Below are 227,227 nucleotides of genomic sequence, written 5' to 3'. Positions count from 1 at the left end.
GTCCCGTTGATGCCGACGAGCACGCCGCGGCCCACGCCGCCGGCGCCCGGGCACAGTACGACGACCGGGCACCGCGAGTCCTCGACGACGGACCGGCTGACCGAGCCGAGGATCCAGCTGCCGATCGGTCCCTTGCCCCGCGACCCGAGCACCAGCAGCGAGGCGCGGCCGGACACGGCTGCGAGCACGGGTATCACGGACCCGACCTGCTGCGTCGTGGTCACCTCCGGGCGCCGGTGACCGGCGAACCCCGAGACTCCGGAGAGCGCATCGAGGCGACGCTCGGCATAGCGCTCGGCGCTCGCCAGCACCACGGACCCATGAGCCTGCTCGGGCTCCGAGGGGGAGCCGGCGCGGAATCCAGGCGGCGTCTCCAGAGTCGTGGCGGACACCACGTGGACGAGCGCCACGTCACGTCCGTCGCGGTAGGCCTGCTCGACCGCCCACGACACGCTCTCGGCCGCTGCCGGCCAGTTCTCGACCCCGACCAGGACCGCGCCCTCGGGGATTGCTGCGTACGTCATCTCGACTCTTCCGTCTACTCGTCTGTGCTCTACTCGTTTGTGATCGGCGATTCAGACCGGCACGACGCGCCGGCCGGTGATCTGGGTCGGCGTGATGCACACGTACAGCGTTCGCCGGCCGTCTGCCCACGGCTCCGGCCTGAGGTCGTGCTCCGTCAGCCAGACGCCGTCGACGAACTCCGCGGACCCGCGTGCCAGCACGCTCCAGCCCGAGGAGGTGTAGGAGTCGAACTCGTCGATCTGATACGACACCTGGCCGGTGCCGACGTGGTCCGCGATCGCCGTGCGCGGCGCGGTACGAAACACGATCCGGTCATCCACCATGACGTGGTTGACCGGCAGGACCAGCGGCCCGTCCGGATCGCCGAAGGCGACTCTTCCGACCTCGCTCCGCTCGAGCAGCTCCACGCACTCGGCGCGGTCGAGCTCGGTCAGGTGACCGGGAAACCATCGTGCTGCCAGGTACATCGTCTTCTCCTTCGTCACTGACGGCCGGCACCGACCGGCCGACTCTCTGCTGTCGTGACCCCGTCCGTGGCTCCGGCGTCCCCCTCGAATGCCGGCGCCACGGACGGGTCGATCTCGATCGGGCAGATGCTTTCGCGAAGCACCGCCCGGGCAGTCCCGCCCAGATGCCCGAAGCCGCGGAAGCTCCGGCCATGGCCGAGGATCAACAGATCCGCGGTGCGGGACGCCTCCACCAGGGCGTACGCCGTCTGGGCGTGCACGACATCGACCCGGGCGTCGACTCCGGCTGCCGCCGGGCTCGAGGCCGCTCGGGCCGCGCCCAGGGTGGCGGTGAGCTCCCGCTCGGCCCGGTCGATCCAGGCCTGCTCCTCGCTCCCGACGGTGAGATAGTCCTGGAAGGCCCCGAAGGTGTGCCAGGCGTGCAGCAGCCGCAGGGGCGCGCCGCGCTCGGCCGCCACTTCCAGCCCGCGGCGTACGAGAGCGATGGAGCCGGCGGCGTCCTGGACCCCGACGACGATCTCGCGGGTTTCGTCCCCGGGAACCCAGGCGGCAGGGACGGCGACCATCGGCACCGGCGCGTGAGCTGCGACCGGGGCGAGGATGGAGGAGGTGATGATCCGGTCGAGGAGCGTGCGCGGCTGGTCACCCAGCACGACCAAGCGTGCCTTGGCGGACTCCTGGGCCAGCACCGTCGCCGGCAGGCCGAGCAGGAGGTCCGTCGTCACCACCACGCCGCTGTCCGTGACTGCGTCCTCCGCCTCCGCGAGGATCGCTCGTCCGAGCTGGCCCATCCTGGAGTCGGGTGCCGTGGGCGCCACCGGCCAGGTCGGCAGCGGTGGTGCGTACGGGTCGACCACGTAGACCAGGTGCAGCACGGCACCGGACCGGGCCGCCTCAGCGGCGGCATAGCGGGCGGCGGCGAGCCCCGCCTCGGTGCCGTCGACTCCCGCCAGGATGACGTCTCTGCGCCCCTTGATCACTTCAGCCATGTCTCCAGCGTCGGGCCGCGAGGCGGTCGCCGAACAGGGACCCTCGACCCGAGGCAAGGGCCTTTGGTCGCCGATCACGACTCACCCTCGGCAGCGAGCACGGTCTGCGTGACCGCGAGAACCGAGTCGGGCGTGACGCTGATCGCGTCGATGCCGAGCCTGACGAGGGAACGTACGACCTCGGGGTGGTCCGAGGGCGCCTGACCGCAGATGCCGGAGTGCATACCGTGACGCCGGCAGCCTTGGACGGCGAGGGCGATCATCCGCTCCACCGCAGGGTCACGCTCGTCGTAGTCGAAGGCGACCAGCTCGCTGTCGCGGTCCACGCCGAGGGTGAGCTGGGTGAGGTCGTTGCTGCCGATCGAGAACCCGTCGAACCGCTTGGCGAACTCGTCGACGAGGATGACGTTCGACGGGATCTCGCACATCGCATAGACCTTCAGGCCGTGCACCCCGCGGCGCAGCCCGAGCTCCGCCATCCGGGCCAGCACGCGGTCGGCCTCGTCGAGGCGGCGGACGAACGGCACCATGACGACGACGTTGTCCAGGCCCATCTCCTCGCGAACCCGGCGGAGAGCGGCGCATTCGAGCGCGAATCCCTCGGTGTAGGCCGGATGCGCATAGCGAGCAGCCCCGCGGAAACCGAGCATCGGGTTGGGCTCGGCCGGCTCGAAGGCCGCACCTCCGAGGAGCGCCGCGTACTCGTTGGTCTTGAAGTCGGGGAGGCGCACGACGACAGGCTTGGGGTGGAAGGCCGCGGCGATGGTGCCGATGCCCTCGGCCAGCCGCTCGATGACGTACGCCGCGCCATCGTCGCCGATGAGGCGCTCGACCTCCGCGCGCTGGCCGGCGTCGGTGATGCGCTCGGGATGCAGCGCGGCGAGCGGGTGCACGCGGACGTGCTCGGCGAGGATGAACTCCATCCGCGCCAGTCCGACCCCGTCGTTGGGCAGGAAGGACGACTCGAACGCGATCCCGGGGTTGCCGACGTTGAGCATGACGTGTGTCCGCGGACGCGCGGTCAGCTCGGTGGCGACCTCGTTCGCGTGGAAGTCGGCCAGGCCGCGATAGACATGGCCGTCATCGCCTTCCGCGCAGGAGACGGTGACCTCTTCGCCGTCGGTGATCGTGCCGGTCGCGTCACCGGTGCCGACCACAGCGGGGATGCCGAGCTCGCGGGCGACGATCGCCGCGTGACAGGTGCGCCCGCCGTGCTCGGTGACAACGGCGGAGGCGATCTTCATCAATGGTTCCCAGTCAGGGCTGGTGCTGGTTGCGACCAGCACGTCACCGGAGGCGAAGCCCACGTCCTCCCCGATGCTGCGGACGATCCGGGCGCGGCCCGCGCCGACCCTGGCACCGACCGCGCGGCCGGTGGTGAGCAGGTCGCCGTGCGCCTCGACCACGAACCGGGTCATGACTGCCGGCCGCCTTCTCGCGGCCACCGTCTCGGGGCGCGCCTGGACGACGTACAAGAGTCCGTCGGTGCCGTCTTTGGCCCATTCGATGTCCATCGGCTTGCCGTAGTGACGCTCGATGGTCATCGCCGCACCGGCCAGCTCGAGCACGTCCTCGTCGGTGAGGCAGAAGCGGCCGCGGTCGGCGGGCGGTGTTGGCTCGTTCCGCACCGGCTCGGTCTCCCCCAGCACCATGCGCACGGCCTTGCTCCCGAGTCGGCGGCTCAGTACGGCGCGGTGGCCGGCTGCGTACGTCGGCTTGTGCACATAGAACTCATCGGGCTCGACCAGGCCCTGCACGACGTTCTCGCCGAGGCCGTAGGAGCCGGTCACGAAGACGACGTCCCGGAACCCCGACTCCGTGTCGAGCGTGAAGGTGACCCCCGAACAGGCGAGGTCGGAGCGCACCATCTTCATCACTCCGACAGAGAGCGCCACCGACAGCTGGTCGTAGCCATGCCGGGCACGGTAGTCGACAGCCCGGTCGGTGAAGATCGAGGCGAAGCAGCGGCGTACGGCGTCGAGCAGCGCCTCCTCCCCTTGGACGTCGAGGTAGGACTCGTGCTGGCCGGCGAAGCTGGCGTCCGGCAGGTCCTCGGCGGTTGCCGAGGACCGGACCGCGAGCGCGACGTCACTGCTGTACTCACGTTGCAGCTCCCGGTGGGCCGCCACGATCTCGTCGGCAAGGTCCTGAGGGAGCTCCGCGGAGAGCAGGAGGGTTCGTGCCCGGGCGGCGCGCTCGGCGAGGTTCTCGCGGTCGTCGACGTCGAGATCGGCGAAGACCGTCACGAGAGCCGAGTCGATGCCCGCGGCGCGCAGGAAGTGGCGATAGCCGTCGGCCGTGACGGCGAACCCGTTGGGCACGCGAATGTCACGATCGTGGAGGCTGCGGTACATCTCACCGAGGGAGGCGTTCTTGCCACCGACGAGGGGGACGTCGGCGATGCCGACCTCCCCGAACGTACGTGTGTAGCTCGTCATCGCAGCCACGGGTGGTGCATGACGAGCGGCATCCGTGCCCACTGCTTGCCGAAGCCCCAGGTGTCACCGGAGTAGGTCAGCGCAAGGACTCCGAGGGTGAGCGCACCGAGCAGGTGGTCGTCGATGATCGGGTTCTGGTCCAGCGGGAAGCTGGAGAACCACATCAGGACGTACATCGTCGCGCCGGCGATGGCCCCGACCCGCATCCCGATGCCGAACGTGAGCGCGAGGCCCACGCCGAGCAGCCCGATCATGAACAGCCAGTCGGCCCACGGTTGACCCGCCATGTCGTTCCACATGCCCTGAAGCCAGTTGTTCTCGGGCACGTTGGACAGGTAGCCCTCGGTGGGGCTGCCGCCGTTGACCCAGGCGGCGTCCTCGGCGAAGAAGTCGATACCGGTGCGGGTGCCGGCCTCGTTGGTGATCGCACCGGTATGGAAGCCCAGCGCGAGCAGCTTGTCGAAGAAGGCCCACAGGAACGTGAGCCCGAACGCGATCCTCAGCGCCGCCAGCATCCGCGCGGCGGGCAGCGGGTAGTGCCCCGGCAGCGTTGTCGCGGAGCCTGGTGTGGAGATTGAAGTCATCATTCCTCCAACGGTCTCGCCGGCCGGTCTTGGCCGGACACCCTCAGCCAACCGCCGTCGAACCCGTCTCGGCGAGGGAACGGGGTCCGCCCCGAGCGGGCCCTTCGTCCCCGGCGCCGCAGGACTGTCGACCGTGACCGCTCATCGGTCTTCGATGATCTCGAGGCCGAAATCACCCCAGGTTGGGGCTCCGCAGTCCTTTACCGAGAAGTCCCGGCGCGGCCGGTCTAGAGTGAACGTCATGGCATCGCCGGAGACGGGGCTGCCGGATGCTGCACGGGCAGTGCTCGACGCCGTCAACGTCATGAACTCCGATCTGGACCTCCCCGGGGTCCTCGACCGGATCGTGCGCTCTGCCTGCGCCATCACCGACGCCCGCTACGGCGCGCTCGGTGTCCTCGGCGACGACCGTACGCTCGTGGAGCTCGTCCATCACGGGATCGACGAGGCCACCCGGAACCGGATCGGACCGCACCCCCTCGGACGCGGCATCCTCGGGCTGCTGATCAACGACCCGCGGCCGATCCGTCTCGAACGACTGCAGGATCATCCGGCCTCCTACGGGTTCCCACCGCACCATCCACCGATGACATCGTTCCTGGGCATTCCGGTGACCATCCGCGGCAGGGTGTACGGCAACATCTATCTCACCGAGAAGGCCGATGGCCGGACCTTCACCGAGGAGGACGAGGTCCTGCTCACAGCGTTCGCCGCCGCGGCAGGCACCGCGATCGAGAACGCCCGGGTGCTCGCGGCCTCCGAGCGGCAGGGCGCCTGGCTCGCCGCGTCGTCGCGGATGTACAACGCCCTCCAGATGCCGACCACGACCGAGCATGCGGTCGAGCTGATCGCCAGCTGCATACGCCCGGCCTGCGGCGCCGAGGGCGTCGGTGTGGTTCGGCAAGGCAGTGTCAGCCCTGAGGTGCTGGCCGCGGACGGGCTCCCCGCCGCGGCGATCCTCACCACCTGCATCACGGCCCACGACGCGTTCCAGACCGCCGCCAAGGGTGAGAGCGTGCCGCCCGTGACGGTGGCCGACGGATCCGTGGTCCTGCTGGCGCCCCTGCGCGGCCACCTCTACGGCCCCGCGGTCGTCGTCGCGGTGGTCTCCGACCTCCGGACCGCCCGGGCCCAGCACGATCTCCTCACCTCGTTCGCCGACCAGGCGGCGGTGGCGCTGGATCGCGTCCAGGCGGTCGCCGAGCACCAGGCGGGGGCTCTTGTCACCGACCGTGACCGAATCGCCCGCGACCTGCACGATCTGGTGATCCAACGCCTGTTCTCGACCGGTCTGCTCCTTCAGGGCACGCGGGCGAAGGCGACCGGTCCCGGAGTGCAGCACCGCATCGACCAGGCGATCGCCGACCTCGACAGCACGATCCGCGACATCCGCTCCACCGTCTTCCAGCTCCAGCCGAACGTGTCGGAGGGGGTTCGCGACTCGTTGCACGCGCTTTTCGCCGAGTACGCCGGCGCCCTCGGCTTCACTCCCGAGCTCCGCACCACTGGTCCCCTGGACACGCCCCTTCCGCGGACGATCAGCGACGAGCTTCTCGCGGTGCTCCGCCAGGTCCTCTCGGGCATCGCCCGGCAGGAGAAAGCCACCCGGGTCTCCGTCGAGCTTGGCGTCGAGACCGACGCGGACGGCCGTCGGTGGGTTCGCCTCCAGGTCACTGACGACGGCGGAGGCCTCAGCACGACGGGGAGCTGGCTGCGCAACATCCGAGAGCGCGCGACCGAGCTCGGCGGAACCGTTTCGATCGGCGACCGCGAACCCGGCGAGACCCAGCTGGGCTGGCGTGCGCCGCTCGACGGGTGAACTGCCCGGTGGAGGCTGGTGCGTAACCAGCCTCCACCGGGCGTCTTCCCCGGCTTCGGCCCACCCCCTGGGCCGGCAGCCGGAGGCTCTAGGTCGCCCCGGCAGTCGAGTCCGACATCGATGCCGATCGGCCGTGGCCTTTCAGCCGCGCCACAGGGACGACCAGCACCGGGACCTCGGCGCTGTTGAGCACCTCCCGCGCCACCGCACCCAATCCGATCGAAGCACCGTTGTGATGATCTCGAGCCAGGACGATCAGCTGGGGGTCGCCCGCATGGTCGGTCAGTACGTCGGCCGCATGGCCGTTGTCTCGCACCACGGTGACCGCCACGTCGGGAAACTCGTCTCGGAACGGACCGACCAGCTCCTCCAACGACGCCACGCTGCGCTGCTCCCACTGCCGATAGAGGGGCGCTCCGAGGACCTTGTCCCAGACGAGCATGGGCCGCAGGTCGACTGCGGACACGACGCGCAGCCGTGCCTCGGACCGCATCGCCTCCCGGAACGCCAGCCGGAGCGACTCCTCGTCGTCCGACGCCGGATCGACACCGACGACGATGGTGCCCGGGTGATGAGGCCTCGCGTTCCACACCGACGGCACCACCACCAGCGGGGACGACGCACGAGCGGCGAGCCGGAGCGCGGTGGTCCCGATGCGCATGGTGCGCAAGGGACCCATACCGCGCTTCCCGACGACGAGCAGGTCGCGCTCGCCGACCGTCGCCAGCAATGCGGAGACCGGGTGGCCGAACCCGACGAGCGTACGCACGCTCAGCTGTGGATGCGCAGCCACGACCTGGTCGCGGATGTCCTCGAGGAGAACCCATTCGTGACCCGCGGCCGCAGCGGCCTCCTGCTGGTCAGGGATGCCGACGTCGACCACCCCTACCAGCATCAGCGGCCCGCTCATCGCCAGCGCCGAGGCGACGGCGTAATCGACCGCGGCCCGGTTGCGCTCGGAGCCGTCGACCCCGACCACGACCTTCGCCTGGTCCTTCTCGTACGTCATCGCAGCACACAGCTCCTCCGGCTCACTCTCACGGACTTCTCCAGCAAACCCTTCCCTCATGCGCCGCGCGGAGAGGCCATGGTCCGGACAGGTCGGGATGAAGGTCCATGACTGCACCCGCTCAACGATCGCGGTCATCCGGCTCGGACGGGCAGGGCACCACGGCGACAGGCACCTCTGCGTTGTGGATCACCTCGCGTGCGACCGGTCCGAGGCCCCAGGTGCCACGCGCGTCGTGGCGTCGCCCGAGCACGATCAGCTGAGCGCCGACCGACCTGGCCAAGACGATGCTGGCGGCGTGGCCGCGGTCTCGCTCGATCGTGACCTGAACCTGCGGATACTCCTCACGTAGCGGTTCGATCGCTGCTTCGAGATCCACGGTGCTGCGTTCCTGGCCATCGCGCACGAGCGGTGTGTTGGCGGTCGGGTCCCAGACGAGCACAGGTCGCAGGTTGACCGAGTGCATCACCACCAGCTCGGCCCCGGCGCGGCGGGCCCGCTCGAGCGCGGCCCGCAGCACCGGCTCATGGAGACTGTCCGGTCCACGCCGACGACTACTGGTTCCCCTCGGTGGTCCGCAGGGCTCCAGCCAGGCGGCACGACCACCACGGTCCCGAGGGCCCGTCCGGCGACCCTCATCGCCGTCGACCCGACCAGGAACCGATGAGAACCCCCGAGGCCACGTTTGCCGACAACCAGCAGATCCTCCACGTCCGAGTACCCGAGCAGAGCCGGCACCGGGTGGTCGAACTCGATCAACGACACCGTCCGTACGCCGGTATGTGCAGCTTCGGCCTGACGCTCGATCTCCTTCAGCACGGGCCACCGGCGCCCGTCGACGGCGCCGTCCTGCTGTCCCACCGGGTGTCGAACGGCGCCGATCGGCACGAGCGGCCGGCCAGAGGCAGCCGCTTCGGCGATCGCGTACGCCACCGCGGCTCGGTTGGCCTCGGAGCCGTCCACGCCGACCACGACCCTAGGTTCGAGCGGTGGCAGCGGGCGGGTCGGAGAACCCGAGGGCTCCTCGCCCACCGTGGCCTGCCAGCCAGGACTCGAGGTCGCGGTCATATGTCCTCCCTCACGAGATCGGGTGATCGGGTGATCGCTCCAGTGGTCTCCAGCGAATCCCGCCGGTTGCGCACGGTGCCAGGGACGTAGGTCGGCCAGGTCGGGTCAATGGTCCTCAGGCGCCCGAGGCTCAGCACGCGGCTCGCCACGGCCGAGGCGTTGCGCCCCGAGGTAGCGGTCCGGCCCACCTGCCGCCCGGGCACCGGACCTGAACCATGCCTCCAGTCCTGGGCCGTCGCGTCGCCCGAGCTCGTCGAGAAGCAGCTCGCGGATCTCGACCGCCCGCAACTTCGCGCCCGGGTCCATGGCCCGGTCGAGGGCAACATAGCTGGATCGCCAGGCCATGCACAGGTCGGAGTCGGTCAGCCCGTCTGTGACCGCCAAGACAGCCTCGACCGGATCGATCACATGTGGTCTGATCGCTCCTGCCACTGACGCTGCCACAGCCTCTGTCTCTGCGCGCGCCCGCCGCCTGCCCGTCCGGTGACGGCGCTTCACCGGTCGCACGGTGCGCGGTGGCCAGCCGAGCCACCCCATCTCCCATGCGGCGGCGAGTCCCGCGGCGGTCACCAGCAGACCACTCGTCCAACCGAGCGCGTAGATGAGTCCTGCCGCGGCCAGCGCCGTGGTCGGCCACAGCAGGCTCCTGACGAGCACGACCTTCCATTGGATCGGGCCCGTGTCGGGTCCCAGGCACACCAACAGCGAGAGAGTGATGAAGCTCGCGCCCGCCCACCAACCGACCGTCAAGGGCACGGACCACGCCATGAGTGCGACCATGCCGCAACCGGCCACGATGGCAGCCACGGCCGACCAGACCCAACCTCTCATGTGGTCACCTTCCCGGCTGGCCGGGGACGGGCGGACGGGCCAGGATTCCTCCGGCTCCGGGACCAAGGCCCCGACGCCGGTAGTCGTTGGTCATTCGCTGAGTCTCACCAACCGTTCCCCGACGAGAACCGTGACGTGCCTGGACGGGAACCTTCGTTGTGAGGACTTTGGCGCAGAGTCACGAGGACCTTCGCCACTGCTCCGAGACCTCGAGCGGTGCCTAGCGTGGTCACGTCATGAGGGGTAACCCCATGTCCCCGGCGACGGAGGCGCGATGAGCCGCAAGAGCAAGGTCCTGCTCGGGTTGCTGCTGTTCAACGGCTTGAGCGCCACGGCCGGGGGTCTCGCGCTGATGACCGACTGGATTCCCGAACAGGCATCCTGGGTCCGGGACACCGACTTCCCCAGCAACTACTTCCCGGGCGTGATCCTGATGGCCGTCGTAGGCGGCAGCTCCCTGATCGCCGCCGCCGCCCTTGCCAAACGCAGCCACGGCTGGCAGCTCGCCAGCATCGTCGCGGGAACGATCATGGCGTTCTGGATCGTCGGAGAGGTCGCGTCGATCCGTGGATTCCATTTCCTGCAGGTGATCTACCTCGTGACCGGTGCGCTCGTGGTGGCGTGGACACCGGCGCGGCAGACAGAAGAGGCCGGTTCGACGTGATCAGTCGGCGGACCCAACGCCTCTGTGCCGCCGTTGCAGCGCTGGTGGTGGTCGCTGCCGTTCCCACGTTCTTCGTGGACGGGATCCTCAACGGCACGCCGGTGATGAACGGCTCCGCGCGCGGCACAGCGCTCACGATGTTCGCCCTGGCGCTACCGGTGCTCGCGGTTGGGCTCGTCACGTCGACCCGAGGCTCGGTCCGGGGGCGGGCTGCCCTGATCGGCGCGCTCGGCTACCTCACCTACAACGCCACCCTGCTGGTCTATGCCACCCCGTTCAACGAGCTGTTCCTGGCCTACGTCGCCCTGCTCGGACTGTCGCTGTGGTCACTGGTCAGCTCGCTGCTCGACCCCCTGCCGCTCCTGGAGCCGGACAGCAAACTGCCGGCGCGCAGCATCGCCGCCTTCACCCTGACCGTGGTCGCGCTCAACGCGCTGGCCTGGCTGCGGTTCGTCATACCTGATCTGGGTGAGGACCCTCCCGGCTTCCTGGACGGGACCGGGCTGACCACCAACCCCATCTACGTCCAGGACCTCGCGGTCTGGCTGCCTGCGCTGGCGATCGTGGCCGTGCTGCTCTGGCAGCGCCGACCCGCCGGTGTCTTCCTCGCCGGAGCCGGGCTGTTCTTCTGGATGGTCGAGGCGATCGGTGTCGCGGTCGACCAATGGTTCGGTCACCGAGCCGATCCCGCCTCCGACGTGGCGACCCTGGCCGGCGTCGTGTTGTTCGTCGTGCTCGCCGCAGCGACCCTCGTCCCTCTGGTCCTCTGGCTACGCGCGGTCCCGTCGCGGCCAGGACGGCGGGTGTGAACCCGACTCCCTGACTGCCTCCGCTGCCAGTCTCCACAGCGCGAAGCCTGTCCAGATCAGCCATACGAACAGCAGGACGCCGTAGAACGTGTAGGCCCAGCCGAGGACAGGTCGGAGCACCTCCGAGACGAACCCGACGCCGCCGGTCACCACGCCGAACCAGGCAAGCCCTCTCCAGGTGATGCCCTTCAGCATCAGCAGGGAGATCAGCACGATGCCAAGGGTCTGCAGCGCCCCGATCACGGCCGGAACATCGTTGAGCGCGATCAGGACCTCGGCCCCAGCCACGAAGGCGGCCTGGTCGGCCGCCGTAGTGGCGGCCGCGTACTCGTCGCTCAGGATGACCATGGCCAGCGAACCGCCACCGGTGGTCGGCCAGGCGAACGACACCGCCCACGAGGCGACCGAGACCACGCCCGCGATCAGCGCGAAGCTCTTGTCCAGGTGACGCAGCGCCATGGCGAGAGCGAGGAAGACCACCATCAGGAGAAGGCTCGGGACCAGCCACATCAGCTGCTGCGCGATGTAGACCGTCCGATGCGCGTCGACGTACTCGAGCATCTCCTCCCCGCCGGAGACCGGAGGGACCGCTGCGACGGCGAAGACCACCAGGGCCGCGACGTACAGCGCCACAGCCAGGCCGGCGGAGACTGCCCCAGCTCGGTAGAGCCGGTGCCACGACGGGTCAGCGCCGGGCAGTCGGCCACTCATCGCATCCAGCGCCACGCGCATTCGTGGACAGCTCAGAAGGCCGGGGCCGGGTCGACACCGGCCTTCTCGAACCGGCCGTCGTGCTCGAGGACGAGGTCGGCGGCGGTGAGGACGTCGGGGATCGGTGGCTGGATCTCGACCGGGCAACGGCTCTCGCGGATGACCGCACGGCCGGTGTTGCCCAGGCGACCCAGGGGGAAGGAGTGCCGGCGGCGGCCGATGATCAGGAGATCGGCGTTCCTGGTCTCCTCGGTGATCTCCCTGGCCGGTTGGCCGTGGCGAACCTCGATCCGTACGTCCACGTCCGCGGCGTGCGGGACTCGGCGACGGGCGCGGTCCAGCGCGTTCTCCAGGGCGCGGCGAGCGTTGTTCTCCCAGTCGCTCATGTCCAGGTGCGCCACGGTCATGTCGTCGTAGACCGTCTCCAGCTGCCAGGCATGGAGCACGATCAGCTCCGCGCTCCGGTCCGCCGCGTGCTTCAGAGCCTGGGCGAGCAGGCCCGCCGAGCTCACGCAGTCCTTGACCGCCACGACCACCCGGCGAGTCGGGTCCTCGGGCGACCAGCCGCTCGGCACCATGACGACCGGGACCGGCGCGTGGCCCGCCACCCGGTTCGTGACCGACCCGGTCACGATGCGCTCCAGGCCCTGCCTGCGATCGTCACCGAGGACCACCAGCCGGGCGGCGGCAGCGCAGTGAACCAGACCTGAGACCACGGAGCTCTCCAGGAGGGTCGCGGTCACATGCTCGGCACCGACGTACGCGACCGCCTCCTCGGTCGCCTTCTCCAGCAGCTCGTTCCCAGCACGGCGGACGTCCTCTCCGAACGATGGGTAAGGGTAGGGGCCGATCACATCGGCCGGCTGGGACAGAGTCACGTGCACCAGCCAGAGGTCGGCGTCGTCCAGGCCGGCCTCGGCCGCGGCGAAGGCGATCGCCACTCGGTTACCCGCTCCCCCGTCGATGCCCACCAGGATCCGGTTGTTCTCGGACATGTCGCCTCCTCACGGGCACGGCGCACCCGGCCGTCCCGTTCCCACTCTCATCGAGGTCGTCACCAGCGGGCAGGGACGTCGGTTCCGGGATCCGAGGACCTTGGTCCGCCGCTCACCGCTGCCGGTAGGCCTCTACGGCTGTGGGAAGGGTCGGGAAGAGCCGCTCCTCGCCGATCCGGTCCAGGATGCCGGAGGGAGCCAACGAGTCACGCAGATCCTGCTTGATCCTGGCGATCGCGAGGACGATGCCTCGCTCGCTCAGCGAGGTGCGCAGCGCCTCCAGCGCGTCCACCGCGGTGACGTCGACCTCGGTGTTCGCCTCGGCGTTCAGCAGGAACCACTCCACCGGCTGCTCGGCGGCGTCGACCGCCGCGAGCGCGCGAGTGCGGAAGTCCTCAGCGTTGGCGAAGAAGAGCGGCGAGTCGTAGCGGTAGACGAGCAGGCCGGGCACCTCCTCGGCGTCGGGGTAGTCGTCCACGTCGTGCATCCCCGCCAGCCCTGGTACGTGGCCGAGGACCGCGTCGTGCGGGTGCGCGACCCGGCGCAGCAGGTCGAGAACGGAGAGACCCACCGCGATCAGTACGCCCCACATCACCCCGGCTGCGAGCACTGCCACCGTGGTGACCAGGGCGAGGACGAGCTCGCTGCGCCGGAACCTGGCGAAGCGACGCAGCTCGCCCACCTCGACCAGCTTGGTGGCGGCGTAGACCACCACAGCGCCGAGCGCGGCCTCGGGGAACGCCTCCAGGATCGGCGCCAGGAGCAGCACGGCGGCCACCGTGGTGGCTGCCGCGGCGTACGAGGTCAGCTGCGTGCGCCCGCCCACGGCGTTACCGATGGCGGTCCTGCTGCCGCTGCTGCTGACCGGGAATCCGTGCAGCAGCGCCGAACCGAGGTTGGCCCCGCCCAGGGCGAGCAGCTCCCGCCGCGCGTCGACACGCTCGCCGCGGCGGGCGAAGGCGCGGCCGGTGAGGATGTTGTCGGTGTAGCCGACGAAGGCGACGCCGAGAGCCGGGCCGAGCATCGCGACGATGGCGCCCGGGTCCAGGACCGGGAGACCCGGGGCCGGAGGCCGGCTCGGGATCTCGCCCACCAGCCGCAGCCCGGAATCCTCGCCGAGCAGTGCCACCAGCGCGGTGGCGGCGAGCATGCCGATCAGCGCGACCGGCGCTCGCGGGGCGAGCAGGGAGCCGGCGATCATCGCGGCGGCCGCGCCGCCACCGAGCAGCAGCGTGGGGACATGGACCTGGTCGAGGTTGCCGATGAAGCTGCCCAGCTCCGCCAGCACCCCGTCGCCGGTGATCGTGACGCCGGTGAGGTTGTCGAGCTGGGAGACGACCATGAGGACCGCGATCCCCGTCATGTAGCCGACCAGCACCGGCCGCGAGAAGAGCTCGGCCAGCACCGAGACTCGCAGAAACCAGCCCACCACGCAGATCGCGGCGACCACGAGCGCGAGCGTCGCCGCGAACGAGGCGGGGTCCTCAGCCGCGGCCGGGGTGGCGCCGATCGCAGCCGCCGTCATCAGCGCAGTGGTCGACTCCGGGCCGACCGAGAGCAGTCGGGAGGTGCCCAGCAGCCCGTAGACCACCATCGCACCGACGCAAGCCCACAGTCCGGTCTCCGGCGGGAGACCAGCCAGCTCGGCGTACGCCATCACCTGAGGCACGAGGTAGGCGGTGATCGTCACCCCGGCGAGCAGATCAAACCACAGCCAGCGCCGCTGGTAGCCGCGGGCCCACGGCGGCATCACGCGGCGTACGTCCATGGCAGCACTGTCCCACGAGTCGCCGTCCGCCGGCCGAGGTCAGGACGAAGGACCTCCTACCGGGTCCGCGACGTGGGGATGGTCAGGATCAGCGACGAGCCGGCACCGACTCCACCACTGGTGGCGTCCAGGCTTCCGCCGTGGGCTGTCGCGATGGCCCTGCTGATGGTGAGGCCGATCCCGGAGCCCTGGTGCTCGCGATCGCGGGCGGTGTCGCCGCGATAGAAGCGCTCGAAGATGTGGGGCAGCTGGGCGGCGGGGATGCCGTCGCCGGTGTCGGTGACGCGGATCGTGACGCTGTGGTTCGCGTGGTCCCAGTCGATGCCGACGCTGCCGTGCTCCGGCGTGTGCCGCCGGGCGTTGTCGAGCAGGTTGGTCAGGACCTGGAGCAGTCGGGACTCGTCGGCCTCGATCGTGACGGGCGGTCCACCGTCGATGCCCAGGGCCACGCCCTTCGCTGCGTACGCGCCTTGCTGCGCTCGAACGGCCGTCTCCACCAGATCCGCGACCGCCACCGGCGCCAACTGGAGGCTGAGGCGGCCCTCCTCCGCACGAGACACGGCGTCGATGTCGCCCGCCAGCCGGCCGAGGCGGTGCACCTGGTCGGCCAGCAGCGTACGAGTGTCGTCGTTCCAGGGGGTGACGCCGTCCTCGAGTCCTTCGAGGTAGGCGGCGAGCGTCGCCACGGGGGTACGCAGCTCGTGGGCCAGATCCGAGAGCAACCGGCGCCGGGTGTCCTCGGTCCGGGCGAGCTCGTCGGCCATCGAGTTGAACGCGGTGGCCAAGGAGTCCATCTCGGGGCCCGCGTCACCGACCGGGACGCGGGCGTCGTACCTGCCACCTGCCATCGCGGTGGCGGCGCGGGTCATGTCGGTGAGTGGTGTCTGGAACCGACGCGTGAGGTACCAGGTCACGAGCAGGGCGATGAGGAGGGCGGCGGCGACCGCGAGGCCGAGCGAGATCGCACTGGCGGTGCGATAGGCCTCCTCGACATGCATGCGCTCGGACGGGTCGGGTGCGCGATCGGCCCGCTGCATGTGCGCACGGAAGATCGGCGGCCCGACGAGGGCGGCGATCACGGCCGCGGTGAGGATGGCAGCGACGAGGACGAGTGCCTGGGCCAGGAGCAGGCGGGTGCCGATCCGCCACGTGGATCGCTTCATTCGGCGGCCTCTCTCACGGGCTCGGCGATGAATCGGTAGCCGACGCCGCGCACGGTGTCGACGTAGCGCGGTGTGGCCGGATCGTCGTCGATCTTCCTGCGCAGGTGCGCGACGTGGACATCGACGATGTGCGCGTCGCCGCCCCAGCCTTCGCCCCAGACCATGTCGACGATCTGCTGTCGGCTGAAGGCGCGACGGGGATGCTCGGCGAGGGCGGCGAGGATGTCGAACTCGGTGCGGGTCAGCGCGACCGGTACGCCGGCCCGGGTCACCTCACGGGTCGCGGTGTCGACCGTCAGCCCGTCGAAGGCCCACCCGTGGTCGGCGTCGGGCGCGACCGCGAGCCTGCTGGCGCGTGGTCGTCGCAGGGCAGCCTGGACGCGCGCGACCAGCTCGCGCAGCGAGAAGGGTTTGGTGAGGTAGTCGTCGGCGCCGACGCCGAGACCGATCAGCTTGTCGATCTCGTCGTCGCGGGCGGTGACCATGATGATGTAGCAGTCGGAGAAGGTGCGGATCTCGCGGCAGACCTCGACACCGTCCAGTCCAGGCAGACCGAGGTCGAGTACGACGAGGTCCGGATCGTGGTCGCGGGCGGCACTGACGCCGTCGGGTCCGGTGTGGACCTGGATCGCGTCGTACCCGGCCTTGGCGAGGTAGTCCGCGACGATCTGTGCCAGCGGCCGTTCATCCTCGACGACGAGCACCGGGCCGCTCGACGAGGTATGAGTGTGCATGGGTCCAGTGTGGCGCGCAGCGCGGTCGGGTGGTTTCAAGCCGACCGGCGGGCGAGGCGTCTGCTACTCGCGAGCCAACCTTCGTCAGACCTTCATGGAACCTCACGGAGACCTCAAGAACCGACTGACACGATCGAAATCGTGATGGGAACGGGCCACTGGCCCCACAAGAGAAGACACCGTCCATGAATGTGTCGAGGCGCACCCTGCTGCGCGGCGGCCTCGCCGTCGCGGGCGGAGGCCTCTTCGCGGCCTGCTCCGGTAGGCCCGGCGGGAGCGGGATCGTCGTGCCCACGCCGACGCCGCTGGCGCCGCGGTCCGGTCAGAGCTTGGTCACCAAGACCCTGACCGCACGGCCGGCCACCCTCGACCTCGGTGGACCCACAGTGTCCACCTGGGCGTACGACGATGTCCTGCCCGGCCCTCTCGTGCGAGCGACCGCGGGCGACCTGGTGCGGATCACCGTCGACAACAAGCTGCCGGTCGAGACGAGCGTCCACTGGCACGGGATCGCCCTGCACAACGCCGCCGACGGCGTACCCGGCCTCACCCAGAAGGCCGTGACCAGCGGGCGTCAGTTCACGTACGAGTTCGTCGCGCCCGATCCCGGCACGTACTTCTACCATCCGCATGTCGGCGTGCAGCTCGACCGTGGCCTCTACGCACCGCTGATCATCGACGACCCCCACGAACCGGGCGCCTACGACGCGGAGTGGATCGTCGTCCTCGACGACTGGATCGACGGCACCGGCACGACCCCCGACGAGGTGCTCGCCGACCTCATGGCATCCGGCTCCTCGTCTGGCGGCATGCACGGCATGGGTGGCATGGGCGGCTCACCCCTCGGGGACGCCGGCGACGTCACCTACCCACACTTCCTGATCAACGGTCGCGTCGGCACCGCGCCTGACGTGCTGCGCGCCGAGCCCGGCCAGCGGGTCCGGATCCGGGTCATCAATGCCGCGGCCGACACCATCTTCGCCGTCGCGTTGGGCGATCACCGGATGACCGTCACCCACACCGACGGGTTCGCCGTCCAGGAGCAGGAAGCAGGCGCCTTCTACATCGGGATGGGTGAGCGGTACGACGTCGTCGTGACCCTGGCCGACGGCGTCTTCCCGCTCGTGGCCAAGCCGATCGGCAAGGACGGCGCCGCTCTCGCCGTGGTCCGTACCGGCTCGGGCCCGATCCCGACCCCGGCGCGTGCCGCAGAGATCCGGGAGCTGACCGGTCCCGTGCTTCTCGGCTCCGATCTACGCCCCGCCGACTCCGCGCGCCTTCCGGACAAGGACATCGGCCAGAGCGTCGATCTCGCCCTCAGCGGGCAGATGAGCACCTACGAGTGGGCGATCAACGGAGCGCCGTACGGCAAGAACGAGCCGATCACGATCGAGTCCGGCGAGCGGGTCTCGATGCAGATCACCAACATGACGATGATGACCCACCCCGTGCATCTGCACGGGCACACGTTCGCGCTGCCCAACGGCCTGCGCAAGGACACCGTCCTGCTCACACCCATGCAGCGGATGGTCGTCGAGCTCGAGGCGAACAACCCGGGCAACTGGGCCGCGCACTGCCACAACATCTACCACGCCGAGGCGGGGATGATGGCCGCCCTCGTGTACTAGGACCAAGGCCCTCTCACCGGTGGCCGATGACCACTCCTGCATGCGCCTGGTCGGGCAGAGGATCGACGCAGACCCGACCTCAGGAGGGAACCATGAAAGCACTCGTATACGACGGCCCGGGAACCCGGAAGTGGACCGACGTCCCCGACCCGGCCATCGCCGACGCGGAGGACGCGGTCGTCCGCGTCGACGCCGTCACGATCTGCGGCACCGACCTGCACATCCTCAAGGGAGACGTACCGAGCGTGGCCCCCGGCACGGTGCTCGGCCACGAGGCCGTCGGCGTGGTCGAGCAGACCGGTTCGGGAGTACGTGACTTCGCACCGGGCGACCGGGTGCTCATCTCCTGCATCAGCAGCTGCGGACGCTGCCGCTACTGCCGGGCGGGCAGCTACGGCCGGTGCACCGGGGGCGGCGGCTGGGTTCTCGGACACCTGATCGACGGCACCCAGGCCGAGCGTGTGCGGGTGCCGTTCGCCGACCACTCGATGCACCACCTGCCGCGCGAGGTCGACGACATGACCGCTGTGCTGCTCGCCGACATCCTGCCGACCTCCTACGAGGTCGGTGCGCGCAACGGCCGGGTGAGCCCCGGCGACACCGTCCTGATCGTCGGCGCCGGCCCGATCGGGCTGGCCGCGATCGCGACCGCTCGCCTCTACAGCCCCCTGCGGATCATCGTCGTCGAGCCTGGCGAGACCCGGCGCAAGAGCGCCGAGGCCTACGGCGCCGACGTCACGCTGACCGATGCCGAGGAGGCACGCGCCTGGGTCCGGGACAACACTCCCGACGGCGTCGACGTCGCCATCGAGGCGGTCGGTGTCCCGGAGACCTTCGAGCTGTGCGCCGAGCTGGTCCGTCCGTGCGGTCATGTGGCGAACGTCGGTGTCCACGGGCGCAGCGCGGTGCTGAGCCTCGAGGCGCTGTGGGACCGCGACGTCACGATCACCACCGGACTGGTCGACACGAGCTCGACGCCGATGCTCCTGTCGATGCTCGCGGCCGGACGGATCGCGCTCCCCGACCTGGTGACCCACCGGTTCGGCCTGGCGGAGATCCAGGAGGCGTACGACGTCTTCGCCGATGCTCAGGACACCGGGGCGATGAAGGTCGTGCTGCTCGGCGACGAGGCCGATCTCACCGGCCCATGACGGGGCGGGAGCTCAGCCGAGGGGCACCGACCACTCCACCACGGTGCCCTTCGGCGAGGCCGGCTCCACGGTGCACCGGCCACCTCTCATCTCGGCACGTTGGCGCATGTTGGCCAACCCGCTCTCCACCACCTCCGCGGGGACGCCGACTCCGTCGTCGCGCACCCGGAGCACGAGGTCGGTGCCCGCCGAGAGCGACACCTCGACCTCGCTCGCGTGCGCGTGACGCACGGTGTTGGACAGTGCCTCGCCGAGGACGGCGAGGACGTCCTTGGTGACCTCGGGCGTGGACCGGAGCCGGACCGGACCCGAGAAGATCAGCGCCGGACGGAACTTGAGCGACTCCGCAGCCCGGTTGACCACATCGGTGACCTGGGACTGGATGTCACCGCTGTGCTCGGGGGCGCCGAGCTCGAAGACCGCTCGCCGAAGATCGCGGATGGTGTCGTCGATGTCGTCCACGGCCTTGTCGAGACGGGCGCGAAGCTTGGGGCTCTCGGCCAGGTTGAGCCCGCCCTGCAGCCGCATGCCGATGACGAAGAGCCGCTGGATCACGATGTCGTGGAGATCGCGTCCGATCCGGTCGCGATCGTCGTAGACGACCAGCCGCTGACGCTCCTCGCGGCTCTGCGCGAGCCGGATGGCCAGCGCGACCTGCTCGGCGAAGGCGTTGGCGACGGCCAGATCCACGTCCTGTGCCTGGTCGGCGTGCTCGCGGCGCCAGGCGAGCGCGAGCACGCCCACCGCGTTCATCTCCTCGGAGGGGTCGGTACGTCCCAGCGGCACCAGCACGCCAGGTCCGATATCGCTCAGGTCGATGAGAGCGGCCGCGCTGCCGCCACCGGCGGCGGCCGCGATGTCCTCCACCATCATCGGCGCGCCGACGCCGATCGCCTGGCCGGCGACCGACTCGCGCAGCGGCGCGTTCTTCAGGGCCTCGACGTCGATGTCGGTCCCGGAGACCACCTCCACCCGCAGCCGTTCGGCAGTGGGTCCGGTGACGATCCAGGAGACGTCTGCACCGGAGATCTCGCGGGCCCGGTCGGCCACCAGCTGAAGGGTGGTGGTGCGGTCGATGTCGCCCATCAGCGCGCTGGTGATCTCGGCCCGGGCGTCGAGCCACCGGCTGCGGCGGGCAGCCTCCTCGGCCAGCAGGGCGTTCTCGATCGCGACGCCGGCGGCGGCGGCCAGGGCGACCACGATGTCCTCGTCCTGGTCGGTGAACTGATCGCCGTCGATCTTGTCGGTGAGGTAGAGGTTGCCGAACACCTTCTCGCCGATGCGGACGGGGACGCCGAGGAAGGAGTGCATCGGCGGATGGTTCGCGGGGAACCCGTAGGACGCCCGATGCGCGGTGATCTCAGGCAGCCGGAGCGGCTCCGGGTGGTCGATCAGCAGGCCGAGCACGCCGTGTCCGCTCGGCAGGTCGCCGATCAGGATCTGCTCCTCCACGCTGAGTCCGTGGGTGATGAACAGGCGCAGCCGGCGCTCGCCGCCGCTGGCAAGGACTCCGAGCGCTGCGTACTTCGCGCCGGCCAGTGCCCCGGCGACCTTGACGATCCGGTCCAGCAGGTCGTCGATGGAGAGCCCGGCGCCCATCGTGACGATGGCGTCGAGCAGCAACCGCCACCGCACCTGCTCGTCTCGAGCATCGGTAACCCTGTCGAGCACTTCGGTCAGCAGCTCGTCGAACGGCGCACCGTGAACTGTCGCTACTTCGGTCGTGGAGCTCGATCCACGGCGCTGTCGGGGCGGTGTGCGTCCCACATCGACCCCTCCCCATCGGATGAGTGGTACACCCCCAACCTAGCCCCCTTGCAGGGTCCTGGTCACCAGAATCGCAGCTTGGGTGCGGCTCTCCAGGCCCAGCTTGGCGAGCAGGGACGAGACGTAGTTCTTCACCGTCTTCTCCGCGAGGTGCATCTCCTTGCCGATCTGACGGTTCGTCAGCCCCTCGCCGATGAGCTCCAGGATCCGGCGCTCGTGATCGGTCAGGTGCTCGAAGGCCGAGTTGGTCTTCGGACCGCTGCGGATCCGGTCGAGGACCTGCGCGGTGACCGCGGGGTCCAGCATCGACTTGCCCGCGGCGACCTGGCGAACGGTCTCGACGAGGTCGGCGCTGCGCACCTGCTTGAGCAGGTAGCCGGATGCGCCGGCCATGATCGCGGAGAACAGCGCGTCGTCGTCGTCGAACGACGTGAGGATCAGCGCGGCGATGCTCGGGTCGACCGAGCGGACGTCGCGGCACACGTCGATGCCCGATCCGTCCGGGAGCCGGCCGTCGAGGATGGCGACATGGGGCCGCAGCGCCGGGATCCGGCGCCGGGCCTCGTCGGCGAGACCCGACTCGCCCACGACGACGATGTCGTCCTCGTCCTCGAGGAGGTCCTTGATCCCCCGGCGGATCACCTCGTGGTCATCGAGCAGGAAGACCCGGATGGGTTCGCTTTCGCGCTCGGGCGCTGCTGAATCGGTCACCTCGTCAATCTACGACCGAAGACGGCCGACGCCAATGCTCGTCGGGCCCGTAGGCCGAGGACCAAGGTCCCTCGACGCATCCGCCCGCGTGTGGGATCAGTCGAGTGCATCGAAGCCCGCATAGACCATGAGCGCCGGCCAGAAGATCCCTTCGACGAGGCCCCAGATGTGACCCCAGAAGCCGTCCTCCTGCTGCCAGAACCAGACCCAGGCGCCGATGACGCCGAGCCCGTAGATCGCGTTCCCGACATGGGTGCTCACCGCCGCCGCGCCACCGCTGCGGTCGCTCGCGCTCACTGCTGACCCGTTCCGACGGGGCTGGGCGCGGGCTCGGGTGCCACCGCCTCACCTGACGGCATCGACGGCTCCGGCGGGACCAGTCCGGCCGGATCGCTCCCACCCTGGTCGAGCCGGAACGGCGGATAGGTGTCGGTCATCAGGCAGACGTACGCGGCGACCCGAACCGCCCACCGGTCGATACCGAGGACCAGGTCGAAGATGCCCTGTGGGTAGCGACGCCCGAACAGCATCACCACGCCGGCGAAGAGGACCAGCAGTCCGACGATCCCACTCCCCCAGGACCAGGCGATCGCGTCGGTCCCCTGGGTGGCGTACAGGCCGCTGCCCAGGAAGAAGGCGAGGATCATCAGGTGCGGGATCGCCAGCAACCACGACTTCACCAGCACCAGGCCGCGAGAAAGCTGCTCGGGGTAGACGATGTGGAGGCGGGCCGGGTAGTCGGGCACGTCCTCGAGCGTGAACGGCGGATAGGCGTCGGTGCCGAGCGCGGCATAGCCGTAGTAGTTCACCCGCCAGGTCCAGCGCATCACGCCGAGGTTGAAGTCGAAGATCGCTCGCGGGTAGCGACCGGTGAACAGGATGGCGAACCAGGCGATCACGGTGAGTACGGCGAAGGCGATCCAGAGAAAGAGCAGGATGACGTAGTGCGGGATCAGCAACAGCCACTTGACCAGCCACAGCGCGCGGCTGATCCCGGAGTCGAGGCGTCCCTCCAGCACTACCGGGGAATCGAATGAGTTCATGTCTCCACCCTCCGCGCACTGCGGGCCGGCGGCATCGGACCAAGGTCCTCGGGTGGGGGACGTGCGCCACTCCCGACATGCACCGACGCGGCCGGAAGGTGGTGACACTGGCAGGACGCGGTGGGCGCGGCGCCAGAGGAAGGACGTGAGCAAGATGCGAGCAGCAGTCGTGTACGAGTCGATGTTCGGCAACACCGCCACGATCGCCACCGCGGTCGCCAACGGACTCCGGAAGGCCGGCGTCGAGGTCAAGGTGATCCCGGTGGCACTTGCCGGCGGTGACCTGCTCCACGACCACGACCTCGTCGTGATCGGGGCGCCGACGCACGCGCTCGGGCTGAGCCGGCCCAGCACGCGCGCTGACGCCGTGCTTCAGGGCGCTCCGGCCGAGGTCGAGGCCCGCGGCGTCCGGGAATGGCTCGAGGATCTGACGGACGCGGAGCCGGATTCAGTGCGAATCGCCACCTTCGACACCCGGGCGCGGGCGATGCGTCACCTCCCGGGCTCCGCCGCCCGGCACGTGGCCCATCTGCTGCGCCGCCGCGGCTACGACGTACCCCCGGCGACCAGCTTCTACGTCGCCGCCACCGTGGGACCCCTCGCCCACGACGAGGAGTCCCGCGCCAGCGACTGGGCGGCGGACCTCGGGCACCAGCTCATGCGGCAGGTGGCCTGAGATGTCGAGGCTCCCCAACGAGGCCACCTTGCACGCGATCCTGGAGCTGGCCTGCCGCGCGCCATCGGTCCACAACACCCAGCCTTGGGCATGGGTCGTACGCGACACGATGCTGCTGCTGCGTGCCGACCCGCATCGCAAGCTCCTCCACGCCGACGCGAACGAGCGCGACCTGGTGGTGAGCTGCGGTGCCGCGCTGCACGAGCTCGTCGTGGCAGCTGCCGGAATGGGCTGGGAGTGCAGCGTGCACCGCGTTCCCGAAGGGGGCCGCACCGATCTGCTCGCCGTGGTGACGTTCACGCCCCGGGATCCCGACGTCGCGGACCTCGGCATGCTCGCGGCCATCGAGCAGCGGCAGACCGACCGACGCCAGGTCTCGTCGTGGCCGGTGCCACGCCAGCGCCTCGACCACCTCGCCGGCCTCGCCCTCGACTACGGGGTCGTGGCGACCACGGTCCCCGACCACCTGCGTCCGGTTGTGGTGGCCGCCCTGGAGACCGCTCGTGCCCATCAGACCACCGACGAGGCGTACGTGGCCGAGCTCTACTCCTGGACTCGCGGGGGCAGCGACGAGGGCGTCCCGCAATCCAGTCTGCTCGCCGCCGACGCCGATCCGACCTCCTACACCCGATTCCCGAGCGGCACCCTCGCCGAGGACCACGACGAAGCCGGGGTGCCGGCCGAGGAGTGGCTCGTCCTGGCGACCGCGTCAGACGATCCGGTCTCCTGGCTGCGCGCCGGGGAGGCACTCGACGCGATGTGGCTCTCGTGCACGACCTCAGGGCTGGCCCTGGTGCCGTACACGCAGCCGATCAAGGTCGGCTCCACCCGGCGTACGCTTCAGCACGACCTGCTCGGCGACAACTCCTGCCCCCAGGTGCTGGTACGCATCGGCTGGCCGCAGCGCCACCACCGTCCGCTGCCGCCGACGCCGCGGCGTGCTCTCGACGACGTCCTGCACCACGAGAGCGCCTCGTCCTCGTGACCTACTGCTCGATCAGGTCGCCGATCGAGCCAGGCACCGAGCCAGGCACGGCCTCGGCAGCGGCGTGCCAGCCGGTTGGGACGACCGCGACCGGGACGGTGGCGCGGTGCAGCAGCCGCCGGCTCACCGACCCCAGCGGCATCCGCCAGTGCCGGCCGTGGCCAGGTCTGCCGACCACCAGCAGCGAAGCGTTCTCGGCCAAGCCGAGGATGACCTCCACCGGAGGGCCGGTCGGAGTGCGCTGAGTCACCGGGACGTCCTGGTAGAGCGCCCGTAGCGGGGTCACCGCCGCGTCCTGGCCGTCGGCGATGCGCTCCATCCACTCCTCCCCGCTTTCGAGGAGCATGCGCGTGCCCGGCGCCACATCTGGCTGCCAGGCCGAGACCGCGACGAGCGGGAGGCCTTGCCCGTGCGCGTAGTCCAGGGCGAACTCCACCGCCTCCAGATGCGGCTCGAGCGCGTCGATCGCCACGACCACGGGGCTCCCGGCTGCGGGAGGCGACCAACCGCTCGGTGCGACCACGACCGGCACGCTCGCGTTCTGGGCGATGGTGATGGCCGTCGCACCCACATAGGAGCCGCCGTCGGACTCCTCATCGGCGCGGCCGATGACAACCAGCTCCCTGCCCAGCGACCGGGCGAGCAATGCACTCTCGGAGCCGACCAGGACCGAGGACGTGACCTTCACGTCGGGGTGATCCTGGCGCACCTCTTCGACCAGCTCGGCCATCTCGTCGTTCGCGTCGGAGACGGAGCCACGTAGCGTACGTTCCCAGGCCGGACCGGCGTCGTCGACGACGTGACACAGCTCGATCCCGAGCCCGCTCGACTCCGCATGCGCCACGGACCACTGGACGGCTGAAGTGGGGCGGAGCGGCCGGTCGGTGCCGACGAGCATCCTCGGCACGGACCTCCGCGCGCGGATGCGTCCTTCGGTCTCCGCGCTCGCGTCCGGCCCGTCGACCCGTTGACGTGCGTCCCGGAGCAGTCCGACCGCAAGCTGCTCGAGGGCGCGACTGGCGGCGAGCGTCTCCCCCACGGCCAGGTCCCGACCGGGGCACAGACCCGCGTCCCCAGTGCCGGCCAACGCCTCTCGGCCGCTGGCATGGAGCTTCGCCTCGGCGTGCACGGTGCCGTCCTCGCTCTCGAGGAACACGTCCACCGCCCACACCGTGCCGGCGTGGCGCTCCACCTCGGAAGAAGTCTGGGAACTCACCGATCAGCTCCGGTTGTGCTCGATGGCGCCCCGGATGTCGGGCGCTTGATGATGGTCCTCATCTGTCCTCCATGAGTCCGTGGGCGCCCGTGCGGCGCCTGATCCTCAGTCTTGTGCCGGTCGAACCAGAGCTCACGAGACCTTGGTCACCTGTGCCGGGACCTCCGCCACCTGTCCCGTCGAGCAGGGGGTGGTTGCCTGGGAACCCAACGGCCCTGGAAGGGAGTCCACGATGCTCGCCTCACCGGACGTCGTGACCATCACCCTGAACCCGGCACTGGACGACTCCTTCTCCGTGCCGAGGCTGATCCCGGGAAGCAAGATGCGGGGCAGTACGCCTCGGATCGACCCCGGCGGCGGTGGCATCAACGTCGCCCGGGTGCTGCACGTGCTCCGGATTCCGACACTGGCGGTCTTCCCCGTGGCCGGTCACATCGGTCAGGCGCTGACAGAGCTGCTGGAGGCCGAAGAGCTCCCCTTCGAGGCGATCGAGGTCGCCGGCGAGACCCGACTCAGCCACCACGTCACCGACCTCAGCACGGGACTGGAGTATCGCTTCGTCCTGCCCGGAACCGAGCTCTCCGCCCCCGACCTGCACCGCTGCTTCGAGGTCGTACGCCGACGGGGTCACCATGCGGCGTACGTCGTGCTGAGCGGCAGCCTGCCGCCCGGAGTCTCCGCCGACGTCGTCTCCTGGGTGAGGAGCCAGGCCGACTCCATCGGCGCGCGACTGGTCCTCGACACCTCCGGCGGTGCCCTCGCGCACGCGCATGGGACCTTCCTGCTCAAGCCGAGCGTGCGCGAGCTCGGGGACCACCTCGGGCGCAGGCTGGACACTCTCGACGAGCAGCTGGCCGGGGCGCGGGAGCTGCTCCTGGCGACGGGTGCGGGCGCGGTCGTGCTCTCTCGCGGCCATCTGGGGGTCGCCCTGGTGACCCCGGCCGGGGCGGAGCTTCTCCCAGCCGTCGCAGGCGATGTCGTCAGCGGCGTCGGTGCCGGCGACGCCCTCGTCGCCGGGATCATCGCCGGGCTCGTGCACGGCTGGGACCTCTCCCGGGCAACCCGGCTCGGGCTCGCCTGCAGCGCGGCCATGATTGCGACACCGGGCACCTCGGTGTTCTCGAGCGACGACCTCGCTGCGGTCACCGACGACCTTCCATCGGTACCGGCGGCCATGTCGGGCAAGGCGATCTGAGCGTCCGACCTCAGAGCTCGAAGACCAGCCGTGCTGCGGTGACACCGTCAGCGTCGGGCACTCGTCGCGCCCGTTCGCAGGCTCATCGCGGTGATCGCGGCCTCGCTTCATCTGGTCATGTCGAGGACCGCGACGCCCCGGACGCGGTCCGCGGCGAGGTCGGCGAGCGCCCGGTCGGCCTCGCTCATGGCGTACGGCGTGACCTCGGCGTGGATGCCCAGCCGGCCGGCGAGCCTGAACAGCTCGGCCCCGTCGGCTCGCGTGTTGGAGGTGACGCTGGTGAGCGTGCGCTCCCGGAAGAGATGGCGCTGATAGTCGAGCGGGGGGATGTCGGAGAGATGGATGCCCGCGACCGCGCAGGTTCCGGAGGCTCCGAGATCGGCGAGCGCGTCGCGTACGACCTCACCGGCGGGCGCGAACACGATCGCCGAGTCGAGTGGCGGGACGGCTCTACCGGGCTCGACCGCAGAGGCGGCGCCCAGATCGAACGCGAGCCGGCGCGCCGACTCCCCGCGCGTGACGACGTGCACCTCCGCGCCCTGGTGGATCGCGATCTGCGCGGTCAGATGGGCGCTCGCGCCGAACCCGTAGAGGCCCAGGCGACCTCCCGGCGGGAGCGCGGCGCGCCGCAGTGCGCGGTATCCGATGATCCCCGCACACAGCAGCGGTGCCGCCTGGAGCGGTTCCAGCGAGTCCGGGATCCGGTAGGTGTAGGCGGCGGGCGCGACGGCGTACTCGGCATAGCCACCGTCGGCGTCCCACCCGGTGTAACGAGACCTCTCACAGAGGTTCTCGGCGCCGGCCCGACAACATCGGCAGCGCCCGCAGGTCGAGCGCAACCACGGCACACCGACCCGCGTGCCGACACGGGGGCCATCGACTTCGTGATCGAAGCCGGCCAGCACTCGGCCCACGATCTCGTGCCCCGGCACGACGGGACTCCGGCGGGCGGGAAGATCGCCGTCGACGACATGGAGGTCGGTCCGGCACACGCCGCACGCCTCCACTCCGATGAGGACCTCGCCCGAAGCCGGTTCGGGCACCGCGAGCTCGGCGACCGACAGGCGCCCGTCACCTGTCGTACGCCAACCCCGCATCGTCGCCATCACGAGCCCTCCCCCGCGGGCGGGCGCAGGTTTCTCAGGTCGGGATCGGGTGCCTGCGGTAGCGGGCGCAGCCGCACCTTCGCGTCGACGACCGAGACTCCGCGCTCGTGCACGATCACCGGGTTGAGGTCGATCTCAGCGACCTCCGGAACATCGTCGGCGAGACGACCGAGGCAGACCAGGAGACGCTCGACGGCGGCCGTGTCCAACCGAGGCGCGCCGCGATAGCCGGAGAGCAGCGGCGCGGTGCGGAGCTCGCCGAGCGCCGCGGCGGCATCGGCGCGGCTGAGCGGCGTGAGCCGGAAGCTGCGATCGTCGATCAGCTCGGTGTAGGTGCCGCCGTAGCCGACCATGACCAGCGGTCCGAAGACCTCGTCCTGCATCACGCCGGCGATGAGCTCGACCCCCTCGGCGACCTGGCGCTGGACGAGCAGACCGGGGTGCTCGGTCGGGGTGCGGAGCAGCTCCTGCGCAGCGGAGCGCACCTCGTCGGGACCGTTCAGACCGACGCGTACGCCGCCCACATCGGTGCGGTGCACGATGTCGGGGTCGGCGATCTTGACGGCTACCGGACACCCCAGGCTTTCAGCGGCGTCGACGGACGCCTCCGCATCGGCGGCGAGCACGCTCGGCACGACCTCGATCCCGTACGCACCGAGCAACTGCCGCACGTCGGGCTCGGCCAGCCGGCCTCCCTCCGGCGCCGCCGCAGACGTCCTGGTGATCACGTCACGAGCCGCCACCCGACTGCCGGACCCCGCATCGGCGACGGCTTGGCGTGGCTCGGCCCGCCACTTCGCGTAGGTGGCGATCGGGCCGAGCGCACGCGCAGCGTCCTCGGGGAACGCGAAGACGGGCACATGGCGGCTCCCGGCATGGATCGGGCGACTCGGACCGCGCTGGTCGAGCACGACCGCCACAGTGGTGACCGGGGCGACCGCATCCCCCGGTGTACGGCGCAACGCGGTGCGAAGCGCACGAGCGAAGGATGCGTACGAGAGCGCGGGCAACGCCGTGCTCAGCACGATCAGCATGTCGACCTCCCCGCTGCGCGCGATCGTCGAGACCACCTCGGAGTAGGCCTCTCCAGCGACCCCTGACCCGAGGTCGACCGGCATCTGCACCGACGACGCGTCGGGCACCGTCTCGCGGATCCTGGCCATCGTCTCGGCACTCAGCGTCGTCAGCTGCAGACCGGCGCGCTCGCAGGCGTCAGCGGCCAGGATGGCCGGACCGCCGGCGTTGCTGACGATTCCCACCCGACGGCCGCCGGGCAGCGGCTGGTTGGCCAGCACGCTGGTCGTCTGCAGCAGCTGCTCGAGGCCGTCCACACCGATCACGCCGCACTGCCGGAAGAGTGCTTCCACCCCGGACGCGGACGTCACCGCCGCCGCGGTGTGACCGACGGCCGCCTGCCGACCGGTCCGGCTGCTGCCGCCCACCAGGGCGACGACCGGCTTGCGTACCGCAAGCCGCCTCGCCACCCGAGAGAACTTGCGTGGGTTGCCGAACGACTCCAGGTAGAGCGCGACCACGTCGCTGGCATCGTCCTCGGCGGCGTACATGAGCAGGTCGTTGGCGCTGACGTCGGCCTTGTTCCCCGAGGAGATGAACGCCGACAGTCCGACACCGAGCTCGTCGGCCCGTTGTAGCGCGGCGATGCCCACCGCACCGGACTGCGCCATCATCGCCACTCGTCCACGGACGACGCTCGTCGGCGAGAAGGTGGCGTTCAGGCGCACGTCGGGGTCGGTGTTGGCGATGCCGAGACAGTTGGGGCCCACCAGCCGCATGCCCGCCCTCCGGGCCACCACAAGGGCCTCGTCCTGGACCCGTCGTCCCTCCGGGCCCTCCTCGGCGAAGCCGCTGGCAAGGATCACCAGGTTCCGTACGCCGCTGTCGGCACAGTCCCGCACGACCCCCAGCACCTCGGCGGCCGGCACCGCGAGGATCGCCAGATCCACCGGTGCCACCTCGCGTATCGAGGAGCGACAGCTGAGCCCGAGCAGGTAGTCACTGTGCGGGTTGACCGGATGGATGGTGCCGGTGAACCCTGCACGCAGCAGGTTGCGCACGACCTGGTGTCCGGCATGGTCCACACGCCGGCTTGCCCCGATCACGGCCACGGAGCGCGGACGCAGCAGCGCGCGCAGAGAATCGGCGTCGGCCCGCTGCTCGCGGGAGATCATCGCCTCCAGCACCCGATCGGTGAGCCGCACCGGGAAGCGCAGCTCGACGGTCTCCTCATGCGGGATCGAGGTGATCTCGAACCCGGAGTGCCGGATGACGTCGAACGCGGCGGCGTTGTCAGCCATCACGTACGCGACGAAGTCGGTCACCCCGGAGCCGGCCGCCGCGACGGCGAGGTGCTCGAGCAGCAGGGTGGCCACGCCGCGTTGGGCATGTCCCTCGGCAACGACCAGGTCCAGCTCGGCCTCCTCGTCGCGTCCCGTCTTCATGGCGGTTGCCAGCCCGACGACGTGACCGTCGACGGTCGCCAGCTTCGCGAACGCCTCCTCGCTGGTGAGCCGTGGCAGCAGGGAGTCCACGAAGTGCGCACCGTCGTGGTGGCCGACGTGGAAGAACCCCTCGCGGCGATCGCCCTCGGAGCACGCATCGTGCAGCCGGACCAACCGGTCCCGGTCCGCCGCCACCGCATCGCGTACGCGGGCGATCGTGCCGTCGCGCAGCAGCACGTCCTCCCAGCCCGGTCCCTGCACACCCTGCTCGATCCGAGCGGTCATCGTGCTACCTCCTGCTGTCGATCTCCGCACCGCGCCATGCGACGCGTCGGGCCACCGACACCAGCGAACCGCCCGCGGCCCGCGCGCCGTGAGAGAAGGGAGTCCGAAGGCTGAGGGCCGTACGTCCTTCGGCTACGAGGACGTTCGGCGGGCCGTGACCAGCGCGATGTCCTCACCCGGCGAGGATCCGGCGACGAAGTGCCCACGAGCCGAGGACGAAGAGGGCTGCCGCGAATGCGGCCAGCACCCCGAGCTGGGGCAGGACGTCGAGCACCGTCCCGTCACGACGCACCAGGGTGGCGAAGCCGTCGGCGGCCCAGGCGTGCGGCGTCAGGTGGGCGACGGTGAGCATCGTGGGCGAGAAGAACTCCAGCGGCATCATCGAGCCACCCAGAGCAGAGATGCCGAGCCCGGCCAGGAGGCCGACCGCGGTCGACTGCTGGACGTTCGTGGCGAGGGATCCGAGCACCATGCCCGCTCCGCCTGCGACCGTCGCGAAAGCCAGCATCAGCAGGGCCGCGGCGGCCGGGTCGCCCCAGGAGACACCGAACAGCAACGCGGCACCCAGCATGATGACCAGGCCCTGTACGACCGCGATCGCCACGCGCCCGAGAGCCTCCCCGGCCACAATGGTGGCGGCCCTGGTGGGGGTGGCGAACATCCGGCGGGCCACGCCGAGCCGCCGGGTCTCGATCAGCGACGCCGCCGACGTCATGGACGTGACGAAGATGAACAGCAGCAGCTGGCTGCTCGCGCCGAGGTCGAAGCGACCCAGATCCTCGGGAAGCGGTGCGGACCCGACCGTGGTGGTCGAGACGGCGACATCGGCGACCTGATCCGCGAACTCGTCGCCGCGAACGAGGCTCGGTTCGAACCCGCCACCGAGCTCGCCCTGCAGGGTTCTGGCCACCTTGAGTCGGCCCGCCTGGTCGTCGACGACGGCGCGGACGATCATGCCGGTCTGCTGGGCGCTCCGGTCGGACCTGGAGAGGTACTGCAGCGTGGTGTCGCCTCCGCTCGCGAGCCGGGTGTCGTACGTCCCCGGGATCACGACCGCCGCCTCGAGAGCACCCTCCTCGACCGCCGCGACGGCCTCGGCGCGCGTGTCGAAGTGACGTACGTCGATGCCGTCGGCGTCCTCGAGGGCGGCCACCAGATCGCCCGAGAGCGCGCCGGTCGCCGGTTGCACCACCCCGAGCCGAGGCTCGGAGCCACCACCGAACGCCAGACCGAGCACCGCGATCATCAGCAACGGGAAGAGCACGAAGAAGAAGGCGTTGGTGCGGTCCCGCACGAAGCGGCGCAGGTTGGTCCACGCGATGGTGATCGCGCTCATGGCGCCACCACCCGCCCGGTCCGCAACAGCGCGATCCCGATGGTGACCGCAGCCATGCCCAGCAGCACCGCAACCGAGGGGAGCGCCTCGACGGCTCCGCCACCGCCCGCGAGGTCGCCGAGTCCACCCAGGAACCACGCGTGCGGCGTGACGAGGCTGAGGTCCGCCATCATGCCGCCGGCCTGCCGCACCGGGAAGAACGCGCCCCCGAGCAGGCCAAGGGTCACGGCGACGACAGCCTGCCAGGCGCCCGCCTGCTCGGAGGTTCGCGCCAGCGAGGCGATCACCGAGGTGATGCCGGTCGCGGCCAGCACCCCGGCGACGATCAGGAGCGCCACGCCGAGCGGATCGCCCCAGTCGGCGCCAAGCATCACCGAGCTGGCCACCATCAGGACCGTGAGGCTGACGATGCCGAGCACCAGGCTGGTGATCAGCTTCCCGACCAGGATCGCCCACCGCCGTACCGGCGCCGCGAGCAGCCGCGCCAGGGTGCCCTCGTCGCGCTCGTCGACCAGCGAGGAGACGCCGAACTGGACGGTGAACAGCAGGAAGAAGACCGCCATCGCGGCCGCGAAGTAGGTTTTCGTGTCCAGCACCCGTGTGGTGGCCGAGACGTCCTCGAGCGCCACCGGCGTGACGCCGTGCACGGTCTCCTGCGCGACCCGCTCGATCTCGGCGGGTGCCAGGCCGGGCCGGGACGCCTGGACCGCGGCGACACTCACCCGAGCCGCGTCGAGGCCCCGGACGTAGGACCGGGCCACCGAGCGCGCCACCACGGTCGCCGTCGGAGAGTCGGCGCTGCCCACGATCCCCAGCTCGGCGGGACGCGGACTGGCGACGTCCGCGGCGAACCCCGACTTCAGGACGAACGCCGCGTCCAGGTCGCCGTCCCGGACGCCGGCCCGTGCCTGTTCCTCATCGAGCGCGCGCACCTCGGCGACCCCCTGCTCCTGCAACGCGCCGAGGACCTCGTCGGTGAAGGTCCGCGACACGGCGGTGTGGTCCTGGTCGACGACGGCGTACTCGAAGGCGCGCGGCGTGGAAGCGGGCCCGAACAGCAGGCTGAAGATGGCGGCCAGCGCGAAGGGCACCACGATCGCGAGCAGGAAGGCGGACCGGTCCCGGACACGCTGTCGCAGGTCCTTGGCCGCGATCAGCAGACTGGCGTGCATCGTCAGTCCCGCAGCTTCTTGCCGGTGAGACGGAGGAAGACCGTCTCCAGATCCGGTTCCTCCACGGTGACCGAGCGCACCGTGCCATGGACGGCGGCCACCTCGATGACCTGCGGGAGCGCCGACTCGGCGTCCTGCACGAGCACGTCGAGGGCGTCGCCGGTCCCCGTCACCCGACTGGCGAGGGGCAGCTCACGCAGGGCCTCGACGGCACGGGTCAGGTCGCCATCGATCGTGAGGCGGATGTGCTCGGAGTCGCCGAGCTGCGCGGTCAGCTGCCTGGGCGTACCTTCGGCGACCAGCCGGCCGAGGTCCATGATCGCGACCCGGTCGCAGAGTCGCTCGGCCTCCTCCATGTAGTGGGTCGTGTAGAGCACGCCCATTCCCTCGGTGCTGAGCCGCTCGACGCTGGCGAGGATCGCGTTGCGGCTCTGCGGGTCGACGCCCGCGGTGGGCTCGTCCAGCACCAGGAGGCGGGGCCGGTGGATCAGCCCGACCGCGATGTTGAGCCGGCGCTTCATGCCACCGGAGTACTTCTGGACCCGGTCGCCCGCGCGGTCGGTCAGCCCGACGATGTCGAGGACCTCGGCGACGCGGCTGCGGGCGTCGCGACGCCCGATCCGGTACAGCGAGGCGAAGAAGAGCAGGTTCTCCCGACCGGTCAGATCGGGGTAGAGCGCTACGTCCTGCGGAACATAGCCGATGGCCGCCTTGGCCGCGAGCGCACCCGGATGCATCGCGACACCATCGACCAGCATCGAGCCGGAGTCCGCCTCCAGCACCCCCGCGACCATCGAGATGATGGTCGTCTTGCCGGCCCCGTTGGGGCCGAGAAGGCCGTACGTCTCACCGCTGCCGATCCGGAACGAGAAGCCGTCCACCGCCTTGACCGGCCCGAACGACCGGTGCAGATCGGTGCACCGCAGCACATCGGGTGTCGTCGGCGGTGCGTGCGCGGCCGCATGCAGTGGCGAGATCTCTACGTTCATGGTGCCTCGGGCGCAGGCGGCACCACCTCGACGGGGCAGCTGGACTCACGGAGCAGTGCGTGCCCGGTGCCGCCCAGACGCCGCAGCGGGAACGCATGCCCACGTCGGCCGATGACGAGCAGGTCGGCCCCCTTCGACTCGTCGGCGACGACCTGGGCGGGCTGCCCCTGGCGGATCTGGATCCAGGCCTCGGTGCCGACCGCGTGCGGCGCCAGGTGCCGCGCCCGGTCGAGGGTCTGCATCAGGCGGTGACGAGCATCCGCCTCCCAGGCCGCCTGGTCGTGCTCCAGGGTCGTGTCGTAGAAGACCGCCGGCAGCTCCCACGCATGCACGAGAACCAGCTCGCCACCACGGTCGGCGGCCTCGCCCAACGCGTGGGCGACGAGCTCGACGGGGGCATCCAGATCCGCGATGCCGACGACGACCCGGTGGGCGTCCTGGCCAGGAGACCACACCGTCGGAACGACCACGACGGGCACCGGCGCGCGGGAGGCGACCCGGCCGGTCACCGAGCCGGTCACGAGGCGGGACAGACCGTGGCGACGCTCGTCGCCGAGGACCACCATCCGGGCGTCGGCGGCCGCGTGAACGAGCTCGGCGACCACGCCACCGTCCCGGAGCGTCGTGGTCACGTGGTCGGCACCGACGAGCTCGGCGGCCAGCTTCTCCGACCGGTCCAGAACGGTCTCGCCGGCCTCACGCACCTCGTCCGCCAGCCCCGCATAGCCGTACGGATAGAAGACGCCGGTCGCGACCGCGAGGTCGACCACATGGACGAGCCACAGGTCGGAGCCATCTCGCCGGGCCGCGGCGTAGCGGATCGCCGCTCGGCCACCCTCTCCCCCATCGATGGCGACCAGGATCCGGTGGTGCTCGGACATGTGCCCTCCTCGCGAGCTCGGCACGCGCGTCCGGCTCCCGAGTCTCCAATCTGGTCGGGACGGCCGGAGTACGTCAGGGCCTTCGGGGCCACGCACGGAGGACCTAGGTCCACTGATTCTCACCGGCACCCGGCGTCATCGCCGCAGCTGAGTGCCCGACGTACCGGCCAGCACGCCGTCGATCTGGTCGAGAGAGCCGATCGCCGAGCGTCGGCCGGTCCGTCGGGTGAAGGCGCAGACGGCCTCGACCTTGGGTCCCATCGACCCCGCGGGGAACCACATCGAGGACAGCTCGGCGACGCTCACCTCCCGCAGCACCTTCTCGGCGGGACCGCCGAAGTCCCGGATGACGCCCTCCACGTTGGTGATGACGAGCAGCAGGTCGGCGCCGAGCCTCTCCGCGGCGAGGGCAGCCGCCCGGTCCTTGTCCACCACTGCGTCGACGCTCTCGTACCTTCCATCTCGATTCACCACCGGCACTCCGCCGCCGCCGGCGAGCACGACGGTCACGCCCATGTCGAGAAGCCGTGAGGCGATGGGAAGCTCGACGATGTCAATGGGAAGCGGGGAGGCGACGACGCGTCTCCAGCCATCGCGGTCCGGCTGGATCGTCCAGCCGTGCCAGGCGGCGAAGCGACGCGCCGACAGCTCGTCGTAGACCTGACCGATGGGCTTGGTCGGCACCTGGAACGCCCCGTCCTCCGGATCCACGACTGTCTGGCTCACGAGCGTCACCACCTCACCGGCCATCTCGGCGAGGAGCGCCTGCTGGAGCCAGAGCCCGATGAGGCCCTGGGACTCCGCGACCAGGTCGGCCAGTGGATAGGGCTCAGAGAGGCTGGGGTCCGAGCCGCTCTCGAGTGCCAGCAGGCCGACCTGGGGCCCGTTGCCATGGACCACCACGACCTGGTGCTCGCGGGCGATGTCCGCCAGCGCGGCTGCCGCCGCGGCCACGTGCCGGCGTTGGGGTGCCGCGTCCGGCCGCTCGCCACGCCGCAGCAGGGCGTTGCCGCCGATGGCGACGACGATCCTCACCTGGGCCCCTCCCCTCGGATGGTCGTGGACGGGTCCAGCACACCCCGATCGCGATCTCCGCAGGAGTGCCGAAGGTCTCCCCGGCTCGGGACCTTGCGCTCATGACCGACCTTCTCGGCCGAACGAGGCTGGTCCTATGAAAGACCAGCACTCGCAACGGGGATGACCATGCTTGTTCGAGAGATCATGACCCAGTCACCGGTCACCGCACGGAGAGGCACTCCCGTCAAGGAGGCGCTCGCCCTGCTGCGTGACCACCACATCACCGCCCTCCCGGTGGTGACCTCCGCCGGCCGCGTCTGCGGTGTCGTCGCCGAGATCGACCTGATTCGCGACCGTGTCCTGCAGGACCCTCGCGCGCACGTGCTCCCACCGGCGCCGGTGACCGATCGGCCCGCAGCGTACGTCCAGGACGTGATGAATCCGGTGACGATCGCCGTGCGCGCGAGCGCAGAGGTCGCCGTGGCTGTCGACATCATGGCCGACCGGTTGCTGAAGAGCCTCCCGGTCCTCGATGACGACGACGTTCTCGTCGGGGTCATCAGCCGCAGCGACGTGGCCAGTGCCCTGGCCCGCGACGACGACACGATGGTCCGGGACCTGACGGCGCTCGTCACCGAGCTCGGTCACCCGGACTGGGTCGTCGACGTCGCCGACGGGGGTGCCGTGATCTTCGGACCGGCGACACCCAAGGAGCGCGCCCTGGCCGAGTCCGCCGCAGCGACCGTCCCGGGAGTGACCCGGATACGTACCGACTCGCAGCAACCACACACCGAGGAGTGACCCACCATGAAACGCATCCTGATCCCAGCAGCAGCGGCGGCAGTAGCCTCGCTCGCTCTTGTCACCCCGGCATCGGCGGCCACTGGTGACGGGCAGGAGTTCGGACACCACGTCGTCCACTGCGCTCAGGCCGTCGGCTTCGACGGCACCCACAACCCGGGCATGCACCAGGGGTTCCGAGGCTTCACCGCCGGCCACATGTGCATGATGGCGGGCTGACCAGATGCCCACCGACACCGCACCCGCTCCGATCGTCGTCGGCATCCTCGATCCCGAGGTCGAGACGGCACTTCTGGAGTACGCCGGCCGGCTGGCCGCGACCAGCGGCCACCCGCTGCGCCTGGTGCACGTCTTCCAGGCGAACGTCCTGTTCGGAGATCCCATCCTCGGTCTCCCCGGCGCGATGCAGCCGCAGTCGATGATCATCGATGACTCCGCGGTCGGGCGGCTCGCCGAAGAGCTGCTCGGGGAGGCCACCGCGATCGCCCGGGACGTCGTCGCCGGGGCGGTCGACGTCTCCGGCGAGCTGTTGCGCGGCCACGCGGCCCACGTCCTGATCGAGGAGTCCGAGGACGCGCACCGAGTCGTGATCCAGCGCCGCGGGTTCTCTCGCATCCACCGGATCTTCACCGGATCGGTCTCCTCCCGGGTCGCGGCTCACGCCCACTGCCCGGTCACCGTGGTCCCCGAAGGCTGGTCGGCCGAGGGCCGCACCGGAGTCGTCGTCGGCGTCAGTGACGACAAGAGCGACACTCAGGTGCTGGGTCACGCCCTCGAGGAGGCGACCCGGCTGGGTGAGCCGATCACCTTGCTCCACGGTCTCGATCTGCCCGCCCTCCACGGGGACCTGGTCGACCACGCCACCACCCGGGACTGGACGGCGCGTGGCGAGCAATACCTGGCAGATCTAGTCGAGAGGGCCCGCGACCAGGTCCCGGAGCATCCTCAGACGCCCCTCGCGACCCGGGTCTTCGCGGAAGCCCCGGCCGACGCCTTGGCGGCCGCGAGCGAGCAGGCCCGTCTCGTCGTCGTGGGACGAGCCTCGCATCTCAACGCGTTCCCACACCTGGGCGGAGTGACCCGCGCACTGCTCCGCGAGGCGGGCTGCCCGGTCGAGGTCCTTCCGCTGCCGAACTGACCGGCCATCGCCGCCGCTAGCCCTTCACCGCCCCCTCCAGACCCTCGCTGCGCAGGAAGAGTCGCTGGAAGAGGAGGAAGAAGAGGATCGGCAGCGCGGCGGAGATCGCCATCGCGGCGAGCAGGACCGAGAGGTCGGTGGTCGGCGCGATGGAGGGCAGCCTGACCGCGATGGGCTGCTTGGCCGGGTCGGGCAGCACGATCAGCGGCCAGATGAAGTCCTTCCACGCGGCGAGCACGGCGAAGACCGACACCACGCCGAGCACCGGCCGTGACATCGGCAGGACCACCGACCAGAAGAGCCGGTACGCCCCGGCGCCGTCGATCCGTGCGGCGTCCAGGATCTCGCGGGGCAGGCTGTCGAAGAACCGCTTCATGATCACCACGTTGAACGCGGAGGCGCCCGCGGGCAGGAACGCTCCGGCGTACGTCCCGACCAGCGACCAGTGCACGACCGGCAGGCTCAGCACGGTGAGGTAGAGCGGGACCAGCAGTAGCACGATCGGCACGAACATGGTGGCGAGCACGGCTCCGTAGATGACCCGCCCGAACCGTGGCCGCAGCACCGAGAGCGCATAGCCCGCGGTCGTGGCGACCACCACCTGGACGGCCCAGGATCCGGCGGCGATGACCACCGTGTTGACCAGGTAGGCCGATAGGCCCAGGTCGGTCCACGCCTGCGACAGGATCGAGAGGTCCGGCCCGTTCGGCCACAGCGAGATCGGCGAGCGGAGCGTGTCCTGGGTGGGCGTGACCGCCGACTTCGCCAGCCACAGCAGCGGCCCGAGGCAGACGACAACCAGCGCCAGGAGCGTCGCCGCCTGCACGCCGCGAAGTCCCCAGCGCACCGACGTACGCCGCCGGTCGAGGGAGGAGACGAAGCTCATCAGTCGCTCCATCCGCGAGTCAGCCGGAAGTAGGCCCACGACAGCAGCGCCAGCCCGACCGCCATCATCAGGCTCAGCGCGGTCGCCGGGCCGTAGTCGCCACCGCCGGTGGTGCTGCCGAAGGCGTACTCGTAGATCAGGAGCAGCAGCGTCAAGGACGCGTGCGAGGGCCCGCCGCCGGTGAACAGGTAGGGCTCCAGGAAGACCTGGGCGGTGCCGATGATCTGCAGGATCAAGGTGATCAGCAGCACCGGACGCAGGTGCGGGAGGGTGACGTGCCAGACCTTGCCGAGCACGCCGGCGCCGTCGGCCGAGGCGGCGTCGTAGAGCTCCTGCGGCACCGTGGTCAGCGCCGCGAGATAGATGATCACCGTGCCGCCTGCCGCGGCCCAGGTCGCCTCCATCACGAGCGATGGCAGCACCCAGTCGGCCGACTCCAGCCACGGCACCGGCCCGAGCCCGACCCAGCCCAGGACCGTGTTGAACACTCCCCCGGACCCGGCGTCGTAGAAGGTCTTCCACAGCAGCACCGCCACCGCGGGCGGCACCACGACGGGCAGGTAGGCCAGGCAGGCGTAGAGGCCGCGCAGCTTCCGCAACGAGCTGAAGACCACCGCCATGACCAGCGGGATCGGATAGCCGAAGACGAAGGCGATCGCCGCGAAGACGGCGGTGTTGCGCAGCGCCACCGGGAGCAGCGGGTCGGTGAGCACGGTGCGGAAGTTGTCCAGCCCCACCCACTCCGCCGGCCCGACGAGGTTGGTCTCCTGCAGGCTCATCACCACGGTCCGGGCGATCGGCCACCACGAGAACAGCCCGAAGACGAGGAGCATCGGCAGCAGGAAGACCAGCGTCGCCGCGCTGCCGCGCCACCACCTCGCGGCCACGGACACGAAGGACGTACGCCGGCGAGCCGGCCCTCTCACGAGGGCCGGCCCACCCACCCGGGACATGTCAGCGACCACGCTCAGCCCTTGTCCAGGATCTGCTGCACCGAGGCGTCGGCATCCTTCAGCAGCGCGGGGATGTCGGCGTTCTCGTCGCTGAGCACCTTCTGCACGACCGGGTCGAGCGCGCCGTACACGGCCTGCGTCTGCGCGGGCGGCTCGGCGACCAGCGTGAGGTCGAACATCCTCGAGGTGTAGCCCGTCATCTGCTCCAGCGGCACGTTGACGTAGTCCTTCACCCAGCCCTGGTAGGTCGTGTACGACGCCTCGTCGAAGATCGGGAAGGTCGGCGTCCCCACGGGCTGCTCGGCAGCGGTCTGGGTCTTGGCGTCGGCGACGGCCGCCGACTCGTCGGTGTACTTGCGGACCCGGAAGAAGTCCGCCCACGCGACGGCCGCCTCGGCCTCGGCGTCGGTCGCCTTGGCGCTGACGACGTTGACCGAGCCACCGCCGAGCGCACCGGCGTCGGCCGAGTCGCCCATCGGGACCGCGGTGAGCCCGTACGACTCCGGGTCGATCGCCGCGGTGGTGACGAGGGAGTTGTAGACGTCCGAGCCACTGATGTACATGCCGACCTTCCCCGCCGCGAACGCCTGGTTGATGCTGTTCCAGTCGTAGGCGGTGCTGCCGGAGAACGACTTGTCGGTCCAGCGCATGTCGTGCAGCAGCTGCAGCGCCTGCTCGGTCTGCGGGTTGTCGACGGTCGCGGTGAACGTGTCACCGTCCTGCGTCTCCATCCGGCCGCCGAGGGAGTAGGTCAGGGTCGTGAGGATCCAGCCGCCGGTGTTGCCCGTGGTCATCTCGGCATACCCGGTGGCACCGGTCCTCTCGTTGATCTGCTTGGCGGCCGCACGCAGCTCCTCCCACGTGGTCGGCGGCTTGTCAGGGTCGAGACCGGCCTTCGTGAACAGGTCGCGGTTGTAGTGGAGCGCGTTGGCGTAGACGTCGGAGGGCAGCCCGTAGACCTTCCCGTCGGTGCCCTGTGCCGCGGCCAGAACGGTGGGGTTGAGCTGGTCGAAGTACGGCAGCTCGCGGACCTCGGCGTCGACGTCGGCGACCTGCTTGCGCTCGACGAGGCCCTTGGTGTCGGTGAACGGCACCCGGAACGAGATCGGCAGCGTGCCACCGGAGAGCTGGGCGGGGAACGTCTGCGCGTTCCACTGCCACTCCACCGGCTTCACGGTGATGTCGGGATGCTCCTTGTTGAAGGCCGCCGCCTGCTCCTTGACGGCGTCGATCGTGGCCTGCTTGTCGCCGGGGCGCCAGCCCTCGACGGTGATGGTGACTCCGTCGCCGTCGTCCGACGACTCGCCGCACGCGGCGAGCGAGCCGAGCACGACAGCCGCGACCGCGGCGAGCGCGACATTGCGCAACCGAGTGGTTCTCATGGTCTGTCTCCTGGATGTTGTGGTGGGGTCTCAGGTCGTGGGCCGCAGCCAGACCGCGGCATCGGGGGCGAGCCGGCCGGCCTCGAGCGGCGAGCTGGCGAGCCAGACGTGGTCGCTGCTCGGCAGCTCCACGGGGGTGTCGGTCAGGTTGACCACGCAGGCGAAGTGCGTGCCGCGGCGGAAGGCGAGGATCCCGGGCGCGGTGTCGATCCAGCTGAAGTCGCCGGTGACGAGGTCGGGGTGCGTACGCCTGATCAGCAGCGCCATCCGGTGCAGCGAGAGCATCGAGCGGGGGTCGGCCGACTGCGCCTGCGCCGTCAGCCGCGCCCAGCCCTCGGGCTGCGGCAGCCAGGTCTTCACACCGGTTGGGCTGAAGCCGTACGGCGGCCGGTCCCCGCTCCACGGCAGCGGCACCCGGCAGCCGTCCCGGCCGGGGTCGACACCGCCGCTGCGGAAGTGCATCGGGTCCTGGATCCGGTCCGGCGGGATGTCGGCCTCGTCCAAGCCCAGCTCCTCGCCCTGGTAGAGGTAGTACGCCCCGGGCAGCCCCATCGCCAGCATCGCCGCCGCTCGGGCCCGCCGCTCGCCGAGGGCTCTGTCGGTCGGGGTGCCGTAGCGCTTGGTCTCGAACGAGAACGCGGTGTCCGCGCGGCCGTAGCGGGTCACCGGCCTGGTGACGTCGTGGTTGGAGAGCACCCAGGTGGCAGGCGCATCGGCCTCGCCGTGCACGCGCAGCGTCGTCTCGATGGAGGTACGCAGCGCCTCGGCGTCCCACGGCGCCGTCATGAAGTCGAAGTTGAACGCCGCGTGCAGGACGTCGGGGCGCAGGTAGCGGATGAACCTGGCGGTGTCGGGGAGCCAGACCTCGCCGATCAGGGCCCGATCGGTGCCGTACTCCTGGGCGATCCGGCGCCAGCCACGGTAGATCTCCTGCAGCTCCTCGCGGTCGACGTAGGGGTGCTCGCCCGGTCGCGGGTCGGCGGGGACCTCGGGGAGGTCCGGGTCCTTGGCGAGCAGGGCGGCGGAGTCGATCCGGATCCCGGCGACCGCCCGGTCGAACCAGAACCGCAGGATCTCCTCGTGCTCGAGGCGTACGTCCTCGTGCTGCCAGTTGAGGTCGGGCTGCTCGGCGGAGAAGAGGTGCAGGTACCACTGCTCGGGGACGCCCTCGGGCGTCGTCAGCCGCGTCCATGGCGTGCCGCCGAACTCCGAGGTCCAGTCGTTGGGCGGCAGCTCGCCATGGGTTCCGCGGCCGTCTCGGAACCAGAACCGCTCCCGTTCGGGTGCGCCGGGCCCGGCAGCGACCGCGGCCCGGAACCATCGGTGCTGGTCGGAGACGTGGTTGGGGACGATGTCGATGATCGTGCGGATGCCGAGCTCGAGGGCGTCCTGGATCAGCGCCTCCGCCTCGGCGAGGTCGCCGAAGACCGGGTCGATCGCGCGGTAGTCGGCGACGTCGTAGCCCCCGTCGGCCATCGGCGAGGGGAACCACGGCGTGAACCAGATCGCGTCGACCCCGAGGTCGCGCAGATAGGTCAGGCGCGCCCGCACCCCGGCCAGGTCACCGGTGCCGTCGCCGTTGGCGTCGGCGAAGCTGCGCGGGTAGATCTGGTAGATCGCCGCGGAGCGCCACCAGTCGGCCGGGCGCTCGGTGAAGACCGGGAGCGCGGCCGGTGCCGGCTCGCTCCGTCGAGGTTCCGTGGCGGTCACGGGCACTCCTTCTCAGCAACGTCATGTGACAGCCGTCACGGTGACGGCGTGCTGAGACGCTAGAGCCAGCGCCAGAACGAGCGCAAGAAGTTGACAGTGCGTAATTAATTTCAGGACTTTGCGCGGTCGTTTGCAGGTCCGGTCGAGCGCCGGACCACCAGCTCGCCCTCGAAGAGCAGCTCGTCGACCGGCCCGAGCGTGCCGTCGATCTGGCTCACCAGGAAGTCGACCGCCGCCCGGCCCATCGCCTCGATCGGCTGCCGGATCGTGGTGAGCGGCGGGTCGGTGAACGCCATGAACGCCGAATCGTCGTAGCCGATCACCGACACGTCCGCTGGTGTCGAGAGCCGGGCCCGGCGGACCGCCCTGATCGCCCCCAGCGCGAGCGGGTCGCTGGCACACAGGATCCCGGTCACGCCCTGTTCGATCAGCCGCGCCGCGGAGGCCTGTCCGCTCTGGAGCGAGTAGAGGCTGCGTACGACCAGATCCTCGTCGAACGGCACCCCGGTCCGGTCGCAGACGGCGCGGAACGAGGCCAGCTTGCGTTCGGAGGGAACGTGGTCGCGCGGGCCCAGGACCAGGCCGATCCGCTCGTGCCCGAGCGAGATCAGGTGCTCGGCAGCCTGCTCCATCGCATCGGCGTCGTCGCAGACCACCCGGGGAAACGGCAGGTCGTCGATGGCCGCGTTGATGAGCACGACGGGAAGGTTGCGGCCGGCCAGACGGTCGTAGTGGGCGTGGTCCGCGTCCCGCTGTGCGTAGGCGCCTCCGGCGAAGACGACGCCGGCCACCTGCTGCTCCAGGAGCAGGTCGACGTACTCCGACTCGGTCACCCCGCCGGCGGTCTGGGTGCACAGCACCGGGGTCAGGCCCTGCTGGGCGAGATGGGCGCCGAGGACCTCGGCGAGCGCCGGGAAGATCGGGTTCTGCAGCTCGGGCAGGACCAGGCCCACGAGCCTGGCACGCTCGCCACGAAGCTTCACCGGGCGCTCGTAGCCGAGCACGTCGAGCGCGGTCAGCACCCGCTCGCGGGTCGCCTCCGAGACCCCCGGCTTGCCGTTGAGCACCCGGCTCACCGTCGCCTCGGAGACCTTGGCTCGGGCGGCTGCGTCGGCAAGACGTCTACTCATGAACGCAAGAATATAACTGTTTTACGCAAGCTGTCTGCAAGCGTCGCCTTCCTTGACGCGTAATTCAATAAGTGATTTAGTCACTTCCTGTGACCAGCAACACATCATCGCTCTCTGAACGCATCGCCGACGGGATCGTCGCCATGATCGAGGCCGCGGGCCTGGAGCCGGGCGACGCCCTGGCCTCCTCGCGCGAGCTCGCCAAGCGGTTCGAGGTGACCACACCGACGATCCGGGAGGCGCTGCGCCGTCTCGAGGCGACCGACGTGATCCGCTTCCGGCACGGGTCGGGCACCTACGTGAGCGGCGGGGTGAACCGGCGGCTGCTGGTCAACCCGCATGTCTCGGAGTCGCGCAGCGAGTCGGTCCTCGAGCTCCTCGACGCCAGGATCGTGCTCGAGCCGCCGGTCGCTGCGGCCGCGGCCGCAGCGCGCACCGACGACGATCTGACCGCCCTGACGCTCTCGGCCGACAACTCGCTCAAGCCGCAGTACGCCGACGAGCGGCCCGAGCTGCACTTCCACGTCGCGCTCGCCGGCGCCTCGGGCAACCTGCTGCTGCGCGAGACCATCGAGGCGCTGCTGCAGGTGAGGGCCCGCGACCAGATCGAGATCCGGCACCGCTACACCGACCGCGACCGAGACCACGCCGACCACCTCCGGATCGTCGAGGCCGTACGCGACGGCGACCCCGACGCCGCGGCCACCCTCACCCGCGAGCACCTGCTCGCGATCCGCGAGGCGATCGCCACCACCCTCGGTCCGGAGCAGGCCCGATGACCGCGAAGCTCGCCGAGATGACCACCCTCGAGGCCGCGAGAGCCGCCGAGAGCGGGACGGTCGTGATGATCCCCGTCGGCGCGTTCGAGCAGCACGGCGCCGGGCTCCCGATGGCCACCGACCAGATCCGCGCCGAGGCGCTCACCGACGCGGTCGCCGAGGCCCTGCCCGGCAAGGTCGTGATCGGCCCGGGCGTACCGGTCGGCGTCTCGCCCCACCATCAGGCCTTCGCCGGCACGGTGAGCCTGCGCCCGGCACTCTTCGCCGCCGTCGTCCGTGAGTACGTCGAGTCGCTGGCCGCCCACGGCTGGCACCGGTTCCTGGTGGTGACCGGGCACGGCGGCAACAACGCCACTCTCGGCACCCTGGCCCAGGACCTGCTGCGCGACCGCCCCGACCTGGAGCTCGCCTGGACGCCGGTGACGGTCCTGGCCAAGGACGCCGTGGCCGGCATGGAGCTCAGCGCGATCAGCGGTCACAGCGGCGAGGCGGAGACCTCCCAGATGCTGCACATCGCCCCGCATCTCGTGCGCCACGACCTGCTCGGCCCGGGCACCACCTCCCCCGACCAGCTCGACCCTTTCGCCCGGCTGGCCCGCTCGGTGAACCACCCCGCCGTGGCCCTCCCCTACGACCGCCTCACCCCCAGCGGCGTGCTCGGCGACCCGCGTCGCGCCACCGCCGAGGACGGCCGCGCCATTCTCGGCGAGGCCACCGACCGCATCGTCGCCTTCATCAAGGAGTGGCTCGACACCTAGGCCACCCGCCCCTCCAGCTCGGGACCCGACCGGGACGCACACCGCGTCGCCGGGCGATCCAGCACACCCGAAAACTCATCGACCGCCCCCCGAAGGAGCACCCATGTCCCCACGACAATCCCGCCTCCTGGCCCCGGCCGTCGCGGTCGCGGCAGTGGCCGCGCTGTCCCTGGCACCGACCGCCACCTCCGCCCTGACGCGCGCCTCCGACCAGGACCGAGCGGCCGGCAAGAGCACCCCGGCGCCGTGCGCCAAGCCCACGGACCAGGAGCCCGACAGCAGCCAGAAGTACGAGCTGACCAGCGGCGACATCGAGCGCAGCTACGTACTCCGCCTCCCCGAGGGCTACGACCGCCGCGACAGCTGGCCGCTGATCGTCGCCTACCACGGCCGCGGCAGCACCGGCGTCGAGGTCGAGGGCTACTCCGAGCTCTCGGACCTCCCCGCCGTGGTCGCCTATCCCGACGGCGCGATCGGCACCGGGTCGGGCTATCGCAAGGCCTGGCAGGGCGCACCGTACGAGGCACCCGGCGTCGACGACGTCGCCTTCACCACCGATCTGCTCGCCGCCATCGAGGCCGACCACTGCATCGACACAACTCGCGTCTATGCCACCGGGAAGTCCAACGGCGCCGGCCTGGCCGCCCTGCTCGCCTGCCAGCTGCCGGACACGTTCGCCGCCGTCGCCCCGGTCGCACCCGCCCTCTACCCGGGCACCCGGACCGGCTGTGCGGAGGCACCGCCGACGCCGATCCTGGAGATCCACGGTGTCGCCGACGCGACCATCCCCTACGCGGGCGACGCCGACCGTGACCTGCCCGCGATCCCCGAGTGGGTCCAGGGCTGGGCCGACCGCAACGGCTGCACCACATCCACCACGCGCACCAGACGCGATGTCGAGACCACCCGATGGACCGGCTGCGACCAGGGCGCCGAGGTCCAGCACGTCGCCGTCGACGGCGGTGGCCACGTCTGGCCGGGTGGCGACATCTACTCGGGTGGCGGCCACGTCACCCACACCATCGAGTCCGCGACGGTGATCTGGGACTTCTTCTCCCGCCACCGCCTCACCAGCGAAGGGTGACTCCCATGACCAGCACCACCACCCCCACCGGCAGCGACAGGCTGCCGTGGATCATCCGCGCCATGGGCGTGATCGAGCGCGTCGGCAACGCCCTGCCGCACCCGTTCTGGCTCTTCTGGATCCTCGCCGCGATCCTCGCCGTGATCAGTGCGATCTGCGCCACCGCCGGCGTCTCGGTCATCTCCCCCAGCGACGGGGAGGAGGTCGTCGTACAGAGCCTGCTCAGCGGCGAAGGCCTGGCGATGGCGGTCTCCACGATGGTCTCCAACTTCGCCGAGTTCCCGCCGATGGCGACCATCGTCGTGGTCATCATGGGCGTCGCCGTCGCCGAGCGCACCGGGTTCCTCACCGCCGCGATGAAGACCGGCATCTCCCGGGTGCCCGTCGGCTGGGTGGTCTTCGCCGTCGCGTTCACCGGAACCGTCGCCCACGTGGCCTCGGCGGCTGCGTACATCATCCTGGTCCCGCTCGGCGGCCTCGCCTTCCGGGCCGTGGGCCGGTCCCCGATCCTCGGGATCGTGGTCGCCTACGCCGCGATCGCCAGCGGGTACGACGCCAGCCCGATCCCCACGCCCAACGACGCGATCTTCGCCGGCATCACCACCGCCGCGGCCCAGATCGTCGATGAAAGCGCGTACGTCTCCCCCGTCAGCAACTGGTTCTTCAACATCGCCTCCTCGGTACTGCTGGCCGCGGTGATCACCCTGATGACCAAGTTCGTCCTCTCCAAGCGGCCCGACCTCGACGCCGACGAGGACGCCGACGACGGAGACTTCGGCTCCCTCGAGCTCGACGGCCGTGAGCGCCGGGCGCTGCGCTGGTCCCTGCTGAGCCTGCTGGTCGCGATCGTGGTCGTCGCCGCCGTCGTGATCCCGCCGTCCTCTCCCCTGCGCGGCGAGGACGGATCGCTGACCGAGTCGCCGTTCCTCACCGGCATCGCCGCGATCGTCGCGGTGCTCTTCGGCCTCGCCGGCACCGTGTACGGCACGCTGTCCGGTTCCATCACCAAGGCCGGCGACGTGCCGGCGCTGATGGGCCAGGGGATCAAGCAGATGGCGCCCGTGCTGGTGCTCTTCTTCGCGATCGCCCAATTCCTGGCGTACTTCGAGTGGTCCCACCTCGGCGACGTGCTCGCGGTCAACTCCGCCGAGGCCCTGGAGACCAGCAACATCCCGGTGTGGGTGGTCTTCCTGCTCGTCCTGGCGCTGCTCAGCATCGTCAACATCATGGTCACCAGCGGCTCCGCGATGTGGTCCATCGCCGCGCCCGTCCTGGTGCCGATGCTGATGCTGCTCTCGGTGCCTCCGGAGACCACCCAGGCGCTCTTCCGGATCGCCGACTCCGGCTCCACCGCGATCACCCCGATGAGCCCGTACTTCGTGATGGCCCTCGGTTTCCTGCAGCGCTACCGCAAGGACGCCGGCATCGGCACCCTCGCCTCGTACACCCTGCCGCTCGCCATCGCGATGAGCCTCGCCTGGACCGCTCTGTTCTTCCTCTGGTGGGCCCTCGGCATCCCGCTCGGGCCGGGTGCTCCGGTTCGCTGACCGACCCGGCCGGGCTCGCCTCAGGCGCGCCCGGCCGGCACCGGCGCAAGCGCTGCCGCCTGCTCATCGGCGAGCTTCTTGTAGAGCCTGCGGAGCCGGACCACACCGAGGTCGTGCTGGTAGAGGTTCTCGGCCTGGTCGGCGTCGTCGGCCATCGCCTCGAGCATGACCCGGTCCTGCTCGAGCACGTGCCAGTGGCGGGCCTCGAGCTTGGTGCGGTAGAGGAAGCGCCACACGTCGCGCTCCCAGCCGCTGACCTTGCGGTAGCGCCAGAAGAACACCGCGGTGGTGCCCGCGTCGATCGGGGTGCCCATGCCGACGATGCCGAACGAGCCGCCGGGGCCCGCGGTCGGCGGGTACGGGATGGAGAGGTCGACCCAGTCGATGCCGGTGCGGCAGAACTCGACCCAGTCGAAGTTCACGCCAACCTGGTCGGTCTTCTCGAAGAAGAACCCGCGGTCGGTCTCGCGGATCCGGAACCGCGCCTCGATGTCACCTCCGAACATCGAGTGGGACTCGCGGTGCAGGAAGGCGCCGTGCATCGGGTCGAGCAGGTTCTCCATGGCGTAGCGCCACGGGGTGTCCCACTCGGCGTAGCAGAGGAACGAGGAGACCTCCTCGTCCACCAGCGGGTCAGGCAGGGCGACCGGGGCGGGGTCGGGGTGCTGCTCGTCGCCGATGTAGGCGAGGATCGCGCCGCCCAGCTCCTGCAGCGGCGGGCTGGGCACGAGCGTCTTCCCTTCCAGGTTGCAGCCGGGCAGACCGGGCACCGAGACGACCTTGCCGGTGCCGTCGACCTGGACGCCGTGGTAGGCGCAGGCGATCTTGCTGCCGAGGTGCTGTCCCTGCGAGAGCGGCGCGCCGCGGTGGGGGCAGCGGTCCTCGAGCATCCGCAGGGTGCCGTCGGACTCCCGGAACAGCACCCAGTCGATCCCGAGCCGGCGCACCCGGTGGACGCCACCCTGCGGCACCATGTCGGAGGGGCAGATCGCGTACCACTGGTTGCGCAGGCCGGTCGCGAGGACCTGCTCCGCGCTCAACTGTCGTTTCACCATCGGTCCCATGGCTCAGTCCTCCTGCTTCCCCGCCGCGGCGAGCTCGGCGATCGCTGTCGTGAATCCCTCGGGTGTCCACTGACCACCACCGGGAGCCGGGATGCCGAGCTCGTTGAGCCCGTCGACGAGACCCGGCAGGTCGTGCCGGCCGCCCCCGAAGACCTCTTCGATGGCACCGGCGAGCTTGGTCTCCCACGGGGTCGTCTCGGCGACCGCCGCCTGGACCGGCTGTAGATAGCCCATTCCTCTGTTCTCCCTCTGTGCAGTCAACGCAGTCGATGTGGCACGTCAGATGTCGAGCGCCAGCTCTGGGGTCCGCGCCCGGGAGACGCAGATCATCATGGTGGTTCCGGCCGCCTGCTCGGTGTCGCTGAGCAGGGAGTCGCGATGGTCGGGGGTGCCGGCCAGCACCTTGGTCTCGCAGGTGCCGCAGATGCCGTCGCGGCAGGAGCTCGAGACCGTGATCCCGGCACCCTCGAGGGCGTCGATGACCGGTACGTCGGCAGGCACCTGCACGACGCGGCCCGAGCGGCGGCAGTCCACGGAGATCGGCTGCTCGCCGTCGGGGTCGACCTCGATCTGCTTGGCCTTGAAGCGCTCGACCTGGAGCGTCCCCTCGGGCCAGCCGGTGGCGTGCTCCTCGACGGCGGCGAGCAACCCCTCGGGTCCGCAGCAGTAGACGAGCGTCCCGGGGTCGGGCGCCGGCAGCGCGGTGGCCAGGTCGAGCCGGCCGTGGGTCTCCTCCGGAATGACCTTCACCCGGTCGCCGTACACAGCCAGCTCGTCGAGGAACGCCATCGAGTCCTCGCGGCGGCCGCCGTACCACAGCTCCCAGTCGGTGCCCTGCCGCTCGGCCTCGGTGAGCATCGCGAGCAGCGGGGTGATCCCGATGCCGCCGGCGACGAAGACATGCTTCTTGGCGGGGAGGAAGTCAAAGTTGTTGCGGGGACCGACCACGCGCAGCCGGTGTCCGGGGCGCAGCCCCTCGTGAACGTACTCCGAGCCGCCGAGGGCGGCCTGCTCACGCAGCACTGCAACCCGGTAGCTGCTCCGGTCGCCCGGATCGCCGCACAGCGAGTACTGCCGCACCAGGGACCCCTTGAGGGTCAGGTCGACGTGGGCTCCCGGGCTCCACTCCGGCAGCGGATCGCCGCCGGGGTGGACGAGCCGCAGCGACAGTACGCCGTCGGCCTCCAGGGTCATCTGCTTGACCAGGAGCTCCAGCTCCTGCTCCTCGGTGGCGACACTCATGACGACCTCCTCGTGGTCGGGTCGGGAACCTTGACCGGTGGGGTGAACGGCCGCGGCATCGGGCCGAAGGACTCCAGGTCGACCTCGACGAGCACCGGCCCGCGTCGGGCGACGGCCCGCCCGAGCTCGGTCGCGGCCTCGGCCGCAGTGCCGATCCTCTGGTAGGGCAGCCCGAGCGCGCCCGCGAGCCCGGCGAAGTCGGGGGTGGTCAGGTCGACGCCGGCGCGGTCGACGCCGCGGGCCTCCTGCATGTTGCGGAGTACGCCGTACCCGCCGTCGTTGAAGACGAGCAGCACCAGCCACGGTCGCTCCTGGGCGAGGGTGAGCAGCTCACCGAGATGTACGGCCAGGCCGCCGTCACCGGCGATGACCACGGTCGGCTCGTCGGGGCGGCCCATGGCGGCACCGAGCCCCATGCCGAGGCCCTGACCGATGCCGCCGCCGCGTGGGAAGACGTTGTCGCGGGGATCGTAGATCTCGAAGAGCCGGTTGCCCCAGGACGAGGACGCGATCGTGACGTCGCGGGCGAGCACCGACCGGCGCGGAAGCGCGGAGCGCAGGGCGTCGGCGAGCACGGCGTGGTCGCCGAGCCCTTCGCGCTGGGTGGCACGGACGTCCTCGCGTGCCCGGGTCACCCGGGCGCGCCACTCCTGCGAGACGTCACCGCGCTCGCGCACGGCGGCGGTGATCGCGGGCAGCACGTCGCGGGCATCCGCGGCCACACCGGCCGCGATCGGGAAGACCCGCCCGAGCGCGGCGGGATCGAGGTCGACCTGAACATGCACAACGGGCAGGACGAGGTCGTAGTCGCGGGTCTCGTTGGAGCGGAAGTGGGTGCCGATGCTGAGCAGCAGGTCGGCCTCGGCGAGCAGCTCGCCGCCGCCAGGAGTGGCGCCGTAGTTGCCGACCACCAGGGGGTGGTCCTCGGGGACCGCGCCGCGGCCGGAGTTGGACGTCAGCAGTCCCGCGCCCCAGGTGTCGATGAGCTCGGTGAGCACCGTTCCCGCCTCGGCGACGCCGCCACCGGCCCAGATCAGCGGCCGCTCGGCCGCCGCGACGAGCTCGATCAGCGCATCGAGACCCGCGAGCGTCGGCGAAACTGCCGGCACCTCGGGGACGGGAGTGACGACCTCGCGCTGCGGCAGGTACTGCAGGTCGATGGGCCACTCGACGCTCACTGGACCACCGGCCCGGCCGGGTCCACCGAGCGCCCGGTAGGCCGCGGCACGCAGGATGCCGGCGGAGTCGTCGAGCGACGGCACCGAGACGGCGTCGAGCGAGACCGCCCGGAGCATGCCGAGCTGGTCCTTGGTCTCGTGGATGAAGCCGCGCCCGGAGCCGAGGTAGGCCGACTCGACCTGCCCGGTCACGTGCAGCACGGAGGTGGCCGAGCTCAGCGACTCGATCAGCGAGCCGGCCGCGTTGCCCGCGCCGGTGCCGGTGCTGGTCAGGGCACAACCGAGGCCGCCGGTCGCCCGGGCGTAGCCGTCGGCCGCGTTGACGGCGCTCGCCTCGTGGCGGACCGGCACGAATCGCAGCTCGCGCGAGACCGCCTCGACGAGCGGCAGGTTGTGCACGGAGATGACGCCGAAGACGGTGTCGACGCCCACCTCACGGAGCACCGATACGAGCAGGGCGCCACCGTCGGCGTACGTCACCACGTCGGCTGCGGGGGCAGTGGTCAAGTTGGTCATCACAGGCTCCTCAGGCCACGTAGCGGGCAACGCCGCCACACACGTCGAGCGCCGCGCCCGTTACATAGGACGCTCGCGGGGACAGCAGGGTCACGACCATCGAGGCGACCTCCTCGGCCCGGCCGAACCGGCCCAGCGAGATGCCGCGGTCGTCGGCGAGCTCACGCTCGAAAGCCTCGTACGACGCTGCCTGCTCGTCCGCCTCGAAGCGCCGGCGCCACTGGCCGGTGTCGATCAGCCCGAGGCAGACGCTGTTGACCCGGACGTCGGGGGCGTACTCGGAGGCCATCGACTTGGTCAGGTTGAGCAGGCCGGCACGTGCGGCGGAGGTGGTGACCAGACGCGGCTCGGGCTGGCGGGCGAGCACCGCGTTGATCGTCACGATCGCGGCGGCGTCGGAGGCGCGCAGGTGCGGAAGCGCGGCCCCGGTGACGTTGAGGACACCGCCGAACTTCAGGTCGAGCTCGTCGCGGAAGTCCTCGACGGTCGCCCTGTCGAGGCCGAGCATCCGGGACTGGCCGGCGTTGTTGACCAGCCCGTCGATCCCGCCGAACCGGGCCACGCCCGCCTCGACCAGCGCGTTCACCTGGTCGGCGTCGCGTACGTCGCAGCTCATCGCGAGCACCCGGTCGGCGGGCGCACCGAGATCGGCGAGCGCCTTCTCGAGCACGTCGAGACGGCGGGCGCAGGTGATGACGTTCGCGCCCTCCTCGAGGAGGGTGGCGACGGTCGCGAGACCGACGCCTGAGCTGCCTCCCGTGACGAGCACGGTGCGATCGGCGAGGTGGAGATCCATGGTCCTGGTCCTGTCAGTGAAACCGTCGGTGAAACCGTCAGTGGAAGACGAAGCCGCCGTCGACGACGAGCTGCTGGCCGGTGATGTACGCGGCCTCGGGGCCGAGCAGGAAGGCCGCGGCACCGACGACGTCGGCGGGCTCCTGGTCCCGGGTCAGTGCCCGGTTGTCGCGGTAGAGCTGGTGGCGGTGCTCGGGGATCTGCTGCGCGGCCTCGGTGGTGGTCAGACCGGCCGCCAGGGTGTTGACGGTGATCCCGTATGCGCCGAGATCGCGCGCCATCGCCCGGGTCAGCGCCGCGAGACCGCCCTTCGAGGCGATGTAGTGGGCGAGGTTCGCCGAGCCGTAGAGCGCCGAGTCCGAGCCGATGTTGAGGACCCGGCCGACTCCGGACTCGATCATCCCCGGGACGACCTCGCGGCTGACCAGCCAGGGGCCGCGCAGGTTGACCGCCATCAGCGAGTCCCACTCGGCGGGGTCGATCTCGTGGACCGGCTTGCCGCCGACCCCGTCGGCGCGGGCGGCGTTGTTGACGAGGCCGTAGACCGGCCCGGTCTCCTTCACCATCGCCCGCACCGACGCGTGGTCGGTGACGTCGACCGGGACGGTCGAGGCTGCGTACCCCTCCGCGCGGAGCGCGGCACCGGCCGCCTCCAGCCAGTCTTCGCGGATATCGGCGAGCCAGACCCGGGCACCGGCCTGGGCCAAGCGCCGCGAGATCGCCAGCCCGAGGCCGCGACCCGCGCCCGTGACCAGAACCGGTGCACCGTCGAGACTCATGGGTCAGTCCCGGGTGACGCCGTGCATCGCGGAGGTCTCCGGGTACGTCGGGACCTGCGGCTTCTGGGCACCGATGATCACGCAGAAGAGCGCGTCGGTGTCGCCGTTGTTCTTCAGGCTCCGCGGCACGCCGGCCGGCACCACGATCATGTCGCGGTAGCCGAGGGTGCGCTTGACGACCTGGCCGTCGCGGTGCACGCCGACCTCGACCTCACCCTCGAGTACGAAGAAGGCCTCCTCGGCGTCGTGGTGGGTGTGCTCGGGGCCCTCGCCGCCCGGGGGCAGCAGCATGTTGGAGAAGGTGAAGCCCTGGGACTTGATGGTGCGGTTGTCGTTCTCGTGGTTGCCGGTCGCGCCGGAGCCGACATAGCGGACCTGGGCACGCTTGAACTGGTCGCCGGCCTTCGCCTGGAAGCCGAGGGTGTCCCAGTCCTCGTGGCGTGAGGCGCGAGTCAGGATGATGGAGTCGGTGAACTCCTCCAGGCTCTCGGCGGTCTCGTACGTGAGGGGCTGCTGGGTGATCGACATGGGGTCGTTCCTTTCTTGCTGTGTTCGTTCTCGGTGTGTTCGTTCTCGGGTTTTCTGGTGGTCGGGGCGTCAGCCGTAGAGGCGCTCGACGATCCCGACGAAGGAGGAGAGCCAGGCGTTGAACGCCTCGGGTGACTCCTGGTTGGCCAGGTGGCCGGCGCCGCGCAGCGTCACCAGGACGGCATCGGGGATGCCGCCGGCGAGCGCCTGCGACTCGGTGATCCCGGTGACCTGGTCCTGGTCTCCGCAGAGCACGAGCGTCGGTGTGTCGATCGCGGCGAGCTCGGCGGTGAGATCGGTGGCGGCCATCGACTCGGCAGCCAGGCCGTAGCCCGGGAGCCGGATCGAGTCCCGCATCGTCGCGACGACCCGGTCGACGAGGTCGTCGGGGGCCTCGGCGCTGACGAGCCGTGGACCGCGCTGGGCGGCGAAGTCGGCACTGCCCGCGCTGTCGAGCTCGCCGGCCCGGCCACGCATCGCCGTCGCCTTCTCAGGAGCAGTGCCGGAGCCACGGCTCGCGTCGGCGAGCACGAGGCTGCGAACCAGCCCGGGGTGGCGTGAGGCCAACCGGACCGCGATGACACCGCCCCAGGAGACACCCAGGACGTGGACCGGACCGTGTGCTGCGTACTCCTCGATGACGGCGGCCGCCGCGTCGGCGAAGCCGTCGAGGTCGAGATCGGCCTCGGGGTCGGCGGAGCGGGCATAGCCAGGTGCGTCCCAGGCCAGCAGCCGGAACTCGCCGGCGAGCGCCGCGACCTGGGGCGCGAACGAGGCCGAGCTGGATCCGATGCCGTGCAGGCACAGCAGAGTCGGACCGCTGCCGATGTCCTCGACGTGGACCCGGGTGGCACGGAGCGTGGTGGTGGTCATCGCGGCCTCAGATGATGCTCACCGCGCCGACCGGGCGGCCGACGAGCATGGACAGGGACCGGACCACGGCGCGCGAGACGACGCCACTGGTACGCGGGTTGGCGGCCGAGGGATGGTTGCGGATCTCGAACCGGTAGCTGCCCGCGTCCGCGTCGGCCTCGATGACATGGCTGGTCAGCTCGGCGCCCGGGTCAGCCACCAGGCGGACCTCGACCAGCTCCAGGTCACCGACGGCGAGCCCGACGGTGGCCGCGACGTTGAGCGAGCGCGGGAAGTAGCGCGCCGCCTCCGCTGCGGATCCCTCGAAGATGGTGTTCGGCTCGGTGGTGGCACGGACCCGTTCCTGGGTCTCGTCGTCCATCCACGGCTGCAGCAGGGTCGCGGGCAGCTTGGTGGTGGTCACCGACGCGCGGTGCACGGCACCGTGGCTGGCGGCGCTGACCAGCAGGTCGATGCCGCCGATGGCCCCGGAGGTGATGAACATCCGCCCCGGGCCGGTCGCCCGGAGCGTGGTGACCAGCTCCTGGTCGGCCAGCGCACCGGCCGAGGTGATGAGCAGGTCGCGCCCGGCCTCGAGGATCTCCGCCCCGTGCCGGGAGACAACCGTCTGACCTGCGCACTCGACAATCACGTCGCTGGTCTCGATCGCCTTGGCAAGCCTGATCTGGGGCACCGGGCACTCGCCGACAGGGGTGTCGTTGACGACTCCCACGACCTCGATGTCCTGGACCGCTCCAGCCACCAGGGCCTCGATCACGGGGCGGCCGATGGCGCCGGCGCCGATGATGCTGACCTTCGTCATCGGACCGCCTCCACCAGGTCGCGGGCCTGCGTCGGGGCGTACGAAGCGGCCAGGTCGGGACGGTCGGCGAAGACACCCGCGTCCTCGATGCCGGCCATGTGGCGGCGTACGTCCTTCGACGGAGGGCCTGCGGTTCCCCACAGATCGGAGAGCTCGGGAACCCTGCGCCACACCTTGCACAGCCACTGGTCCTCGACGACCTGGGCGACGTCGGAGGTGTACTCGCACACGAGCCCCGCAGGGTCGGCGAAGTAGGAGAAGGTGTTGTTGCCCGGCCCATGGCGGCCGGGGCCCCACAGCGGGGTGACGCCCTGCTGCTTGAGCGAGCCGATGCCACGCATGAAGTGGTCCATGCTCGGCATCTCGTAGGCGACGTGGTTGACCGAGGTCCACGCGGCCTGATTGAACGCGATGCTGTGGTGATCGGTGCTGCAGCGCAGGAACGCCATCTGATGCTCGGACCAGTCGGAGACGCGCATCCCGAGGACGTCGGTGTAGAACGCCACCGCGCGGTCGATGTCGACCGTGTTGAGCACGACGTGCGTCACTCCGATCGGGACCGGGCGGTCCTGGTCGAGCGGCTTCACCGCGTGGACGTCGGCGACGAGCTCGATTACCCGGCCTTCCGGGTCGGCGAAGCGGATGCCGTAGCCGCCGCCCGCCTGGTCCAGGGCGCCTGGCTCGGAGAGCATCGGAATTCCACGGAGCGCGAGCCGGCGGGCGGCGTCGTCGACCTCGGCCGGCGTACGCACCGCGAACGAGATGGCGCCGAGACCGTTCCGCGCCGCGCGGGTCAGGTGCAGGACGTGGTGGTTCTCCCCCGTGCCCCGCAGCCAGGTGTCGTCGTGGTCCTGCTCGATGACCGAGAGGCCCCAGACCTCGGAGTAGAAGTCCGTCGACTCGGTGAGCGTCGGCACCTGCAGCTGGACGCTGCGCAGTGAGTGCAGTGTGGCGATCGACATCCCGACTCCTTTCTCTTAGTGGTTAATATTTAAGCGCTTAGGCTTTTTCATGTCAAGAGGAAACCGTGGCCCAGATCACCTCTCGGAGCCCGGTCAGCCGGCCCAGGGGTGCGGCGCCTCGTCGAGTCCCCAGTAGAGGCTCTTCTGGCGCGTGTACTCCGCGATGCCGCGACGGCCCTTCTCGGTGCCGAGGCCGCTCTCCTTCATCCCGCTGAACGGGGTGGAGATGCTGAACTGCTTGTAGGTGTTGATCCACACCGTGCCGGCGTCGATCCGGCGGGCCACCCGCCAGGCCGTCCGGTAGTCACTGGTCCACAAGCCGCACGCCAGCCCGTATACCGAGTCGTTCGCGCGGGCGACCAGGTCGTCCTCGTCGTCATAGGTGAGCACCGAGAGGACCGGGCCGAAGATCTCCTCCTGGCAGGTCGGGGAAGAGTTGTCCAGGCCGGCGATGACGGTCGGTCGGTAGTAGGCGCCGGCGGCGTACGCGTCCCCTTCGGGAACCTCGCCACCGACCAGCACCTCCCCGCCGGCCGCACGGGCACGGGTGACGTGGCCCGCCACGCTGTCGCGATGCCGGTGATGGACCAGCGGCGCCACCTGGGTGAGCGGGTCGAGCCCATGGCCGATGCGCAGGCGCGCGACGGCCTTGACCAGGCGTTCGAGGAACTCCTCGGCACGGGCGGAGGGCAGGAACAACCTCGATCCGGCGATGCAGCTCTGCCCGGAGCTGGAGTAGATGCCGAACAGGATCCCGGCGATCGCGTCCTCGACGTCGGCGTCCTCGAAGACGATGGTCGGGGACTTGCCGCCCAGCTCGAGTGTCACCGGCATCAGCTTGTCGGCCGCGGCATGGGCAATGAGGCGTCCGGTCGTCGTCCCTCCGGTGAAGGAGACCTTGCCGACGCCGGAATGGCGCACGATGGCGTCCCCGACGACCGATCCCCGACCGGGCAGCACTGAGACCAGGCCGGACGGAAGCCCGGACTCGGTGATGATGCGACCCAGGGCGAGCGAGACCAGCGGCGTCCACTCGGCCGGCTTGAGCACGACGGCGTTGCCCGCTGCGAGGGCCGGCGCGATCTTCTGGGCGTCGCTGGCGATCGGCGAGTTCCAGGGCGTGATGGCGCCGATGACACCGATCGGCTCGTGCACGCTCATCGTGATCGACGGGCCGCGCTGCGTGGTGAGCTCCTCGTCGAAGGTCTCCAGCGCGGAGGCCATGTAGCGGAAGGTTCCGGCCGCGCTCGCCACGAGGGCGGAGGTCTCGGTCAGCGTCTTGCCGGTGTCGCGGGTCTGCAGCCGGGCGAGACGCTCCGCCGATCCCTCGATCCCGTCGGCGATCCGGTGCAGGTGGCGCGCCCGCTCGTGCGGGAGCCGCCTGCCCCACGTGGCGGCGGCCTCCGCTCCGCGGGTGACCGCCTCGTCGACATCGGCCTCCGAGGCGTGGTGCACCGTCGTGATCACGCTGCCGTCGGCGGGGTCGATGCTCTGCGACCCCGATCCGCCGCCGCGACGCCACTCCCCCGCGACCAGGATCTCGTCGGCCGGAACGACCACGTCCGTCAGATCCAGAGCGTTCACTGGGAGATCTCCTCCAACGTACGCTCCCGGGTCTCCACCGCGAAGACGGCCGTGGTGACCGCGCCGACGACAGCGACCGCACCCATCACGATGAACACGTCGGCGATCGAGAACCCGCGGCCGATCAGGCCGCCGACGACCAGCGGGCCGACGATGATGCCGAGCCTGCCGAAAGCCCCACCGACACTGACACCCAGCGCCCGCATCCGGGTCGGATAGAGCTCGGCGGTGTAGACGTACAGCGCGAGGTTGACCGCGAAGATGCACATCGCCGAGGCGGCCGACCAGAACAGGACGGTGCTTGCACTGGTCGCTCCGGTCGAGGCGAGCACGAACAGGGTCGCCGCGCTGCCCAGCATCGCGACCGTGATCGCCACCCGGCGCCCGACGATGTCGATGGTCAGCGCGATGACGACGCAGCCGAGGATGCCGGCGACACTGGTGGCCACGCTGTAGCGCAGTGCGGTGTCGACGTCGAGATGGAAGACCTGGCCGTAGATGGTGGGCAGCCAGGCGGCGATCCCGTAGTTGACGAAGTACGCCGTGAGCCAGGCTGTCGCCAACATCAGCGTGCGCCGCAGGTAGACACCCTGGAACAGCTCCGAGAGGCGGGCCCGGCCCTGCCGTACCGCCGACGCCGCGCTGGTCGCAGGCGCGGGCAGCTCACCCTTCTGCGCGGCGACCTCCGCCTCGATCCGGCGCGTCGCCTGGTCGGCTTCCTCCAGGCGGCCACGGGCGGCGAGCCAGCGGGGCGACTCCGGGACGCGACGCATGAACGGCACCAGGATCAGCGGGATGGCGCCGAGCGCGAACAGCCAGCGCCACCCGAAGGCAGGAACGACCCAGGCCGCCACCAGCGCCGAGGCCACCAGCCCGGCGGGGAAGATCAGCTCGTAGATCAGGACGAAGCGACCCCGGCGGTGGGCGCGGGTGATCTCACCGATGTACGTCGCCGCGACCGGCACCTCCGCACCGAGCCCGAAGCCCTGGACGAACCGGAGCACCAGGAAGATCCACAGCGTGGATGTGCCCGCCATGAGCAGGCTCATGACGGCGTACAGCACCAACGACCCGATGAGGACCGGCACTCGGCCGACCCGGTCGGCCAACCAGCCGCCGGCCAGCGCACCGAGCAGCATCCCGATGCCGCCGATGGCGATCGTCCAGGCGATCATTCCGGGATCGAGACCGAAGAACGGGATGAGCACCGGCAGCGCGTAGGCGATCATCAGCTGGTCGAAGCCGTCGAAGAAGGTGGCCACGCCGACGAGCACGCGGGTCTTGACGTGCCAGCGCGAGACGGGCAGCCGCTCGAGCCGGGCACTGATCTGCTCGGCCGTGACGGCCGGCGGCACCGGGGTGATGTTGACCATGAGGGGTACTTTCGGTTCGCAGCACTCTACAGACGAATAATCCCTAAGTGCTTAATCGTTAAGTGCTTAGAGTGTGCGGTGCGTCACGATCGGGCGTCAACCCCTCATGCGTTAACTTCCTGTCACATCACGCCCGGTCCGACTCGTACACTGCGACCATGACCGACACCGGATCCGGCGCCGACCAGCCCTCGGGGAGCGATGACGCGGTCGACGCGATCGTCTCCCAGTGGGCGCACGAGCGTCCCGACCTCGACCCCTCACCCATCGCGCTGTTCGGGCGGGTGCACCGGATCTACCTGCGTTACCAGTCGGTCCTGACCCAGGTCTTCGGCCGCCACGACCTCAACTCGGCCTCGTTCGACGTCCTTGCCGCACTGCGCCGAGCAGGCGCGCCCTACCGCAAGGCCGGCCGCGATCTCGCGAGCGGCTCACTGCTCTCCTCGGCAGGTGTGACCTTCCGGCTCGACCGCCTCGAGGCAGCGGGGCTCATCACCCGCCAGCGCGACGCCGAGGATCGCCGCGTCGTCTACTCCCAGCTCACCGACCGGGGCCTCGAGGTGATCAACCGCGCGATCGAGGACCACCTGCACGCCGAGAACGCGCTGCTCCACCACCTAACCAAGGAGGAGCGCGCCGAGCTCGCCCGTCTGCTCAGCAAGCTCGAGCGCTCCATCGTGGAGGCCGACTTCGACACCGACGGCGAAGTCGCCTCCTAGCCCTGGCCAACTGGTTCAGGCGAGCCGCTCCAGGAGCGCCTTCGCGGTCGAGACGCTGGACTGCGGGTTCTGTCCGGTGATCAGGGTGCCGTCGACGATCACGGTGTCACTCCAGGGCTCGCCGGTCTCGACGATGCCGCCGGCCGTACGCATCCGCTGCTCGACGGAGAACGGGATGCTGTCGCCGTAGCCGCCCTGCTGCTCCTCGGTGTCGGTGAAACCGGTCATCCGACGGCCGCTGAAGAGCCAGCCGCCCTCGCCGGTGGCGGCGAGGAGGCCGGCGACACCGTGGCAGAGCGCCACGACCGGTCGGCCGGCGGAGTCGGTGGCGGTCAGGAGCGCGGCGAGCGAGGGGTCCTCGACCAGGTCCGTCATCGGGGCATGGCCGCCGGGGATGTAGACGGCGTCGTACGCGGCCGGGTCGATGTCGGCGAGATCGAGCGGGTGGGCGAGCTCCTTCTCGAGGGTCTCGAGGTAGGCACGGAACCGCTCGGCGTCCTCGGGCTGGACGCCGCCCTGCTCGCTGAGCGAGAGCGCGTCGACCGTCGGCGTCGTGCCGCCCGGGGTGGCGATGTCGATATCGACGCCGGCTCCGGCGAGCGTCTCGTGGGAGGCGGCGACCTCCTCGGCCCAGTAGCCGGTCGGGTGCTCGGTGCCGTCGGCGAGGACGAGGGTGTCGGCCGCCGAGACGACCATCAGTACGCGTGTCATGAGGTTCTTCCTTCTTGTTCGGTTTGGTGATGACGTAACGACGACCAGCTCCCGCTTCACTCCCGAACCCATGCGGGCGGTCATAATGATTTCTATGACCTCGCTCGATCTCTGGGAAGCGTTCACGCACGCCTACCGGGAGCGGTCGATCAGCGGCGCGGCCCGTCGCCTCGACCTCACCCAGCCCGCGGTGACCGCGCGGATCCGCAAGCTCGAGGCCGACCTCGGCGCGACCCTGTTCGAACGCTCCCGCACCGGTCTGGTGCCGACCGGGCGGGCCGACGCGCTCGCCGCGCGGATCACGCCGCTGGTCGACCAGCTTCGCGGCGCCGTCGGCACCGAGCCCTCGATCGGCCCCGCGAGCATCCGGATCGGCGGTGCCGCCGACGTGATGACCACCCGGATCGTGCCCGCCCTCGCCCCGCTCGTACGCGACGGCCTCGACGTCTCGGTGACCACCGGCCTCGCGCAGGACCTCCTCGACGACCTGGCCGACGAGGGCCTCGACCTCGTCGTCTCCTCCGTACGCCCCGACGACGAGCGGCTGCAGTCGGCCGCTCTGGTCGACGAGGAGTTCCTCCTGGTCGCGGCGCCGGCGGTCGCGGGACAGGTCGATCCCGCCGAGCTGGCACAGGACCCGGTGCGGGCGCTCGCGGCCGTGCCGCTGGCGGCCTACTCCCCCGACCTGCCGATCATCCGGCGCTACTGGCTCACCGAGTTCGACGAGCGCCCCACCAACCGCACCGCGCTCGTCCTGCCTGACCTGCGCGGCATCCTGCGCGCAGTCGTGGCAGGCATCGGCGCCTCGGTGCTCCCCCGCTACCTCGTCGACGGAGCCCTCGCCGACGGTACCGTCGTACGCCTCCACGAGCCCAGACTCGGGCCGCTCAACACCCTCTGGCTCGTCACCGGCGCCAGCGCGCCGCCGGCCGTCGGCCACGTCTGCCGACACCTGAGCGCCGAAGCCGCCGGATGGGCCAGCACCTGACCGCTTTCCTGAAAGACTTCACCCGTGAACGTACTCATCGACGCCGACGAGCTCGCGACCGCGCTCGCGTCCGACCAGCCCCCGGTCCTCCTCGACGTACGCTGGCAGCTCGGCGGCCCGCCCGGCCACGAGTCCTACCTCGAGGGCCACATCCCCGGAGCCGTCTACGTCGACCTCGACACCGAGCTGGCCCGCCACGGCGAGCCCGCCGACGGCCGCCACCCGCTGCCCGAGCTCGCGGACCTGCAGGCAGCCGCTCACCGGTGGGGCATCTCCGCAGGTGACACCGTGGTCGCGTACGACGCCGTCGGGAACACCTCCGCCGCTCGCGCCTGGTGGCTGCTGCGCTGGGCGGGGATCGCCGACGTACGCCTCCTCGACGGCGCCCTCGGCGCCTGGACCTCCACCGGGCACCCGCTGGCCACCGACGACGTCGTGCCCGCGCCCGGCACGGTGACGCTCACCCCGGGCCACCTGCCCCTGCTGTCTTTCGAGCAGGTCGAGGCGTACCAGGGCCTTCTGCTCGACGCCCGCGCTGCCGAGCGCTACCGCGGCGAGGTCGAGCCCGTCGACCCGAAGGCCGGCCACATCCCCGGCGCGGTCTCCGCGCCGACCGCCGACAACCTCGGACCTGATGGCCGGTTCCGGCCCGCCGAGGAGCTGCAGGCGCGGTTCGCCGCGCTCGGTGTCGAGGCCGGCGCCCCCGTGACCACCTACTGCGGCTCCGGTGTCACCGCCGCCCACCAGGTCGCTGCCCTGGCGATCGCCGGCTACGACGCCGCGCTCTACCCCGGCTCGTGGAGCCAGTGGAGCAACCACGACCTCCCGGTCGCGACCGGCTGATCGCAGCGACTCCGGATGCAGGTCATGGCTCGCGCTCAGGATTCTCTGGAACGCAGCCTGAGGACCTCGGCGCGGGCGAACTCGACCCGATCGTCGCTGTCGCCTCCCGACCGTCCGAGCTCATGGGCCAGGTCGAAGACCGCCTCGAGCACCTGGCCGTTGCGGCGGCGCCGACCCAGCCCATGGCCACTCGTGCGGTAGCGCCGGCGTGCCTTGCCATCACCGGCCGCGGCGTCGGCCTCAGCCTGGGTCAGCACGCCGCGGGCCACCTCCGGAGTCAGGATCGGATGGAGGCTGGCCCTCTCCCCGGAGACGGCCAGGCGGAAGACCTGGATCACGATGGCGATCCCGATCAACGGCAGGCCGGCCATCAGCACCACCTGCGCGACGGCCGCAGCAGTGCCGCTGAACAGGCTGGCGACGATCGCCGCCTGTCCGTCCCAGGTGCCGTGCAGCACCATCGCCAGCAGGATCAGCCCGATCCCGCGACCCAGACGGCGCGGTTGCTCAGGCAGACCGAGCGCGTAGATCAGCCCCGTACAGAAGATCGCGCTGAACAAGATGTGCGAGCCGATCCCGGACGCCATCCGTACGGCGAAGGTCGACAGCGATGCCTCGATCTGGTTGGCGCCGAACTGGGTCGGTGCGGACTGGGACACGTAGAGGACGTCCTCGAGGATCTGGAATCCCAGGCCGAGGAAGGCGCCGGCCACGAAGCCGTCGTAGGCCGTGCGCATCACGCCGGGAGCCAGCGCGACGAGCAGGACGATGCCCACCCCCTTCCCCCACTCCTCGGTGAACGGCGCGGCCAGAGCTGGCCCCCAGTCCATGGCGAAGGGCTGCCCGAAGAGCTTCGCGTAGATGCCGAGCAGCGCGTCGTTGGCCGGCAGCGCGATCGCGAAGGTCGCGGCGAACCCGCCCCACAGGAAGGCCATCACCCGCAGGAGCGCGGGATGGGATGCGTAGCGGTCGATGTGCTGGGTGAACCACCAGAACACCGCCCCGTAGATCGCGAAGACGACGAGCGCGAGCCCGATCGCGGGCGCGTAGTAACGGGCGGCGATCGTCGACTGCAGGTTGTACCAACCACCCCACACCACGAAGACACCCCAGACCCAGAAGGCGAGGTTGCGTGGTTGGAAGAAGCGGACACGAGCACCCCAACCGTACGCAGCGATGGCGGCACTGCGCTCCTGGTCGAGGGCGACGAGATCGACGGACGATGAGGTGCTCACGCGCTCTCCTCCTCGAACTCGACGCTGAGGATCATCGCCGAGACCTGCACGGCGACATCCTGGTCGGTGTCGGCCGGACCGGTCGAGGTGACCTCGACTCCCGTGCCGTCGTGGAGGTACGCCGCCAGCACACCGTCCGTGCCGACGCCGCCGTAGCGCGCGAGCAGGCCGTCCTCGCCGTCGCCGCTGCGGATGCCGTGCGGCGCGCCGGTGATGTGAAACCCGCCGCCGGTGGCGTCGGTCGTCTTCTTCAGCTGCCTCATCAGCCCGGGTAGGTCGCCGTCGAAGGCCCCGACGGTGACCGTGAAGGAGACCTCCTCCGAAGTCAGGACCGTCGTCCGAGGCAGCGAGCCGCTCATCGGCTCGTCACCCTCCACGATGCCGGACTCGATGCTCCACCCCGGCGCGGCGGCGAACGACACCCCCGACGACAGCAGCATCCGGTCGCCCGCCGCCGTCACGTCGTCGTACGACAACGCGGCATTGATCGCGGGGAGGCCGAAGTGCGCGACCAGCACGAACGCCAGGACGGCAAGAGCCGGGCGCAGGCTCAGCCGATCGAACCCCCACCAGCGACGATCTGCCGGAACCCATCCAGGTGGCGCCGCCGGAGGGCTCGTCGCTTCAGCGGATGCAGGCGCCATTCAGAGATCCTGTCGGCTCGATTTCACACGGTTTGTGTCAATTTCGAACGGCTTGTCGAAACCCGAGCCAATCGTAGGTGAAGCGCGCTGCGCCGAGGCGCAGGTTCGATGAAGTCGTACTCCCTTGACCTCAAGTCGGCTTCATCTTCGAGCATGGAGGCACACCGATAAGAGATGGAGCTGGACCATGACGGAACGCAACGACCGACCCTCCGTGACCGTGATCGGGATGGGCAACATGGGATCTGCGGTCGCCCGGGCATACCTCGAACGCGGCTACCGGACCACGGTCTGGAACAGGACGGCAGACAAGGCCGAGGCGCTCGCCGACGCGGGAGCCGTCGTCGCGTCCACCGCGGCGAAGGCGGTGGCGGCCAGCCCGCTGACGATCCTCAGCCTGCTGGACAACACCGCGGTCGAGGACGTCCTGGAGTCGGTCGGGCAGGCAGCAGCCGGCCACACCCTGGTCAGCCTGACCAGCGGTTCCCCGGCCCAGGCACGCGCCAACCAGACCTGGGCGATCGAGCGCGGCGCGGCGTACGTCGACGGGAAGATCATGGGAGACCCGCCCGATGTCGGCACACCCAAGGTGTCCCTGGCCTTCAGCGGGGACCGCGACGCCTTCGAGACCGCCGAGCCGGCGCTGCGGGAGCTCGGCACAGTCCTCTACCACGGACCCGACGCCGGGTTCGCGGCCGTGGAGTTCAACGCGCAGGTCGCGATGGGCTACGAGTTCCTGATCGGCTTCCTGCACACCCTCAACCTGGTCGACAGGGAGGGCATGGACCTGGAGGCTTTCACCGGGCGGCTCGCCGGGTCGCTGAACGGTTACGCCGGCCTGCTGCAGATGATGACGGGCGCGATCAAGAGCGGGACGTACGGCCCCGACCTCGGCTCGCTCGACGTCCAGGCAGCACTCATGGACGACCTGATCGGGCACCGGGAGTCGACCGGCGTCGAGGCCGTACGGATGCGGGAGGTGAAGTCGCTGATGGACCGCCGGATCGCCCAGGGCCACGGCGACCAGGGGTTCTCCAGCATGTATGAGCTACTACGTCCCTGAGACCTGCGCCTCCTGCGTGGCGACCTCCGCCTCGGAACGCAGCACGCAGAACTGGTTGCCCTCGGGATCGGCGAAGTGCACCCAGCCGGTCCCGGGGCCGTACTTGCCACGATGGTCGGCGATCTGGGTCGCGCCGAGCTCGAGGAGCCGCTCGACCTCCTCGTCGCGGGTGCCGGTGCGCGGGCGCAGGTCGAGGTGGATCCGCTTGGCGGGAAGCTCCTGGTCGGGCACTTCGATGAACAGCAGCTGGTGGCCGGTCTCCGGGTCGAGGATCATGCACTCCTCGTGACCGGGCAGGTTCGGGTCGCCTTCCACGTCGACGTAGCCGAGCAGAGCCTTCCACCACTCCGAGAGCGCGTACGCGTCGTGGCAGTCGATGGTGGTGTGCGAGACGAAGAGGGTCATGCCCACATCGAAACGTACGCGCGGACCCGAGTCCACCGGGTTATGCGCCTCAGGCGGGCTCGGCGACCTTCTCGTCGATGAACTGCGGGAGCAGCTCGATGGCGATGGGCGCCGCGGCGTCGATCTTCTCCTGCGGCACGTCGCAGATCCGCAGGCAGGTGGCGGCGATCGCCCAAGCCTCGCGGCACGGGATCCGACGGTTCGGGTCCTCGGTGCGCATGTTGATCACGCCCTCGACCTGCTGGATGAGCAGGTCACCCAGCTGCTTGCGGCTGACCGTCGAGCGCACCGTCTTGGAGGCGATCTCGCCGGCCAGGTGTGCATAGTGGCCGGCCAGCTCCGCGTGCTCGTTGCGGAACTCGTCGTAGACCTCGCACTTGGCCACGTCGGGGAGCTGGTAGAGCATGCCGACGTTGTGCGGCACGTCGGCGAGGGTGCGTACGTCGACGAGGACCAGCAGGTAGAGCGCGGTCTCGTAGTCGAGCGGCGGCACCCGGTCGAGGATCTTCTCGACCTTGTCCGTGGTCGGTCGAACCGACCGGCGGAGCAGCTCGCCGAGGATCTCGTCCTTCCCCGCGAAGTGGTAGTAGAGGGATGCCTGGCGGATCCCGACCATGTCGGCGATCTCGCGGGTAGACGTCGCCGCGAAACCCTGGGAGACGAACAGCCGCGAAGCGGCATCCAGGATCTGGTCGCGCGGTGAGGTCGTACCTGAATCGGGAACATGCCTAGGGCGGCCGGGCCGAGAACGCCTAGTTGTCATGTTGCCCATCTAACTCCCATCCAGACTTTCAAGGAAGACTTGAAAGGACTTTATCCTCTACAAAATATGAGTCGTAGGACCTATTGGACATAGCTCGATCGGGCTATGTCCACGATGTGCGTGTTTGCGTCTGTCATCACCCGGACGCATACGCCGTAAGCCCCCATGTACGGCTGAGCACCGGGTCGCGCCACTTGGTTCGGCACTGCCATCCGGTTGTTACCCGCCGTCAGAGGGGCTAACGACGATGTGGGTGACAGGTCACGCATCTGTTGGACATTCGTGTAACGCCTGTGGCGACCGCCACATGATCTTCGACCGATCCGCTCGACTTACTCGTGCTTAGATCCTCCCCATGATTTGCCGGAGCGCGCCCGCCACCGTCCTTCTGGCCCTCGTCTTCCTCATCGCCGGCCCGGCAGTCGGCCCAGCGGCCGGCGCAGCCATGCCACCGAACCCGTACGCCGGCCCGGACGGCACCTGGAACATGCACGGCGACGCCGGGGCGTCCGACACGACTCCGTTCGAGGGACCGGGAGCCGCCCCCTTCCCCGCACAGGCGGTGCCGCTGCCCGCGGTGTGCCCGACGATCCTCAGCGGTGCCGACGGCATGGTGCAGGCGCTGTGCACCGAGTACATCGACCGGGCGCCCAGCCTCTACCTCCTCGACCCCACCACGCTGCTCCCGGTCGCCCGCCGCCACCTCTCGGCCGGCTCGCTACTCGGCGGCGTCTACGCCTACGTCGACAACGAGTCGCGACTCGTCACCGTGGACGGATCCGGCTCCCTGCTCTGGCTGGCGCACTCCCGGCCCGGCCTTCGCTGGTCGATCGACGTGGAGCGCGAGGTGCCAGTGAACCTGCCGGAGGGCGACGCGGTCACCACCGTCGGACCGGGCTATGACGCCAACGTCTGGTTCGCGACCGCCCAGGGCCGCGCCGGGTACGTCACCCCCGACGGCGACATCGTCATCGCGACCCTCGGCGCCGGCGACGAGAAGGTCGCCAACTCCATCTCCAGCGCCCCGAGCGGGGTCGCAGTGACGACCGACCACGCGACGTACCTCCTGCGTGCCGACGGCGACGGCGACGCCGTGCGGACCGTCTGGCGGCAGCCCTATGACCGCGGAGAGGCCCGCAAGCCTGGACAGCTCAGCCACGGCAGCGGGTCGACGCCGACGTTCTTCGGCAAACGCACGGGGGCAGAGTTCGTGGTCATCACCGACAACGCCGCCCCGCGCGAGAACCTCCTCGTCTACCGGGCGCGCGACGGACGGGAGATCTGCCGGCTCCCGATCCTCACCGACGAGAGCAGCGGCACCGAGAACTCCCCCGTGGCCTGGGGGAACTCGGTCTACATCGCCAGCACCTACGGCTATCCCTACCCCGCGCAAGCGACCGAGGACGCGGGCGAGTCCGTACCGGCGAAGGCCGACTTCGCCGGCGGCATGGAGCGCATCGACGTCGACGAGCGCTCCGGCGCCTGTGCGTCGGTCTGGCGCAACGAGGTGCCCTCGGCCGCGGTCCCCCGGCTCTCCCGCGGCGAGAACGTCCTCTACACCGTCACCCGCCGAGGCAGCGGGCTGACCTGGCGCCTGGCCAGGATCGACCCGGCCGACGGCCAGATCCTCTCCGAGACCTTCCTCGGTCTCGGGCCGCTGGCCAACACGCTGCAGATGGTCGGCACGATCCTCCCCGACGGCACCCTGCTCCAAGGCACGCTCGCCGGCCTGGTCGCCGTGCGGCGCTGAGGCGACTCTCACGCGGACAGCGACAGATCGCGGCTCGGACCCGGCCTAGGATCATTCCGTGGGGAAACAGCAGACACAGTGCCGCCGTGACGAGGACCTGACCGGGCAGCTCGGCACCAGGCTGCGGCACTTCATGCATCTGGAGTCGACGAGCGCCACGCTGCTGGTGATCGCCTCGCTGCTGGCGCTGGCCTGGGCCAACTCGCCGTGGTCCCACGGCTACGAGCACCTGTGGGAGACGGTGTTCTCGGTCCGGTTCGGGGACGTCGGCCTCTCGATGGACCTGCACCACTGGGTCAACGACGGCCTGATGGTGGTCTTCTTCTTCGTCGTCGGTCTGGAGGTACGCCGCGAGCTCGCCGTCGGCGAGCTCACCGACCGCCGCCGCATGGTGGTCCCGCTGATCGCCGGTGCGGGCGGCCTGCTGCTGCCGGCGATGATCTACCTACTGCTGAACCCCTCCGGTGAGGCGGCGCGCGGGTGGGGCATCGTGATCGGCACCGACACCGCGTTCCTGCTCGGGATGCTGGCGCTGGTCGGGCCTGCGGTCTCGACCCAGCTGCGCATCTTCCTGCTCACGTTGACCGTCATCGACGACATCGTCGCGGTCAGCGTGATCGGGGTCGCCTACACCGAGAATCTCGAGGTCGGTCCGCTGGTCGTGGCCGGGCTGGCCCTGATCGGGATCTTCGTGCTCGACCGGGTGAAGGTGTGGCGGGCCGGGCCCTACGTACTCCTCGTCCTGATCGCCTGGGTGGCCACGCTCGGCGCCGGGCTGCATGCCTCGATCGCGGGGATGCTGGCCGGCCTCTTGGTGCCGGCCGCGGAGCCGACCCGGGCCCAGATGGAGGTCGCGACCTCGCGGTTCCGGGCTTTCCGGCAGTCCCCGCTGCCGACGCTGCAGCGCGAGACCCGCGACGAGCTGACCCGCACGATCTCGGTCAACGAGCGCCTCCAGGAGACGCTGCACGTGCCGACGAGCTATCTCATCGTGCCGGTCTTCGCGCTCGCCAACGCGGGCGTCGACCTGCGCAACGGGGTGCTCGGCGAGGCGCTGCGCTCGCCGGTGACCTGGGGGGTCGTGGCCGGCCTGGTCCTGGGCAAGACCCTCGGGATCGGCGGCGGCGCGCTCGTCGCCACGCGGCTGCGGCTCGGAAGGCTGCCCCAGGGCGTCGGTGGCGGCCATGTTCTCGGCGGCGCGGCGCTGTCGGGGATCGGCTTCACCGTCGCGCTGCTGATCACCACTCTCGCATTCGACTCCGAGACGCTGCAACGCGACGCGATCGTCGGCGTACTCATCTCCGTGGTGCTCGCCTCCGCGCTCGGCTGGGTGATCTTCCAGGTCGCCGCACGCTTCCTCGGGCAGCGGGACGCGGCCCTGCCGAAGCTGCTCTCACCCCCGGTCGACCCGGAGCGCGACCACGTCTATGGCGCCGAGGACGCCGAGGTCACCCTGGTCGAGTACCTCGACTACGAGTGCCCCTTCTGCGCCCGTGCCACCGGCACCGCGAACGAGGTCCGGGACTACTTCGGGCCCCGGATCCGCTACGTCGTACGCCACCTGCCTCTCACCCAGCACCCGCATGCCGAGCTGGCCGCCGTCGCCGCCGAGGCGGCCGCCCGGCAGGGCAAGTTCTGGGAGATGCACAAGCACCTCTTCGAGCATCAGAACGAGCTCGAGCACCAGGACCTGGCGGGCTACGCCGGGGTGCTCGGGCTCGACGTCGAGCAGTTCCTCCGCGACCTCGAGGATCCGGCGCTGGCCGAGCACGTCCGCGAGGACATGGCCTCGGCCAACGCCAGCGGCGCCCGCGGCACCCCGACGTTCTTCGTCGGGTCACACCGCCACGAGGGCCGCTACGACGCCCGCACCCTCATCGCCGCGCTCGAGCGCTCTGCCACCGGGGAGACCGCTCGGCTCGGGATCCGATCGCGCCGTTAGCCGAGGCCCGGCCGCGCAGCGCCAGCCACGTCGCGAGCAGCACGATGACGAGCATGACGACGTTGTGCGCGTACTTCGGCCCCGGCGCGACGTCGCCGATGAGGGGGAAGTAGGTGAAGGCCAGCAACCCCCGCTCGAGCAGGAAGGCCGCACCGACCGCCGCCGAGTGCCGGACGGTCCATGCTCGCGTCCTGGCGGCAAGCAGGATCAGGACCCCGATGGTCGCCGTCGCGGTCATCGCGGCGGCCACGCCCAGCCACGTCGCAGGCATCAGATCAGGTACGAACGCGAGGACGAACGCGACGCCGAGGACCAACCAGACCGAGACCCCACGTGCCCCGGCGTGGTCCCCTTGGCGGCGCCGTCCGACGATGACAGCGAGGACCACCAGAGCGCCGACCACCGCGGCCGTGCCGAGCAGCTGGCCCTGGCTCCCCGACCGTGACTCCGGGTCGCTCACGATCAGCGCGGCGGCGACGGCGTACGCGATCGCGGCGAAGGTGATGCCGATCGGCCCGAGCCACGGCTTCCGGGCCCGGGCGGGCACCCACGCCTCGGCCAGCGCGACAGGCGCGGCGAAGCTGAAGATCACGTGGCCGACGATGAACGAGTAGGCGTTGTAGCCGCTGAGCCCGATGGCTGGGATGAGAGTCGGCTCCCGGTTCTCCTCCCAGCCCTCGTAGCCGCCGTAGTCGGCGCTGAACAGCGACTGGTCGATCAGGCCGGCCTGTGCCGTACCCAGCGCCGCGAAGACCAGCAGCAGGCTCGGCCAGCCCCAGCCGAAGCGACGCGCCAGCTCCCGGCCCAGCAGCGCCGGCGCGCCGTAGAGCGCGCCGAAGAAGACCAGTGAGAAGGCGATCCCTCCCGGGTCGCCGGTGCTGTCCGAGTACGCCGCCAACAGCTCGGCCCCGATCCCGCACAGCACCAGCAGGCCCGCGATCTGGAGCACCTTGCTCCGGTCGCGGCGAGAACGTTCACCGGCTGCCCCCTCCGGCGACCGTCGCGCCGCCAGCCGCCGGACCAAGGCGTACGCCGCAGCAGCCAGCCCCGCCATCTGGACCCATCGCGCCACGGCAACCGGCAGCCCGCGGTCGCCGATCAGGTCCGGTCCGAGGCCGGAGCCGATCGAGGCGACCGTCACCACGCTGACTGCGACCAACCCGAGGACGGCACCGAAAGCGCCGCGCCACCACCAGGTCACGGCCGCACCGACCAACAGGATCGGCACTCCCGGCGGGATCCGGAGCCCACCGTCCGCGGCCGCCGGGCCGACGACACCGAGCCCGAGCAGGCCGAGCATCGCGACCAGAAGTCCGGCGGGGGCCAACCGTGGGAAGCGCATGGATCCAGGCTAGGAACCTGCCGGCCGGGCCACATCGACCTTCTGTCGGTGCGGCCCGCGACTTTGGTCGCGCCGGGCTCAGACCTCCGTGGTCGACTCCTCCTCGGCCTCCGCGGGAGCTCCGTCCCGCTGCGGGCGCCAGAACGCGGCGAGGAGCAGGGCGGTGCCGAGGACACCGGCGCCGAGCGCGACCGCGCCGCCGATCCAGCCGTCGTAGACGATGTCGAGGGCCGCGTCGAGCGAGATCGTCCCGGGTCCGGTGACCCCGAGCACGACCGCGACGACGGCCAGGATCATGACGTACTCCCAGCCGTCCTTGAAGATGAAGAACCCGTTGGGGCGGTGCGCGAGCAGCGCCGCGACGAGCATCACCGCGACGACGCCGGCCGCTGCCAGCGGCGTGATCAGGCCCAGGATCAACAGCACGCCGGCGCCGATCTCGGTCACCACGCTGGCCCACGCCTGCAGGGTGCCGTGGCGCAGGCCGAGGCTCTCGAACCAGCCCGCGGTGCCGGCGATCTTGCCGCCTCCGCGCCAGTGGTTGACGCCGTGGGCGATCATCGTGCCACCCACCGCGAGCCGGAGAAGCATCAGAGCCAGGTCGACGGGGTCCATCACAGAAGTCCTCGGTGTTGTGGGGTTGGAGTGGCCCAGCCTAGGAGGAGTCCGGTCACGATGGGTGCAGCGACGCCGTAGAGGCGCTCAGGTACGAAGGCCGGGCCGGGCGATGACGACATAGAGGAGCGCCCCGAGCCAGCCGAGGAAGATCATGAGCAGGACGTAGAGGATCTTGCTCTGGTCGGCCGCGGCCCACACGCTGTCCGGTGTCCGGAGAGCCTGCACCAGCATCACCAGCCACCACACGGTGAGTGCGAGCCAGACCAGCAGCAGCACGATGCCACCGATCAGGGAAGCCCACTCGGCTCCGGTGGGCAGACCGATCATCGGTGTCATGGCAGCTCGCCCGCCATGTGGCTGGTGGTGATGTCGGAACGCTGCGCCAGCAGCATCGGCATCAGCCCGACGACCTGGTTGCGCAGGTCGTCCAGGGCGCCGTCGCGACCGTTGAGGTAGCCCAGGAGCGCCTGCTGGAAGACGCCGTCGAACATCCCGTAGGCGACCGGCGCCGCGATCGCGGGCTCGGTGCTGGCGAGCGCGGCGTAGCGGTTCACGACCCGGGCGATCATGTCCTCCAGGCTCTGGTCGATCTGGGTGACCGCCTCGCGGAGGCTCTCCTCGAACATGGACTGCGAGCGCAGGTCGTACCAGAGCCGGTGCATCGGCGCTTCCTCGACGATCGTCTCGACGAGCTTGTCGCCGAACCGGAGGACGAGGTCATCGGGAGAGGTCGCCTCGGCGACGACACCGTCGTAGCGGTGGACGCAGGTCTGCTTGTAGTAGCGCACGCAGTAGACGATCAGCTCGAGCTTGTCGTTGAAGTAGTAGTGCACGACGCCGTGGCTGAACTCGGAGTTGTTGGCGATCTCCCGCAGGCTGGCGCGGGCGTAGCCCAGCTCCCCCAGCGTGCGCAGCGCCGACTCGGCGAGCGCCTTGCGGCGTTCGTCGTGCTTGTCGGCAGGCGTGCGGCGGGGCGACTTGGGTGCGGCGACCTGGGTCATGGGCGGAAACGATACCCCCTCCCGTGCGTCGTTCGATGCCATCCGGACCATTTTCTGGTCAATCGTCAAGAGAAATCTTGACACTCGTCAAGAATCGCGATTGTCTGTGAGCCCGATCACAGCGACGAAGGAGTCACAGATGACCGATCTGAGTGGACGTACAGCACTCGTCACCGGCGGTGCCCAAGGCTTGGGCGAGGGAATGGCCCGAGCGCTCGCGGCGGCCGGCGCCAAGGTGGCCGTCGCTGACCTGAAGGACGATCAGGGCGCCAAGGTGGCCGAGTCCATCGGCGGCACCTTCGTGCACCTCGACGTCACCGACGACGCCTCCTGGGAGGCGGGCGCGGCCGCTGCGGTCGACGCACTCGGCGGGCTCGACATCCTGGTCAACAACGCCGGTGTCGAGATCACCAGCCTGGTCACCGAGCTCGACCCGAACGACGTGAAGAAGATGCTCGAGGTCAACGTGCTCGGCACCGCCCTCGGCCTCAAGCACGGGCTTCGTACGATGCGGCCCGACGGCGCCGCCGGCAACGGCGGCGTGATCGTCAACGTCGCCTCGGTCGCGGCCACCATCGCCTTCCCCGGCATCTCGGTCTACTCGGCCACCAAGAGCGCCGTCGACCGGCTGACCCGCGTGGCGGCGATGGAGAGCGGCAAGCTCGGCTACGGCGTACGCGTCAACTGCATCTACCCCGGACTGGTCCCGACCGAGATGGGTGCCGGGCTCGCCAACGACGTCGCCCAGCTCGGTCTCTTCGAGTCTCCGGAGGCGGCCGTCGGCGGCGTCGTCGAGCTGACCCCGTCGGGACGCCTCGGCACCGTCGAGGACATGGCCAACGCGGTCGTCTTCCTGGCCTCCGACCAGGCGGCCTTCGTCAACGGAGTCGGCCTCGCGGTCGACGGCGGAATGGGGATGTGAACATGAGCCAGAACAAGCCTGTCGTCGTCTACGGCGCCTCCGGCTACACCGGCCGGCTGGTGTGCGAATACCTGCGCGAGCTCGGTGTGCCGTTCGTGGCCGCCGGCCGCTCCAAGGACAAGCTGGTCGCCTCGATGGCGGCCAACGTGCCCGGCATCGAGACCGCCGACTACGAGATCGCCGAGGTCGAGCACTCCGTCGAGGCGCTCACCGAGCTGCTCACCGGCGCACGCGTCGTCCTCAACACCGTCGGCCCGTTCTCGCAGTACGGTCCGGAGGTCGTCCAGGCCGCGCTGGCCGCCGGGGTCCACTACACCGACACCACCGGCGAGCAGGACTGGCTGATCACCTGCGACGAGACGTACAGCGAAGGGTTCGCCGAGAAGGGCCTGCTGCTCGCGCCGGGCATCGCGCAGATGTACACCACCGGCGAGATCGCGGCCGAGATCTGCCTCGAGCAGCCCGGCCTCGACACCCTCGACATCGCGGTCTTCTGGGGTGGCTCCCCCACGATCGCCTCGACCCGCACGATCCTCGTGAACGCGGCGACCTCGAAGGCTCACTACCTCGAGCAGAACGCGTACGTCGAGTTCGACCCCACCGCCGGGCTGGTCCCGCTGGTGGTGCCGGGCCAGCACGAGCTGGCGCTCTCGCTGCCGTGGGGCGGCACCTCGCACCCGGTCTGGTACCGCCGCGACCCGAAGGTGGCCAGCTGCAAGGCCCAGGGTGGCGTCTTCAACGCCGCGCTGATGAACGGGGTGCCGCAGATCGTGGCGGCTGCGCTGGAGGCGACCAAGGACATGGACGCCGAGCAGCGCGACGAGGCGCTGACCGCCACGGCCGCCCAGGTGATGAACCAGATGCCGCCGCGCGAGAACCCGCGGCTGAACAAGTCGCTCGACTCGGTGCACGCCTCCGGCCCGCTGGGGCGCGCGCACTGCGTCATCCACGGCAACCAGAACTACAAGCAGACCGGGCTGCTGCAGGCGTACGTCGCCTACTCGCTGCTGCAGCAGCCGCCTCGCCGGGTGGGCTTCGCCTCGGGCTGCCAGGCGTTCGGCCACCGCGAGCTCCTCGGCCAGCTGCAGGCCTTCGGGCTGGTCTCGGAGCCGGTCGTGACCCGGCAGCGCGGCTGAGGGCGGCCCGATGCGGCTCGTCGACTATCTGGACAAGGGTGCCTCGCTCGGAGGCGACGCGCCCTGTCTCGTCTGCGGCGAGGAGACCTGGTCGTACGCCGAGGTCGTCGATCTCTCGGTGCGTGTCGCCGCGGGCCTGCGGGCCCGCGGCGTCGCCCCGGGCGCGAAGGTCGCCATCCTCTCGGCCAACGACCCCGTCGCCTTCGCCGCCGTCTTCGGGATCAGTCGTGCGGGGGGTGTCTGGTGCCCCATCAACCCGCGCAGCGAGGCGGCGGAGAACCGGGAGCTCCTCGACCTCTTCGGCTGCTCGGCGCTGATCTTCCAGTCGGCCTTCGCCGGCCTGGTCGACCAGATCCGCGGAGATCTGCCGGAGCTGACCACCCTGGTCTGTCTCGACGCGACCTATGACTGGGCGATCGGCTGGGACGACTTCCTCGGCTCCGCCGACGAGGTGTTCGAGCCGGCCGATGACATCGACGACCTGGCGATGGTCGTCGGCACCGGCGGGACCACCGGGCGGCCCAAGGGCGTCATGCTCACCGGCGCCAACCTGGAGACGATGTCGGCCATCACCCTGATGGCCTACCCGTGGCCGGGGGCGCCTGAGCGTCCGACCTATCTCGCGCTCGCGCCGCTCACCCATGCCGCCGGGGTGCTCTGCTTCCCGGTGCTGTGCCTGGGCGGCAAGATCGTGGTGATGCGTACGCCGGACGTGGGGGCGTTCCTCGAGCACATCGAGCACCACCACGTCACCCATACGTTCCTGCCGCCGACACTGATCTACCTGGTGCTGGACCACCCGGCGCTGAAGTCGACCGACCTCGACTCGCTGCGCTGCTTCTGGTACGGCGCGGCGCCGATGTCGGCGACCCGTCTGGAGGAGGCGTTGAGCCGGATCGGTCCGGTGATGGCGCAGCTGTTCGGGCAGACCGAGGCGCCGATGATGATCGCGACCATGGCGCCTGCCGACCACTTCCACGAGGACGGCACCGTCGCCACCGAGCGCCTCTCCTCGGCCGGTCGTCCGGCACCGCTGGTGACCGTGTCGATCATGGGCGAGCGCGGCGCGCTGCTCGGCTCCGGTGAGCGTGGCGAGATCGTCGTACGCAGCTCCCTGGTCATGCGCGGCTACCTCGACAACCCCGAGGCGACCGCCGAAGCGAGCGCGCACGGCTGGCACCACACCGGCGACATCGGGTTCCTCGACGAGGACGGGTTCCTGCACATCGTGGACCGCGCCAAGGACATGGTGATCACCGGCGGGTTCAACGTCTACTCCACCGAGGTCGAGCAGGCGCTGATGACTCACCCCGCCGTCGCCGACTGCGCCGTGATCGGCCTTCCCGACGAGAAGTGGGGCGAGCGTGTCACCGCCGTCGTCCTGCCCCGGCCCGGCGCCGAGGTCGACGTCGCCGAGCTCAAGGCCTACGTCAAGGAGCGGATCGGCGCGGTCAAGACCCCGAAACAGATCGAGGTCTGGCCGGACCTGCCGCGATCCAAGGTCGGCAAGGTGCTCAAGACCGAGATCAAGAAGAGCCTTGTTCGTGGTGCCGAGTAAGGCACTCAGCCCGGGAACGAGGCGGGTTCCGCGGCGTACGCCACCATCCAGCTCGGCTCGATGGTGGCGTAGACGACACCCGGTCCCTCCCAGGTCTGCGGGTCCGAGCCGTAGAACTTGGTGAAGTAGGCGTTGTGGTCCTCGAACTCCGGACCCTCGGAGACCACGTGCGCGCTGCCGTGGGTGAAGACGCCGATGCGCTCCCCGTCGACGTGGGTCGCGCTGACGGCGGGGCGGGCGAGCATGTGCTTGGCCTTGATGGCGGTGGGAGAGGTCCCGAACAGCCAGCGACCGTGTACGAAGTGGCCGTCGACGCAGCTCGTCCGCGGCTCACCGCGGGCGGTCACGGTGGCCAGCACCAGCACCTTCATGCCCGTCAGCTCGGTGACGAGCTGACGGGCGTTCAGGCGCTGTTGGTCGTTGACGATGCCGGTCAGATGGCCGCTCGCGCGGCCGATCGAGGCGTCCAGGAGGTGTTGCAGGTCGGCGATCTCTTCGTCTGTCTCGAGCACACGACGAGTCTCACACCGACGGCTCCGGATTCGCTTGACCGTTCTTGCGCGACTATTCGATCGCGGCGACGATCTCCGGCGGGATGGCGGTCGACCCCGAGCCGTCGGCGGCGACGACCACGTAGACGACCGACACGGCGCAGGTGACGTCCTCGCCCCGGCGGAACTCGAACTCGAGCGTGAAGCTCTTGGTGCCGATCCGAGTGGTGCGCACCGGCACCTGGACGCGGTCGCCGAAGCCGATGCCGGCCTTCCAGTCCAGGTCGGCGTGGGCGAGCTGAACGTCGACGCCCAGCTCCTGCCAGCGGCCGTACGGCACCCCGCGGGTGTCGATGAAGTGGGTCATCGCCTCATCGACGTAGGTGAGGTACCAGCCGTTGAACATCACCCCCTGCATGTCGACCTCGAGGTAGCGGGGCGTGAACTCGTAGACCGTCGTCACGGCCGCTCCTTCGCGGGCAGGATCCGCCCGCTGACCTCGCCGAGCGCGATCCGGCCGCCGCCCGGCGCGGGCGCGGTGGCGGTGATGGTCACCTCGTCGCCGTCCTCCAGGAACGTACGCACCGACCCGTCGTCCAGCTTGAACGGCTCGGCCCCCGACCAGCTGAGCTCGAGCAGCGAGCCGCGCTGGCCCGGCTCGGGGCCACTGATCGTGCCGCTGGCGAACAGGTCGCCGACACGCAGCGAGGCGCCGTTGGCGGTCATGTGCGCGAGCATCTGCGGCGCGGTCCAGTACATGGTGGCGAACGGAGGCTCTGCGACCAGCGAACCGTTGAGCCGGACCTCGAGGGCGAGGTCGAGGGCCCAGGGCTCCAGCGCCGAGTCGTCCAGGTAGCCGGTCAGCGGAACGTCGCGTTCCGGCGGCCGGACCCGGGCCGCCTCGAGTGCGGCGAGCGGGAGGACCCACGGCGAGATCGAGGTGGCGAACGACTTGCCGAGGAACGGGCCCAGCGGGACGTACTCCCAGGCCTGGATGTCGCGCGCCGACCAGTCGTTGAGGAGCGTGATCCCGAAGATGTGGTCGGCGGCCTCGGCGAGCGGGACCGGGTGGGCCATCTCGGAGCCGACGCCGACCACGAACCCGAGCTCGGCCTCGATGTCGAGCCGGATCGAGGGGCCGTCGACGATCCCGTCGGGCGTCTTCCGCAGCCCGGTCGGCCGGACGACGTCGGTGCCGGAGACGACCACCGTGCCGGAGCGGCCGTGGTAGCCGATCGGCAGGTGCTTCCAGTTGGGCGTCAGCGGCTCGGAGTCGGGACGGAACATCTTCCCGACGTTGGACGCGTGGTGCTCGGAGGCGTAGAAGTCGACGTAGTCGGCCACCGTGAACGGCAGCAGCAGGTCGGTGTCCTCGATCGGCACCAGGTGCGGCCTGACCTCGGCCTCGCAGGCGGGGTCGCTGAGCAGCCGGGTCACCTCCGCGCGCACCTGCGCCCACACCTCCGGGCCCGAGGCGAGCAGCCCGTCGAGGCCACCCTCGCAGTGCCCGGCCAGGCCCTCGGCCGCCGCGACGACGTCGAGCACCAGGTCACCGATCCGCACTCCGAGTCGCGGGGTGGAGTCCGCGGAGGTGCGGAAGGTGGCGTACGGAAGCGCCTCGAGGCCGAACTGACTGTTGTTGATGTCCAGCCACGATGTCACTGGCGGCCTCCCGCCCAGGTCCAGGCGTACTTGCCGTCGTCGACCGTGGCGCCGGCCTCGCCGACCTCCAGGGGCCGGAAGGTGTCGACCATGACCGCGAGCTCGTCGAAGAACTCCGCGCCGAGGCTGCGCTCCATCGCGCCCGGCTGCGGCCCGTGGGCGTGGCCGCCGGGGTGGAGGGTGATCGAGCCGATGCCTATGCCGGAGCCCTTGCGGGCCTCGTAGTCGCCACCGACGTAGAACATGACCTCGTCGGAGTCGACGTTGGAGTGGTAATAGGGCACCGGCACTGCGAGCTCGTGGTAGTCGACCTTGCGGGGCACGAAGTTGCAGATCACGAAGTTGTTGCCCTCGAAGACCTGGTGCGCGGGCGGCGGCTGGTGGACCTTGCCGGTGATCGGCATGTAGTCGGCGATGTTGAAGACGTACGGATAGAGGCAGCCGTCCCAGCCCACCACGTCGAACGGGTGGTGCGGGAGGACGTGGACCGAGCCGGCGATGCCGCCGGCGCCCGGGCCGCGGTGCTTGATAAGGACCTCAATTCCTTGGGCCTCCGCCTCGGTCGCGTCCACGGTCTGCGGTTCGGTCGGGAGCCGGAGGTCCCGCTCGCAGTACGGGGCGTGCTCGAGGAACTGGCCGAACCGGGAGAGGTAGCGCTTCGGCGGGGCGATGTGGGAGTTCGCCTCGATCGCGTAGACCCGCAGCGGAGCGTCGCCGACCGGCACCCACCGGTGGGTGGTGGCACGCGGGATCACCACGTAGTCGCCCTCCCCCACCATCAGGTCGCCGAAGACCGTCTCGACGACGCCGGTCCCGGACTCGACGTAGACACACTCGTCGCCGATCGCGTTGCGGTAGAGCGGCGAGGTCTCCCCCGCCACCGCATAGTGAAGACGTACGTCGCCGTTGCCAAGCACCAGCCGGCGCCCGGTCACCGCGTCGTGACGCTTCCACTCGTCACCAGGGAAGAGGTCGTGAAGCCCGAGGTGCATCGGGCGCAGCGGATGGTTGGGGGTGGTGCTGTGGTCGGGCAGCTCCCAGATGCGTACGTCCTTCACCGCCGAGGGGATGTGGCGGTGGTAGAGCAGGGAGGAGTCCGAGGAGAACCCCTCCTCGCCCATGAGCTCTTCGTAGTAGAGATTCCCTTCTCCGTCGCGGTGTTGGGTGTGCCGCTTGGGCGGGATGTGCCCGCGCTGTTGGTAATGCGCCATACCCCGGATCGTACGTGACCTGGACCACAGCGATCACGGGGGCCGAACGTCCTGAATTCGCCCCAGGTACCTCCCGGGGCATGCCTCACTCCCCTAGGCTCCGGAGATGCCCTCCGACACCCCCGAGACCCTCTTCGTCGCACACGCGACGGGTCGTCTCCTGCATGTCCGGGCCTGCCCCCAGCTCCTCGGCCTCGACGCCCCGATCAGGGCCACCGCCGCACAGATCGAGACGCTGGGCACGTGCGCTTGGTGCACCAAGGAGCTCTCCGAGGCCGGCCGAAAATACTTCGACTCCGTCGAACAGGCCGTACGCACCCTCGACCCCTCCGACGATGCTGTCCGGGCTACCGAGGCGGCGCTCGGGGACGTCGAGTATGAGCTCGTCTGGGTTCCGCCTAGCTATTCGCATATTGCTGTCGGGGACAAGGAACATGCGGTTGCTTGGATCGGCCGGGGTTGTGTGATGCATGAGGATGGGCGGCTTATCGACTTCGGTTGAGGGTGGTTGGTCTTCACCCGTTCTCGCGGGCTGTGTTTTCGGGGTTGGTCTGGGCCGCCGACCCGTTCTTGGAGGGTCTTCTCGCCAGACCCCGGAGTAAAGGACGGCCTTCGGCCGCCGGCTTCGCCGGTCGCCTGCGGCGATCCTTGACACCGGGGCCCGTCGAGAAAAATTTGGCTGGCTATCGGGGCGGCGGCCCGGGTGTGGCGCAGCGGACTCTTGCCTGGGAGAGGTGAGGTTGATGGGGCGGAGGGGTGGCCCTTCGGGCCACTTACCGTCCACAGATGCTAGGTCGTTCGCTCACCGCGAAAACAGTGGTTGACCTGGGAAAATAGATGGTCAGAGAAAGGCTGGAGGCGTAGAATCAGACCCATCACAACACCTCTTTGAAGGGAGGGATGGCGATGAGTCTCGAACGCGACACGAACCCGTGGGGAACCGACCCTGACGATGCGATCGACGCAGAGATGACTGCCATCGAATCCTCCCTCGACAGACTGTTCACCCGGGACCCCGCCTATTGGCGCACCGGGCAGAAGAAGGACTCGCTGGAGCGACTGGAGAAAGCCCAGGCGCGGATGGCCGCGTTGAAGCTGCGGGTGCTCGCCACGGCGGGCGACATCGCCGAGGAGACCGGCGCCAAGGACGCGTCGGCGTGGATGCGCGCCGAGTTGCTGGTCGACAAGGCCGTGGCCCGCTCGCAGATCAAACTCGCCGCCAGTGTCGCCAAGTACGACCTCGTTGCCGCCGGTCTCGCCGAGGGCGTCGTGTCCCAGGACAAGGCCCGGGTGATCACCAAGGCGCTCGACAAGATCGAGACCAACCCGGTCGCGAGTGTTGAGGATCTGGCGTTGGCTGAGAAGCTGCTTGTCGACTACGCCACCCACCTGACCGCCAACGAACTCCGCATCGTCGCGAAACGGATCCTGCGCGAGGTCGACCCGGTCCGGTTCGAAGACGCCGAAGCCAAAGCATTGTTGGCTGAGGAAGAACGCGCCCAGCAGAAGACCGCCCTGCGGGTGTGGGACAACCACGACGGCACCATCGGATTCGACGGCGTTCTCCCGGTCTCGATGGGGATGAGGTTCAAGCGCCTCGTCGAGGCCTACGCCCAACCCCGCAAACAGCAGCTCGTCGGCAAGGGTGCCCCGCTTCCGCCCTGGGAACGGCTGATGGGGCAAGGCTTCGCCCGGCTCCTGGAGACCGTCGACCCCGCCACGTTGCCTCGCCACGGTGGCGACGCCACCACCATCAACGTGGTCATCAGCCTCGAGGAGCTCCGCAAGGACCTCGGCGTTGCCACCCTGGGCTATGACGAGACCAACGGCACCACCATCAGTGCGGCGGAGGCGCGGCGGATGGCGTGCAACGCCACCATCATCCCGTGGGTGCTGGGTAGTGACGGTCAGGTCCTCGACGCTGGCCGGGACAGCAGGTTCTTCCAGCCCATCCAACGCAAGGCCATGCGACTCCAGCAGAATTGCTGCCAAGCCGAAGGCTGCGACATGCCACCGGAATGGTGCGACGCCCACCACCTCGAACCCTGGGCCGCCGGCGGGAAGACAGATCTCAAGGACGGGGCATTGTTGTGTCCACATCATCACCGCTTGGCGCACAATCCGGCCTACGTCCATGAGCGGCTACCCGACGGCACGATCCGGTTCACCCGCCGCCCCTAACCTGCTGCGCTGCGACGCCCTCGTCTCCACACTCGCGGTTCCCTCCTGGCGGGGACACTTCCCCACCCCGGTGAAGGTTCCCCACGCTCCGGAGGGTGGGGAACCTGCGCGCCCGTGGGGATCTCTTCGAATCAGTGGGGAACTCCTCACCCTGCCAGCACCGAGCCGCCCGCGCACGACCAGCCACAGCCCCAAGCCCGCACCCAACTGAATCCGCTGCGCCACACCCTCGCCGCCGACCCGATACAGGCGAAATCTTTCTCGATCGGGTGCCGGGTCAAGGATCGCCGGAGGCGACCGGCGAAGCCGGCGGGCGCAGCCCGTCCTTGACGCGGTGCGCGATCGAGAAACAATCGAACCAAGGGTCGGCGGCGAACCCTGAAACGAAGCCACGGCCCCTTCCGCGCGGCGGACCGGGACCAAACCAAGACTCGACAAAGCCCCACCACCGACCCCGCCAACAGGCGGTATCCTCGAAACATGACCGCGTTGCCCGAGTGGATGCACCCTCCCCGTGAGGAGGGTTGGTACTCCGAAGACCTCGACATGCTCGTCGAGGCGCCGCGTCATACCGAACTCATCGACGGAGCCCTGGTCTTCAATATGTCACCGCAGCGCCGCTGGCACAGTCGGCTCGTCACGGCCCTGACCAACTCGCTGACGGCGCAGGCGCCGGACGGGTTCGAGGTGGATCGGGAGCTGACGGTGGTGCTGGACCGGCGCAACCGGCCGGAGCCGGACGTGCTGGTGAGCACGGCACGGATCTCCGACCAGGCGTCGTTCTACGATGCTGATTCCGTGGTCCTGGTGATCGAGGTGGTCTCGCCGGAGTCCGAGCACCGCGACCGGTCGGTGAAGCCGCAGAAGTACGCCGAGTCGGGCATCTCCCACTACTGGCGGATCGAGAACGAGGACGGCGCGCCCGCGATCCATGTCTACGAGCGCGACGACCTCACCAACGCCTACGTCCCGATCGGGATCTTCCGCGACCGACTCGACGTCCCGGTGCCGTTCCCGGTCAAGATCGACCTCACCGATCTGCTCCGCTGACGTCCTCCGTCGGCACCTCGGGCACCTCGGCGTGCAGCTGTTCCTGCTGGACGAGGTGGAGGTAGGAGAGGTGGCGCTCGTACTGGTCGAGGACGTCACCCATCAGCTGCTCGCGTGAGTAGCCGTTGACGTCGTAGCCCTGGGTGCCCTCGGCGAGGTGGACCTCGGTGCGGAAGTAGACCTCGCCGGTGACCCGGCCGACCGCGAAGGTCGGCGCCGGGCACGGCAGCGGGGTGAGCTTGTAGACGAACGCCGGCGCGTCCTCGAGATCGGTGTGGAGCTGGACACCGGCGATGCCGCGTACGGCCTTGGTCTCGGTCACGACCGAGGACAGCCCGTGCGACGAGAGCTCGGCGGCGACCTCCTCGAGGACCGGCTTCGCGACCATGCCGATGAACCGCTCGGTGTCCCTGGCCGTGGGATAGGTGACCGAGCGGCGCAGCCGCTGCGACAGCGACGGACGTACGCCTCCCTCGGCTGCCCCGACCAGGCGGGCCGAGGAGATCGCGGCCGGGAGGGCGTAGCGCACGCTGTCCGTCTTGAACGACTCCAGCCGTAGCGATCGGTAGAGGCCGACCGCGACCAGCGCCAGCACTATCGAGAACGGCAACCCCATGATGATCGTCGCGTTGGTCAGTGTTGTCAGCCACGCGTCCCCGCCGGCGAACATCAGGGCGAGGGTGAGCGCGCCGATCGCGAACGACCAGAAGATCCGTACCGGGATCGAGCAGTCGGCCATCGGGTGCGGCAGCCGCGAGGTGAAGTTTCCCATCACCAGCGCGCCGGAGTCGGCCGAGGTGACGTAGTAGAGGAAGCCGGTCAGCGTCGCGACCGCGATCACCAGGGTCCCCGCCGGGTAGGCCTCGAGGAAGGCGTAGAAGCCCTGGGCGTAGTTGCTGTTGGTCAGCTCGCCGAACTCGGCGTCCCCACCGCGGATCCGGCCCAGAGCGCTGTTGCCGAAGATCGAGACCCACAGCAGGATGAAGCCGAACGGGATCATCATCACGCCGATCAGGAACTGCCGGATCGTGCGCCCACGCGAGATCCGCGCCAGGAACAGCCCGACGAACGGCGACCAGGCCACCCACCACGCCCAGAAGAAGAGCGTCCACAGGTTCTTCCAGACCCCGACGTCGGGGTTCTCGACGGTGTCGTACGGCATCGTGTCGAAGCTCATCCCGGGCAGGTGCACCAGGTAGTCACCGAGGTTCATCACCAGCGAGTTGAGCAGGAACGCGGTGTCGTCGGAGAAGAGCACGTAGAGCATCAGCGCCAGCGATAGCAGCACGTTGAGCTCGGAGAGCCGGCGGATGCCCTTGTCGACCCCGGAGACCGCCGAGATGGTGCCGAGCAGCACGGCCACCACGACCAGGCCGACCTGCGCCCCGCGGCCCTCGGGGATGTCGAAGAGGACGTTGAGCCCCGCGTTGAGCAAGGCGATCGAGATGCCGAGCGAGGTCGCGATGCCGAAGATGGTGCCGAGCACCGCGGCCATGTCGATGCCGTCACCGAGGCGCCCGTGGACCCGCTTGCCGAAGATCGGGTAGAGCGCCGAGCGGATCGAGAGAGGCAGCCCGTGACGGAAGGAGAAGTAGCCCAGCGCCATGCCCATGACGGCGTACATCGCCCAGCCGGACAGGCCGTAGTGGAACAGCGTCCAGCCCACCGCCTGCTCGGCAGCCGCGATGGTGCTGCCCTCGCCGGTCGGCGGGGTGAGGTACTGCGAGACCGGCTCGGCGACGGAGTAGAACATCAGGTCGGCGCCGATGCCGGCCGCGAAGAGCATCGCGGTCCAGGTGAACATCGAGTATTCCGGCCGGGACTCCTCCGGGCCGAGCCGGATCCGTCCGTAGCGGGAGAGGCAGATGAACAGCACGAAGGCGATCAGCCCGGCGGCGAGGGCGAAATACCACCAGCCGAAGTACGTCGAGATCCACCCGACCACGTGGCCGATCGCATCTCCTGCGGTGTCCGGCGCGAGCAGCGTGAAAAGCGTGAACGCGACCACCACCCCGGCGGAGCCGAAGAAGACGGTCTTGTTCAGCTCCGGCTTCGTCGTCGGCATCTGGTCTGGGTCCGCGGCGGGTTCGCCCAGGGGCGTACGCGACGGGTCGATTGTCTCCGGCATGAGCTGTCTCCTCCGGTTCGGGTGCCCGGCAGGCTAGTCCACCCGGTGCCGGTTCGGGTCACGATTGGATTTCAGGACTGGTTGCGCGGGTCCCCCGCGGGCCACAGCGGCGAGTCGTCGCGGTGGCGGTAGTAGGGAACGTCAGAGGGCGCCAGCGGAGTGTTCCCGGCGATCAGGTCGGCCGCCTTCTCCGCGACCATCATCACGGGCGCGTAGATGTTGCCGTTGGTGACGTACGGGAAGACGCTCGCGTCCACGACCCGTAGTCCTTCCGTGCCGTGCACCTTCATCGAGGTGGGGTCGGTGACGGCCATCTCGCCGGTCCCCATCGCGGCGGTGCAGGAGGGGTGCAGCGCGGTCTCGGCGTCCTTGCGGACCCACTCGAGGATCTCCTCGTCGGTCTCCACGCTCGGCCCCGGCGACATCTCGCCGGCGTTGAACGGCGCGAAGGCCGGCTGGTTGAGGATGTTGCGCGCCACCCGTACCGCCTCCACCCACTCCTTGCGGTCCGTCGCTGTGGAGAGGTAGTTGAAGAGCATCGAGGGCTTCTGCATCGGGTCGGCGCTCTTGATCCGCACGTAGCCGCGAGTGTCGGCGTACATCGGGCCGATGTGCACCTGGTAGCCGTGCTGGCCCTTCTCCTGGCCGGGCGCCATCGACCCGTCGTAGCGGATCGCGATCGGCAGGAAGTGGAACATCAGGTTGGGCCAGTCCACGTCCTCGTTGGACCGGGCGAACCCGCCGCCCTCGAAGTGGTTGGTCGCGCCCAGACCCTTCTTCTGGAAGAGCCACTGCCAGGCGATCTTGGGCCGCTGGTGCCACACCAGACCGGGTGCGATCGAGACCGGCTGCTTGGAGGCGTACTGGATGTAGACCTCGAGGTGGTCCTGGAGGTTCTCCCCAACGCCGGGGAGGTTGTGCACGACGTCGATCCCGTGCTGCCGCAGCAGCGACTCCTCCCCCACGCCGGAGAGCTGGAGGAGCTGGGGCGTGTTGATCGCGCCGCCGCAGCAGATCACCTCGCCGGCACTGACGGTGTGCTCCCGGCTCGCCCGGCCGACACCGCGTACGTAGTCCACGCCGGTTGCCCGCGGGACGTCACCGGAGGTGTCGAAACGGATCTTGGTGGCGTACGCGAAGGTCTCGACGTCGAGGTTGGGGCGGTTCATCACCGGGTGCAGGTAGGCGCGCGCGGCCGACCAGCGGCGGCCGTCCTTCACGTTGCGGTCGAAGGGGGCGAACCCCTCCTGGCGGTAGCCGTTGACGTCGTCGGTGAGCGGGTAGCCGGCCTCCTGGGCGGCCTCGAAGAACGCCGAGAAGAGCGGGTTGGAGGCGGGACCGCGCTCGAGGTGGAGCGGGCCGGAGCCACCGCGCCACTGGTCGGCGCCGGAGGTGCCGTCCTCGAGGAAGCGGCTCTCCATGCGCTTGAAGTAGGGCAGGCAGTGGCGGTAGTCCCAGGACTCCATGCCGGGGTCGGCGGCCCAGCGCTCGTAGTCCATCGGGTTGCCGCGCTGGAAGATCATGCCGTTGATCGAGCTCGAGCCGCCGAGCACCTTGCCGCGGGCGTGGTAGACCTTGCGGCCACCCAGGTGCGGCTCGGGGTCGGTCTCGTAGGCCCAGTCGTAGAACTTCGAGCCGATCGGGAACGGCAGCGCTGCCGGCATGTGGATGAACGGGTCGATCTTGAAGTCGCTGTGACCGGCCTCGAGGACCAGAACCCTCGTGGACGGGTCGGCGCTGAGCCGGTTGGCGAGCGCGGAGCCGGCCGAGCCACCGCCGACGATCACGTAGTCGTAGGTCTGGGTCATCGTCTTCACTTCTCCTCGGCGGTGCTTGTTTTGGGGGAGGTCGGGGCGAACCAGTGCTGCGGGCTCGGGTCGATGTTGTGCCAGATGTGCTTCGTCTCGCGGTACTCCTCCAGCCCGGCCTGGCCGAGCTCGCGCCCGATCCCGGACTGCTTGTAGCCGCCCCACTCGGCCTGGGCCACGTAGGGGTGGTAGTCGTTGATCCAGACCGTGCCCATCCGGAGCCTGGCGGCGACCCGCTCCGCGCGGCCGGCGTCGGAGGTCCACACCGCGCCGGCGAGGCCGTAGATGGAGTCGTTGGCGATGCGGACGGCGTCGTCCTCGTCGGTGAAGGTCTCCACGGTCAGGACCGGCCCGAAGGACTCGTCCTGGGTCACGCTCATCTCGGTGGTGCAGTCGTCGAGGATCGTCGGCAGGTAGTAGAAGCCGTCGGCGAGCGCGGGGTCGTCGGGGCGCTTGCCACCGGTGCGGAGGGTGGCGCCCTCGGCGAGACCCTTCGCGACGTACGCCTCCACCTTGTCGCGGTGGGCGCTGCTGGTCAGCGGGCCGGTCTCGGCCTCCTCGTCGAAGGGGCCGCCGAGACGGATCTGCTCGGCCCGGGCGACGAGCTCGTCGACGAAGCTGTCCTTGATCGACTCCTCGATGATCAGCCGCGCGCCGGCGGAGCAGACCTGCCCGGAGTGCAGGAAGACGGCGGTCAGCGCGAAGTCGAGCGCGGTCTCGCGGTCGGAGTCGGCGAAGACGATGTTGGGGTTCTTGCCGCCGAGCTCGAGGGCCACCTTCTTCACCGTCGCCGCGGCGTTGGCCATCAGCCGCTTGCCGGTGGCCAGGCCACCGGTGAAGGAGACCAGGTCGACGCGGGGGTCCTCGGACAATGGGGCGCCGGCGGTCGGACCCTCACCGAGAACCAGGTTGGCGACACCAGCCGGCAGGCCGGCCTCCTCGAGCACCTTCATCAGATGGATGGCACTGTGCGGCGTGATCTCGCTGGGCTTGAGCACGAACGTGTTGCCCGCGGCCAGGCACGGCGCGACCTTCCAGGCGACCTGAAGCAGCGGGTAGTTCCACGGGGTGATCAGCCCACAGACCCCGATCGGCTCGTGCACGATCCGGCTCTTCACCGTGCTGGATCCGGTGTCGACGACCCGGCCGGCGTCCTCGGTGGCGATGTGACCGAAGTGGCGGAAGACGGAGACCACGTCGGCGACGTCGTACTCCCCCTCGACCAGCCGCTTCCCGGTGTCGAGCGACTCCGCGCGGGCGATGATCGCGGTGTCCCGCTCGAGCAGGTCGGCAACCCGCAGCAGGAGGTCGCCCCGCTCCCGCGCGGGCGTCGCCGGCCACTCGCCACTGTCGAAGGCGTTCCGCGCCGCGGCGATCGCGGCCCGGGTGTCCTCCGCTCCAGCCTCCGCAACGGTTCCAACGACCGCGCCGTCGGCGGGACAGCGGATCTCCCGCTGCTCGCCCGACTGCGCAGGCAACCAGCGCCCGTCGATGTAGATCTGGCTCATGCAAACCTCCGACGTCGGGTTGCGCAACAGGCAACCGCGGGTGAATTACAAATGATCCTGCGCCGACTGAAGGGCCAGGTCAAGGGCTGGGAGAACAAAGTTGTTGCAGGTGGTACAAATTTGTTGCAGCCGATACAAATGGCTCAGCCAGTTGTTACAGTCGCCGCATGACGACCGCTGGGACCGCGCCCGCGAAGGATCCACAGCGCCGCGCTGCCTGGGCCGAGCTGGCGACCGACTACGTCCACGAGCACGGCCTGATCGGCCTGAGCCTGCGCCCCCTGGCGGCCGAGCTGGGCACCAGCAACCGGGTCCTGCTCTACCACTTCGGCACCAAGGACCAGCTGGTCGCCGACGTGCTCCGCACGTCCAACGAGCGGTCGGTCGCCGAGGTCGCCGCGCTCGAGCCCTCCAAGGACCTGCGGTCCGCCGTCCACGACCTCTGGTCAGTGATGGAGGGCGACCGGTGCAGCTGGATCTATGTGGAGGCGGCCGCGCTCGGCCTCTTCGGCAGGGAGCCGTACGTCTCCGCCGTCCAGGAAGCCAACACACTGTGGATCGCCGGTCTCATCGCGCATCTGAACAAGTCCGGAGTGGAACCCGCCGTCTCCGAACGGGCAGCCCACGTCATCGACGCCGCCTTCATGGGGTTCCAGCTCAGCCAGGGTCCCGACGGCAGCCTCCCAGAGCGTGCCCGGTCCGTCGATGATCTAGCGGACGCCGTCGCCGCCCTGGCCTGATCGACGCGACCGCGACGCGGATCGCTCCAGTCGATGTCACACCGCCGGGTCCTGGACAGAGATCGAACCCCGATCGCTTGATTTCGCGACGCTGCGGCGCCGACGCCGTTAGCCTCGATGGTTGACCGAGTTGGCCGCTGATGGAGGCATGCGCATGATTCGTTCGGGCTCTATCCAAATTCTGACAACGGCGTTGGCAGTCGGCGTCGCCACGATGCTCCTCGCCACTTCGACGACGTCATCCGCCACAGCTCAACCCCGGGCCGAGCGCCCGAGCAAGGCGGAGACACCACTGCCAGGCCTGGTGCCGAAGCCGCTCCAGGTGAGCGCGAGAGGCGGGTCCGGTTTCGTCCTGACCGAACAGGCCCGGATCGTCGCGCGTGGCACTGACGCCGACGAGGTCGGTGTCCTCATGGCCGCCGAACTGCGCCCGGGGACCGGCTTCGACCTCCCGGTCGTCGCCGGCAGGCCGACCCGTCGCGATGTCGTCCTGACCATCGACCCCAAGGCCGGGTTCGGCGAGGTCGAGGGCAACCCGGAGGCGTACAAGATCTCCTCGACGGCCAACGGGGTCAGGGTCACCGGGGCGAGTCGCCACGGGCTGTTCAACGGCACCCAGACGCTTCGGCAGCTTCTGCCGGCGTTCGCCGCGTCTTCCTCGCGCGTCAACACGACGTGGACGGTGCCAGCGGTCTCGATCCTGGACGCGCCGCGATTCAGCTATCGCGGACTCATGCTCGATGTCGCCCGCTCGTTCCTCGAGGTCGACGAGGTCAAGCAGGTCATCGACGCCGCGGCGGCGGCCAAGATCTCGGTGCTGCACATGCACCTGGCCGACGACCAGGGATGGCGGATCGACATCACCAACTCCGGTCGGGCGGCCGGTGACGACATCGACTACACGGCGCTGACCCGGGTCTCGGGAGCGACCGCGGTGCTCGGCAACCCGTATCAGAGCGCCGACGGTCACACCGGGTTCTACACCCAGGACGACTACCGCTCGCTGGTGCGGTATGCCGCCGAGCGCGAGATCGAGATCATCCCCGAGATCGACATCCCTGGCCACACGAATGCCGCCCTGGCCTCGATCCCTCAGCTCAACACCGCCGGGTCGAGCCACCCGGCGACCGAGGACGAGCCGGTTGCGCCACACAACGGGACCATCGACGTCGGCTACTCCTACCTCGATCCGACCTCCGAGGTGACCTACACCTTCATCGAGCACGTCTTCTCGCAGCTCGCTGCGCTCACGCCGTCCGAGTTCCTGCACGTCGGCGGCGACGAGTCGCATGCGATGACGCAGCGCTATGGCCACGCCGGCTACGTGGCGTTCGTCGAGCGGGCGCTCGCGATCGTCCACGGACTCGGTAAGAAGACGATCGGCTGGAACGAGTACGCCGAATCCGGGCTCACCGCGGGTGATGGTGTTCAGTACTGGGCCGGCACGACCGAGCACGCGAAACGCGCCGTCATCGAGGACGGCGCCAAGCTGCTCGTCTCGCCGGGCAACATGTCCTACCTCGACATGAAATATCACCCGAAGACGCCGATCGGGCTCTCTTGGGCGTGCTCTGGCGACTGCGACGTCGCGCACTACTACGACTGGAGCCCGCAGGAGGTCATCGCGGGCGTCGGGGACGAGCACATCCTCGGCACCGAGGCGCCGCTGTGGTCCGAGACGATCCGGGGCGTGGACCAGGCCGAGTTCATGATCTTCCCACGCGTCCTCGCGCACGGGGAGACCGGCTGGACCGCCGAGTCGCTGCGCTCGCCGTCGGACTTCGCCGCGCGGCTCGCCTCGGTCGGTCCGCGACTGGCCGCCGCTGGCACCAACTTCTACGACGGGCCGCAGATCGCCTGGTCGACCGAGTTGGCCGGAACCGATGCTGCGCTGTCGGTCGGATCGGCCGGATCGGTGTCGGTCGGACTGCTCGCCGCCCCCGGGACCAAGACGAACGGGACCGCGGTCACCGTCGACGAGGTCGACGACGCGGACAGCACCGGTGGCTCGTCGCTGACCGCACCGCTCACGGCGACGGTCGACTTCGGGGACGGGTCGGCTCCGGTCCCCGCACGGTTCACCGTGTCTGAACCCCGGGATTCGCTCCACGCTGCCGGGGTCTATGCGGTGACGGCCGCTCATGCGTACGACTCCCCGGGGACGTATCGCGGCAAGATCACGGCCTCCGACGGCTCGACGGCAAGGTTCACCATCACGGTCTCCTGATCGAGTGGAGGTTGTGAAGCTGAGAGTGACCTATGGCTCACTCTCGGCTTCACAACCTCCCGATGTCACAGACCTCGCGGGACCGGTGTCCTTGGGGTATGAGCAACCAAGAAACCTTCAGCAGGAGCCGGGTCGTGGTCATCGGCGGCGGATACGCCGGTGTGATGGCCGCCAATCGGCTCACCAAGCGCGACGACATCGCCATCACCCTGGTCAACTCGCGCGACCACTTCGTCGAGCGGATCCGGCTGCACCAGCTGGTAGGCGGGACCTCGGAGGCCGTGGTGGCCTACACCGACGTGCTCAGCCCGCGCGTGGGACTGGTGGTCGACACCGTGGCGTCCATCGACGCGAGCGCGCGGACCGTCGCGCTTGGGAGCGGGCAGGAGATGACGTACGACTACCTGGTCTACGCCGTCGGCAGCACCGGCGAGATGCAGGTGGCGGGGGCGCACGAGCATGCCTTCGGCATTTCGACCTACGAGGAGGCGACCCGGCTGCGGGCCGCGCTGGCGACGACGCCGGCCGACGCCCCGGTGGTCGTCGTCGGCGGCGGCCCCACCGGCATCGAGGTCTCCTCCGAGCTCGCCGAGGCCGGCCGGAACGTGGCGCTGATCTGCGGAGACAGGCTCGGCCCGTGGCTGCACGAGAAGGGCCGTGCGGTGGCCGAGCGCGACCTCCGGCGGCTCGGGGTCGGCATCGTCGAGGGCGCCCGGGTGGCGGAGGTGCTGGACGGCCGCGTACGCCTCGACAACGGCCGAGAGCTGCCCAGCTCGGTGACGATCTGGACCGCCGGTTTCGCCGCGCCCGACCTGGCACGCGCGAGCGGGCTCTCCACCGACGAGCTCGGCCGCCTGGTCACCGACGAGACGCTCACCAGCGTCGACGACGACAGGATCGTCGCCACCGGCGACGCCGCGGCGCCGTCGGGCGTGGCGTACCGGATGAGCTGCCAAGCCGCCAACCAGCTCGGGCCCCTAGCCGGCGAGACGGTGCTCGCCCGGCTCGCCGGCGCGAACCCGAAGCCGGTGAGCATCGGGTTCGTGGGTCAGTGCATCAGTATCGGCCGTGAGCTCGGGTTGACGAACCTCTCCCGCCGCGACGACTCCGCCGTCGCCGGCCGCGTCCGCGGCGTGCCGGCGGCGAAGATCAAGGAGCTGGTCTGCCGCAGCACGGTCTGGGTCATGTCGATGGAGGCACGTCGCCCCGGGTCCACGTTCGGGCTCAAGGACCGTTCGCGTGCCGGAAAGGTGCAGGCGGCCGCCGTGCCTCTCGCCTCAGCGACACCACCGGCGGCGTCGTGACCAGGGGCATCGTCAACCTCGCGTACGCCGGGCTGGCCCTCTTCGTCTGCCTCGGCTGAGCCTTCGGGAGGAGTTCAGGCAGGCGACGTACGGCGGTTGCCACGGGATCACGCGGTCCGGCCAGGTTGAGGGCCTCCCTCACCGAAAGAGATCCCGATGCGTCCCTTCGTCCGGTCGCTGACCGCGGTGCTCGCCGCGGCGGCATTCCTCTCCCCCACCGCCGCCACGGCGAGCACGACCGACTCCGCGCGGCCCTCCGCCGAGCTCGGTACGCCGCACGCGCAGGCGCATGCCCACAACGACTACGAGCACGAGCGTCCGCTGCTCGACGCCCTGGAGAACGGCTTCACGAGCGTCGAGGCCGACGTGTGGCTGGTCGACGGCGAGCTTCTGGTGGCGCACGACGCGGAGGACCTCGACCCCGGGCGGACACTGGAGGGTCTCTACCTCGCCCCGCTCAAGAAGCTCGTCAAGGGCAAGGGGCGCGACGTCTATCCGGGCTACGACGGGACGTTTCAGCTCCTGATCGACATCAAGAACACCGGCGAGGCGACCTACGCGGCGATCGAGAAGGAGCTCGGAGACTACGAGGAGCTCTTCACCCGCTACGAGAACGGCACCGTCAAGGACGGTCCGGTCGAGGCGGTCATCAGTGGCGACCGGCCGCTGGAGACGATGCGGAGCGCGACCGAGCGGTTCGGCTTCTACGACGGCCGGATGAGCGACCTCCACTCCCGCATCCCGGCCTCGCTCATGCCGTTGGTCAGCGACAACTGGACCAAGGTGTTCGTCTGGCAGGGCATCGGCCCGATGCCGGAGACCGAGCGCCGCAAGCTCCACGAGATCGTCGACCACGCTCACGCCCAGGGCTACCGAGTGCGCTTCTGGGCGACGCCGGACACCGACGGCCCCGCACGCGAGGCGGTCTGGACCGAGCTGCTCGCAGCCGGCGTCGACCACATCAACACCGACGACCTCGCCGCCCTCGACGCCTTCCTGACCGACAGAGCCTGACCGCGAACCGATAGCCGGAGCTCACCGCCGGATCGGCGGCCATCCAGCGACGTCACACTGACCGTGCACGTTGCTGCCGGCCGCGAGAGCAGCGTGGTGATGGGTCACGCCGTCGCCTCGTTGGCGAAGGCGCGGACCATCTCGTGATTGATTCCGTCGATCATCTCGACCCGCATGCCGGTGTCGACGTAGCCGCACTTGCGATAGGCACCCTGCCCTGCGTCGAACATTTTTCGGCAGACGTACGGCTCAACGGGGCGCCGCGCCCCGGCACCATGTCACAGTCCCGGGCGCCGTCTCGTCCCAAGGGTGGAAGATGTGGACCTGAGGGAGGACGACCGTGACACCTGAGACCGAGATCGAGTTCGAGGAGCTGCGACCGCTGCTGTTCTCGATCGCCTACCGGATCCTCGGCAGCGTGACCGAGGCGGAGGACGCCGTGCAGGAGACCTGGCTCCGACTGGAGGGGACCTCGACGCAGCCCGACTCGCTCAAGGCCTACCTGTCGACCGTGGTCACCCGAATCTCCCTCGACGTGCTGCGCTCCGCGCGCGTGCGGCGGGAGACGTACGTCGGGCCGTGGTTCCCCGAGCCGCTGCCGACCGACACCCACGTCGATGACCATGCGGGCCTCTACGCCAGCCCGGAGCGCGCGACGGAGCTGGCCGACTCGGTATCGATGGCGGCGCTGCTGCTGCTCGAGCGGCTCAGCCCGCTGGAGCGGGCGGTCTTCGTGCTGCGCGAGGTCTTCCACTTCGGCTTCGCCGACATCGCCGCGGCGGTCGACCGTTCCGAGGCCGCCTGCCGTCAGCTCGCCTCCCGGGCGCGGCGGCACATGGACGAGGGCAAGCCGCGGTTCGAGGCCGACCGGCGCAAGCGCGTCGAGCTCTCCAGCCGGTTCTTCGAGGCGCTGCGCGACGGCGACCTGGACCAGCTCCAGGCTCTGCTGGCGGCCGATGTGGAGACCGTGAACGACGGTGGTGGTGTCGCCGGTGGCGCCGGCGGCCGGTTCGGTGCGGAGAAGGCCGCGCGCATCCTGATCGCGGCGGTACCGCCGCTGCTCGCCATCGGTGCTCGCCTGGAGCAGCGCGAGCTCAACGGCGAGCCGGGCGCCATCCTGCGCGACCCCGACGGTGCCGTCCTCGGCACCTGGACCCTCGACATCCTCGACGGCCAGATCCAGCGGATCCGCTCGGTCACCAACCCCGAGAAGCTGGGCCACCTGGGCCCGGTCGCCGACCTGAAAGACGTCGTACGCCGCCGCAACCGCCACCGTCGCGGGCTGTGACCGGTGGCCACAGCCCGCGACGCGGGGGTTCAGCGGGTCAGACCGTCGCGCCCTGAGGGGACCGAGCCGGCCGCACACCGAGGTCGGCGGTGCGTACGTCCTTGGTCTCGCGGGCGGTCAGAGCGGCGATCGACGCGACGAGGCAGACGACCGCGGTGTAGCCGGCGGTGACGACCCAGCCGCCCTCCTGCACGCCACCCAGAGCGGTGACGATCGACGGCGTGAACCCGGCCAGCAGGAAGCCGATCTGGGTGCCGATCGCGACACCGGAGAAGCGCACCGGGGTCGGGAACATCTCGCCGTAGAAGGACGGCCAGGTCGCATTCGCGGCCGCGTAGCCGAACGAGAAGGTCAGGACCGCGAGCGCGAAGACGAGCAGCTCGCTGCCCTGGCTCATCGAGAGCAGGTAGAACGGCATCATCACCGCGCTGGCCACGGCGCCGTAGATGAAGACCGGCTTGCGCCCGATCTTGTCCGCGAGCCGGCCGAACATCGGCTGGGTGAACAGCGCGACGACGTTGGCCGCGACGACCAGCCACAGCGTGATCGAGTCGACCATGCCGACCGCGACTCCGTAGGCGATGGCCAGGTTACCGAAGACCGTGGAGACGGCCGCGATGAAGGCGCAGCAGATGACTCGCACAACGTCGACCCAGTGGTCACGCAGCAGCACCGCGAGGGGCAGCTTGGCGACCTCGTTGTTGGCCTTGGCCTCCTCGAACTCCGGAGTCTCGTTGAGGCGGCTGCGGATGAAGAACGCCACCAGGACCACGATCGCGGAGAGCCAGAACGGGATCCTCCAGCCGATGCTGTACTTGATGTCGTCCGGCAGCGCGACGACCGGGATGAAGACGAGCGCGGCCAGGATCTGGCCGCCCTGGGTGCCGGTGAGCGTCCAGGACGTGTAGAAGGAGCGCTGATCGTCGGGGGCATGCTCGAGCGTGAGCGAGCTGGCACCGGCCTGCTCACCAGCGGCTGAGAGCCCCTGGAGCAGCCGGCAGAAGACCAGCAGTGCGGGCGCGATCCAGCCGGCCTGGTCGAACGACGGCAGACAGCCGATCAGGAACGTGCTGCCGCCCATCAGCAGGAGGGTGAACAGCAACACCTTCCGGCGGCCGATCCGGTCACCGAAGTGACCGACGAAGACCGCACCGACCGGGCGGGCGACGTACGCGAAGGCGAACGTCGCGAACGACATCACCAGCGCGGCGTCGCCGGCGCTGGGGAAGAAGACGTGCGGAAAGATCAGCGCCGCGGCAGAGCCGAAGACGAAGAAGTCGTAGTACTCGACGGCACTGCCCATGAAGCTGGCCAGCGCGGCCCGGACCGGGGTCTTGCCTTCTTGGTTCTCGGTGTCAGGTCCCGCCATCGGGTCCTCCTCGGGTAGGCCCGCGGTTCCTGACCGCGGACGGGTGGGGGGTGTCTGAAGTTTGGGTCAGCCGGCCGCGGCCAGCTCGCGCAGGTGGGCGAGCATCCGTTCGGCATCGGGGTCGATGCCGGTGATCAGCCGGAAGGCGTCGACGGCCTGGTAGACCGCCATGTGGCCTCCGTGGAGCGTCCGGCAACCGACCTCACGCGCCGCCTGCAGCAGCGCGGTGTCCAGAGGCCGGTAGACGATGTCCGCCACCCACAGGTCGGGGCGGAGGAGGCTCGTCTGGAGCGGCGTACCGGGGTGGTCGGCCATGCCGACCGGGGTGCAGTTGACCAGTCCGTCGGCGTCAGGCAGGAGCGCCGGCAGCTTGTCCACGTGGCTCGCCTCGACGGTGCTCTCCGGGTGCTGACGCCGGATCTCCTCGACCCGCGCCTGGGCGCGGTCGAGGTCCATGTCGGCGATGACCAGGCGATCGACGCCCTGGCCCACGAGCGCGTGAGCGACGGCCGAGCCCGCCCCGCCCGCGCCGAGCTGCACGACCATGCCGAGCGGGGCACCCGGCATCCCGGTACGCAGCGCATGACCGAAGCCGGTCGTGTCGGTGTTGTAGCCGACCGCACCCTCGTCGGTGAAGACCACGGTGTTGACCGCACCGAGCCGGGCCGCGGTCTCGTCGAGCCGGTCGAGGTGCTCGATCACGAGCTCCTTGCACGGGTGGGTGATGTTGAGCGCGTCGAAGCCGAGTCGCCGGGCGTCCCTCAACAGGTCGCCCACGCCCTCGGCCGGGATCCCCAGATCGGTGATGTCGAGCGTCTTGTAGACGTACGACAACCCGTGCTCGAACCCTTCGCGCATGTGCAGCGCCGGACTCAGCGAGGGTCCGACGCCCGCGCCGATCAGGCCGACAAGAAACGAAGACTTCATCCAGGCGATCCTTAATGTACGAACTAGTACGTTACGAAAGTGAAGGGGATCACATCCCGCCCCGGATCGTCAACCCGACACCGGAAAGAGCCCGTCCCCGCGGCGCGGGGACGGGCTCTTTCGCGGGCATGTGTTCAGTGAGCAGTGAGCCAGCCGACGACGATGTCGCCGAGGATGCGGCGGTGGCGCTCGCGTACGTCGGGGGCGAGCATGTCGCGACCGAAGAGGTAGCCGAAGGTGGCGCTGTTGGCGACCTGGAAGACGCAGTAGGAACTGATGAGCATGTGCACGTCGATGGCGTCGACGTCGGCGCGGAGCTCACCGGAGGCACGGCCGCGAGCGAGGACCACGTCGAGGAGGGAGGCCGCCGGGGTCCCGAGGTCACGGAGCGACTCGACCTTCCCCAGATGCTGGCCGTGATGGATGTTCTCGACCGAGACGAGACGGATGAAGGCGGGGTGGCCATGGTGGTGGTCGAAGGTCAGCTCGGCGATCCTCCTCACCGCCTCGACCGGCGCCAGGTCGTCTGCGTGGATGCTCTGCTCCGTCTCACGGATGCGCCGGTAGGCGGCCTCGAGCACGGCGAGGTAGAGCCCCTCCTTGCCGCCGAAGTAGTAGTAGATCATCCGCTTCGTGGTGCGGGTGCGCTCGGCGATCTCGTCGACCCGCGCACCGGAGTAGCCCTGCTCGGAGAAGATCTCGGTCGCGATCTCGAGCAGATCAGCCCGGGTGCGTTCGGCGTCTCGCAGCCGCTCTGCCGACTTCATGTCCCCGAGCCTAGAGCACGGCCGGCTTCCCAACCCACAGCATTGTATGTACCGTTTCGTACATTAGCGACGAACGGAGAACCATGCGCACCTCGATCGCCACGGTCTGCCTCAGCGGCGGCCTGGTCCAGAAGATGTACGCCGCGGCCGAAGCCGGCTTCGACGCGATCGAGATCTTCGAGCCCGATCTCATCGCCGCACCTCAGTCCCCCGAGGAGATCCGGGCGCTCGCCGACCGGCTCGGGCTCACCCTCGACCTCTACCAGCCCTTCCGCGACGCCGAGGGCGTCGACGAGACCGCCTTCCAGGACGTGCTGCACCGCGCCGAGGCGAAGTTCCAGCTGATGAACCGGCTCGGCATCGACCTGATGCTGGTCTGCAGCAACGTCGGCACCGCGACCGTCGACGACGACGAGGTCTCCGCGGGCCAGCTGCGGCGCCTGGGTGATCTGGCTGCGACGTACGACATCCGGCTCGCGTACGAGGCGCTCGCCTGGGGACGGTTCGTCGACGACTACCGGCGCTCGTGGCGCATCGTCGAGCTCGCCGACCACCCCAACGTCGGGATCTGCCTGGACAGCTTCCACATCCTCTCGCGCGGTCACGACCCCAAGCAGATCGAGGAGATCCCGGCCGAGAAGATCTTCTTCCTGCAGCTCGCCGACGCTCCGGCGCTCAGCATGGACGTGCTCTCCTGGAGCCGCCACCACCGGCTCTTCCCCGGTGAGGGCAGCTTCGACCTGCCGGCCTTCCTCGGCCACGTCCTGCGCGCCGGCTACGACGGCCCGCTGTCGCTGGAGGTCTTCAACGACACCTTCCGCCAGACCGATCCCGTACGTACCGCCCGTCAGGCCCAGCGCTCGTTGCGCTGGCTCGCCGACCGCACCGCCGATCTGCTCGGCGAGGAGGCCGACCGCGAGGCGGGTCCGCTCCCCCGGCTGCCCCAGGTGGCCGCGCCCGAGGCCTTCGACTTCGTCGAGATCAAGGCACCGGACACCTCCGGTGTCGAGGTGCTGCTCGAGCAGCTCGGCTTCGACTTCGGCGGCCGCCACCGCAGCAAGCAGGTGCGCCTGTGGACCTGGGGCGCGGCCCGCGTCGTGTGCAACGACGTACCCAGCGCCTCCCCTGAGCCGCGCATCGCGGCCGTCGGCTTCGATCTCACCGACTCGGACCCGGCCGCCGAGCGCGCCGCCCGGCTGATGGCGCCGCCGGTCCACCGCCGGACGTACGCCGGTGAACAGGCTCTGCGCGCCTTCACCTCCCCCGACAGCACCGAGGTCTTCCTCTCGCACGCGGAGGACTGGATCGGCGAGTTCGACGGCGGAGTGTCGAGCACCGGGCGCGGCGCCCAGATCGACCACGTCAACCTGGTCCAGCCCTGGCACAGCTTCGACGAGGCGGTCCTCTTCTACACCAGTGTGCTGTCGCTGACGCCGCAGGCGACCCAGGAGGTCGCCGGCCCGGCTGGTCTCGTACGCAGCCAGGTGATGAGCTCACCGGCCGGTGGCGTACGTCTTCCGCTCAACCTGCTCCCGAGCGGGCAGCTCCCCAACGATCAGCAGGGCCATGCTCAGCACATCGCGCTCGCGTGCCACGACATCATTGGCGTCGTCGCGGCCGCCCGGGAGCGCGGCCTGCGCCCGCTCGAGGTCCCGGGCAACTACTACGACGACCTGGTCGCCCGTTTCGGTCTAGCCGACGACCTCGTCGCCACCCTGCGCGAGCTCGACCTGCTCTACGACCGCGACGCCGACGGTGAATACCTGCACTGCTACACCGAGACCGTCGGCGAGGTCTTCTTCGAGCTCGTCGAGCGCCGCGAGCGCTACGACGGCTACGGCGCCGGCAACGCCCCGGTCCGCCTGGTCAGCCAGGCGACCGCTGGTTGAGCCCGGCGAGCGCCAGCGAGCCGGTGTCGAAACCAACACAGTTGGTACACGACTGTGTTGGTCTCGAGCCGGATCAGAAGTTGCCGCGGCGCTCCTGCTCACGCTCGATGGCCTCGAAGAGGGCCTTGAAGTTGCCCTTGCCGAAGCCGAGGGAGCCGTGGCGCTCGATCATCTCGAAGAAGACCGTGGGGCGGTCGCCGATCGGCTTGGTGAAGATCTGCAGCAGGTAGCCGTCCTCGTCGCGGTCGACCAGGATGCCGCGCTTCTGCAGCTCCTCGATCGGCACGCGCACCTCACCGATCCGGGCGCGCAGCTCGGGGTCCTCGTAGTAGGAGTCGGGGGTGTTGAGGAACTCGATCCCGGCGTCGCGCAGCGCGTCGACGGTGGCCAGGATGTCGCCGGTGGCCAGCGCGAGGTGCTGGGCGCCGGGGCCTTGGTAGAACTCCAGGTACTCGTCGATCTGCGACTTCTTCTTGGCGATCGCCGGCTCGTTGAGCGGGAACTTCACCCGGTGGTTGCCGTTGGCGACGACCTTCGACATCAGCGCGGAGTAGTCGGTGGCGATGTCGTCGCCGATGAACTCGGCCATGTTGGTGAAGCCCATGACGCGGCCGTAGAAGTCGACCCACTCGTCCATCTTGCCGAGCTCGACGTTGCCGACGACGTGGTCGAGCGCCTGGAAGAGCCGCTTGGGGGCGCCTTCGGGCTTCTTCAGCGTCGAGGCGCGGGTGACATAGCCGGGCAGGTAGGGGCCGTCGTAGCGGGACCGGTCGACCAGCGTGTGGCGGGTCTCGCCGTAGGTGGCGATGGCGGCGATGCGTACGGTGCCGTGCTCGTCGCTCACATCGTGGGGCTCCTCCAGGACCCGGGCGCCCTGCTTGCGGGCGTGCTCGATGCAGCGGTCGACGTCGGGCACCTCGAGGGCGATGTCGATGACGCCGTCACCGTGGCGGGCGTGGTGGGTGATGATCTCGCTCTCGGGCGCGACGCCGCCCTTGATCACGAACCGCACTCCCCCGCTGCGCAGCACGTAGGAGTGGTGGTCGCGGTTGCCGGTCTCGGGACCGGAGTAGGCGACCAGCTCCATGCCGAAGGCGCTCTGGAAGAAGTGGGCGGTCTGGGTGGCGTTGCCGACAGCCCACACGACCGCGTCCCAGCCGGTGACCGGGAAGGGGTCGGAGGTGTCGTCGTAGGCCACCAGGCCGACGAGCTGCTCCAGCTCGGCCAGCCCGAGTCCGGCGAGCTTCTCTTGGTTGGTCAGGGTGTCTGCAAGCGTCATGCGGGCAAGTCAAGTGGGCCGAGTCACACCAAACAAGTTGACCACCGGACACTGGTCAATCTGTCAGATCGGACCAGCCCTGCCCACGCTTTGCTAGGCAATCTGACTACGATTGAGCCATGAACCTCGATGACCTCGACGTCACCCTGCTGGAGACCCTGCACGCCCACCCGCGAGTCGGCGACCTCGAGCTCTCCCGGGTCGCCGGCGTCGCCCGCGCGACCGTGCAGAGCCGACTGCGCAAGCTGACCGAGGCGGGCGTGATCCGCGACTGGGCACCGACGGTCGACCCGGCCGCCGCCGGCCACACGGTGCAGGCGTTCGTGACCCTGGAGATCTCCCAGGGAGCCCTCGAGGACGTGCGTCGCGACCTCGCCGAGATACCTGAGGTGCTGGAGGCGTACGTCACCACCGGCTCCTTCGACGTCTTCTGCAAGGTGGCGACCGGGTCGCACGCGAAGCTCCAGGAGGTGCTCGTACGCATCGACCAGTCCCACGCCGTCGTCCGCTCGACCAGCGTGGTCACCCTCTCCACCCTGATCGAGCCGCGCACTCTCGACCTGCTGCGCACGGGAGCCACACCGCGCTGACCTCCGCCTGGCAAGATTTTCGTTGACGAGATTGCTAACAATCTTGTGAATGATCTATGGTCTGTGACGTGCGTCATGCCTCAGACCTCCGACCCCAGACACCCGTGCGGTGTCTCCTCATGCGCGGCGGGACCTCTCGCGGGCCGTTCTTCGACGCCCGCGACCTGCCCGCGGACACCGCGCAGCGCGACGCGGTGCTGCTGGCGGTGATGGGCTCACCCGACCCGCTCCAGATCGACGGGATGGGCGGCGGTCACCCGCTGACCAGCAAGGCCGGCATCGTCGCGCCCCGGCCTGCCGGGGACGAGCGGGGCATCGACGTCGAGTGGACCTTCGCCCAGCTCCAGCCCGACTCGGACCGGGTCGACACGACACCCAACTGCGGAAACATGCTCGCCGCGGTGCTGCCGTTCGCGATCGAGACCGGCATGGTGATCCCCGACGGGGACACCACCACAGCACGCGTCCTCACCCGCAACACCGGTGCGGTCGCCGAGATCACTGTGCAGACGCCCGCCGGACCGGACGGGCAGCGCTTCGTACGCTACGACGGCGACGCCCGCATCGACGGCGTCCCCGGCACGGCGGCGCCGGTGCGGATCGGGTTCCTCGACACCGCCGGCTCGGTGGCCGGGAGCCTGCTGCCGACGGGCAACGTACGCGACACCGTGGACGTCCCCGGTGTCGGCTCGATCGACGTCACCCTGATCGACAACGGCCAGCCGCTGGTGATCGTCGACGCCCGAGACCTCGGCACGACCGGCGCCGAGAGCCCCGAGGAGATCGACGCCGACGACGCGCTCCGGGCGCGGATCGAGGCGCTGCGGATCGTCGCCGGCCACGCGATGGGGCTGGGTGATGTGACCAGCAGGCCCTTCCCCAAGATGACGCTCGTCTCCGCCCGGAGGAACGGCGGCGCGATCAGCACCCGCAGCCTCATCCCTCACCGCACCCACCGATCGATCGGTGTCCTGGCCGCCGTCACCGCCGCCACCGCGGCCGTGCTGCCCGGCTCCGTGGCCCACGACCTCGCGGTGCTGCCTTCGGTCACCACCACGCCGGACGGGGGCGAGACCACGCTCAGCGTCGAGCACCCCACCGGCGAGTTCAGCGTGACGCTGGGCCTCGACCCCGACGACCCGACGCGTGTGACCCGATCCGCCCTGCTGCGTACGGCTCGCCTGATCATGGCCGGTCAGGCCATGGTCCCGAGCGCCGTCCTCCGAGGAGATTCCGCATGATCATCGACATCCACGGCCACTACACGACCGCGCCGGCGCCGCTGGGCGAGTGGCGCGACGCGCTGGTCGCGGCGCTGACCGACCCGAGCGTCGCGCCGGACCCGGGCGGGCCGCGGATCTCCGACGACCAGATCCGGGAGACCATCGAGGCCAACCAGCTGAGGCAGATGGACGAGCGCGGCATCGACCTGACCGTCTTCTCCCCGCGGGCCTCGTTCATGGCCCACCACATAGGCGACCTCTCGACCTCCACGGAGTGGGCGCGGATCTGCAACGACCTGTGCGCCCGGGTGGCCGAGCTCTACCCGACCCGGTTCGCCGCCGGCGCGATGCTGCCGCAGTCGCCCGGCGTCTCCCCCGCGACCTGCGTCGCTGAGCTCGAGCGGGCGGTCACCGAGCTCGGCGCGGTCGCGGTCAACGTCAACCCCGATCCCTCCGGCGGCCGCTGGGACTCCCCTCCGCTGACCGACAGGTCCTGGTATCCGGTCTGGGAGAAGCTCTCCGAGCTCGACGTACCGGCCATGATCCACGTCTCCACCAGCTGCAACCCGGCCTTCCACACCACCGGCGCCCACTACCTCAACGCCGACACGACCGCGTTCATGCAGCTGCTGACCGGCGACCTCTTCGGCGACTTCCCCGATCTGCGCCTGGTGATCCCGCACGGCGGCGGCGCGGTCCCCTACCACTGGGGCCGCTTCCGCGGTCTGGCCCAGGCCCTCGACCGCCCCGACCCTACGGAGACGCTGATGAGGAACGTCTTCTTCGACACCTGCGTCTACCACCAGCCCGGGATCGACCTCCTCCTCGACGTCGTTCCGCACAGCAGCGTGCTGTTCGCCTCGGAGATGATCGGCGCCGTACGCGGCATCGACCCGGACACCGGTCACCACTTCGACGACACCCGCCGCTACGTCGAGACGTACGCCGCCCGCAACGCCCTCACCGAGGCCGAGGTCGCCGCCCTGACCGAGACCAACGCCCGCCGGGTCTACCCCCACCTCGACCAGCGGCTCACCGCTCAGGGCCGCTGAAGCCCATGTAACACGTCGTTTGTAGGACTACTCGCCCTAAGTGAACGACCGGATAGTCCGACGAACAGCGTGTTACACCCCGCCGCCCCGCGCGAAACCCCCAGCAAGGAGATCCACCACGTGCACGAGCTCGGAGTAGTTCACATCAAGATCGACCGCGCCGACCGCGCGGCCGTCGACGCCCTGGCGCAGTTCGGCGTCGCCACGATCCACGAGGCGATGGGGCGGCTGGGGCTGATGCGGCCATACATCCGCCCGGTCTACGAGGGCGCGAGGCTCTGCGGCACGGCCGTGACCGTGCTGCTCCAGCCCGGTGACAACTGGATGCTGCACGTCGCCGCCGAACAGGTCCAGGACGGTGACGTCGTCGTGGCCGGCTGCGTGACCGAGTCCGAGGACGGCTTCTTCGGCGAGCTGCTGGCCACCTCGCTGCGCAGCCGCGGCGCCCGCGGCCTGGTCATCGACGGCGGTTGCCGCGACGTCGACGAGCTGCGCGAGATGGACTTCCCGGTCTTCTCCCGGGCGATCAACGCCAAGGGCACCGTCAAGGCGACCCTCGGCTCGGTCAACGTCCCGGTCAATGTCGCGAACGCGCTGGTCAACCCCGGTGACGTGGTCGTCGCCGATGCCGACGGCGTCGTCGTCGTCCCGGCCGCACGCGCGGCAGAGGTCGCCGAGGCCTCCCGCAGGCGCGAGGAGGCCGAGGCCGGCAAGCGGACCCGCTTCGAAGCCGGCGAGCTCGGCCTCGACATCTACGACATGCGCCCGAAGCTCGCCGAGCTCGGCCTCACCTACAAGGACTGATCCGATGGTCACCCCCGGCTGGCTGCACTGGTTCGAAGGACCCTCGAAGCCCACCTTCAGACTCCCCGAGGGAGCGGTCGACGCGCACTGTCATGTCTTCGGTCCTGCCGACGAGTTCCCGTTCGCGCCCGAGCGCAAGTACACACCGGTCGACGCCTCCAAGCACCAGCTCTTCGAGCTCCGCGACCACCTCGGCCTGGCCCGCAACGTCCTCGTCCAGGCGACCTGCCACGGCGCCGACAACAGCGCGCTTCTCGACGCGCTCGATCACTCGGACGGCAGAGCCCGCGGGGTCGCGACCGTCCGTGCCGACGTCAGCGACGAGGAGCTCGCCGGCCTCCATGAGGCGGGGGTGCGCGGCGTACGTTTCAACTTCGTCAAACGCCTCGTCGATGCCACTCCCACCAAGGAGCTGGAGACGATCGCGGCCCGGATCGCGCCGCTCGGCTGGCACGTGGTGATCTACTTCGAAGCCGCGGACCTGAGCGACCTGAAGGGCTTCTTCGCGAGCCTGCCGGTGCCGCTGGTCGTCGACCACATGGGCCGCCCCGACGTGACCAAGGACCCCGACGGTCCCGAGTTCGCGGAGTTCCTCGACTTCGTCGCGGCCAACGACGTCTGGGTCAAGGTCTCGTGTCCCGAGCGCCTCACCGTGACCGGCCCGCCGGCCCTGGACGGTCAGCGGCAGGCCTACCGAGACGTCGTCCCGTTCGCCCGCAAGGTCGTCGAGCGCTTCCCCGACCGCGTGCTGTGGGGCACCGACTGGCCCCATCCCAACCTGAAGGACCACATGCCCGACGACGGGCTGCTGGTCGACCACATCCCGCACATCGCCCCCACCCCCGAGCTGCAGCAGGCGCTGCTCGTGGACAACCCCATGCGCCTGTACTGGCCCGAAGGAGAGCGCAGTGCCTGACCTCACCCCCACCAGCACCCCCACCAACGCAGCCAACCGGCTCGACCGGCTGCCCATCTCCAGGTTCCACAAGCTCGCCACCGTCGCCCTCGCGTTCGCCTACTTCTTCGAGTTCGCCGACATCAACACCTTCGCCACGACGGCTCCGGTGATGCGCGAGCAGTGGGGCGTGACGATCAACCACATCGCGTACGTCACCTCCCTCTCGTTCGTCGGCATGTTCATCGGGTCCGTGGTGGCCGGCGGCCTGGCCGACCGGCTCGGCCGGAAACGTACGCTCGTGGCGACCACGATCTGGTTCTCGATCTGGTCCTTCGCCAGCGTCTTCGCCTGGGACATCGTCTCGATGGGCTTCTTCCGGGTGATGACCAGCGCCGGGCTCTCCGCGATGACCGTGGTCGCCGTGGTCTACATGAACGAGCTCTTCCCCCGCGCCAAGCGCGGCAAGTTCCAGGCGTACGTCATCATGATCGGCATCTGCGGCACCCCCGCGACCAACCTGATCGCCTCCGCGGTGGTGCCGATCGCCGACTGGACCTGGCGCCTGGTCTTCCTGTGGGGCGCCTTCGGCGTCCTCTTCCTCTTCTTCGTGCGCCGCCTGGTGGAGTCGCCGCAGTGGCTGGAGTCGCGAGGGCGCCATGCGGAGGCCGAAGAGATCCTGGTCGGCCTGGAGCGCGACGCGACCGCCGAGCACGGCACCCTCCCCGAGGCGCTGCCGCCGCTCGACGCCGGCCCTGCCACCCGGCCCGGGCTGGCGATGCTGAAGGACAAGCGGTTCCTCTACCCGACGATCCTGCTCTCGGTGCTGTGGATCTCCCAGACGATCGGCTTCTTCGGCTTCTCCTCCTGGGCGCCCACCCTGCTCGCGGCCGAGGGCGTCAGCGTCGAGGACTCGATCTTCTACGTCGCACTGACCACCATCGGCGCCCCGCTCGGCTCCTTCCTGGCCTCACTGGTCACCGACCGCTACGAGCGCAAGTGGTGCCTGGTCGTCTTCGGCCTGATCATCGCCGGCTCCGGCCTGCTCTACGGATTGACCTTCACGCCGCTGCTGATCGTCGCCTTCGGGTTCCTGGTGAACCTGTTCGAGCGCGGCTACACCGCGCTGGCCTACGCCTACTCCCCCGAGCTCTACGACACCAGGGGCCGCTCCCTCGGCACCTCGCTCTCCTACGGTCTCGGCCGGCTCTCCAACGCCGCCGGACCGCTGATCATCGCCGGTCTCTACAGCGGGCTGGGCTACCAGGCCGTCTTCTTCTTCATCGCCGGCACCTGGGTGGTCGGGGCACTCGTCCTGGCGATCTTCGGCCCGGCCACCCGCAAGGCCCGTCTGGCCGCCGAGGCCGCGGCCGTCCCGGCAACGTCACGCTGAAGGACTGAACATGACCAACCCAGTTCCGGAGAACCTGACCACGCTCAAGCGGATGGTCGCCGACACCCCTACCCGCCCACCGCTGGGCGATGTGGCGCACATCGGTCACGCCCAGCTCTTCACCCCCACCCCTGCGGCGACGGTGTCGTTCTTCACCGACTTCCTCGGCCTGACCGTCTCGGGGCAGGACGGCGAGAGCACCTACTTACGCACCTGGGACGACTACGAGCACCACAGCGTCGTCGTCACCGAGCGCGCCACACCCGGCATCGGACGTACGGCACTGCGCTGCTCGTCCCCGGAGGCGCTGGAGCACCGGATCGAGGCGGTCGAGCGCACGGGGGTGACCGGCGAGTGGAAGCACGACGAGCCCGGCATCGGGCCGCTGTGGGTGACCCAGGATCCCGACGGACACGAGTTCGCGCTCTACCACGAGACCGAGTACTGGGAGGCACCGAGCGACGAGCTCCGGCCCGGACTGAAGAACCAGCCCCAGGCCAAGCCCGGCCACGGGGTCGCCGTGCGGCGTCTGGACCACATCAACTACCTGGCCCGCGACGTCGAGACGACGACCGGCTTCGTGATCGATGCCCTCGGCGCCCGGCCCACCGAGCAGATCAGGCTCGACGACGGCCACATCGGCGCGCGCTGGTCGACCTTCACCCAGAAGTCGTACGACGTCGTCTACACCGAGGACTGGACCGGGTCGACCGGCCGGCTGCACCACCTGGCCTTCGCCACCGACTCCCGCGAGGACATCCTCCGGGCCGCCGACCTCGCCCTGGACACCGGCGTGTTCATCGAGACCGGACCGCACAAGCACGCGATCCAGCAGACGTTCTTCCTGTACGTCTACGAGCCCGGCGGCAACCGGATCGAGCTGTGCAACCCGCTGACCCGCCTGGTCCTCGCCCCCGACTGGCCGCTGATCACCTGGACCGAGGCCGAGCGGGCCAAGGGCCAGGCGTGGGGCCTGAAGACGATCTCGTCGTTCCACACCCACGGCACTCCCACGGTCAACGAACCGCCCGGGTTGTGAAGCTGAGAGTGGCCCAGGGGTCACTCTCAGCTTCACAACCCAGAGGCCACCTAGTCGCGCGTCCTGGGCAGCTCCACCGAGACCCGGAGCCCGCCCCCCGAACGCGCGAGGACGGCGAGGTTGCCGTCGTGGGCGCGGGTGATGCTCTTGACGATCGCCAGGCCCAGACCCACGCCGGCGTGGTCACCGTGGATGCGCTGGGTGCCTCGCTGGAACGGCTCGGTGAGCGTGGCGACGAGGTCGCGGGAGAGCTCCCCGCCGGTGTTCGCGACGGTGAGGACCACGCTCCTCTCGTTGGCGGCGATGGTGACCGACACCGACCCGTTCTCGGGCAGGTTGTGGACGATCGCGTTGTGGATCAGGTTGGTCGCGACCTGCAGCAACAGCGCGGGCGAGCCGCTGACCGATGCCTGGTCTCCGGAGGTCTCGATCCGTACGCCACGCTGCTCCGCCAGTGGCAGCAGCGTCTCGACCGCCTCCTCGGCGACCAGCGACAGGTCGACCGGCTCGCGGGCGAACGAGCGCTGGTCGGCGCGGCTGAGCACGAGGAGGGCCTCGGTGAGGTCGATCGCGCGGGAGTTGATCAGGCGCAGCCGGTCGATGAGCTCGTCGACATCACGGTTCGGATCCTTGCCCGCGACGTCGAGCAGCGTCTGCGTGATGGCGAGCGGGGTACGCAGCTCGTGGGACGCGTTGGCCGCGAACCGCTGCTGCTCCGCCACCTGCGCCTCGAGCTTCGCGAGCATGTCGTCGAAGCCGTCGGCAAGCTCCCGAAACTCGTCGCCGGGGCCCTCGAGCTCGATCCGGTGCGAGAGAGAACCGCCCGCTGCCGTACGCGTGGCCTCGGTGATCTTCCGCAACGGCGCCAGCATCCGGCCGGCGAGAATCCAGCCTCCTACCAGCCCGAACACGACGAGGAAGCCCATCATCGTGGCCGCCCGCGGGACGAAGGCGCGCTCAAGATCCGACCGGTTCGGGACGAAGGGAGCGCTCGGACTCCCCGGCTGCTGCGGCCACTCCAGCCACACCCCGTCGGGGACGTAGCGCAGCAGGAAGACCCACACGACCGCGAGCAGCAGCACGCCCGTGACCACGATGACCCCGGCATAGCTGAGCGTCAGCTTGAGCCGAACACTCATTCCGGGACGTCTAGGAATCGACATCGATCCGGTATCCGACGCCCGGCACGGTGGCGATGATCGCCGGCTCGCCGAGCCGTTTGCGCAGCGCGGAGACGGTGATGCGTACGGCATTGGTGAACGGGTCGGCGTTCTCGTCCCAGGCCCGCTCCAACAGCTCCTCGGCGCTGACCACGCCGCCCTCGGCGGCGGCGAGCACCTCGAGCACCGCGAACTGCTTGCGGGTCAGCGCCACGTAGCGGCCGTCGCGGTAGACCTCACGCCGGAACGGATCGACCCGCAGGCCGGCGATCTCGCGCACCGGCGGGCGGTTGTAGGCACGCCGCCGGTCGAGCGCCCGCAGCCGCAGCACCAGCTCACGCAGCTCGAACGGCTTGGTCAGGTAGTCGTCGGCGCCGAGCTCGAACCCGGACGCCTTGTCGTCGAGGCGGTCGGCGGCGGTGAGCATCAGGATCGGCATCCCCGTGCCGGAGGCGACGATGCGCTTGGCGACCTCGTCGCCCGAGGGCCCGGGGATGTCGCGGTCGAGCACGGCGATGTCGTAGGCGTTGACGCTCAACAGCTCCAGAGCCGTGTCGCCGTCACCGGCGATGTCGGCGGCGATCGCCTCCAGCCGCAACCCGTCCCGGATCGCTCCAGCCATCAAAGGCTCGTCCTCGACCACCAGCACCCGCATGCTCTGATCCTAGGTTGATGACATATCGCCGACGTATCCGAAAGGCCATACGCCCCGACGACATCGCCACGGGTTTACTGGCACGGTGACCTTCACTGTCCGACCGATCAGTCCTGCCGAGCACCTCGACCACGTCCGGTCGCGGCGGTCGGTCAGCTTCCTGCAGACCCCCGCCTGGGCCGACGTGAAGACCGAGTGGCGCAGCGAGTCGCTGGGTTGGTACGCCGGCGACCGGCTCGCCGGGACCGGCCTGGTGCTGCACCGGCCGGTGCCGCGGCTCGGCTACACGCTGGCCTACCTGCCGTGGGGCCCCGACATCGACTGGGCCGGCGGCCTCACCGTCTGGTTCCCGCCGCTGGTCTCCTACCTGCGCTCGCAGGGCGCGTTCGCGATCCGGGTCGCTCCCCCGGTGCCCACCGACACCTGGAACGCCGCACAGGTCAAGGAGGGCATCGCAGACCCTGAGGTCGTACGCCTCACCGACATCCCGGGGCGGACCGATCCGGTCGGCGACGAGGTGACCCGCTATCTCCGCGACTCCGGCTGGATCCCGCAGAACCCCGTGGACGGGTTCGGAGCGGGGCAGCCGCAGTTCACGTACGAGATCCCGCTGCGCCACCGCGACGGGACCGCCCGGTTCGAGGACGAGGTGCTCGCCGGGATGAACCAGCTCTGGCGGCGCAACATCAAGAAGGCCGCCAAGGCCGGCGTGGAGGTGACCACCTCGGTCGGCGGCGAGGACCTGAAGGCGTTCCACGACCTCTACGTCCACACCGCCGAGCGCGACCACTTCACGCCACGGCCGCTGGCCTACTTCGAGAAGATGTTCACGGCGTTGTCCGCCGAGGACAACGAGCGCGTCAAGCTCTATCTGGCCCGTCACGACGGCGACCTGGTGGCCGCGACGATCTACGTCCGCGTCGGCGCCCACGCCTGGTACGTCTACGGCGCCTCCTCCACGGAGAAGCGGGACGTACGCGGCTCCAACGCCTGCCAGTGGGCGATGATCCGTGACTCGCTGGCCGCCGGCTGCGACGTCTACGACCTGCGCGGGATCACCCCCACGCTGTCCACCGACGACTCCCACGTCGGCCTGATCCAGTTCAAGGTCGGCACCGGCGGGCAGGCGGTGAGGTACGTCGGCGAGTGGGACCTGCCGCTGCGCCCGATCGTCTACCGAGCCTTCGACCTCTACATGAGGCGGGGCCGGTGATGGTGAACGAATCGGGCTCACTCACCTTCACGGGCATCGCCCTGCTCACCATCTTGGCTCTGCCCGTGGCGGTGCTGGCGGTGCCGGTCCTGGCGCTGTTGCGCCGGGCACTGGGTCTCGCGCCGGGCCGGGAATGGCGTACGTCGCTGGCCGAGGTCGCGATCGTCTACGGCACCGTGCCGTTCGTACTGCTGACGATGGTGCCCGGCCCGATGGCCGGCCTGGTCGACGGCAGCGTGAGCCTGGTGCCGCTCGAGGACCTGCCGACCATGACGACCATCGGTGTCGTCGGCAACCTGCTGCTCTTCGCCGCGGCCGGCTTCTTCGGCCCGATCCGCTTCCGGGCGCTGCGCTCGGTGGGGCGGGTCCTGGCGCTCGGCGTGGCCGGCTCGGTGACGATCGAGACCCTGCAGTACACCCTGCGGCTGGACCGGGTCTCCTCCATCGACGACGTACTCCTCAACGCCGGCGGCGCCACGCTGGCCGCGATCTTGTCGTGGCCGTGGTGGCGCCGCCGGCGATCCGTTCCGCCGACCTCAGACCAGCGCCGCGGCGACCTGGTCGAGGCGGGCTCCGCGTGAGGCCTTGACCAGCACCACGTCGCCGGGAGCGAGGTGGCCCCGCAACCAGTCGATCGCGGCGGCGTTGTCGGGCAGGGCGACCGCCCGCTGACCCGCGCCGTCCGCGATGACGGCGGCGGCCTCGCCGACGGTGAGGACCAGGTCGGCCCGGGTGGCGGCGTACGTCCCGATCTCGTGGTGCGCGTCGCGGCTCGCCTCGCCGAGCTCGAGCATCTCGCCGAGCACGGCGATGCGACGCTTGGCGTCGATCGAGGCGAGCGCGTCCAGACCGGCGCGGGTGGACTCGGGGTTGGCGTTGTAGGAGTCGTTGAGGAGGGTCGCGCCGCTGGCGAGGGCGCGCAGCTCCATGCGCCATTTCGAGATCGAGGCGGTGTTCAGCGCGGTCGCGGCCTGCTCCAGGGGGACCCCGGCGGCCAGCCCCGCCGCCGCGGCGGCCGCGGCGTTGAGCGTCCAGTGGGCGCCCACGAACGGGAGCGCGACGACGGCCGTGTCGTCCACGTGCTGAAGGGTGAAGGTGGGCCGACCGAGCCGGTCCAGGGCGAGGTCACGCACTCGTACGCCTGCCCTCTCGCCGGCACCGAAGGCCAGCACCGGACCGTCGGTGAGCTCGCCCATCGCGAGCACACGCGGGTCGTCGGCATGGAGCACCGCTGTGCCGCCGATAGCCAGGCCTCGCACCAGCTCGCTCTTGGCGGTCGCGATGGCCTCGCGGGACCCGAACTCGCCCAGGTGGGCCTGGCCGACGTTGGTCACGACGGCGATGTCCGGCGCGACCAGTCCGGTCAGCTCGGCGATGTCGCCGATGTGCCGGGCCCCCATCTCCAGGACGAGGAACCGGGTGGTCGCGTCGGCGCGCAGCATGGTGAGCGGTACGCCGAGCTCGTTGTTGAACGAGCCGGAGGTCGCGACGGTCGGTGCCGCGCTCGCCAGCACCGCCTCGATCATGTCCTTGGTGCTGGTCTTGCCCTGGGAGCCGGTGACCGCGACGACGGTCATCTCGTCGCGCAGCAGCGCGATGACGTGGGCGGCCAGGCGTTGCAGCGCGGCCTGCGCGTCGTCGACGACGACCGTCGGGAGCGTCATCGGGCGGGAGCCGAGCACGGCGACGGCACCGGCCGCGGCGGCCTGAGGTGCGTACTCGTGGCCGTCGGTGTGCTCGCCCGCGAACGCGACGAAGAGGCCGCCCGGGTCTGCCTCGCGGCCGTCGATCACGGCTGGCGCGCTCACGGTCACCGAGCCGTCGCCGACGACCTTCCCGCCGACCAACGAGGCGATTTCGTCCAAGCTGAGGGGAATCATCCCATCAGTCTTCGAAATCGCACGTTGCCGGCGTGTATCCGCTAATCGATACACGGACGATAACTCTGCCCAGGTCCGCGATCTACCTATCGTCGGCATATCAGAAATTCCATACGGGCCCGCAACTGCTCCTGGGGTTTGCTGGCGTCGATGATCTACCACGAGCCGACCCTGACGGCACCGACCGAGCCGATGGAGCAGACCGTGATCTCGCCGACCGTCGGGATCACGGTCTACGGCTGCGCTCCTGATGAGAGCCGCATTTTCGACGTGTTGGCGCCTGGTCTCGGGGTCTCGTTGAGGACCACGACCGAGCCCGTCTCCCAGGACAATGTCGAGTTCGCGGTCGGAGACCGGTGCATCAGCGTCAGCCATAAGTCGCCGATATCGAACGACACGCTTCTCGCTCTGCAGAAGTCTGGTGTCAGGTATATCTCGACGCGAAGCGTCGGTTTCAACCACATCGACGTCGACTTCGCGAAAAGCATCGGGATAACGGTCGGAAACGTCTCCTATTCACCGGACTCCGTGGCCGACTACACGTTGATGCTGATGCTCATGTCGGTGCGTCAGGCGAAGTCGACGATCCGGCGCACCGACGCCCACGACTACCGCCCGGCGGCCACGCGCGGCCGCGAGCTGCGCGACCTGACCGTCGGCGTGGTCGGGACCGGGCGGATCGGCGCGGCGGTCATCGACCGGCTGCGGGGCTTCGGCTGCGACGTACTCGCCTATGACATCCGGCCCCGGCCCGCGGCCGAGGGGGTGGAGCACGTCGATCTGGACACGCTGGTCGAGCGCAGCGACATCGTCACGCTGCACGCGCCGCTCAGTGCGGAGTCGCACCATCTCCTCGACCGGCGACGCATCGACCGGATGCGCCCCGGTGCGTACGTCATCAACACCGGTCGCGGAGCGCTGATCGAGACCCCGGCGCTCATCGAAGCTCTCGAGGAGGGCCGGCTGGGCGGTGCGGCCCTCGATGTCATCGAGGGCGAGGAGGGCATCTTCTACGCCGATCTCCGGGGGCGGGATGTCCCCAACGGCTGGCTGGCACGGCTCCAGGAGATGCCGAATGTGCTGGTCAGCCCCCATATCGCCTACTTCACCGACCATGCCCTCATGGACACGGTCGAGAACTCCATCGTGAACTGTCGTGAATTCGAAAGCAGGTTTCCGCATGTCTAAGGTCAAGGTCGGCATCATCTTCGGTGGCGTCTTCGAGGAGCACCCCGTCTCGGTGAAGTCGGCGCAGGAGGTTGCCAAGAACCTCGACGCCGACAGGTACGAGGCCTACTGGATCGGCATCACCAAGAGCGGTGACTGGCGTCTGTGCGACGGCCCCGAGGCGAGCTGGGAGGACGGCGCGCACCGCCCGGTCGTACTCTCCCCCGACCGCAGCGTCCATGGCTTGCTCGTCCTCGATGGGGGCAGCTACGAGACGATCCGGCTCGACGTCGTGCTCCCGGTCCTGCACGGCAAGCTCGGTGAGGATGGCGCGATCCAGGGGCTCTTCGAGCTCTCCGGGATCCCGTACGTCGGCTGCGACGTGCAGAGCTCGGCGCTGTGCATGGACAAGTCGCTGGCCTACACGGTCGTCGGCGAGGCGGGCGTCCCGACGCCGAACTTCTGGATCCTCGGCCCCGGCGAGTCGGTCGACCCCGGTGTACTCCCCTATCCGGTCTTCGTGAAGCCGGCCCGCTCCGGGTCCTCCTTCGGGGTCAGCAAGGTGACCTCGGCCGAGGAACTGGCCGACGCGGTGGCGACGGCGCGGCAGTACGACGAGAAGGTGCTCGTCGAGGAGGGGGTCGTCGCCGAGGAGATCGGCTGTGCGATCCTCGGCAACGGTGCCGAGCTGGTCACCGGAGAGGTCGACCACGTCGCGCTCTCGCACGGCTTCTTCAAGATCCACCAGGAGGACGCCCCCGAGACCGGCTCGGAGAACGCGACCTTCATCGTGCCCGCCGACATCCCGGCCGAGGCGCAGGAGCTGGTCAAGACCGAGGCTCAGCGGGTCTACCGTGCGCTGGGCTGCCGTGGCCTGGCGCGGGTCGACATGTTCCTCAAGGCGGACGGCACGGTGGTGCTCAACGAGGTCAACACCCTGCCCGGGCTCACCTCGTACAGCCGCTACCCGCGGATGATGGCCGCGGCCGGGATCTCGATGACCGAGTTCCTCGACCGCGCGGTCACTCTGGCTCTTGAAGAGACCCGGCGATGAAGGACGGGTTCGGCTTCGTCGACGAGCTGGCGCCGGGCATCCGCTGGGACAGCAAGTACGCCACCTGGGACAACTTCACCGGCAAGCCGGTCGACGGCTACCTGGTCAACCGCATCGTCGGGACCCGCGAGCTGTGCGCCGCGCTCGCCCAGGCGCGGGACAAGGCCGCCGCCCTCGGGTTCGGGATCCTGCTGTGGGACGGCTATCGCCCCCAGCGCGCCGTCGACGCGTTCCTGCGCTGGGCCGGGGAGCCCTCGCCGGACGACGACGAGCGCAAGCGAGTGCACTACCCCTCGATCACCCGCCCGGAGATGTTCGAGAAGGGGTACGTCGCCGCCAAGTCCGGTCACAGTCGCGGCAGCACCGTCGACCTGACCCTCTTCTCCTCGGCCACGGGGGCGCTGCTGGACATGGGTGGTGACCATGACCTGATGGACGAGATCTCCCACCACGGCGCGGCCGGGGTCTCCGAGGTCGCGGCGCGCAACCGGTCGCACCTGTGCTCGGTGATGGAGTCGTGCGGGTTCAGCCGCTACGAGAACGAGTGGTGGCACTACTCGCTGATCGACGAGCCCTACCCGGACACCTACTTCGCCTTTCCTGTCGGATAGAGCCCCATCGGCTGACTCAGGGGCTCAGGGACTCAGCCAGCCGTGGACCTTCGAGCGGTTCGCCTTCTTCCAGACGGAGGCGAACCGCTCCTCGGCGGCGTCGGCGGCGGCCTCCTCGGCCTCGAGGAGCTCGCGGATGGCGTCGTCGGGCGCTGGGACCTGCCCGATCGTCGAGATCATGACGGCGGCGTCGTTGAGGTCGCCGAGGGTCGACTGGACCGACTTTGCCGCCTCGGCGAGACGCTCGGCGTCATTGCCGAAGACCGCGCCCAGTGACTCGGCCGCATAGCGGACCCGCTTGGCCTTCTTGCGCACCTCGTGGAGCCGCCGGCGACGCTCGTCGGCATCAGCGGCCTCATCGGCGGCATCGACCGCGGCCACCAGACGTCGCCAGCTCCGGCGGAGCCGCTTGCGCAGAGCCTTCTTGCCCGGGTCCGCCTCTGACCAGGGCGGACCGTCGGCGAGGGCCGCGATCAGTGCGCGGTAGCGGTCGCTGTCCAGCTCCGGCAAGAGCCGGGCGCGCCCCTGGGCCTGGCGATCGGCGAGCGCTGCCCGCAGTGCGTCGACACCGGTCGGTCCCGGGCCGTGCTCCGCTGCCCAGCGCGTCAGCCGTTTGCGGAGCACCTCTGCGTCGCGTACGTCTCCGAGGAGAGCAGCCAGCCACTTCAGCTCCGCGCGCAGCGGCTCGGTCTGCTCGGTCTCGAGGAGCGGGCGGTACGTCGCCAGGACGCTGCGCAGCCTGCGTACGGTCACCCGCATCTGATGGATCGAGTCGTCCTCGTCACGCAGCACGAGCCGGCTCCAGCGGTGGAGCGCCACCACTTGGTCGCGCCACCACTCGCCGACCGGCTCGCGTGGATGACTCATCCCCACTGTTCTACCGTGCCGCGGCGTCCAGGTCACGCTCGATTCGTCCGGCTTCGGCGTCCTCGGCGCTGTCCTTCTCGCGGTGCGGGAGCACGGTCAGCAGCAGGCCGAACCCGGCCCAGCAGGCGAGGACGATCAGCGGCACCGTGGTCCCAGCGCCGTCGAAGAAGGAGAAGCCGCGAAGCGCTGACCCTGCCGCGCCCGGGGGCATCAGCTGGCCGAGCCAGCCGAACGGCACCATCTCCGGCGCGGACGTGATCCCGGAGAGCGGGTTGCCGACGAGCAGGATCAGCAGCGCGACGATGCCGACGCCTGCGGGGCCGATGAGGTGGCGCAGGCCGATGATCGGGAGCGCGACGGCGAGGATGCCGAGGGCGACGACTCCGGCGTTGGCCAGGTAGCTGCCCTCGAGGGCTCCGAGCCAGCCCTGGACCACGCCGGTCATCGCGAGACCGCCGCCGATCGCGATCAGGAAGGCGGCCGCGACCCGGTCACGGGTGCGGGTCAGCACCAGCGAGGTGATCGCGCCGGCCATGATGCCGCCGATCACCAACGGCAGCGCGGACGCACCGAAGACGATGCCGCGCGGGTCGTCCTCCGCACTCGCCACGACGTCGGTCACCTGGGGCTGCGTGCCGGTCTCGGCGCCCATCGCGGTGGCCATCTGGGTGAGCTGCTGAGCGACGTTGGCACTGGCGGCGGAGGCGACCAGGAACTCCGGGCCTTGCGGGCCGACGACGATCGCGCCGTACGCCTCCCGGTCCTCGATCGCCTCGACCGCCTCGTCGCGGTCCTCGACCGCGGTGATCTCGAAGGCGTCCTCCCCCGCGTTGGCGGCGAGCTGGGTCTCGATCTGGGTGACCGCGGCCTCGGGGCCGGCGACGACCAGCGGTAGCGACCTGGGCTCCAGCTCGCTGGTGGGCCAAGCGAACGCGGAGATGAGCAACGTGAGCAAGGTGACCAGACCGAGGCTGACCCCGATCACGGCTTTGGCTGACTGGGACATGGCAGGTTCCCTTCAAAAAAACGAATGTTCATTCTCTTTGAAGGAACTCTCCTCCACATCGCCGGATTTATCAAGAATGAATATTCGTTTTCTTTTGAGGTATGCTTCCGGTATGCCGAAGATCAGTGAGGAGCATCGCGCCGAGAAGCGCCAGCAGATCATCGCGGCGACGCTGCGCTGCGTGGAGCGTGATGGCTTCCACAAGACGACGATGGCCGCCGTGGTCAAGGAGTCCGGGCTCTCCGCCGGCTCGGTCTACACCTACTTCCGCGGCAAGAACGACATCATCCGCGCGATCGCCGAGTCGGGCCTGACGACCATCGTGGAGGCGATCACTCGTTTCACCCCGGACCCGAGTTCCGATGAGGACGCTCTCCCGCCTTCACGGGCGATCGAGGCCGCGACCCAGCACTTTCTCGACGTCTCCGAAGAGCTCGGTGTCGACCTCCCCCGGATCGCCCTGCAGACCTGGGCCGAGGCCGCCCGCGACCCGGAGATCCGAGAGGTGATGGCCCCCGAGGCGCGCCGCATCCGGGCCGCCTGGCGCAGCTACGCCGAAGGCGCCATCGCGGCCGGCCGGTTCCGCAAGGACGCTGATCCCGAACGGATCGCGATGGTCCTCACCGGCCTGCTGCCCGGCTTCATCCTGCAGCGGCTCATGCTGGGCGACGTCACCCCGAAGATCTACGCCGCTGGGCTCACCGACCTGCTCGACTACGCCGACTGAGCCCAGCGGGCGACCCAATAGCGCACCCCATAGGGGTCGTCGTCGTAGTCGACCGCCACCGTCTCGACGCTGCGCAGCAGGTCGGCCGCCTCCCTGATCGGGCCGACGTCGGCCCAGAGCTCATCGGCGAACCCGAGATCGAGCGCACTGAGCGCCTCGGGGTCGGGCGTGACCAGAGCCTTGCTGAGCGCCTCGTCGAACCCGGCGGCCCGCGGGTCGAGGTGTCCCGGCGCCTTCTCGCTGCGGCAGGCCGAGCCGTTGCCGACGATGAGGTACGCCGCTTCGCCGCTGGCCACCGGAGCCGTGCCGACCTCGGCCAGCAGCGAGGAGGCGACCCGGGCACCCTGCGCACCGGCGATCACGCGTACGTCCTCGCCCAGCCAGGCCACCGCGGCCAGGCAGGCAGCACGGAGCTCGTCGACCGGGTCGTCGAGCGAGGCGTACTCCGGCAGCAGGGCCAGGCATCCCGGAACCAGCGCCACTCGAGTCACTGCAGTCCCCTGATCGCTCGCTTCGGACGTCGCCGGCCGGCGATCGTCCAGACCATGTCGACGGTCTGCCGGGTCTCCGGGACCTGGTGGACGCGGTAGATGCGGGCACCGGCCAGCGCGCAGACCGAGGTAGCGGCCAGGGTGCCGAGGAGGCGCTCTCCGACCGGCTGGTCGAGCGTCTCCCCCACGAAGTCCTTGTTGGAGAGCGAGACCAGCACCGGCCAGCCGGTCGCGACCATCTCGCCGAGCCGGCGGGTGATCTCGAGCGAGTGGAAGGTGTTCTTCCCGAAGTCGTGGGCCGGGTCGATGACGATCGAGTCCTTCGCGACACCGGCGTCCAGGGCGCGCTGGGCGTAGCCGAGGGTGGAGTCGATCGCGTCGCGGACCACGTCGTCGTACTCGATCCGGTAGGGCCGTGTCCGCGGAGTCACGCCTCCGGTGTGGGTGCACACGATCGCGGCGCCGTGGGCGGCGGCGACGTCGACGAGCTCCGGATCGGCCCCGCCCCAGGCGTCGTTGATGACGTCGGCACCGGCCGCGCACACCGCGTCACCGACCTCGGCGCGCCAGGTGTCCACCGAGATCACCAGCGCCGGGAACTCCTCGCGTGCCCGAGCGACGAAGTCGACCACGCGGGCCTTCTCCTCCGCCGCGCCGATCTCGGCCCCAGGCGCCGCCTTGATCCCGCCGATGTCGACGATCTCCGCACCCTGGGAGGCCACCAGACGTACGCGCTCGAAGGCCGCGTCCTCGGCCCAGGTCGCTCCCTTGTCGAAGAACGAGTCCGGGGTGCGGTTGACGATCGCCATCATCAGCGCGTCGTCGTCGCCGAAGGAATGTCGTCCGAGGCGCAGCATCAGGCGACCATACCGCCCGCGCCGTCGCGCACCGGCGGCCGCTCCAGAAGGCTCACGGAGCGGTCGACGACCTTGGTCGAGCCGTCGATCGGGATGTACTGCCGCAGCTCGACGTCGTCGCCTGCCGGACCGGTGCCTAGGCGGCGCGACATCATGCCGACGATCTGGGTGGCCATCAGGCCGAGATCGAAGAGATCCTGGTGGCTGTGGTCGCGCTGGCCCAGGTCGACCTGGGCGATCGCCTCCATCCCTCGCGTGTCCAGGGTGTCGACGAGGGCGGCGAGCTCCACGCCGTAGCCGATCGGGACCCGCAGCCGCTCGAACAGCGAGCGCCGGATCGACCATTCCCCCGCCAGCGGCTGGATCAGGTCGCGCAGCGGCCTGCGATGGAGGGCCAGCAGCGGGCGAGCGACGAGCTCGGTGACCCGACCGCCGTCGAGACCGTGCTCCCCCGGGCGCCGGTAGAAGCCCTTGACCAGCTCGATCGTCGGATTGTTGACAAGGGGCCCGATCAGGCCGCGTACGAAATGGGTGTCCCAGTCGGTCAGGTCGGCGTCCATGAAGACGATCAGCTCACCGGTGGTCACGAACTGCGACTTCCACATCGCCTCACCCTTGCCAGGGTAGGAGCCGAGCTCGGGCCGGATCGCGGCCGAGGCGTAGACGTCGGCCCCGGCGTCGGCCGCGATCCTTGCGGTGTCGTCGGACGAGTCGGAGTCGATGACGACGAGCTCGTCGACCAGATCGGAGGTCTCCATCAGGCTCGTGCGCAGCTTGTCGACCAGGCCGCCGACGGTCGCGGCCTCGTTGCGCGCCGGCACCACGAGGCTCACCCGCTGCCCCTGCTTGGCCGCGACGAGGTCGGCCAGCGACCAGTCGTCCCAATGATGGGTGTTGCTCTCCGACCACGACATGCCCAAACCCTATCGACGGTGTCCTCGAACACCGGACCGATACCCGATCCGTCCGGTTCCCAGCCGTCGCTACTGTGCGTCGTCGTGCGAGCGCGCGAAGGTGAGGATCTCGTCGGTGGCGCCGTTCATCCAGACGTCCTGGCAGGCCTGCGCCATCTCCTCGAGACCGTCGACGATCGTGCCGAAGACGTTGCCCGGCACCCATCCCTGGTCGCCGTTGATCAGCAGGTTGTTGCGGCCGTAGAAGAGGGCGAGGTCGACGATCTCGGTCATCGCTCCCGGTCCGCGGTCCTCCGGGTAACCGTAGGACGGATTGCCGAGGTCGTCGGAGGAGAAGGCGAAGTAGCACAGGTCGCCAGGGATCGGGGTGACCGTCGTGTTCTCCTTGCCCGGATCCTTCGCGGCGAAGGCAGGCACGAGGTTGTAGATCTCGTTGCGGGCGTACTTGCCGTGGAAGACCTGGCCGCCGAGCGGCAGTGCGTCCCACACGGCGCCGGCCGTGCGTGGCGCCTCCTCGTCGAGCAGGCGGGCTAGACAGGAGACACCGCGGCGCTCCAGGGTGACGGTGATGTAGCGGCTCATCGCGCTCCTCGAGGATTGTCGACAGGTCGGACGAACAGCTCACCGCTGGCCCGCTCATAGGCCCGCGCCGCGCGCAGCACCCGGGCGTCGTCGTGGCGGGCACCGACGATCTGGAGGCCGACGGGCAGCCCCGCCTCGGTGGTGCCGCAGGGCACGCTCGCCGCCGGCTGCTGGGTCATGTTGAAGGGGTAGGTGTAGGGCGTCCAGCTCGGCCACCACTGCGAGGGCCAGCCCTTGGGCGCCTGCAGCCCCCGCTCGAAGGCGGTGATCGGCATGGTCGGGGTGACCAGCAGGTCGTACGTCTCGTGGAACCGCCCCATCAACCGGCCGAGGTCCATCCGGACCGCGGTGGCGTCCAGGTAGTCGGCCGCGGAGCCTCGGCCCTTGGTCTCGATGCCTTCGCGCAGCAGCGGATCGATCTTGTCGATCGAACCAGGAGGATAGGCGTCGATCACCTTCGCCGCACCGCAGAACCAGAGCACCTCGAACGCCTCGACCGGGTCGGAGAAACCGGGGTCGACCTCCTCGACCCGGGCACCCTCGGCCTCGAGCACGGCGACCGCCTCGCGGACCAGCCGCTCGACCTCCGGGTCGTTCTCGACGTACCCGAGCGTGGGTGAGAACCCGATCCTCAACCCTTCGACGCCGTCGTCCAGGCCGGCCAGGAACGAGGCTCCCGGTGTGGGCATCGCCGACCAGTCGCGAGAGTCGAAGCCGGCAATCACGTCGAGCAGCGCCGCCGCGTCGGTGACGGTCCTGGTCATCGGGCCGGCATGGGAGAGGGTGCCGAAGGGGCTGGCGGGATGGAGCGGGATCAATCCGTAGGTTGGCTTGATCGTCACCGTGCCGGTGAAGGAGGCCGGGATCCGGACCGAGCCGCCGCCGTCGGTGCCGAGCGCCCACGGGCCCATACCGAGACCGACCGCCGCCGCGGCACCGCCGCTGGAGCCGCCCGAGGTCAGGCCCGGATTCCAGGGATTGCCGGTGGAGCCGTGGCGGAGCGAGTCGGTGACGCCCTTCCAGGCGAACTCGGGAGTCGTCGTCTTCCCGGTGATCACCGCACCGGCCTCGCGCAGCCGCGCGACCGTGGGTGCGTCCTCCGGCCATGGCCCGGCCTCGTCGATGAGCCAGGTGCCGCGGATTGTCGGCAATCCTGCGGTCCACAAGATGTCCTTGACCGAGGTCGGTACCCCGTCGGCGCTGCCGAGCGGATGCCCTGCCCGCCATCTCTCGGTGGACGCGGTCGCCTGCGCCAGCGCGCCATCGGCGTCGACCCGGACGAACGCGTTCACAGCGGGGTCGCGCTCCTCGATCGTGTCGAGGACCGATCGCGTCGCGTCGAGCGGGGAGAAGGCGCCCGAGCGATAGCCGGCCACCAGCTCGACGGCGGTCAAGGCGCTGAGCTCGGACCCGGACGCGGTCTTCGGGTCGGTCATCGGGTCGGTCACGACCTCTCCCCCTGCTCCGCGACGACGAAGCCGCGCTGCTTGTCGACGACGTTCATCAGCGGCTCGCCGCTCAACCAGCGCCGGGCGTTGTCGACGAACTGGTCCGCCAGCGCCTCCCGCCAGCCCTCGTAGTCGCCGGACATGTGTGCCGAGACCGCCACCTCTGGCATGGTCCACAACGGACTCTCGGCCGGTAGCGGCTCGACCTCGAAGACGTCCAGGGACGCCGCACCGACCGGGCCGTCTCGGAGCGCGGAGACGAGCGCGGCCTCGTCGACGATCTGCCCGCGCCCGACATTGACCAGGTGGCTGCCCGGCTTCATCGCCGCGAGCACGTCCTCGCTGATCAGGCCACGGGTCTCGTCGGTCAGCGGCGCCGTGACGACGACGTGGTCGGCCCAGCCGACGTGTGCGGCCAGGTCGGCGCTGGCGAGGACCTCGCCGAAGTCGGGATCACCGCTGCGGGCAGTGCGGCCGGCACCGCGTACGTCCATCCCGGCCGCGCGCAGCAGCCGGGCCGTCTCGCGACCGATCGCGCCGGTGCCGACCACGAGCGCGGTCTCGGCGCTGATCAGCCGAGTCTCGCGGCGCAGCCACTTCCGGGCCGACTGCAGGTCGTGGCTGAGGTGGATGTCCTTGGCCACGGCCAGGATCGAACCGAGCACGAACTCCGCCATCGCTCGGTCGAAGATCCCGCGGGCGTTGGTGACGACCACGTCGGAGGCGACCAGCTCCGGAAACAGCAGCTTGTCGACCCCTGCGGCGGCGACATGAAGCCAGCGCAGCGAGCCGGCGCTCGGCCAGGCGTCACGGACGGCCTCGGAGAAGTAGTCCCACAGCAGTAGCGCCTCGGCTCCGCGAAGTGCTTCGGCCAGGCCGGCGGCATCGGTGTAGGTGAGCTCGGCATCCGCCTCGAGGCGCTCCACCCCAGCGGGTCTGCCGCCGCCAGGCGGACAGAGGATCGTGATCGCGGGGCGCCGGGACGTCTCCAAGAAAAATCCTCCGTCGCATCGACACACCTCCGCAATAATCCGAGACTACGCTAGGAGAGCCGATTGCAGATTGTCAACAATCTTAGCGAGGTGCGATGTCCCCGACGGTACGCATCGCCGTGGTCGTTCCACATGACATGGTGCTCGACCACGAGCTGTGGCGGTGGGCCCCGGCCGACACCTGCCTGCTCTTCAACCGGACGCCCTTCACCGACCGTGCGGTCACCCTCGAGATGGCCGAGGAGATCAGCGAGACCGCGGCCGTCGAGCAGGCCGTACGCGACCTCGCGGCCGCCGATCCCCACCTCTACGTCTACGCCTGCACCTCCGGCAGCTTCGTCCACGGCCGGCACGGCGAGCGGAGGCTGGCCGCGGCGATGAGCCGCGCCGGCGGCGCACCCGCGATCACCACCTCCGGCGCGGTGCTGGAGTCGCTCTCCGCTCTCGGCGTCTCCCGGGTCGCGGTCGCGACCCCCTACGACGTCGCGCTCGCCGCCAGGTTCGGCAGCTTCCTGGCCGAGGCCGGGGTCACCGTGGTGAGCACCGGCGACCTCGGGCTGGGCCACCACATCTGGGAGGTTCCCTACGAGACCACGCTCGCCCTGGTGCGGGCCGCCGACACCGACGCCGCCGATGCGGTCGTCGTCTCGTGCACGAACCTGGCGACGTACGACATCATCGGCCGGCTCGAGGCCGAGCTCGGAAAGCCGGTGATCTCCGCGAACCGGGCGACCATGGAGGCCGCGCTCCGGATGGTCGGACGCACCCCGCCGACCGCCGAGGATCTGTTGGGGCATGCCTCATGACCCGACCGCCGGTCGTTGGGCTGCTCTATCCCGGCTACGCGGCCGAGGACGACTTCCCGGCGCTCGAGAACGCGCTCGGCGGTGCGATCTGGCTGCCGCTGGTCCACACCTCCATGGGTCGCGACGAGCACACCGTCGAGGCCCTCCTCGACACCGGCTCCGAGGACCGGCTCGCCGCCGGCGCCGATGCGGTCGCGGTCCACTCCCCCGACGCAGTGATCTGGGCGTGCACCTCGGGCAGCTTCGTCTACGGCCCGGACGGCGCCGCAGCCCAGGCCGCCGCGATCAGCAAGCGTCTCGGCGTCCCCGCCTCGTCGACCTCGATCGCGTTCGTCGAGGCAGCCAGGGCCCTCGGGCTCGGTGAGGTCGCCGTCGCCGCCTCCTACCCCGAGGATCTGGCCGGACACTTCACCTCCTTCCTGGCAGCAGGCGGGATCGACGTGGTCTCCTTCGGTGCCAGCGGGATCTTCACCGCCGTCGACGCCGGCCGTCTGGGCCCGGACGCGGTCCTGGAGATGACCCTGGCCGTCGACGTTCCCGAGGCCGAGGCCGTCCTCGTCCCCGACACCGCGCTGCACACGCTGACCTGCATCGATACGTTGGAGAAAGCCCTCGGGAAACCCGTGCTGACGGCCAACCAGGTGACCGTCTGGGAGGGCCTGCGCCTCGCCGGGTCGCCCCGCCCCCTGCCCGGGCTCGGGGCGCTCTTCAGGTAAAGTCGCGGCTTTACATAAACCTCCCGTCGCACCCCGCGCCACCTAGCCATGTCGCACAGACAGCGCTAACGTGGCGCGAATTGTTGACAAACCTACAGTCGACACTGCGGGTCAAACGCGGTCCCCAGCCATCAATCACACCGAATAGGTGAGAAGAAATGTCAGGAACCCCAACCATCCCCTCCGACGAGGCACAGCCCGACAAATCGAAGCTCCGAAGAGCGATCACCGGCTCAGCGGTCGGCAATGCGACAGAGTGGTTCGACTACGGCGCCTTCGCCTACGTCGCGACCGAGATCACCGCGAACTTCTTTCCCGAGCAGGGCTTCACAGGCACCGCTCTGACCTTCGCGATCTCCTTCATCCTCCGCCCGCTCGGCGGCATCTTCTGGGGCCCGCTCGGCGACCGCATCGGGCGACAGCGTGTCCTCGCGATGACGATCATCCTGATGGCGGCTGCCACATTCTGTGTCGGCTTGCTCCCGACGTACGACTCGATCGGCATCTGGGCCGTGGTCCTGCTCGTACTGCTCCGGGTGATCCAAGGCTTCTCGACCGGTGGCGAGTACGGCGGCGCGGCGACGTACATGGCCGAGGTCGCCCCCGACAAGAAGCGTGGGTTCTACGGCAGCTTCCTGGAGTTCGGCACCATCGTCGGCTTCACCGCCGCCATCGCCGTCGTCTTCACCACCGAGTCGATCATCGGTGACGCGGCGATGACCGAGTGGGGTTGGCGCATCCCGTTCCTGATCGGTGGTCCGATCGGCCTCATCGGCCTCTACATCCGGACCAAGCTCGAGGAGACACCTGTCTTCCAGGAGCTCGAGTCGCAGGACGCCATCGAGGGTGGCGCCGGCGCCGCCCTGAAGGACCTCTTCGCGCTGTTCTACAAGCCGATCCTCACGCTGATCGGCCTGGTCGCCGCGCTCAACATCGCCAACTACACGCTGCTCGCCTACATGGCGACCTACCTGCAGGAGGAAGCCGGCTTCAGCAGCACCGACGCCGACCTGCTGGTCATCTTCGGACAGGTCGCGATGCTGGTCTTCCTGCCGATCGCCGGAGCGCTCTCGGACAAGGTCGGCCGCAAGCCGATGTGGGGCGGCTCCTTCATCGGGCTGATCATCCTGTCGGTCCCGATGTTCCTCCTGATCGGTCAGGGCTTCTGGCCGGCGGTGCTCGGGTTCACCGTGCTGGGCATCGTCTACGTCGCCCAGCTCGCGACGATCTCGGCGACCTTCCCGGCGATGTTCCCCTCGCAGGTGCGCTACGGCGGCATGGCGATCGGCTACAACATCTCCACCGCCGCCTTCGGTGGCACGGCGCTGTACGTCAACAACGCGCTGATCGGCGCCACCGGCGACGTGCTGATGCCGGCCTATTACATGATCGCCGGATCCGTGGTCGGTCTGATCGCGCTGTTCTTCGTCGTCGAGACGGCGGGCAAGTCGATCCGGGGCACGGAGATCCCGGGTACGCCGGAGTCCGAGGCGGAGCTCGCCGAGCTCGACAGTCTCGACAACAAGACCGTCTGACCGGCGTCTGCGAACGAGCGTGCCGGGTCCGTCCCGCGTACCCGGCACGCTCGGTCGATCCGCTCACTGCCAGACCGACCACATGCAATGATTGTCAACAATCAAACTCTTTCTCGGTGACCCATCGGAGACCACGTTGACAGTGACATCGAGCTTCGAACCCGTGCACAGGGAGTCGACGGCCTCGGTCATCGCTCGCCAGCTGCGCACGGCGATCATGGAGCGCACCCTGCAGCCCGGTGCACAGCTGAGCGAGACCGCGCTCTCGGCCCAGTTCGGCGTCAGCCGCGGCCCGCTGCGCGAGGCGATGCAGCGTCTGGTCCAGGAGGGCCTGCTCCGCAGCGAGCCCAACCGCGGGCTCTTCGTGATCGAGCTCGACGAGGCCGACATCCGAGACATCTACCTGGCCCGGGCAGCCGTCGAAGGTGCCGCCGCCACGATGATCGCCAGGGCGCGGGTGCCTGCGGCACTGCGCGAGCTCCGCGCCGCCTGCGACGCGATGACCAAATCCCTCGAGCTGGGCGACCCGGCGGCGCTCAGCGACGCCGACTTCCACTTCCACGACGTGCTCGTGCAGTGCTCCGGGAGCCGGCGCCTGGCCCGGATGCACCAGACCCTGATCGTCGAGACGCGGATGTGCCTGACCGCGCTGGAGGGCACCTACCAGCAGCCTCTCGAGCTGGTCGAGGAGCACAACCAGATCGTCGACGCCATCGAGGCGGGCGACGTGAAGCTGACCCTCAAGCGCGTCGAGCTGCACATGGACGAGGCGCTGCGGCGCCTGATCCACGCCGAGGACAATGACGAGGGCTACGTCTAGACCCGTGACAACATCCTGAGTCGACGCTCGCTCTCACTCCCGGGCTCGGCCGTGAACACTGTCAGAGCCTGGGGTCGCTCGGGGTCGTGCAGAGTCTGGCCGTGCAGCTCGAGCTCGCCGACCTCGTCGTGGATCAGGCGTTTCGCATCGCAGTAGGGCCCGACCACCGGGTGTTGGCTCCACAGCTCCTCGAACTCGGGGCTCGAGCGCCGCAGCTCGGGGATCATCGCGTCGGCGCGGGGACACCTGTTGGACGCGGCGGTGTGCGCGAGCTGGGCAACCAGCGCGCGGCTGTGAGCGGGATGATCCTCGGTGGGCGTGCGCCGGCGCGTCGCAGGGTCGGTGAACCATCGATAGATGCGGCTCCGCATCATCCCGGAGTAGCGGGTCTCGTCCCCGAGCAGGGCGACCGCCGCGGGAGTCTGCAAGAGGGTCTCGCCGACCTCGTCGACGATGAGAGCCGTCTCGTCCTGGAGCCGGTCGAAGATCCGCCGCAGGCCCGGGCTGATCCCGTGCGGCGGGTCCGCCGGACGTACGGGTGGATGGCCGGCCAGGCGCTGAAGATGATCGAGCTCGTCGGAGTTGAGCTGCAACCCCCGGCCGATGGCCGCGAGCACCTGTGCTGACGGCACCGGGCCACGCGGTTGCTCGATGCGGGTGTAGTAGTGCGTCGAGATCCCACTGAGCTCTGCGACCTCGTCGCGCCGGAGTCCTGGCGTACGGCGGTGACCTCCCCTGGGAACTCCGACGTCCTCTGGTTGAAGCGCCTCGCGGCGCGTGCGCAGAAACTCTGCGAGTCGTACGCGATTCACGTCGTCCCAACAACGGCAGGCGATCTCTTACTCCCCGCCAGCCTTGTCATGACCGGGCATGGATGGGGTCCGTCGGGCGAAGCACCGTAGTGGCATGACAAGCATCGACCTGACCTATGACGTTCCCGGCCACTGGGTGGCCGGCACCGTCGTCCCCGCGACCACCACGATGGAGATCGTCAGCCCCGTAGACGGGCGAGTGGTCGCCATCGCTCCGCTCGGCACCGCCGCCGACGTCGACCGGGCGGTCGAGGCCGCTCGTACGGCACTTCCGGGTTGGGCCGGCCTCGGCCCCGCCGCCCGAGCCGATGTGTTGGGAGTCCTCGCGGACGAGCTGACCGCTCGCAGCGAGCGAATCGCTCACGCCATCTCGACCGAGATCGGCGTTCCGATCGGGTTCTCCCGGCTCGCGCAGGCGGCTTTCCCACCGTTGGTGACCAAGGCAGTCGCCGCCCTGGCCGCCGAGGTCTCGTGGGAGGAGCGGGCCGGCAACGCATTGCTCGTCCGTGAGCCCGTTGGTGTCGTCGGCGCCATCACCCCGTGGAACTTCCCGCTCCAGCAGGTCGTGACGAAGGTCGTCCCGGCGCTGCTGGCCGGCAACACGGTGGTCCTCAAGCCGGCCGAGACCGCTCCGCTGACCGGACCGATCCTGGCCGAGGCAGCAGTGGCCGCCGGGATCCCGGCTGGCGTGTTGAACATCGTCTACGGCACCGGAAGCGTCGTCGGCGAGGCCATCGCGGCGCACCCGGGCATCGACATGGTGTCGTTCACGGGCTCGACGGCCGCGGGCAGGCGTGTCGCAGCGGTCGCGGCCGACACGGTCAAACGAGCGGGGCTCGAGCTCGGCGGCAAGACCGCCAGCATCGCGCTCGACGACGCCGACTTCGACGAGGTGGTCGCGGAGACCCTGCAGTACGCCTGGAGCAACAGTGGTCAGGCCTGCGGCGCCTGGACGCGGCTGCTCGTCCCCGCCGCACGACGCGATGAGATCGTGGCGAAGCTGCGCGAGGCCGCCGCCGAGTACACGGTAGGCGACCCTGCCGATGAGACGACCAGACTGGGACCGGTGGCGTCCGAGGCCCAGTGGCAACGGGTGAACGGCTACATCGAGAAGGGAATCGCGGAGGGAGCCGAGCTCGTCGTCGGCGGGCCTGGACGGGTTCCCGGCCTCGAAGGCGGTGCGTTCATCCGCCCGACGATCTTCGCGAACGTCGACCCGGACTCGACGATCGCCCAGGAGGAGATCTTCGGACCGGTGCTCGTCGTCATCGACTACACCGACGAGGACGATGCGGTGCGCATCGCCAACGGCACGCCGTACGGCCTCACGGCGGCGGTGTTCGGGAGTCCCAGCCGAGCTCTCTCGATCGCACGGCGGCTCGAGGTCGGCCAGGTCCATGTCAACGGCGGGGCGTTCACGCCGCTGGCGCCTTTCGGTGGACGCAAGCAGTCCGGGACCGGCCGAGAGATGGGCAAGGCCGGGATCGAGGAGTTCACCGAGCTGAAGGCGATCCTGCTCTGAGGTGGCCATGCCAGCGCCTCGGTTCCGGGGCGCAGGCATGGGCCAGGTCTTCGGCTCACATCGCGATCCCGACGTACTTGGTCTCGAGGAACTCCTCGATCCCGGTACGCCCGCCCTCCCGCCCCAGTCCCGAGGCCTTGACGCCACCGAAGGGCGCGGCGGGGTTGGAGACCACGCCTTGGTTGAGCCCGACCATGCCGGACTCGAGCGCCTCGGCGACCCGCAGGCCGCGGCGCAGGTCGTTGGTGAAGAGGTAGTTGACCAGGCCGTACTCGGTGTCGTTGACCGCCTCGACCACCTCGTCCTCGGTGTCGAACGGCGTCAGCGGCGCGACCGGCCCGAAGATCTCCTCGCTGCCCATCTTCGCGGAGGCGGGGACGCCGGTGAGCACGGTCGGCGGGTAGAAGTAGCCGGGCCCGTCAGGAGCGGTGCCGCCGGTCAGCACCCGGGCGCCGCCGGCCACCGCGTCGTCGACGAGGGTCTGCACCTTCTCCCTGGCCGCCTCGTCGATGAGCGGCCCGACGCGTACGCCTTCCTCGACGCCACGGCCGACGGGCAGCTCGGACATCGCCTTGGCGAGCCGGTCGCCGAACTCCTCGAGGACCGAGCGCTGTACGAAGATCCGGTTGGCGGCCGTGCAAGCCTCCCCCGTGTTGCGCATCTTCGCGGCCATCGCGCCGGCGACCGCCTCGTCGATGTCGGCGTCCTCGAAGACGACGAAGCCGGCGTTGCCGCCGAGCTCCATGGACGTACGCAGCACCTGCTCCGCGCTCTGGGCGAGCAGCACCCGCCCGACCTCCGTGGAGCCGGTGAAGGAGAGCTTGCGGATCACGCCGGAGCGCAGCAGCGGCTCGGTCAGCTCACCTGGCCGGGTCGTCGGCAGAATGTTGACAACGCCGTCGGGCACGCCGGCCTCACGCAGGATCTCCCCCAGCGCCAGCATCGAGAGCGGCGTCTGCTGGGCCGGCTTGATGATGCTGGTGCAGCCGGCCGCGATCGCCGGCCCGATCTTGCGGGTCCCCATCGCCATCGGGAAGTTCCACGGCGTGATCAGCAGCGCCGGCCCGACCGGCTGCTTCGTGATCAGGAACCGGGAGCCGCCGGCGGGCGCGGTCTGGTAGCCGCCCTCGATCCGCACGGCCTCCTCGGCGAAGTGACGGAAGAACTCCGCTGCGTACGCGATCTCGCCCCGCGCCTCGGCCAGCGGCTTGCCCATCTCGAGCGTCATCAGCAGCGCGAGGTCGTCGATCCGCTCGTGCAGGAGGTCGAACGCGGCCATGAGCATGTCCGCCCGGGCCCGCGGCGCGGTCGCGGCGAACGCCTTCTGCGCGCCCGCCGCGGCGTCGAGCGCACGGCGGCCGTCCTCGGGGGTCGCGTCGGCGACGGCACAGAGCACTTCTGCCGTCGACGGGTCGAGCACGTCGAAGGTCGCTCCGTCGCCGGCATCCACCCACTGACCTGCGACAAGAAGCCCCTTCGGCACCTCTGCCACGACCCGTGCCTCGTTCGGTTCTCCGCCCATCCCGCATCAGCCTCCAAGGTCAGCGTCCGACTGTCCTACTGACAGCCGCCGGACGCTCGCCTACTGTAGTAGCCAGTCGGATTGTCGACAATCAACAGGAGGTCACGGTGGCCAAGCTCTCCCCCATCCTCAAGCAGGCAACTCCGGTCGTGGCGGCTCGCGGCGAAGGCGTCCAGCTCTTCGACGAGGACGACCGCCGCTATCTCGACTTCACCGCCGGCATCGGCGTGACCAGCACCGGCCACAGCCACCCGAAGGTCGTCGAGGCCACCCAGCGCCAGATCGCCAACCTGGTCCACGGGCAGTACACGACGGTCAGGCACCGCCCGCTCCTCGACCTGGTCGACCGCCTCGGCCCCGTCCTCCCCGAAGGACTCGACAGTCTCTTCTTCGCCAACTCCGGCTCGGAGGCCGCCGAGGCCGCGATCCGGCTGGCCCGCCAGGCCACCGGCCGCCCCAACATCGTCGTCTTCCACGGCGGCTTCCACGGCCGGACCGTCGCGGCCGCCTCGATGACCACCTCGGGCACCAAGTTCCGTGCCGGCTTCAGTCCGCTGATGGCCGGCGTCGTGGTCTCTCCCTTCCCCGACGCACCCCACTTCGGCTGGCCGCAGGAGCAGGCGACCGAGTTCGCGCTGCGCCAGCTCGACTACACGCTGCAGACCCAGAGCGCCCCGGCCGACACGGCTGCGTTCCTCGTCGAGCCGGTCCTCGGCGAGGGCGGCTACGTGCCCGCCGACGAGACCTTCCTCAACGGCCTGCGGGAGCGCGCCGACCGACACGGCATCGTGCTCATCATCGACGAGGTGCAGACCGGCTTCGGCCGCACCGGCGAGTTCTGGGGACACGACCACTTCGGCGTACGTCCCGACATCATCATGACTGCCAAGGGCCTCGCCTCCGGGTTCCCGCTGTCCGCGATCGCGGCGAGCGAGGCGCTGATGTCGAAGGCCTGGCCCGGCTCGCAGGGCGGCACCTACGGCGCCAACGCCGTCGCCTGCGCCGCGGCCCTGGCGACCCTCGACGTCATCGAGGAGGAGGGCCTGGTGAAGAACGCCGCCGAGCGCGGCGCCGAGCTCCGCTCCGTGCTGGAGCAGGTCGCGAGCAGGCACGAGGCGATCACCGACGTACGCGGCCTGGGGCTCATGCTCGGCAACGAGTTCCGCACCCCCGACGGCGAGCCCGACGGCGCCACCGCCGCCGCGGCCCAGCAGGAGGCTGCCCGACGTGGCCTGCTGCTGCTCACCTGTGGCGCCTGGGGCCAGGTCGTGCGGTTCATCCCCGCCCTCGTGGTCGACTCCGCGGCCATCGACGAGGCCGCCGGCCTCTGGGCCCAGTCCGTTGACGCCGTCCTCGGCTGACCGCACGGACCACGAGATGACGTACGACCTCGAGCGACTGCTCCGCTGGGAGCAGGCCGGCGCGACCTGGGAGGCGATCTGGCCGCGCGCCGGCGAGGTGACCATCGTGCTGTGCACCTGCGACAGCGGCGAGGAGGTCGACCGCTACACCTCGGCGGCAGCCGACCTGCTCGACCACGTGAGGAGTCACTCCGAGGAGTGATATCCGGTTGCCCGCGGCGTACGCGCTCTCGAATGATGGCCGGATGACTCCGACCGAGGTGTGGCCGCTGTTCGGCCTGGTGATCCGGACCCCGCGCCTGGAGCTGCGGCTCCCGACCGACGTCGAGCTCGCGCGCTTGGCGCAGGTCGCGGCCGACGGCGTGCACGAGCCGACCCAGCGGCCGTTCCTGACTCCGTGGGCAGAGCGGCCACCGCTGGAGCGGGCCCGCCACGTGATGCGCGGCGCCTGGTCCAGCCGAGGCGACTGGAAGCCCGACGACTGGAGCCTGGGGCTGGCCGCCTTCCTCGACGGCGACCCGATCGGGGTCGTGTGGGTCTCGGCGAGCGAGTTCGCCACTCGGCGCGAGGTCAGCACCGCGTCCTGGCTCGGCCTGCGACACCACCGCCGCGGCTTCGGCACCGAGGCCCGCCTCGGTGCCCTCACCCTGGTCTTCGACCACCTCGGCGGCGCCTACGCCACCTCCGAAGCCTTCCCCGACAACGCCGCCTCGGTCGGGGTGTCGACCAACCTCGGCTACCAGCCCGACGGCATCTCCCGCGACGTACGCGACGGCGAGGTGCTCGTCTCCCACCGCCTCCGGCTCGGCCGGGAACGGTGGGAGCTGAACGACCGCAGCGAGATCGAGGTCAGCGGCCTGGAACCGTGCCTGCCCCTGTTCGTCGCCGCGTAGACCGGCTCAGCCGAGGAAGCAGAAGACGAAGACGGCCACGCACAGGACCAGTGACCCCGTTGCGTTGAGGACGAAGTTGCGGCCGAAGTCGCGGGCCCGGATGTGGGCCGAGACGGCGAGCACGAAGTAGACCACCAGTGCCGCGCTGGTCAGCGCCCCGACGTACGGTACCCACAGCCCGGCGACCAGGCCGGCGGTGGCGGCGACCTTGACCCACGGCATCACCGGCCACAGCGCCCGCGGCAGCCCGACATCGGTGAAGCACTGGGCGATGAAGCTGGCCGGCCTGAAGCACATCGCCGCGTCGCCGATCTGGATCACCGCGAGCAGCACGACCGGCCACCACGGGTCCGGAAGGTCGTTGACGTACGCCGCGACGACCCCGCCGAGATCGTCCTGCCCCGCCGCGTACACCCCGGTGACGACGAGCGTGGCCAGCGAGAGCGCAAGACCACCGGCCGCGCGGCCCAGGCTCCGGTCCCCCACCCGCAGGTGCGCCCCGATCGCGAGCACGAAGAAGACCACGAACCCGGCGGCCGCGACGATCCCGACGGCCGGGACCGCGAGTCCGACCAGCAGGCCCAGGAAGCCCAGCGCGTACGACGCCCCGATCGGGAACCGCAGCCATTCCAGCGGCACCGAGAGCCGTTGGGCCTCGGTCACCGGTATCCGGTGACCGGTCAGGTTGAGCACCGCCCCGCCGAGCGCGGCGATCGAGGCGACGAGGGTCAGAGTGAGAAAGGTAGCCGTCATGGCCATCCAGACACCGGCGGCGCCGCGGCTGTGACGCTGACCTACCTGCTCAGCAGCCCCGCGATCGCGCCGAGCCCCGCGAGGCCGGCGTCACGGACGGCCACCACCGGGCCGTTGTCGACCTGGCCGAGCACCCCGACCAGCCGGGACGCCCGCACCAGCCGCTGGGTCGCGGGCCGCCGGGTGCGGTCGTAGGCCACCAGCGCACTCTCGATGCGGGCGTGGCCGGCGAGCTGCGCGGCCAGGACGGCGGCGTCCTCGATGGCGGCGCAGGCGCCCTGGCCGAGGTTGGGGGTGGTCGCGTGCGCGGCGTCACCGAGGAGCACGACTCGCCCGTGGTCGAACCGCTTCAGCGGCAGCCGCAGATCACAGATGTCGCCGCGGAGCACGGCGCTCGGCGGCGTCGCCGCCAGCAGCTGCGGGATCGGCTCGTGCCAGTCGCCGACGAGCGCGGTGACGTCGGCGTGGTGGTCCCCGCCGGTCTCCCCCGCGGGCCGGTTGGCGGTCACGAACCAGTACGTCCGGCCATCCACCAGCGGGACATAGCCGACGCGCACCCCGGTCCCCCAGGTCTCGCCTCCCGTGGTCGACGCCTCACCCGGCACCGGCTCCGCGGTGACGCCGCGGTAGGCGGTATAGCCGGCATAACGTACGTCCTCGCGCTGGTGCAGCTCGTTCCTGATCGTGCTGCGGATCCCGTCGGCGGCGACCACCACGTCGGCCGGGCCGCGGCCGCCAATGTCTTCGATGTCGTCGAGGTCAGCCAAACAGGTGACGGTCACCCCGGTGCGTACCTCGATCCCCTCGCGCGTCTCCAGCTCGCCCACCAGAGCCTCGTGCAGCCGCGCCCGATGCACCATCACCGGTGTCCGCTCCGCAGCGTCGGCACCCACCTTCGCCAGCCAGCGCCCGTCTGGCCGCCGCAACCCCGCCTGGATCGCCGGCCTGGTCCCGTCCACGAGCCGATCCGCGACCCCGAGATCGGCGAGGATCTTCCACGCCCGCGGCCAGATCGAGAGGCCGGCGCCGACCTCGCCCAGCTCCGGCGCGCGCTCCAGCACGGTCACCTGCCACCCCACCCGGGACAGCGCGAGCGCCGTCGTGAGCCCGCCGATCCCCGCACCGACCACCAGGGCACTCCGGCTGCTCGTCGATCCATTCACGACGCGAATCTAGCCGACGTCGCCGACCTCGGCCCGGGCCGACGAGCTCGTACGTCACAACCGCACCCTGGGCGTCCAGTCTGCGCCCAAGATGCCGCCCTGCGGCAGGGTGAAGACGTATCCCTCGGCAAGCTTCTCCGGGAGCACTGTCTCGACCGCGTCGACGGTGTTCTCGCGGTTGCCACCACCGTCGTGGGCCAGGGCCACCGCGCCGGGCTGGATCGCCGCGCGGAGGTTGCTCGCCAGCGTCTCCTCGGACAGGTCGTTGCCGTCCCAGTCGAAGATCACGTTGCCCAGCCCGAGCGGCTGCATGCCGAGGGATGCGGCGACCTCTCCGGTGTTGCCCCAGCTGCCGTTGGGAGCCCGGAAGTAGGGCACCTTCTGAGCCGGGTTCCCCAGCACCTCTCGGATCGTCGCGAGGTTGGCCTTGAGATCCCGCTCGACCTGGGCGTGCGACCAGCTGCCCATGTCGGCGTAGGACGTGGAGTGATTGCACAACGTGTGGCCTGCGGCGACGATGCGTCTCAGGATCTCGGCGCCGCCGGGGGCGGCGATGTTCTGGCCGATGACACAGAACACCGCGGTGACCTGGTGAACCGCCAGGATCTCCAGCAAGCGATCCGTTTCGCCGGGGTTCGGGCCGTCGTCGAAGGTGAGGGCGGCGACGTTGCCCGTGCCCCTGGCGGCGGCGAGCGGCGTCGACGTCGGACGGACCGCGCCTCCCGGCACGAACCCGGGGTCCTGGCTGGCAGTCATGGCACGGACTCCTTCGAAATCGTTGTCGAACACGATCGAGGCGTAGCTGATTCGTGTCAAGGGTCGAGTCGTTCCCGCAAGTCTGAGTATTCGCACTCATGCGCCCCGCAGCCCGATCAGCGAGGCTGGAGACATGAAGCTCCTCGTACGCCTCGCCGTGATCCTCGGCGGCAGCCTCCTGTTCTCGATCGTGATGACCAACCTCTTCCCCACGGAGGACGCGAACATCGGCGCCGGCCTGATCTACTTCGCGCTGCTGCTCACCGTCTCGGGAATCTGGGGGCTGTGGGACGGCCACCACGCGAAGGCCCTCCCGCCCGTCTTCGTACGCTGGGCGCTGATCGCCGGCGTGGTCGGCCTCAGCGGCCCGTTTCGGATCTGGTTCGAGGAGGGTCGCGACTTCGGCGTGCTGTGGAGCGACCTGTGGAACCTGACCCCGTTCCTCGCCGGGCTCGTCCTCGCTCCCGCGGCGGTCGGGATCGGTATCGGCTACGCCCTCAACAGCGGTCGGAGGCTCGCGCGGAGCACGCCGCACCACCCGTCCCTCTAGGCTCTCCCCAGCAACCGACCCAGGAGGAGCCCAGATGACCACCTTCCGTGAGGCGATCGAGGCCAAGGACATGGACGCCGTGGAGGCGATGCTCGCCGACGACGTCGTGTTCACCAGCCCGGTCGCGTTCAAGCCCTACCCCGGCCGGGCGATCACCGCCGCGATCCTGCGCGCCGTGGTGAAGGTGTTCGAGGACTTCACCTACGTCCGCGAGATCCACGACGGCGTCCACCACGCCTACGAGTTCACCGCCAAGGTCGACGGCCTCGAGCTCAACGGCTGCGACTTCCTCACCTACGACGACGAAGGCCGGATCGTCGACTTCAAGGTGATGGTCCGCCCGCTGCGTGCCGCCGAGGCCCTCGCCACCCGGATGGGCGAGCAGTTCGAGGAGATCAAGGCCGCCGCCATGCGAGGCTGACGCTGTCAGTCGACGGGTCGCCCCTGCCGGCGCTCCTCGAGCCGCTGCTGTGCCTCAGGCAGGAACTTCAGGCACGGCGCGTCCGCCTCGGGATGCTTCTGCGTCAGATGGAAGATCCATCGGTCCATCGCCGCCATGAAGCCGTTGTCCTCACCGGCACGGTAGGTCGCCCACTTGATCCTGTCCCTGACGACGCACTCCGTGCAGGTGATCTTGTAGGCGAACTGCTCCTGCGCGTCGAGGTCGATCCTCACCGTGGCCAGGGGCCCGGCCTGCGAGGCTGCCTTCCGCTCACGAGCGGACCTGCTCGCTGTCATGCTGCACCTCGTTCTGATCGGGAGACGAAGCCTACGTCAGCCACGCCGGACAGTTCGCCTCGGAGTCAGCATGACGCGGGGTTCAAGCGCGAGTGAGATAGCCGGCCAACGCAGTGCGGAGCTCGGCCGTGAGCGCATCCCGGGTTGCCGGATCGGGAGCCTCGATGATCAGCGGCATCATGCCGCGAACGATCTGGATCGCGACGGTGGCGATGCGATCGACGTCTGCCGGGTCGCGCTCGGTCATGAACCGTGCGATCAACGTCGCGACCGTCTGGTGCATGGCCTGCTGAACCGGGGCGACGGCATCGCGCATGTCGGCCGGAAGGTCAGATCGCGCGAAGAGGGCCTTGAACCCGGGGTGAGCGAGGCTGAACGCAACCAGCGGACCGACCACGGCGTCGATCGACGCCTCGATCGACGTCCCCTGGCCGACGTCCATGATCGTCTGGCGCACACCGGAGAGCTCGGCGGCGTAGTGCTCGCTGAGCGCGCGGGCGATGTCGGCCTTGCTGCTGAAGAACTGATAGAGCGAGCCCGGCGAGATCCCGGCCTCGGCCGCGATCGCGTTGGTCGTCGCCGCTTCCGGTCCGCGTTCGGCGAAGACCACCGCGGCGGCACGCACGATCTCGCGGATTCGCTCTTCCCCACGCGCCTGCCGCTTGCGGCGTGTCCGGATCGGAACCGCAGGATCGGTCATCGTCGCCCTTCCTTGAAATATACGAGTAGATACTCGTATATTTATCGCGAGCATCTACTCGTAAAACTAGCAGGGAGAGCGCGACAATGGTCGAGCCGATCCGCGAACTGATCCCCACCTCCGCCCCCACCACCCCCACCGCGCCGGCATTCCGCTCGACCTGGCTGGCGAAGCTGGGCCGCGTTGTCGCCCGTCGTCCCGGATGGATCCTCGGCATCGCGATCAGCGCGTTGCTCGTTCTCGGGTTCGTCGCCTCCGGGGCGATGTCATCGTTCGTACTGTCTCGCTGGGAGGTGCCTGGCACCGAGTCGGTGGCAGCACAGGACGAGCTCACCGAGCGCTTCGGCACCGGCACCGCGAACGTCATCCTGCTCGTCGAGGCGACCGGCGGATCGGTCGATGACCCCTCGGTCGAGCGGGAGGCCATGGCAGTCTCCGCCGACCTCGCCGATGAGTCGCGGGTGGCGGAGGTCTGGTCCTACTGGTCGAACGGACGGGACCCTTCCATGCGCAGCGACGACACTGGCTCCGCGGTTGTTCTCGCCCACGTCGCCGGCGACGCCACGAGTGCGCGCGAGGTGATCGCGGACCTGATCCCCGCCTACACGATCCACGGCGAGACGATCGACGTACGCGTGGCCGGCGGAGAGGCCGCCTCGACCCAGATCAGCGAGCAGGCGGCGCTCGACTTCGTGCGCGCCGAGCTGATCATCCTTCCGCTGATGTTCGTCCTCCTGCTGATCATCTACCGCCGGCTCAGCTTCGCTCTGCTGACCCTGGGCGTCGGTGTCTTCGCCGTGGTCGGCACGCTGGCCGGACTGCGCGCCCTGACCGGCGTGACCGAGATAGCCTCTTTCGCCGCGAACATCACCCTGGTGATGGGCATCGGCCTGGGCGTCGACTACAGCCTGTTCGTGATCTCCCGATTTCGTGAGGCCCTCGGCGCAGGTCGATCGGTGCCGGACGCTCTGGCCGAGACCCTGGACACCGCCGGACGTACGGTGATCTTCAGCGGTCTGACGGTCGCCGCGGCGATGTCGATGCTGTTCGTCCTGCCGTACGACTTCCTGCGCTCCTTCGCATGGGCCGGCGTCCTCACCGTCCTCACCACGGGCATCGGCGCCATCGTCGTCCTCCCGGCTGCGCTCGCGCTCATCGGCGCGCGAATGGCCCGGCGCGGCAGCACTCCCCCCGCCGCAAGGCCGGTCGAGGCCGGGCGCTGGTACCGGCTGGGGCGACGGGTGATGGATCGTCCGCTCGCCTGGGGTGGGATCGCGCTGATCAGTCTGATCGCTCTCGCCGCGCCCGCGGCGGGGGTTCAGATCGGAGTCCCCGACGACCGCGTACTACCTCCAGGACATTCCGTGCGCGACACCTACGACGAGCTGCGTGCAGGCTTCTCGGCCGAACCCAACGACGCTCTTCAGGTCGTCAACACCGGTCCCGCCGTGGCTCCCCAGGACATCGTCGAGTACGCGATCGAACTCTCCACCGTGGACGGGATCGTGCAGGTCAACTCCCCCGCCGGGGTCTTCGCAGACGGCACCCGCATCGCCCCGGCCCCCGATCGCCTCGACCAGGCCGACGGGCAACGCCTCGAGGCGGTCCCGTCACGCGCTGCGCTCGATGCCGGTGTCCCGACCGAGCTCGTCCACGAGGTGCGTTCTCTGGACAGCCCCTTCACCGAACAGGTGGTCGGGGGTGACCCGGCGGAGCTGGTCGACTTCCGCGACGCACTGATGGAGCGGCTCCCGCTGGCCGGCATCCTGATCCTGATGGTCACGTTCGTGCTGCTGTTCCTGTTCAGCGGCAGCCTGCTGATCCCGCTGAAGGCAGTGCTCCTGAACATGGTGAGCATCGCCGTGATGTTCGCGGTGCTCACCGTCGTCTTCCAGAACGGGATGTTCGCCGACCTCCTCGGCTTCACCCCCATCGGCACTCTCGATCCCGCCTTCCCGATACTCATGTTCTGCGTCGTCTACGGGCTGTCGATGGACTACGAGGTGTTCATGGTCTCCCGCATCCGCGAGGAGTACGACCGAACCGGCGACAATCGGCAAGCCGTGCTCCTCGGCCTGCAACGCTCCGCCCCACTGATCACGGCGGCCGCCGTCACCCTCGCGGTCTCCTTCGCCGTCTACGCCTCCGGCGAGGTCATGTATCTGAAGATGATCGGCATCGGTACGGCCGTGGCCATCCTCGTCGACGCCACCATCATCCGCGGTGTCCTCGTCCCGGCGGCCATGCGGCTGGGCGGCAGCGCCAACTGGTACCTGCCGCCCTGGCTCAACCGCATCTTCGGCCGCCTCAGGCTCCGCGAGTCGTGACCCGATCAGCAGGAGGTGACCACGTCGAAGCGGCCGCCCGCCGACTCCTGCAAGGTCGTCACGGTGACGTCGCCCTGCCCGAGGTAGTCCTCCGAGACGTTCGCGTAGAACGGGTTGTACGGGTTGGTGCCGTAGGAGTGCGCGCGCCCGGCGGCCTCGTGCTGGGCGTTGGTCGCAGCGCCGCAGTAGAGGCCCGGCTCGGTCGGCGGGTCGGTGGGCTCCTCCGTCGGCGGGTCGGTCGGCTCGGTGCCCCGCTCGACGCGGCGGTTGTTGTCGAAGAAGAAGTCCGTGACGTACGCCGGGTAGTCGATCGAGTTCGTCGTGACGTACGAGCCGCCGGGGCCGCCGCCCGCCGGCCAGTTGTGTCCCATCCCGGTGTTCTGGATCAGGGATACCCTCGCGCCGGTGCCGTCCGACCACAGCGTGCCGGAGCCGGCGGTGTTGTTGCCGGCCAGCCCGGACAGGGAGAAGGACGACTGCGACCCGGCACCGTAGATTCCGGCCATGACCTGCGCATTCAAGGTGTTGTAGCCGGGGGCGACTGTGGTGTCGTTGGAGCCGTAGATCACCGAGGTGAGCTGGCTGCCGAATCCCGAGGAGGCAGAGCCGGCGAACGTACGGCAGGTGTTGGTGACCTGCGACTGGGTCACTGCCACCGAGCCGATCTGCCCCGAGGTCGTCCCGACCGAAGGGCCGGCGTTGATCCCGATCCCGGCGAACACGTCGGGCGCGAGACAGCCCATCACCATCGTCTCGCCAGCACCCGAGGACAGCCCGGACAGGTAGACCTGGTCGGGGTCGATGTCCAGGGCCGGATCGGCGAGCAGGTCGCTGACCAGCTGGAGGAGGTTGTCGTCGTGCCTCCCCGGCGAGGTCCGGGAGTGGTTGCTGTCGTAGTAGTCCCAGCAGCCGAGGAGTACGCCGCCGTTAGGCGCCGCCGGGATCGCCACGACCATCCCGCGCGCGTCCGCGGTCGCGGTCCAGTTGCCGCCGTCACGCAGGGCGGCCGAGGTCTGGACGCAGCCATGCAGGTTGACCATGAGCGCCCGCCCGGTGCCGAGCGTCGGAGCGGTGCTGGGGACGTACAGCTGGGTGGTCATCCCGCCCGCGGTCCTCGCCGACCAGGAGCCCGCCGCGGCCGTGGAGGCCTCGGTCGGGGCGATCGCCACGGCCGCTCCCCCGGCCAGCACCAGGCCGAGGCCCGCGAGCGCGGCGCCGATTCGTTGCTGCCGGAACCTGGACGAGATCCGAAACCCGAGACCCATGACCGATCCTCCTGAGCGAGACCAGCCCGCCGCCTCCCGGCAGGCAGACCGACCGTAGATGTGACGCCCGCCACAGGTCTATGTCGACGCGGACCACAATCCGGTGCCCGGATGTATCGATCCGGCGCCGGTCACCGGTAGAGCTCCTCGTCGATGCTCGCCAACCGCGACGGATGGACCCGCTCCCCCAGCCCGTAGAACTGCTGGAAGCTCATCACCAGTGGCCGCCAGCGATCAGGATCGATCCGGTGGTCGTGGCCGTCGAGGCGTAGCTCCGGTGCGACCCGCACCGCGGTCACCGCGACCTCCACGGCCAGCAGCTTCGGCTCACCGAGATCGTGGAGCGCTGCCACCGTTCCCTCGATGTGCACCGGGCACTCCGCCACCGAAGTCGGCAGCACCGTGTCGGATCCGTACGCCGTCAGCCCGGCGTGCGCGTACTTGTCGGCGACATGCACATACCCGCGCTCAGCCTTCGCCGCCGACATCGCCGCATTGCCCGTGGTCAGCGCGAGCCGGTCGACCTGGGTGACGAGGTCGACACTCGGAAGGTTGAGCACGATCTCAGGCCGCTCCCTCACGTTGCGCGCCGTCTGCGATGACCCGCCGATCCCGAGGACCGCCGTACGTCCCAGCCAGAAGACCGACGACATCGGCATCAGGTTCGTGGTGCCGTCCTCGTTGAGAGTGGAGAGCAATACCACCGGCGTACCGAAGTAGAGGATGGCCGGATCGATGTCGACATGCGTACCCATGCCTCGAAACTAGGGCCCCTCAGCGGCGACTTCCGGCGGTTATCCGACGGCGCAGTATTCACCCCGTCCACGCCCTCGAGATCGCGTCGAGCAAAGGCCGGACCTCCTCGCGCCGTTCCGCTTCGGACACCTCGATTTTGTCTCCGGCGCTCCGGAAGGTGACCTCCCGCCCCTGGTCGTCACGGACGGTGACCAGCCTCCCGAAACCAGCGAGGGGCTTGATCACCTCCACCATGTCGGAAACCTCGTCGATGGCCACTTGTACCGAGAGGACGTCATCAGCCAAAGCGAACGGCGCGTACGCAGCAAGCCGCGGTGCCGCAGCGACTCGCTCAGCGACCACGTCCGGGGGTCCGGCAATCTGGTATCGCTCATCCCCGGCGACGGTGCCGGAGATCGAGATCCGGCTGAGACCAGCGGCCTCCGGGTCCTGTGCAGCCTGCTGATGGATGGCGACGACGTCGTTCACGTCGACGCCACCGATCTGGAGGCCGCGAACATCGCTGCTGACCGACCCCACCGACGAGAGCGCAGCGAGATCGAGGACGAGCTGAGCAGCGGGCACGTCCCGGCTCCAAGCGTTGATCTTGCCGCCGCTGACGCTGACCCGTTGACCGGGCGTCTTGCGCGCGAGCTCGTCGGCCGCGACCACGTCCTCACCGCGACTCATCCCCAGAACCAGCGAGCCCGGCCTGATCGCATAGCTCACGACGTCGAGCTGATCCCGGATCTCGCGGAGGCTGACGATGGGCTTCGATATCGAAACCGCTTCAGGCAACGTGTCGACGTGCTCCCAGTAGTCAGGCGCATCGGTGACGCTCTGATCCTTTCCGTGGGTCACCAGCACACCGGCGCGCTCACAGCCCGGCGTCGCGGCCCGGAGCGAAACCAAGCCGTCATAGGCCGTCACTGCATCCGCACTCGCTTTCGCCGCGACGACACAGGCCTGTGACCCGGCACCGTAGGCGATCGTCGCGCTGCTCAGATCGGTGCGCTGCCGCACCTCGTCGAGCAACCGCAACCCGCTCGCGTTGCTCTCCTCGGATGGGCTCACCTGGAGATCGACGCGGTCGATCCCGAGCATGAGCTCGTAGTCGGGACTCTCCCCGGACACGTAGGGCTCGAGGATCGCGGCGATCTCAGCGGCCCGCGCCGTGCTGATCCCGTCCTCCAAGACGATGGTTCCGCTGGCGTCACCCGCAAACGGCAGCACGTTGTTGCCACCGACCTCCACCCGCTCGATGCCATCGACACCCTCGAGCCGTTCGCTCAGCTCATCGGCCAGCTGGTCGCCCCGGTTGGCCGCACACGACGACGCCATCAGCGCGATCGCGAGCGCCATGACGACAGTGCGAGTCCTCACAATGCTTCCTTTCGGTCCCGAAACATGGGTCATCGCTGCTCAGCGCTCGCTCTCGAACCACGTACGCAACCGAGAGACGATCGCGTCGATGGACCCGTCCTGAAGTGCACGCCCGAAGACACCGTCGTTGAACCGCTCACCACGAACGTAGACCGTGGCGAGCCGAGCAGCGTCCGCGACCGGCGCGGCAGCGAGCAGCGAGGGGTCGGAGAGAAGCGGATTGCCCCGCATCCACTTCATCCAGTCGATAGAAGCACCCGGGAGCGAGCGGTAGAGCTGGCGGACACGGTCGCTGTAGGCGGGATACGGCATCTGGATCGCGCCGCTCTCGGTCTTCTGCCCGCCACCCCAGGCGAAGTCACGGTCCTCAGCGGTGAGCGCGTCGGCGGCCGAGAAGGCCTCGCGCCACATCGTCTCGGGCACGCTCCGCAGCTGGGCCTCGACCTGAGCATCGGAGGGATCGAGGGCCTCACGGGCGCGGTCGAAGGTGTCGTACGCCTTCTGGTCGAAGAGCACGACACGCGCCTCGTCGACAGAGGTCGGGGTCCGGGCGAGGGTCCACAGGGAGGCGTACGCGGCCTCCTCGAGCGGGTAGCGGTAGACGCCGGTCGAGATCGCCGGGAACGCCACCGTGCGCGCCCCGAGCTCGTCGGCCACTCGGAGCGACTCGCGGAAACACGAGGTCAGCGGGGCACTGTTGTCCTGGCCGTCTGTGTAGACCGGCCCGACCGTGTGGATCACCCACCGCGCCGGGAGGTCGCCGGCAGTCGTCGCGACCGCCTGCCCGACCGGCAGACCTCCGCCGAGATGTCCGGCCCTCAGCAGCCGGCACTCCTCGAGGATGGCCGGCCCGCCGCGCCGGTGGATCGCCCCGTCCACCCCTCCCCCGCCCAGCAGCGAGGAGTTGGCGGCATTCACGACCGCGTCGACCTGCTGTTCGGTGATGTCCCCGCGTACGACCGTGATCTTCACGCGGTCAATCTAGCCACCCGGGCTCGGGCGACCCAGGCCGCCGGGCCGAGCGCGGCGGCGACACCGGCCGCGATGGAGGCGAGGACGCCCAGCCACCCGAGCCCGGCGGCCTCGAGGCCGGGATAGATCTGCCAGTGGACGAGGTATATCCACAGCGACGCCGCGGCGAGCACGGCGGCCAGCCGGGCCAACGGCCAGGGCAGCAGAGGCGGCCACGGGACCAGCAGGACGAGGATGCCGAGGGCGACCGTGGCCTCCCGGACAGGGTCGCCGAAGAAGCCGTACGTCGCGACCACCACCGTCACCGCGACGAGCACACGCTGCCAGGGCCGCTGCGCCTCGGCTGCCGCCCATCCCAGCGCGAGGCACCACAGGACGCAGCCGATCGTGTAGCGCTCGGTGGCGCCGGCCTCGAGGCCGACCCACAGGTACCGCACCAAGAGGGTCGCACCCACCACCACGACGGCCGCACCGAACCGATGGCGCCGCTGCCACCGGTCGAGGACGGGCACCAGGAGCAGGAGGGCGAGACCGGCGAAGGACCAGGTGATGACCTCCAGGAACCACAGCTGCCAGTCGCGGGTCCACTCGTCGCTGCCCAGCGCCTGGTTGAGCCCGAGTGCGGTCGGCCAGTGGTAGCGGTCGCTGACCAGAGCCACCGCGGCCACCCAGAGAGCCGCCGGGAGCGCGATCGCGGCGGCGCCCCGGAGCAGGCGACGCGCGCGCAGGGTCCGGGTGGGAGCGGTGAGCCCGAAGCGGGCGAGGTTGAAGCCGGCCACCGCGAGCAGGATGTGGGCGCCGCCGAGGAGGGTCCAGACGTCCGCATGGCTGCCGACGATGGCGACGATGGTCACCGCGCGCAGCAGCACCGGGATCTCGACGGGCCGCAACCACCGCCGCGGGCTCCGCGCGCTCGCGGCGAGCTCGGCGATGCTCCGGTGCTGCCAGCCGGAGGGCAGGGTGCCGAGCCGTTCGCCGAGCTGGGTGGCGATCTCGACGAAGGAGAGCGAGTCGCCGCCGAGGGAGACGAAGCTGTCGGCCACCGTCGCATCGGGGCGCCTCAGCACCGCTGCATAGACCGTACGCAGCGCCTCGGCGTCCGCGCCCTCCGCCAGCCCCGCATCTGGCGGCCCGGCCGCGTCCGCCACGCTCGCCCAGGCATTGAGGGTGGCGTAGTCGACCTTCCCGTTCGGCGTACGCGGCACCTCATCGATCAGGTGGACCTGGACCGCCGCCCGCGGCAGGGCCACGATGCTGCCGACGCGCTCCGGGAGTCGGGCCGCGGACCCCGGATCGTCGGTGAACAGATGCAGGCGGCCACCCGGAGCGACGGCACGCGCCGACCCGAGCTCGGACTCGATCCGGTCGAGGTCGATACGCAGCCCGAGGATCTTGCCGAACCGGCTTCGCCGGCCGGTGATCTCCCACAGCCCGTCGTCTGCCTGCCGGGCGAGGTCGCCGGTGCGGAGCTCGGTGAGCTCGGGGCCGCGGGCGAGATCGCCGACGCTCTCGGCGTACCCCATCATCACGTTCGGCCCGGTGTATACCAGCTCGCCCACGCCTTCCTCGAGGCCTGGGCCGTCGACGGGATCGAGGCGGAAGTGCCCGCCGGGGATCGGGATGCCGATCGCCTCGGGCCGGCTGGCGGCCAGGGCGGGTGGGAGGTAGGCCATCCGGGCGGTGGCCTCGGTCTGGCCGTACATCACGACCAGGTCCCAGCCACGCGACTCCCCCAGCGCGGCATAGCGACGGACGGTCTCGGCCGGCATCTTGCCGCCGGCCTGGGTGATGTAGCGCAGCGACGGCAGCGAGCGGCCGGCGAACCCCGAGGTGTCGAGCAGGTCGAAGGTGTAGGGAACACCCGCGAACGAGGTGGCGCCGTGACGCGCCGCGGCGTCCCAGAAGCACTCGTCCGCGACCGAGAGGTCGGTGAGGATCACCGCGGCTCCGGCGCTCAGGTGGGAGTTGAGCACCGAGAGGCCGTAGCAGTAGTGCAGCGGCAACGAGCTCATCGCCCGGTCGGCGGAGGTGAGCCCGAGGTAGGCAGCGATGCTCGCCCCGTTGGCGGCCAGGTTGTCCCGGGAGAGCCGGACCAGCTTCGGCGACCCGGTCGAGCCCGAGGTCGACAGCAGCAGCGCGAGGTCGGGATGGAGATCAGCCCCGCCATCGAACGCCGTCCGGTAGCGCATCCGGAGCTCGGCGGGATCACCACCCGGCGGCGTCAGCAGCACCGGACGACGGGCGGCGAGGGCGGCCAGGTAGCCGATCACCGAGTCAAGGTCGTTGCCCGCCTCGAGCAGCACGACACCGTGGGAGGGACCGTACGCCGCCGCCCGGTCCATCACCGCCTGCTCCAGCTCCGCGTAGGTCAGCGTCGTCTCGTCGGTGATGACCGCCGGGTCGCCCGGCCGCCCCTTCAGGAGCAGCTGTGCTCCGGTAACGATCGTCGAGCTCATCGCATGTTCCCGGGATAGCCGACCAGCGGCCCCACGACGTCGAGCGCGACTGTCGCGCCGATGTCGGGGATCCCGGTGCCCGGGACCCGGGCGGTCACGCGTACGTCATCGCTCAGCCGCACCCGGATGGTGGCGTCGTGGCCGAAGAAGGAGACCTCCTCGACGACGCCTTTGGTGCCCGAGGTGGCGTCGACCGAGACCTGCACCTGCTCCGCACGGACGACCAGGGTCACCGGCCCGGCGGGCCGCGGCGTGGTGAGCGCGACCTCGCCGAGCGGCGAGTCGACCCGCCCGGCGCCGTCGACCTCACCGGGAAGCAGGGTCGCCGATCCGAGGAAGGCCGCGACCCCGGGATGCTCGGGGGTCAGGTAGACGTCCACCGCAGTGCCGACCTGCAGGAACCGCCCGGCGGCCATCACAGCCACCTGGTCGGCCAGCGAGAGCGCCTCGCCCTGGTCGTGGGTGACCAGCAGCGCTGCCGCGCCGGCCGTACGCAGCGCCCGCACGACCGCTCGCCCGGACTCCTCGCGCAGCCCCGCGTCGAGCGAGGAGAAGGGCTCGTCGAGGAGCACCAGGTGGGGCCGGGGCGCGAGCGCGCGGGCCACGGCGACCCGCTGCTGCTGGCCGCCGGAGAGCTCGTGGGGATGCCGATCGGCCAGCTCGGCCGGCAGCTCGAGCAGCCGGAGCAGCTCGGCGACACGGTCCTGCCGCTCGGCACGGCCCACGTTCCGGCGCAGTCCGAAGGCGATGTTGCCGCCGACGTCGAGATGCGGGAAGAGCGCGCCCTCCTGCGGGACGTACCCGATCCCGCGGCGCCGCGGCGCCAGCCCGGCGACCGAGCGCCCGCCGATCCTGATCTCGCCCGCGGTCGGCGCCATGAACCCCGCCACGCACCGCAGCAGCGTGGTCTTGCCGCAGCCCGAGGCCCCGAGCACGGCGGTCACCCCGCCCTCGACGGTCAGGTCGAGCCCGTCGAGCACCTGGCGCCGGCCGTGTCCGGCCCGCAGCCCACTGATCTCCAACGCGGCGGTCATCGAACCTCTCCTCTCGACGAGCGACCCAGCAGGATCGTCGCCGGCATCGCGAGCAACACCAGCGCCAGCGCGTAGGGCGCCGCGGCGCCGTAGGCGACCGAGGACGCCTCGCTCCAGAACTCCGTGGCCAGCGTCGTGGTCCCGATCGGGGCCAGCAGCAGCGTCGCGGTCAGCTCCGTGGAGACCGCGAGCGCGACCATCGCGGTCGCCGTCGCCAGCCCGGGCAGGAGCAGCGGCAGGGTCACCCGGCGCATCGCGCCAGCTCTGCTCAACCCCAGGCTGAGCGCGACCTCCTCCAGCCGCGGCGGCACCAGCTCCAGCACCCCGCGCACGGCGACGAGCGCGCGCGGCAGGAACAGGATGACGTACGCAGCCACGAGCAGCGGCACCGTCTGGTAGAGCCCTGGCAGCCAGCCGATCGCGACGGTGACCAGGGCGAGCGCGACCACCACACCGGGCAGTGCGCTGGTGACGTACGCGACCCGCTCGACGCCCAGCGACCAGCTCGTCCGACGGCGGACGGCCTGCCACACGACCGGCACCGCGGCGGCGGTCGCGACGACTCCCGCGACGGCCGCCAGCGCGATGCTGGTCCCGGCGGCAGGCAGCAGGCGGCTCAGGTCGAGCTCGGCCGAGGCACCCCGGACCAGCCAGCGCACCAGGCTCGCGGCCGGCAGGCCGACGGCCAGCGCGACGAAGATCCCGAGGGCGACGACCACCGGAGCGGTCCCCCGCCCCAGCCGCAGCCGGCTTGAAGGACGCGCGGTGCCGCTCCCGACGCGGGCGCGCCGGACAGGCCCGCGGATCAGCATTTCCAGGGCCAGCAGCCCGAGGCAGGCCATCAGCAGCACGCTGGCCAGCAGGGTGGCGGCCGGACCGTTGAAGGCGGTGCCGTACTGCTGCAGGATCGCGGTCGTCAGGGTCGGGTAGTTGAGCAGCTGGAGCGCGCCGTACTCGGCCAGCAGGTGCAGCCCGACCAGCAGCGCACCACCGAGCACCGCCGGTGCGACGGTCGGCAGGACCACGCGGAGGAACACCTCCCGGGGCCGCCGCCCGAGGGAAGCGGCGACCTCCTCCAGCGACGGGTCGAGGCGGCGCAGCGCCGCCACCGCGGGCAGGTAGACCAGCGGGTAGTAGGAGAGCGAGACGACCAGCACTGCCCCGGGATAGGACTGGACCGCGTGGGTCGTCGCCACCCAGGCGTAGCCGTTGACGAAGGCCGGGATGGCCAGTGGCGCACACAGCGCTCCGTGCCACCAGCCGGCCAGGGGCAGGGAGGTCCGCTCGACCACCCACGCCCCGCTGACCCCGAAGACGACGGAGAGCAGTACACCGCCGACCAGCAGCCGGCCGGTGTTCCACAGCAGCTCACCGATGCGAGGGCGAACCAGGAAGTCGTACGCCTCCGCCGGCCCCAGCGAGGCGGTCGACCACACGACGTACGCCACCGGGAGCAGACAGACGGCGGCGATCGCGCCGGCCACCGCCGGCATCAGCCACCTTCCTGAGGAGGCGGCCGGAAACGTGCCGAGATGCACGCTGCTCAGAGGAACCCGACTTCCGTCATCATCTCGACCACGGCGTCGCTGTCGAGGTCGGAGACCGAGACGGCGGGCGGTTCGAGCTCGGAGAACGGCTTGACCGGCGGGTCGAGCTGCACCTCGGGGTTCAGCGGGTACTCCAGCGCATAGCTGTCGGCCAGCCCCTGCTGCCCGGTCTTGCCGGTGAGATAGCCGATGAACTTCTCGGCGTCGGTCTTGTGCTCGGCCGAGGCCAGCACGCCCGCCCCGGAGACGCTCACGAAGGCGCCGGGGTCCTGGTTGCCGAAGAAGTGGAGCTCGGAGCTGTCGCTGACCTCGCCGGACTCGGCCTGGTCGCGGTACCAGTAGTAGTGGTAGATGATCCCGACCGGCACCTCACCCGCGTTGACCGACTCGAGGACCACGTTGTTGCCGTCGTAGACGGTGCCGTTGGCCTTGATCCCCTCGAGCCATGCCTTCGTGGCCGCCTCGCCCTCGAGGGCCAGGACTCCGGCGACGATCGCCTGGAAGTCGGCGCCGGTCGGCGAGAAGGAGATCTTGCCCTTCCACTCCGGCTCGGCCAGTTCGAGCAACGAGGCCGGCAGCTCGGCCTCGGTGATCTGGTCGGTGTTGTAGACCAGCACGGTGGAGCGGGCCACGAACCCGGTCCAGGCGTTGCTGTCCGGCCGGTACTGCTGCGGGATCGGCGCGGTCACGTCGTCCGGCAGGGTGGCCAGCAGGCCCTCACGCTCGACCGCGGCCATCGCCGGGGAGTTCTCGGTGAGGAAGACGTCGGCCGGCGACTTCTCGCCCTCGGCGACCAGCTGTGCGGCGAGCTCGAGGTCCTTGCCGTTGCGCAGCTCGACGTCGATCCCCGTCTCCTTCTCGAACGCCGGCACCAGCTCCTCCATGAGCTGCTCGTGCTGGGCGTTGTAGACGACGAGCGCGTCGCCGGAGGAACAGGAGGTGAGCGTCGCTCCGAGGAGGGCGACAGAGACCGAGACCACAACAGCTGAGATAGGCTTCACGGCCGTCCTTTCAATTGGTAAGGCTCACCTTAGGAAGGTTTACCTAAGAACGCGAGCACGGGAACGTGACGCTTTCGGTTCGCGTTCGATCCCGATCCGGGCGTGCATCGGTTTTGCCGATGCCCTACGCCAAAAGGATTCGTTTGCCAGAGGAACTACCGAGTCACGACCATGGTGGGGCGCCTCACACCCTTTGGAGAATGACCATGTCTGACCAGCCAGTCGTCGAGAAGCACACCATCGGCTACGTCCCACCCGAGGACCGCCATGGCAAGGTGCGCGACCTCTTCACCCTGTGGTTCGGGACCAACATCGCTCCCCTGCCCGTCGTCACCGGTGCCGCCGGAGTCACCGTCTTCGGCCTCGACCTGTTCTGGTGCGTCGTCGCCATCGTGGTCGGCCACCTCGTCGGCGGTGTCTTCATGGCGCTGCACTCGGCCCAGGGCCCACAGATGGGCATCCCGCAGATGATCCAGAGCCGTGGCCAGTTCGGCTCCTACGGGGCACTGATCGTCGTGGTGATCGCGGCGGTCATGTACCTGGCCTTCTTCGCCTCCAACATCGTCCTCGCGGGCCAGTCGCTGCACGGCATCGCCGACCCGATCCCGGTCGAGGCGGGCATCGTCCTGGGGGCGCTCGGCTCAGGCCTGATCGCGGTGATCGGCTACAAGGTGATCCACTCGCTCAACAAGGTCGCCACCTGGGTCCTCGGCATCGGGATCGTGCTCGGCACCGTCGCGATCTTCGTCTCCGGCGTGCCCGCGGGCTTCTGGACGCAGGGCGGCTACAGCACCGCCGGGTTCCTCGCGACCGTCTCGCTGGGTGCCCTGTGGCAGATCGCGTTCGCGCCGTACGTCTCGGACTACTCGCGCTACCTGCCGGCGAGCGTCGGGGTGAAGGCGACCTTCACCGCCACCTACCTCGGCTGCACCCTCGGCTCGATCCTGCCGTTCGTCTTCGGCGCGATCGTGGCGCTGGCGATGAAGCCGGGCGTCGAGGTGATGACCGGAGTGCGCGACACCACCGGCGCGTTCGGTACGCCGCTGCTCATCCTGTTCCTGCTCTCGGTGATCAGCCACAACGCGCTCAACCTCTACGGCACCGTGCTCTCGGTCATCACCTGCGTGCAGACGTTCGTCGCCAGCTGGATCCCGACCGCCCGCAGCCGCGTGGTGCTCTCACTGGTGGTGATGGCCGCCTCGACGTACTTCGCCATCGGCGTCTCCGGCAACTTCATCTCGCACTTCGTCGACATCGTGCTCGCGCTGCTCGTCGTGCTGGTCCCGTGGACCGCGATCAACCTGATCGACTTCTACCTGATCCACCGCGGCCACTACGACCTCGACTCGATCTTCGCGGCCGACGGCGGCATCTACGGCCGCTTCAACGGCCAGGCGATCCTCGCCTACGTGATCGGCATCGTCGTCCAGATCCCGTTCATGGCGACGCCGCTCTACACCGGTCCGGTCGCGGACAAGCTCAACGGCGCCGACCTGAGCTGGATCATCGGCCTGGTCGCGACCGCGCCGATCTACTACCTGCTGGCTCGCGGCCGCAAGCTCGCGCCGAGCGAGATGGCGCTCGCCTCGCACGCCTGAGGCACCGAGCACTCCCACGGCGGGGAGGTCGCGTCAGCGGCCTTCCCGCCGTCGCGCTGCCCGGCCCGAGGAGCGGACGAACGCCTGGGCGCGGGCGGTGAGGCGTACGCCCTTCATCGAGGCCAGCACGACCTCGAGGGGCTCGACCGGGTCGGTGATCTCGAGGGTCACGATCTGCGCACCGTCGTACGTCGTGTCGCTGGCCGGGCGCTGGTTGAGGACCGACCATCCCTGGCCGTTGGCGACCATCGCCCGGACGGTCTCGAAGCCGGCGCTGCGGTGGCGGATCCGCGGGCGGAAGCCGGCCGACTCGACGAGCCGCTCGAAGTACTGCCCGCTGTGCGGCAGATCCAGGAGCACCATCGGCTCCTCCTCGAGCTCGGCGAGCGCGACCTTCTTGCGGCGCGCCAGCCGGTGGCCCTTGCCGATGAGGACGTACGGCGCCGCGAGACCGACCCGGACGTGGTCGATGTCGTCGTCGAGGTCGTAGCCGTACATGAGCGCCAGCTCGCAGCTGCCCGAGCGCAGCGCGTGCTTGAGCGCGGCGTGCTCGTCCTCGACGACGGAGACGTGGATGCCGGGGTGGTCCCGCTCGCAGGCGGCCAGCAGCCGCGGCAGCTCGAAGGGACCCAGGGTGGTGAAGCAGCCGATGGCGAGGTCGCCGACGAGCGCCTGGCCCGCGGAGCGCGCGACCTCGACCAGCTCGCTGGTGTGCACGAGGTAGCTGCGCAGCTCGCGGAAGAACTCCTCGCCGGCCGCCGTCAGGGTCAGGCCGCGCGCGTGGTGGCGCAGCAGGAGCTGGACGCCCAGCTCCTTCTCGAGCTGGGCGACGGCCGTCGAGACGGCCGACTGCGAGACCACGAGCTGCCGCGACGCGGCGGTCATGCTGCCCAGCTCCGCAGCCGCGGCGAAGTAGCGCAGCTGGGTCAGGGTGAAGGACGGCTCGGCCATGCGAGCCATCCTGCCCGAAGTCACTCCCGTTTCGCCCCGTCAGCGCCTGAAACGTCGAGGTTCGCGAGCGTCTCGGGTCGCAGCAGCGCGTCGAGCACGACCGGGTCGAGGCCACCGGCGGCAAGAGCCAGGTCCCGTACGTCACCCGCACCGCTCAACGCGGCCTTGGCGATCTCGGCGGAGCGCGCGTAGCCGAGCAGCGGGGTCAGGGCGGTGGCGAGGCCGGCGTTGCCGGCGGCAGCGGCGGCGAGCTTGGCGGCGTCGACGGTGATCCCGTCGACGCAGAGCTCCCGCAGCGAGTCGAAGGCTGCGGCGGTCCAGGTGAATCCCTGGAGCAGGCCGTGCGCCATCACCGGCTCGAACGCGTTGAGCTGGAGCTGGCCGCCCTCGGCCGCCATGGTGACGGTCAGGTCGTTGCCGATCACCCAGAAGGCGACCTGGTTGACCATCTCCGGGATGACCGGGTTGACCTTGCCGGGCATGATGCTCGACCCGGCCTGGCGAGCGGGGATCTGGAGCTCGCCGAGCCCGGCCTGCGGGCCGGAGCTGAGCAGCCGGAGGTCGTTGCAGATCTTGGACGCCTTGACGACGATCCGCTTCAGCACGCTGGAGACCTGCACGAACGCGCCGGTGTCGCTGGTCGCCTCGACGAGGTCGCCCGCGCCGACCACCGGCAGTCCGGTGATCTCGGCGAGGTGCCGGACGGCGAGCCGCCGGTAGTCGGGGTGGGCGGTGATCCCGGTGCCGATCGCGGTGGCGCCGAGGTTGATCTCGCACAGCAGCACCCGCGAGTCGGCCAGCCGGGCCAGCTCCTCGCGCAGCGTGATGGCGAAGGCGCCGAGCTCCTGGCCGACCGTCATCGGGACTGCGTCCTGGAGCTGCGTACGTCCGATCTTGGGGACGGCACGGAACTCGGCCGCCTTGCGGGCGAACGAGTCGGCGAGGGCCTCGGTGGACTCGACCAGGCGGTCGATCGCCCCGACCAGGGCGAGCCGGACGGCGGTCGGGTAGACGTCGTTGGTCGACTGGCAGCGGTTCACGTGGTCCAGCGGGTGGATCTCGTCGTAGCTGCCGAACGGGAGACCGAGGATCTCGAGGGCTCGGTTGGCGACGACCTCGTTGGCGTTCATGTTGGTCGAGGTGCCGGCGCCGCCCTGGATCACGTCGACGACGAACTGGTCGTCGAGTACCCCGTCGCGAACCTCCTGCGCGGCGGCGGCGATGGCGTCGTGGCGCCGGTCGTCGAGCAGGCCGAGCTCGTGGTTGGCCCGGGCGGCGGCGAGCTTGACCGCGCCTAGGGCGGCGACCAGCGAGCGGTGGCTCCCGACGGTCGTGCCGCTGATCGGGAAGTTCCGCAGCGCGCGGGCGGTGTGCACGCCCCAGTAGGCGGTCGCCGGAACCTCGAACGGGCCGAGCGAGTCGTGCTCGGTGCGGGTCGGTGGGGCGTCGACGGTGGTCATCGTGCGGCCGCCTCCTCAGCGACGTCGAGCGCGGTCCAGGCCAGCGCGGTCGCGGCGTCGAGGAGCGCCTTCTCGGCGTCCCCACCGACGCAGTGCGCGGCGAACTCGGGCTGGTGGTTGAGGGCGGTCCCGGAGTTGATGCCGACGTAGGGGTGGATCGCGTTCACGACCTGGGAGACGTTGCCCATGTCGGTCGAGGCTCGGTTCATCCGGCGAGCGGGAGTCCCCGGGTCGAAGACCCGGCCGATCTCCTCGGCATTGCGCCGGTACGCCGCCAGCGCGGGCCCGAACGTGCGGAACTCGGCGTACGGCTTGCTCTCCGGTTCGACGGTGAGCTTCGCGCCGGTGGCGAGCGCGCCGGCCTCGAAGCAGCGCCAGACCTTCTCCTCGGTCTCGGCGAGCTGGGCGAGGCTCTCGGCACGGACGTACCAGCGGCCCTCAGTCCGCGCGGGGATGGCGTTGGGTGCCTCTCCCCCGTTGGTCATCACGCCGTGCACGCGTACGGTCGGCGGCAGCTGCTGGCGGAGGAGGCCGATCGCGACCTGGGCGATGGTGAAGGCGTCTGCGGCGTTGACGCCCTGCTCGGGATAGGCCGCCGCATGGGCCGCCTTGCCGCGGTACTCGACGTGCGAGTGCGACACCGCGAACGGCTCGGCCTCGGCGACGTCGACGGGAGCGGGGTGAGCCATCATGGCCAGGTCCAGGCCGGCGAAGGCACCGCGCTCGAGCAGCTCGATCTTGCCGCCACCGCCCTCCTCGGCGGGGGTGCCGTAGACCTCGATCGTGAGCCCCGCGGCGTCGGCCAGCGGAGCGAGCGCGCGGGCGGCGCCGACGGTGATCGCGGAGATCAGGTTGTGGCCGCAGGCATGGCCGAGGCCGGGGAGGGCGTCGTACTCGGCGCACAGGCCGAGCCGGAACGGGCCGCTGCCGAAGGTCGCCAGGAACGCGGTCTCCAGGCCGAGGTAGGCCGGGGTGACGGTGAACCCTGCCTCCTCGAGGGACTCCGCGACCCAGCGCGACGAGTTGTGCTCCTCCCAGCCGGTCTCGGGGTTCGCGTGCAGCTGCTCGGAGAGCCGGACGAGGCGCTCGGCGTCGCTGCTGACGGTGGTCGCGGCGTACTGCTTCGGGGTGGTCATCGACTCACTCGTCCCCGGGCACGCCGTAGGACGGGGCGACGGTGGGGTCGAGGCCGCGGGTCACGTAGTCGTCACGCTGCGGCATCCAGACCTTCAGCAGGTCGCGGAGCTCCTCGACCGGGCGCTCGCTCCAGTCGACGCGGAGGTCGGTGACCCGCCAGGCGACGTCGCGTACGACGGACAGGCCTGCCGAGTGCAACGGCCCGGCCTCGCCACCGGCGGCCAGCCCGGCCTCCAGGGCAGCCAAGAGCCGCTCCTCGAGGTCCCCGGTCGCGGCCTCGAAGCCGGCGACGACGGCGTCGACGACCTCGGTGCCGGCCAGCAGGTTGCCGGCGGCGACGACCTGCGGGGCGACGGCGTGGTGGTGGATGCCGAGCGACCCGGACCCGCTGTACGCCGCACCGGCGCCGTCGAGGCCCAGCACGGTCAGCTGGCGGTGGTCGATGTGCTCGCGGCCCTGGGTGACCGAGGCGAGAGCGGCCCGGGCGTCGAGGCCCGAGGCGAGCGCGTCGAGCAGCTCGGTGCCCAAGCGCGGGTCGGTGATGTTCTGCGAGGAAGCGCCGCCGACGCCGGGACGCAGGTGGATGCAGCGCGCGGCGACGGCCGGGCTGGAGGAGGTCACGGCGATGCCGACGGCGCCCTTGCCGTCGGTGGCGAGGACGGAGAAGGTCACTTCGTCACCTCGGGGATGACCGCGATCGCGTCGACCTCGACCAGCCACTCCGGGCGAGCCAGGGCGGAGATCACGATGCCGGTGGAGATCGGGTGCACGCCCTTCGTCCAGCGGCCGATCGTCCGGTAGACGGTCTCGCGGTAGCGCGGGTCGACGATGTAGATGGTGAGCTTGACCAGGTGCTCCATCTCGGCACCGGCCTCCTCGAGCAGCATCTTGATGTTGGCCATCGCCTGCTCGGTCTGCGCCTCGACGTCGCCGATGCCGACCGACTCGCTGGTGTCCAGGTCCTGCCCGATCTGACCGCGCACGTAGACGGTGTTGCCCGCGACGACGGCCTGGCACAGGTCGTTGTCGAGGTTCTGCTCGGGGTAGGTGACGCTGGTGTTGAACGGGCGGATCCGGGTGTGTCCGCCGACGACGATGCTGCTGGGTTTGTTGGTCTCCACGACGACCAGTCCACCTCGTCCGAGAGCATGTGTCCAACAGATGTTTCCAAGGACTATCGTCAATGAAACAGATGCAGTGGCGTCGCCGTGATTGCATCAGTCGATCCGATGGGTAAGGCCAACAACATCTGTTGGACACGAGCAACGCGGCGGCTCAGGATCTGAGTATGTCCAACGAACAGATCGAGGTCCTCGTCGTCGGCGCCGGTCAGGCCGGCGTGGCGATGAGTGAGCACCTGAGCGACAACGGCGTCCCCCATCTCGTGCTGGAGCGTGACCGGATCGCCGAGCGCTGGCGCACGATGCGCTGGGACTCGCTCGTCGCCAACGGCCCTGCCTGGCACGACCGGTTCCCGGGCCTGGAGTTCCAGGACGTCGACGCCGACGCCTTCGCCACCAAGGACCAGGTCGCCGCCTACTTCGAGGCGTACGCCGAGAAGATCGCCGCCCCGATCAGGACCGGCGTCGAGGTCACCTCGGTGACCCGCCACGAGGGCCGCCCGGGCTTCCGGGTCGAGACCTCCGACGGCGTCGTCGACGCGCGGTACGTCGTCGCGGCGACCGGGCCGTTCCAGCGGCCGGTCTACCCGCCGATCGTCCCGGACGGCGCGGTCGCCGTGCAGATGCACTCGAGCGACTACCGCAACCCCGACCAGCTTCCCGAGGGCAACGTCCTTGTCGTCGGCGCCGGCTCCTCCGGCGTCCAGATCGCCGACGAGCTGCAGCGCTCGGGCCGCCAGGTCCACCTCTCGGTCGGTCCGCACGACCGTCCCCCGCGCAGCTACCGCGGCCGCGACTTCTGCTGGTGGCTCGGCGTCCTGGGTCTGTGGGACCTGGAGACCCCGGCGGCCGGCGCGGAGCACGTCACCATTGCCGTCAGCGGCGCCCGCGGCGGCCACACCGTCGACTTCCGCGCCCTCGAGGCGAGCGGGATCCAGCTCGTCGGCATGACCGACACCTACGACGCCGGCACCCTCACCTTCCGCGAGGACCTGGCCGAGAACATCGCCCAGGGCGACGCCAACTACCTCGCCCTCCTCGACGCCGCCGACGAGTACGTCACCCGCAACGGCATCGACCTGCCCGAGGAGCCCTCCGCCCGCGACCTCGGCCCGAGCCCTTCAGCTGCGACCACGCCCCTGCTCTCCCTCGACCTGGCCGAGGCCGGCATCACCACGGTGATCTGGGCGACCGGCTTCGCGACCGACTACGGCTGGCTCCAGGTCGACGCGCTCGACGAGAACGGCCGCCCGGCCCATCGCCGAGGCGTCTCCACCGAGCCCGGCGTCTACTTCGTCGGCCTCCCCTGGCTCTCCCGCCGCGGCTCGTCCTTCATCTGGGGCGTGTGGCACGACGCCAAGCACGTCGCCGGCCACATCGCGACGCAGCGAAGCTACGCGGCATACGACCGCCAGGCGCGGGGCTGATCCACGGCGCCAGTGGTGTCTGAGTTCCAGCGTGGGTGGGGCCAATACCGGGTTTGGGCTGGGAGATTTAGAAGCAGGGTGCCTGGGCTGGGTGCCATTTACCTGTCTTGCGGGCTTCCAGCAGCGGTCTGGGTTTTCGTGGGATATCTGTCCCTGATTGGGTTCTTTGGTTTTGCTTTTGCGTGGTAGGCTCGGCGCAGGCGCACACGTGAAGGCCGACCACCTCGGAAGAGGCGTGCCCTATCTGCCCGAGACACAACGGGTACGGGGTAATCCAGGGGAACCAGGGGCGTGAACGCTGAGCTGCGAGGGTAAGTAATAGCCCGTACTGCCGGGCCTCCGAGACCAGCGAACCAACCGGGATTCTGCACACGCAGAAACCCTTGAGTTCGTACGTCGGGAGGTGACCGTGATGACCACGCTGCAACAACCCCAACACCCTGTGCTGGGGGCCGTGGTCGCGGTCACCGCCTCCCTTGGCGAGGTTGCTGAGTCGAATCCGGCGTTCATGGCCACCGACCAGAAGGCCGCCACCCTGCTCGAGATCGCCCGGGCCAAGGCACAACTGGCTGAGCTCGAACTGCGAGTTCTCGCCGCCGCTGACGACGTCGCCGCCGAGTCCGGGGCGCGGGATGTGGCGGCGTGGTTGCATCACCACACCCACCAGCGCCCCGAGACCCTGCGCGCCGACCTCCGGCTTGCCGACGCACTGGACCGTTCCTACGGCCTGGTCGCGGCCGCGATGCGCGCCGGCGCCTGCAACTCGGCCCAGGCCCACGTCATCGTCAATGCCCTCGATGACCTGCCAGCCGACCTTGACCCCGAGATCAAGACGAAGGCCGAAGAGGCGCTGGTCGGCTACGCGACCCGATTCGATCCCACCCAGCTGCGCCGCCTGGGCCGCCGGATTCTGGATGTGATCGCCCCGGAGATCGCCGAGGCCGAGGAAGCCCGCCGCCTCGCGGCCGAGGAGGCCCACGCCCGGAAGAAGACCCGGCTGAGTATGCGGCGCCTTGGTGATGGCACCACCCGGATCACCGCGGTGGTCCCGGACGCGGCCGCGGACCGGCTGGCCACCAACCTCGAGGCCTTCGCCTCACCCCGACGCGACGACGGCACCCGCACCGACACCGGCGAGTACCTCCCCTACGACCGCCGCCTGGGACGGGCGTTCTGCCAAATGCTCGAGACCCTCGACCCGGCCCGGCTCCCGATCCACGGCGGGGACGCCACCACCGTGATCGTGACCATCGACATCGACCAGCTCCGCAAGGAAGCCGGCATCGCCCAGATCCTCGGCGGCACCCCGATCACCGCAGCCGAAGCCCGGCGCCTGGCCTGCACCGCCAACATCATCCCCGCCGTACTCGGTGGCGCCTCCGAGGTTCTCGACTTCGGCCGCAAAGAGCGATTCTTCACCGCCGCCCAACGCCGCGCCCTCCTGCTGCGGTCGGAGACCTGTGAGGCCGAGGGCTGCGACATCCCCGGCACCTGGGCCGAGGCCCACCACTGGATCGCCTGGGCCCAAGGCGGCCTGACAGACATCGATAACGCGTCACTGCTCTGTGCCCATCACCACCACCGCGCCCACGACGCGGCATATCTCCACGAACGCCTACCCAACGGCGATGTTCGCTTCACCAGGCGCAGATAGGCCGACTCATCGAGCAGAATCATCGCGACCCGTCGGCTTCGAAGCGGCGCGGCTCCGGCATGCCTTCGCGACGCGGTAATGCCGAAGCGCCCTTTGTCCGCGCCCTCGCCTCGCGGCGGCGCCATTGTTCAGCAGCCTCCTAGGGCGCGCTGATCAAGTCCGATCCGTCCAGATCAGCGATGAGCGGAGCGCTGCGAGTCTCAACGTCAGTGGCGGGGCGTAACCTCCGCCCAGTGGCAGTGAACAGGACTCCTGGACCCCGCGTCGTGATGATGTGCGGGCCAGGTGGTGCAGGAAAGACCACGTATGCCAAGCGCCTGGAGCGCGAGGGCTGGACGCGTTTGTCGTTCGAGGTGGAGTTCTGGGATCGCGGAATCGCGGCGCTGCCCTCCGCCGAAGTGGTCGCCGAGGTGGCGGCAGACCTGAAGGCGCGCTTGCTGCACCATGTCGCGGCGGGGAACGATGTCGTGCTCGACTTCGGATTCTGGTTCCGGCGACAACGCGATGAGTTCCGCGCACTACTCGCACCCCACGGCATCGTGCCGGAGACGGTCTACATCGCGACGAGTCTCGAGACCATCCTGGACCGAGTCGGTGATCGACACGGCAGGTGGGCGGACGATTGGCCACTCACCGAGCAGACGGCGACTGAATACTTCGAGAGGTTCGAGCCGCCGGCGCCCGAGGAGGGACCGCTCAAAGTGGTCCGCTAGGCAGTGTGAGTGCGGTTCGCGCGCGCTGGGCTGAGGACGACACCTGGTTGAAGGCTCGGACCCACGAGGACGGTCCGAGCCTTCAACGTTTCCACACCCGCGCAACCGCGCCGCCCGACCTCAGGCCAGCTGGGTCACCTCGCGCCGGAACGGCACCTCGTCGTTGGAGGGCAGGACGGCGTCGAACTCCTCGGCCGCGCGGCGGCCGGACCAGACGGCGGCCGCGATGGTGCCAGGGCCCCAGGAGTCGCCGATGCCGCGTACGGAGGCGATCTCGCCGGCGTCGCGACGGGCGAGGAGGTCGAGGTAGAGCTCCTCGCGCGGGAGGCGGGCGGTCACCATGACGACGGCGTCGCAGTCGAGGTCACGCTCGATGCCGGCGTAGACGTCCTGCACCCGGACGCCGCCGGTCCCGACCGACGTGACCGCGTGGTCGGTCACCCGGGTGATGTCGCTCTCGATGAGGCGTCGCTGGATCCGGTTGATCTCGAAGGTGTTGTTGGTCCACGACGACACCTGCGCGCCGGTGGTGACGATCGAGACGTCGTAGCCCTTCTGCACGAGCAGCTCGGCGAGGACGCCGCCCAGGTAGTAGTGGTCGTCGTCGTAGACGACCACCTTCTTGCCGTCGGGCAGCCGGCCGGCGAAGAGGTCATCGGGCCCGAGCACCTGGGCGCCCTCGGCGATCGGCATCGCGGTGGTGTGGAAGCGGGCGACGCCATCGGTACGCCAGGTGGCGCCGGTCGCGGTGATGACGTGCTCGAAGCCGAACTCGACGATGTCCTCGGCGGCCATCGGGCTCTCGCGGTAGATCTCGACGTTGGGGAGGTCGGCGAGGACGGCCTCGCGGTACTCCTTGACCCGGCCCCAGGCCGAGAGTCCGGGCAGCTTCGACTCGGCCGTCACCCGGCCACCGAGGTCGCGGCCGGCCTCGGCCAGCACGACGTCGTAGCCGCGTACGCCGAGCGCCCGGGCCGCCTCCAAGCCGGAGGGACCGGCGCCGACGACGAGGATGCGGGAGTCGCTCTCCTTGGCGCGAATCCGCTCCGGGTGCCAGCCGCGGCGCCACTCCTCCCCCATGCTCGGGTTCTGGGTGCAGCGGATCGGCGACATGGTGAGGTCGCCGGAGACGCAGATGTTGCAGCCGATGCACTCGCGGATCAGGTTGAGCCGGCCGTCGCGGATCTTGTTCGGCAGGAACGGGTCCGCGATCGACGGGCGCGCGGCGCCGATCAGGTCGAGGATGCCGGCCTTGACCTGGCGCACCATCGCGTCCGGCGAGGTGAACCGGCCGACGCCGACGACGGGCTTGGATGTGAGCTTCTTCAGCCCGGCGACGAACTCCTCCTGGCGGCCCTCGGGCGCGAACCGCGAGGTGACCGAGTCACCCTCCCAGCTGCCCATCGCGAAGTCCCACAGGTCCGGCAGCTCGCCGAGCTCGCGCAGCACGCCCTCGATGTCCTCGCGGGTGATGCCGCCGTCGATCTCCTCCTCGACCGTGATCCGGCAGGCCACCGCGGCCCGGCCGGCGACCTCGTCGATGGTGTCCTCGAGGAGCTCGCGCAGCAGTCGCATCCGGTTCTCGAGCGAGCCGCCGTACGCGTCGGTGCGGTTGTTGTAGCGCCGCGAGAGGAAGTGGTGCGGGGTGCCGTAGCCGTGGGCGCCGTAGACGTAGACGACGTCGTAGCCAGCCTCGAGGGAGCGGCGTACGGCATTGCGGTGCCAGCGCCGCAGGTCCTCGATGTCCTGCAGCGACATGGCCCGGGCCTGGACCGGCGCGATGGTGTCGGGAGCGACCGGGAGGTGCGCGGGCCCGAGCGGGGTCTCGCGGCTGAGCTGGTTCGGCGCGTTCATGCCGTTGTGCGCGAGCTCGATGCCGGCCAGGCCGCCGCCCTCGTGGATCGCGTCGGCGATCCGCTTGAGCGCGGGCAGGTCCTGGTCGTCCCAGATCCGCAGCTCGATGAACGGCGCGATGTCGGAAGTCGCGTGGATCTCCACCTGCTCGGTGCACACCACCGACCAGCCGCCCTCGGCCTTGATCTTGCGCATTGCCGCCTGGGCGCTGGGGTCCCGGTAGCCCATGCCGTTGCAGTGGGGCACCTGGTAGAAGCGGTTCTTCGTGGTGAACGGCCCGATCTTCACGGGCTCGAACAGGATGTCGTACGCGGTCATCGGGTTGGCTCCTCGGTGGGAACGGACTGGACTGGGGCGCCGACCTCGGCGCGGACCCGGGCACCTCGGACGTACCCGATGCCGCACAGCAGGAGCAGGCAGCCGAGGGTGCCGAGCGTGAAGACCTCGAAGGTCACCTGGCTCACGCCCCAGATCTCCTTGAACGGGTACGCCTCGCCGAACAGCCGCTCGAGGGTGCCCGGGAACACCGCGACCCACGAGCCGAGCAGCACCCAGGCGAAGGCCACCCAGCCGAGCACCGCGAAGCCACGGTCCGAGACGGGCACGCGGAAGGGGCGAGGGCGGTCGGGGTAGCGGGTGCGCAGCCGGATCGCGGCCGGGATGACCAGCAGGTAGCTGAGCAGGAAGGTGGAGATCGAGATGGTCAGGACGACGCCGAAGATCGAGGCACCGTCGCCGGTGACCTGCATGGCGACGAGCAGGAACACCGTGGCCACGACACCGGAGAGCATGTTGACCCGCACCGGCGTACCGAGGCCCCGGTGGAAGCGGCCGAAGAACCCGCCGAAGAAGGCGCCGTCGGCAGCGGTCATCGCCTGCATGCGGTCGGAGATGATCATCCACGCCGCGCCCTGGCTCATCAGGATGTAGACGAAGACGACCGCGGTGAGCGTGAGCAGCGGCTCGGCCGCGGCGCCGTAGACGGAGTAGACGGTGCCGACGGCGTCGAGGAGGCCGCCGATGCCGGTGATGTCGTCGCTGGGGACGACGAGCAGGATCGCGAAGATCGGCACCAGGTAGCAGACCGCGGCGGTGGCGCAGGAGCGGAAGATCGAGACCGGCACGTCGCGGGCCGGGTTCTCCATCTCACCGGCGGCGCTGTTGGAGGACTCGAAGCCGAGGTAGGCGAAGAGCAGGATCGGGACCGACCCGAACAGGCCGAGCAGGGTCGGGCTGAAGTCGCCGCCGCTGAGGTCGACGACGCCGTTCTTGGCGGCGTAGATGACCGTGGTCAGCACGAAGAACGCGAGCAGGCCGACCTTGAGGATCGCGCCGCTGGTCGGCAGCCACTTGCCCTTGGCGAGGCTGGCGATCGCGGCGACCACGGTGATCCAGATGAAGACGATCTTGAACAGGTAGTCGCCGAGCGAGCCGTGCTCGAGCGGGGTGATGTAGACACTCACAGTCTCGGCGGCGAGGAAGGCCATCGAGCCGCCGACCCACACCGGCTGGGTGATCCAGGTGAGGATCGCGGCCACCGCGGCGGCCGGGCGCCCGAAGGCGTCCCGGACCCAGGTGTAGGCCCCACCCTCCTCGCTGAACGCGGCGCCGGTCTCGGCGAAGATCAGGCCGTACGGCACGAGGAAGAAGACCGCGAGCACGAGGGCCCACGTGAACGCCTCGGCGCCGTAGAGCGAGACCTGCCCGAGGGTCTCGAGGCCGACGACGGCGGCGATGAGCAGGAAGACGATGTCGAAGCGTCGCAGGGTCTTGCGTAGGTGTGACTGTTGCTCGGCCGCGAGGGCGGTCGGCTGGTTGGTCTGCGTCATGGTGTGTCCCTGGCTGGTCGGGCGGGAGGTCAGTGGTTGATCCAGACGGTCTTGAGACCGACGTACTTGTCGAGGGCGTGCAGCGAGAGGTCACGCCCGAAGCCGGAGCCCTTGAACCCGCCGAACGGGGTCCAGGCGCTGAAGGCGTCGACGCCGTTCACGGTCACGGTGCCGGCGTGGATCCGCTCGGCGAGCCGGTGCGCGCGGCTCAGGTTGCTGGTCGCGACCGAGGCGGCCAGCCCGTACGGGGTGTCGTTGGCGAGCGCGACGGCCTCGTCCTCGGTGTCGAAGGCGGTGACCGCCAGGACCGGCCCGAAGACCTCCTCGCGGGCGAGGGTGGAAGCGGGGTCGACGTCGTCGAAGACAGTGGGCTGGACGTAGCAGTCGCTGCCGTCGCGGGTGATCCGCTCGCCACCGGTGACCAGTCGCGCCTCGGAGGTCTTGGCATCGTCGACGAAGTGCATGATCCGGTCGGTCTGCTCGGGCGAGACGATCGCACCCATCCCGGCGGCCGGGTCGAGCGGGTCCCCGGGGGCGTACGCCGCAGCCTCCTTCGCGACGAGGTCGACGAACTCCTCTTGGACCTCGCGCTGGACCAGGACGCGAGAGTGCGCCGAGCAGACCGCACCCTGGTTGAACCAGATGCCGAAGGCGGTCTGCTTGGCGGTGGTGGCGAGGTCCTCGGCGTCGGCGAAGACGACGTGCGGGCTCTTGCCACCACACTCGAGCCAGACCTGCTTGAGGTTGGACTGGCCGGCGTACTGCAGGAAGTACGCGCCGACCTCGGTCGATCCGGTGAAGGCGAGCACGTCGACGTCGGGGTGGAGGCCGAGCGCCTTGCCGGTGGTCTCCCCCAGTCCTGGGACGACGTTGAGCACACCGTCGGGGATCCCGGCCTCGGCGGCGAGCTCGGCGATCCGCAGGGCCGAGGACGGCGACTGCTCGGCGGGCTTGAGCACGACGCTGTTGCCCGCGGCCATCGCCGGGGCGACCTTCCAGGCGAGCATGTCGACCGGGTAGTTCCACGGCACGACCGCGCCTACGACGCCGAGCGGGACGCGGCGGACGAGGGCTGTCGTGCCCGGCGGGGTGGGGGCGACCTCGTCGTTGATCTTGTCGATCGCCTCGGCGTAGTAGCGGAACAGGTTCACCGAGAACGGGAGGTCGAGGTCGTACGCATCCACGACCCGCTTGCCCATGTCGAGCGAGTCCAGGACGGCGAGCTCGGCGGCGTGGTCGGCGAGGAGGTCGGCGAAGCGGAGCATCCGCTCCCGGCGGAAGGCGACACCCGCCCTCGACCAGCCCCCGTCGTCGTACGCCGCCCGCGCCGCGCGCACGGCCGCGTCGACACCGGCGGCGCCGGCGTCGGCGACCTCGGCGAGCAGCGCGCCGGAGGCGGGGTTGCGGTTCTCGAAGGAGCCCTCCGCGGTGTCGACGGAACGGCCGCCGATGAACGGTCGGGTCCGGAGTCGGACCTCGGCGGCAGTCTCTCGCCAGTCCTGGTGGGTACGCACAAGCAGATCCTTTCTTTGCGCTTCACCGCAAATATGAGCCCCGCCACACCAGGTGTCAATCATTCGCCCACAGATTTCACATACGCGTTACGGTTGAGCATGGCTCGACGCAAGGACCAGGCCGCTCGGCGCGAACATCTGACCGCGGCAACACTCACCGTGATCGCGGCCCACGGATTGGCCGGCGCCACGATGAAGAACATCGCCGCGGAGGCCGGTATCTCACCGCGCCTGATCGCGTACTACTACCCCGAGCTCGACGGACTCATCGAGGCCGCCCACCAGGCCGCCACCGACCGCTACTACTGGTCCCGGCAGCGAGCGATCGAGGGCGACCTCTCCCCCGCCGAGAAGCTCGGCCGCCTGATGTACTCGGGTCTTCCCCGAGGTGAGGACCTTCTCCTGAGCCAGGTCCTCGACGAGATCTCGGTCAACGCGAGCCGCAGCCCGATGCACGCGACGCTGATGACGCTGCTCTTCGACCGCGAGGTCTCGCTCTACACCGCCGCGCTCGAGGTCGGGCGCGCGACCGGCGTCTTCACACTGACCGACTCGGCCGAGGCGATCGCCCGCAACTTCGTGGCCCTCGAGGACGCCTTCGGCCTCCACCTGCTCGCTCACAACTCGTCGCTGACCCTGGAGCGCGCCGAGCAGCAGCTGGCCAGCTACGCCCACTCCGCCCTCGGTGTCCGGGTCGCCCCGATCGACCCGGAATTGCCCAGAGACGCAAAGAATCCTGGCCTACGACCCTGACCTCAGGCAGGCTCGACAGTCTTCACCATGACGCAGTTCTTCAGGCCCTTGGGCCGGTCGTAGGTGAAGCCGAGCCGCTCGTAGAGCCGACGAGTCCCGTTGTAGAGGAACGACGACGACATCTTCTTGGTCTGCTCGGTCAGGTCGTGCGGATAGCTCTCGACCCGCCCACCGCCGGCTTGGGCGATCTGCTCGAGCGCACCGGTGATCGCCAACTCCGTCACGCCCTGTCGCCGGTAGCGCTTGTCGACGAAGACGCAGGTGATCCGGTAGTCGGGGTCGACGGTCTTCGTCGCGTCATACTGCTTCAGGTGGTGGAGCGTGGGCAGCTCGATCGGGGTGCCGTACTCGGCCCAGGCGACAGCCTCGTCCCCGTCCATCACCAGCGCGGCATGCGCCTCGCCCTTCTCGACGTACGCCTTCTTCAGCGCCCGGTTCGCCTCCGCGCCCTGGCCTCTCTCGGGTCCGTCCGGATGGAACCAGATGCACCAGCAGCCACCGAAGATGCCGTTGTGCCGCAGCACCAGCGCATCGAACGCCGGCCAGGTCTCAGGGCTGAGCGGCGCGATGGTGTACGACTCGGTAGTCATGCCGCCCACGGTATTCGATCCTGCGAGCCGAGGTGGGTCTACGACCCTTCTCGCATGATCCCAAAGATCATTCCTCAGCCAGCACTCGGCGGATCGCAGCAGCGGCAGGATCGCCAACGCACCGTGCCAACGTGGCGAGGAGGTCGTTCTCGTCTTTCTTCGAGTGCTGCAGCGTCATGTCATGCGCTGAACGGATCCTTCCGGGCACCGACTCAGCCAAGCGGATGAGCAGGTCTCCAGAGCCGATCAGCTCGATGCCACGACCATCCATCCATGCCCTCGGAAAGTGCCGGATGTTGTCGGTGAGCAGAATGTCGGCCTCCGCCGAGACCGCGGCAGCGAGAACGTGTCGGTCCTTCGCATCCATCTCGACATCGGCGACCTCGTTCGTCGCTTCGTCGCTGATCTCGACGAGGGCGTACTCCAGATACGCGTTCATCAGCTGTTCGAGCCGATCGGTGTGCTCGGTGTCGATCCCGAGACCGGCGCGCAGGTTGCGTGACATCTCATCCAGGATCTCCTGAGACCAGTGGAGCTCGATGGCACCGGCATCAGCGGCGTACAGGAAGTAGTCCCGAAGCGTGCGGGAGTAGAGGATGTTGGCGTCCGCGAGAACAACGCTGAGGGTCAATCGACGAAGCCGATCTCGTTCGAGAACTCGGCGAGCACCTCCGCTGCCTTCGCTCGCCGGGCTCGTCTCGCCCGCTCGAACGCCACCAAGGGCTCAGCGGGAATCCGATGGTGAGAGCCCACCATGATGTGCTCGATGTCGCCGGCGGCGATCATCTTCATCAGGGTCGGGCGGGAGACACCGAGAAAGCTGGCTGCCTCCGTCGTCGTGAACGCCTCTTTGATCGGCACGACAACCGCACCCGACGTACGCTCCGCATCCAGGAGGGCCAGCACCTTCTCGGCGCTGGCTCGCGGCAGGCTCAACGAGACGTGCACCGTCTCGTCCGCGTCGTCGAGTGCCGCGCGGAGCATCCGCACATCGTCGTTCAGCATCTCCGACATCTCGGAACCTCCTACACCCATTTGAAGCCAACTGATGCAAGTGTAACCCGGTTCCGGAGCGGCTGACGAGTGCTTCAGTCCTCGGCGCGGGCTCCGATGACGACCGGGCGGCCCGCGACGTACCCGGCGCAGATCTGGACGAGCGCAAGCCCCAGCAGGAGCGCGATGGGGACCGACCACGAGCCGGTGGACTCGCGCAGCAGGCCGACGAGGAACGGGCCGGCGGCAGCGAGGAGATAGCCGATGCTCTGTGCCATCGAGGACAGCGCGGTGGTGCCGGCGGTGGTCGCGGTGCGGATGCTGAACAGGGTCAGGGCGACCGGGAAGACCGCGCCACCGATGCCGACGAGCACCGCCCAGAGCCAGGCGCCGGCGACGGGAGCGAGCCAGAGGCCGGCGAATCCGATCGCCAGCAGCGCGGTCAGGACCGCGATCAGGTGGCCCTGTGTCGAGGCCCGGATCGCGATCGTCGGCGCCAGGAAGAACACGGGTACGCCGACCAGGATGCTCACCGCGAGCAGCAGCCCGGCCGTCTCGTGACTGAAGCCGGCGTCGGCGTAGATGCTCGGCAGCCAGCTCATCACGACGTACGCGAACAGCGACTGGGTGCCGAAGACGACGGTCACGGCCCACGCCACCGGCTCGCGCCAGAGCGACACCCGGACCGCGCCGTCTCGGCGCAGGCCGCGGTCGCGCAGGTGCGGTACCCACGCCAGCAGCGCCAGGGCGGCGAGCAGGGCCCAGACGCCGAGGCCGATCCGCCAGCTTCCGGCCGCATGCGCGATCGGCACCGTGACACCGGCTGCGATCGCCGCGCCGAGCGACATCACCGCACTGTAGGCACCGGTGACCGCGCCGACCCGGTTCGGGAAGCCCTCCTTGACCACGGCGGGAAGAAGTACGTTGGCAAGCGCGATGCCGGCACACGCGACGAACGTGCCGACCAGCAGGAGCCAGGGGTCGCCGATCACTCGGACCAGCAGCCCGGCCACCAGGAGGCCGAGCGCGACGCCGATGCCACGATGTACGCCGAGCCGGCGCGCGAGCGTCATCCCCGTCGCACCGACGACCGCGAAGCAGAGCACCGGCAGCGAGGTCAGGAACGCCCGGGTACCGGCCGAGAGCCCGTCCAGACTGTCGAGCAACGCACCGAGAGACGTGATGCCCCCACGCAGGTTCGCGGCGACCAGCAGGACCGCGACCAGCAGCCACACCGTCGACCGAACGGCTGTGTTCGACGGCGGAGAATCGGGGCGGGACTGGATGCGGGAGTTCACGCCCTCTAGGATGCCAGACATCGGATGATTGGATGAAAGGACGGCACGTGCCGCTCTCCACCACCACGCCTCGCTCCCTGGTCGACCAGGCGATCGATGGCATGCGCGCTCTGCTCGCCGACGGCGAGTGGGCCGTCGGCGCCCGCATCCCGCCCGAGCCCGAGCTCGCCGCGGCTCTCGGCGTCAGCCGCAACACGGTCCGCGAGGCCGTACGCGCGCTGGCCCACACCGGCGTGCTGGAGGTACGACGCGGGGACGGGACGTACGTCGCCGCCTCCAACGAGGTGGCCGCGATGATGCGTCGTCAGGTCGGCCGGGTCGACCTGACCCACGTCCTCGAGGTCCGTCACGCGATCGAGACTCGCGCCGCGGCACTGGCCGCCGAGCGTCGTTCCGAGGACGACCTGCGATCCCTGACCGCCATCATGGAGCGGCGCGCCACTGCCGTCGCGGCCGGGGACGCCGAGGCCTTCGCTGAGGCCGACGCGGAGTTCCACCTCGGCGTAGTCACCGCGACCCACAACCCACTCCTCATCGAGCTCTACGCCGGCTTCGAGGACACCCTGCGCGCGACCATCCACCTCAACGACGAGACAGCCGAGATCGCCGACGAGCACCTCACCGTCTTCGACGCCATCCGCGCCCAGGATGCCGACGCCGCGGCGGCCGCCGTCACCGGCCTCCTCCACACGCTCGCCCGCTGAAGCTAGAACATGTTCCAATTCTTCGAAAGGTCCACTACCGTCGAGCGGTGAGCAAGAGAGAGTCTCTCGTCCGCGTCGCCGCGGCGTACGTCATCGCCCTCGCTGTGGCTTCGACTTGGCTGATCTGGGGACCTGACACGCGTCACCTGTGGCTCGACGCCCTGATCGCAGACGTCCTCGCGACGCTCGTCATCTTCGCTGCAAGCCGGTTGCACAAGAACTCCAGCTTCTACGACGCGTACTGGAGCGTCGTTCCTCCGCTTCTCCTTCTCTATTGGTGGGCCTCGGCGGGCGAGGACGTCCCCGATGTCCGCGTCATCCTCGTAGCGCTGGTGGTCCTCGGTTGGTCGATCCGGCTGACCGGCAACTGGGTGTACGCGTTCCCCGGGCTCCATCACGAGGACTGGCGCTACCCGCTGTTTCGCGAACGGGCCGGCAGATTCGAATTGATCGTGGACCTCGCCGCGATCCACCTCATCCCGACCTTCCAAGTGTTCTTGGGATCGTTGCCGATCTACGTCGCGGTCACCAGCACGGGTCAGGACGTCGGCTGGCTCGACCTCGCCGCCTGCGCGCTAGGCCTTGGTGCCGTGGCTCTGGAGTTCGGCGCAGACCTTCAGATGCACCGGTTCACCCGCGACAGCCAACCGGGCCAGGTGATGGACCGCGGACTCTGGGGCTGGTCGCGGCACCCGAACTACTTCGGAGAGATCAGCTTCTGGTTCTCCCTCGCGCTGTTCGGCCTGGCCGCCTCGCCCGACAACTGGTGGTGGCTGTTCGCCGGCACCGTCGCGATGACGGCTATGTTCCTGGGCGCGAGCATTCCGATGATGGAGAAGCGCAGTCTCGAGCGGCGGCCGGCGTACCAGGACGTCATCGACCGGGTGCCCCGCCTCGTGCCGAGACCACCCAAGGCGGCCGGATGAGGCGCAAGCGGGTCATCATCGCGGGGCTCGGCGACACGGGTGTCCTGACAGCGGTACGCCTCTCGAAGCACGCCGACGTCGTCGGGATCTCCACCAAGCCAGGGCTGATCAGCGGCCAAGAGCTCGGCGCTCGACTCAGCAGGCCGGCCGAGTGGGAGCGCGACTACCGGATCTCGTTCGACCGGTACCGCGGACTGGATCGGGCCGATGCCATTCACGGCACTCTCGTCGGTCTCGACCTTGCGCACAGGGCCGTCCATGTCGAGCGGCCGGACGGCACAACCCGCCCTGAGCCGTACGACCTGCTGGTGATCTCGACGGGGGTCACCAACGGGTTTTGGAGAAAGCCGGACTTCCAGACGGACGACCAGATCGATTCCGACCTGCAGCATGTCCACCAACAGCTGCGGAGAGCGGCCTCGGTGATCGTCATCGGCGGTGGCGCAGCGGCTGTCAGCAGTGCGGCCAACATCAGCGGCACGTGGCCGGACAAGCAGGTCGACCTCTACTACCCGGGCGAGCACGCCCTCCCCCAGCACCATCGAAAGACGTGGCAGAGTCTGGAGAAGCGTCTTGTCGAGGGAGGCGTCGGGCTGCACCCAGGCCATCGCGCCGAGCTTCCGCGCGGCTTCGTCGGGGACGAGATCACCAGCGACGCGGTCACGTGGAGCACCGGCCAACCACCGGCCAAGGCCGACGCGGTCCTCTGGGCCATCGGCCGCGTGCACCCCAACACCGGCTGGCTTCCCGCCGAGATCCTCGACGACCGCGGGTTCGTCGTGGTGGATCCGAATCTCCAGGTCAAGGGGCAGAGCGGCGTCTTCGCGGTGGGCGATGTCGCGGCCACCGACGAGCTGAGATCCTCCGCAAGGAACCGCGCCGACCGACTCCTTGCTCGCAACATCAAGGCAGTTCTCAAGGGGAGGCCGCTCGATAACTACCAGCCACCCCGTCGCCGCTGGGGCTCGGTGATCGGCGTTCAGCGAGACGGGCTCCAGATCTTCGCGCCCAACGGACGCCCGTTCCGCCTCCCCGCGTGGACGATCAACACCGTCCTGCAGCCTTGGATCGTGCGTTGGGGCATCTACAAGGGAGTACGCCGCGGACGTGGCTGAGTCACAACGGCGACGTGACGACCGACGTCGGCGTCACGTCTCGGATGCCGCATCTGCGGGCGCCATTGTGGTGTCCACGTGAGGGTGGGGAGCCCTACCATCGCCGCATGATCGAGTTCGTCAAGCTGATCGTCGACGTGGTCCTCAAAGCCGTTCCGGGCATCGTGAGCAGAAACGAACGCGACGAGGCGGCCTATCTCGGGGCGGATCTGTCCCTCATCTACGTACAGATCAACGACGTGCTCGTGCGGGCCGAGGAGATCGTCGCTCAGATGGAGCACTATGACCGGGCGTCGGACATCGAGCTCGCAACGGCGCGCGGGGCGCTGCTCGAGCTGGTGCCGCAACAGATCTCCGACATCCGGGTGATCAGCGAGCGTCTCCAGGAGCTGGACTGGGAGCTCAAGGTGCTCGGCGGCCAGTCCCACCTCGCCCTCGACCTCCTCCTGGCCATGAAGGGCTCCGCGTTGGACGTGCTCTCGCACGCGCTCACCCTCGACCACCTCCCGCTGGGAACGACGAGCGTCGAGGTCGACGACGAAGGAGTCCGGTGGCCGGACATCCGGCCGACGATCTACGCGCGCCAGAAGGTGCTCGACAACCTCTCCGACGAGCTCGGCCGGGAATCCCCCACCCGAGACGACGAGGTACGCCGCATCCGGGCCTATCTCCAGCACCGGCAGCCGCGGGAGGAGATGCGGGCGATCCGCGAGAACCTGGAGACGCTGCGCGAGGCGATCGCGGCCAACTTCACTATCCAGGACATCCTGATTCGCGCCGGCGACCCACGTCTCGGCCGCAGGCGCCGGCTCCGTTAGCCGTCGGGGAGGTCTACCCGGATGAACTTCGGCCGATACAGGAGCGGGTTGCGCAGGACCGCGCCGAAGTCGGTGCTGTTGCGGCTGTAGGAGACGATCACCGAGCCGGGCTGCTCGAGGATGTCGGGGTGGGCCAGCGGCATGTATCGGAGCTCGCCGCGGGCCACTCCGGAGGGAAGGGTGCCGACCGGTGGTTGGGCCTGGAACGGACCGGTCGGCGACGACGAGGTCCAGAAGACCAGGTCGTCGCCCAGGAACTCGTCGCTCTTGCTGAAGGCGTACCAGCGCCCGTCGCGCTCGAAGACGCTCAGCGTCTGGGAGACGCCGTCGGTCGCGGGGATCAGCTCGCTCGAGGAGCCGGCGCGCTTGCTCCAGCCGGTGCCGTCCCAGTAGGTCCATCGGTCCGGGTCGGCGACGTGGTCCGGCGCGACGCGGGCGACGTGCAGGGCGAAGCCGGTGCCGAGGGGCGGGTCGGGCTCGCGGGCGGTGCCGTAGAGGTAGAGCCACTCCCCCGAGACCGCCGCCGCGGCGCCCCACATCGGCCGTCGGGTGTCGGCGTCGTCGGCACCGATGTCCGTCACCGCGATCAGCTGCGGGACTCCCCCGTCCGGGACCACGAACTGGGCGATGGCCGGTCCGAGTGCCTCGAAGCCGAAGGCGTCGTCGGAGTCGGTCGTACGCACCCGCTGCGCGGCCACCACGACGAGCGCATATCCCGGCTTGTCGAGCGCGGTCACCGACATCGGCCAGTAGCCCACACCGTCGCCGCGGTCGGGGATGATGGCGCCGCCGGACTCCGGGAGGACGACCTGCAGGCAGTCGGGCTCGACGAGCAGCATCGAGTTGCGTACGAAGCCGGCGCCGGAGAACTTCTCGTCCCGCAGGGTGTCGCCGAACATCCAGATGCTCCGACCATCACTCAGATGGGCGCTCACCCCCACGTCGCCACCCTGGAGGGCCGGCTCGGCACGGAGCCTGGTGATCCGGTTGAGGTCGTCGACGTCCTCGACGGGTCCCGCCGGGATGCACTGAGTCGTCGAGGCGAGGCTGGCGAGCGGGCGCGGCACGGCCTCTCTGTGCAGTGCTGAGGTCAGCGCGGTCGCGAGGATCGTCAGGCAGGTGGCGGAGGCGAGAACCAGGCCGAGGTTTCGCCGCCACGACCGCACCTCCGCGAGAGCGCCATGGTGTTCGACGTCGATCCGAACGAGCCACCGGATCGCCACCAGCACGGCCAGACCGAGCAGCGCCGACCCCGCGATGGTCACCACCGGTTGAGCGATCCCGGTGACAACGTCCCCGGAAGCCGCCCACAACAGCGACTCGCCGGCCCCCGTGATCGTCCATCGGGAGCCGATCGCCCACACATCCGCGAGCAGCAGGCGGTCCCTGGCGAGAAGGAGGGGTACAGGCCCGGCGACGATCACGGTCGCCGCGAGCAGCAGTCCCGGCAATCCGCCGATGATCTCGCAGGCGAAGGTCAACGCACCTGCGGCGAGCACCGTGGCAGCGAGGACCGACGCCACCAGCATCCGCTCCCCCGCCGGTGCCGGCGCCGCGAGCAGCCAGCCGCCGACGCCCGCTGCCACCGCCAGCGCGGCGAGGGCGGTCAGCCGCGCCAGGAGCCGAGGCAGCGTACGCGCGAACGGGCCCCAGACGAGCGAGACGACGCACACCAGCAGGAAGCCGGCCAGCGCGGTCGCGAAGGTGACCCAGGACAGCGGCCGCCCCTCGAGCCGATCAGGAGGCTCGGCGAGCACGACCGTACGTCCACGGGTCTTCTCGATCCGCTCGACCTCGGCCTGGATCGCGCGAGCGAGCGCCGGCCGGTGTGCCGTGGCAAGGCGCAGCTGGTCCTGGGTGCCGGACAGGTCGATGTCGAGCTGTGCGACGACGTCACCGCGCTCCATCAGCTCCGCCGCCTCGGCCCGATCCGCGACCGCCCCGGCCGAGAACGGACGCCCCGGGACCGCGTTCACCTGCTTCACCAGCGGAACCGTGACGACGTCGGGCCCGACCAGGACCACCGGAGCCTCGTGCAGCTCTCCGGAGTCGGCGCGGAGCCCGGTGACGATCCAGCCCAGGGCGATCAGGACGAAGACGGCGCAGAGCACCACCTCACGACGACTCCCTGGTCGCACTGCTCACCACCGTCCTCCGTCGCCGCGGCGCGCGGTTCATGAGGCCATGTAAGCAGTGCGACCGGGTAGGCCTAGTTCGGGGTGGCGCGCCACCGCTGCGAGGCGGCCGCGGTGTCGGTCTGCTGCACGACCAGCCCGTTGGCGCCGGCCGCCAGGGTCAGACCGCTGTGCTTCGCCGGGAACTTCAGCGACGCACCGTCAGCCGCGATCACCCAACGTTGGTTGGGCGTGCCCGATTGAGTGATTGAACATGATCGTCTCATGCCCTAAAGAGTCAGCATCAATCGCAAGTTGGAGGCGAATGTAACGCAGGTCACACTGCGCGGTCCACCCTCGGTCCGCCGATCAGCGCGAGCAGCCGGGCGGCCTCGCCGGCCACCGCATCGCGGCCGGCGCCGAGGTACTTGCGCGGGTCGACCTTGCCCTCGTCAGCGATCGCCGCGCGGACGGCGCGGGTGAAGGTCGCGTTGAGGTGGGTGGCGATGTTGACCTTGGTCATCCCGGCGGCGATGGCCGCGACGATGCCCTCGTCCGGGACCCCGGAGGAGCCGTGCAGCACGAGCGGCACGTCGACGGCAGCGGCGAGCCGGGCGATGAGCTCGTTGTCGAGGCTGGCCGTACGCGTCGTCATCGCGTGCGAGGAGCCGACCGCGACCGCGAGCGCGTCGACCCCGGTGGCCTCGACATACTCGGCGGCCTCGGCCGGCTGGGTGCGGACCCCCGGTGCGTGCACGCCGTCCTTGCCGCCCACCTCGCCGAGCTCGGACTCGACCGAGGCGCCGCGCTCGTGACACCAGGCCGCGACCTTGGCGGTGGCGGCCACGTTCGAGTCGTAGTCGAGCTTCGAGGCGTCGAACATCACCGAAGGACACCCCAGCTCGACGGCTTCCTCGACGAGCTCGACGCGGGTCGCGTGGTCGAGGTGTACGCAGACAGGCACCGTGGCGCGCTCCGCGATCGCGATGCTCGCCCGCAACAGGGGCGCCACCGCGCCGCGGTAGTCGACGGTGTTCTCGGAGATCTGCAGCACCACCGGACGGCCGGCCTGCTCGGCGCCGGCGACGATCGCCTCGGCCAGCTCGAGCTGGATGACGTTCATCGCGCCCAGGCCGCGGCCGGTGCCGCGGGCGTTGTCGAGCAGCAGCGACATCGGTACCAGGGGCATGTCAGTCTTCCTCGTGGTCGATTCGGCTGACCCTGACGTCGGCCAGGAACGATGAGTACGCGTCGGGGTCGATCTCGCCGGCAACCGGGGTGACCACCGCGGCGGCGCCGAGCGCGGCGGCGTCGCGAAGGATCTCCGGCCATGGCCTGCCGTTGGCGAGACCGCGGGCGAGACCGGCGGCGGCCGCGTCTCCGGCGCCGGTCGGATTACCGGTGACCCCGGCAGGCGGGGTCACCTCCCAGCAGCTGCCGTCGGCGTACGCGACCAGCCCGTGGTGGCCGCGGGTCAGCACGACCGGACCGCCGTGACGGGTGGCGAGCGCTGCGACCGCGGCGGCCGGGTCGTCGAGCGGCCGGCCCAGCAGGCGGGCGGCCTCGTCCTCGTTGGGCGTCAGGACGGCGCCGGTGCCGACCGCGGCCGCCAGCGCGGCGTCGTCGAGATCGAGGAGCACCGGCACTCCGGCGGCGGTCGCGAGCCGTGCGATCCGTGCCGGGAGGTCGGTGGGCACTCCTGGAGCCAGGCTGCCGGAGACGACGACGGCCGTCGCAGCTGGGATCCGGTCGGTCAGGAGGTCGAGAAGTCTGAGATCGGCGCCGGCAGCCGCCTGTCGGCCCGGTTCCCACAGCGAGGTCGTCGACTCGGCGACGACGACGAGCGTGCGGCGTACCTCCTCCAGCACGGGCAGGAAGGTCGCCGGCAGCTCCCGGGCGAGGGCTTCGGCGAAGTCGTGGTCGGCGAGGCCGACGGCATGGGTCGGCTCGCCGAGCTGGTGCAGGACCCGGGCGACGTTCACGCCCTTGCCGCCGAGCCGGCTGGTGACCTCGGCGACGCGGTGGACCTCGCCCACCCGCAGCCGGGGCAGCCGGTAGGTCACATCGATCGCCGGGTTGAGCGTGACGGTGATGATCATGCGCCCGTCCCCGTCGACGCCAGGGCCAGCCGGGCGGCGCCGACCAGGCCCGCTCGGCCGCCGAGCGCGGAGAGGCGTACGGGCGGGACCGCGGTCACGCCGGCGCGCTCGCGCATCCGGACCCGTAGCGGTTCGAGCAGGTAGCCCCTGGCCTCGGCGACGCCGCCGCCCAGGATGATTTCGCCGGGCGCGAGCAGCGCACCCACCGCGAGGAAGCCGTCGGCGAGGGCGGTGATCGCCTCGGACCAGACCCGGGCGGCGCGCGGATCGCGCTCGACACGCGCGACGAGCTCGGCGACGCCGGCGACCCCGGAACCGCCCAGCGACGCGTATCGCCGCAGCATGCTCCGAGCGCCCGCGCGCGTCTCCACGCAGCCGTGAAGCCCGCAGATGCACAGCGGCCCGGCCGGGTCCACCACCAGATGGCCGAGCTCACCGGCCTGACCCGAGACGCCGACGATCGGCCTGCCCTCGACGTACGTCACCGCAGCAACACCCGTCCCGAGGACGGCGACGAACGCGGAGGCCGGCGAGCCGGCGTCCGCCCAGATCGCCCCCGCGGCCGCGGCCGTGTCGTGCGACACCGAGACCGGAAGACCCAGCCGCTCAGCCAGCGGGGCTGCCACGGGCGTGTCGACCAGACCGAGGTTGACCGCCTTGAGGGACGTCCCGGACTCGGTGTCGACGAGGCCGGGGAAGGCGACCCCGACCCCGGCGACCTGCGACCGGGTCACGGGGCTCAGGCCGGCGAGCAGCTGCTCGCCCAGCTGCGCGATGTCGTCGAGCACGGCCGGGCCGGTGCGAGTGGCCACCCGCGACTCCGCCAACGACACGTCGCCGGCGCCGACCACGGCTCCGCGCACCGAGGTGCCGCCGACATCGAACGCGAGGGCGAGAGCTCGCTCCGCGGCTGGTTGCGTAGGAGACTCGCTCATCGAATCACTCGGGAGGAGCAGCCGGGCTCAGGATGATCGAGCGCGTGAGGTTGCGCGGCGCGTCGGGGTCGAGACCGGCCCGACGGGCCCGCTCCACGCAGAGCAGGTGCACACGCACCAGCTCGGCGAGCGGGTCGATGTCGTGGTGCACCAGGTCGGCGCCGGTGACCGCGACGTCCTCGGCGAAGCCCGGAACCAGGTCGCCGAAGGCCCACACGACCCGGCCGGGGGCACTGATCGAGAGCGGGCCGTGGCGGTACTCCATCATCGGGTAGGACTCGGTCCACAGTTGCGCGGACTCCCGGAGCTTGAGCGCGGCCTCCTGCGCGACTCCGTTGGTCCAGCCGCGGCCGACGAAGGTGAGCTGCTCGGCGGTCAGCGCCGGCCCGTACGCGCTCTCGCCGGCGTCGATGATCTGCTGGGCCTGCTCGGCGGCCTGGCTCAGGTCCTCGCCGAGGTGCCAGCGCAGCATGGCGAGCGTGGTGGTCGCGAAGCGGGTCTGGACCACCGACTTCTCGTCCACCTCGGGCATCAGGATCGGCTCGGCCAGCTCGAGGGCCGGAGTGCCGGGAGAGGACGAGATCACCGTCGCCGGGATCCTGCCCCGGATCGCGGCAAGCAGGTCGACGACCTCGGTCGTGGTCCCGGACCGCGTGATCGCCAGCAGCCGGTCGTAGTCCCGGTCGAGACGGGCCTCGGTCGGCGTCCAGGCGTCGGTGATGCCGTGACCCTGCTCCTCGCGCAGCGCGGCGTACGCCTGCGCCATGTAGAGCGAGGTCCCGCAGCCGATGACCGCGACCTTCTCCCCCGCCTTCGGCAGGGCATCGGCCGATCGTTCGGCGGTGCTCCTGGCTGCCAGCCAGTTGGCGGGCTGCGTCGCGATCTCGGCTGCGAGATGCGTCGTCGGTGCAGATGCGGTCATGGTGTTGGGTCACCCTCCGATGTGTTGCCGGCTGGACCCGAATCATCCAACGCATTGCGCGTTTCTGTCAATAAAGCGTCACAAATGATCATTATCGCTCAGTCGTGACGGTGATCTCCGTCCCGCCATCGGTCAGTGCCTTCGCGAGCGACTCCGGCACCGGTTTGTCGGTGACGAGCATGGAGACGCTGGAAAGGTCGCGGATGCGCGCGAAGGTCGGATGCTCGAGCTTGGTGCTGTCGGCCACCACGATGGTGCGCTGGGCCGCCGCGATGAAGTCGGCGCTGATCTTGGCCTCGGCCGGGTGGATCGTGGTGAGTCCGGCCCGGGTGCTGATGCCGTCGACGCCGAGGATCGCGGTGTCGATGTGGATCTTCGACAGCACCCCCTCGCTCAGCGGGCCGACCAGCTCGTAGGACTGGGTGCGAGCGGCACCGCCGGTCACCACGATGTTGACGTTGGGCCGGATCGAGAGCTCGTAGGCGATGTTGAGCGCGTTGGTGACGACGGTGATGCTGTCGTCCTCGGCCAGGTCGGGGTGGCGCCCGATCGCGCGCGCCACCTCGCTGGTCGTCGTACCGCCGTTGAGTGCGACCGTCTCACCCGGCACGAGCAGGTCGGCGACCGCGGTCGCGATCGCCCGCTTCGCGTCGGCCTGGCGACCGATCTTGTACTGCAACGGCAGCTCGTACGCCGAGCCGAGCGCGGTCGCGCCGCCATGTGTCCGGGTGACCAGCCGCTGCTCGGCGAGGTGCCCGATGTCGCGGCGGGCGGTCGCCGCCGAGACACCGAGCGCGCTCTCCACCTCGGCGATCGACACGTGCCCGTGCTCGCTGATCAGCTCGAGCAGCTGGTTGAGTCGCTGTTGTCTCATGGGCTCCCTTCCTGGGTCCCGGACAGCCTACGCAGATCTCAGGGGCCGCAGTGGAACCTCGCATCGGCCCAGTCGGCGTGGTCGTTGCCGTTCCCGTCGCCGGCATCGCCGGCCACCAGATCGACATAGTCGGCGCCGGTGATGTCGGCGGTGATCGTCTCGGTGGCGCTGGCCGGCCCGAGGGTGCCGGTCTCGGTGACCGTCGTCCCGTCCGCGACGACGGAGAACCTCACCGAGCCGCGCGAGGTCTGTACGTCGTCCACCCCGACGTCGGCGGTGAAGCTGGTGCAGTTGCCGGCCAGGTAGTAGCGAACCTTCGATACCGCATGCGTGCCCAGCCCCTTGGTGTAGACCTTGCCGGCGAGCCTGATCGGCCCGCCGTCGCCGGCACCGTTCTCCCCCACGCTGGTGTCGCGCTCGACCGGTCCCCAGCCGTTGGTGGCCGAGATCCAGCCGAGATCGCTGGCGTAGGTGTCCGCGGTCGGCGGGGGCGGCGCGGTCTGCACCGTGGCCGAGCGGGTCACCGTGCGTGTCTCGCCTCCGAAGTCGTACGTCGCGGAGCCGGTGAGCTGGTAGCTCGACTCGGCCGCGTCGGCCGGCGGCGTGACCTTCCAGGTCACCGAGTGGCTCGCCCCGGGAGCGAGCGAGTCAAAGGCCGCCGGCGTGGTGGCCTCAGCGGTCCAGCCCTCCGGCACCTCGAGACCGACCGTGCCGGCGCCGGTCTCTGACGCCTCGTCGCTGGTCAACGTGGTGGTGACCTCGGCGGCCGCGCCCGGCAGCAGCTTCTCCTCACCGGCGTCGACGGCGAGGGTCGCGCAGGCCGGCAGGTCGCTGGCTGCACCGAGATCCTCGACGGTGAAGTCGTCGATGCTGATGTCGCCGTTCGCGCCGTTGTCGTCTGCCGTCCGCAGACCCACCCAGTAGTCGCCGCAGCCGCCGGCCACGAACTCCTCGCTGAACCGAGCCGTCTCGACCTGCTTGCCGATCGGTCGAGCACCGACCTCGACCGTGCGGGGATCGCCGCTCGCGACCGAGTCGTAGCCGGTGACCCACTCGTAGTCGTCGGCCCGCTCGGTCTGGTGGTCGAAGGAGACCCGGTAGCGGTGGCCGGGCTCGAAACGTACGGTCTGCGGGACCGTGCGGTAGACGAGGCCGCCGTTCTCGGCATGCGACTTGAGCGACCAGTCGCCGCTGATCACGTCGTCGGTGACCTTGCCGTTCCAGCCGCTCTGCGTGTACGGCTCGTGCCGTTCGGCCAGGTGGGTGCGCGGGTCGGTGACGCCGCCCGATGAGCCCTTGACGAACGGCGACCAGCCCTGGACGACCTCCTCGAAGTCCTCCTTCACGATGACCTTCGCGCCGGGCGCGGCCGGCAGGTCGCGCTTGACCGCGAGGACGCGTACGTCATCGACGCGGACACGGCCGGAGCCTGCCTCCGCGGAGATCTTGACGGTCGCTGTGCCGTCACGGCCGGCGTCGAAGGGGACCTCGACACGTTGGAAGTAGGTGCTGTGCAGCTCGTCGGCGGCGACCAGGTTCTTCGCCGTCGATCGTTCGACGCTGTTGGTGTAGGTCTTCCCGCCGGAGGTGACGCTGACCGAGGTGGCCCGGCTGTGGCCGGGCTCGACCTCCACCCAGACGCCCAGAGCGTTGCGCCCGATGCGCAGACCCTGGAGGCGCTGGCTGATCGTGGCCCGCTCACCGGCGCCCAGGACGGCGACCTGCTGACCGGTCGAGGTCCGTCCGGTCGTGGCCGGGCCGCTCGGGTGCCAGGCATCGAGGTCGCCGGCGTTGAAGCCGGGGTCGGCGACGTGGCTGCCCTGGCCCCACTGCGGGTCGGGCGAGCTGTCGGGAGACTTCGTCAGGACGTACGCCGTCCCGGCCTTCGCCTCGAGGGTGACCTTGCCGCTGCGCACCGGAACGCTGCCGGCCGCGACCCGGCCCTGCTCGGTGAGCTCGTAGAGGTTGAGCCGGCCGCTCTGGCTCCACGCGTCGGTCAGCTCCCAGGTGGTCCGGCCGCCGTCGGCGTTGTAGTGGTAGAGCTTCGCCCCGTCCTGCTGCCTGCCCTTCCACGGCAGAAGATAGGCGTCGCCGTCGAGCACGAGGTCGCCGCCCTGATAGATCTTCCGGGTCGCGTCGGTCTGGCCGGTGTTGACCACGCGTACGCCGCCGTCCTGGACGATCTCGTCCGGGCTCCAGCGCAGGATCGGGTTCTTCTGCAGATACTTGGTCGGCAGGTTCGTCTGCCAGATGTTGTCGTAGAAGGCGTCGACGTCGTTCTCGCCGGTCCATCCCTCGAACTCGACGATCTCGGTGTGCCCGAGCAGCTTGTCCGGGTTCCAGGTGTCCTTCTGCCCGTTGCGTACGAACCGGATCATCTGGCTGTTCAGGCCCTTGTTGGTGGCGCCGCCGTAGGACTCGTCGTTGGCCCAGTGGGACCAGAGCGCGTCCTCCTCGAAGTGGTAGGACCACTCGGTGCCGATGTTCCAGCCCTGCCCGCGCAGTTCCTGGGCGAGGCGCTCCTGGAGCCAGCCGTAGGAGTAGTAGACGTCGATGTAGAGGAAGTCGAGGTTCGGGTGCGTCTCGCGGCGCAGCTGGGCGAAGCGGTCGACGATGTTCTTGGTCGCGAGGTCGGTGCGCTGGTCGATGTAGTAGGACTGGTCGATCCAGTCCCAGCCGGGGCTGCCCTCGTCGACGAGCGTCTCGTTGAAGGTCTTGGCCTCGGGGTAGGCCTCGGTCGCGTTGACGTGGACGCCGAAGTCGGCGCCCCACTTCTCGCCCGCACGGACCAGGGTGTTGAGGTCCTCGAGGCCGCCGGCGCGGGTGTTGTAGTTGCCGCCGTAGTCGGGGTGCGCGGAGTCGTGGCCCTCGGAGCCGTACCCCTTCAGCACCGCCAGCTGCCCAAGCCCGTCGGTGGCCAGCGAGACCCGCTTGACGTCGTCGAGCGTACGCAGGAACGGATGGGTCGCCTGGCTGGCGAAGTTGAACGGGATGTGGGTGACCACCCGCTCGGGGGTCTCCTCCGCGCCGTTCATCGGGCGCTGGATGTCGCGCAGCGCGATCGCGCCGTCCTGCCAGTCGACGGACTGGTCACCGTTGGCGTCGGGGGTGATCGTGACCTTCGCCCACGGGAGCTCCTCGGTGTAGGGCGAGCCGGTCGCCCGGTAGGTCCACTGGCCGCTCCACAGCCCGACCCGGCGGCCGTTGTCGGTGGCGCTCACGCTGCGCCAGATCCGGCCGCGCTCGTTGGTCGAGTCGCCGCCGCTCTGGTCGTAGACCGAGTTGGTCTCGATCGCGGCGGCGAGCTGGTCGGTGTCGACGATGGCGTACGCCGATCCGACCGGCTTCTCGGTCGTGGCCAGGTCGGCGGTGACCTCGGTGTGGGTGTCTCCGTTGGTCGTGCGGTCCGCGCTCACGACGGCGGTGTTCACGGTCGCACCGGCCTGGTCGGAGCTGACCGAGAGGAGGTCGTGTCCGGGGATGTCGAGGGTGCCGACCCGGTGCTCGTCGGTGTCGGTCACCTTGGTGACCGCGAAGGTGACGACGTCGCCGGCCACCTCGAGCTTCGCGTCGAGCTCGACGCCGGGCAGGTCGGCGAAGGTCAGCCGGTAGGTCGCCGTGTCGGCGTCGACCTGGGTGCCGGTCACTTTCGCGGTGTGCGTGGTGCCGTTGATCCGTACGGCGGTCGGCGTTGTCGTGGCGCCGCCGATCTCGCCGCCGGCGGTGTGCCGGTAGCCGAGCACGGCCGGGAAGTCCTCGGCCACCTGGACGCTGAGGACGGGCGAGGTCAGCGTGAAGCCGCCGCCCGCGGGGGCGGCATGGCTTTCGGGCGCGATGGCGGCCACGCCGGCGAAGGCCGTCACGGACGCGAGGAGGGCTGTGGGGAAACGCTTCGGCATCGTGACTCCCGAGGGTGGGGGTGGGCCTGACGAGGTCCGACCATCATGCAGAGTTTTGCGCGGATTGGCTAGGTTGTGCTCAAAAGTTGTCATAGCCTCGGGCGGGTGACCCCTACCTTGACCTGGCGCGACGGAGAGTTCCTGAAGCACGGTGTCCCCCACCGGATCCTGTCCGGGTCCATCCACTACTTCCGCATCCACCCGGACCTTTGGGAGGACCGGCTGCGCCGGGTCGCCGCCACCGGGTTCAACACCGTCGACACCTACGTCGCCTGGAACTTCCACGAGCAGGACGAGGGTTCCCCGGACTTCACCGGGCCCCGCGACCTGGCCCGCTTCGTCACGATCGCCGGCGACCTCGGGCTCGACGTGATCGTGCGCCCCGGCCCCTACATCTGCGCCGAGTGGACCAACGGCGGGCTGCCGTCGTGGCTAACCGCACGCACCCGGGCACCGCGCAGCAGCGAGCCGGTCTACCAGGACGCGGTCTCGCGCTGGTTCGACGTCCTGCTCCCCCACCTCGTCCCGCTCCAGGCCGCTCACGGCGGACCGGTCGTAGCCGTGCAGGTGGAGAACGAGTACGGCTCCTACGGCGACGACGCCGCCCACCTCACCTGGCTCCGGCAGGGGCTACTCGACCGTGGCATCACCGAGCTGCTCTACACCGCCGACGGCCCGACCGAGGTCATGCTCGACGCCGGAATGGTCGAGGACACGCTCGCCACGGCAACCTTCGGAAGTCGCGCCGAGGAGGCCCACTCGATGCTGCAGTCACGACGACCCGGCGAGCCCTTCCTGTGCGCCGAGTTCTGGAACGGCTGGTTCGACCACTGGGGCGAGAACCACCACGTACGCTCCCCCGAGAGCGCCGCCGCGACGCTGCGCGAGATCGTCGATCTCGGCGGCTCGGTCAGCGTCTACATGGCGCACGGCGGCACCAACTTCGGGCTCTGGGCGGGCGCCAACCACGACGGCCGCCGCATCCAGCCCACCGTCACCAGCTACGACTCCGACGCCCCGGTCGGCGAGGACGGCCGGGTCTCGGAGAAGTTCCGTCTCTACCGCGACATCCTGGCGCCCGCCACCGGGCGGACGGTCGACGCGCTGCCCGCGCTGCCGCCGACTGGTCCACGTCACGCGTTCTCCTCTGCGCCGCTCTCGCGCGGCACCGACCTGCTGTCACTGGTGACCCGCGGACCGGCGACGCGCGCGGCCAGGCCTTTGAGCTTCGAGGAACTCGGCATCGACACCGGCCTGGTGACGTACCGCTCCTCGATCACGCTCCCCAGCCACGACGTCCATCTCACCGTGCGCGGGCTGCACGACAGGGCGTACGTCTTCCTGGACGGGCGCGCCCTCGGCCTGCTCGAGCGCGACGACGCCGAAGCCGCCGTGCTGACACTTCCCGGCCTCGGATCGGTGGCCGAGCTGACCCTGGTCGTCGAGGCGCTCGGCCGCGTCAACTACGGCCCGCTGCTCGGCGAGCACAAGGGGATCCTCGGCGGCGTCCAGGTCGACCGGCGCCTCGTCCACGGCTGGGACCACCACCTCGCACCCCTCGACCGCTGGGCCGCTGACGACCTCGACGGCCTCGCACACGCCGTCATCGAGGTCGACGGCCCCGCCGACGGCTGGCTCGCCATCCCCGGTGACGGCGACCGGTTCGTCTGGCTCAACGGCACCCTGCTCGGCCGCTTGTGGAGCCGCGGCCCCCAACGCCGCCTCTACGCCCCCGCTCCCCTCTGGCGCACCGGCGCCAACCAGATCTCCATCCTCGACCTCACCCACCCCGCGACGTACGTCGAGGTCCACCCGGACCCGGACTTCGGTCCGACCGAGGAGTACATCGAGGCGTTGCCGACCGGCGTCTAGGTCACCACACGGTTAGCCTCGTACATGTGAACCCACTCAGCCCCGACACACCTGATATCAAGCCCAGGTCGCGCGCCGTCACCGATGGCCTGGAAGCCACCGCCGCCCGAGGCATGTTGCGGGCCGTCGGCCTCGGAGACGACGACTTCGCGAAGCCGCAGATCGGCGTCGCATCGTCGTGGAACGAGATCACCCCTTGCAACCTGTCCCTCGACCGGCTCGCAAAGGCAGTGAAGAACGGCGTTCACGCGGCCGGTGGCTATCCGCTGGAGTTCGGCACCATCTCCGTCTCCGACGGAATCTCGATGGGCCACGAGGGCATGCACTTCTCGCTGGTGTCGCGCGAGATCATCGCCGACTCGGTCGAGACCGTGATGAGCGCCGAGCGGCTCGACGGCTCCGTGCTGCTCGCGGGCTGTGACAAGTCGTTGCCCGGCATGTTGATGGCGGCTGCTCGGCTGGATCTCGCCTCGGTCTTCCTCTACGCCGGCTCGACCATGCCCGGGCAGGTCGACGGCCGCGACGTCACGATCATCGACGCCTTCGAGGCGGTCGGGGCCTGTATCGCGGGGAAGATGAGTCGCGAAGAGGTCACCCGCATCGAGAAGGCGATCTGTCCTGGCGAGGGCGCCTGCGGGGGCATGTATACGGCCAACACGATGGCTGCTGTCGCTGAGGCGCTTGGCATGTCGTTGCCCGGCTCGGCCGCGCCGCCCGCAGTCGACCGACGCCGCGACGGCTTCGCCCACCGCTCGGGCGAGGCCGTGGTCGGGCTTCTGCGCAAGGGCATCACCGCGCGTCAGATCATGACCAAGGAGGCTTTCGAGAACGCCATCGCCGTCGTGATGGCTCTCGGCGGTTCCACCAACGCCGTACTGCACCTGTTGGCGATCGCCAACGAGGCTGAGGTCGACCTGACTCTTGACGACTTCACCCGGATCGGAGAGAAGGTCCCCCACCTCGCCGACCTCAAGCCTTACGGCAAGTACGTCATGAACGACGTCGACAAGATCGGCGGGATCCCGGTCGTGATGAAGGCGCTCCTGGACGCGGGGCTGCTCCACGGCGACTGCCTCACGGTGACCGGGAAGACCATGGCGCAGAACCTCGCCGAGCTGAGCCCGCCCGCACTCGATGACGACGTGATCCACTCCTTCGAGCGGCCGATCCACCGCACCGGTGGTCTCACCATCCTGAAGGGCTCGCTCGCGCCCGAGGGCGCTGTCGTCAAGACAGCCGGCTTCGACGACACCGTCTTCCGCGGCACTGCCCGAGTCTTCGACGGGGAGCGGGCCGCGATGGACGCCCTTGAAGCGGGTCTCATCGTCGCGGGCGACGTCGTGGTCATTCGGAACGAGGGCCCGAAGGGCGGCCCGGGCATGCGCGAGATGCTTGCCATCACCGGAGCCATCAAGGGCGCCGGTCTCGGGAAGGATGTCCTGCTGATCACCGACGGACGATTCTCAGGCGGAACCACGGGTCTCTGCGTCGGCCACATCGCCCCCGAGGCCGTTGACGCCGGCCCGATCGCCTTCGTCCGCGACGGCGACCCCATCGTCCTCGACGTCGTCAACCGCACCCTCGAGGTCGGCGTGGAACCCGAGGAACTGGAGCAGCGGAAGGTCGGCTGGGAGCCACTTCCCTCGAAGTATCAGCGCGGAGTGCTCGGCAAGTACCGGCGTACGGTGCAGTCAGCCGCGGTCGGCGCAGTCACGAGCTAGTCAGGGTTTCGTCGTCCGCGCGGTGCTCCATCACCACGATCCGGAGCTGGTTGGAGAGCATCTCCGTGGCGGTGAGTCCGAACATCGCCCGGAAGGTGTCGCTGAAATGGCTCGGTGAGGCGAACCCCGCGTCGCTGGCGGCGGTCGAGAGATCCGCGCCCTGACTGACGGCCGCTGCCGCGTACCGCATCCTGGCCCAGAGGCGGTAGCGGCGAAAGCTTGTCCCCGAGTCAGCCGAGAACAGGTGCAGGAAGCGGGACTGGGACAGGTTGACCGCGGCGGCCATCTCCGCCGCGCTCCCCCGCTCAGCGGGCCGGTCGCGAAGGAGTTGCATGGCGACGCGGATCCGCTCGTCGGTCGGGTTCGCCTCACCGGCATCGAGCAACCGTCGCCGCAGCATCTCGGGATCCGTGACCGGCCCCTGCGCCCAGTCGGCGATCAGCGCCGCCTCGTCGCGATGGTCGTACGCGATCGTGCCCCTCCGGTCGGTCATCGCCCCCAACAGATGCGCCGTCCCCGATGCGCCCGGATCGACGTAGAAGAACAGCATCGTCTGCTCCTCCCCCACGACGATCTGATGGGACGTACGCGCAGGGATCAGCGCGCTCCGCACCCGCCGTGGCTCCGCCGGACCTGACCGCAGCAAGAAGGGGGCGTCCAGTCCCAGCGCGAAGCAGGTGACCGACCCGGAATGCGTGCCCAGCCGCAGCGACGGTCCGCGATACACCGCGTGCCCCGACCAGAACCACACCGTCGGCCGTACGTCGTCGCAGCACGAATCCGGAAGCGGCTCGGTCGCCATGCGCGTCATGATCCCACGGTGAACACCGTGGCCAGCCTGACCATCGCCGTCGTCGGCGTCTTCTTCCTCGCGATGGGGACGTACGCCCTCGTCACCCCGGGCGCGCTCGCCGCCCCGTTCCACCTCTCGGCGAAGACGCCCGAGTCCCGCTCGGAGATCCGCGCGGTCTACGGAGGGTTCGGCATCGCGATGGCCGCCGTGCTCGGCGCCGCCGCCCTCGACATCGGCGGCATCCGGACCGGCGCCGTGACCACTGTCGGCCTCGCCCTGATCGGGATGGCCGGCGGCCGACTCATCTCGCGCCTGGTCGATACCCCCGTACGTTTCTTCCCCATCTGGTTCTACTTCGGGGTCGAACTCGTGGCCGGCACGGCCCTGCTTGTGTGCGTTTGACCTCGCTAAATTCGGCTATGCTCGGCGCCGTGGGATCTCGGCCGACATCAGACACGTCTGTACATACGCCACGTCCGCGCGCCCCCAGGGCGAGCCACCTGGGCCAACGAGTCGACTGGCACAACGATCCCTCGGCGCCCGAGGTGAACAGCATCCGACCCAGCGCCGGCGCCTTCGTGCTCGACGACCCGGGCAGGATTCTGCTGATCCGCCGCAACGACACTGGCAACTGGACGATGCCCGGTGGGGCGATGGAGCCCGGCGAGTCGCTGACGGCGGCCGCGGTCCGCGAGACGCTCGAGGAGACCGGTATCACCATCGAGGTGACCGGCCTGGTCGGGATCTGGACCGACCCTCGCCACCGCATCGAGAACACCACCAACGGCGAGGTACGCCAGGAGTGCTCCATCATCTACGCCGGCCGCTACCTCGCCGGCGAGCCCACTCCGTCGGCTGAGAACACCCACGCCGAATGGGTGTATCCCACGATCGTCCCCAGCCTTCAGATGGACCGGAGCCAGCGCGTACGGATCGACTGGGCCCTCAACCGCAACTTCCCGCACCTCGATCCCAACCCCTGATCGCAGCCATCGCCGTCTCGGCCTCCCGAGGTCACGCCCCGGCAGGTTCGAGCGGCCAGTGCACCAGCGTGGTGATCTCATCGGGTGGGGAGTCGGGGCCGGTGAGGTACTCCTCCCACATGATCGCGGACGCATCGACGTGCCGCTCCTTCGCCTCGGCGCCTTCCTTCAACGCCTCATAGGCCATACCCAACTGGTTGTAGGGACCGATATGCGTCGTACTCGCGACATCGACGTCAGGGAGCTGGAGCGACTCGACGCCGTCCCCGGACGCGATGGGCCCGCCGACGACGAATCCCGAGGACACGTGGAAGGTGTCATCGGACATCTCATAGCAGGACACGGCCGCCCCCTCGATCGGAACACCGATGGCAGCCAGATGCTCAGCAACCGTCCCGAAGGCCTGTCCCTGCATCTCGGCCATCTCATCCGGCCGGCCCTCGAAGGCATGCACGGCCAGAAACCGACCGTTCTCGTGCTCGATCGTGACGACGTACTTCATGCGACCTCCTCGGTTTCCTCCACGCTAAGAAGCCCGCCACCGGCACAGCAGAGCCAACGGGCTCTCCATACATGGTCGAAAGACCTTGCTACGCCAGACGCTTCTCGACAGACGCCGCCGCGCGGGCAATCCTCTCCTCGGGCACGCCGCACATCCGCAGACAGGTCGCCGCGATCGCCTGCGTCTGGCCACGGGTGACCTCCTCACCGCGAGAACGGATCCGGATCACCACCTCGACCGCCTGCACCAACAGCCCACCCAGCTGGTCCACGCCCACCGTGGCCGCGACGGGGCCGCTCACGACGCCGGCACCCAACCGACCGTACGCAGCAGTCAGCTCTCGAAACGCAGGCTGGAACTCCTCGAAGACCTCGCTGCTCCTGACATCGGGCATCCGGTAGAGCCTGCCGATGTTGTGCGGCACCGTCGCGAGGGTGTCCGCGTCGATCAGCGCGAGCAGATAGAGCGCCGCCTCCGGGACGTCGGCTGGGCACTCCTGCTCGATCGTCTCGACCTTCTCGAGGCTCGGCCGCACCGAGAGCTCGAGGAGCTCAGCGAGGATGCCGGGCTTGCCTTCGAAGTGGTAGTAGAGCGACGCCTGCCGGATCCCGACCTTCTCCGCTATATCCCGCGTCGACGTCGCCGCGAACCCGCGGTTGACGAAGAGCTCGGCGGCCGCCTGGAGGATCTCGTCGCGCGGAGCGAGTGCGCTCGCCGCGCGTGGGATCACACGTGGCCGGCCTGGTCGGGTTGCGACAGCAACCGCGTACTGGCTCATCGCGATCCTTTCGTCCGGAGTCTTGTCTCACTCACAATGGCTACGGAGGATCACGATCAGGAGAGAGCAACCGGGGAGCATCGCCACTGATCCCAGTGGTCCCCCAGTTGTCGGCCTTCGTTGTTAGGTTTGTGCGAGTCGTCCTGCCGCCTCGGGAGCGCACGACGAGACACCGAACGCACCGGGAGGCCGGATGGCTGAGCAGTGGCACGAGCGGTTGGCACGCCTTCAGGCCGCCAAGGGCTGGAGCAACCGAGAGACCGCGATGCACTACATCGCCCTGTCGCCCTTCCACGAAGAGACTCAGCTCGAGTCCGTGCTCGCGACGTTCAAGCGCTACCGGCGCGGCGAGATCGCCAACCCCTCACCCGAGACTCAGCAGGCGATCGCCGCGATGTTCGACCTGCCGGTCGCCGACTTCTTCGCCCAGCGTCCACTTGCGAACCAGAACGTCCCCGACCGGCTCAGCCCAACCGAGTTCACCGACCTGGTGGCCGCACTGCGCATGCCGAAGGTGGGCGAAGCCCATCTCGCACAGGCAGAGGCCGAGGTCGAGCGCCTGTGCACCGCCTACTCAGCCCAGGATGCCCGCTCGCTGACCATCGAGGTCGACGACTGGTTGAAGGAGCTCGCCTCCCTCGTACATGAAGGGCGGGTGTCCCTCTCCGGCCACGAGCGGGTCATCCACCTCACCGGCTGGTTGTCGCTTCTCCGGGCGTGCCTCATGTGGGACCAAGGCGACGAGCAGGCCACCCACCAGGCACGAGTTGCCGCCGAAGGTTTCGCAGCGGATCTGGGCGACAACGTGATGGCCGCGTGGGCCTGGGAGATCCGTGCCTGGATGGCGCTGACCCAAGGCGACATGCCCAATGTGATCGCAGCTGCCGACGCCGGCATCCGCTGCGCTCCCAACGCTTCAGTGGCCGCCCAGCTCCACGCGCAGAAGGCCAAGGCGTACGCCCGGATGAAGGACAGTCACAAGACCGAGGTCGCACTCGACCGAGTCCGCGAGGTCCTCGACAGCAACGACCTGCCATCGAACGTCCGCAACCACTTCAACGTCGACCCGACCAAGGCCTCCTTCTATGCGATGGACGCCTACCGCACCCTGCACGGCCGCGAACGCATGGCCGACGCCATGGCCGACACCGTCATCGCCACCAGCACCCGCCCGGACGGCACCGTCATCAGCCCGATGCGACTCGCCGAGGCCCAGCTGACCAAGGCCGTCCTCGCCGCCCGCGACGGCAGCCCGGTGACCGCGCTCGAACTCGCCGGAGCCGCCCTGAACCACGAGCGACGGTCTCAACCCAGCCTGCTGCTCGTCGCCAGCGAGGTCGCGCACGAGCTCGAGTACCGCTCCCCCGCCGACGGCGCCGAGTTCCGCAACCACCTACGCGCACTCAGCGCATCCGACAGCCCGCCCAGTTGATCAGGCCGTACGCAGCAGCCTGAACTCGTGCTTCTGCAGCACCTGCAGCACCAACCGTGCCGGATACCCGAACGCCTCTCGCCCCGCCTCGGACGGATACGGCTCGATGGCGGAGATCTGGTGCCACTGCCCGTCCACGAACAGCTCGCAGCTTCCGGCCGCGACGATGTTGCGGTACCAGTTGACGTCCTCGCCGTACGTCAGCTCCGCGATGAAACCTTCCGGCACCCGCGCGACGACGATCGGCGTCTCATACGTCTTCCCCGACTTCCGGCCGACGTGGCGCACTAGCGAGAACGGGCCGTGTCCGGAACGAGCCACCCGCGTCGTCACCTTGTTGAGCGTGTTCTTGATCAGCCAGAGCCACTTGCGACGCATCTCAGTCTCCTACGAGTCTCAGGTTCACCATCGGCAGCCCCTCGACCTCGTGACCGACCGCCGTCTCGATCGCACCGCGCAGGCGCCGCCAGGCCTTGGGGTGTGCCTTCTGATAGCGACCCAGCACCGCAGCGGACTCCTCCTCCGAGAGTAACGTCGCCCGCGCCGCGACGCTCGTACGCTTTCCGATGCTGACGCGGCATGCAGGCTCGGCCAGGAGGTTTCGATACCACTGCGCCCCGGTGCCGAAGCCGCTCACCACCACGATCTCGTCCGCGCTCGGCCGCTCGACGACCTCGAGGCAGACATACCGCGGGACCCCTGATCGGCGTCCGATGTGTTCGAGCATCAACATCCGGGATCCCAGGAGCCACCCAGCCCGGTGTCGATAGAGCCAGATCGGCGCACGTACGACACCGCGGGTCCGCAACAGCCGGGACACGACCGAGTCGATCATGGACATCACCGACCCGACCTTACCCACCGGCTTGGTCGATCCAGCCCGATCAAGCAGCGCCACGAACTACGCTCCAAGCATGGCAACGCTCCAGGACGTGGCTCGGATCATTGGCGTGCTGCCCGAGGTCGTCGAGGGCGAGCGCTACGGAAACCCGACCTGGTCCGTACGCGGCAAAGGCTTCGCCTGGCTACGCCCGTTCAGCAAGGCCGACCTCAAGCGCTTCGGCGACCAAACCCCGCCCGACCCGCCGATCATCGCGGTCAACACCGCCGACCTGCACGAGAAGGAAGGCATCCTCGCCGCCGGCATCGACGGCGTCTTCACCATCGAGCACTTCAACAACTACCCCGCCGTGCTCATCGAGCTCAGCGTCATCGCTCCAGGTGACCTCCGCGACCTGCTGGTCGACGCCTGGCTCGCCGCCGCCCCAGCTGAGCTGGTCGAAGGATTCGACGGCTGAAGCTCTGACTCGCCGAGATCGTGTGCGTGACGGGGCGAGACATACCGCCCGCAAGATGCGCCACCTCGCTTGGGTGTTTGCTGGTTTACTCCCGACATGGCATACGAGGAGCTCCCGCCGTTCGCTGCGTGGCAGTTCGTCGACGCCGTCGACGGGTTCGAGGTCGTCTATCGAGACGCCTCCGGCATCCGTGGATACACCTCAGCCGTCGAGGCGGGCCAGGCCTACGCGGTCCACTATGAGATCTCGGTTGATGCCCTCTGGCGTACGCGCGAAGTCCACGTCCACAATGACACCGCTCGCGGGCGACGGTCCACTGTACTTGTCTCCGACGGCAAAGGTTCCTGGACCGTCGATGGCCGGTCGGCGCCCCAGCTCGACGGGCTCTACGACGTCGACCTCGAGGCCTCTGCCTGCACCAACACCCTTCCCGTCCACCGGCTGGACCTGCCGCTAGGCGACGTCGTCACCGCGCCAGCCGCCTACGTCCAGGCACTTGACCTTCAGGTCAGACGCCTCGACCAGTCCTACCGACGCCTCGACGACCACCGGTTCGACTACCACTCCGAAGGCGGTTTCAACGCCGTGTTGGTGTACGACAAGTATGGGCTCGTCGTCGACTACCCCGGGATCGCGACGCGCTTCGCCTGAGAGACGAACCGTCGTGAGCGCACGGGCCGAGCACACAGCTCCAGACTGCTCTCTCGTTCCGCACAGGTCGCGTCGCGAGGACCTACCCACGCCGCCATCCGCGCAGTCGCTGACAGACTTGCGGCATGTCCCGGCCGCCGCGCATCGAGCCCGCCGCCGACGTAGTCGCCAAGGTTGCGTCGACCGCGTTGTCGCTTCCCGACGCCTACGAGGAGGATGCCTGGACCGGCGTCAGGTGGCGAGTCAGGAAGAAGACCTTCGCTCACGTCCTGGTCGCCCAAGAGGGGTACACGTCGGCGTACCGCGATATGACCGGGGTGACCGAGCCCACCACGGTGCTGACCTTCCGATCCTCCGGCGACGAACTGCTGGCCCTGGTCCACGCCGGGCCACCGTTCTACCAGCCTCCGTGGTCGCCCACCGTCGTCGGCATGGTGCTCGACGGCGATACAGACTGGGAAGAGGTGGCCGAGCTGGTGACCGAGAGTTACCGGTTCTGCGCTCCTAAGAAGCTGAGGCACCGGCTGGATCGATGATCGTGCGGTCCGTAGGGCGGTCACTGTGACAGAGCGGGGTCGTGCCTGAGCGTCCACGCGACGCGCTTCGTAGAGTGAACACTGATGAGTCGACAGCTGCTGGTCCGCGCGGCTGCCGCGACTGCCGCCATTGGAGCCTGTGCCAGCTCGGCATCGCTGCACGCCCCCAGCAGGAACGTACCCCGGAGATGCTGATCGCGCGTGCCAGGCGCATCGAGCCCGTCGGTCGGCCGGGCGAGCGTCAGCGCCACTCCTCCCCCGGCTACTTCCTCCTGGGCCGCATGCCCGATCACCCAAGTTGGGGGTCAGCCACGGCCGCGCGATCGCCGTGCTGCCCCGGCCGACGGCTGATGCATAGAGCCCCGGCCCGCCGTCTGTGCGGTCGGGGCCATGCGACGTCTGCGTCATGGCGCCGCCAACGAGTCCTCGCGCTAGTCCGGTAGGTGCTCCCCGAGCCAGGTCGCTCTTCGGCGAGCTGACGCGCGCGAAAGCCAAGCCTCCTGTACGACCTCAGCGAGCTCGTCATAGCTGATCTCCCCAAGCCGGCTCGCTCGGACCAGAACCGACAGGTGGCCGTCGAAGTGCGGAGTGGTGAAGAACGGCGAGGACTCGTCCTGCACCATGGCAAGCTTGTCACCCTCGTTAGGCACCCAGAAGACGATGACGTCCTCGTAGCGCTGGCCGGTGTCCGGGTCGAACGCGTCAGGACGGGGGTTCCGGAAGAAGATGAACGAATTTCCACCCACTTGATAGACGGGCCTGTTCTGGGTTCCCGCGTATTCGCGGACGTGGGGCATGCCGAGGGCAATCTCGTGCACGTCCTCGACCCGCGCCGACCGGCCGCCCGCTCTCCTCACACAGCCAGGTTAGGTGCCGCGGTCAACGCGCGGGCGACCACAGTCAATCCGCCCAAGATGCCGCGCACCACCCGTTCGGACCTGCCAAAGTAGGGGCGGTTTTGCGTGCCGCATCATGCCGATGTTCGGTGATCACTCGCTCGGCGTCAACCGAGCCGTCGCCTCCGCCAGTAGGTCTGCGTACCGAGGATCGAACGGAGCCCGCAGCTCACGCTCTAGGAGTCCCGACAGATTCCAGAGCGCAACTAACTCGGCTTCATTCTGCGGCGACCCCACGCGCTCCTGGTCCTCCCAGCGGTGGAGGAGCTCGAACAGAACCAATGCTTCGTCATTCGTGAGCGTGATCGTCACGTCCGTGTCTGGCATGTTCGCCATCATGCCCATGTAGGCACTCAACTACCGAGCGGCGCGTGGCTCTACCGGTCCCGGTGGGCCCTAATGGCTGCCTGCAGTTGCCTCGTCGCATGGGCGTTTCTTCGTCTGACCAGCGGTAGCGCGCCTGGCACATCTGTGAAGGCGGCGACGCTGAATTGTTGACCTGATCGCAGGCGCACGACGACGCCGCCCTCGTTCACCGCACGGTCGACCTCGGCCCAGGGAACCTTGCGGCTTCGCAGCAGGTTGGCGATCGACAACCCCTCGCCACCGATAACAACGCGTAGGCGCCAGTATCGAGCAGTCACGAACGCTGCAAGTATTGCCGCTAACGGACCGAGCCACCGGAGCGCGTCACTCCCTGACGTCAGGCCACCCAAGGCGAGCATGAGCGTGAACCCGCTCAGCAGAATGCTGCTGGCGACACGAAGTGCCATCGGTTGCCGCATCACCACAGCCGCGCTCACCCGGCTAGCATGGCGGATCGATGGCTCAACGCCGAAGCCGCCCGATCATGCCGCGACGTCCGTTGTCATACTGAAAGCCGGATGGAAGCGTACTCACGATCCACCTGAGGTCACATCAGCGCATACTGGCCTGACCTTGAGCATGGTGCGGACATCAAGGCTCGACGTCTTGTGGTCCACAGGGACTGTTGCCGTGTCTGGATACGACCAAAGCCCGAGGCCACCGTGACGAAGCCGGCCCGAAGCGGTCCCGACATCTGCGCATCGACGCCGCGCTCGATGAGGGAAGGCCAACGCACTGGTACCGGTTCACCCCTGTTGTCGACCGCCAGTTACGAGGGCTCGTAGAACTGCCCTCGAGCGCGTCAGTCCGCCCACGATGGGCGCTGCACTTCGCCCAGAATGACCCGACACCGCTCAGGCGGGGAAGTCTGATCCCAGAATGATCTTCCACAGACGTTTGGCATCGGCGTGATTGCCGGCCGCCTCGGCAGCGATGGCCTTCTCGGCTCGGTCCGCGGCGGACTGCATGGAGGACTTCAGATCCGTTCGTGCCGTCCAGGTCAGGTAGTCGGCTAGCGATCCTGACTGCCTTCCCGGGTCATGCACGTCGAGGTGACCTTGACCCCAGACGAAGAACCTCTTCAGGTTCTCACGGTGGTTGCTACCCAACGAACTGAAGGTATTCGCGGCAACCGTCTCGAGGTGGTAGGAGCGGAAGCGCTTGGAGTGGGCGCGATTCCACTTCTTCAGAAGGCGAACAAGCGGCGCGAGGTGTCCGCCGCGGTCGGCGTTCCTCTCGTTGAACCATGCATTCGCTACAGTTGGCGCGGTTGTGAGCCAGCCACCGCTGCCGTTCGGCAGGTAGTACACGTCGCCGGACTGGATGAAGACCGGAGCAACGTCGACATGACCACCGGTCCGGAACATGACGCGCACCGCCTGCCCGCGGGTGCCAACCTGGGCCACGGCGAGCCCGTCGTAGGCTTGGCGGATGCGGTAGATGAACGCCTGCGAGTCATACCGGTACTTGGACAACCACGCGCCCTTCTCGTCAGAGAAGACGGCAAGGACGTCTACGTCGTCGATCGGCCGGGTGATCGTCTTCTTGGCCGCAGATCCCATGAGGTGCGCCTGGTGGAACGGGAGATCGCTGGACTCAGGAAAGGCGGTCTGCAGGTTTGCCACGACAGTGTTCTTACGGGCGTCGATGATGGACGTCTTCTGGTAGTCCGTGGCAGTGATGTTCTCGAGGAACTGGTCGAACGCCTGGCGGGTTGTAGTCACTCGTCCTCCTGCGCGGGCCGGGTACTGAGTTGCTGGGTGGCTGCGTGCATGACTTGTTCGTTCTTGGTCCGGCGCAGCTTGTAGATGAAGTCGGGGATCTGTGGGGCCGCACGACGGAGTTCGAACATCCGCTCCTGCCAAACGAGTAGTGCTTGGGGGTCGACAGCGCCTTCGTCCAAGTGGGTCCCGATCGCGTCGGCGAGATTCCGTCGCTCGATCGATGCGCGGCGAACCCCCGCTACGTACTGCACGACGTCGAGCAAGGCTGGCAGGAGCGGCAAGAAGATCCCGAGCACGAATGCAGTCAGGCTGAGCCCATCAATCATGCACCAGATCAACAGGACGGCGGACCACGCGACTACCGCCCCAGTCCACACGCGGGCGGTGGTTCGGAGTAGCCGGTCTGAGTAGGTGACATTCGCACGCTGGCAAAGTGCTACCGAGACCTCGCCCAAATTGCTGCCCTCGAACGGGTACCAGTCACGCAGGCGTTCTTCCTCGGAATATCGACTGACTGCTTCTTCTCCGCCAGTGAGCTCGATTATGTCCTCGAGCAGAGGCATGGTCGAACGCTGCGCCTCCTCCGACATTCCGAAGACCATGAAGTCGAATTGTTCTTGTACTGACGCTGCCTGCGTGCTCAGGCGGGTTTGCATTGCGCGGAGGGTCGTGCGCCCGATGAACAGCCAAAGGCCGGCGACGGCTGCGGCTGCGACGTCGAGTTCCGGCCAGATGCGGACAACGACCGGCGCGCCCAGGCCGATGATAGTCAATCCGAACCATCGGAGACCGACGTAAAGCTTCGCGCCGCTGTAGAGGCGGCGCTGGGCGAGTAGCAGCCGCAGGGCCTCATGAGAGTTCTGCGTGGCGGCCATCACCACGGTCGGTGGCGGGCCATACTCGTCACTGGATGACATTGGGTTCTCCTCGCGTGTTCTGACCTGAGCAGTATTGCGGAGACCACCGACATTGCATTGGGGTGGAACCCACGCTTCCCGACGGGTATGCATTCTGTCGGCACGCATGCGTAGCGTGAGGCATTCACCGGACTGAACGGAGATCCTTGTGTCAGCGACGACCATCAGCTATCTGAACTCCCTGCTCGACTACTACACGCCGTCGTCGACCTACTTCGACAAAGCTCGGCGGCACCGAGCCAGTATCGAGACGAGGCTAGACAACCGACTGGGGGTGAGCGAGATGTTCGAAACCGGGTCCCTGCGTCACGGCACCGGCGTGTGGTTCTACAGCGACGTCGACTACATCGCGTCCCTCAAGGGTGCCCGGCCGACGCCAACGACCGCGCTCAGCAACGTTCGAGATGCGCTGAAGGATCGGTTCCCGAACACCACCATCCGAGTTTCCCGCCCTGCGGTTGTGTGTGAGTTCGCGTCCGGCGACGAGACGGTCGAGGTGGTGCCGGCCTTCGCAGCCCCGAGTGGCGGGTTCTGGATCCCCAACCCGGCCGACACTGCTGAATGGATGAAGTCGCATCCCAAGGACCACAACTCGTGGGTAAACAAGTCGAACGAGAAGCACTCCGGTGCCGCGAAGAAGCTGGCGCGGCTCGCTAAGACTTGGAAGTACAGGCGCAACGTGCCTGTGTCGTCGTGTTACCTGGAGATGCGCGCCGCGAAGTATGCAGGTGAGCAGAGCTCCTGGATCCTGCCAATGGACCTCTTCTACTTTCTGCGGAACCTCAAGAACGTCGGGCTAGCAGCGATGAACGACCCGACTGGTCTGGGCTCGAGGTTTACGGCGTGCTCATCCACGTCCAACCGGGATGACGCGCTCTCCAAGTTGGATACGGCGGTGAGCCGGGCCCAGAAGGCGTACGACGCCTACATGGACGGCGATGACGCGACCGCGATCGCCCAATGGAAGCTGGTCTTTAGCCAATAGAATCGCATCAAGGAGGAGGCGGAAGCGACTTCGCTTCGGCATCGTGGGCTTCCCAAAGTTGGGTCCGCTCCTGCACCCAGGCAGCCAAGGTGACGTGCGTCAGTGCGCCGCGTGGGGATCGCGAAGGCCACGGGAGCGATCTCAGTGGCCGCGCTCACCCGATGGTCGGGGAGGCGGTCGGCATCGGCACCCTGCGTGGCGCCGCTGAATCTCAGTCTTCGCCATCGCGCCGGTACCCTTTCTCGTCTACCTGGGTTGGCATCCGGACGACAAGACACCGACGCGGCTCTTCCACAGCATCGCGACCAGTTCATCGGCTGGTCGTGGCGTGACCATTCCGCACCCGACGAGTTCGAAGTTCTCTCCTTCGACGAAATGTCTCAGTTGAGGATGTCATCTTGGTCTGTGCGCTGACCGGCGAGGTGAACCGCGCTGCCTTTCCTGCCACCCTCGACGGGGTCGCCGCCATCGAAGTGAGGTCGGTTGGTGCATCGCCCGGACCGAACCTGCTCTCGCACGGACCACTCGCTGACCTACTTCGGCAACGATGACGAACCGCGCTAGCGATGGCTGAGTCCCACTTCCCGAGTGCGAAACGCTGGCATCTGATGGCCTCCGCACCGATTGCTGCCTCGATCGAAGCGGGTCGCGGAATCATGCGGGACGTTCCCATCCGACCGTCACGATCTATGAGCGCACAGGCGCGGCGTAGGAAGCTGCGCTCGCCGTCAACACATAGGGTCAACGTTTCGTTCGGGCAGTGCTCAGCCGCGCTGCGCTCACAAGAATGGTGCGTGTCGTTTCCGCCGCCTGTCAGCCGAGCGGACCAAGTCACCGGCTCCGGCGAATGATGCTTAGGCTTCTTGCAGAAGTGACACCTATCGAGGACGACTCCTCTCGATGACTTTAAGGATCCGGAGATCACTGTTCGTCAGGCATTCGGTCCGGCCTGTGGGTGTGTGGCCCGCCCAGTAGGCCCGCGCGATGCTCTCCGCTTCGGTCGGCTGATGAGCATCCCACCATGCGCGCTCCCAAAGGTGCAGATCTGCGCGGTGCGTCGCCGCCATCGGTGTCACCAACTCGACCTCATACAGGTTCGGCGCGCGCCCCTGATCACCTTCTCGCATGCCATTGCGCGCTACTTGCTCATCGTCGTAGTAGTACGCGGCGGTCAAGCGTGACGGAACAGTTGGGTACTCGCGCTTCCGGACGAGTTCCCAAAGTGCCTCACGGAAGAAGATCGGATGCTGCCCGCCGTAACCCTGAACAATCCTTCCCCAATTGCCTGCGCGGACCACATCGCCTGGTTCCAGGTATTCGTAGCTGTGGTGATAGAGCACGCCAGAGATCTTGGCAGCCCTCCAGCTTCAGCGCTACGAGAGGTCACATCGGCGAGTCGGTGCGGGTGCCGCGACTCCCGCTACGACGTCTCCAGCTCCGCGAGATACCGCTCTACGCGCGAGAGGCGGACCTTGACCGCCTCTCGACGAGTCTTTGCGTTGTCAGCCATGACCATCAGCGAAAGCCAAGAGGCAACAGCAACAGCCAATGCGCCCATCTCAAGGAGCATGATCAGCGAGAGAACTGAAGTGACCCAGATGTGCCCAGCGACCTTGTCGACGAAGAGAGCACCCCCGTTAAGAGGCCGTCCGCCATCGCGACGGTGCCAAGAAGAAGGTGGCTGCGGATGCCCAGCGTCTGCGGGCCGATCCAACGAGCCGAGTACAACACAGCCTTCTCCTCGGCCATCCGCTCGATGTCGGTGCCGACGCTCCTGACATGGTCCATCCCTGCCCGACCCGTGGTGCCTGTGACTGAACGACCGTGACAAGGTGCTCGTCTGGTGCGTCACTCCGCCGCGTGCTGTGCACGTGCATGGCCAGGATCGCGTAACGACTCGCAGGCAGGAGCCCGGTCCTTCATGGCGCGTGCGATCAGCCAGCCGTCACCGCCTCCGCTGCCAGCATGGCGCGCCAAGCAGCAAGAATCGATTCTGAGAGCACCGCCAACCGCGTCGCGTCGTCGCCCAACAGCCACCCCGTGAGGGAGCGGCGCGTAAGCGGACGATCGGTTCGAAACCGATCATCTAGGGCAGCGAGCTCAAGCATTGCGTCGGTCAGCCTTGCCTGCGATTCAGTTGAATCATGTGTGAAGAAGTTGCGTAGTTCGCGCATGACGCGTGCGGCGGCCAAGTCTGGTTCCCGAATCGAGTCGAGTTCGGCTTGGGCACTCGCTGCTAGCCACGAGTCCGTGTTGCGTATCCCTTCCGGACCACCGAGAAGGCGGTCAAGGTACATGTCGGTCAGAACCGCATCGACGCCTGGGGGAACGGCTTCGAGTAACGCCTTCTGGGCGGCCTTCAACCCGGACGCTGCAAGCCGTCTCGGCGCAGCGTCAGGGTCACTCTGAACAATCGCCCGGAACCAACCGCGACGACGGGTCTCGAATACACCCATGTAGTCCTTCACAAATGCGACCAGCGCGACAGGTCGCTCCCGTCCGGAAAGTCCGGCCAACTGGTCAAGCACGTCGCGCCGAGCATTGCTGGCGTCATGCAAGGCCGTGCGCGCCGCCGAGGCTGCAGCAGTCGCCACAACTGGCCGAAGAACCTGCGCTGAAGATCCGGTCAGAACAGTCCTCTTCGCATTAATCCACGATTGGTAGAACAGCCGCACCGCCGGACCAGAGGGACGCTGACGCCCGAGCCTTTCTTCGTTGCCAACCCAGACTTCGAAGGCGTCGAACGACTGAGGTGTCCCGGTTGCGCCGCAGTGCTTCAAGAAGTCCACGATGGCGCTTCGGTAGTCGACCTCCTCAAAGACAATCAGCCCTCGGCTCCTTCCGCGGGCTGAGGCGGTGATACCCACCGAGGCCAAGGCATCTGTCCAGTATCCGTTACCTAGGCGCTTCATCACGGTCTGCGACGTTGGTGGCCATGCGAGCGACCCCTGCCCGCCGGTCAGTCCCAAGCAATCAATAGCAGCCGCCCTCTGCTCGTCGTACTGCTTCTTGGAGATTGTCAACTCCGGATCGATCGTCAACTGTCGTCGCGCTGCGGCGATCGAGAAAAACACGTCCCGAACGTGCTCCGTCGTCACGCCAAGTTCGGCCAGAGCCTGCGCGACGTCCGCCATTTCGCCTAGAGAAATCTCGCTCAAGGCGGTAGGGAGATCTCCCTGGCACCCCCGGACTCGGGCGAGGATGTACCAGATCCCTGCCTCAATCACCGACTGACCGAAGTTGTACTCCTCGCGATTCACGTCGAAGAGCACCCCCGATGCCTTAACGGCTTCCCGCACGACGTCCGCAGGCACGTCAGGCTCTAGGTAGGCGAATTTGCTCTCAACTTCAACGCGGGTCGCACCGGCGGCAGCCAGCGATCGAAGACTGCCGCCGTGCTGCTCGCCGAACTCTTGAACGGCGGCCTCAAACTTCGCGGTCCGATGCTCGGCTCGCACCGCTCTCGCCTGCGCAGCTCCGATCGCACCCCGGGCTTTGAGTATCTGGTCGATCCGTTGGCGTGTCAGGCCGTAGCGCTCGGCCAACTCGGTTCCTGGTATACCACTTGCATACAGACGCACGATCTCCTGATCGCGTTCTGCCGTTGACCGGCCTGGCACAGTCCCACCCCGTTCCTCAGTTAGCTGCCTCACGCAGCCTAGGGCGTCGAAGGCGGTGAGCGGGCCGAAAGTCCCTCACAGGCGGCAGCTAACCCGGGCTCCTGCGCCAGCCGTGCGACGGCTCGACTCCTCCATGTCCCTAGCTGGGTCTGCTGCACGGATAGGTGTCAGCCCGAACTCGCCCGTTCAGCCGCCCTGGACCTCTATCCATGGCCTCGTCGCGCCTGACATCATCAGCCCATGACGCAGTACGGCAAAGTCGTAACGCATCTTGTCGAGAGCCAGCTAGAGCTTGAAGCAGGAGTCCGGGCCATCGCAGGCGAACAAGAGCTGTCAGAACCACAGGTAGCCGTGTGCGGCGGTTCTTGGTAGTCAGTAGAATGGATCGACCGGATGACTGTCGACGAGCCGCTGAGAACCGTTGCCCTTCACACTTCGGAACTCGATGTCGAGCCGGAGACGGTTGTAGTTTCCGCGCCCAATCAGGGGCTTGCCCAAGGCGAACGAATCTTGGTGGTTCGAGCTAACGCAACCCTGTCGCGTCTGCCCTCGGCCACGGGCTCTTGTACTCCGCCCCAATCACCCGACCCCAGGAGTCAGTGTGCTGACTGATCAGCCGCGACAGCGGGTCACCCGGGAACGGCACACTTGATGGATCCGGCACGCTCGGCTGTTCTGAGTTGCCTTCGCGGACCCGCTGTATGGCGGCCCGGTTCGTCGCCCAGTGGACGTCCCACGGGTGAGGGTTGGTCCCGATGAACCAGAAGTGGCCGGTAACCCGGCCGATGAGCAGGAGGTCTGTGTCCAAACCCTGGGCGTCCGAAAGCTCCGCACCCAACCTCTCCTTGAGCCCGTCGTGGTAATTCCGCAACTCCAGCGCGGCGATCGCGACGATGTAGAGCAGAACAAGTTCGCTCGCATAGTGGTCGTAGTGTGGCTGCATGCCGTCGAGGCGACTGCCGTAAAGGCGACGCTGGTTGTCGGAGACTGGGTGCGCGAAGGTCGATAAGAACCTGTAGTGCACGCCGAGCCGCCCGCGGTCTGCTTCTTCGACAAGATCGTTGACCACGAGGTTGTCCAGGAGAGCTGACCACCTTAGGTAAACGTTCCAACGTGCCTGGTTCTCAGTGGCGAGAGCGCGCAGCTCGTCTCGCGTGAGGAACCCGTCGTCTTGCTGGTCCGCTGGCTTTCCGACGAGTCCGTCGTACTCCTCAAGGAGGAAGTAGTAGATGCTCAGTTGCTCTCGGTTCCCGCGTTCGTCTGGTTCTGTGAAGAGCCCGCCGCGGCGAATGGTTACAGCGCCCTTTCGTGTGCGGTCCCAGTCGACGATGCCAGTCGTCCAATCGGCCCTGGCCTCCCGGTCTGCCTTCCACTGCGCCCACTCCTCTTCGGACACACCGCTGATGTGCTCCACATACGTGTGGCCTAGGTAGACCAGCCAGTCGAGGACAGCATGCTCGAGGCAACTGCGTACCACGGTGAACGCCGGCCCATACAGGTGCCGGTCGGCCAACTGCAGCGCAGCATCGAGATGCACAGCGAGGTTCGCCGCTCGATTGGCCTTTTCGGCGAACTCAACATGGAATGTGTCGTCGCCGAAGTCGAGGTTTTGGCGCAGGTCACGAAGCCGTGAGTTCAGCCGGGCCCATGCGCCCCGGAGGTCGGAGTGGTCGTCGTCAGCGGTCACGTAGACACTGTGCCGCAGCGCCGCCTCACACTGCTCGTTTTCCGCGTCCTTAGCTGTCTCAGAACGCATCGGCTGCCGGTTCCCGAAGGCATCACGCACGTCCGGGACGCCGTCATTGGGCAGGACACCGAGTCCAGATCAACGCTCGGGACGTTCTGTTTAGATCATCGAACGGGTCGATGGGACGGTCAGGAAGCCGGAGTATCCGATCCGGAACCCGTGTTCCCCAAGACGCTCCAGGAGCTTCCGAGAGCCGTGATTGGCGCGGAAGCGGCCGGACCTGCCGCGATCCATGCGGCGCTGAGGCACGTCTTTCCGCCGCCAGTGGGGCGCACCAACTGTGTCGAGGCTTGAGGCGGTGGTGGACGGAAGTGCGAGTGGCCGATGCTGCACCGATCGGCTGGAGCGCTGCGGACACCGGATAGCGACCGGCTGCGGACGCGACGAGCCTGAGACACAGGGACCTTCAGCACTGCTTCCCACATCCACCAGTCCCAGATCGTCACCCCGATGCGATGCGTCGGACGATGGGCTCGTCTGCTCGGGCGTCGTCGTGATGACAGCCCTCGGCGCCGACGCGACACCGGCCGAGGCACGTCAGGCACACTGCAGGAGTGTCCGACCCTCTGCGCAATCTGCTCGCCGCGCCGCCCGATCTCCCGGTCACCGCCGGCTTGGCCGCTCTCGACCAGGCGCTTCGTGCCCGCGGAGCCGCGGTGGTCCACGCACCGCCGGGCACCGGCAAGACGACCTTGGTCCCGCCCGCGGTCGCCGAGGTTGTCGCCGGACGGGTCGTTGTCACGCAGCCCAGCCGCATCGCAGCCCGTGCTGCTGCCCGTCGGCTGGCGCACCTGCTGGGCGAACCGGTTGGCGAGACGGTCGGATACTCCGTGCGCGGAGACCGATGCACCAGTCGACGTACACGTGTCGAGATCGTCACGACCGGCCTGCTGCTCCGGCGGATCCAGCACGATCCCGAGCTGGTCGGCGTCGGGGCCGTCGTGCTCGACGAAGTGCACGAGCGCCACCTCGACGCCGACCTGACCTTGGCGCTGCTCATCGACGTCCGGGCCCACCTGCGTGAGGACCTGTCCCTGGTGGCGATGTCGGCCACCATCGAGGCCGAACGGACCGCATCCCTGCTCGGTGGGGTCGACACCGCTCCGGTGATCCGCGTCCCGGGTGCTCTGCACCCGGTCCAACCGGTCTGGTGCCCGCCGCCTGCCGGGGTGCGCCGCACCGACGACCGGGGCATCACCCCGGCCTTCCACGACCATGTCGCAGCGACCGTACGTCGTGCGCTCGCCGAGCACGAGGGTGACGTCCTGGTCTTCGTGCCGGGTGTCGCGGAGGTCGAGGCGACCGTACGCCGCCTTGCCGACGTGGACGCGGCCGTGCACGCCCTGCACGGACGTCTGTCCGGCGCCGAGCAGGATCGTGCGCTCAGCGAGGGCCCGCGTCGACGAGTGATCGTCTCGACCGCGGTCGCCGAGTCGTCGCTGACGGTGCCCGGGGTACGCGTCGTGGTGGATGCCGGATTCTCGCGCGAGCCGCGCACTGACCACCGTCGCGGACTGGCTTCTCTGGTCACCGTCGCGGTGAGCCGGGCAGCGGCCGAGCAGCGGGCGGGTCGGGCCGGACGGCTGGGGCCGGGCGCCGTGCTGCGTTGTTGGTCCGAGGCGGAGCACGCGCATCTGGCCGCTCACCCGGAGCCCGAGATCGCGACCGCCGATCTGACGGCCTTCGCCCTGGAGGTGGCGTGCTGGGGCAGTGACGACGTGCACGACCTGGCGCTCCTCGACCAGCCACCGGCGCATGCGATGTCGGCAGCCAAGGAGGTGCTGGTGGATCTGGGGGCGATGACCGAGGAAGGGAGAGCCACCCCGCGGGGCCGGGTGATCGCTGGCGTACCGGCCGATCCCAGGCTGGCGCGTGCCCTCATCGACGGGGCTGGTCTCGTCGGGGCCAGGCGAGCCGCAGAGGTGGTCGCAATGCTGAGCGAGGACGTGCGCGCTCCCGGCGGCGACCTGGTTGCTGCGCTCCGGTCGCTCCGTGGCAACCAGCGTGCGGGCTCGTGGCGCAGCCAGGCCACCCGCCTAGAGAAGATCGTCGAGAAGCAGGGTCCGACAGGCGGCCGGAGCAGCGCGTCGGACCATTCCCAGGCAGCCCGAGGACTCACCGATGACGTGGCGGTGGGGCTGGTGGTGGCACTGGCGCATCCGGACCGGATTGCGCGCAAGCGTTCGAGTGCCCCGAGCTACCTGATGGCGTCCGGGACGGGCGCGGCGCTCGATCCGCGTGCCCCGGGGCCCTTGGTCGGACTGGAGTGGCTCGCGGTCGGAGACGCGGAGCGGCGGCCCGGGCAACGTGAAGCCCGGATCCGAGCGGCGGCCCCGCTCACCGAGGACCTCGCGCTGGAGGCGGCCGGGTCCCTGTGGACCGAGGTGGACGAGGTCACCTGGACCGGAGGGCGGGTGCTGGCTCGCCGACGTACGCTGCTGGGCGCGATCGAGCTCCGCTCCGTCCCGCTCAGCGATCCACCGGCCCACGCCGTGACCGAAGCGATCCGAGAGGCGGTGGCGAGCGAGGGAATCGCTCTCTTCGCCTGGTCGGAGGCGGCCACGGCGCTGCGCGCCCGCCTCGACTTCCTGCACCGTGCGCTCGGTGACCCGTGGCCCGATGTGAGCGACGTGGCACTGACGCAGAACCTCCAATCGTGGCTCGGGCCCCAGCTGGCGCGGGTTCGCTCGGCCCAGGATCTTCGTCGCGTCGACCTGGCTGCCGCGCTGCGGGCGATGGTGCCGTGGCCGCAGGCAGGCAGGCTCGACGATCTGGCTCCCGAGCGAGTGCAGGTCCCCAGTGGGTCGAGCGTGCGGATCGACTACTCCGCCGAACAACCGGTGCTCGCTGTGCGAATCCAAGAGGTCTTCGGCTGGACCGCAGCGCCGGTCCTCGCGGACGGCCACGTCCCGCTCCTGCTGCATCTGCTCTCCCCCGCGCGGCGCCCCGCAGCCGTCACGGCCGACCTGGAGTCCTTCTGGGACAACGGCTATCCCGGCGTTCGTGCTGATTTGCGCGGGCGCTATCCCAAGCACGCCTGGCCGGAGGATCCCCGCAGCGCACCAGCCACCGCGCGTACGAACAATCCCCGCCGCGGAAGATGAGCGGCGGGTCGACTCTCCTGGAGGATAGCGTCTGGGTGTGGCCAGTCCTCGCCGATCCAGTGCTCGTCGCCGCGGCGGGCGTCCGCGCCGGAGCGGGACGCGACATCCGAAGCGGCCGTTGCCGGCCGTCGGCCCGGGCGAGCGGCTGTGGGTGCTCGACATCCCTTACGGCACCCAGGTCGAGGGCGCCACGTGGCACCCGGGAGTCAAGACCCACCTGTACGTCGGGCACGCTGTGCCGGCGCACCTCGCGCCCTACGCTCCGGGTCCGTACACGCTCGGTCGGTTCATCGAGAGCACCCTCAATCCCGACCTTCCGACGCAGAGCCTCGAGCCGACCGACGCGCTCGAGCCGCGGCGGATCCAGTACGAGGCTGCTGACGCCATCGCGGCGCGCGCTGCGGCGGGTGGGCGGCAGTTCCTGCTGGCCGATGAGCCCGGCGTGGGCAAGACGATCTCCGCGGTCCTCGGGGCGACAGCGGTGGGCGACCTCCGCGGTGCGCGACGGGTGCTGGTCGTCGCCGACCGTCCCGCCGCGATCACGATCGGCCACTGGTGCCGCACGATCACGGCGCTGGGCGACGGCGGTCTCGAATGGGTCGTGATCACATGGGACCGCCTGGAGAAGGTCAAGGATCACGCGTGGGACGTGATCATCGCGGACGAGGCCCACGCGCTGCGACGTACGACGACGAAGCGGTGGAAGCTCTGGGCGCGGATCTCGGGCCACGGGCGGCCGCACGACAAGGCACCCTTCGTCATCGCGACGACCGCGACGCCCGGACACACGCCGCTCGACCTGCCATATCTCGCCCCGGCCTATGCGCAGGTCCTCGGCGAGCCGATGCAGGAGTGGACCTCGGCGACCCAGCCCGGCGCCACGTTCGCCACCGCGCTCGAGCGCAACGGCGTCGGGGTCGAGCGCGGACGCTACGGCGCAACATGGACCGCCGACCCGGCGCGGCGCGCCGCGGACCTCAAGCTGGTACGCGGCTGGCTCGAGGACGAGCGGCCGCCCGCGATGCTGCACCGCGCGGCGCCGTGGGGGCCGGTGCCGATCTCCGGCATGCCGGTGGCACTCACGCCGTCGGAGCGGATGGCGTACGAGGCCGAATGGGGAGAGTTCTGCCGCGAGATGGACATCGCCCGGCGTGGCCGCAATGTCGCAAAGGGGCGGGCAGCGCTGCTGCGCTTCCGGCAGAAGGCCGGGCTGATACGCGTCGACTCCACGGTCGCCTGGATCGTCCAGCAGGTCGAGGCCGAGCGACAGGTGGCGTGCTCGGTCGAGTTCGTCGCGACCGCCGCCGACCCGATCGCCGACCGGCTGCGTGACTCCGGCCTCGAAGTCGCCACGATCTACGGCCGCGACCGGTTCGACGCAGAGGCCGAGCGGCTCCGGTTCCAGACCGGGCAGGCGAAGGTCTGCGTCTTCACCACGGTCGCCTCGATCAGCCTGCACGCCGGCGAAATCCTCGCCGACGGTCGCCGGGCGAGCAGCGAGCCGCGGGTCGGTGTCTTCCACCAGGCCCGCTTCTCGGGTATCGCGGGACGGCAGGTGACCGGCCGCACCCACCGCGACCACCAGCTCTCGCCGTGGCACATCGCGTACGCCGAGGGCACCGTCGAGGAGCAGGTAGGCAGGGTGATGGTCGAGCGGATCGCTGCGGCCTCTGCCACGGTGGGTAGTGACATCACCGGCCTCGCCGCCCTCGCCCAGCTCCTCGGCGCCGACTGGCTTCCCTCCACCACCCTGACCGAGGACGGCGCCTGAGAGGTGGCGCGGCATTCGCCGCGAGCGCGCTACATCGCCGCGATGGGTCACTCACCGAAGGGGCGGGCTGTCGAGATCTCCCTTCCTATGGCGTCGTCGTGGCGAGGAGGCGTCGCGCACGACGACCCAGATCGCTCAGATCCACCCGACCCTCCTCAGCCGCGGCCGCCAGACGCGCGGCGAGGTCCATTGCCTCGTCGAGCTCGGGTGCGGTGACCGCGGACTCCTGGCCCATATCGCGAAGGATTGTGATCTCGGTCCTGGACGCGATCAAGGGATCGGTGACCCCGTCGATCCAGACTCGAGTGCGGCGGCCCTCGCCGCGTTCCTCCCCGGTGATGCGCTCCAGGGCGAAGATACGGTCGGCGCGCGCGAACTTTCCGAAACCCAATGCCACCATCCGGGAGTCCGATGCCATGTAGTCATCTTGCCATTACGCATCGAACTTTGATCTGGCGTGCAACCCCGGCTGACAGAAAGGTTCCCGCGTCATACCGCCGCCTATCGGGTAAGAACGCTGCAAGCCGAGAAACACCTCCGCGGGGACCTTTTGATGGGACGATCAGAACAGGAGGTCTGAGATGCCGCGTCAGATCATTACGACATCAAACGCACCGAGCTCGTCGCTCTTCAGCCAGGGAGTCAAGGCCGGCTCCCAGGTGTTCATCTCGGGAACCACCGGTATCGACCCGAGCACGGGTCGCATGGCCGGCGACAGCATCCAGGCCCAGACCCGCCAGGCGTTTGCGAACTGCGAGGCCATCTTGCGAGAGGCCGGTGCGACCCTCGATGACGTCGTCGAGGTAGGCGTGCTGCTCACTGACCCGGATGACTTCGCCGGTATGAACGAGGAATACGCCCACTGGTTCCCCGTCGATCCGCCCACCCGCTACGCCGCCAAACTAGGAGCCGAGATACCAGGGCTGCTCGTCTCGATTCGCATGACGGCATGCCTTGCCTGACCGTCAGGTCCATGGTTGATCCACGTCCTGCGCCTCAGGTCTGGGCCTGCGTCACTTCGCCGCGAGTGGCGTACGCCTTGGCTAGAAGTTGAGTCGCGGTTGGTCATAGAAGTTCGGCGGCCCGGGCCCGAACTCAACTCCGGCGAAGGTGCCAGGTGGTCCGGTGTGTGAGCCGGCCACGAAGCGCAGGATGGTCCCATCCGGATCCGCCACATCCATAGCGATGCCGAACTCCCCGCGATCGTGAATCTCGCCGTGCACGATGCCCAGATCGACACAGCGAGCGACCACCGTCATCATCTGTTCGGGCGTGCTGACCATGAACGCACAGACATCGAAACCGTCCAGCACCGGGCCACTCGCACAGTACTCGCGCTGACGAAGGCCGATCACGAAACCGGCAGCGTGGTCGGCAAGCACGATCCCCCGGACCGCCGAGTCCTCGTAGAACTCAGCCGCCAACTCGAGGCCGAACAGGTCGGAATACCAACGAGCACTGCGAGCCAGATCGCTCACCGGGAGCTTGATCTGGCGCACGCCGACAATCGGGAGCTTCACGCCTCGCAGCATTCCGCAGCCACGAGGCACCAGTCGACATGAGCACGCGTGTTTCACCATCGGTGATGAGTGCCGCCGCAGCGTGTGCAACTTTCCGCCGCTTGTCGGCGCGCTCGATGCGCCGGGCTCCTACAGACCGGCGGGCGCGTTGCCTTGACGTGGCAAGACGGCTGAGCGCTAGGAGTAGCGGTGGCTCTTCGCCGCGTGGCCTTGCTCGCGTGTGCAGGTGCGTCCATTCATCGAACGGTGGCCACACAGCGCCTCGGCGGGCGAAGGCGGAGCAGCCGACATGGCGGCCTGGGCCTTCGCAGGTCGAACCGCCGCTCTGGTCGGCGTCGAGTCGGCGGTCGACGCATCTTGCCTTTCGCGATACCGGGCCTCGCGCATCGCCCGCATTGCGGCGTCCTTGCTCATTGTGTAATCACCTGACGAACTCTAGGCGTGCGTACCGACAGTTTCGTTCAGGCGCGGCGCCGACAGCCGCCGCCGCTTCCCATCCCGGCAGCCCGGGATCCACGAAGGCACCTCCTGTCGGCTTTCGTATTCATCGGTCGAGGACGCCGTCCCAGTACGCTCCGACCATGAGAGCGATCGTTCAGGACCGCTACGGATCCGTCGACGACCTCAGCCTGAGCGACGTCCCTCGGCCGGACCCAGCCGAGGACGAGGTGTTGGTCCGGGTCCGGGCAGCGTCCGTGCATCCGGATGTGTGGCACGTCGTGGCCGGCCGGCCCGCGGTCCTCCGCCTCATGGGCTCCGGAGTCAGACGCCCCCGGGAGCGCGTGCCTGGGACTGACGTCGCTGGGGTGGTGGAGTCCGTCGGTAGCGCGGTAACCCGGTTCGAGCCGGGTGACGAAGTCTTCGGGGAGACCATTCGCGGTGTCCAATGGCGCAATGGCGGTGCGTTCGCCGAGTACGCCACGGCCCCCGAGGAGGGGGTGGCGCTCAAGCCTTCCGGCGTCAGCTTCGAGGAGGCGGCTGCGGTGCCGACCGCCGGGCTCATCGCCTTGAACAATCTGCCCCAACGACGGGTGCCCTTCGGGTCGCGAGTCCTGGTCAACGGCGCTGCGGGAGGCGTCGGCGCGTTCGCCGTGCAGCTTGCCAAGGCCTACGGCGCGCATGTCACCGGTGTCGACCACGCGAGCAAGCTCGCACTCGTGCGCTCCCTTGGCGCGGACCGAGTCATCGACTACACCTCTGAGGACTTCACGCGCAGCGGTGAGCAGTGGGACCTCATCTTCGACGTGCCCGGCAACCACTCCTTCAAGGCGATCCGCCGTGCACTGGACCCGCGAGGGCGCTACGTACTGATCGGGCATGACGCATTCGGGGCAACCGGCCACCGCTGGCTCGGCAGCATCCCGCGCGTCCTCGGGCTCGTGGCACGCTCGGCGGTCTCCCCCCAACTGCGCGGAGGGTCCTTCGCGTCACCAGACAAGCGGCAGTTGATGGGCACCCTTGCGAGTCTCATGCAGACCGGCCAGCTGCGCGTGGTGGTCGACCGGATCCTCCCTCTGAGCCAGGCGCCACAGGCATTGCGCCACCTCATGTCCGGTCAGCCTCTTGGACGGGTCGTAGTCCGCATCGACGACTGAGGCACCGCGTCCAACCACTGCGAGCGGACATCCGAGGAGCTTGGCTATGGCGTCCCCGCACCCAGAGGAGTAGACAGGGAACTACCGGCGGTGCCGGTCGGGCACTGCCCAGTCCTAGAAAGGAGCGGGCCGTGTACGCACGTTCAACTACGTTCCACGGGAGTCCCGGCAACATCGACGCGGGCATCACATTCGTCAAGGGCGAAGTCGGTCCCATGCTCGACAGCATCGAGGGCTGTCGCGGCCTCTCGATGCTGGTCGACCGCGAGACCGGGCACTGCATCGCAACAAGTTCGTGGGAAGACGAGGCGGCCATGCGCGCCAGCGATGAGCAGCTTCGCCCGCTACGCGATCGAGGGAAGGACATCCTCGGCGGCTCCATGCAGATCGACGAGTGGGAGATCGTCGTCATGCACCGTAGCCATCACGGCGAGTGCGGCCGAGTCAGCTGGCTGCAGGGTGACCTCGACGCCATGGCCGAGACCTTCCGGGTAGGGATCCTTCCCGAGCTCGAGCAGACCGCTGGATTCTGCAGCGCCAGCCTGCTGATGAACCGGTCGTCCGGCCTGGGTTGCGCCACCACAGCCTGGGAGTCCCGCGCCGCGATGGAAGCCAGCCGCTCGGCGGCCGACAACATGCGCAGCCGGGCCGCGAGCGACGCGGGCGGCGAGATCGTCGACGTGCACGAGTTCGAGCTCGCGTACGCGCACCTGCATGTCCCCGAGATGGCCTGACGTCCACGTCTTCGCCGAGCCCGCCCTGGCCGGGCTCGGCCACCGTGTCGGTGAATCCGCTGACGAGCCCCCGGTCTGGGAGGACACTGACCATAAGGGAGTCCTTTGAAGCGAGGAGCCGAGGATGAGTCGCCAGATGACCATCACGATCCACGATCCTGATGTGGAGCGTCTCGATGAGCTCAGTTCGGTCTTGCGCCGGGAGTTGCTGGACCTCGGCGTCGATGATGTCGAACGCGCGAGCGCGGGCGAGGCGCCTGCTGGCACCCGTGGCATCGACGTCGGGGAGATCGGGGTTCTGCTCGTGGCCTTCCAGGAGTCACTGGTCGCCGTGACCGCCATCGCGGGGGTGGTACGGGGGTGGATGTCCTCTACTCGCGGGGCCAACGCGGTCGAGCTCACCATCGGCGACCAGACACTCAAGATCGACTCGGCGTCGCGGGAGCAGCAGGATCGACTCATCGATGAGTTCGTCGCAGCCCTGCACGGGTCAGGGAAGCCGGACCCACCTGCTTCCTCACCGGTGCCATGACCGCGGGTCGGCGCAGCGCGCTGGTGGTGGCGAACGACACGTACGACGACCAGCGGTTGAGCAGGCTTCGTGCGCCCGCCACCGACGCCGAGCAACTGGCAAGCGTGCTCCGGAACGCCGAGATCGGCGGCTTTGAGGTCGAGGTGTCACTCAACGAGCCGGAGCATGTGGTCCGGCGCAAGGTCTCGAGCTTCTTCGATGACCGCGGGCCGGACGATCTCCTCCTGCTGCATCTTTCGTGCCACGGGGTGAAGGACGAGGACGGGCGGCTCTACTTCGCTACGCCGGACACCGAGATCGACCACCTGGACGCCACGTCCCTGCCCGCCGACTACGTGAACAGGCAGATGACGAAGAGTCGATCCCGGCGCATCGTGCTGTTCCTGGACTGCTGTTACAGCGGCGCATTCGCGCGCGGGATGATGAATCGCGGCGATGAGCGCATGGACATCATGGAGCGTTTCGATGGCCGCGGGCGGATCGTGCTGACGGCGTCGAGCGCGATGGAGTACTCATTTGAGGGCGACCAGCTTGCCGGCCAAGGCAAGCCGTCGGTGTTCACCTCGGCTCTGGTCGAGGGTCTGACCACCGGCGAGGCGGACCGGGATCGTGACGGTTTCGTGTCAGTCGACGAGTTGTACGACTTCGCCTTCGACCGGGTACGGACCGTCACGCCGTCGCAGACGCCCGGAAAGTGGGTCTTCGACGTGCAGGGGGACTTCCACATCGCCCGCAGCAACCGCCCACCTGAACCGGTGGACCTGTTGGCCGACTTGCGTGGTGCCATCTCGAGTCCGTTCACCAATGTGCGTCTCGGTGCAGTGGAGGAGCTGGCCGCGTTGCTGGACGACGTGGACTCCGCTCGCGCCGCCGCGGCCCGCATGGTGCTGGACGACCTGGCTGAGCATGACACAGAGCGTGTCGTGCGAGGGTCGGCCGAACGAGCTCGCAGGCCCGCCGAGGCCTCGCCCCCACCCCTGCCGACCGTCCCTGAGCAGCCGACGGTCGTGCCGCCCCCACCAGACACACCCGCACCGGCGGCCGAAGCCGCTGTGGCGCGCGAGCCCGAGCACAGCCCGCGGCCGGTGGCAGCTACCGAGCCCAGGCCTCCCTCGTGGGTGCCTGCCGTCGCGTCAATAGCTGCCATGGCGCTCCTGGCTGCGATTCCGTTGCCGTTGCTGGCCGAGACCCCGTCGTCCTGGGACTCGTTCGCGGTCGTCGCGCCGTTCGAGGCAGCGCTTGCCGTCCTCGCTCTGCTCCTCACTGCGGTCCGGCTCCGCCGTCAGCAGTTGGCCACCGCCGACGCGGCAGGACTGTTCATCGTGGTCGGGGTCCTCATGGGCGCCGCCGGCATCGGACTGGTGAAGTTCTCCCTCGAGGAGATCGGCGCCATCGGTGTTGTTCTGGGTCTTCTCGTCGTGTGCGGCGGAGTGGGGGCTGTCGTGGCAGGCCGGGCGTGCTTGAGCGTGTCGCCGAGGGATCGCGACCTCGGTCCTGTCGAGCCGGTCTGGCTTGTATCGGCCATGGCGGGCGCTGGACTGGCCACGCTCGCGCTGTTCATCCCGTACGACGGCTTCAGCTCGTTCTGGACCGAAGTCGAGGAAGGCGCAAGCGCCGAGTTCATCTTCGAGCCGGCGGCCGTGGTCGGTTGCCTGGCGCTCGGCATGCTGTCTCTTTCCTCCCGGCGTCGGTTCGCCACCGCCGTCCTGATCTCTGCCGGTGCCCTCACCGCAGTCCACTACGTCGGGGTCGTCATAGCGGCCTGGCGGGCGATCGGCGAGGAAGGCGAGGTACGTTCCGCCGGGTGGGTCGGCATTGCCGGGGGCCTGCTGGTCGCCTTCGCTGCATGGCAGATCCAGCAGTCGCTGACACGGGACGGCCCGGGGTCTGGCACAACCTGACCCGCTCAGCAGGGGCGCGTCAACATCGCCTAGATAGGGCATGACTCCGCACATCAGCAGCAGTTCCATGGGTTATGGCTTTCTTTCCTGCGTCTTTGGCCGACTTCGGCCACGGCTCCATGACTCTGGGCGACGGAACGAAAGCCCTGGGTAGCCGTCCACTGATGGCCCTTCTTGTCGATTGGGATAGCAATCCCAGCAAGATCGCGAGTTTCCATGGACTCGGCTACTACGAACAGTTGGCGTTCGGCAACCCATCGCCGCCGTTCTCGACGGCCGACCCGATCAACCCGGCCAGCCTCTCCGCGTACTTTCAGGAGAACAGCCTGGGCCGCTTCGGCTACACCCGGGTGGGCCTCTTCGAAGTCACGATGGGATCAACGGTTCCGGACGGGGTGCCGTCCAAACGCTGCAGGCAGGTGCTGGAAACGTTTCCGCCCAACATGCTTGCGCAGCACGACGTCGACGCTGACGCCGTGCTCGAGGAGAGCGAACTCAGCATCGTGATGGTGGAGAACTTCGCCGGCGCCTTGCCGGGCATCGCCTTCAACGAGGCCTTCACCCTGACCGGCAGCACCGTCCCCTTCCTCCCTGACGGCATCCAGATTCGGATCCGATTGGCGGGAGGCGGCCCCCTGACACCCTTCTATCAATTGGCCCACGAAGCGTCCCACCTGTTGCGCACGATCGACATGTACAACATGGGCCAGCAGCCCAACAACGGCAACGTGCTGATGACGCTGATGAGCTCCTTCTCCTTCACCAGCGACGACCAGGTCATCGTGCACCTCGACATGTGGCACAAGATGCAGCTCGGCTGGGCGGAACCACGCCGGTTCGCGCTCAAGAGCCAACGGTCCGAGGACGTGCGCGACGACACCGCCGACGGGGCCATCATCCTCTGGGACGAGACCCGGCGGGACAGCGAGTACTTCCTCGTCGAGCGCCGCAGGTCCGACGGGCCGGCCCGGCGTTACGACGCTGACTTCCCCGGTGACGGCGTCTGCGTCTGGCGAGTGCAGAAGTCGACCCCGAACGGACCCATCGTCCAGAACCTGCGCCCGCCGGACCTGCTGGCCGGCGTCCAGGGAGTCTGGCAGGTGGGCGAGGAGACGCCTCCCCTTGTGTGGTCAGACGGGACGACGACAAACGTGACCCTCAAGTTTGCCGCGGCCCCGGACGGCCGCGTGCGCGTCTCCTGGGGTGAGGCGCTGACCCACGCCAGCTCGGTGCGGCACTTGCGGCTGTTCCATGGAGGCAACGGCTCCGACGGCGTCGGTGGTCTCACCCGGCAAGGGGTCTTCTTCGGGGTGACGACCGAAGGCAACCTGGAGTGGAATCGCTACAACGGCCAGGGCGAACAGGCCGGTGACCCGCTGGCCCTCCAGTCGTGGTCCCCCAACACCGGGAACCTGATCGGCCGCGGGTTCGCCCACCTGAAGCAGGTCGTCGGCGCCGGGGACGGGGTGATCTTGGTGGTCCACCCCGACGGGACGCTGCGCTGGTTCGGCTACGACGGTGCCGGCGAGCCCGACATCACCGGCGCCGCGGGGTTCGTGCCCAACTCCGGCAACACCATCCGCAGCGGGTTCGAGAACGTGACCAAGATGTTCGTCGCGCCGCGCATCGGCATCGGCATCCATGGGTTCAACATCTTCACCGTCGAGACCGATGGCTTCCTGCGCTGGTACCGGTACACGGGCAACGGCGAGCACGACCCGGCCGGCACGACAGGCTGGCATCCCAACTCGGGAAACATCGTCGGGCAGGGCTGGCAGGGCGTACGCCTGGTGTACGCCTCGGCGAACGTGTTCTTCGTGGTCACCGAGGACAACCTGCTGCGCTGGTACTCCTACTCCGGCAACGGTGAGGAGGACCCATCCGGCGTGCTGGGCTGGGCCCCGAACACCAGCAACCCGATCGGCCGCGGGTTCGGTGACATCGTGCACCTCTTCGGCGGGGTCACCAATCAGGGTGGCTTCGGGCACAGCATGTTCGCAGTCAACCGAGCCGGGGACCTCCGCTGGTTCCACTACCGAGGTCAGGGCGAACGGGACGAGACCGGCGCGAGCGGATTCATCGCTCGCTCGGGAAACGTCATCGGCACCGGCTGGTGAGCGCAGCCCGAGCTTCTGATCGAAGACGTCGACGATACGAGTGCGTCTATCCGCCGCGAGGCGGTTGCTCTCCGGCATCGAGGCCGGGAACTTACACCGCTATTGACCCAGGACAAACCTGCCTTCATCGGCCGCGACCGTAAGACTGATCCTGGCCACCTCTTCGATCTCAACCGGCTGGTCGCCACGGACGCGGTGGATCTTCACCACGGCCTCGGTGGGTGAGGTCTCGAACTCGAGGAAGTGCTTGAAGAACGGCGGCTCGTCCAGCGAGTAGATCTCGGAGACGAACTTCTGGATGGGCCCGAATGGCGGGTTCAGGCCGGGGAAGGCGATCTGCGCCCGGCGTCTGGTCCGCCGATCGACGCTTTCGACCTGGGCAGCTTGGCCCTCCTGCTCGGCGTCGATGATGGCCGTCGCGGCCGCTTCGCTGATGAAGTCGAAGTGCGTCGCGGCGCCCTGGCGGTAGCGGGGACTCACCCACGCCTTGGGGTCCGCGACCAGCAAGTAGGCGCCGAGGAACACCAGGTGGGCGAGGAGGACCGCAGCGCCGATCGCGATGACAGTGAAGAAGGCCGCGCCGACCGCCACGGCAGGCCACCACGTCCTGAGCTCGTTCGCAACCTGGCCGGGTGCCGAGAAGCCCGGTACGTCGAGCAGGCCCGGCACCGCCGCCCCCAGCAGGAGCACCCCGAGGGCGAGGACGGCGACGACCAGCAGCGGCATGTACAGGCGCTCGTGCTCGCGTCGCACCCAGTCGACGACCAGCATGCCGATCACGGTCACCACGATGAGCGCTGGCAGCGCGAAGGCGGCCCGCATCCACTCCGAGTCGACGGCGTCGGCGATCCACCACCAGAGCACCAGCGTCACCGGCGCCACAAGGAACACGAGGGGTTGAACCAGCCGACGCCGCCAGCGGATCCAGGCCTGCGCCCGGCGTACGGGCTCCTCGTGCAGGCGTCGGGTGAGGAAGTCCGGGGCCAGAACAGCCGCGAGCACCACCACCGCGATCACCGCCAACGGCACGAGTCCGAGCAGACCACTGAGGAACAGCACGGTCAGGCCCTCGCCGCTCATCACGCGCAGCATCTCGCCCGAGACGACGGCCGTCTGCGCGAGCACGGCCCACACGACCGAGCGCTCGAGCCAGCGCGCGGCCCTCGCGCCGTTCACGGTGGTGACGATCCGTTTCCGCCACCCGACGATCGCCACGACGGCGTAGAGGTCGACCGCGACGACGAGGACCCAGGACACGGTACGTCCGTCGTCCGAGCCTCCCGCGTCCAAGCCCATCGGCAACAGAGCCAGGACCACGAGAGCCGCCAGCACGCACGCGAACGCGACGTGATGCCAACCGGGCACGCGCTCGACGGGGCTCCACCACCTCGACCAGCGCACGCACCAGGCGTTGAGGCAGATCCACAGGGTGCTCGCGCCGAACAGCACCAGCAGCGCTCCAGCCGCATCGGGCAGATAGTGGTGCAGGAACAGCGTCGCCAGGACCCCGACGACCAGCGCTTCGAGACGCAGGAGCAGGCGGCGTACGAAATGACTGTGTCCGGGACGTTGCGGCATCAGATGCAGCAGCATCAGCACGATCATCGCGGCGATGGCCGCTCCCCCGGGTCCGACTCGCACGACCTGGTCCCCGAGCTGGAGCTGACGGCTCCATCCGGTCTCGGCGAGCCACCGGCCCAGGACCACTCCCCCGCCGAACATCACGACGGTCAGCAGCAGCCGCCAGATGCTGGGGACCAGCTGCTGGGCGAAGTACGCCAGAGACTCGGCCGACCCCGGGAAGATCCTGGTCGGCCGAAATCGAAGGTCGGTTCGCGCATCCGAGGCGGCCGTCCGGATGGGATGGGTGGCGTGGGTGTACGCGCCGCCACCACCACTGACGATGTGCCACAGGCCGTCGCGTGAGCTGTCCGGCGTCGTCGGGTCGTACAGCTGGAAGTTGTGCGTGTCACCTCCCACCGTCGCGACGTAGCGGTGCTTCCTGTCGGTCACGACGTCGTAGACGGTCTCGCCGGGTCGTCCGGCCACCACACCCTTCCGGCGCTCACCGTTGACGAACAGCGGCTTGCCGGTCATCAGGATCTTCGGCTTCTCGCCGCTCAGCGAGCTCAGCCAGTCGAGCTGCGCCCCGTCGATGGTCCCGTCGATGCCGGTGTCGATGCACACCAGGTCCACATGCTCGGCCTCGATGACGAAGTACGGCGCCGGCTGCAGCGTGGCTTCTGGTGCCGGATCGCCACCCGGGGCCGGTTCCCCCCACCGCGCCGGCGCGGCTCTGCCGGCCGGTTCGCTGGGGGTGCGCCACATGATGCGGCCGAAGCGGTCCCGGATCAGCTGCCATCGCCCCAACGGCTCGTCGAACGACGGCGCCAGGAGATCGCTGGGCCAGGTCGGCGGTGCGTCCGCTGCGTACAGGAACTGGTGGGCGAAGCCGTAGAGGCCGTCGTACCAGTCGTGGTTGCCCGGCATCGCGTAGACCGGGACGTTCTCAGGAAGCGAGAAGTTGTCGCGTACGTCGAGGGGCGCCTTGAGATCCGGCACCCGGTTCGACCGGTACGGCTTGTAGAAACCGTCCACGTAGTCGTTGACGTTCCCGGACGGGTAGATCACGTCGCTCAGGACGAGTACGAAGCCGGCTTGTTCCGCGGCTCGCGCCAAGGCGGGCGCGACCACGTACTGGGACGGGTCCTGCTCGCCGGTGTCACCGATCACGAGGAACCTCGAGACCTCGGAGGCGGGGATCGTCAGGGGCTCGTCCTTCTTCGTCCAGTGCGCGCGCAGGTTCTCGACGAGCCCCTGCGTACCGCGTCCCAAGACGTCGTTGACGGACTCGATGAGGGTGCGTGCGGCGATCCAGGAGAGGCTGTTCCACTTGGTCGGGTCGTTCTGCAAGTAGTCCCGCGTGCGGGCCCAGTCCTCGGTCCCGGTCTCGGAGTCATCGCCCAGAGTCATAGACATCCCCTCCGCAGAACGGAACTGGTCGGCCCGCCCGACCGCATGTAACAGGTCTAAACAGATCCCCGCGCGGCGCTACGGTAGCGCGAGCCATCTCCTCAAGATGCGGTACGGCCCTATTCCTTCACGCGCTTGGTCTCGTACGCCCACATCGCGACCTCGACGCGGTTGCGGGCGCCGATCTTGTTCATCAGCGCGGCGACATGGGTCTTCACCGTGCTCAGGGTGATGGTCAACTCCTCGGCGATCTCCGCATTGGTGCGGCCGCGCGCGACGGTGAGCAGGACCTCCTCCTCGCGCTCGGTGAGCGGCTCGATCGGCTGGGCCGGCGGCGTGGCTCGCTCCAGGCCGGCCAGCGTGGTGAGGAGGCGGCGGGTGATGTTGGGCGAGATGAGCGCGTCGCCGTTCGCGGCTGCGTTGATCGCCTGGACCAGCAGCTCGGGGCCGGCGTCCTTGAGCAGGAAGCCTCGGGCGCCGGCCTTGAGGGCGCCGTGGACGTACTCGTCGAGGTCGAAGGTCGTGATGACCACGATGGCGAGCGGGTCCTCGACGCCGGGGCCGGCGAGCCGACGGGTGGCCTCGACGCCGTCGATACCGGGCATCCGGATGTCGAAGAGGCAGACGTCGGGACGCAGCTCACGGGCCATCGTCACCGCCTGATGACCATCGATCGCTTCGCCGACGACCTCGATCCCGGGCTGCGCGTTGAGGATCATCGTCAGGCCGGTACGTACCAGGAGCTGGTCGTCGGCGACCACCACCCGGATGGTCCCCTGGCTGGTCACCGAGACACCTCGCGCGGCAGGCTCGCCTCGACGGTCCAGCCGCCGGCCGGGTCCGGCCCGGCCTGGCACACGCCGCCGAGCAGCTTGGCCCGCTCAGCCATCCCGAGCAGGCCGTAGCCCACGCTGGTCGCGGGGCGGGCTGCTTCTCCGTCGTCGTGCACACGCAACCGTACGACGCGGGCCTCGCCCCGGACCTCCACACTCACCTTCGTGGGGTAGAGGGCGTGCCGGATCGCGTTGGTGACCGACTCCTGACAGATCCGGTACACCGACACCTCGACCGGCTGCGGCAGGTCGGCGAGATCGCCCACGCACTGCACCTGCACCAGGGGGCTCATCCTGGTCAGCTCGTCCAGATCGCCGATGCCCCGCTGCGGGCCGTATTCGACTGGCACTGCGTCGACCGTCTCGCCATCGCGGAGCACTCGGACCATCGTGCGCATCTCGGACAGCGTCTGGGAGGCCTCGGCCTCGATCACCGCCAGTGCCTCGAGGGCCGCGGCCGGGTCTGTGGCCGCCACCGCTCGTCCCGCCTGCGCCTGGATCGCGATGGCGGAGACGTGGTGCGCGACGGTGTCGTGCAGCTCGCGGGCGAGGTCGCCGCGCTCGAGGGTCCTGACCTGCTGGACCTCGCGCTGGCGCGCAACCGCGCGGTAGCGCATCGCGGCCCCGAGGGCGAACGACGCGACCACCACCATGGCGCCGCCGATCAGGTCCCCGACGTTCTCGGTCGCGGCGAGTCCCAGAGTCACCGGGACCGCGACGATCGCTGTCCCGATCAGTGCCTCGCGTCCTGATGCCCAGCGATACAAGGAGTAAGGCAGCAGCAGGACGCAGGCCATGGTGTTGAGCCCCACCTCGTCGACGCCGCCGAAAAACGTCGGGATCTGCAGCACCATCGCGCCGCCGCCGAAGCCGACCACGGTCGCCAGGAGTGGATGAGTACGCCGCCAGAGCAGGGCCGGGATCACCAGGAGCGCGACCACTGTGGCCAGGGGACGCCACGGTACGTCGGAGCGGAAGATCGCCTCGCCCACGGCCGTGACCAGCAGGGCGCCGACCAGGGCCCAGTCCCACCACGCCCGAGCTGGCGGGTCCGGGGCACGGGGCTCGGCTAGGACTGAGCGGACGAAGGCGGTCACCACCTCTCGACCCTAGCGAGCGGACGGCCTCGTCGTACGGGGCACAAGCACGATCCTCACCTCGTACTTTCGGCCGAGGAGGCCACTGCTCCTTGGCCCGATGTGGAACGTACATCGCCGGGCCACGGTGGAGGCATGACCAAATTCCTCTACCGGCTCGGCCGGTCCGCCGCGACCCGTCCCTGGACCGCCATCGGCGCCTGGGTCGTTCTCGCGCTCGTTGTCATCGCCTCCTCCGCCGCCTTCGGGCGCGAGCTCGAGGAGAGCTTCGAGGCACCCGGCCTCGACTCCTACCAAGCCGCGGAGCTGCTCTCCGAGGCCCAGGCCGACGAGGGCGGGATCAGCGCCCATGTCGTGCTCGAAGCACCAGACGCGACGACGCAGGTGGCGCCCGTGGAGGCGGCACTCGCGGAGCTCCCGGGTGTGTTGGGTACGACGAGCAGCGTCTCGCCGGACGGTGACATCGCGCTCGTGCGGGTGCAGTACCCGGCGATCGAGCACCTCGAGGCCTCCGACCTGGACAACCTCAAGGACGCCGTCGCCGACCTGCGTGAGGAGTCGTCGCTGACGCTGGAGACCGGCGGCGACCTGTTCTTCGCGTTCGAGGAAGCACCCACCGGGCTCGGCGAGGTCGCGGGGATCATCGTCGCGATGATCGTCCTGCTGATCGCCTTCGGCTCCTTCGTCGCGATGGGGCTGCCGATCGGGATGGCGCTGTTCGGTCTGGTCATCGGCATCACCTCGATGAAGCTGGTGACGTACCTGATCGACATCCCGGCGTGGGCGCCGGAGCTCGCGGCCATGGTCGGGCTCGGCGTCGGCATCGACTACGCGCTCTTCCTGGTCACCCGGCACCGCGAGAACTTGGCTGCGGGGATGCCGGTCCCCGAAGCGGTCGGCCGAGCCCTGGCAACCGCAGGGCAGGCCGTGATCTTCGCCGGCGGCACGGTCGTGGTGGCGATCCTCGGGTTGCTCGTCGCTGGGATCCCGTTCGTGACCGGTGGTGGGGTCGCCATCTCCGCGATGGTGCTCGTGATGGTGCTCGCCTCGGTCACCTTGCTGCCGGCACTTCTCGGACTGGCGGGGCACCGGATCAACGGACGCCGGCGACGGGTCGAGATTGGGGCGCACCGGCCGAGCACGGGCTGGTACCGGTGGGGTGCTCACGTGACCCGCAACGCGACGGCGTACCTCGTCGGCGGATCGGTCTTCATGATCGCCCTGGCCGCACCCGTTCTCGCGCTCAACCTGGGCTTCCCGGACGACGGGACCAAGCCCGAGTCGAGGACCGAACGCCGGGCGTACGACCTGATCGCCGACGGTTTCGGGCCCGGGGCCAACGGGCCTCTGGTGATCGCGGTCGACATCTCGCAGGACAAGTCCGTCGTGGCGCCGCTGGCCGAGGCGGTGGCCACGGACCCGGGCATCACCGCGGTCGGCGAACCGATCATCGATCTCTCCGCAGGAGTGGCCACGCTGGTGGCGCAGCCGACCACGTCGCCCCAGGACGTCGCCACCCAGGAGACCGTCACGAGGCTGCGCAGCGAGGTCTTCCCGACGGTGCTCGACGGCAGCTCGGCGACCGCCCATGTCGGCGGTCAGACAGCGACCTTCGCCGACCTCGGTGACCGGGTGCAGGAGCGGATGCCGCGCTTCGTGGCCGCCGTGCTGCTGCTGTCGTTCCTCCTGCTCGCCGTGCTGTTCCGGTCGGTACTGGTGCCGCTGAAGGCGGTCATGATGAACCTGCTGAGCGTCGGTGCGGCGTACGGCGTGCTCGTCATGGTCTTCCAGTGGGGCTGGGCGGCCAGCCTGATCGGCGTGGAGTCGACGGTGCCGATCGTGTCGTTCATCCCGCTGTTCATGTTCGCGATCCTGTTCGGGCTCTCCATGGACTACGAGGTGTTCCTGCTGTCGCGGGTACGCGAGCAGTACCGCCGCCACGGCGACAACACCCGCGCCGTGATCGAAGGGATCGCCGGCACCGGCCGCACCATCACCGCAGCCGCGCTGATCATGGTCGCGGTCTTCTCAGGCTTCGTCCTCGGCAGCGACCCGGTGGTGAAGATGATGGGAGTGGGCCTGGCCACGGCCATCTTCCTCGACGCGACCGTCGTACGGCTGATCCTGGTCCCCGCGACCATGAAGCTCCTGGGCGCCGCGAACTGGTGGTTGCCCGCGTGGCTCGATCGGCTGCTGCCGGAGCTGGACTCTGCGCCGGTGGAGAAGCCGGTCGAGGAAGAGACGGGCACGCCGGTTGCTTCCCGGCCCATCGCCTGATCGGTCGTACGGCATCATTCATCACGACGCGTGCGGACCGCCGAGCACTCGCTGTGCTTCGGGCGGATCGACCGCTCGGATCATCGCGAGTCTTTGCACATCGGTCGGATCGGGCTGCGCACAGAGGGC

The 227,227-nt window shown here is 69.4% G+C and carries 212 protein-coding genes and 1 pseudogene (1 of these 213 cut by a window edge); 84 read left to right on the top strand and 129 right to left on the bottom strand.

All coding sequences use genetic code 11. The annotated features are described in order from the left end of the window. The 5 genes from ABZU72_RS01065 to ABZU72_RS01045 all read right to left on the bottom strand — a co-directional run. A protein-coding gene (locus ABZU72_RS01065) for a universal stress protein (protein ID WP_355017058.1) crosses the window boundary here: on the bottom strand, positions 1-524 show its 5' portion. The gene continues 364 nt to the left of window position 1, outside the view; 524 of the gene's 888 nt are visible here — the first part of the coding sequence; the start codon lies at positions 522-524; the stop codon falls past the left edge of the window. Between the two features lie 51 nt (positions 525-575). Continuing rightward, positions 576-992 (bottom strand): pyridoxamine 5'-phosphate oxidase family protein, encoded by a 417-nt coding sequence (locus tag ABZU72_RS01060; RefSeq protein WP_355017057.1) that lies wholly within the window; start codon positions 990-992, stop codon positions 576-578. A gap of 14 nt (positions 993-1,006) precedes the next feature. Then, on the bottom strand, positions 1,007-1,981 hold the full coding sequence (locus ABZU72_RS01055; RefSeq protein ID WP_355017056.1) for a universal stress protein: 975 nt from the start codon (positions 1,979-1,981) through the stop codon (positions 1,007-1,009). Positions 1,982-2,055: 74 nt separating this feature from the next. Beyond that, positions 2,056-4,419, bottom strand: coding sequence for a phosphoenolpyruvate synthase (ppsA, locus tag ABZU72_RS01050; protein ID WP_355017055.1), 2,364 nt, complete (start codon positions 4,417-4,419; stop codon positions 2,056-2,058). Further along, positions 4,416-5,003 carry a hypothetical protein gene (locus tag ABZU72_RS01045; RefSeq protein ID WP_355017054.1) on the bottom strand — a complete coding sequence of 196 codons (588 nt, stop codon included), beginning with the start codon at positions 5,001-5,003 and terminating at the stop codon, positions 4,416-4,418. Before ABZU72_RS01045 ends, ppsA begins: the two co-directional genes overlap by 4 nt. A 241-nt stretch (positions 5,004-5,244) precedes the next feature. Here ABZU72_RS01045 and ABZU72_RS01040 point away from each other — a divergent pair, with 241 nt between their 5' ends. Beyond that, entirely contained in the window at positions 5,245-6,822 is a 1,578-nt protein-coding gene (locus ABZU72_RS01040) for a GAF domain-containing protein (protein ID WP_355017053.1), read from the top strand. A gap of 88 nt (positions 6,823-6,910) precedes the next feature. Here ABZU72_RS01040 and ABZU72_RS01035 read toward each other — a convergent pair whose 3' ends face one another. The 4 genes from ABZU72_RS01035 to ABZU72_RS01020 all read right to left on the bottom strand — a co-directional run bounded on the left by ABZU72_RS01035 (position 6,911) and on the right by ABZU72_RS01020 (position 9,730). Beyond that, complete coding sequence (locus tag ABZU72_RS01035) at positions 6,911-7,831, bottom strand: universal stress protein (RefSeq protein ID WP_355017052.1); 921 nt, start codon at positions 7,829-7,831, stop codon at positions 6,911-6,913. Between the two features lie 121 nt (positions 7,832-7,952). Next, on the bottom strand, positions 7,953-8,351 hold the full coding sequence (locus tag ABZU72_RS01030; RefSeq protein WP_355017051.1) for a universal stress protein: 399 nt from the start codon (positions 8,349-8,351) through the stop codon (positions 7,953-7,955). After that, on the bottom strand, positions 8,297-8,899 hold the full coding sequence (locus ABZU72_RS01025) for a universal stress protein (protein WP_355017050.1): 603 nt from the start codon (positions 8,897-8,899) through the stop codon (positions 8,297-8,299). Before ABZU72_RS01025 ends, ABZU72_RS01030 begins: the two co-directional genes overlap by 55 nt. 105 nt (positions 8,900-9,004) lie before the next feature. Next, entirely contained in the window at positions 9,005-9,730 is a 726-nt protein-coding gene (locus tag ABZU72_RS01020; RefSeq protein ID WP_355017049.1) for a hypothetical protein, read from the bottom strand. Positions 9,731-10,004: 274 nt separating this feature from the next. Here ABZU72_RS01020 and ABZU72_RS01015 point away from each other — a divergent pair, with 274 nt between their 5' ends. Both ABZU72_RS01015 and ABZU72_RS01010 read left to right on the top strand, forming a co-directional pair. Then, the gene (locus ABZU72_RS01015; RefSeq protein ID WP_355017048.1) at positions 10,005-10,394 is read left to right on the top strand and encodes a hypothetical protein; all 390 of its coding nucleotides are present in this window, start codon (positions 10,005-10,007) and stop codon (positions 10,392-10,394) included. Further along, positions 10,391-11,203 (top strand): hypothetical protein, encoded by an 813-nt coding sequence (locus ABZU72_RS01010; RefSeq protein WP_355017047.1) that lies wholly within the window; start codon positions 10,391-10,393, stop codon positions 11,201-11,203. Before ABZU72_RS01015 ends, ABZU72_RS01010 begins: the two co-directional genes overlap by 4 nt. Here ABZU72_RS01010 and ABZU72_RS01005 read toward each other — a convergent pair. The 5 genes from ABZU72_RS01005 to ABZU72_RS00985 form a co-directional block, all read right to left on the bottom strand. Beyond that, positions 11,165-11,914: a hypothetical protein gene (locus ABZU72_RS01005; protein WP_355017046.1), complete on the bottom strand. Its 750-nt coding sequence runs from the start codon at positions 11,912-11,914 to the stop codon at positions 11,165-11,167. The genes ABZU72_RS01010 and ABZU72_RS01005 overlap by 39 nt on opposite strands. Before the next feature lie 32 nt (positions 11,915-11,946). Then, positions 11,947-12,909, bottom strand: a complete 963-nt coding sequence (locus ABZU72_RS01000; RefSeq protein WP_355017045.1) for a universal stress protein — start codon at positions 12,907-12,909, stop codon at positions 11,947-11,949. A gap of 112 nt (positions 12,910-13,021) precedes the next feature. Further along, positions 13,022-14,677 (bottom strand): sulfate permease, encoded by a 1,656-nt coding sequence (sulP, locus tag ABZU72_RS00995; RefSeq protein WP_355017044.1) that lies wholly within the window; start codon positions 14,675-14,677, stop codon positions 13,022-13,024. A 56-nt stretch (positions 14,678-14,733) separates the two neighbouring features. Beyond that, complete coding sequence (locus ABZU72_RS00990; RefSeq protein ID WP_355017043.1) at positions 14,734-15,840, bottom strand: HAMP domain-containing sensor histidine kinase; 1,107 nt, start codon at positions 15,838-15,840, stop codon at positions 14,734-14,736. After that, entirely contained in the window at positions 15,837-16,574 is a 738-nt protein-coding gene (locus ABZU72_RS00985; RefSeq protein ID WP_355017042.1) for a response regulator transcription factor, read from the bottom strand. Before ABZU72_RS00985 ends, ABZU72_RS00990 begins: the two co-directional genes overlap by 4 nt. A 185-nt stretch (positions 16,575-16,759) precedes the next feature. Here ABZU72_RS00985 and ABZU72_RS00980 point away from each other — a divergent pair, with 185 nt between their 5' ends. Then, positions 16,760-18,202 carry a multicopper oxidase family protein gene (locus ABZU72_RS00980; RefSeq protein WP_355017041.1) on the top strand — a complete coding sequence of 481 codons (1,443 nt, stop codon included), beginning with the start codon at positions 16,760-16,762 and terminating at the stop codon, positions 18,200-18,202. 92 nt (positions 18,203-18,294) lie between these two features. Further along, positions 18,295-19,353, top strand: a complete 1,059-nt coding sequence (locus ABZU72_RS00975) for an alcohol dehydrogenase catalytic domain-containing protein (protein ID WP_355017040.1) — start codon at positions 18,295-18,297, stop codon at positions 19,351-19,353. 12 nt (positions 19,354-19,365) lie between these two features. Here the strand turns inward: ABZU72_RS00975 and ABZU72_RS00970 are convergent, their stop codons facing one another. The 4 genes from ABZU72_RS00970 to ABZU72_RS00955 form a co-directional block, all read right to left on the bottom strand. Further along, positions 19,366-21,120, bottom strand: a complete 1,755-nt coding sequence (locus ABZU72_RS00970; protein ID WP_355017039.1) for a GAF domain-containing protein — start codon at positions 21,118-21,120, stop codon at positions 19,366-19,368. A gap of 39 nt (positions 21,121-21,159) precedes the next feature. Continuing rightward, entirely contained in the window at positions 21,160-21,831 is a 672-nt protein-coding gene (locus ABZU72_RS00965) for a response regulator transcription factor (RefSeq protein ID WP_355017038.1), read from the bottom strand. Positions 21,832-21,927: 96 nt separating this feature from the next. Then, positions 21,928-22,128, bottom strand: coding sequence for a hypothetical protein (locus ABZU72_RS00960; RefSeq protein WP_355017037.1), 201 nt, complete (start codon positions 22,126-22,128; stop codon positions 21,928-21,930). Then, entirely contained in the window at positions 22,125-22,874 is a 750-nt protein-coding gene (locus tag ABZU72_RS00955; RefSeq protein WP_355017036.1) for a DUF4389 domain-containing protein, read from the bottom strand. The genes ABZU72_RS00960 and ABZU72_RS00955 overlap by 4 nt, the downstream gene beginning before the upstream one ends. Before the next feature lie 154 nt (positions 22,875-23,028). On the opposite strand from ABZU72_RS00955, the gene ABZU72_RS00950 reads away from it, so the two are divergent. Both ABZU72_RS00950 and ABZU72_RS00945 read left to right on the top strand, forming a co-directional pair. Continuing rightward, positions 23,029-23,550 carry a flavodoxin domain-containing protein gene (locus ABZU72_RS00950; protein ID WP_355017329.1) on the top strand — a complete coding sequence of 174 codons (522 nt, stop codon included), beginning with the start codon at positions 23,029-23,031 and terminating at the stop codon, positions 23,548-23,550. Between the two features lies 1 nt (position 23,551). After that, positions 23,552-24,535 carry a hypothetical protein gene (locus tag ABZU72_RS00945; protein WP_355017035.1) on the top strand — a complete coding sequence of 328 codons (984 nt, stop codon included), beginning with the start codon at positions 23,552-23,554 and terminating at the stop codon, positions 24,533-24,535. A 1-nt stretch (position 24,536) separates the two neighbouring features. Here ABZU72_RS00945 and ABZU72_RS00940 read toward each other — a convergent pair whose 3' ends face one another. Then, complete coding sequence (locus ABZU72_RS00940; RefSeq protein ID WP_355017034.1) at positions 24,537-25,751, bottom strand: universal stress protein; 1,215 nt, start codon at positions 25,749-25,751, stop codon at positions 24,537-24,539. A 232-nt stretch (positions 25,752-25,983) separates the two neighbouring features. On the opposite strand from ABZU72_RS00940, the gene ABZU72_RS00935 reads away from it, so the two are divergent. Next, on the top strand, positions 25,984-26,946 hold the full coding sequence (locus tag ABZU72_RS00935) for a 1-phosphofructokinase family hexose kinase (protein ID WP_355017033.1): 963 nt from the start codon (positions 25,984-25,986) through the stop codon (positions 26,944-26,946). 107 nt (positions 26,947-27,053) lie between these two features. Here the strand turns inward: ABZU72_RS00935 and ABZU72_RS00930 are convergent, their stop codons facing one another. From ABZU72_RS00930 to ABZU72_RS00900, 7 genes are all read right to left on the bottom strand, one after another. Further along, positions 27,054-28,052: a zinc-binding alcohol dehydrogenase family protein gene (locus tag ABZU72_RS00930; protein ID WP_355017032.1), complete on the bottom strand. Its 999-nt coding sequence runs from the start codon at positions 28,050-28,052 to the stop codon at positions 27,054-27,056. Further along, positions 28,052-30,796 carry a bifunctional GNAT family N-acetyltransferase/acetate--CoA ligase family protein gene (locus tag ABZU72_RS00925; RefSeq protein WP_355017031.1) on the bottom strand — a complete coding sequence of 915 codons (2,745 nt, stop codon included), beginning with the start codon at positions 30,794-30,796 and terminating at the stop codon, positions 28,052-28,054. The genes ABZU72_RS00930 and ABZU72_RS00925 overlap by 1 nt, the downstream gene beginning before the upstream one ends. Positions 30,797-30,968: 172 nt before the next feature. Beyond that, complete coding sequence (locus ABZU72_RS00920; protein ID WP_355017030.1) at positions 30,969-32,132, bottom strand: ABC transporter permease; 1,164 nt, start codon at positions 32,130-32,132, stop codon at positions 30,969-30,971. Beyond that, a complete protein-coding gene (locus tag ABZU72_RS00915) occupies positions 32,129-33,304 on the bottom strand; it encodes an ABC transporter permease (RefSeq protein ID WP_355017029.1) in 1,176 nt (391 codons plus the stop codon). Before ABZU72_RS00915 ends, ABZU72_RS00920 begins: the two co-directional genes overlap by 4 nt. Positions 33,305-33,306: 2 nt before the next feature. After that, positions 33,307-34,293 carry an ABC transporter ATP-binding protein gene (locus ABZU72_RS00910; protein ID WP_355017028.1) on the bottom strand — a complete coding sequence of 329 codons (987 nt, stop codon included), beginning with the start codon at positions 34,291-34,293 and terminating at the stop codon, positions 33,307-33,309. After that, positions 34,290-35,174, bottom strand: a complete 885-nt coding sequence (locus ABZU72_RS00905; RefSeq protein WP_355017027.1) for a universal stress protein — start codon at positions 35,172-35,174, stop codon at positions 34,290-34,292. The genes ABZU72_RS00910 and ABZU72_RS00905 overlap by 4 nt, the downstream gene beginning before the upstream one ends. Before the next feature lie 135 nt (positions 35,175-35,309). Continuing rightward, positions 35,310-36,209, bottom strand: coding sequence for a carbamate kinase (locus ABZU72_RS00900; protein WP_355017026.1), 900 nt, complete (start codon positions 36,207-36,209; stop codon positions 35,310-35,312). Between the two features lie 186 nt (positions 36,210-36,395). On the opposite strand from ABZU72_RS00900, the gene ABZU72_RS00895 reads away from it, so the two are divergent. From ABZU72_RS00895 to ABZU72_RS00885, 3 genes are read left to right on the top strand one after another with little or no spacing between them, the layout of a single operon-like run. Next, a complete protein-coding gene (locus ABZU72_RS00895) occupies positions 36,396-36,992 on the top strand; it encodes a CBS domain-containing protein (RefSeq protein WP_355017025.1) in 597 nt (198 codons plus the stop codon). 6 nt (positions 36,993-36,998) lie between these two features. Beyond that, positions 36,999-37,211 carry a hypothetical protein gene (locus ABZU72_RS00890; RefSeq protein ID WP_355017024.1) on the top strand — a complete coding sequence of 71 codons (213 nt, stop codon included), beginning with the start codon at positions 36,999-37,001 and terminating at the stop codon, positions 37,209-37,211. Between the two features lie 4 nt (positions 37,212-37,215). After that, positions 37,216-38,130 (top strand): universal stress protein, encoded by a 915-nt coding sequence (locus ABZU72_RS00885; RefSeq protein ID WP_355017023.1) that lies wholly within the window; start codon positions 37,216-37,218, stop codon positions 38,128-38,130. 16 nt (positions 38,131-38,146) lie between these two features. On the opposite strand, the gene ABZU72_RS00880 is transcribed toward ABZU72_RS00885, so the two are convergent. The 5 genes from ABZU72_RS00880 to ABZU72_RS00860 all read right to left on the bottom strand — a co-directional run bounded on the left by ABZU72_RS00880 (position 38,147) and on the right by ABZU72_RS00860 (position 44,191). Next, the gene (locus tag ABZU72_RS00880; RefSeq protein WP_355017022.1) at positions 38,147-39,016 is read right to left on the bottom strand and encodes a carbohydrate ABC transporter permease; all 870 of its coding nucleotides are present in this window, start codon (positions 39,014-39,016) and stop codon (positions 38,147-38,149) included. Then, complete coding sequence (locus ABZU72_RS00875; RefSeq protein ID WP_355017021.1) at positions 39,016-39,942, bottom strand: sugar ABC transporter permease; 927 nt, start codon at positions 39,940-39,942, stop codon at positions 39,016-39,018. Before ABZU72_RS00875 ends, ABZU72_RS00880 begins: the two co-directional genes overlap by 1 nt. A 41-nt stretch (positions 39,943-39,983) precedes the next feature. Continuing rightward, positions 39,984-41,351 carry an extracellular solute-binding protein gene (locus ABZU72_RS00870; RefSeq protein ID WP_355017020.1) on the bottom strand — a complete coding sequence of 456 codons (1,368 nt, stop codon included), beginning with the start codon at positions 41,349-41,351 and terminating at the stop codon, positions 39,984-39,986. Between the two features lie 30 nt (positions 41,352-41,381). Further along, positions 41,382-43,061, bottom strand: a complete 1,680-nt coding sequence (locus ABZU72_RS00865; RefSeq protein WP_355017019.1) for a glycoside hydrolase family 13 protein — start codon at positions 43,059-43,061, stop codon at positions 41,382-41,384. Positions 43,062-43,171: 110 nt separating this feature from the next. Next, a complete protein-coding gene (locus ABZU72_RS00860; protein ID WP_355017018.1) occupies positions 43,172-44,191 on the bottom strand; it encodes a LacI family DNA-binding transcriptional regulator in 1,020 nt (339 codons plus the stop codon). Positions 44,192-44,280: 89 nt separating this feature from the next. Between ABZU72_RS00860 and ABZU72_RS00855 the strand changes: the two genes are divergently transcribed. The 4 genes from ABZU72_RS00855 (at position 44,281) to ABZU72_RS00840 (ending at position 48,359) form a co-directional block, all read left to right on the top strand. Continuing rightward, positions 44,281-44,970, top strand: coding sequence for an FCD domain-containing protein (locus ABZU72_RS00855; protein ID WP_355017017.1), 690 nt, complete (start codon positions 44,281-44,283; stop codon positions 44,968-44,970). Next, the gene (locus tag ABZU72_RS00850; RefSeq protein ID WP_355017016.1) at positions 44,967-45,728 is read left to right on the top strand and encodes a creatininase family protein; all 762 of its coding nucleotides are present in this window, start codon (positions 44,967-44,969) and stop codon (positions 45,726-45,728) included. The genes ABZU72_RS00855 and ABZU72_RS00850 overlap by 4 nt, the downstream gene beginning before the upstream one ends. A gap of 103 nt (positions 45,729-45,831) precedes the next feature. Next, a complete protein-coding gene (locus ABZU72_RS00845; RefSeq protein WP_355017015.1) occupies positions 45,832-46,812 on the top strand; it encodes a PHB depolymerase family esterase in 981 nt (326 codons plus the stop codon). Between the two features lie 5 nt (positions 46,813-46,817). Then, a complete protein-coding gene (locus tag ABZU72_RS00840; protein WP_355017014.1) occupies positions 46,818-48,359 on the top strand; it encodes an AbgT family transporter in 1,542 nt (513 codons plus the stop codon). Between the two features lie 20 nt (positions 48,360-48,379). Here the strand turns inward: ABZU72_RS00840 and ABZU72_RS00835 are convergent, their stop codons facing one another. The 12 genes from ABZU72_RS00835 to ABZU72_RS00780 form a co-directional block, all read right to left on the bottom strand. Further along, positions 48,380-49,423 carry an aromatic ring-hydroxylating dioxygenase subunit alpha gene (locus ABZU72_RS00835; RefSeq protein ID WP_355017013.1) on the bottom strand — a complete coding sequence of 348 codons (1,044 nt, stop codon included), beginning with the start codon at positions 49,421-49,423 and terminating at the stop codon, positions 48,380-48,382. A 3-nt stretch (positions 49,424-49,426) separates the two neighbouring features. Further along, the gene (locus ABZU72_RS00830; RefSeq protein WP_355017012.1) at positions 49,427-49,657 is read right to left on the bottom strand and encodes a recombinase-like helix-turn-helix domain-containing protein; all 231 of its coding nucleotides are present in this window, start codon (positions 49,655-49,657) and stop codon (positions 49,427-49,429) included. A 45-nt stretch (positions 49,658-49,702) separates the two neighbouring features. Continuing rightward, positions 49,703-50,665 carry a PDR/VanB family oxidoreductase gene (locus tag ABZU72_RS00825; protein ID WP_355017011.1) on the bottom strand — a complete coding sequence of 321 codons (963 nt, stop codon included), beginning with the start codon at positions 50,663-50,665 and terminating at the stop codon, positions 49,703-49,705. Continuing rightward, the gene (locus tag ABZU72_RS00820) at positions 50,662-52,359 is read right to left on the bottom strand and encodes a thiamine pyrophosphate-binding protein (RefSeq protein WP_355017010.1); all 1,698 of its coding nucleotides are present in this window, start codon (positions 52,357-52,359) and stop codon (positions 50,662-50,664) included. The genes ABZU72_RS00825 and ABZU72_RS00820 overlap by 4 nt, the downstream gene beginning before the upstream one ends. Before the next feature lie 10 nt (positions 52,360-52,369). Beyond that, entirely contained in the window at positions 52,370-53,155 is a 786-nt protein-coding gene (locus ABZU72_RS00815) for an SDR family oxidoreductase (protein WP_355017009.1), read from the bottom strand. A 37-nt stretch (positions 53,156-53,192) separates the two neighbouring features. Continuing rightward, on the bottom strand, positions 53,193-53,933 hold the full coding sequence (locus ABZU72_RS00810; protein ID WP_355017008.1) for a 3-oxoacyl-ACP reductase family protein: 741 nt from the start codon (positions 53,931-53,933) through the stop codon (positions 53,193-53,195). Positions 53,934-53,936: 3 nt separating this feature from the next. After that, complete coding sequence (locus ABZU72_RS00805) at positions 53,937-54,461, bottom strand: cupin domain-containing protein (RefSeq protein ID WP_091047114.1); 525 nt, start codon at positions 54,459-54,461, stop codon at positions 53,937-53,939. A 69-nt stretch (positions 54,462-54,530) separates the two neighbouring features. Further along, entirely contained in the window at positions 54,531-55,334 is an 804-nt protein-coding gene (locus tag ABZU72_RS00800; protein WP_355017007.1) for an alpha/beta fold hydrolase, read from the bottom strand. 7 nt (positions 55,335-55,341) lie between these two features. Continuing rightward, entirely contained in the window at positions 55,342-56,136 is a 795-nt protein-coding gene (locus ABZU72_RS00795) for an aspartate dehydrogenase domain-containing protein (RefSeq protein ID WP_355017006.1), read from the bottom strand. After that, entirely contained in the window at positions 56,133-57,098 is a 966-nt protein-coding gene (locus ABZU72_RS00790) for a VOC family protein (protein WP_355017005.1), read from the bottom strand. Before ABZU72_RS00790 ends, ABZU72_RS00795 begins: the two co-directional genes overlap by 4 nt. A gap of 93 nt (positions 57,099-57,191) precedes the next feature. After that, positions 57,192-58,682 (bottom strand): aldehyde dehydrogenase, encoded by a 1,491-nt coding sequence (locus ABZU72_RS00785; protein WP_355017004.1) that lies wholly within the window; start codon positions 58,680-58,682, stop codon positions 57,192-57,194. Next, entirely contained in the window at positions 58,679-60,055 is a 1,377-nt protein-coding gene (locus ABZU72_RS00780; protein ID WP_355017003.1) for an MFS transporter, read from the bottom strand. Before ABZU72_RS00780 ends, ABZU72_RS00785 begins: the two co-directional genes overlap by 4 nt. A gap of 158 nt (positions 60,056-60,213) precedes the next feature. Between ABZU72_RS00780 and ABZU72_RS00775 the strand changes: the two genes are divergently transcribed. Continuing rightward, complete coding sequence (locus ABZU72_RS00775) at positions 60,214-60,774, top strand: MarR family transcriptional regulator (RefSeq protein ID WP_355017002.1); 561 nt, start codon at positions 60,214-60,216, stop codon at positions 60,772-60,774. 15 nt (positions 60,775-60,789) lie between these two features. On the opposite strand, the gene ABZU72_RS00770 is transcribed toward ABZU72_RS00775, so the two are convergent. After that, positions 60,790-61,485, bottom strand: coding sequence for a type 1 glutamine amidotransferase domain-containing protein (locus ABZU72_RS00770; protein WP_355017001.1), 696 nt, complete (start codon positions 61,483-61,485; stop codon positions 60,790-60,792). Between the two features lie 94 nt (positions 61,486-61,579). Between ABZU72_RS00770 and ABZU72_RS00765 the strand changes: the two genes are divergently transcribed. Further along, positions 61,580-62,473 carry a LysR family transcriptional regulator gene (locus tag ABZU72_RS00765; RefSeq protein WP_355017000.1) on the top strand — a complete coding sequence of 298 codons (894 nt, stop codon included), beginning with the start codon at positions 61,580-61,582 and terminating at the stop codon, positions 62,471-62,473. Between the two features lie 24 nt (positions 62,474-62,497). Next, positions 62,498-63,316 carry a sulfurtransferase gene (locus tag ABZU72_RS00760; RefSeq protein ID WP_355016999.1) on the top strand — a complete coding sequence of 273 codons (819 nt, stop codon included), beginning with the start codon at positions 62,498-62,500 and terminating at the stop codon, positions 63,314-63,316. 35 nt (positions 63,317-63,351) lie between these two features. On the opposite strand, the gene ABZU72_RS00755 is transcribed toward ABZU72_RS00760, so the two are convergent. Both ABZU72_RS00755 and ABZU72_RS00750 read right to left on the bottom strand, forming a co-directional pair. Further along, on the bottom strand, positions 63,352-64,551 hold the full coding sequence (locus tag ABZU72_RS00755; RefSeq protein WP_355016998.1) for a PrsW family intramembrane metalloprotease: 1,200 nt from the start codon (positions 64,549-64,551) through the stop codon (positions 63,352-63,354). Beyond that, on the bottom strand, positions 64,548-65,195 hold the full coding sequence (locus ABZU72_RS00750; protein WP_355016997.1) for a hypothetical protein: 648 nt from the start codon (positions 65,193-65,195) through the stop codon (positions 64,548-64,550). Before ABZU72_RS00750 ends, ABZU72_RS00755 begins: the two co-directional genes overlap by 4 nt. 187 nt (positions 65,196-65,382) lie before the next feature. Between ABZU72_RS00750 and ABZU72_RS00745 the strand changes: the two genes are divergently transcribed. Beyond that, complete coding sequence (locus ABZU72_RS00745; RefSeq protein WP_355016996.1) at positions 65,383-66,258, top strand: NAD(P)-binding domain-containing protein; 876 nt, start codon at positions 65,383-65,385, stop codon at positions 66,256-66,258. Here the strand turns inward: ABZU72_RS00745 and ABZU72_RS00740 are convergent. Beyond that, complete coding sequence (locus tag ABZU72_RS00740; protein WP_355016995.1) at positions 66,247-66,663, bottom strand: VOC family protein; 417 nt, start codon at positions 66,661-66,663, stop codon at positions 66,247-66,249. The two genes, ABZU72_RS00745 and ABZU72_RS00740, sit on opposite strands and share 12 nt — an antisense overlap. A gap of 49 nt (positions 66,664-66,712) precedes the next feature. After that, the gene (locus tag ABZU72_RS00735; protein WP_355016994.1) at positions 66,713-67,426 is read right to left on the bottom strand and encodes a TetR/AcrR family transcriptional regulator; all 714 of its coding nucleotides are present in this window, start codon (positions 67,424-67,426) and stop codon (positions 66,713-66,715) included. 355 nt (positions 67,427-67,781) lie between these two features. On the opposite strand from ABZU72_RS00735, the gene ABZU72_RS00730 reads away from it, so the two are divergent. Then, complete coding sequence (locus tag ABZU72_RS00730) at positions 67,782-69,176, top strand: hypothetical protein (protein ID WP_355016993.1); 1,395 nt, start codon at positions 67,782-67,784, stop codon at positions 69,174-69,176. 58 nt (positions 69,177-69,234) lie between these two features. Beyond that, positions 69,235-71,118 carry a Na+/H+ antiporter NhaA gene (gene nhaA / locus ABZU72_RS00725; protein WP_355016992.1) on the top strand — a complete coding sequence of 628 codons (1,884 nt, stop codon included), beginning with the start codon at positions 69,235-69,237 and terminating at the stop codon, positions 71,116-71,118. Here the strand turns inward: nhaA and ABZU72_RS00720 are convergent. From ABZU72_RS00720 to ABZU72_RS00705, 4 genes are all read right to left on the bottom strand, one after another. Continuing rightward, positions 71,051-72,460, bottom strand: a complete 1,410-nt coding sequence (locus ABZU72_RS00720) for a hypothetical protein (RefSeq protein ID WP_355016991.1) — start codon at positions 72,458-72,460, stop codon at positions 71,051-71,053. The two genes, nhaA and ABZU72_RS00720, sit on opposite strands and share 68 nt — an antisense overlap. Before the next feature lie 78 nt (positions 72,461-72,538). Next, positions 72,539-73,075 carry a DoxX family protein gene (locus tag ABZU72_RS00715; RefSeq protein WP_355016990.1) on the bottom strand — a complete coding sequence of 179 codons (537 nt, stop codon included), beginning with the start codon at positions 73,073-73,075 and terminating at the stop codon, positions 72,539-72,541. Positions 73,076-73,162: 87 nt separating this feature from the next. Further along, positions 73,163-73,414, bottom strand: coding sequence for a hypothetical protein (locus tag ABZU72_RS00710; RefSeq protein WP_355016989.1), 252 nt, complete (start codon positions 73,412-73,414; stop codon positions 73,163-73,165). After that, entirely contained in the window at positions 73,411-74,079 is a 669-nt protein-coding gene (locus tag ABZU72_RS00705; protein WP_355016988.1) for a TetR/AcrR family transcriptional regulator, read from the bottom strand. The genes ABZU72_RS00710 and ABZU72_RS00705 overlap by 4 nt, the downstream gene beginning before the upstream one ends. 139 nt (positions 74,080-74,218) lie before the next feature. Between ABZU72_RS00705 and ABZU72_RS00700 the strand changes: the two genes are divergently transcribed. The 3 genes from ABZU72_RS00700 to ABZU72_RS00690 are packed head-to-tail and all read left to right on the top strand — an operon-like array spanning position 74,219 to position 77,695. Then, positions 74,219-75,001, top strand: a complete 783-nt coding sequence (locus ABZU72_RS00700) for an SDR family oxidoreductase (RefSeq protein WP_355016987.1) — start codon at positions 74,219-74,221, stop codon at positions 74,999-75,001. Positions 75,002-75,003: 2 nt separating this feature from the next. Beyond that, positions 75,004-76,137, top strand: a complete 1,134-nt coding sequence (locus ABZU72_RS00695) for a DUF5938 domain-containing protein (protein ID WP_355016986.1) — start codon at positions 75,004-75,006, stop codon at positions 76,135-76,137. Positions 76,138-76,147: 10 nt separating this feature from the next. Further along, positions 76,148-77,695 (top strand): long-chain fatty acid--CoA ligase, encoded by a 1,548-nt coding sequence (locus tag ABZU72_RS00690; RefSeq protein WP_355016985.1) that lies wholly within the window; start codon positions 76,148-76,150, stop codon positions 77,693-77,695. Positions 77,696-77,700: 5 nt separating this feature from the next. Here ABZU72_RS00690 and ABZU72_RS00685 read toward each other — a convergent pair whose 3' ends face one another. Genes ABZU72_RS00685 through ABZU72_RS00670 form a run of 4 tightly spaced genes read right to left on the bottom strand, consistent with a single transcriptional unit; the run spans position 77,701 to position 81,059 of the window. After that, complete coding sequence (locus ABZU72_RS00685; protein ID WP_355016984.1) at positions 77,701-78,207, bottom strand: pyridoxamine 5'-phosphate oxidase family protein; 507 nt, start codon at positions 78,205-78,207, stop codon at positions 77,701-77,703. A gap of 52 nt (positions 78,208-78,259) precedes the next feature. Further along, entirely contained in the window at positions 78,260-78,649 is a 390-nt protein-coding gene (locus ABZU72_RS00680) for an acyl-CoA thioesterase (protein WP_355016983.1), read from the bottom strand. Then, the gene (fahA, locus tag ABZU72_RS00675; protein ID WP_355016982.1) at positions 78,646-79,848 is read right to left on the bottom strand and encodes a fumarylacetoacetase; all 1,203 of its coding nucleotides are present in this window, start codon (positions 79,846-79,848) and stop codon (positions 78,646-78,648) included. The genes ABZU72_RS00680 and fahA overlap by 4 nt, the downstream gene beginning before the upstream one ends. Then, the gene (locus ABZU72_RS00670) at positions 79,845-81,059 is read right to left on the bottom strand and encodes a cupin domain-containing protein (RefSeq protein WP_355016981.1); all 1,215 of its coding nucleotides are present in this window, start codon (positions 81,057-81,059) and stop codon (positions 79,845-79,847) included. Before ABZU72_RS00670 ends, fahA begins: the two co-directional genes overlap by 4 nt. Before the next feature lie 106 nt (positions 81,060-81,165). Between ABZU72_RS00670 and ABZU72_RS00665 the strand changes: the two genes are divergently transcribed. The 3 genes from ABZU72_RS00665 to ABZU72_RS00655 all read left to right on the top strand — a co-directional run bounded on the left by ABZU72_RS00665 (position 81,166) and on the right by ABZU72_RS00655 (position 84,290). Continuing rightward, on the top strand, positions 81,166-81,561 hold the full coding sequence (locus ABZU72_RS00665; RefSeq protein WP_355016980.1) for a hypothetical protein: 396 nt from the start codon (positions 81,166-81,168) through the stop codon (positions 81,559-81,561). A 404-nt stretch (positions 81,562-81,965) separates the two neighbouring features. Then, positions 81,966-83,240 (top strand): DUF222 domain-containing protein, encoded by a 1,275-nt coding sequence (locus ABZU72_RS00660; RefSeq protein ID WP_355016979.1) that lies wholly within the window; start codon positions 81,966-81,968, stop codon positions 83,238-83,240. A 480-nt stretch (positions 83,241-83,720) separates the two neighbouring features. Next, the gene (locus ABZU72_RS00655) at positions 83,721-84,290 is read left to right on the top strand and encodes a Uma2 family endonuclease (protein ID WP_355016978.1); all 570 of its coding nucleotides are present in this window, start codon (positions 83,721-83,723) and stop codon (positions 84,288-84,290) included. Here the strand turns inward: ABZU72_RS00655 and betT are convergent. The 3 genes from betT to ABZU72_RS00640 all read right to left on the bottom strand — a co-directional run bounded on the left by betT (position 84,271) and on the right by ABZU72_RS00640 (position 89,734). Further along, a complete protein-coding gene (betT, locus tag ABZU72_RS00650; protein ID WP_355016977.1) occupies positions 84,271-86,418 on the bottom strand; it encodes a choline BCCT transporter BetT in 2,148 nt (715 codons plus the stop codon). The two genes, ABZU72_RS00655 and betT, sit on opposite strands and share 20 nt — an antisense overlap. A gap of 71 nt (positions 86,419-86,489) precedes the next feature. Further along, positions 86,490-88,226 (bottom strand): choline dehydrogenase, encoded by a 1,737-nt coding sequence (betA, locus tag ABZU72_RS00645; protein ID WP_355016976.1) that lies wholly within the window; start codon positions 88,224-88,226, stop codon positions 86,490-86,492. A 5-nt stretch (positions 88,227-88,231) separates the two neighbouring features. After that, complete coding sequence (locus tag ABZU72_RS00640) at positions 88,232-89,734, bottom strand: aldehyde dehydrogenase family protein (protein ID WP_355016975.1); 1,503 nt, start codon at positions 89,732-89,734, stop codon at positions 88,232-88,234. A gap of 167 nt (positions 89,735-89,901) precedes the next feature. Here ABZU72_RS00640 and ABZU72_RS00635 point away from each other — a divergent pair, with 167 nt between their 5' ends. The 4 genes from ABZU72_RS00635 (at position 89,902) to ABZU72_RS00620 (ending at position 95,019) form a co-directional block, all read left to right on the top strand. Continuing rightward, positions 89,902-90,474 (top strand): TetR/AcrR family transcriptional regulator, encoded by a 573-nt coding sequence (locus tag ABZU72_RS00635; RefSeq protein WP_355016974.1) that lies wholly within the window; start codon positions 89,902-89,904, stop codon positions 90,472-90,474. A 148-nt stretch (positions 90,475-90,622) separates the two neighbouring features. Then, the gene (locus ABZU72_RS00630; RefSeq protein WP_355016973.1) at positions 90,623-92,701 is read left to right on the top strand and encodes a family 20 glycosylhydrolase; all 2,079 of its coding nucleotides are present in this window, start codon (positions 90,623-90,625) and stop codon (positions 92,699-92,701) included. 98 nt (positions 92,702-92,799) lie between these two features. Further along, positions 92,800-94,005, top strand: coding sequence for an FAD-dependent oxidoreductase (locus ABZU72_RS00625; protein ID WP_355016972.1), 1,206 nt, complete (start codon positions 92,800-92,802; stop codon positions 94,003-94,005). 156 nt (positions 94,006-94,161) lie between these two features. Beyond that, positions 94,162-95,019, top strand: a complete 858-nt coding sequence (locus ABZU72_RS00620) for a phosphatidylinositol-specific phospholipase C/glycerophosphodiester phosphodiesterase family protein (protein ID WP_355016971.1) — start codon at positions 94,162-94,164, stop codon at positions 95,017-95,019. Between the two features lie 104 nt (positions 95,020-95,123). Here ABZU72_RS00620 and ABZU72_RS00615 read toward each other — a convergent pair whose 3' ends face one another. Beyond that, positions 95,124-95,249 (bottom strand): hypothetical protein, encoded by a 126-nt coding sequence (locus ABZU72_RS00615; protein WP_355016970.1) that lies wholly within the window; start codon positions 95,247-95,249, stop codon positions 95,124-95,126. A gap of 110 nt (positions 95,250-95,359) precedes the next feature. On the opposite strand from ABZU72_RS00615, the gene ABZU72_RS00610 reads away from it, so the two are divergent. After that, positions 95,360-96,307 carry an RNA polymerase sigma-70 factor gene (locus ABZU72_RS00610; protein ID WP_355016969.1) on the top strand — a complete coding sequence of 316 codons (948 nt, stop codon included), beginning with the start codon at positions 95,360-95,362 and terminating at the stop codon, positions 96,305-96,307. A gap of 37 nt (positions 96,308-96,344) precedes the next feature. On the opposite strand, the gene ABZU72_RS00605 is transcribed toward ABZU72_RS00610, so the two are convergent. The 3 genes from ABZU72_RS00605 to ABZU72_RS00595 form a co-directional block, all read right to left on the bottom strand. Next, positions 96,345-97,676, bottom strand: a complete 1,332-nt coding sequence (locus ABZU72_RS00605; RefSeq protein WP_355016968.1) for an MFS transporter — start codon at positions 97,674-97,676, stop codon at positions 96,345-96,347. A gap of 66 nt (positions 97,677-97,742) precedes the next feature. Further along, complete coding sequence (locus ABZU72_RS00600) at positions 97,743-98,603, bottom strand: shikimate dehydrogenase (protein WP_355016967.1); 861 nt, start codon at positions 98,601-98,603, stop codon at positions 97,743-97,745. A gap of 134 nt (positions 98,604-98,737) precedes the next feature. Further along, positions 98,738-99,370, bottom strand: coding sequence for a TetR/AcrR family transcriptional regulator (locus ABZU72_RS00595; protein ID WP_355016966.1), 633 nt, complete (start codon positions 99,368-99,370; stop codon positions 98,738-98,740). Positions 99,371-99,453: 83 nt separating this feature from the next. Between ABZU72_RS00595 and ABZU72_RS00590 the strand changes: the two genes are divergently transcribed. After that, a complete protein-coding gene (locus ABZU72_RS00590) occupies positions 99,454-101,259 on the top strand; it encodes a TIM barrel protein (protein WP_355016965.1) in 1,806 nt (601 codons plus the stop codon). Between the two features lie 73 nt (positions 101,260-101,332). Here ABZU72_RS00590 and hppD read toward each other — a convergent pair whose 3' ends face one another. Beyond that, positions 101,333-102,538 (bottom strand): 4-hydroxyphenylpyruvate dioxygenase, encoded by a 1,206-nt coding sequence (gene hppD, locus ABZU72_RS00585; protein ID WP_355016964.1) that lies wholly within the window; start codon positions 102,536-102,538, stop codon positions 101,333-101,335. Between the two features lie 119 nt (positions 102,539-102,657). Here hppD and ABZU72_RS00580 point away from each other — a divergent pair, with 119 nt between their 5' ends. The 7 genes from ABZU72_RS00580 (at position 102,658) to ABZU72_RS00550 (ending at position 109,534) form a co-directional block, all read left to right on the top strand. Next, positions 102,658-103,128, top strand: a complete 471-nt coding sequence (locus tag ABZU72_RS00580; RefSeq protein WP_355016963.1) for an Lrp/AsnC family transcriptional regulator — start codon at positions 102,658-102,660, stop codon at positions 103,126-103,128. 56 nt (positions 103,129-103,184) lie between these two features. Next, entirely contained in the window at positions 103,185-104,369 is a 1,185-nt protein-coding gene (locus tag ABZU72_RS00575; RefSeq protein ID WP_355016962.1) for a 4-oxalomesaconate tautomerase, read from the top strand. Further along, positions 104,366-105,403 carry an amidohydrolase family protein gene (locus ABZU72_RS00570; protein WP_355016961.1) on the top strand — a complete coding sequence of 346 codons (1,038 nt, stop codon included), beginning with the start codon at positions 104,366-104,368 and terminating at the stop codon, positions 105,401-105,403. Before ABZU72_RS00575 ends, ABZU72_RS00570 begins: the two co-directional genes overlap by 4 nt. A gap of 120 nt (positions 105,404-105,523) precedes the next feature. Then, positions 105,524-106,207, top strand: a complete 684-nt coding sequence (gene ligK / locus ABZU72_RS00565) for a 4-carboxy-4-hydroxy-2-oxoadipate aldolase/oxaloacetate decarboxylase (RefSeq protein WP_355016960.1) — start codon at positions 105,524-105,526, stop codon at positions 106,205-106,207. A 4-nt stretch (positions 106,208-106,211) separates the two neighbouring features. Next, complete coding sequence (locus tag ABZU72_RS00560; protein ID WP_355016959.1) at positions 106,212-107,123, top strand: amidohydrolase family protein; 912 nt, start codon at positions 106,212-106,214, stop codon at positions 107,121-107,123. Continuing rightward, a complete protein-coding gene (locus ABZU72_RS00555; RefSeq protein ID WP_355016958.1) occupies positions 107,116-108,495 on the top strand; it encodes an MFS transporter in 1,380 nt (459 codons plus the stop codon). The genes ABZU72_RS00560 and ABZU72_RS00555 overlap by 8 nt, the downstream gene beginning before the upstream one ends. Before the next feature lie 10 nt (positions 108,496-108,505). Next, the gene (locus tag ABZU72_RS00550) at positions 108,506-109,534 is read left to right on the top strand and encodes a VOC family protein (protein ID WP_355016957.1); all 1,029 of its coding nucleotides are present in this window, start codon (positions 108,506-108,508) and stop codon (positions 109,532-109,534) included. 50 nt (positions 109,535-109,584) lie between these two features. Here the strand turns inward: ABZU72_RS00550 and ABZU72_RS00545 are convergent, their stop codons facing one another. Together ABZU72_RS00545 and ABZU72_RS00540 are read right to left on the bottom strand one after the other, a co-directional pair. Then, a complete protein-coding gene (locus tag ABZU72_RS00545) occupies positions 109,585-110,673 on the bottom strand; it encodes a HAMP domain-containing sensor histidine kinase (protein ID WP_355016956.1) in 1,089 nt (362 codons plus the stop codon). Between the two features lie 10 nt (positions 110,674-110,683). Further along, positions 110,684-111,349 (bottom strand): response regulator transcription factor, encoded by a 666-nt coding sequence (locus tag ABZU72_RS00540; protein WP_141804182.1) that lies wholly within the window; start codon positions 111,347-111,349, stop codon positions 110,684-110,686. An 85-nt stretch (positions 111,350-111,434) separates the two neighbouring features. Between ABZU72_RS00540 and ABZU72_RS00535 the strand changes: the two genes are divergently transcribed. Continuing rightward, complete coding sequence (locus ABZU72_RS00535; protein ID WP_355016955.1) at positions 111,435-112,562, top strand: peptidoglycan bridge formation glycyltransferase FemA/FemB family protein; 1,128 nt, start codon at positions 111,435-111,437, stop codon at positions 112,560-112,562. Then, the gene (locus ABZU72_RS00530; protein WP_355016954.1) at positions 112,562-113,143 is read left to right on the top strand and encodes a VanZ family protein; all 582 of its coding nucleotides are present in this window, start codon (positions 112,562-112,564) and stop codon (positions 113,141-113,143) included. The genes ABZU72_RS00535 and ABZU72_RS00530 overlap by 1 nt, the downstream gene beginning before the upstream one ends. Here ABZU72_RS00530 and murF read toward each other — a convergent pair. Beyond that, positions 113,099-114,442 carry a UDP-N-acetylmuramoyl-tripeptide--D-alanyl-D-alanine ligase gene (gene murF, locus ABZU72_RS00525; RefSeq protein ID WP_355016953.1) on the bottom strand — a complete coding sequence of 448 codons (1,344 nt, stop codon included), beginning with the start codon at positions 114,440-114,442 and terminating at the stop codon, positions 113,099-113,101. The two genes, ABZU72_RS00530 and murF, sit on opposite strands and share 45 nt — an antisense overlap. A 207-nt stretch (positions 114,443-114,649) precedes the next feature. On the opposite strand from murF, the gene ABZU72_RS00520 reads away from it, so the two are divergent. Genes ABZU72_RS00520 through vanX form a run of 3 tightly spaced genes read left to right on the top strand, consistent with a single transcriptional unit; the run spans position 114,650 to position 117,274 of the window. Further along, positions 114,650-115,630 carry a D-isomer specific 2-hydroxyacid dehydrogenase family protein gene (locus ABZU72_RS00520; RefSeq protein ID WP_355017328.1) on the top strand — a complete coding sequence of 327 codons (981 nt, stop codon included), beginning with the start codon at positions 114,650-114,652 and terminating at the stop codon, positions 115,628-115,630. After that, positions 115,623-116,663, top strand: coding sequence for a D-alanine--(R)-lactate ligase (vanA, locus tag ABZU72_RS00515; protein WP_355016952.1), 1,041 nt, complete (start codon positions 115,623-115,625; stop codon positions 116,661-116,663). Before ABZU72_RS00520 ends, vanA begins: the two co-directional genes overlap by 8 nt. Continuing rightward, the gene (gene vanX, locus ABZU72_RS00510) at positions 116,660-117,274 is read left to right on the top strand and encodes a D-Ala-D-Ala dipeptidase VanX (protein WP_355016951.1); all 615 of its coding nucleotides are present in this window, start codon (positions 116,660-116,662) and stop codon (positions 117,272-117,274) included. Before vanA ends, vanX begins: the two co-directional genes overlap by 4 nt. 24 nt (positions 117,275-117,298) lie before the next feature. On the opposite strand, the gene ABZU72_RS00505 is transcribed toward vanX, so the two are convergent. Further along, a complete protein-coding gene (locus ABZU72_RS00505; protein WP_355016950.1) occupies positions 117,299-118,141 on the bottom strand; it encodes a CHAD domain-containing protein in 843 nt (280 codons plus the stop codon). A gap of 10 nt (positions 118,142-118,151) precedes the next feature. Next, the gene (locus ABZU72_RS00500; RefSeq protein ID WP_355016949.1) at positions 118,152-119,147 is read right to left on the bottom strand and encodes a hypothetical protein; all 996 of its coding nucleotides are present in this window, start codon (positions 119,145-119,147) and stop codon (positions 118,152-118,154) included. A gap of 112 nt (positions 119,148-119,259) precedes the next feature. Between ABZU72_RS00500 and ABZU72_RS00495 the strand changes: the two genes are divergently transcribed. Continuing rightward, the gene (locus tag ABZU72_RS00495; protein ID WP_355016948.1) at positions 119,260-119,874 is read left to right on the top strand and encodes a TetR/AcrR family transcriptional regulator; all 615 of its coding nucleotides are present in this window, start codon (positions 119,260-119,262) and stop codon (positions 119,872-119,874) included. Here ABZU72_RS00495 and ABZU72_RS00490 read toward each other — a convergent pair. The 6 genes from ABZU72_RS00490 to ABZU72_RS00465 all read right to left on the bottom strand — a co-directional run bounded on the left by ABZU72_RS00490 (position 119,862) and on the right by ABZU72_RS00465 (position 125,158). Then, a complete protein-coding gene (locus ABZU72_RS00490; protein WP_355016947.1) occupies positions 119,862-120,365 on the bottom strand; it encodes a hypothetical protein in 504 nt (167 codons plus the stop codon). The two genes, ABZU72_RS00495 and ABZU72_RS00490, sit on opposite strands and share 13 nt — an antisense overlap. After that, on the bottom strand, positions 120,362-121,222 hold the full coding sequence (folP, locus tag ABZU72_RS00485; RefSeq protein WP_355016946.1) for a dihydropteroate synthase: 861 nt from the start codon (positions 121,220-121,222) through the stop codon (positions 120,362-120,364). The genes ABZU72_RS00490 and folP overlap by 4 nt, the downstream gene beginning before the upstream one ends. Continuing rightward, positions 121,222-122,136, bottom strand: coding sequence for a glucosyl-3-phosphoglycerate synthase (locus ABZU72_RS00480; protein ID WP_355016945.1), 915 nt, complete (start codon positions 122,134-122,136; stop codon positions 121,222-121,224). Before ABZU72_RS00480 ends, folP begins: the two co-directional genes overlap by 1 nt. Positions 122,137-122,205: 69 nt before the next feature. Next, the gene (locus ABZU72_RS00475; protein WP_355016944.1) at positions 122,206-122,718 is read right to left on the bottom strand and encodes a DUF3830 family protein; all 513 of its coding nucleotides are present in this window, start codon (positions 122,716-122,718) and stop codon (positions 122,206-122,208) included. Next, a complete protein-coding gene (locus ABZU72_RS00470; protein ID WP_355016943.1) occupies positions 122,715-124,166 on the bottom strand; it encodes an amidase in 1,452 nt (483 codons plus the stop codon). Before ABZU72_RS00470 ends, ABZU72_RS00475 begins: the two co-directional genes overlap by 4 nt. Beyond that, positions 124,163-125,158 carry a D-2-hydroxyacid dehydrogenase gene (locus tag ABZU72_RS00465; protein ID WP_355016942.1) on the bottom strand — a complete coding sequence of 332 codons (996 nt, stop codon included), beginning with the start codon at positions 125,156-125,158 and terminating at the stop codon, positions 124,163-124,165. Before ABZU72_RS00465 ends, ABZU72_RS00470 begins: the two co-directional genes overlap by 4 nt. Before the next feature lie 95 nt (positions 125,159-125,253). On the opposite strand from ABZU72_RS00465, the gene ABZU72_RS00460 reads away from it, so the two are divergent. The 4 genes from ABZU72_RS00460 to ABZU72_RS00445 all read left to right on the top strand — a co-directional run bounded on the left by ABZU72_RS00460 (position 125,254) and on the right by ABZU72_RS00445 (position 129,035). Next, on the top strand, positions 125,254-125,964 hold the full coding sequence (locus ABZU72_RS00460; RefSeq protein WP_355016941.1) for an Asp/Glu/hydantoin racemase: 711 nt from the start codon (positions 125,254-125,256) through the stop codon (positions 125,962-125,964). Continuing rightward, positions 125,961-126,680: a maleate cis-trans isomerase gene (locus tag ABZU72_RS00455; protein WP_355016940.1), complete on the top strand. Its 720-nt coding sequence runs from the start codon at positions 125,961-125,963 to the stop codon at positions 126,678-126,680. Before ABZU72_RS00460 ends, ABZU72_RS00455 begins: the two co-directional genes overlap by 4 nt. A 158-nt stretch (positions 126,681-126,838) precedes the next feature. Further along, positions 126,839-128,215 (top strand): MFS transporter, encoded by a 1,377-nt coding sequence (locus ABZU72_RS00450; RefSeq protein WP_355016939.1) that lies wholly within the window; start codon positions 126,839-126,841, stop codon positions 128,213-128,215. A gap of 163 nt (positions 128,216-128,378) precedes the next feature. Then, positions 128,379-129,035, top strand: coding sequence for a GntR family transcriptional regulator (locus tag ABZU72_RS00445; protein WP_355016938.1), 657 nt, complete (start codon positions 128,379-128,381; stop codon positions 129,033-129,035). Here ABZU72_RS00445 and ABZU72_RS00440 read toward each other — a convergent pair. Next, positions 129,032-129,847 carry a helix-turn-helix transcriptional regulator gene (locus ABZU72_RS00440; RefSeq protein WP_355016937.1) on the bottom strand — a complete coding sequence of 272 codons (816 nt, stop codon included), beginning with the start codon at positions 129,845-129,847 and terminating at the stop codon, positions 129,032-129,034. The genes ABZU72_RS00445 and ABZU72_RS00440 overlap by 4 nt on opposite strands. 94 nt (positions 129,848-129,941) lie before the next feature. On the opposite strand from ABZU72_RS00440, the gene ABZU72_RS00435 reads away from it, so the two are divergent. Then, complete coding sequence (locus ABZU72_RS00435; RefSeq protein ID WP_355016936.1) at positions 129,942-131,369, top strand: aldehyde dehydrogenase family protein; 1,428 nt, start codon at positions 129,942-129,944, stop codon at positions 131,367-131,369. Positions 131,370-131,424: 55 nt separating this feature from the next. On the opposite strand, the gene ABZU72_RS00430 is transcribed toward ABZU72_RS00435, so the two are convergent. Continuing rightward, complete coding sequence (locus ABZU72_RS00430; protein ID WP_355016935.1) at positions 131,425-132,891, bottom strand: NAD-dependent succinate-semialdehyde dehydrogenase; 1,467 nt, start codon at positions 132,889-132,891, stop codon at positions 131,425-131,427. 107 nt (positions 132,892-132,998) lie between these two features. Between ABZU72_RS00430 and ABZU72_RS00425 the strand changes: the two genes are divergently transcribed. The 3 genes from ABZU72_RS00425 to ABZU72_RS00415 are packed head-to-tail and all read left to right on the top strand — an operon-like array spanning position 132,999 to position 135,145. Next, the gene (locus ABZU72_RS00425) at positions 132,999-134,252 is read left to right on the top strand and encodes an aminotransferase class III-fold pyridoxal phosphate-dependent enzyme (RefSeq protein ID WP_355016934.1); all 1,254 of its coding nucleotides are present in this window, start codon (positions 132,999-133,001) and stop codon (positions 134,250-134,252) included. Positions 134,253-134,268: 16 nt separating this feature from the next. Then, the gene (locus ABZU72_RS00420) at positions 134,269-134,454 is read left to right on the top strand and encodes a hypothetical protein (RefSeq protein WP_091046932.1); all 186 of its coding nucleotides are present in this window, start codon (positions 134,269-134,271) and stop codon (positions 134,452-134,454) included. Positions 134,455-134,497: 43 nt separating this feature from the next. Continuing rightward, complete coding sequence (locus ABZU72_RS00415) at positions 134,498-135,145, top strand: GNAT family N-acetyltransferase (RefSeq protein ID WP_355016933.1); 648 nt, start codon at positions 134,498-134,500, stop codon at positions 135,143-135,145. A gap of 6 nt (positions 135,146-135,151) precedes the next feature. Here ABZU72_RS00415 and ABZU72_RS00410 read toward each other — a convergent pair whose 3' ends face one another. From ABZU72_RS00410 to ABZU72_RS00400, 3 genes are read right to left on the bottom strand one after another with little or no spacing between them, the layout of a single operon-like run. Next, positions 135,152-135,898: a DoxX family protein gene (locus tag ABZU72_RS00410; RefSeq protein ID WP_355016932.1), complete on the bottom strand. Its 747-nt coding sequence runs from the start codon at positions 135,896-135,898 to the stop codon at positions 135,152-135,154. A gap of 41 nt (positions 135,899-135,939) precedes the next feature. Then, a complete protein-coding gene (locus ABZU72_RS00405; RefSeq protein WP_355016931.1) occupies positions 135,940-137,061 on the bottom strand; it encodes an FAD-dependent oxidoreductase in 1,122 nt (373 codons plus the stop codon). A gap of 54 nt (positions 137,062-137,115) precedes the next feature. Further along, a complete protein-coding gene (locus tag ABZU72_RS00400) occupies positions 137,116-137,817 on the bottom strand; it encodes a polysaccharide deacetylase family protein (protein WP_355016930.1) in 702 nt (233 codons plus the stop codon). 133 nt (positions 137,818-137,950) lie between these two features. Here ABZU72_RS00400 and ABZU72_RS00395 point away from each other — a divergent pair, with 133 nt between their 5' ends. Together ABZU72_RS00395 and ABZU72_RS00390 are read left to right on the top strand one after the other, a co-directional pair. Next, complete coding sequence (locus tag ABZU72_RS00395; protein WP_355016929.1) at positions 137,951-138,367, top strand: hypothetical protein; 417 nt, start codon at positions 137,951-137,953, stop codon at positions 138,365-138,367. A 34-nt stretch (positions 138,368-138,401) separates the two neighbouring features. Then, positions 138,402-138,788 carry a nuclear transport factor 2 family protein gene (locus tag ABZU72_RS00390; RefSeq protein WP_355016928.1) on the top strand — a complete coding sequence of 129 codons (387 nt, stop codon included), beginning with the start codon at positions 138,402-138,404 and terminating at the stop codon, positions 138,786-138,788. Between the two features lie 5 nt (positions 138,789-138,793). On the opposite strand, the gene ABZU72_RS00385 is transcribed toward ABZU72_RS00390, so the two are convergent. Together ABZU72_RS00385 and ABZU72_RS00380 are read right to left on the bottom strand one after the other, a co-directional pair. Continuing rightward, a complete protein-coding gene (locus ABZU72_RS00385; protein ID WP_355016927.1) occupies positions 138,794-139,105 on the bottom strand; it encodes a hypothetical protein in 312 nt (103 codons plus the stop codon). Positions 139,106-139,187: 82 nt separating this feature from the next. Beyond that, the gene (locus tag ABZU72_RS00380; protein ID WP_355016926.1) at positions 139,188-139,805 is read right to left on the bottom strand and encodes a TetR/AcrR family transcriptional regulator; all 618 of its coding nucleotides are present in this window, start codon (positions 139,803-139,805) and stop codon (positions 139,188-139,190) included. A gap of 86 nt (positions 139,806-139,891) precedes the next feature. Between ABZU72_RS00380 and ABZU72_RS00375 the strand changes: the two genes are divergently transcribed. Then, on the top strand, positions 139,892-142,132 hold the full coding sequence (locus ABZU72_RS00375) for an MMPL family transporter (RefSeq protein WP_355016925.1): 2,241 nt from the start codon (positions 139,892-139,894) through the stop codon (positions 142,130-142,132). A 5-nt stretch (positions 142,133-142,137) separates the two neighbouring features. Here ABZU72_RS00375 and ABZU72_RS00370 read toward each other — a convergent pair whose 3' ends face one another. The 9 genes and pseudogenes from ABZU72_RS00370 to ABZU72_RS00330 form a co-directional block, all read right to left on the bottom strand. Next, positions 142,138-143,397, bottom strand: a complete 1,260-nt coding sequence (locus ABZU72_RS00370; RefSeq protein ID WP_355016924.1) for a PHB depolymerase family esterase — start codon at positions 143,395-143,397, stop codon at positions 142,138-142,140. 131 nt (positions 143,398-143,528) lie between these two features. Beyond that, the gene (locus ABZU72_RS00365) at positions 143,529-144,152 is read right to left on the bottom strand and encodes a flavin reductase family protein (RefSeq protein ID WP_355016923.1); all 624 of its coding nucleotides are present in this window, start codon (positions 144,150-144,152) and stop codon (positions 143,529-143,531) included. A 58-nt stretch (positions 144,153-144,210) separates the two neighbouring features. Beyond that, the gene (locus ABZU72_RS00360; RefSeq protein WP_355016922.1) at positions 144,211-145,494 is read right to left on the bottom strand and encodes a hypothetical protein; all 1,284 of its coding nucleotides are present in this window, start codon (positions 145,492-145,494) and stop codon (positions 144,211-144,213) included. 60 nt (positions 145,495-145,554) lie between these two features. Then, complete coding sequence (locus tag ABZU72_RS00355; protein ID WP_355017327.1) at positions 145,555-145,926, bottom strand: DUF6508 domain-containing protein; 372 nt, start codon at positions 145,924-145,926, stop codon at positions 145,555-145,557. An 84-nt stretch (positions 145,927-146,010) separates the two neighbouring features. Beyond that, a pseudogene (locus ABZU72_RS00350) lies at positions 146,011-146,487 on the bottom strand (O-acetyl-ADP-ribose deacetylase); the annotation flags it as partial. Beyond that, entirely contained in the window at positions 146,484-148,943 is a 2,460-nt protein-coding gene (locus ABZU72_RS00345) for a non-ribosomal peptide synthetase (protein ID WP_355016921.1), read from the bottom strand. The gene ABZU72_RS00345 and the pseudogene ABZU72_RS00350, both read right to left, overlap by 4 nt. Further along, positions 148,940-149,977: an ABC transporter ATP-binding protein gene (locus tag ABZU72_RS00340; RefSeq protein WP_355016920.1), complete on the bottom strand. Its 1,038-nt coding sequence runs from the start codon at positions 149,975-149,977 to the stop codon at positions 148,940-148,942. The genes ABZU72_RS00345 and ABZU72_RS00340 overlap by 4 nt, the downstream gene beginning before the upstream one ends. Next, a complete protein-coding gene (locus ABZU72_RS00335; protein ID WP_355016919.1) occupies positions 149,974-151,515 on the bottom strand; it encodes an iron ABC transporter permease in 1,542 nt (513 codons plus the stop codon). The genes ABZU72_RS00340 and ABZU72_RS00335 overlap by 4 nt, the downstream gene beginning before the upstream one ends. 5 nt (positions 151,516-151,520) lie before the next feature. Further along, positions 151,521-152,525, bottom strand: coding sequence for an iron ABC transporter substrate-binding protein (locus ABZU72_RS00330; RefSeq protein WP_355016918.1), 1,005 nt, complete (start codon positions 152,523-152,525; stop codon positions 151,521-151,523). Positions 152,526-152,731: 206 nt separating this feature from the next. On the opposite strand from ABZU72_RS00330, the gene ABZU72_RS00325 reads away from it, so the two are divergent. Continuing rightward, on the top strand, positions 152,732-154,123 hold the full coding sequence (locus ABZU72_RS00325; protein WP_355016917.1) for a cytosine permease: 1,392 nt from the start codon (positions 152,732-152,734) through the stop codon (positions 154,121-154,123). A gap of 33 nt (positions 154,124-154,156) precedes the next feature. Here the strand turns inward: ABZU72_RS00325 and ABZU72_RS00320 are convergent, their stop codons facing one another. The 5 genes from ABZU72_RS00320 to ABZU72_RS00300 are packed head-to-tail and all read right to left on the bottom strand — an operon-like array spanning position 154,157 to position 158,792. Then, positions 154,157-155,074: a LysR family transcriptional regulator gene (locus tag ABZU72_RS00320; protein WP_355016916.1), complete on the bottom strand. Its 918-nt coding sequence runs from the start codon at positions 155,072-155,074 to the stop codon at positions 154,157-154,159. 20 nt (positions 155,075-155,094) lie between these two features. Further along, complete coding sequence (locus ABZU72_RS00315) at positions 155,095-156,534, bottom strand: aspartate ammonia-lyase (protein WP_355016915.1); 1,440 nt, start codon at positions 156,532-156,534, stop codon at positions 155,095-155,097. Further along, complete coding sequence (locus ABZU72_RS00310) at positions 156,531-157,670, bottom strand: M20 family metallopeptidase (protein WP_355016914.1); 1,140 nt, start codon at positions 157,668-157,670, stop codon at positions 156,531-156,533. The genes ABZU72_RS00315 and ABZU72_RS00310 overlap by 4 nt, the downstream gene beginning before the upstream one ends. Before the next feature lie 4 nt (positions 157,671-157,674). Next, on the bottom strand, positions 157,675-158,343 hold the full coding sequence (locus tag ABZU72_RS00305; RefSeq protein ID WP_355016913.1) for a DUF1028 domain-containing protein: 669 nt from the start codon (positions 158,341-158,343) through the stop codon (positions 157,675-157,677). Further along, positions 158,340-158,792 carry a RidA family protein gene (locus ABZU72_RS00300; protein ID WP_355016912.1) on the bottom strand — a complete coding sequence of 151 codons (453 nt, stop codon included), beginning with the start codon at positions 158,790-158,792 and terminating at the stop codon, positions 158,340-158,342. Before ABZU72_RS00300 ends, ABZU72_RS00305 begins: the two co-directional genes overlap by 4 nt. A gap of 167 nt (positions 158,793-158,959) precedes the next feature. Between ABZU72_RS00300 and ABZU72_RS00295 the strand changes: the two genes are divergently transcribed. The 3 genes from ABZU72_RS00295 to ABZU72_RS00285 all read left to right on the top strand — a co-directional run bounded on the left by ABZU72_RS00295 (position 158,960) and on the right by ABZU72_RS00285 (position 162,586). After that, positions 158,960-160,219, top strand: coding sequence for an NAD(P)/FAD-dependent oxidoreductase (locus tag ABZU72_RS00295; RefSeq protein WP_355016911.1), 1,260 nt, complete (start codon positions 158,960-158,962; stop codon positions 160,217-160,219). A 412-nt stretch (positions 160,220-160,631) separates the two neighbouring features. Then, positions 160,632-161,873, top strand: coding sequence for a DUF222 domain-containing protein (locus tag ABZU72_RS00290; protein ID WP_355016910.1), 1,242 nt, complete (start codon positions 160,632-160,634; stop codon positions 161,871-161,873). Positions 161,874-162,106: 233 nt separating this feature from the next. Next, entirely contained in the window at positions 162,107-162,586 is a 480-nt protein-coding gene (locus ABZU72_RS00285) for an ATP-binding protein (RefSeq protein WP_355016909.1), read from the top strand. A gap of 120 nt (positions 162,587-162,706) precedes the next feature. Here ABZU72_RS00285 and ABZU72_RS00280 read toward each other — a convergent pair whose 3' ends face one another. The 3 genes from ABZU72_RS00280 to ABZU72_RS00270 are packed head-to-tail and all read right to left on the bottom strand — an operon-like array spanning position 162,707 to position 167,783. Further along, positions 162,707-164,758 carry an FAD-dependent oxidoreductase gene (locus tag ABZU72_RS00280; RefSeq protein ID WP_355016908.1) on the bottom strand — a complete coding sequence of 684 codons (2,052 nt, stop codon included), beginning with the start codon at positions 164,756-164,758 and terminating at the stop codon, positions 162,707-162,709. Next, positions 164,755-166,269, bottom strand: coding sequence for an APC family permease (locus ABZU72_RS00275; RefSeq protein WP_355016907.1), 1,515 nt, complete (start codon positions 166,267-166,269; stop codon positions 164,755-164,757). Before ABZU72_RS00275 ends, ABZU72_RS00280 begins: the two co-directional genes overlap by 4 nt. Before the next feature lie 29 nt (positions 166,270-166,298). Continuing rightward, positions 166,299-167,783 carry an aldehyde dehydrogenase family protein gene (locus tag ABZU72_RS00270; protein WP_355016906.1) on the bottom strand — a complete coding sequence of 495 codons (1,485 nt, stop codon included), beginning with the start codon at positions 167,781-167,783 and terminating at the stop codon, positions 166,299-166,301. Between the two features lie 99 nt (positions 167,784-167,882). Between ABZU72_RS00270 and ABZU72_RS00265 the strand changes: the two genes are divergently transcribed. After that, positions 167,883-168,536, top strand: a complete 654-nt coding sequence (locus ABZU72_RS00265) for a TetR/AcrR family transcriptional regulator (protein ID WP_355016905.1) — start codon at positions 167,883-167,885, stop codon at positions 168,534-168,536. A gap of 2 nt (positions 168,537-168,538) precedes the next feature. Here the strand turns inward: ABZU72_RS00265 and ABZU72_RS00260 are convergent, their stop codons facing one another. From ABZU72_RS00260 to ABZU72_RS00245, 4 genes are all read right to left on the bottom strand, one after another. Next, positions 168,539-169,126 carry a GNAT family N-acetyltransferase gene (locus tag ABZU72_RS00260; RefSeq protein ID WP_355016904.1) on the bottom strand — a complete coding sequence of 196 codons (588 nt, stop codon included), beginning with the start codon at positions 169,124-169,126 and terminating at the stop codon, positions 168,539-168,541. A gap of 67 nt (positions 169,127-169,193) precedes the next feature. Further along, positions 169,194-169,757, bottom strand: a complete 564-nt coding sequence (locus ABZU72_RS00255; RefSeq protein WP_355016903.1) for a PIN domain-containing protein — start codon at positions 169,755-169,757, stop codon at positions 169,194-169,196. Continuing rightward, the gene (locus ABZU72_RS00250) at positions 169,754-170,140 is read right to left on the bottom strand and encodes a helix-turn-helix domain-containing protein (RefSeq protein ID WP_355016902.1); all 387 of its coding nucleotides are present in this window, start codon (positions 170,138-170,140) and stop codon (positions 169,754-169,756) included. The genes ABZU72_RS00255 and ABZU72_RS00250 overlap by 4 nt, the downstream gene beginning before the upstream one ends. Before the next feature lie 74 nt (positions 170,141-170,214). Then, on the bottom strand, positions 170,215-171,438 hold the full coding sequence (locus ABZU72_RS00245; protein WP_355016901.1) for an MFS transporter: 1,224 nt from the start codon (positions 171,436-171,438) through the stop codon (positions 170,215-170,217). A gap of 11 nt (positions 171,439-171,449) precedes the next feature. On the opposite strand from ABZU72_RS00245, the gene ABZU72_RS00240 reads away from it, so the two are divergent. The 4 genes from ABZU72_RS00240 (at position 171,450) to ABZU72_RS00225 (ending at position 174,980) form a co-directional block, all read left to right on the top strand. Then, positions 171,450-172,121 carry an FCD domain-containing protein gene (locus ABZU72_RS00240; protein WP_355016900.1) on the top strand — a complete coding sequence of 224 codons (672 nt, stop codon included), beginning with the start codon at positions 171,450-171,452 and terminating at the stop codon, positions 172,119-172,121. 47 nt (positions 172,122-172,168) lie between these two features. Continuing rightward, positions 172,169-173,047, top strand: a complete 879-nt coding sequence (locus ABZU72_RS00235; protein ID WP_355016899.1) for a DUF1295 domain-containing protein — start codon at positions 172,169-172,171, stop codon at positions 173,045-173,047. Next, on the top strand, positions 173,044-174,162 hold the full coding sequence (locus ABZU72_RS00230) for an FAD-dependent oxidoreductase (RefSeq protein ID WP_355016898.1): 1,119 nt from the start codon (positions 173,044-173,046) through the stop codon (positions 174,160-174,162). Before ABZU72_RS00235 ends, ABZU72_RS00230 begins: the two co-directional genes overlap by 4 nt. Positions 174,163-174,269: 107 nt before the next feature. Further along, on the top strand, positions 174,270-174,980 hold the full coding sequence (locus ABZU72_RS00225) for a hypothetical protein (RefSeq protein WP_355016897.1): 711 nt from the start codon (positions 174,270-174,272) through the stop codon (positions 174,978-174,980). Here the strand turns inward: ABZU72_RS00225 and ABZU72_RS00220 are convergent. From ABZU72_RS00220 to ABZU72_RS00185, 8 genes are all read right to left on the bottom strand, one after another. Further along, the gene (locus tag ABZU72_RS00220; protein WP_355016896.1) at positions 174,977-177,094 is read right to left on the bottom strand and encodes a hypothetical protein; all 2,118 of its coding nucleotides are present in this window, start codon (positions 177,092-177,094) and stop codon (positions 174,977-174,979) included. The genes ABZU72_RS00225 and ABZU72_RS00220 overlap by 4 nt on opposite strands. A gap of 95 nt (positions 177,095-177,189) precedes the next feature. Then, positions 177,190-177,330, bottom strand: coding sequence for a hypothetical protein (locus tag ABZU72_RS00215; protein ID WP_355016895.1), 141 nt, complete (start codon positions 177,328-177,330; stop codon positions 177,190-177,192). Positions 177,331-177,431: 101 nt separating this feature from the next. Then, entirely contained in the window at positions 177,432-178,283 is an 852-nt protein-coding gene (locus tag ABZU72_RS00210; protein WP_355016894.1) for a class II fructose-bisphosphate aldolase, read from the bottom strand. Between the two features lies 1 nt (position 178,284). Further along, positions 178,285-179,193, bottom strand: coding sequence for a hexose kinase (locus ABZU72_RS00205; RefSeq protein WP_355016893.1), 909 nt, complete (start codon positions 179,191-179,193; stop codon positions 178,285-178,287). Next, positions 179,190-180,128, bottom strand: a complete 939-nt coding sequence (locus ABZU72_RS00200) for an ROK family protein (RefSeq protein WP_355016892.1) — start codon at positions 180,126-180,128, stop codon at positions 179,190-179,192. The genes ABZU72_RS00205 and ABZU72_RS00200 overlap by 4 nt, the downstream gene beginning before the upstream one ends. Before the next feature lie 4 nt (positions 180,129-180,132). After that, positions 180,133-181,050 carry a sugar isomerase gene (locus tag ABZU72_RS00195; protein WP_355016891.1) on the bottom strand — a complete coding sequence of 306 codons (918 nt, stop codon included), beginning with the start codon at positions 181,048-181,050 and terminating at the stop codon, positions 180,133-180,135. Positions 181,051-181,141: 91 nt separating this feature from the next. Next, positions 181,142-181,924, bottom strand: a complete 783-nt coding sequence (locus ABZU72_RS00190) for a DeoR/GlpR family DNA-binding transcription regulator (protein ID WP_355016890.1) — start codon at positions 181,922-181,924, stop codon at positions 181,142-181,144. Between the two features lie 38 nt (positions 181,925-181,962). Then, positions 181,963-185,823, bottom strand: coding sequence for an endo-alpha-N-acetylgalactosaminidase family protein (locus tag ABZU72_RS00185; RefSeq protein WP_355016889.1), 3,861 nt, complete (start codon positions 185,821-185,823; stop codon positions 181,963-181,965). Between the two features lie 105 nt (positions 185,824-185,928). On the opposite strand from ABZU72_RS00185, the gene ABZU72_RS00180 reads away from it, so the two are divergent. Further along, positions 185,929-187,695 (top strand): beta-galactosidase family protein, encoded by a 1,767-nt coding sequence (locus ABZU72_RS00180; protein WP_355016888.1) that lies wholly within the window; start codon positions 185,929-185,931, stop codon positions 187,693-187,695. 26 nt (positions 187,696-187,721) lie between these two features. Further along, positions 187,722-189,416, top strand: a complete 1,695-nt coding sequence (gene ilvD / locus ABZU72_RS00175) for a dihydroxy-acid dehydratase (protein WP_355016887.1) — start codon at positions 187,722-187,724, stop codon at positions 189,414-189,416. On the opposite strand, the gene ABZU72_RS00170 is transcribed toward ilvD, so the two are convergent. Then, entirely contained in the window at positions 189,406-190,227 is an 822-nt protein-coding gene (locus ABZU72_RS00170) for an AraC family transcriptional regulator (protein WP_355016886.1), read from the bottom strand. The genes ilvD and ABZU72_RS00170 overlap by 11 nt on opposite strands. A gap of 18 nt (positions 190,228-190,245) precedes the next feature. On the opposite strand from ABZU72_RS00170, the gene ABZU72_RS00165 reads away from it, so the two are divergent. Together ABZU72_RS00165 and ABZU72_RS00160 are read left to right on the top strand one after the other, a co-directional pair. Further along, entirely contained in the window at positions 190,246-190,611 is a 366-nt protein-coding gene (locus ABZU72_RS00165; protein ID WP_355016885.1) for a DUF4345 family protein, read from the top strand. A 143-nt stretch (positions 190,612-190,754) separates the two neighbouring features. Then, positions 190,755-191,192: an NUDIX domain-containing protein gene (locus ABZU72_RS00160; protein ID WP_355016884.1), complete on the top strand. Its 438-nt coding sequence runs from the start codon at positions 190,755-190,757 to the stop codon at positions 191,190-191,192. 31 nt (positions 191,193-191,223) lie between these two features. Here ABZU72_RS00160 and ABZU72_RS00155 read toward each other — a convergent pair whose 3' ends face one another. Continuing rightward, positions 191,224-191,694, bottom strand: a complete 471-nt coding sequence (locus tag ABZU72_RS00155) for a GyrI-like domain-containing protein (protein ID WP_355016883.1) — start codon at positions 191,692-191,694, stop codon at positions 191,224-191,226. A gap of 88 nt (positions 191,695-191,782) precedes the next feature. Then, positions 191,783-192,472, bottom strand: coding sequence for a TetR/AcrR family transcriptional regulator (locus ABZU72_RS00150; protein WP_355016882.1), 690 nt, complete (start codon positions 192,470-192,472; stop codon positions 191,783-191,785). Between the two features lie 193 nt (positions 192,473-192,665). On the opposite strand from ABZU72_RS00150, the gene ABZU72_RS00145 reads away from it, so the two are divergent. Further along, complete coding sequence (locus ABZU72_RS00145; RefSeq protein ID WP_355016881.1) at positions 192,666-193,904, top strand: hypothetical protein; 1,239 nt, start codon at positions 192,666-192,668, stop codon at positions 193,902-193,904. On the opposite strand, the gene ABZU72_RS00140 is transcribed toward ABZU72_RS00145, so the two are convergent. Continuing rightward, positions 193,905-194,282 carry a nitroreductase family deazaflavin-dependent oxidoreductase gene (locus ABZU72_RS00140; protein ID WP_355016880.1) on the bottom strand — a complete coding sequence of 126 codons (378 nt, stop codon included), beginning with the start codon at positions 194,280-194,282 and terminating at the stop codon, positions 193,905-193,907. It abuts the gene before it with no gap. 1 nt (position 194,283) lies between these two features. Continuing rightward, positions 194,284-194,802 carry a nitroreductase family deazaflavin-dependent oxidoreductase gene (locus ABZU72_RS00135; protein WP_355016879.1) on the bottom strand — a complete coding sequence of 173 codons (519 nt, stop codon included), beginning with the start codon at positions 194,800-194,802 and terminating at the stop codon, positions 194,284-194,286. A 16-nt stretch (positions 194,803-194,818) separates the two neighbouring features. Between ABZU72_RS00135 and ABZU72_RS00130 the strand changes: the two genes are divergently transcribed. From ABZU72_RS00130 to ABZU72_RS00120, 3 genes are all read left to right on the top strand, one after another. Next, positions 194,819-195,202 (top strand): hypothetical protein, encoded by a 384-nt coding sequence (locus tag ABZU72_RS00130; protein ID WP_355016878.1) that lies wholly within the window; start codon positions 194,819-194,821, stop codon positions 195,200-195,202. A gap of 96 nt (positions 195,203-195,298) precedes the next feature. Beyond that, complete coding sequence (locus ABZU72_RS00125; protein WP_355016877.1) at positions 195,299-195,853, top strand: putative glycolipid-binding domain-containing protein; 555 nt, start codon at positions 195,299-195,301, stop codon at positions 195,851-195,853. Positions 195,854-195,978: 125 nt separating this feature from the next. Continuing rightward, the gene (locus tag ABZU72_RS00120) at positions 195,979-196,389 is read left to right on the top strand and encodes an MmcQ/YjbR family DNA-binding protein (RefSeq protein WP_350665160.1); all 411 of its coding nucleotides are present in this window, start codon (positions 195,979-195,981) and stop codon (positions 196,387-196,389) included. A 431-nt stretch (positions 196,390-196,820) separates the two neighbouring features. Here ABZU72_RS00120 and ABZU72_RS00115 read toward each other — a convergent pair whose 3' ends face one another. The 5 genes from ABZU72_RS00115 to ABZU72_RS00095 form a co-directional block, all read right to left on the bottom strand. Beyond that, positions 196,821-197,246 (bottom strand): hypothetical protein, encoded by a 426-nt coding sequence (locus ABZU72_RS00115; RefSeq protein ID WP_355016876.1) that lies wholly within the window; start codon positions 197,244-197,246, stop codon positions 196,821-196,823. Between the two features lie 132 nt (positions 197,247-197,378). Beyond that, positions 197,379-197,630: a hypothetical protein gene (locus ABZU72_RS00110; protein ID WP_355016875.1), complete on the bottom strand. Its 252-nt coding sequence runs from the start codon at positions 197,628-197,630 to the stop codon at positions 197,379-197,381. A gap of 32 nt (positions 197,631-197,662) precedes the next feature. Further along, the gene (locus ABZU72_RS00105; protein ID WP_355016874.1) at positions 197,663-198,088 is read right to left on the bottom strand and encodes a PH domain-containing protein; all 426 of its coding nucleotides are present in this window, start codon (positions 198,086-198,088) and stop codon (positions 197,663-197,665) included. A gap of 417 nt (positions 198,089-198,505) precedes the next feature. Continuing rightward, on the bottom strand, positions 198,506-199,375 hold the full coding sequence (locus ABZU72_RS00100) for a hypothetical protein (protein WP_355016873.1): 870 nt from the start codon (positions 199,373-199,375) through the stop codon (positions 198,506-198,508). After that, on the bottom strand, positions 199,372-200,292 hold the full coding sequence (locus ABZU72_RS00095; RefSeq protein WP_355016872.1) for an S-4TM family putative pore-forming effector: 921 nt from the start codon (positions 200,290-200,292) through the stop codon (positions 199,372-199,374). The genes ABZU72_RS00100 and ABZU72_RS00095 overlap by 4 nt, the downstream gene beginning before the upstream one ends. 148 nt (positions 200,293-200,440) lie before the next feature. Between ABZU72_RS00095 and ABZU72_RS00090 the strand changes: the two genes are divergently transcribed. Further along, on the top strand, positions 200,441-201,277 hold the full coding sequence (locus ABZU72_RS00090; protein ID WP_355016871.1) for a hypothetical protein: 837 nt from the start codon (positions 200,441-200,443) through the stop codon (positions 201,275-201,277). Between the two features lie 878 nt (positions 201,278-202,155). Here the strand turns inward: ABZU72_RS00090 and ABZU72_RS00085 are convergent. From ABZU72_RS00085 to ABZU72_RS00075, 3 genes are all read right to left on the bottom strand, one after another. After that, positions 202,156-202,617, bottom strand: a complete 462-nt coding sequence (locus tag ABZU72_RS00085) for a hypothetical protein (RefSeq protein ID WP_355016870.1) — start codon at positions 202,615-202,617, stop codon at positions 202,156-202,158. A gap of 594 nt (positions 202,618-203,211) precedes the next feature. Further along, complete coding sequence (locus ABZU72_RS00080) at positions 203,212-204,822, bottom strand: hypothetical protein (RefSeq protein WP_355016869.1); 1,611 nt, start codon at positions 204,820-204,822, stop codon at positions 203,212-203,214. A gap of 598 nt (positions 204,823-205,420) precedes the next feature. Next, positions 205,421-206,584: a hypothetical protein gene (locus tag ABZU72_RS00075; RefSeq protein WP_355016868.1), complete on the bottom strand. Its 1,164-nt coding sequence runs from the start codon at positions 206,582-206,584 to the stop codon at positions 205,421-205,423. A gap of 614 nt (positions 206,585-207,198) precedes the next feature. On the opposite strand from ABZU72_RS00075, the gene hrpB reads away from it, so the two are divergent. Together hrpB and ABZU72_RS00065 are read left to right on the top strand one after the other, a co-directional pair. Beyond that, positions 207,199-209,748 carry an ATP-dependent helicase HrpB gene (gene hrpB / locus ABZU72_RS00070; RefSeq protein ID WP_355016867.1) on the top strand — a complete coding sequence of 850 codons (2,550 nt, stop codon included), beginning with the start codon at positions 207,199-207,201 and terminating at the stop codon, positions 209,746-209,748. A 37-nt stretch (positions 209,749-209,785) separates the two neighbouring features. Further along, positions 209,786-211,519, top strand: coding sequence for a helicase (locus ABZU72_RS00065; RefSeq protein WP_355016866.1), 1,734 nt, complete (start codon positions 209,786-209,788; stop codon positions 211,517-211,519). 85 nt (positions 211,520-211,604) lie between these two features. On the opposite strand, the gene ABZU72_RS00060 is transcribed toward ABZU72_RS00065, so the two are convergent. Further along, positions 211,605-211,937 (bottom strand): hypothetical protein, encoded by a 333-nt coding sequence (locus ABZU72_RS00060; RefSeq protein ID WP_355016865.1) that lies wholly within the window; start codon positions 211,935-211,937, stop codon positions 211,605-211,607. Positions 211,938-212,100: 163 nt separating this feature from the next. Between ABZU72_RS00060 and ABZU72_RS00055 the strand changes: the two genes are divergently transcribed. Continuing rightward, on the top strand, positions 212,101-212,481 hold the full coding sequence (locus ABZU72_RS00055; protein ID WP_355016864.1) for a RidA family protein: 381 nt from the start codon (positions 212,101-212,103) through the stop codon (positions 212,479-212,481). Positions 212,482-212,562: 81 nt separating this feature from the next. Here ABZU72_RS00055 and ABZU72_RS00050 read toward each other — a convergent pair whose 3' ends face one another. Continuing rightward, positions 212,563-213,039: a VOC family protein gene (locus tag ABZU72_RS00050; protein ID WP_355016863.1), complete on the bottom strand. Its 477-nt coding sequence runs from the start codon at positions 213,037-213,039 to the stop codon at positions 212,563-212,565. A 581-nt stretch (positions 213,040-213,620) separates the two neighbouring features. Here ABZU72_RS00050 and ABZU72_RS00045 point away from each other — a divergent pair. The 5 genes from ABZU72_RS00045 (at position 213,621) to ABZU72_RS00025 (ending at position 219,918) form a co-directional block, all read left to right on the top strand. Then, entirely contained in the window at positions 213,621-214,634 is a 1,014-nt protein-coding gene (locus ABZU72_RS00045) for an NAD(P)-dependent alcohol dehydrogenase (protein WP_355016862.1), read from the top strand. Positions 214,635-214,765: 131 nt separating this feature from the next. After that, positions 214,766-215,368: an antibiotic biosynthesis monooxygenase gene (locus ABZU72_RS00040; protein WP_355016861.1), complete on the top strand. Its 603-nt coding sequence runs from the start codon at positions 214,766-214,768 to the stop codon at positions 215,366-215,368. Between the two features lie 136 nt (positions 215,369-215,504). Further along, the gene (locus tag ABZU72_RS00035; protein WP_355016860.1) at positions 215,505-215,900 is read left to right on the top strand and encodes a hypothetical protein; all 396 of its coding nucleotides are present in this window, start codon (positions 215,505-215,507) and stop codon (positions 215,898-215,900) included. Next, positions 215,897-217,801, top strand: coding sequence for a caspase family protein (locus ABZU72_RS00030; RefSeq protein ID WP_355016859.1), 1,905 nt, complete (start codon positions 215,897-215,899; stop codon positions 217,799-217,801). Before ABZU72_RS00035 ends, ABZU72_RS00030 begins: the two co-directional genes overlap by 4 nt. Before the next feature lie 239 nt (positions 217,802-218,040). Then, on the top strand, positions 218,041-219,918 hold the full coding sequence (locus tag ABZU72_RS00025; protein WP_355016858.1) for a tachylectin-related carbohydrate-binding protein: 1,878 nt from the start codon (positions 218,041-218,043) through the stop codon (positions 219,916-219,918). Positions 219,919-220,017: 99 nt separating this feature from the next. On the opposite strand, the gene ABZU72_RS00020 is transcribed toward ABZU72_RS00025, so the two are convergent. The 3 genes from ABZU72_RS00020 to ABZU72_RS00010 form a co-directional block, all read right to left on the bottom strand. Continuing rightward, on the bottom strand, positions 220,018-222,891 hold the full coding sequence (locus tag ABZU72_RS00020) for a metallophosphoesterase (protein WP_355016857.1): 2,874 nt from the start codon (positions 222,889-222,891) through the stop codon (positions 220,018-220,020). Positions 222,892-223,010: 119 nt separating this feature from the next. After that, a complete protein-coding gene (locus ABZU72_RS00015; protein WP_355016856.1) occupies positions 223,011-223,679 on the bottom strand; it encodes a response regulator transcription factor in 669 nt (222 codons plus the stop codon). Then, complete coding sequence (locus ABZU72_RS00010) at positions 223,676-224,824, bottom strand: histidine kinase (protein WP_355016855.1); 1,149 nt, start codon at positions 224,822-224,824, stop codon at positions 223,676-223,678. The genes ABZU72_RS00015 and ABZU72_RS00010 overlap by 4 nt, the downstream gene beginning before the upstream one ends. A gap of 132 nt (positions 224,825-224,956) precedes the next feature. Here ABZU72_RS00010 and ABZU72_RS00005 point away from each other — a divergent pair, with 132 nt between their 5' ends. Continuing rightward, positions 224,957-227,098 carry an MMPL family transporter gene (locus ABZU72_RS00005; RefSeq protein WP_355016854.1) on the top strand — a complete coding sequence of 714 codons (2,142 nt, stop codon included), beginning with the start codon at positions 224,957-224,959 and terminating at the stop codon, positions 227,096-227,098. Positions 227,099-227,227: the final 129 nt, after the last annotated feature.

The sequence above is a fragment of the Nocardioides sp. NPDC004968 genome, from assembly GCF_040608935.1.
Classification (GTDB): Bacteria; Actinomycetota; Actinomycetes; order Propionibacteriales; family Nocardioidaceae; genus Nocardioides.
The sequence above is the reverse complement of the archived record's forward strand: the minus strand, read 5'-3'. Positions and strand labels throughout refer to the sequence as shown.

Coding starts and splice junctions, on each gene's coding strand:
- ABZU72_RS01060 (WP_355017057.1), bottom strand. CDS start 992: ATGTACCTGGCAGCACGATGGTTTCCCGGTCACCTGACCGAGCTCGAC.
- ABZU72_RS01055 (WP_355017056.1), bottom strand. CDS start 1,981: ATGGCTGAAGTGATCAAGGGGCGCAGAGACGTCATCCTGGCGGGAGTC.
- ppsA (WP_355017055.1), bottom strand. CDS start 4,419: ATGACGAGCTACACACGTACGTTCGGGGAGGTCGGCATCGCCGACGTC.
- ABZU72_RS01045 (WP_355017054.1), bottom strand. CDS start 5,003: ATGACTTCAATCTCCACACCAGGCTCCGCGACAACGCTGCCGGGGCAC.
- ABZU72_RS01040 (WP_355017053.1), top strand. CDS start 5,245: ATGGCATCGCCGGAGACGGGGCTGCCGGATGCTGCACGGGCAGTGCTC.
- ABZU72_RS01035 (WP_355017052.1), bottom strand. CDS start 7,831: ATGACGTACGAGAAGGACCAGGCGAAGGTCGTGGTCGGGGTCGACGGC.
- ABZU72_RS01025 (WP_355017050.1), bottom strand. CDS start 8,899: ATGACCGCGACCTCGAGTCCTGGCTGGCAGGCCACGGTGGGCGAGGAG.
- ABZU72_RS01020 (WP_355017049.1), bottom strand. CDS start 9,730: ATGAGAGGTTGGGTCTGGTCGGCCGTGGCTGCCATCGTGGCCGGTTGC.
- ABZU72_RS01015 (WP_355017048.1), top strand. CDS start 10,005: ATGAGCCGCAAGAGCAAGGTCCTGCTCGGGTTGCTGCTGTTCAACGGC.
- ABZU72_RS01005 (WP_355017046.1), bottom strand. CDS start 11,914: ATGAGTGGCCGACTGCCCGGCGCTGACCCGTCGTGGCACCGGCTCTAC.
- ABZU72_RS01000 (WP_355017045.1), bottom strand. CDS start 12,909: ATGTCCGAGAACAACCGGATCCTGGTGGGCATCGACGGGGGAGCGGGT.
- sulP (WP_355017044.1), bottom strand. CDS start 14,677: ATGGACGTACGCCGCGTGATGCCGCCGTGGGCCCGCGGCTACCAGCGG.
- ABZU72_RS00990 (WP_355017043.1), bottom strand. CDS start 15,840: ATGAAGCGATCCACGTGGCGGATCGGCACCCGCCTGCTCCTGGCCCAG.
- ABZU72_RS00985 (WP_355017042.1), bottom strand. CDS start 16,574: ATGCACACTCATACCTCGTCGAGCGGCCCGGTGCTCGTCGTCGAGGAT.
- ABZU72_RS00980 (WP_355017041.1), top strand. CDS start 16,760: ATGAATGTGTCGAGGCGCACCCTGCTGCGCGGCGGCCTCGCCGTCGCG.
- ABZU72_RS00975 (WP_355017040.1), top strand. CDS start 18,295: ATGAAAGCACTCGTATACGACGGCCCGGGAACCCGGAAGTGGACCGAC.
- ABZU72_RS00955 (WP_355017036.1), bottom strand. CDS start 22,874: ATGAACTCATTCGATTCCCCGGTAGTGCTGGAGGGACGCCTCGACTCC.
- ABZU72_RS00950 (WP_355017329.1), top strand. CDS start 23,029: ATGCGAGCAGCAGTCGTGTACGAGTCGATGTTCGGCAACACCGCCACG.
- ABZU72_RS00945 (WP_355017035.1), top strand. CDS start 23,552: ATGTCGAGGCTCCCCAACGAGGCCACCTTGCACGCGATCCTGGAGCTG.
- ABZU72_RS00935 (WP_355017033.1), top strand. CDS start 25,984: ATGCTCGCCTCACCGGACGTCGTGACCATCACCCTGAACCCGGCACTG.
- ABZU72_RS00930 (WP_355017032.1), bottom strand. CDS start 28,052: ATGGCGACGATGCGGGGTTGGCGTACGACAGGTGACGGGCGCCTGTCG.
- ABZU72_RS00925 (WP_355017031.1), bottom strand. CDS start 30,796: ATGACCGCTCGGATCGAGCAGGGTGTGCAGGGACCGGGCTGGGAGGAC.
- ABZU72_RS00920 (WP_355017030.1), bottom strand. CDS start 32,132: ATGAGCGCGATCACCATCGCGTGGACCAACCTGCGCCGCTTCGTGCGG.
- ABZU72_RS00915 (WP_355017029.1), bottom strand. CDS start 33,304: ATGCACGCCAGTCTGCTGATCGCGGCCAAGGACCTGCGACAGCGTGTC.
- ABZU72_RS00910 (WP_355017028.1), bottom strand. CDS start 34,293: ATGAACGTAGAGATCTCGCCACTGCATGCGGCCGCGCACGCACCGCCG.
- ABZU72_RS00905 (WP_355017027.1), bottom strand. CDS start 35,174: ATGTCCGAGCACCACCGGATCCTGGTCGCCATCGATGGGGGAGAGGGT.
- ABZU72_RS00895 (WP_355017025.1), top strand. CDS start 36,396: ATGACCCAGTCACCGGTCACCGCACGGAGAGGCACTCCCGTCAAGGAG.
- ABZU72_RS00890 (WP_355017024.1), top strand. CDS start 36,999: ATGAAACGCATCCTGATCCCAGCAGCAGCGGCGGCAGTAGCCTCGCTC.
- ABZU72_RS00885 (WP_355017023.1), top strand. CDS start 37,216: ATGCCCACCGACACCGCACCCGCTCCGATCGTCGTCGGCATCCTCGAT.
- ABZU72_RS00880 (WP_355017022.1), bottom strand. CDS start 39,016: ATGAGCTTCGTCTCCTCCCTCGACCGGCGGCGTACGTCGGTGCGCTGG.
- ABZU72_RS00870 (WP_355017020.1), bottom strand. CDS start 41,351: ATGAGAACCACTCGGTTGCGCAATGTCGCGCTCGCCGCGGTCGCGGCT.
- ABZU72_RS00860 (WP_355017018.1), bottom strand. CDS start 44,191: ATGAGTAGACGTCTTGCCGACGCAGCCGCCCGAGCCAAGGTCTCCGAG.
- ABZU72_RS00850 (WP_355017016.1), top strand. CDS start 44,967: ATGACCGCGAAGCTCGCCGAGATGACCACCCTCGAGGCCGCGAGAGCC.
- ABZU72_RS00845 (WP_355017015.1), top strand. CDS start 45,832: ATGTCCCCACGACAATCCCGCCTCCTGGCCCCGGCCGTCGCGGTCGCG.
- ABZU72_RS00840 (WP_355017014.1), top strand. CDS start 46,818: ATGACCAGCACCACCACCCCCACCGGCAGCGACAGGCTGCCGTGGATC.
- ABZU72_RS00835 (WP_355017013.1), bottom strand. CDS start 49,423: ATGGGACCGATGGTGAAACGACAGTTGAGCGCGGAGCAGGTCCTCGCG.
- ABZU72_RS00830 (WP_355017012.1), bottom strand. CDS start 49,657: ATGGGCTATCTACAGCCGGTCCAGGCGGCGGTCGCCGAGACGACCCCG.
- ABZU72_RS00825 (WP_355017011.1), bottom strand. CDS start 50,665: ATGAGTGTCGCCACCGAGGAGCAGGAGCTGGAGCTCCTGGTCAAGCAG.
- ABZU72_RS00820 (WP_355017010.1), bottom strand. CDS start 52,359: ATGACCAACTTGACCACTGCCCCCGCAGCCGACGTGGTGACGTACGCC.
- ABZU72_RS00815 (WP_355017009.1), bottom strand. CDS start 53,155: ATGGATCTCCACCTCGCCGATCGCACCGTGCTCGTCACGGGAGGCAGC.
- ABZU72_RS00810 (WP_355017008.1), bottom strand. CDS start 53,933: ATGAGTCTCGACGGTGCACCGGTTCTGGTCACGGGCGCGGGTCGCGGC.
- ABZU72_RS00805 (WP_091047114.1), bottom strand. CDS start 54,461: ATGTCGATCACCCAGCAGCCCCTCACGTACGAGACCGCCGAGAGCCTG.
- ABZU72_RS00800 (WP_355017007.1), bottom strand. CDS start 55,334: ATGACCACCACCACGCTCCGTGCCACCCGGGTCCACGTCGAGGACATC.
- ABZU72_RS00795 (WP_355017006.1), bottom strand. CDS start 56,136: ATGACGAAGGTCAGCATCATCGGCGCCGGCGCCATCGGCCGCCCCGTG.
- ABZU72_RS00790 (WP_355017005.1), bottom strand. CDS start 57,098: ATGTCGATCGCCACACTGCACTCACTGCGCAGCGTCCAGCTGCAGGTG.
- ABZU72_RS00780 (WP_355017003.1), bottom strand. CDS start 60,055: ATGGTCAACATCACCCCGGTGCCGCCGGCCGTCACGGCCGAGCAGATC.
- ABZU72_RS00775 (WP_355017002.1), top strand. CDS start 60,214: ATGACCGACACCGGATCCGGCGCCGACCAGCCCTCGGGGAGCGATGAC.
- ABZU72_RS00770 (WP_355017001.1), bottom strand. CDS start 61,485: ATGACACGCGTACTGATGGTCGTCTCGGCGGCCGACACCCTCGTCCTC.
- ABZU72_RS00765 (WP_355017000.1), top strand. CDS start 61,580: ATGACCTCGCTCGATCTCTGGGAAGCGTTCACGCACGCCTACCGGGAG.
- ABZU72_RS00750 (WP_355016997.1), bottom strand. CDS start 65,195: ATGGCGCCTGCATCCGCTGAAGCGACGAGCCCTCCGGCGGCGCCACCT.
- ABZU72_RS00745 (WP_355016996.1), top strand. CDS start 65,383: ATGACGGAACGCAACGACCGACCCTCCGTGACCGTGATCGGGATGGGC.
- ABZU72_RS00740 (WP_355016995.1), bottom strand. CDS start 66,663: ATGACCCTCTTCGTCTCGCACACCACCATCGACTGCCACGACGCGTAC.
- ABZU72_RS00735 (WP_355016994.1), bottom strand. CDS start 67,426: ATGACAACTAGGCGTTCTCGGCCCGGCCGCCCTAGGCATGTTCCCGAT.
- ABZU72_RS00730 (WP_355016993.1), top strand. CDS start 67,782: ATGATTTGCCGGAGCGCGCCCGCCACCGTCCTTCTGGCCCTCGTCTTC.
- ABZU72_RS00720 (WP_355016991.1), bottom strand. CDS start 72,460: ATGCGCTTCCCACGGTTGGCCCCCGCCGGACTTCTGGTCGCGATGCTC.
- ABZU72_RS00715 (WP_355016990.1), bottom strand. CDS start 73,075: ATGGACCCCGTCGACCTGGCTCTGATGCTTCTCCGGCTCGCGGTGGGT.
- ABZU72_RS00710 (WP_355016989.1), bottom strand. CDS start 73,414: ATGACACCGATGATCGGTCTGCCCACCGGAGCCGAGTGGGCTTCCCTG.
- ABZU72_RS00705 (WP_355016988.1), bottom strand. CDS start 74,079: ATGACCCAGGTCGCCGCACCCAAGTCGCCCCGCCGCACGCCTGCCGAC.
- ABZU72_RS00700 (WP_355016987.1), top strand. CDS start 74,219: ATGACCGATCTGAGTGGACGTACAGCACTCGTCACCGGCGGTGCCCAA.
- ABZU72_RS00695 (WP_355016986.1), top strand. CDS start 75,004: ATGAGCCAGAACAAGCCTGTCGTCGTCTACGGCGCCTCCGGCTACACC.
- ABZU72_RS00690 (WP_355016985.1), top strand. CDS start 76,148: ATGCGGCTCGTCGACTATCTGGACAAGGGTGCCTCGCTCGGAGGCGAC.
- ABZU72_RS00670 (WP_355016981.1), bottom strand. CDS start 81,059: ATGGCGCATTACCAACAGCGCGGGCACATCCCGCCCAAGCGGCACACC.
- ABZU72_RS00665 (WP_355016980.1), top strand. CDS start 81,166: ATGCCCTCCGACACCCCCGAGACCCTCTTCGTCGCACACGCGACGGGT.
- ABZU72_RS00660 (WP_355016979.1), top strand. CDS start 81,966: ATGAGTCTCGAACGCGACACGAACCCGTGGGGAACCGACCCTGACGAT.
- ABZU72_RS00655 (WP_355016978.1), top strand. CDS start 83,721: ATGACCGCGTTGCCCGAGTGGATGCACCCTCCCCGTGAGGAGGGTTGG.
- betT (WP_355016977.1), bottom strand. CDS start 86,418: ATGCCGGAGACAATCGACCCGTCGCGTACGCCCCTGGGCGAACCCGCC.
- betA (WP_355016976.1), bottom strand. CDS start 88,226: ATGACCCAGACCTACGACTACGTGATCGTCGGCGGTGGCTCGGCCGGC.
- ABZU72_RS00640 (WP_355016975.1), bottom strand. CDS start 89,734: ATGAGCCAGATCTACATCGACGGGCGCTGGTTGCCTGCGCAGTCGGGC.
- ABZU72_RS00635 (WP_355016974.1), top strand. CDS start 89,902: ATGACGACCGCTGGGACCGCGCCCGCGAAGGATCCACAGCGCCGCGCT.
- ABZU72_RS00630 (WP_355016973.1), top strand. CDS start 90,623: ATGCGCATGATTCGTTCGGGCTCTATCCAAATTCTGACAACGGCGTTG.
- ABZU72_RS00625 (WP_355016972.1), top strand. CDS start 92,800: ATGAGCAACCAAGAAACCTTCAGCAGGAGCCGGGTCGTGGTCATCGGC.
- ABZU72_RS00620 (WP_355016971.1), top strand. CDS start 94,162: ATGCGTCCCTTCGTCCGGTCGCTGACCGCGGTGCTCGCCGCGGCGGCA.
- ABZU72_RS00615 (WP_355016970.1), bottom strand. CDS start 95,249: ATGTTCGACGCAGGGCAGGGTGCCTATCGCAAGTGCGGCTACGTCGAC.
- ABZU72_RS00605 (WP_355016968.1), bottom strand. CDS start 97,676: ATGGCGGGACCTGACACCGAGAACCAAGAAGGCAAGACCCCGGTCCGG.
- ABZU72_RS00600 (WP_355016967.1), bottom strand. CDS start 98,603: ATGAAGTCTTCGTTTCTTGTCGGCCTGATCGGCGCGGGCGTCGGACCC.
- ABZU72_RS00595 (WP_355016966.1), bottom strand. CDS start 99,370: ATGAAGTCGGCAGAGCGGCTGCGAGACGCCGAACGCACCCGGGCTGAT.
- ABZU72_RS00590 (WP_355016965.1), top strand. CDS start 99,454: ATGCGCACCTCGATCGCCACGGTCTGCCTCAGCGGCGGCCTGGTCCAG.
- hppD (WP_355016964.1), bottom strand. CDS start 102,538: ATGACGCTTGCAGACACCCTGACCAACCAAGAGAAGCTCGCCGGACTC.
- ABZU72_RS00580 (WP_355016963.1), top strand. CDS start 102,658: ATGAACCTCGATGACCTCGACGTCACCCTGCTGGAGACCCTGCACGCC.
- ABZU72_RS00575 (WP_355016962.1), top strand. CDS start 103,185: ATGGTCTGTGACGTGCGTCATGCCTCAGACCTCCGACCCCAGACACCC.
- ABZU72_RS00570 (WP_355016961.1), top strand. CDS start 104,366: ATGATCATCGACATCCACGGCCACTACACGACCGCGCCGGCGCCGCTG.
- ABZU72_RS00560 (WP_355016959.1), top strand. CDS start 106,212: ATGGTCACCCCCGGCTGGCTGCACTGGTTCGAAGGACCCTCGAAGCCC.
- ABZU72_RS00550 (WP_355016957.1), top strand. CDS start 108,506: ATGACCAACCCAGTTCCGGAGAACCTGACCACGCTCAAGCGGATGGTC.
- ABZU72_RS00545 (WP_355016956.1), bottom strand. CDS start 110,673: ATGAGTGTTCGGCTCAAGCTGACGCTCAGCTATGCCGGGGTCATCGTG.
- ABZU72_RS00540 (WP_141804182.1), bottom strand. CDS start 111,349: ATGCGGGTGCTGGTGGTCGAGGACGAGCCTTTGATGGCTGGAGCGATC.
- ABZU72_RS00530 (WP_355016954.1), top strand. CDS start 112,562: ATGGTGAACGAATCGGGCTCACTCACCTTCACGGGCATCGCCCTGCTC.
- murF (WP_355016953.1), bottom strand. CDS start 114,442: ATGATTCCCCTCAGCTTGGACGAAATCGCCTCGTTGGTCGGCGGGAAG.
- vanA (WP_355016952.1), top strand. CDS start 115,623: ATGTCTAAGGTCAAGGTCGGCATCATCTTCGGTGGCGTCTTCGAGGAG.
- vanX (WP_355016951.1), top strand. CDS start 116,660: ATGAAGGACGGGTTCGGCTTCGTCGACGAGCTGGCGCCGGGCATCCGC.
- ABZU72_RS00505 (WP_355016950.1), bottom strand. CDS start 118,141: ATGAGTCATCCACGCGAGCCGGTCGGCGAGTGGTGGCGCGACCAAGTG.
- ABZU72_RS00500 (WP_355016949.1), bottom strand. CDS start 119,147: ATGTCCCAGTCAGCCAAAGCCGTGATCGGGGTCAGCCTCGGTCTGGTC.
- ABZU72_RS00495 (WP_355016948.1), top strand. CDS start 119,260: ATGCCGAAGATCAGTGAGGAGCATCGCGCCGAGAAGCGCCAGCAGATC.
- folP (WP_355016946.1), bottom strand. CDS start 121,222: ATGCTGCGCCTCGGACGACATTCCTTCGGCGACGACGACGCGCTGATG.
- ABZU72_RS00480 (WP_355016945.1), bottom strand. CDS start 122,136: ATGTCGTGGTCGGAGAGCAACACCCATCATTGGGACGACTGGTCGCTG.
- ABZU72_RS00475 (WP_355016944.1), bottom strand. CDS start 122,718: ATGAGCCGCTACATCACCGTCACCCTGGAGCGCCGCGGTGTCTCCTGT.
- ABZU72_RS00460 (WP_355016941.1), top strand. CDS start 125,254: ATGTCCCCGACGGTACGCATCGCCGTGGTCGTTCCACATGACATGGTG.
- ABZU72_RS00455 (WP_355016940.1), top strand. CDS start 125,961: ATGACCCGACCGCCGGTCGTTGGGCTGCTCTATCCCGGCTACGCGGCC.
- ABZU72_RS00450 (WP_355016939.1), top strand. CDS start 126,839: ATGTCAGGAACCCCAACCATCCCCTCCGACGAGGCACAGCCCGACAAA.
- ABZU72_RS00435 (WP_355016936.1), top strand. CDS start 129,942: ATGACAAGCATCGACCTGACCTATGACGTTCCCGGCCACTGGGTGGCC.
- ABZU72_RS00430 (WP_355016935.1), bottom strand. CDS start 132,891: ATGGGCGGAGAACCGAACGAGGCACGGGTCGTGGCAGAGGTGCCGAAG.
- ABZU72_RS00420 (WP_091046932.1), top strand. CDS start 134,269: ATGACGTACGACCTCGAGCGACTGCTCCGCTGGGAGCAGGCCGGCGCG.
- ABZU72_RS00415 (WP_355016933.1), top strand. CDS start 134,498: ATGACTCCGACCGAGGTGTGGCCGCTGTTCGGCCTGGTGATCCGGACC.
- ABZU72_RS00410 (WP_355016932.1), bottom strand. CDS start 135,898: ATGACGGCTACCTTTCTCACTCTGACCCTCGTCGCCTCGATCGCCGCG.
- ABZU72_RS00400 (WP_355016930.1), bottom strand. CDS start 137,817: ATGACTGCCAGCCAGGACCCCGGGTTCGTGCCGGGAGGCGCGGTCCGT.
- ABZU72_RS00395 (WP_355016929.1), top strand. CDS start 137,951: ATGAAGCTCCTCGTACGCCTCGCCGTGATCCTCGGCGGCAGCCTCCTG.
- ABZU72_RS00390 (WP_355016928.1), top strand. CDS start 138,402: ATGACCACCTTCCGTGAGGCGATCGAGGCCAAGGACATGGACGCCGTG.
- ABZU72_RS00385 (WP_355016927.1), bottom strand. CDS start 139,105: ATGACAGCGAGCAGGTCCGCTCGTGAGCGGAAGGCAGCCTCGCAGGCC.
- ABZU72_RS00380 (WP_355016926.1), bottom strand. CDS start 139,805: ATGACCGATCCTGCGGTTCCGATCCGGACACGCCGCAAGCGGCAGGCG.
- ABZU72_RS00375 (WP_355016925.1), top strand. CDS start 139,892: ATGGTCGAGCCGATCCGCGAACTGATCCCCACCTCCGCCCCCACCACC.
- ABZU72_RS00370 (WP_355016924.1), bottom strand. CDS start 143,397: ATGGGTCTCGGGTTTCGGATCTCGTCCAGGTTCCGGCAGCAACGAATC.
- ABZU72_RS00365 (WP_355016923.1), bottom strand. CDS start 144,152: ATGGGTACGCATGTCGACATCGATCCGGCCATCCTCTACTTCGGTACG.
- ABZU72_RS00360 (WP_355016922.1), bottom strand. CDS start 145,494: ATGGCGCTCGCGATCGCGCTGATGGCGTCGTCGTGTGCGGCCAACCGG.
- ABZU72_RS00355 (WP_355017327.1), bottom strand. CDS start 145,926: ATGTGGCGCGAGGCCTTCTCGGCCGCCGACGCGCTCACCGCTGAGGAC.
- ABZU72_RS00345 (WP_355016921.1), bottom strand. CDS start 148,943: ATGAGCTCGACGATCGTTACCGGAGCACAGCTGCTCCTGAAGGGGCGG.
- ABZU72_RS00340 (WP_355016920.1), bottom strand. CDS start 149,977: ATGACCGCCGCGTTGGAGATCAGTGGGCTGCGGGCCGGACACGGCCGG.
- ABZU72_RS00325 (WP_355016917.1), top strand. CDS start 152,732: ATGTCTGACCAGCCAGTCGTCGAGAAGCACACCATCGGCTACGTCCCA.
- ABZU72_RS00320 (WP_355016916.1), bottom strand. CDS start 155,074: ATGGCCGAGCCGTCCTTCACCCTGACCCAGCTGCGCTACTTCGCCGCG.
- ABZU72_RS00315 (WP_355016915.1), bottom strand. CDS start 156,534: ATGACCACCGTCGACGCCCCACCGACCCGCACCGAGCACGACTCGCTC.
- ABZU72_RS00310 (WP_355016914.1), bottom strand. CDS start 157,670: ATGACCACCCCGAAGCAGTACGCCGCGACCACCGTCAGCAGCGACGCC.
- ABZU72_RS00295 (WP_355016911.1), top strand. CDS start 158,960: ATGTCCAACGAACAGATCGAGGTCCTCGTCGTCGGCGCCGGTCAGGCC.
- ABZU72_RS00290 (WP_355016910.1), top strand. CDS start 160,632: ATGACCACGCTGCAACAACCCCAACACCCTGTGCTGGGGGCCGTGGTC.
- ABZU72_RS00280 (WP_355016908.1), bottom strand. CDS start 164,758: ATGACCGCGTACGACATCCTGTTCGAGCCCGTGAAGATCGGGCCGTTC.
- ABZU72_RS00275 (WP_355016907.1), bottom strand. CDS start 166,269: ATGACGCAGACCAACCAGCCGACCGCCCTCGCGGCCGAGCAACAGTCA.
- ABZU72_RS00265 (WP_355016905.1), top strand. CDS start 167,883: ATGGCTCGACGCAAGGACCAGGCCGCTCGGCGCGAACATCTGACCGCG.
- ABZU72_RS00260 (WP_355016904.1), bottom strand. CDS start 169,126: ATGACTACCGAGTCGTACACCATCGCGCCGCTCAGCCCTGAGACCTGG.
- ABZU72_RS00250 (WP_355016902.1), bottom strand. CDS start 170,140: ATGTCGGAGATGCTGAACGACGATGTGCGGATGCTCCGCGCGGCACTC.
- ABZU72_RS00245 (WP_355016901.1), bottom strand. CDS start 171,438: ATGTCTGGCATCCTAGAGGGCGTGAACTCCCGCATCCAGTCCCGCCCC.
- ABZU72_RS00240 (WP_355016900.1), top strand. CDS start 171,450: ATGAAAGGACGGCACGTGCCGCTCTCCACCACCACGCCTCGCTCCCTG.
- ABZU72_RS00230 (WP_355016898.1), top strand. CDS start 173,044: ATGAGGCGCAAGCGGGTCATCATCGCGGGGCTCGGCGACACGGGTGTC.
- ABZU72_RS00225 (WP_355016897.1), top strand. CDS start 174,270: ATGATCGAGTTCGTCAAGCTGATCGTCGACGTGGTCCTCAAAGCCGTT.
- ABZU72_RS00210 (WP_355016894.1), bottom strand. CDS start 178,283: ATGCCCCTGGTACCGATGTCGCTGCTGCTCGACAACGCCCGCGGCACC.
- ABZU72_RS00205 (WP_355016893.1), bottom strand. CDS start 179,193: ATGATCATCACCGTCACGCTCAACCCGGCGATCGATGTGACCTACCGG.
- ABZU72_RS00200 (WP_355016892.1), bottom strand. CDS start 180,128: ATGAGCGAGTCTCCTACGCAACCAGCCGCGGAGCGAGCTCTCGCCCTC.
- ABZU72_RS00195 (WP_355016891.1), bottom strand. CDS start 181,050: ATGACCGCATCTGCACCGACGACGCATCTCGCAGCCGAGATCGCGACG.
- ABZU72_RS00190 (WP_355016890.1), bottom strand. CDS start 181,924: ATGAGACAACAGCGACTCAACCAGCTGCTCGAGCTGATCAGCGAGCAC.
- ABZU72_RS00185 (WP_355016889.1), bottom strand. CDS start 185,823: ATGCCGAAGCGTTTCCCCACAGCCCTCCTCGCGTCCGTGACGGCCTTC.
- ABZU72_RS00170 (WP_355016886.1), bottom strand. CDS start 190,227: ATGACGCGCATGGCGACCGAGCCGCTTCCGGATTCGTGCTGCGACGAC.
- ABZU72_RS00155 (WP_355016883.1), bottom strand. CDS start 191,694: ATGAAGTACGTCGTCACGATCGAGCACGAGAACGGTCGGTTTCTGGCC.
- ABZU72_RS00150 (WP_355016882.1), bottom strand. CDS start 192,472: ATGAGCCAGTACGCGGTTGCTGTCGCAACCCGACCAGGCCGGCCACGT.
- ABZU72_RS00145 (WP_355016881.1), top strand. CDS start 192,666: ATGGCTGAGCAGTGGCACGAGCGGTTGGCACGCCTTCAGGCCGCCAAG.
- ABZU72_RS00140 (WP_355016880.1), bottom strand. CDS start 194,282: ATGCGTCGCAAGTGGCTCTGGCTGATCAAGAACACGCTCAACAAGGTG.
- ABZU72_RS00130 (WP_355016878.1), top strand. CDS start 194,819: ATGGCAACGCTCCAGGACGTGGCTCGGATCATTGGCGTGCTGCCCGAG.
- ABZU72_RS00125 (WP_355016877.1), top strand. CDS start 195,299: ATGGCATACGAGGAGCTCCCGCCGTTCGCTGCGTGGCAGTTCGTCGAC.
- ABZU72_RS00120 (WP_350665160.1), top strand. CDS start 195,979: ATGTCCCGGCCGCCGCGCATCGAGCCCGCCGCCGACGTAGTCGCCAAG.
- ABZU72_RS00110 (WP_355016875.1), bottom strand. CDS start 197,630: ATGGGCATGATGGCGAACATGCCAGACACGGACGTGACGATCACGCTC.
- ABZU72_RS00095 (WP_355016872.1), bottom strand. CDS start 200,292: ATGTCATCCAGTGACGAGTATGGCCCGCCACCGACCGTGGTGATGGCC.
- ABZU72_RS00060 (WP_355016865.1), bottom strand. CDS start 211,937: ATGGCATCGGACTCCCGGATGGTGGCATTGGGTTTCGGAAAGTTCGCG.
- ABZU72_RS00055 (WP_355016864.1), top strand. CDS start 212,101: ATGCCGCGTCAGATCATTACGACATCAAACGCACCGAGCTCGTCGCTC.
- ABZU72_RS00045 (WP_355016862.1), top strand. CDS start 213,621: ATGAGAGCGATCGTTCAGGACCGCTACGGATCCGTCGACGACCTCAGC.
- ABZU72_RS00035 (WP_355016860.1), top strand. CDS start 215,505: ATGACCATCACGATCCACGATCCTGATGTGGAGCGTCTCGATGAGCTC.
- ABZU72_RS00030 (WP_355016859.1), top strand. CDS start 215,897: ATGACCGCGGGTCGGCGCAGCGCGCTGGTGGTGGCGAACGACACGTAC.
- ABZU72_RS00020 (WP_355016857.1), bottom strand. CDS start 222,891: ATGACTCTGGGCGATGACTCCGAGACCGGGACCGAGGACTGGGCCCGC.
- ABZU72_RS00005 (WP_355016854.1), top strand. CDS start 224,957: ATGACCAAATTCCTCTACCGGCTCGGCCGGTCCGCCGCGACCCGTCCC.